The organism is Flavobacterium panici (genome assembly GCF_903819335.1).
Classification (GTDB): domain Bacteria; phylum Bacteroidota; class Bacteroidia; order Flavobacteriales; family Flavobacteriaceae; genus Flavobacterium; species Flavobacterium panici.
This window is the reverse complement of the sequence record NZ_CAIJDE010000043.1, coordinates 57,672-288,357: the sequence shown is the minus strand read 5'-3', so window position 1 is coordinate 288,357 and position 230,686 is coordinate 57,672. Positions and strand designations below refer to the sequence as shown.

The window sequence follows — 230,686 nt, the reverse complement described above, 5'->3', positions numbered from 1 at the left end:
TATCATACATATTTTTTATTTTTTTACTTCAAATTATTATCTTTGAACTATGAGCACACAAACAAGATCAAACCATATAGGGCGAAAAATAAGCCGTCTTCGTGAACTAAAAGACATGAAGCAAGAAGCGCTTGCGCAAGCTTTAGGAACCAGCCAACAAACGATTTCTGCAATTGAAAACAGCGAAACAGTTGATGAAGAAAAATTGATTGAAATTGCAAAAGTTTTGGGCTTGAGCGTGGAAGCAATTAAAAATTTCTCTGAAGAAGCGGTTTTCACATACTTTAATACTTTTTATGATAATAGCCAAGGAACTGTTGGAAATCATTATTGTACTTTTAATCCTTTAGACAAACTGGTTGAATCTTTCGAAGAAAATAAAAGTTTATATGAACGTTTATTAGAATCTGAAAGAGAAAAAATATCTTATTTAGAGAAATTATTGAATTCAAAATAAGATTTAAATCATAAAAAAACCGTTAAGTATAATTCTTAACGGTTTTTTTATTTTATATATTTCTTTGTTCCGTAGGAACATTTCGTCGGTAGAAAAATTATATTTTATTATGGTTTACGTTCCATAGGAACGTTTGATTTTCTATAATTTTTAATAATCCAGCGGTTCAAACGTTCCTACGGAACGTAAATCTTATTGAACTCTATTTTTTTTCTACCAATGAAACATTCCTAACGGAATGATAGCTGGATATCAAAAAGCAACAATTTTTGTTTTTATATATTTCTTGTTCCGTAGGAACATTTCGTCGGTAGAAAAATTATATTTTATTATGGTTTACGTTCCATAGGAACGTTTGATTTTTCTATAATTTTTAATAATCCAACGCTTCAACGTTCCTACGGAACGTAAATCTTACTGAACTCTATTTTTTTTTACCGATGAAACATTCCTAACGGAATGATAGCTGGATATCAAAAAGCAACAATTTTTGTTTTTATATATTTCTTGTTCCGTAGGAACATCTCGTTGGTAGAAAAATTAATATTGTTATCATAGTTTACGTTCTGTAGGAACGTTTGATTTTGACATTGTTTTTTTATAATCTAACATTTCAAATGTTCCTACGGAACATAAATGCTACTCATTTCATGTTTTTTCTACCAATGAGACATTCCTAACGGAATGATAACTGGACGGAATAATAAATGCTTTTCATTAAAAACAAATAAAATAATTTATACAAAAAGAGCTGTTTCGACTTTTGAAACAGCTCTTTTTTCTTTCAATCTTCCAAAAAATTACAATCTTCTTTTATCTTCTTCTGTATAATCATCGTCTTCCTGAACATCGTCTTCAATATATTCGCTGTCTTCTTCTTCCTCATCGTCGTCAATGTCCTCTAAATCCTCTTCGGTTTCATTAAAGTTGTTTTCAAAAGTATCAGCAGGATTATCAAATTCATCGTTTTCGACCTTATCAAGTTCTTGTTCATCTAAGTCTTCTTCGATATACTCATCCTCATCTTCCTCATCAAAATCATCTTCATCTTCTAAAACAACCTCATAAATATCGTCGTTGTTGTCTTCAAGATCTCTGTCTTTATGGAAATCATCATCTAAATCATCCAAATCGTCGTCGTAAACGCCCGATCTCTCATCAGGATTAGGTTTGTTAGGGTTATGGCCATTTCGAACCGTATAACCACGTTCTGCGTCTTCTGAGCGGCTGTTTTGAGTTTCTTTCGTATTTAAATCATAAAGTTCCTCATTCATAACCGTATTTCTATCTGAATCTGGACTTCCCGGATCTTTAGGAAAAGTACCATTTCTATTATCTGTAGTGTTCATGATGTTAATTTTAAATAGTTATATATACAAATCTAATTCTCAATCATAAAGATTTTCTTATAGAATTACTAAATCTAATTGCATAATTAACAGATGTTTAGAATGAAATTTAATTAAAGAATCATATAACCTTACTGGTAATCAAGAAAGTAATTTTATCAAACTATTAATCATAAAAATTATTACCATGAAAACTACGGATGATAAGAAAAGTACTGGAACAAAAGAAACAGTAAAAAGAGGAGTAACAAAACCAAAATCGAATGCTGCGGCAGGATTGTCAGAATTATTTGAAGATAGTTTAAAAGATATTTACTGGGCAGAAAAAGCATTAACTAAAGCATTGCCAACAATGGCTAAAAATGCTACTTCTGCAGAATTAATCGACGCTATTAATAACCATTTAACCGAAACAGAAGAACACGTAACGCGCTTAGAAAAAGTTTTTGAACTAATTGGTAAAAAAGCTACTGCTAAAAAATGCGATGCAATGGAAGGTTTAATCGAAGAAGGAAAAGGAATTCTTGAAGAAACAGAAATTGGTGTGGTTCGCGATGCCGGAATTATTGCTGCCAGTCAAAAAATCGAACATTATGAAATTGCGACTTACGGAACTTTAAGACAGTTTGCCGAAACGCTTGGTTATGAAGAAGCCGCAGCTTTATTAGAGCAAACACTTGATGAAGAAAAAGGAGCTGATAAACTACTTACAGAAGTTGCTGTAAATGCTGTAAATCTTGAAGCTGCAGAAGCAGAATAAGGTTTAAAATAGTATATAAAAAGTGCAGTTTCTAAAAAACTGCACTTTTTTTTCATTAAAAAATTAAAACTAAAGTTATGCCCGAAGGTCCGTCAATATTGATTCTAAAAGAAGAAGTACACCAATTTGCAGGAAAAAAAGTAATTGAAGTTTCTGGAAACGCCAGTATCGATCTGGAGCGTTTAAGGGATAAAACGCTATTATCTTTTAAAACCTGGGGAAAACATTTCCTGATTTGTTTTGAAGATTTTACTGTTAAAATCCATTTAATGATGTTTGGAACCTACAGAATCAACGAAAAAAAGGATAGTGCACCAAGGTTGCATTTAGGGTTTTCGAGCGGAGAAATCAACTTTTATACCTGTTCAGTAAAGATTTTAGAAGGGCAGATAAATCAATATTACGATTGGAGCGCAGATGTTTTAAATGAAAATTGGGATCCAAAAAAAGCAAAACGAAGTCTGGATAAAATCCCAAATGAAATGATTTGCGATGCTGTTTTAGATCAAAATATATTTTCGGGGGTGGGGAATATTATCAAAAATGAAGTTTTGTACCGATGTTTTATTCATCCTGAATCTTTGGTTGGAAAAATTCCGCCGGAAAAATTAGATGAACTTATAGCCGAATGTTCGATTTATAGTTTTGAATTTTTGTATTGGAAAAAGAAATTTGAACTCAAAAAACATTGGCTTGCTTATTCACAAAAAGAATGCAAAAGATGCAATTTGCCCATCATAAAAGAACCGACAGGGAAGAAAAACCGTCGAAGTTTTTATTGCAATAACTGCCAACAGCTTCACAAATGAAAAACGAAATTTTAATAGGATGTTCAAGTTACAATAATCGCTATTGGAAGGGAATTTTCTACCCTGACAATCTGACATACTCGAAATGGTTTGAGTTTTATTCCCAGTACTTTAGCACGTATGAGTTCAACGGAAGCTTTTATAAGTTTCCAACGCTTAGAATCCTCACGAACTGGTACAATAAAGCACCGGAAAATTTTCTTTTTTCGGTAAAAGCGCCCAAAGAAATTACTCATATCAAACAATTTTCAGATTGTGAAAACCTGATTTCAGAATTTTATAATGTCTGCGAAAATGGTTTAAAAGAAAAGCTGGCTTGTGTGCTTTTTCAGTTTCCGCCGAGTTATTATTTTACTTCAGAAAGATTAAAACAAATTATCAGTAATTTGGATTTAAAATTTAAAAACGTAATTGAATTTCGCCATAAAACCTGGTGGAATCAAGAGGTTTGGGATGCTTTTATGGAAAATAATATCACATTTTGCAGTGTAAGTCACCCGCAATTACCACAGACTATTTTTAAAGATTTTCCGCTGGTTTACATTCGGTTACACGGAGTTCCTAATATGTTTTACTCCAGTTATTCAGTTGAAGAATTACTTCAGATAAAAAACACAACTAATTTAAAATCAGGATTTATATATTTTAATAATACAGCAAGCGAAGCAGGGATTTTGAATGCTTTAGAGATGAAGAGGATTATGATTTAAAAGCTGTTTTTTATAGACTCAGATTTGTCATTTCGACTGAAAGGAGAAATCGCACTAGTATGTCGACAAAGATTGGCGACTTTCTATGCGGATTTTCGAGTGCGATTTCTCCTTTCGTCGAAATAACAAACTGAATGTTAAAATAAGTATATTCGCGTTAAAAAAAATGAATACCCAAATTGGCTTTCACAGCTATTATGTTTATATAATTACAAATCAAAACCGCTCTACATTTTACATTGGGGTAACCAACAATCTAAAAGCAAGACTTGTTAAACACAAAGAAAATATAGAATTAAAAGTGAATTCCTTTGCCGCGAAATACTATATCGAGCATTTGGTTTATTATGAAAAATTTACTTGGATTCAAGAAGCAATCGTAAGAGAGAAGGAATTAAAGAAATGGAGGAGAGAGAAAAAACTTGAATTGATTAAAGAGTTTAATCCGAATTTTGAATTCCTTAATTATCATTTTGAATAAGTTTGTCATTTCGACTGAAAGGAGAAATCGCACCCGAAAATCCGCATAGAAAGTCGCCAATCTTTGCCGATACACGAGTGCGATTTCTCCTTTCAGTCGAAATGACAAAACTATGTCTTAATCTTTGTCGATGTACTAGTGCGATTTCTCCTTCGTCGAAATGACATAAAATGAGAATATTTCTTTTACAACTTCAAATTCCCTTCAATACCGTCATCCATAACTTTCCCGGTAACAAAAGCAGCGGTCATTTTTGCAATAGCTACAATCTTACCGTTTTTGTTGTTCCAGTAATAACCATCTTCCGGCGTTACGGTAATCACGCTTAAATTGGGATCATCTTCACCGCCCGGCATCCATACTTTTATAATTGGGTCGTATAATTCTTTGATTGTTTTCCTGTCGTACGAAATAGTTGCCGTTCCATGTATCGTCAGGAATTTATCGTGCGGTTCAGAGAAGAATAACTCAACTTGCGGATTCATCGTAATCTCTGCATTATGAGTACTGTTTCGGTCAGATAAAAACCAAAGACGTCCCAAATCATCTACTTTTTGAACAGACATTGGTCGTGACTGCAGTCTGTAGCTGTCGTAAGTGCAAAACATGCACGTTTTTATGTTTTCTGCTAATTCTTTGATTTTATCAGCAGCTAAATTTTCTGTAAGGTCTTTATGATCTCCCATGGCTCTATAATTTTTATATTTAATATTTTGATTCAAAGCGTTAAAACGCTGTATAACAAAATTGAGATTTTTGCCATGAAATGGCTTACAGAATTATATTTTTAAATTATTATATTTCAATTAACTGATTTTGTGAGAATTTCTAAACAAATTGTTTTATTTCGCTAATTTTAACTATCTTTGGACAAACAGATTTACCCAAAATTACATATGAAAGAATGGACAATATTCTACACTGATGATGATGAAGACGATTTAAGCATATTTACAGACGCTGTAGAGTCATTATCACAAGATATTAACCTCCAGACTTACTCAGGTGGAGAAAAGCTCTTAAATGCCGTTTATAATCCGCCGCCAACTCCCACTGTCATTTTCTTAGATTTGAATATGCCGGGAAAGAACGGTTTTGATGTATTAAACGAGCTGAAAGGTTCTAAAGAAAAAAGTGATATTCCGGTGATTATCTTTTCAACATCAAATGAACCTGGTATTATTGAAAAATGTCTTAATCTGGGCGCAAATTATTTTATTACAAAACCGGTTTTAATGAAAGATATCATAAAATCGATAGAACATTCGCTTACCATAAACTGGAAAGAATTTGTTCCGGACAAAAAGACTTTTGTGTACAAATTGTAGTTAAACTTAAAACATAAAAAAAACGCCAAACTTATAACTAAATGAGTTTGGCGTTTTTTTATAGCTCTGGCAGGAAAATTTTAAAAGTTGCACCTTGACCTTTTTCGCTTTTTGCTTTTATAATTCCTTTATGGTTTTCGACAATTTTTTTTACAATTGCCAGACCAATTCCGGTTCCGGAGAATTCGCTTTCAGTATTTAATCGCTGGAAAACTTCAAAAATTCGTTCATTGTATTCATTATCAAAGCCAATTCCGTTATCTTTTATTCGCAGGCAGAAATATGTTTTTTCAGGATAATTAACTTTAAAATTTAGTTCACTTCCAGGAACTCTGCGCGCTTTAATTTCAATATGCGGCGGAATATCTTTTCGGGAAAATTTAAGTGCGTTTCCAATTAAATTATGCAGCAGCTGTCGAAATTGAAAAGGCATCACAGTTCCGTCTCCCAAAGGCTGTAGATCAATAACAGCATTTTTTTCTTCAATACGTTCCGAAAAATCCATTAAAACCTCTTCAACGATTTCATCTAAATTAGTTTTTACAAAAATCCTTTCGGCAGAATTGGTTCTGGAATAGGTGAGAAGGTCCTGAATTAATGTCTGCATTCTTTTAGCAGAAACTTCAATTCGCTCTAAATATGTTTTGGCTTTCGCCGAAATATTCTGATCATCCAACTCTGCTAAACGACTCGCAAAAGTCTGGATTTTCCGAAGCGGTTCCTGTAAGTCATGACTTGAAATATAAGCAAAAGACTGGAGTTCGATATTCATATTAATCAGATCCCGGTTTTTAAGTTCCAGCTCTTCAGTTCGATCGTGAACCTGCTTTTCAAGCTGATTTGTAAAATCCTTCTGGTCCTGAATATCAGAACTGGTACCAACCCACATTTGAATCTTTCCTTCAGGATCTCTCTGCGGAATGGCGCGGCTAAACTGCCAGCGGTATATACCATCATGACGGCGAAAACGATGTTCAAACAAAAATTCTTCTCCCGTTTTTATAGACTGCATCCAGATGTTGATATTTTCTTCACGATCATCAGGATGTATCACCTGCAGCCATCCGTTTTGATCGACATCGGCTTTTGTGATCCCGCAAAAATCATAAAGCGACTGATTGAAATAATCCAGATTTCCCATTGTGTCACTTGTCCAGACAAACTGCGGCATAGAATCTGCAAGAACACGGAATTTTTTTTCACTTTTCATTAAAATTTCCTGTCTGTTCTTTTCCTCCGTAATGTCCATTACGGTGCCCAGCATTTTGGTAGGATTTTTTAATTCGTCAAAAAAGATCTTTCCGTGAACACGAATCCAGGCAATACTGTCATCTGGTTTTAAAACGCGTGCTTCGTATTTATAAATATTGGTTTGCAAAGCAATTTCGTAAGCTTTTTGAATGTTGTCAAAATCTTCCGGAAGAATTCGGGATAGTACCTGCGGGCGTGATATCTTTAAGTTTTTTGGAAGACCAAACAACTCTGGCAGATTATCAGAATAAATCAATTCCTGCGTTGGAATATTTAAATCCCAGGTTACGATTTCGGCAATTTCAGATGCTAGACGTGCTCTTTCTTCGGCATCTTCGACCTTTTTTCTGGCTTCTACTTTTTCTGTAACATCGTTTACGGTAACCATAATCGATGATATCTCTCCATTTTTTTCATACAAAGGAGTATATTGATAATCCAGATAAAACTTCTCTAATTTGCCTTTAATATCAATATATGCAATAGATTCGTTTTCACGAATCGTTTTTCCATCGTATAGTACTTCGTCAAGTAATTGAGGATATTTTTGATCTAAGAGCTCAGGAAACACCTCTAATAAAGGTTTACCAATAGTTTCACTTGGGTCTTTCTGCCAAATATCATTATGCAGGGTTGTATTGGCCATCTCAATAATATGGTCTTTTCCCTTAAAAATAGTCATTGCAATAGGCGACTGCATTACAAGGTTCCTAAACGCTTTTTCACTTTCAGCCAGATAATAACGTGCTTTTATTGATTCTGTAACTTCATAACCTACAACAATAACGCCTGTTATAGCATTGTTTTCTTCTCTTAAAGGATGAAAAACCAAATTGAAATAACAATCTTCCTGTTTTCCGTATCGGTTTAAAGTAACCAGTAATTCATTTGAAAAATAGGGGATTCCGGTCTCATAAACTTGCATAAGCAAAGGCTGAACGGTTTCTTTAGCTTCCGGCAGATATTCAAATGCCGATTTATTAAGTGTTTGTTCTTCGGTTTTATCTACAATTTGCAAGTATGTTTCATTAGCCATTTCGACCAGCAAATCCTTGCCTTTCAGAATGGCGATTCCAAGCGGAACTTGTTTTACAATATTCTTAAATCGTTTTTCGCTTTCTTCAATTGTATTGCGTGCTGTAACCTGAAGCGTAACATCGTTTGCAATGGCAACAATTCCAGAGATCGATCCGTCGGGTTCTTTTAAAGCTTCGTAAACAACATTTACAAAAGTATCTACAATTTTGCCATTTCGGGTTAGTTTTACCGGAAGTTCATTAGCTGTAAATCTTTCACCGGTATTATAAACATTCAAAAGAATATCTTCTAAACCCTGTCCCGCAGCTTCAGGAATTGATTCAAAAATAGGCTTGTTGAGAACTTCATCTTCTTTACGTTCCCAAAATTCCAGCATAGGTTCATTTGCAATTTCAACAACATAATCTTTTCCTCTAAAAATACACATTGCATTTGGTGCCTGAAGAATATTGTTTCTGTAGCGTTTATTGCTTTCTTCTAAATTTTTGTGAATGTTTACCTTATCTGTAGTTTCATTGCAGATCACCAAAACACCGTCAATTTTACCATCATCATTTGTAACCGGACTGTAGCTGAAAGTCCAGTAAACATCTTCCATTTTTCCGTTTCGGTAAATAGGCAGTAATAAATCTTCATGCCATGTTGCTTCGCCTTCTGTTAAAACCTGATCAATCAGCGGACCAATAAAATCCCAGATTTCCGGCCAGTATTCAGCACCTTTTTGACCTAATATAGCGGGATGCTTTCCATCGTTTCCAAGACTTGGACGATAGGCATCATTATAAAAACAAATATGTTCTGGTCCCCAAAACAAAAACATGGGGAATTTTGAGTTCAGCAGAATTCCTAAAGTAGTACGAAGACTCTGCGGCCATGTGTCGACAGCACCAACAGGAGTTTTGCTCCAGTCTTTGGCACGGGTTAATGCACCCATTTCGCCTCCTTTTGCCATGAAATCTTGGTTTGTATTGTTCATTAAAAATTTGTTTTTGTTTTGATTCAAACAATAAATTTTGTGTAATTAATATAGTGTTTTCTAAAGTTTTTCAGATTAAAACCTAAAATTATAAAAATAAATTTTGATTTGTTTTCCGTTTTTTGAATGAGCTAACATTAAAATTAATAGAGTTAATTTTCATTGATTTTAATGATGAAATTTGAATTAACAAAGATTATCAACTAATCTTAAATTACAAAATCATGAAAAAAGAACAAAAACACGAAACCGACTATATAAAGAAATATCAGGATGAAGGCTATACAAAGAATTATTTATTCGACAATGGCTGTTTAATTGATTCAGAAACTAAATATGCTTACAAGCCAGATGAAATATATATTGTAGCGCATCATCGTTATGAAGGAATGAGCGATCCGGATGATATGTCAATTTTATATATTATTGAAACAAAAGATCAGGAAAAAGGAACTCATTTATTAGGATACGGCCCAACAGCAGATTTAGAAGAAGCCGAATTTTTTAAAGATATTCCGAAGAAAAATTATTCAAAAAATGCAGACATAAGTGAACTTACATAAAATAAAATAGATAAGTATTTTTATTTTGCTGAGGAGCAGTTGTTCCAGATTTATTCTGGAGCAGCTGTTTTTTCTTTTTATGAGCTTCGCTAAAGGTTCAAAGGGACAGAGGTTCAAAGGTTCAGAGGTTTTGTAGAGACGCACTGCAGTGCGTCTTTCTAAAGTATTGAGAGGGAAACCTTTGTTTCTCTGTCCCTTTGAACCTTTGTTGCTGTGCAGCTAAAAATTATGAAATTTCTGATTGAAATTGTATAAGGATTTGATTTGCAAGAAGTACGAAATTTGGGTTATAGAAAATGAGTAAAAAACTAAAAGTTGTTTTTGTACGTAAATAAATACAAAATACTTTTCTTAAACCAAAGCAAATGAAAAAACTTTACATAAATACCGGAGGATTTGATGCTGTTTTTAACGACTTAAAAGATAGTTTTAATGGTCAGCTTACAGCGAATAACAATGAATATAATTTAGATATTAAATCAAAATGGACAAAAGGCTCTATTAAAGGAAATAGATTTGATGATAAAGTCCTGTTTATGCATTTTGATCTTGAATTTAATGAAGAAGTTAGTTTGAGTATCGAATCTTTTAAAAGCGCACCTGTGTTTTTTGTTTACTGCGAAAACGGAAACGTAAGCCATAGTTTTGGCGCAAATGGAGAAAAGAAAGTTTTAAGCAAAAAGCAATCGGCTGTTTTAAGCAATTCTTCGGTTATCAATAGTGTATTGTATTTTGAAAGCCATAAACATATTCAGTTTACATTACTTGGAATGCCAACAATTGAAAACAAAAATGTAGAATTGACCAATCAGGTTAAACAGCATTTTACAAACGATTCTGGAAATTATATTTACATAGGAAAAGAAAATTCAAGAATCTCAAAAAGAATAAAAGAATACGAAACAGTGCCGCAAAAAGGACTTGTGGGAACGCTGCTTAAAAAAAGTATTCTAAAAAATATTGTTGAAATAGAGGTAGAGCAGCACAGTTTTAATTACCTGAGCACATTTGATCCTGTTGTTAATCTGGCAATGAAACCGATTAATGAAATCAAACGAATTTCAACCATGAATTTTTCTGAAATGCTGGCTGCAGCAAGACATCTTAGAGCAAAATATCATTTTTCATTTAAACCATACAATCAAAAATTAGCTAGCTAACAAGCATTATATATTAACTACTATTACGAAAAAAACAGCTTTTCCTAAAGAAGCTGTTTTTTTTATTTTTAGATTTTTTTGCCCACGGGTTTTACTTATTTGAGCGGGTTTGCGCAGGTTTTGTTTTTTCACGCAGGTTAAACTTGGATTTGTGTTGAGTTTGAATCTCGCAAAGTCGCAAAGTTTTTATTTTGCCACAGATTATAAAGATTAAAAAGGTTTTTCAAATTGCCTCCAGCTTTAGCTGGAGGTCTAAGAATATTTGAAAAGGGCTTTAGCCAAACTATTACGGTTTGGCTAAAGCCCTTTTATGCGTTAATTAATTTTTCCATCCAGCTAAAGCTGGACGCTATTAACTTAAAAAACTTTGCGACTCTGCGACTTTGCGAGATTCAAACTCAACACAAATCCAAATTTAAACCTGCGCAGACCGGTTTAATCCGCAAAACCCGTGGGCAAAAAAACTTAGCATCTCAAAAGCTACTCTTTCTCATAATAAATAATAAAATAAACCATGACGAGATTCAGGCATAAGGAAACACTGTTTGTGATTATTATGGGAAGATCCTTTTTTAGAATTCCGTAAATAATCCAAACTGCGATTCCGAAAGTAAGAATGCTGAAGGTTTTAAGGGAAATATCTTTTACTTTCTTGGTTTTCCAAACCTTTAAAATCTGCGGAATTGTAGAGAGTGTAATGCAGGCTCCGGCAAATAATCCTATGATGTCTATGTAGTTCATTTTTTAAGGTTCTAAGGGGGGTGAGAGGCTAAGATTCTAAGTTTTTGCCCACGGGTTTTGCGGATTAAACGGGTTTACACAGATTTGTTTTTTTGTTATACTGCGAAGTAATGATGAAGAGCCTTACTTTGCGGACTTTCACGTGCGATTTCTCGTCCCTCGAAATGACAAATAAGCAGCGTAAACCTGTTCAATCCGTAAAATCTGTGGGCAATCTTATCATCCACCAACTAATTCTCCGCCATTAATATGAATAAACTGTCCGGTGATATAACTGCTGTCTTCGCAGGCTAAAAATACATACGCAGGTCCTACTTCAGAGGGCTGTCCGGCTCTTTCCATTGGATTGTCTTTTCCGAAATCTGAAAGTTTGTCGAAACTTGCCACGATCAAAGGCGTCCATATTGGCCCTGGCGCAACGCCGTTTACCCTGATTTTTCTTTTGGCAAGCATGGTCGACAATGATCTTGTAAAACTTACAATAGCACCTTTTGTACTCGAATAGTCAACTAAATGTTCGCTGCCGCGATATGCAGTTACAGAACTTGTATTGATAATCGTATCGCCTTCTTTTAAATACGGAAGTGCCGCTTTTGTAATATAGAAATACGGATAAATATTAGTTTCAAATGTTTTATGCAATTGCGCAGCGGTAATTTTTTCCAGTTCGTTTTGCGGAAATTGAATAGCTGCATTATTCACTAAAACATTTATGGTTTTAAAAGTTGTAACGCATTTTTTAATAGCTTCTTTACAGAATTTCTCATCCTTCAAGTCACAGCTTATAAGCAGACATTGCTGACCTTCTTTTTCAACCATTGCTTTTGTTTCCTTCGCATCTTTATCTTCTTTTAAATAAACAATGGCAATATTGGCACCTTCACGTGCAAAATGTACGGCAGCGCTTCGGCCAATTCCGCTGTCACCGCCGGTTATAAAAGCAGTTTTACCAAGAAGTTTTCCGCTTCCCGTGTAGTTCTCTCTTATAATTTCCGGTTCGGGATTCATTTTATGTTCGTTTCCGGGAAGCTCTTGTTTTTGCTCCGGAAATGTTTTAGGCTTTTTCATAACATGTACTTTTAAAAACAAATTCTATTGATTAAAATTAGCAGATTGACCAATCAAAACAGGGCTCTAATAAAATTTTGATTACCTCTATAAATTAAAAAAGAAAGAAAAAAGCTATAATTGTTTTAATTTTTTTCAAATGGGTAAATTTTTAATAAGCTGACTTTCATAAATTCAATTTAATTAGGAATAAAAACATGGGAATTATGTAACGAATTAAATACCGATGTAAAACTGAATGCTTGTTTTTTTTCTAAATTTGAAAGTTTTGACTAACCATATTTAAAATAGGATCAGATATTTTAAATAAGAACCTTTTCAAACCAATGATTCAATATTTTTTAACTAGTAACGCTTTATTCCCCATAACAGCATGGTATTAATTGTTGATGATATCAAGGCAAATATTATTGCCTTAAAGAAAACATTAGAACTGCACAATATCGACGTAGATACTGCCGAATCTGGTGAAGAAGCCTTAAAGAAAATCTTAAAAACAAACTACTGTCTTATCATTATGGACGTACAGATGCCCGGACTTGACGGCTTCGAAGTAGTAAAAATTCTTTCTGGAAATAAACGAACCAAAGACATTCCCGTAATTTTTCTTTCGGCATTAAACATCGAAAAAAAATACATCTTTAAAGGATATGAAAGCGGCGCGGTAGAATACATTACAAAACCTGTTGATACGGATTTATTGATGCTGAAGGTAAAAACCTTCATCAAAATCTATGAACAGCAAAATGAACTAAAAGGTATAAAAGACCTTCTTTCTAAAGAAATCAAAATTAGAAAAGAAGCGCAGGATAATCTCGAAATCAAAATCGCGGAAAGAACCAAAGAACTGGTTTTGAAAAATGAAGAATTAGAGATGAAAAATCACGAATTACAGCAGTTTGCCTGGGTAGTATCGCACGATTTAAATGAACCTATAAGGAAAATCCAGATTTTTATTAAAATAATCAAGGAACTTTACTTAAAAGAAGATGAAAAAGGAATTGATTATGTCGACAGAACCATAAAATCTGCCGAAAGAATGCAGACCCTTATTACAGATCTTCTTGCCTATTCCAGATTATCAGCACAGGTTAAACCGGAAGTTACAGATCTTAATGTGGTTTTACAGGAAGTTCTTTCGGATTTTGATTATTTGATTGAAAGAAAAAATGCGATTGTAAAAGCTACAGAACTCCCCACAATAGACAGTATTCCGAGCCAGTTAAGGCAGGTATTTCAAAATTTAATTGGAAACGCCCTTAAATTCTCAGGCGGTGATGAACCTCCATTAATTGAAATTACGGCCGAATTAATTGCCGATAAATCGTTTGACAGTCCAACTGCGCCGGAAGGAAAGTATTGCAGAATTGTGGTAAAAGATAACGGAATTGGTTTTGATGAAATTTATCTGGACCGAATTTTCATTATTTTCCAGAGTTTAAACGACCGACAGACTTATGAAGGAACCGGAATTGGTCTGGCAATCGCAAAAAAAATTATAGAAAAACACAACGGATTAATAACGGCAAAAAGTGAAGTAGGCAAAGGCGCCAGCTTTATTATAGTTCTTCCCCTAAAATACGAATAAAATACACTTTAAAACCATGAATGGTAACTTTAAAAGAAATCTGCTAATCAGTTCATTAGTTTCATTATTAGTGTTAACAATTAGTTCTGTTGCTTCCTTTATAAGCATCAAAAGTTTGTTAAACAGTAATTTCTGGGTAAATCATACCCAGGATGTTATTTACAACTTAAACGAAGGTTCGGCCATTATTACAGAAGCCCAAACGAATATGCGTGGCTATTTATTAACTGGTGACGAACAGTTTGTAGACCGGTTTAATGAATCTGAATCCAAATCAAATACTTACTTTGAAAAGCTGGAAGAGCTTACAGCAGATAATCCTCCACAGCAAAAACTGTTAACCGACTTAGCATCTAAACGTTCCGGGTTCTTTAAATACCTGAATAATCAAATCGTAAAAAAGCGTTTAAACAAGGAAACTCTTGTCTTTGACTTAAATGAAGGCAGGATAATGATGAACGACATACGAGCGGTTATCAAAAAAATAGAAAACACAGAACAAAAGCTTCTGGAAGAACGAAATTCAAATTCTGAGCGTTATGGTAATTATAGTTTAATTTTAATTATAGTCGCCTTTTTCATCGCTTTCATTATTTCGATTGTCTTCCTGATCAGAATCCTAAAAGATTACAACGAACGTTCAGCATTACAAAAAGAACTGGAGAAAAAGGATATTGAAACAGCACAAAGAATTGAAGCAATCAGCAGCATTGCAACCAATATTTCAAAAGGAAACTACGATATTCGTGTAGACGATACAAAAGCAGATGCACTTGGAAGCGTAGGAGAATCGTTGAACACAATGGGAGTTTCCCTTAAAAACTCATTTGAACTTCTTTCTCAAAAAGAATGGCTTCAAACCGGAGTTGCAGAGTTGAATAATGCAATGCTGGGCGAAAAAACACTACAAAAGCTTTCTAAAGATATTATTGAGTTTTTATGCCAATATACCAATAGCAGCGCAGGAGTTTTGTATGTTATTGAAGAAAACGAATTAGTATCTTCTGGTGGATATAGCTATATACCGAGTAAAAGCCGCGAACGCATTCGAAAAGGCGAAGGTTTGATAGGTCAGGCTATTTCATCTGGAAAAATATTAGAATTAAAGACATTATCTGCAGATGATATTCAAATTAATTATGCTTTAGGACAAGTAAAACCTACGCATATTGTGGCGGTTCCGCTGCAGGATAACAAAATTGAAGGTGCGGTTGAATTAGCGAGTATTTACGGTTTTTCGGAGTTGCATTTAGAGTTTTTACGAACAGTTGCCAATAACATTGGAATTGCCTTAAAATCAACTCAAAACAGAAAAAGAGTATTAGAACTGCTGGAAGAAACAAAATCTCAGTCAGAAGAACTTCAGACACAGCACAGCGAACTGGAAGCGATTAATGCCGAATTAGAAGCACAGACTGAAAAACTGCAGGCTTCTGAAGAAGAATTGCGTGTACAGCAGGAAGAATTGGAACAAACCAACGAAGAACTTTCTGAAAGAAGTGTTTTATTGGAAGAAAAAAACAATGAAATTCAAAAGAAATCAGAAGCTTTAGAATTAACAACACGTTACAAATCAGAGTTTTTGGCTAATATGTCGCACGAATTAAGAACGCCTCTTAATTCAATTTTGCTTTTAAGCCGTTTATTATCAGAGAACAATAACAAAAGCATGAACAATGAAGAAATTGAGTTTGCTAAAGTTATTCAGAGTTCTGGAAACAGTTTATTAGGTTTAATTGATGAAATTCTGGATTTATCTAAAATCGAAGCGGGTAAAATGGAATTGGAATTTTTAGATATCTCAACTAAAGAAATCACAGACACACTTTGGAATCTCTTTAATCTTGTAGCTAAAGAAAAAGGAATTGAATTTGAAATTATTTCGAAAGAAGCGCCAATTGTCATTAAAACAGACAAAATGCGTTTAGAACAAATTCTAAAAAACCTGATTTCGAACGCTATTAAATTTACTGAAAAAGGAAAAGTAACACTCGAAATCAAGATAAATACAGACGATGAAAAAATTATCTGCTTTATTGTAAAAGATACCGGAATAGGAATTCCGTTAGAGAAACAGCCGCTTGTTTTTGAAGCCTTCCAACAAGCCGATGGTTCAACAAAACGTAAATACGGCGGAACTGGTTTAGGATTATCAATCAGCAGGGAATTGGCAAAATTGCTTAAAGGAGAAATTATCCTTCATAGTAGAGTTAATGAAGGAAGTACCTTTACATTATGTCTTCCGGTTTATGGTTCTGTTCCTTACAAAACAAATGTGGAGAAAATACCGCCAACAGCGTTTGTAGAACTGGAACCTGAAAACGAAGCAGGAACGCCTGCAAAAAAATATATCAGCTCAACTATTCCAGACGAAATAGACGACGACAGAAACGAAATAAGAGAAGGAGATAAAGTAATTTTAATTGTTGAAGATGATATTCATTTTGCAAAATCACTTTTAGCTTTTTCACGAAACAAAGGTTATAAAGGAATTGTGGCCGTAAGAGGCGATCATGCCTTAAACTTTACTTTATTGTATAAACCCGTAGGTGTTTTATTAGATATTGAACTTCCGGTAAAAAGCGGTTGGGAAGTTCTGGAAGAATTAAAAAATCATGCCGAAACCAAACATATTCCCGTTCATATTATGTCATCACATAAATTGAAACAGGAAAGTTTATTAAAAGGTGCAGTTGACTTTTTAGATAAACCGGTGGCATTTGATAAAATTCCGGATGTGTTTTTAAGAATTGAACACATTATTAATAAAGAAGCGCAAAAGGTTTTAATTATTGAAGATAACCCAAAACATGCCAAAGCCTTATCTTATTTCTTAGAAACGTATAATATCAATTCGGAGATAAAAAGCGAAGTTTCAGATGGAATTCAGGCTTTAAATAAAACAGAAGTTGATTGTGTAATTCTGGACATGGGAATTCCGGATAAACAAGCGTATCAAATTCTGGATGGCATTAAGAAAAATCCGGGCTTGGAGAAACTTCCGGTAATTGTGTTTACAGGAAAAAGTTTATCGCTAAAAGAAGAAGTAAAAATTAAGAAATATGCAGATTCTATTATTGTAAAAACCGCACATTCGTACCAAAGAATGTTAGATGAGGTTTCACTTTTTCTTCATTTAGTAGAAGATAAAAAGGAAGGAAAAGACAAAAAAGAAGGGCATAAAAAGCTAAATTTACTAAACAACATTCTGCACGATAAAAAAGTGCTGATTGTTGATGATGATGTTCGTAATATTTATTCGCTTACAAAAGCTTTAGAAGTATTTAAAATGACGATTATTACGGCTTTTGATGGAAATGATGCCATTAAAGTTCTAAGCGAAAATCCAGATACCGATGTCGTTTTATTAGATATGATGATGCCGCATATGGACGGTTACGAAGCAGCCGAGAAAATACGTGCCAATCCTAAGTTTTTAAATTTACCTGTAATTGCCGTAACCGCAAAAGCAATGACAGGCGACAGGGAAAAATGTATAAAAGCCGGAGCATCAGATTATATTACAAAACCAGTAGATGTTGACCAGTTATTATCGTTATTGCGAGTTTGGCTGTACGATAAAGTTTAATAGATAAAAGTTTATGCCACAGATTTCACAGATTAAAAGGATTCAAAAATTGAGATAATACTGTGATTAAAAAATCCCTTTAATCTGTGAAATCTGTGGCAAAAAAATAAAAAATATTTAGCCACAGATTATAAAATCTTTTTAATCCTTTTAATCTGTGGCAAAAAAAAATATAAAAGTTTATGAGTAAAAAACGACTTTTAATTGTAGATGACGATCCTAGAAACATTTTCGCATTAACACATACCTTACGTGTTAAATCATACGATTGTTTGTCTTGTGCAAGTGCCGAAGATGCAATAAAGTTATTGAAAACGGATGAAAATATCGACGCAGTTTTGCTGGATATGATGATGCCCGAAATGGATGGATATGAAGCCATTCCGTTAATAAAAGCCATTCCGTCAAGAAAATCTATTTTTGTTGTAGCGGTTACTGCGCAAGCTATGACAGGCGACAAAGAAAAATGTTTAGAGGCCGGAGCAGATGATTACATCTCAAAACCGGTAGATGTTGATAAGTTACTGCTTGTTTTAAGCAAAATTTGAATGGGGTAAATTATGATTGAAGATATCGAATTAGAAACACTTATCAACGAAGTTTACGAATACTACGGTTTTGATTTTGGAAGTTATTCAAGAGCATCCTTAAAAAGACGTGTATACCGGGTATATCAATTAGGCGGATTTGGTCATTTTCATGAATTTCTCTCAAAAGTTCGTTCTGATCCTGAGTATTACAAACAAATGATCGACGAGATCACGGTCAATGTTACAGAAATGTTTCGTGACCCAACATTTTATGGCATTTTAAGAAAAGAAATTTTACCATTATTAGGCACAAAACCTTTTATCAGGTTATGGCACGCCGGCTGTTCTACAGGCGAAGAAGTCTATTCTATGGCTATAATGCTTAAAGAAGCAGGTTTACTGCATAAATCTCTTATTTATGCTACAGACATCAATGCCACGGTTTTAGAAACAGCCAAAAAAGGAATTTTCCCGCTCAGAATGATGAAAGAGTATTCGCAAAACTATCGTGATGCAGGCGGGCAGGAAGACTTTTCGAGTTATTATACCGCTAATTACGGCATTGCAAAATTCAACGAAGAGCTGTCTCAAAAAATGGTATATTCACAGCACAATTTAGTATCAGACACTTCATTCAATGAATTTGATATTATATTATGCCGTAATGTTTTAATTTATTTTGATAGTGACCTTCAAAAAAGAGTCATTAATTTATTTGATGAAAGCTTAGCCGTTTTAGGTTTTCTGGCCTTAGGCACAAAAGAAACAATAAAATATTCTATTTCTCCCGGCAAATACAAACAGTTTGAAAAAGAGAAAATATGGAGGAAAATAAAATAATATCAAACTGCAGATTAGTAATAATAGGAGGATCGGCAGGAAGTTTAAATGCTTTAATGCAGATTTTACCTGAATTAACAGCACTGCGTAATTATGCGATCGTAATTGTTGTACATCGCAAAAGTACAGACGATCAGACTCTGGAAGAATTAATTACTTTAAAATCAAGCGTTCCCGTAAAACCAATCGAAGACAAAACAATTCTTATACCCGGATTTATATATATAGCTCCGTCTAATTATCATTTATTATTTGAAAAAGACGATACACTCGCATTAGATACCTCAGAAAAAATCAATTACAGCCGTCCAAGTATCGATGTTTCTTTTGAATCGGCAGCAGAAATCTTCGGAAGTTCTTTGGTTGGAATTCTATTTTCAGGATCCAATACCGATGGAACATTAGGATTACAAGCCATTCAGGAAAACGGTGGAAAAATTGTAGTGCAAAATCCATTATCGGCAGACATGCCCTTTATGCCCAATAATGCCATATTATTTACAACACCGGATTATGTTTTAAACAACGAAGAAATATTAGCATTACTCAACTCCATAAACAGTTAATTATTTTTTAGGCGCTTCATCTTCCGGAAGAATAACTTTGTTCAGTTCCGCTTCTTTTTCAGCACGTTTTTGCGCCGCTTTTCCTTTCCCAATAGGTATTCCGGCAGTAAAATACAAAGACCTGTTATATACATTATGTCCGTCACCTTTCATAACCGGAACCAAACCATAATAATATTGAATGGTGATATTTAAACCATTGCCCACATCCATGTGATATCCTGTACCAAAAGCGATTCCGGCATCAATAACCCTGATTTCATCCCGAATCTTTTTCTTGTAAACCACATCATTATCATTAATCTTATTTTTAAACTGATCAAAAGCCGAAGCCAAAAGCCCAAGCTGAGGTCCGGTTTTAAGATAAATTCTATTTTTAAACTGATATTTAATCAAAATAGGCACATTAAAATACCGAATTTCACGATCAACAGTTCCTCCCGCAAAAGTATTATCCAGATTTTCATCTTCTAAAGAATAAAGAGGAATCTGCCGTGCGCCCATAGGAGATTTTACAATCACACCCGTATTAATCATCCACGCCGGATTTTGCTTTGATTTTATATCAAAATAAAAACCAAGATTAAAACCGGGATTCAATCCAGAACTCTCCATATTAGAAATATCTGAAAGATTGATACCGCCTTCTAAACCAAACTCTAAAAAAGGAGAATTTAGTTTATCACCAAAAATCAGAGAAATCAAAACCTGAGATTCCGCCTGATTCATACAAAAAAAAGTGACGAGTAATAATAAACCTTTTTTCATAAAAATAGGTTATAATCCAAAACGATATTGTAAACCAGCTAAAGCTTGCGTACGGCTTGCGAGGAAACCTGCTTCAAGCCTAAACATAAAATGCTTATTGTATTGAAACTGCGTTCCAACAATAAAATTCCACATATCCTTTGGTCTTTTTTGCAATGAATATTGAACAGTAGACTGATTTGCAGTACTCAAAGCCCCATCTAAAGTCGTTAAAAACGTACCTGCTCTTTCTAAAGCACGATTAGCGGTATTATGTTTGGCAATATTACCAGGATTTGCCTGTTGAGCAGGAGTTAAACCATCCCACCAAGTATCGACTTTTGTTTGGTTTTCAGATACTTTTGCCAAACCATTATCAACTTTACCCTGCGCCGTACTCAAATCAAAAATATCCGACAAAGCAATATTTCCATTCGTACCGCCATTAATATGAACCCTAAAACCGCCAACCCAAACCGCAATATTGCGTTCCGGTTTACGGAGCTTAAAAGTTTTACCTAATCGCGGGCCAAAAACATAAGAAAACGCAGGTTTATCCAGCGCACTTACATCTGTCCAGGCCATATTCATATCAAGTGCGAGCCAGCCGCCTCCAATTCCTATGGTTGGTGTCATTCCAAAACCAAATGTCGTAGCGCTAAAATTGGCTTTTGTACTAAAATTGGCAATTTCAGTCCAATTATTATCAGCGTCAGGGATATAAATTCCCGCATTGATTTTTGTTGAAGGATTTGATTTTCCAAAAATACCATAGATATTTAAAAAAGGCAGCAGCCATATATCCGGACGAATAGTAAGTGCTCCCGCTTCGACAGAAGATTTATCAAAACGTACAATTTCGTCTAAATTATACATAGGGCCGTTATTAAAACCCACTTGAAGATTACTGATGATAATTTCAGAATCCTGCCAGAAATAATTTAAGGAAAGCCCGGCTGAATAAGGAAGTTTGTATCCTTTTTGAGCTACTTTTTCACCCCAGATAGGAAGGGCATAAGGATAATCGGCAACTTTAAGACTGTCTTTTAACTCCTGGTTTTTTTGTCCTACGATTTTCTCAGTATAAACCTGACCGAAAAATGAAACACTAAATAATAAAAAAACGGCTGATATTAGTTTTTTACATTTCATTGATTAGAGTATTAGTTGATTAAAATAAAACTGCTTGAAATAAATATGTACTAATGTATTCTGAGGGAATTTCGGCTTTATCTTTTGTTTTTACAGGCGTAAAATAGAGGTATTGAAAGTGATTATATGTAATAATATGAGTTAATTATTGTTAAAGTTAACTAAAATTTCTTTTAGGAAGAACTATTTTTTAATAAATATGCTTAAAAATCAATCTATTACGACTTTTTTAAGATCAGATAGAATTACAAACAGAATATTATATTATTTTTACAGTAATGAAATGGATAGCAATACTTATGTCAATTTATTTGATGGCACTTTCAAATATGCCCTGTGCAGATATGGAAGTAAACAGCGCTATGCATAAAACAGCCCGGTTTTCATCAGAAGAAAATCATTCGCATGATAAAGACAACGATTTATGTTCTCCATTTTGTGCCTGCAACTGCTGCGGAGCACAAGTTTTAAGTTACCAGATAGCTGTAAACTTCGAATTCCCTTCAGCTTACACAAAAATTTCAATTCCTTTACCAAGTTATAATTCTGTATTTACTTCTAATTTCTACGGAAGTATTTGGCAGCCCCCTCAAATAGCATGATATCCCGATAAATCGGGTTAGAGAACTGTGGGTTTTCCACAAATGTATCAGACAAACTTTTGTCTCAATTCTCATGTCATTATATATTTCAAATGCTAGATAAAATCATTCAGTTTAGTATACGAAACAAATTCGTTATACTATTATTTACCCTCGTTTTGATAGCGTGGGGAAGCTATTCGCTTAAACAATTGCCGCTCGATGCCTTGCCGGATGTTACTAATAATCAAGTTCAGATTATTACCACAGCGCCCACTTTAGCAAGTCAGGAAGTCGAGCAGTTAATAACATATCCGCTGGAACAAGCTGTAAAAACCGTTCCCGATATTATAGAACTTCGCAGTATTTCCCGTTTTGGTTTATCTGTCGTAACCGTTGTATTTGAAGACAATGTCGATATTTACTGGGCACGCGAACAAATATTTCAACGCTTAAAACAAGCCGAAGAAAATATTCCCGCTTATGCAGGTTCACCGGAATTAGCGCCAATTACAACAGGTCTTGGAGAAATTTACCAATATGATGTTTACGCCAAAAAAGGCTACGAAAACAAATACGACGCCGTAAAATTAAGAACCATTCAGGATTGGATTATTATTCCACAATTACAGGGAATTCGTGGCGTTGCCGATGTAAGTGCCTGGGGTGGAAAACTAAAACAATACGAAATTGCCGTGAACCCAAATACGCTAAACAGTCTGGGCGTAACGATTACCGAAATTTTTGATGCCTTAGAAAAAAACAATCAAAACACCGGAGGCGCATACATAGAAAAAGATCAATACGCGTATTTCATTCGCGGTGTAGGAATGGCAAAAGGCGTAAAAGACCTTGGAAACGTTGTTGTTAAAAACAGAAATGGTTCTCCTGTTTTGGTTCGTGATGTAGCGCAGGTTCGCGAAGGCGTTGCATTACGTTACGGCGCCTCAACAAAAGATGGAAAAGGAGAAATAGTTTCCGGTTTAGTTTTAATGCTGAAAGGCGAAAACTCCAGCGCCGTTGTAAACCGAATCCATGAAAGAATGGCCCAGATTAATAAAAGCCTGCCCGAAGGTGTCGTTGCAGAAGCTTTTATTGACAGAGGAAAACTGGTTGATAACGCCATTGGAACCGTTACCAAAAACTTACTCGAAGGAGCTTTAATCGTCATTTTTGTGCTGATCCTGTTTTTAGGAAATCTTCGTGCCGGATTGATCGTTGCATCGGTAATTCCGCTGGCGATGTTATTTGCTATTATTTTGATGAATGCCTTTGGTGTAAGCGGAAACCTGATGAGTTTAGGTGCCATAGATTTTGGGATTATTGTCGATGGCGCCGTGATTATTGTAGAAGCTTCAATGCATCATCTGCAGAAACTCAAACGCAAAAAAGAACTTTCGCAGGAAGAAATGGATGTTGAAATCTACAATTCGGCATCAAAAATTAGAAATAGTGCCGCTTTTGGAGAAATTATTATTTTAATTGTGTATTTACCAATACTTGCTTTAATTGGAACAGAAGGAAAAATGTTTAAACCTATGGCAATGACAGTTGGTTTTGCCGTAATTGGTGCGTTTATACTTTCGCTGACGTACGTGCCAATGATGAGTGCATTATTTCTTTCGAAGAAAACCGAACACAAAGAAAACTTCAGCGACAGAATGATGCTTTGGTTTGAGAATTTATACACACCATTTTTAAACAAAGCGTTAGCATTCAAAAAAGTAGTTTTAGGAATCTCTCTCGGATTATTCGCTTTAGGATTAATCATTTTCAATAATATGGGCGGTGAATTTATCCCAACAATTGAAGAAGGTGATTTAGCCATTAATGCTTCAATTATGACAGGAAGTTCGCTTACGCAGATGGTGGAAACGACAACCAAATATGAACAAATTCTAAAAGCCAAGTTTCCTGAAATCAAAACCATCGTAACCAAAATAGGAAGCGGTGAAATCCCAACCGACCCAATGCCAATTGAAAGCGGCGATTTGATTATTGTTTTAAAAGACAAAAAAGAATGGAAAGGCAAATACCATAATTGGGAAGAACTGGCAAATGCCATGAAAGAAGAAATGGAAGTAATCCCGGGTGCAAACATTGAAATTTCACAGCCTATTCAAATGCGATTTAACGAATTAATGACCGGAAGTCGAAGCGATATTGCCATCAAAATTTTTGGTGATGATCTTGAAATTTTAGATTCAAAGGCATCAGAATTAATTTCGAAAATAAAAAACATCGAAGGAATTGGAGATCTAAAAGCCGATAAAGTAACCGGACTACCTCAAATTACAATAAAATACGATTACAATAAAATTGCTTTATACGGATTAAATATCTCAGATATCAATCAAATTATTCGTTCGTCGTTTGCCGGAGAAAGTGCCGGAAAAATCTACGAAGAAAGCAAACGTTTTGATGTTGTCGTAAGAATGGATCAGGACAATCGCGCTGATATTACCGATGTGAGCAATTTGTTTATTCCGTTACCAAACGGACAGCAAGTGCCGCTTTCGCAAGTGGCGAGTGTTGATTATGAACAAGGTCCGGTGCAGGTTACACGCGAAGACGGAAAACGAAGAATTACCGTTGGTTTAAACGTTAGAGGTAGAGATATTAAAACTGTTGTAGAAGAAATTCAGCAGAAACTAGACAAAGATTTCAAACTTCCTACGGGCTATTATGTAACGTATGGCGGACAATTTGAAAATTTAATCGAAGCCACAAAACGACTTTCGGTTGCATTGCCAATCGCTTTAGGTTTGATTTTGATCTTGCTGTATTTTACGTTTAAAAGCTATAAACAAGCACTTTTAATCTTTACAGCCATTCCGTTATCAGCCATTGGAGGGGTATTTGCGCTTTCGCTGAGAGGAATGCCGTTTAGTATTTCCGCCGGGATTGGTTTCATCGCCTTATTCGGAATTGCGGTTTTAAACGGAATCGTTCTGATTTCCTATTTCAATCAATTAAAATCAGAAGGAATTCTGGATCCGCTGCAAAGAGTTATAATTGGAACCAAAACCAGATTACGTCCCGTTTTAATGACCGCAGCCGTAGCTTCTTTAGGATTTTTACCAATGGCATTGTCCACAAGCGGCGGGGCAGAAGTACAGAAACCTTTAGCAACCGTAGTTATTGGCGGTTTAATCTCTGCAACCTTATTAACCTTAATCGTTTTACCGATTTTATATTTAATGTTAGAGAAATTTAACCGTAAAGTAAAATGATTTCTCCCGCAGATTTAGCAGATTCGGCAGATTTAATTTTTGATTATAATAATCTGCTAAATCTCCAAAATCTGCGAGAGTTAAAAAAAAAACAAATGAAATGAAAAAATCAACATATAAAAATCAATCAAAAATACTTTGCTCCCGATGGCTATCGGGATTGCGGCTAATTGCATTCCTATTGGCAAGCACAATAACATCGGCGCAAGCCAAAATATCTTTAGAAAAAGCAATAGAACTTGCCAAATCAAACAACATCGACTTAAAAATCGCCGATAAAGAAATAGAAAAACAAACCCTTTTAAAGAAAACCGCTTTTCAGCCCGATCCACTGCAGGTTCAATATCAAGGCGGACAATTCAACAGCGTTGATTTTGATCACAATGTTTCGGTACAGCAATTTTTTCCGTTAGGAAACGTCACAAAAGCCAACCGACAATTGCAGGAAGAACTTGCCAAACTGGCCGAAAAACGAAAAGCTTTATCCTCTTACGAACTGGAAAAAGCCGTGACTTTGGCCTATTATCAATATTTATACGGAATTTCAATTCAAAAGTTAAACTCAGAATTAAATGAGATTTACACTAAATTCCTAAAGAACGCCGAACTCCGTTTTAAAACCGGAGAAAGCGGCAATATTGAAGTAATAAGTGCCAAAGCTAAAGTAAAAGAAATCGAAACTCAAAAAGAACAATTAAATTACGATTTGGCCATTTACCAAAGACAGCTTCAGTTTTTTGTGCAGACGAATGAAAGTATCATTCCGGATGAAACGACTTCATTAAAGTATTCCTTTATAGATAACAAGGATTCTAAAGCAGAAACATTATTGACAGATTTTTATCAGCAACAGATTTCGGTTTACCAAAAAGAAGCCGGAACATTTAAAGCAAACCGAACGCCTAAATTAGGTTTAGGCTATTTTGCGCAAACTATAAATACTGAATCGTTGTTTCAGGGTTTCACGGCGGGATTGCAGATTCCGATTTTTGGAGGCGTAAATACGGCTAAAGCCAAAGCCATAGAAATTAGCATGTCACAATCGCAATTGGCATTCGATAAAAATAAAATTATCCTGAACCTGCAAAAAGAAGAATTGCAGAATAACTTTCAAAAACAGCAGAAAAACCTGGATTATTATCAAAATGAAGGTTTGCAATACGCCAACCAGATTATTGATACGGCACAAAAAAGTTATGCGAACGGCGATATGAGTTATTGGTCGTACATCAGTTTTTTAAATCAGGCCATTGATATTAAAAAACAACTTGCAGAAGCAACGCACAGTTTCAATCAAAGTGCTATCGAACTCCAATTTCCAACCATCAAAAACAATTAAAATGAAGATAAGTTTAACCGCAAAGTTCACAAAGATTTTAGCGCAAAGTTCGCAAAGAAAATTAGCTTATAGCTTACTGCTTATAGCCTATAGCGGAATATTTATTTCTTGCAATGAAAAAAAAGCCGAAGAAACGCATGAAGAAGAAAAATCGCAGACAGAAGCCACATTAACAGAAACTCAATATAAAACCGTTGGCATTGAAACAGGATTTGTAGAAAACAGAAACCTGAATAAAATTATTAAAGCCAATGGTTATACAACAGTTCCACCGCAAAATTCGGCTGAGGTTTCGACTTTAATTGGCGGAACAGTAAAAGATATTTATGTTTTAGAAGGGACATTTGTCAACAAAGGAAAAGTTTTGGCAACGATTCAAAATCTGGAAGTAATTGAAATGCAGGAAGATTATCATTCGGCAACAGCCAATGTTGAATATTTGCAATTAGAATACAACCGTCAGAAAACATTGAGCGATGAAAATGTGAATCCGAGGAAAACGTTTCAGGAAGTAAAAGCCAAATTAGCCGCAGAAAGAGCCCGTGCGCAGGCAGCAAAAAACAAATTGGAAGCATTGCATGTCGGTACAAAAGGAAGTTCGTCTTTAGTACCAATTGTTGCGCCTATAAGCGGTTATGTTGGTAAAATCAGCATTGCTAAAGGCGCTTTTGCCCAAACCGGAGTTTCTTTGTTTGAGGTTGTAGATAACAGTCAGATGCATTTAGATTTAAATGTTTATGAAAAAGATCTGGGTTCCATTTCTATTGGTCAGGTAATCGATTTTGTGTTGACCAATCAATCCAATAAATCAATTAAAGGAAAGATTTTCGGAATCAATAAATCCTTTTCTAACGAAAGTAAAACCGTTGCAGTTCACGCCAAAATTGATCCCGCCGATGCTAAAGATTTGATTTCTGGAATGTATGTTTCGGCAAATATCAATATTGTAAATGCCACCGTCCCGGCTTTACCAAAAGATGCCGTTGTTCGAAATGCTGATAAGTATTTTGTTTTTGTGCAGGAAGAAGAGCATAAAAACGAGAAAACAAAAGAAAAAGAAATTCATTTTAAAGCAATTGAAGTAATTCCCGGTACTACAGATTTAGGTTTTACAGAAATTAAGTTTGTTGACAGAATTCAGCCTGATGCTAAAATTGTTACTGAAGGCGCTTTTTATTTATTATCTGCAATGAAGGGCGGGGGTGAGCATGAACACTAGGTTATTTGCCACGAAGGCACTAAGGCGCTAAGCTCTTTTTAAGCTTGGGCGAAATAATCTCGCAAAGTCGCAGAGCCGCAAAGTTTTTTCTCATTTTATGTCATTTCGACGAAGGAGAAATCTTCGCAAGAAGCTCGACAAAGATTGGATTCTCACTACGGAGTTACTCGCGAAGATTTCTCCTTCGTCGAAATGACAAATAGTACGCTTAATTCTCCAATCAAAAACTTTGCGACTCTGCGACTTTGCGAGATTAAAAACATTTTTACTTAAGAGTAATTACCACAAAATGATTAAATTTAGAGCATAATTTAAACGAAGTTTACAGAACAAAAAACCTGTCCCGATAGCTATCGGGATTAACTTGAAACTCCAAAAATGATACATCAAGATAAAGAAATAAAAAATACTAAAAATAAAACCAAACCATCCTGCTGTTGTTCACACGACGAACCTATACATTCTGATAATGACGGACATGACCACGGCCACGATCACGAACATGGAGCCGAAGGCAGTTTGTTTAAATTATTCCTGCCATCTATTATATCTCTTGCTTTATTACTTATAGGAATTGGTTTTGATTATTATTTCCCTCAAAACTGGTTTTCAGGATATGTTCGAATCGCCTGGTATGTCATTGCGTATCTTCCAGTTGGACTTCCGGTTTTGCGAGAAGCTTACGAAAGCATTGTAAAAGGCGATGTTTTCTCCGAGTTTTTCCTAATGTGTATTGCAACAATTGGAGCTTTTGCAATTGGTGAATATCCTGAAGGTGTTGCCGTTATGTTGTTTTATACCATTGGAGAAACATTTCAGGGAATGGCGGTCAGTAAAGCAAAATCTAATATTAAAAGTTTACTAGATCAGCGTCCGGATGAGGTTAGTGTTTTAGAAAATAATACTGCAGTAAAAATAAAAGCTAAAGATGCTAAAATAGGCGATATCATTCAGCTTAAAGCAGGTGAAAAACTAGGTTTAGACGGCGAATTATTATCAGATTCGGCTTCGTTTAATACCGCAGCTTTAACGGGAGAAAGTAAACCAGATACTAAAAAGAAAGGAGATACGGTTTTAGCCGGAATGATCAACGGAAATACAATTGCACAAGTAAGAGTTACAACGGCTTACAACGATAGTAAACTTTCGAAAATACTCGAATTAGTGCAAAATGCGACAACAAAAAAAGCGCCTGCCGAATTGTTTATCCGCAAGTTTGCCAAGATTTATACACCAATTGTAGTGTATTTAGCAATTGCAATTTGTTTACTGCCAATGCTTTTTGTCGATAATTATGTGTTTAGCGACTGGTTGTACAGAGCTTTGGTTTTTCTGGTTATTTCTTGTCCGTGTGCTTTGGTTATCAGTATTCCGCTTGGTTATTTTGGCGGAATTGGCGCTGCGAGTAAAAACGGAATTCTATTTAAAGGAAGTAATTATCTCGACAGTATTTCGAAGATTCAGAATGTAGTTATGGACAAAACCGGAACTATGACCGAAGGAGTTTTTAAAGTTCAGGAAGTCATTATAAAACCTGATTTTGATAAAGAAGAAATTCTGAAATTGGTTAACGTTTTAGAAGGTAAAAGTACACATCCAGTGGCAACGGCGATTCATAATCATGTTGGTGTAATTGATTCTTCAATAGAACTAAAAAACGTTGAAGAAATTTCCGGACACGGATTAAAAGCTGAAGTAAACGGAAAAGAACTGCATGTTGGGAATTTCAAATTACTGGATAAATTCAATATTTCTTATGATATTGATCCAGGTTCAGTAGTTTACACCACAATCGCCATTGCTTACAATAATAAGTTTGCGGGTTATTTAACCATTGCCGATGAAATTAAAGCTGATGCGCAAGAAACCGTTTCAAAACTAAAAGCATTAGGCGTAAAAGTTACGATGCTGAGCGGAGACAAAACAAATGTCGTTCAGTTTGTGGCTGATAAACTCGGAATAAAAAATGCTTTTGGAGATTTACTTCCGGAAGATAAAGTCAATAAAGTAAACGAAATCAAAGCTAAAAACGAAACCGTAGCTTTTGTGGGCGATGGTGTAAACGATGCACCTGTTATCGCCTTAAGTACCGTAGGAATTGCAATGGGAGGTTTAGGAAGCGACGCTGCAATCGAAACTGCCGACGTTGTAATTCAGGATGATAAACCGAGTAAAATTGCAATGGCAATTAATATTGGAAAACAAACCAAAAAAATTGTCTGGCAGAATATTGGTTTAGCTTTCGTAGTAAAAGCTTTTGTACTAATTCTGGGCGCGGGCGGACTTGCCACAATGTGGGAAGCGGTTTTTGCCGATGTTGGTGTGGCTTTACTGGCGATTTTAAATGCAGTTCGAATTCAGAAGATGAGGTTTTAGTTTGATGAAATTCTGCCTTATTTTGATATATTAATAATTGATATAGAACATTCTAATTGTTTTATATATAGAGATTTTGTAACTGAAAATATATTTAATAATTTATGAATTGGGATAATTATTTATTAGAAGAAAAAGCACCATATGGAGCAATAGCTCATTTAGGAGTTTTAGAAGGAAATGTTTCTGGAATCTATGATTTATCAAAAGTAGATAATGATACACGAGTTCTGAGCTTATCAACTCCACTTAAAAAATTTAAAAAAGCGTATACAAATTTTTCTTCTTTGATTGCAAATGAAAAAATTGAAGCTATTTATGTCAATGACATTGATAAAGAACGTATTTCAGTTTTTTCAGCATTACCAAATTTAAAATATCTACAAATAAGTTAAAACAAGCAGGACGAAATTCCGAATTTAGATTCTTTAAATTCAGTAGAGGTCTTGATACTTGCAAATGTCACAAAAATTCAAAATCTAGATTTCTTAAAAAATATGAAGAATTTAAAAACCCTTTATATTTATGGAATGAATAATTTATATGACTTAACTCCAATTTCTACTTTAATCAATTTAAAAGAACTAGATATCGAGCATGGAAAGATGAATGGTACCGGAAAAGCTGTAAAAAGCATAAGTCCATTAAAATCATTAACTCAATTAAAATATCTCAGATTGGCGGTGAAAATAGAAGATGAAGGTGTTGATCTTAAGTCTTTATATGGATTAAAAAACCTTCAAAAAATTACGATACTTCCTAGATATTTAAAAACTGAAAAATGGAAAAGTTTAATAAATGAATTGCCTTTAATAAAATAGGTTTTAAAATGATTTATACCAAGTTAAATAAAGAAATCGAAAAGTATTATAAGCAAATTGGTATGTATGCTGAATTGCAGTTCTAAAAGATTATGAAGATTATCCAAAGAAAAATGAAGCAGAAAGAATAGAATAGTTTTTTATTTGATGATAGAAGGTTTGAACGGCATAGCAAAAATTGATAAGTTGGATTTGCAAACTTAAGTGAGTTTTTAGATGAAGTCGAGAAAGAAATATAAAATAAAAGCCCATTTCATAATAGAAACGAGCTTTGTTATTTTGATTAATATTAGAAATTATCTTTTGCAAACTGTTCGCAAAACTCTTTTATAGTTTGTCTTACGGTTCTAAATTCCTGTAAAATTTCTTCTTCAGTTCCGGTTGCTTTAGCCGGATCATTAAAGTTTTGATGTATTTTGTGAGCTTTTGAAGGAAAGAACGGGCAGCGCTCTTTTGCATTATCACAAACTGTAATTACAAAATCAAAATCTATATTTTGGTATTCATCAACATGATTTGAAGTATGATTAGAAATGTCAATTCCATCTTCTTTCATCGTTATAATTGCTCTTGGATTAACTCCGTGCGTTTCTATTCCGGCACTGTGAATGCTGGCTTTATCGTCTAAAAAGTATTTTAAATAACCTTCGGCAATTTGACTTCTGCAGCTGTTTCCCGTGCAGAGTACTAAAATGTTTTTTGTCATAATTTAAACTAATAACCAAATGATATTGATGATGCAGAATTTTGGCTCAAAGCCAAAAATAAGCTGCAGCACAATTACAGATGTTGTAATGATAATAGGTTTCTTGTATTTAATTATTTTCTGTTTCATTTAGCAGCAGCCCGAATTTGGAGAACAGCTATTGGCTTCGCTTTTGTAAAGTTCAGTCAATCCTATTTTTTCTTTTGATGCAGGAACGCCGCATGCTTCTTGTGCCAGACAAGCCGTAGTTTTGTTTTTCAGAATAAAATGAGTTCCGTTAAATTCTAAATCATATCTCCCGATGGTTTCATTTTGATATTCAACTTCAATTTCAAAATCTTGAATATTTAATTTTTCTTCTGATAGTTTAATGATATTCAGAAGTTTGCTTGGTTTCAATCTGTGTTCAAAATCATTGGCATTCCACAACTGAAAATTAACGGCACTTTCGTCGCGAATTACGCCGCCGCAGTCAATAAATTTTTTATTGGTAGTTCCAACTTCAGTTACATGAAAATGTTCAGGAACAAAAGCTCCGTTTTCTAATTGAAATACAACATTTTCCAAATTTGGAAGAATGTTTTTAATGTCTGATAGTTTCATTGTTTTTTTATTTTATAGTTATAATGCAATATTGCGATATAGATTTACAAAAAAAGGTTTAACAGCATTTCTGCTCTTTTGTAACAGCAATAATATTAGAGAAATAAGCTTTTAAAATATCAAAAGTATTTTCATCAATGCAATAGCAAATAGCATTTCCTTCTATATTACCTTTTATAAGTCCGGCATTTTTTAATTCTTTTAAATGCTGCGAAACAGTAGGCTGGGCAAGTGGAAGTTCGTTTACAATATCACCGCAAATACATTCATTTACTTTCAAAAGATATTCAATAATAGCAATCCTCGCCGGATGTCCCAAAGCTTTTGCTATTGTGGCAATCTGATTTTGTTTATCTGTAAAATGTTCTGTTTTAGTAGCTCCCATTTTATTTTAAATTTTAATATAGCAATATTACGATATAGTTTTTAAAAGAACAAATCATTTTTAATAAAATTTATTCGTCATATTCAGGTTCTGGATCTAAAAATAATAAAAGCTTATTTGCTCTGATATAATCATATTGTTTTTTTGTGAGAAAGATAACTTTTGAGCCTTCTCCTCCGGTATGTAAATCGTAAAATTTCCCGTTGAGTTTATTTTCAGCTGCAACAAGTTCTATAAATTCAAAAAAGTATAAATCAATAAAATAATCGCTTATCCTAAGAACTTTAGTATACGATTTATTTCCGACTTTAAATTTTAACGTTGACTTTTTAGTTTTTTTGTCAAAAATGTTTGAAATATTGGTTGGATTAAATTGATTATGAGAAATCTTCGAGTATTCTTTTGTTAATTCAGCATACGAATCTTTAAAATTTGGAAGGCTATTAGGAATTGAATATATGATGTTTGGAAAAGCAGAAAGAATTTCGATATAATTATTGTTTTCCTGCTCTGCAACATTTTCTTTTCCCAGATTGATTTGAGCAGCACTTAGATTTGAAAATAACCCAATGTTTGAATACTCTTCTATTACTTTGTCGATTTGCGAAGTTGTAAACTTCTTTTTGTAATCCTCCTGACTTGGTATGATATAAGTTTCGTGTATCTTCAGTGCTTTTTCTTGTTCTTTTGTCAACATCATTATACCAAGAACTTCCGGGTAAGTTTCATCTATATTAAATTTAATTTCATGAAGTCTATACTGAGAATGCTGATCATTCAAAATTTTATTGAAAATTTGATAATAATCTCTAAAACCAATTTTTCTTGCTGAAAAGTGGTCTTTTGATACTACTTCTAATCGATAAGAACTTTTCTGTCTGTAAATTTTTCCACCTGATTTTAACGATACAATAAAATCATAAAATTTATCGGTATCAGGAACAATTTTAAGCTCAAAATCAGTAAAGTTTAATTCTGCGGCTAAAGAAGCTGTTTTTTTATAAATAGCCTCTAAATACTCTTTTGGTTCATTTGTATCATCCTTTGTGTCAATAGTTATAGATTTTTCACAATACAAAAGTAAGTCAGCATGTTCTTTTATCTTTTCCTCATCTATCGCAGCAATAAGACTTTCATATTTGGTATCTGCTATTTTGTATTCTTTAAGAAAACTTGCAAATTTTTTAAGTCTTTCTAAGTGATCTGCATTTAAGGTCTTATTTGTAATATCTTTTAAAAATTGTATTTTATAACTATACGAATTATTATTTATTTGCTGTTGAAAATAGCTAAATTGCTTTTCATTAATTAGATCGCATTTTTTCAGTTTGAAAAGATAATCGCTAAGTTCGATATTTTCTTTTTTTTGTTCTCCTTCAGTAAGTTGTTCATCTTCAATCGCAACCATATCAGTTATAACTTGAAAATAAAAGTGACCATGTAGTTTTTTAAATTCACACTGAAACAATCCATATAAGTAGGAAGTTTTATTTTCCATCTTAAAGTCGAGTTGTTTTAGTTCAAAATCGCTAACATCTTCTTGGTTAATAAGTTGATTGTCGATTAACTTTTGTAAAGTTAAATCTTGTGATTGCGCATTTGTAAAATTGCTTGTTAAAAGCAGTAATAAGATGATTCGCTGAAATAGTTTTTTCATTTTAAGCTCAGTGATATATACTTTTTAGCATTTTATGAAATTTAAAACACTTGGTAAATATATTGCATTTGAGTATTAAAACTTCAATTCAATTATATTTTCATTGTTCTTTAAAACAATTTCTGTTTTATTACTTTCAGAAGGCGTTTGGGTTGGATACCAATTTCGATTTGGTCTTACTAAAATCAATAAACCTTCATCATCGCCAATTGCTGCAAAAACTTCACTGTTATTGTTTTTAGAGAAAAAGCTTAAGTCATGTTCTGCGATTAACTGATTTCCTAATTCCAGCGGATTTTCATTGACAATTCCAATCTCGCTTATATTCAAAATAGATTTAGAACTAAATTCTTCCGTTTGGGCATTATTGAGATCATGACGGGCAATAAACTCTAATAAATTACCATTATTATCGTAGAAATAAACAGCATGAGCATTCCAGTTTTCAAAATGAGTAATCACATTTTGGTCTTCAATAGTAATTAAATCTACTTTGTCTTTACACCATTCAATAGCTTTGTCCAGTTTGTTTGTCGGGATGTTGAAAGCGAAATGATAAATGGATTTAAATTGCGGATTTTCAATGAATTTTAAAATAGAGTTTCCGACTTTAATGGTAATAGATTCTGAATCATTTTCTATAATTAAAAGACGAAGAATATCTTGATAAAATGCGGCAGTCTCTTTTATATTGCTGGTTTGGATCTGGATGTGTTCTAATTTCATGATGGTATTTTTTATAAAAAGAAAAAGCTTCTTTTCTGTTTCAAACAAATTTAGAAAATCAGAATTCTAGTTTTATCAGCAGACTATTTTATGCTTCAATAGAAATATAGAAAAAGAGTATTGTTGCTTTGATAAAAGTTATGTGTTTTTTAACCACAAAGGACACTAAGGTTTTTGCTAAAAGACTAAAAAGATTTAACGCAAAGTACGCAATGTTTTTTCGTAAAGTTCACGAAGATTTTGAGAGAGTTTTATAAACTCAAAGTTCACAAAGCTAAACGTAAAGCTTTGTGAACTTTGAAAAAAACTTTTTCTTTCTTTTAAGCTTAGCGAACTTTGCGAAAAAAATTACCGCGCTTTGCGTTAATAAAAACCTAGCGTTAAAAAAATAAGTATCAAAAATCAATTAAGAATCAAACTTACTTTTTGAGACAAGCTTTTCGCTAATTCCGGTTTATCGCTGTTATTGATAATCCAGGGAATCAGTTTTCTTTTTTCTATAATTTTTTCTTTAGAATAAACCAGTGTAAAATACTCAGCTGGCGAATGGATATTTTTTTCAGATTCTGAAAGCTCTTCGTAATAATAACGGGATTTTTTTAAGGAAGGATATTTGTTTAACAAATAATCGTTTACGGTATAAGTTGCACCTTCTTTATACAAATCGTTGCGAAGAATTGGCGTTATCGTAAGCTTTTTGATATTCAGTTTTAAACTGTGATAAGTGTCTCTTGTAAAGGAAAAGTCAGAAGATTTAAGTTTTCCTTTTTCAGATAACTGCCGAATAGGGGAAAGGCGAACATAATCGCCGTTTATTTCGACTACTTTAAAAATAAGATAATTGAATTGTGAACTTTGGCTTCCATTTGAACCTGTTTGCTTGCTAAAAAGGAAACTTCCCATTTGCAATCGATGCTCTGGGGTGTTCATCGCTTTTTTCCACATATAGGGTTTGTAAACGATTTCTCTAAAGGCATAAAAAACAGCAAGAACTAATATACTTATTAAAAGTAGTTTTTTCATTAATTATAATTTGGGACTTATATTTAACAGTTTTATTTCTAAATTTTCGCTAAAAGTAATAAAATACTAATATCTTTCTTTAAAAAATGAAAATATTTTTTTGTTATTTTTTGTCGCTAGGAACATAAAATTTTAACGCAAAGTCCGCAAAGGTCTGGGTAGATTTTTAACGCAAAGAGCGCAAAGGTTTTTCGCAAAGAGCACAAAGATTTTGTATAAGAGAGTTTTTTCAAACTCAAAGTTCACAAAGCTATGAGTATACATATAGCTTTGCGAACTTTGCAAAAAGACTTTTTCTTTTATTAACCTTAGCGAACTTTGCGAAAATCCTTTGCGCTCTTTGCGTTAAAAAAAACTCTGCGTTAAAAAAACTCAACGCTTAAAATTCCTCCATCCAAAACCAATCAACACTAAATTGAAAAGCAGTAATGGCAAAAACGCTTTTACATAACTTGTTTCTGATTTATCATGAAATGTTTCTACTTTAAAAGTTTCCCATTTTTGCTGATTAACTGCTGCATTATCAAATATCTTCGGATAAAAATGCAATCTTAGTTTTTCATGAAATTTGTTGGTTTCTTTTAGAAATAAAAGCTGGTTTCTCAAGTCTGATTTTGCGATTTCATTCAATTGAATCTGCGTATGAAGCGTTGGAATAAACTGCGCAATCCATTCGCTGGTATTATTTCGCTGTTCTAATTTCGACTCTAATTCTTTTGATTGTATGGCAGATTCATCATCGCCCATTTGCTGCATCGCATAATACCAAAGCCAGCTGAATTCACTTTCCGGTAAATTATAATGTTTAAACTGCGGATAATGTTTATAGAATTTATTCAGCGTTTGCTGTTTATCCATATCCCATTTTTCGTGATAGGCATTTCGCTGCGTAAGCGTTAATTCTAAAGCTTCGGGAACTTTGTATTTATTGATAATATAGGTGTTGATTCCGGCAGGAAGAATGATAATCAGAAATAACCAGATCGTTAATAAAATAACAGCATTGAAGTTCGAATTCTTTTGAAGAGAAACAATAAAAAAGCAAACCGCAAACCAAAATAAAATATATAAAACTGCGATTCCGTAAAATAGGATAAACGCTTTGTCAATCGGAATTTCCAGAAGAAAAACTGCAATTAAAAGTATAAAAGACAAAAGACCAATTAAACTTAAAATACGAATATAAAACAGTTTTAAAATATATAAAAAGGTATTCGGACTTTGTGTTGCCACAATTTTCCAGGTTCCTGATTCTTTTTCTTCGGAAATAATATTATACGAAAAAGCAATAATTAAAAGTGGAAACAAATACAAAAGCACAAAACTAAAATCGATATTTCCAGATAAAAGATTACTTGGATTATTGAGTTCAGAATCGTATTTCTGAGCTTCCAAACCCCGAATCGTCACACTTTGAATCGATGGATTTACATCACGCTGCCCGATTGCTAAACTGCTAATTGGTAAAGTGTTATTGACCAATGAAAACTTAATGTAATATAGCAGAAGTCCAATTTCGTCTTTATGAAAAGCGGCGTTTCTGGCCATATGTTCTTTTTGGTAAATGGCAGCTTCATCTATATTATTTTGCTGTTTTTTCTGAAACTGACGGCCAATTAAAAGGCTTATAAAGCCAATGATTAATAAAAAAAGTAAGCCAATTTTGGTACCTTTTGAGCGGATGAAATTTTTAAATAAGAGAACTAACATATTAAATGGCTTTTAGGTTTTTAGCAGCAATTTTGATCAAAACAAACAGCAGGATTATCCATAGCAATATGGAGATGACAGCAGTGATTTCGGACTTTAAGACTTCCCAAACTGGTTTTGGTTCATAATGAAATTCTTCAATAATAGCCCAGTGTCTTTTGTCAATTGTTAAAGGTTTATCCTTTGGACCGGGTTTTTTATTGCTGATGTATTTTATTTGTAACGCATTCATTTTCTGCGCCATATTGTAGCGGTAATTTTCCGCTTGCTGCTGAAAATCGATGTACGAATCATAATCTGTATTGGATAATCCCATCGATAAGTTTTTCATGGCGATGTATGGATTTACGAATGAAACAGCTTTAGAAAAACTATTTTGTTTTTCGTAAATTTTTAGAAGATCTTCTAAATGTTTATTATAAATATTTGAACTGATTCTTTCGCCTTCGGTCATAATAAATCCGGAATAATTAAAAGGAAGTTTTTGTACCGAATCGACTTTGTAAACACGTAACAAAGAATCTTTTATGGCTTTATAATGCACATCATTCGGATTATGACTGTCACCTTGTTTCAGGATGTCTTTTTCAATATCGCTGTTAAAACGGATTTTCGAAGGTGCTTCATATAAATACGCTCCAATTGCCTGTGTTGTTCTTGGCAGAATAATGGTCAAAATAAGCCAGATTCCAATTAAAGAAACCAACGCTTTTTTTGAAGTTTTGCTTGACGCCGAAACCAAAACGGCAACGACACAAAAGAACATCAGATAAATAAAATGAAACCCAACAAACAATAGCATTTTTATCGTTTCATCTGCCGAAATGCTAAAGCTTTGAAGCAGTAACCAAATCAAAACCAATACAATAATGGTTGGAACAAAAAGCAGCATAACAACGCTTGCAATTCCAAGGATTTTACCAAACAAAAACTGTTTCCAATTAATTCCCTGACTTAAAAGAATTTTTAAAGTTCCGTTTTCCCTTTCGTAAGCGACTGAATTAAAGCCAACAAAAAAGATCAGTAAAGGCAGTAAAACCTGCAAAACCATCGCAATACTGATTTCGCCAAAACGAAGCATACTGTTAGAGAATCCAGCTTCAGAGAAATTGGCGGTATTTTGTTTGTGCGCTTCGAGGAAAATAGCATTTCCAAAAAACGGTTCCATCCCGAATTCAAAAACGCTTAAAGACGTGCTTTTTCTAAAAGCAAAATTCCCGTAGTGTGCCATTCTATGCGGGTTTTTATCCGGATTTTTTAGCCAGTCTTCGCGTGATTCATGCTGATATTTTTCGCTGGTTTCGTTTTGGCTTTTGTAATTATCCCAACCCGAAAAAGCTGCAAATAAAAGCAGCGCACCAATAAAAAGTGTAATAATATAAATCGCCGAATTTTTAAAAACAGCATTTTTAAAATGTCTGGCTATGAGGATTTCTTTATGTAATAATTTCATATTAATTAAGATTTATCTGTTGAGTATAATTTGTTTAAACACATAGAAACATAGTTTTTAGGTGATTTAAAAAAAGGCGTTTCACTTGCATAAATTCACATAGCTATTGTGTTAGAAACTAGTTTCTTTCAATTATCTTCTTTAGTAAAAAAATCTATGTTTCTATGTGTTTAAATATTTTTCAACTCAACGAATTAAAATTTATAAGTTACGGTAAGGCTTACGTTTCGTGGACTTCCGGGAAACAAACGCAAATAATTCTGCGCGCCAAGCCAATACGTTTTGTTTAATAAATTGCCGGCATTTACAGCAATCTGCACATTACTTTTGCTTGGTTTGTAAAATAAAGCAGCGTCAAAAATCGTAAAATCAGGAAGTGTAAAATCTCTTGTAAACCAAGGCACTTTTGAGCTTTGATACTGCATTCCAATTCCAATTCCTAAGTCCTGCAAAGCAGAATCAGAAGCAAAGTTGTAGCGTGTCCATAAATTCGCGCTGTTTTTTGGTGTGTTTTGTTTTCTGGCACCAATTAAAGCCGGATTATTGTCCTTGATAATTTCGGCATCGATATAGCTGTAGGAAGCATTTATCTGCCAGTCGGGCGTAATATAACCTGCTAAATCGCATTCAAAACCACGGCTTCGTTCTGCACCTCTTGTAACCAATAAATCAGGATTTGCAGGATCATTTGCATTCATTAAAATATTGCGCTGTCTGATTTCATAAATGGCCGCGTTAAAACTCATTGAGTTATCTAAAAAAGTTGTTTTTATTCCCACTTCTTTCAAATCACTTTTAAGCGGATCGAACAAACTTCCCGCTGGTAATGAACCCGTTTGCGGCATTAAAGTAACCGTATTCGATTGCGGCTGATAGCCTTCGAGATAAGTTGTGTAGACATTTATCGCATTATTTACGGCATAAGTAATTCCAACTCTTGGCAGCAAAGCCGATTTTTTTACTTTCAGTTCGTTATTGGTTTCGTAGTTCGTAATATCTTCAAACCATTCGTTTCGCAAACCCAATAAAAAAGTAAATTTTTCCCATTGAATCTGATCCTGAATATATACCGCATTTGTAGTCGTTAATGCCGATGGAAGTGCAGTTCGAACATTCAGCGTATAATCTTCGGGGCTTGTAATTTTATAAATGGGATTGTTCAGGTTGAAATATTCGACATTTGGTTTTGGCAATACAACGCCGTCAACTGTAATAGTTTGATAATTTGAGGCATTCGCTAAAACAAAAGAACTCGTAACCGTACCATCTTTTAATAAATAACCTCTGGCTGCGTTTTGCCCGCCGCCTTTATTTTTGTTCCAACTGCTTAAATCGTAACCCGTTAGTAATTTATGTTTAAGTTTTCCGGTTTTGAAATCGAAGTTTAAAAAAGCATTCAAATTGTCGATATCCCAATTTTGCTGACGCTGCACAAACTGCATCATTGCCAGACTTGTTACAGGCTGATTGTTTATATCGACGGCAAATGCATTTGTAGTTCTGTGTTCCTGAAGATCTTCTGTCCAGGTTTGTTTCATGTATGATGCATTAAAACCAATTTTTGAACTGAATTTATGGGCAAAATTGGTCATCAAAATCATTTCTTTCGACTTAAAAAAATCACTCGGAGCTCCCAGATTTAAGCTGATTGGAGTTTTATTTAAACTTGTTTTTCCGGCAACGGCACCAAAAATAGGCTGGCCTCTGTCAAGATTCCCGTTCATATCGCTCAAAATCAACTCCGTATTAATGGCAGTTTTTTCATTTGGGATATAACTGAAGGAAGGTGAAATCAAAAACGATTTATTATTCACTAAATCACGAAATGATTTTGCCTGCTGATACGCACCGTTTACACGATACAAAAGTGTTTTTGATTCGTTTAGAGGGCCTGTAAAATCAAGCGTTTCGCGTAAAGTGCTGAAACTGCCCACGCTCATACTGATTTCTTTTCGGTCAATTGCTAAAGGTTTTTTGGTTACCATATTGATACTTCCGCCCGGATCTACAGATGAAAATGTCGCACTCGACGGGCCTTTAATCACTTCAACTCGCTCAATATTACTCGTTAAAGGCTGTAAAAAATAATATTGACGTGTTCGCATTCCGTTGATAATCTGACCTTCTTCATTTTGGCTGATACCTCGAATCGTGTATTGATTGTAATAACTTGCCGGAATCACACCACTTGCCATTTTTACGGCATCGGCTAGATAAAAAGCACCTTTATCTGTAATAAGTTCTTTGGTTATGGTTGAGATAGACTGCGGAATATCTTTGTTTAAAGCGGCTGTTTTTGTGGCGGCAAATGAATAATCGCTGGTGTATTTTTTTGTCGAACGCCCCACGATTTCAACGGTTTGTAATTCGGTTCTGGCCATTTTAACAGAATCCTGAACAATACTGTCTGTGTTTTTTTTATTAGTCTGCGATTGTATGGAATGTGTGGCAATTATTAAAAATAAAAAGAGAATTATAGGTTTCATTTTATACTTTGATTGGAAATATCTTTTCCTTTAAACGGTTTGTAAATACAAGTCTTCGAGTTCGTTTGCTGAGATTTTATCGGCTTCGATTACCGTGACTAAATTTCCTTGCTTCATAATGCCAATGTGCGAAGCAACTTCTCTGGCTCTGAAAATGTCATGCGTTGCCATTAAAATTGCCGTACCGTCGGCAGAAAGCTCTTTTAAAATCTGCGAAAATTCGTTAGAAGCTTTTGGATCTAAACCGCTCGTAGGTTCGTCTAGTAAAAGCACTTTTGCTTTTTTGGCAATCGCAATCGCAATTCCTACTTTTTGGCGCATTCCTTTAGAATATCCGCCTAAGTTTTGATCGTGCGCTGCGGCCTGCAAACCGGCTTTATTAAGGAAATAAGTTAATTCTCCAGCAGAATATTTGAATCCGGCCAGAGACGAAAAGAATTTTAGGTTTTCTAAACCCGTTAAATTGGGATATAACATTACAGTTTCGGGAATGTAAGCAACGTGTTTTTTGGTTTCCTGATTGTTTTGAGTAACCGAAATGTTATTGATTTCCAATTCTCCCGATGTTGGTTCGATAAAACCTAAAAAAAGATTTATTGTAGTGGTTTTTCCGGCGCCGTTTTGCCCTAAAAGCGCAAAGATTTCGCCTTCGTTTATGGTTAAGTTTAAAGAATTCAAAGCGGTATGATCACCATATTTTTTGGTGAGATTTTTTGCTGTAAGCATAGTTTTTATGTATTTGGTAAATTGATTTTAAACAGATATAGAAACCTCAGGCTTTTACTTGTTTCGTAAAGGCTTAATATGATTTTCTAATTTTGAGAAGTGGTAATTTACTACAAGGATAAAAAGGCTGATTTGAGTTCCAAATAAAGGAACTAAACAGCTGTAAAATAGTATTTCTTTTTACCCAATTTTGAATAGGTAAAAAGCTGTTTTATTTAAAAATTAAAATGTAGTAAATTAAATGAATGCGGGAGGTGCACGCAGTGCAAAGAGACTGCCTTTAAAAAATGCTGTATAAACCTTCGAATAAAAGAATTTATAAGAGGTTTCAGCCGTTATTTTATGAAATGATAAGGTCTGAAAAGAATTCGGAATAAAGGTACTAAAGGCAAAATGGCAAATATGACAATTGGCATCGACCGAATGGCTGTGCGTTATTTGTTTTTGCCCCGCAATAGTTTTATGCTCACAGTGTTTCTCAGAAGCCTGTCTTAAAATATGCTCGTAGGAGTGAACCGTCTGAAACAGCATGGCGAACAATACTGCAAAAGACATCAGTAAATTTACAACTACGATTTTCTTTTTCATTCGGTGGTATTTCTGCTGGATATTTAACCGTTTCATTATGAAACAAATAAACGCAACAGTGTTGCAAATATAAATATCTTAATTTAGAAATACACTAATGCAACATTATATTTTTAATGAAATACCAGTAAACCGCCTGAATTTATTGATTTTACAAATTACTGTATAGTAGTTGCAGTGTATGAAAATCAGAAGATCCGTCGAAGTATTTATGCAAAACTTCCTGAAAAACCGGTTCTGTATTTTGAATACTTGCAAAAAGCGTCATACAGGATTGCAAATTTTCAACATCTGGCGTACCAAATATATCTACAGCTTCGAGTTCGTCTTTTTTGACTAATTCTTCTGTTATTTCTATAAGGTGTTTTCCTAAAATTGGATGCTCAAGAAAAGCGATTGCTTCATCGGCATTTTTAATTTCGTAGAATTTTGATGTATCAGTAGAACCCATTCCTTTTATCTGCGGAAAAATGCACCACATCCACGGAGATTCCTTTTTACCTTTCTTAATTTCATCAAGAGCAGTTAGATACAATTTGTTTTGAGCATCTAAAAACCGAAGTAATTCGTTGTTGTTGTAAGCCATTCTTTACTTAATTGATTTGGGGGTATCAGATCATAAAACTACAGAAAATATGTTTAGTTGTACATTACAAAACCCTTTTTTTACTGCTATTTTTTTTGAATATTACGAACAAAAATTGTTGAAAAAAATACCGTAAAAATTTAGCTGCAAAAAGATTCAAATAGCAAGCTAAGTTCTTAATGTTTTGCCACGAAGACGCGAAGGCACTATTTTTTTAATCTCGCAAAGTCGCAGAGTCGCAAAGTTTTTGTTTAAAGAAAAATATTCAATAGCGTCCAGCTTTAGCTGGATGTAAAAATACAGGCAAAGAAAAGGCTTTAGCCGAACTTTACTAGTTCGGCTGAAGCCTTTTTGCTATTGAAATAAAAACCTCCAGCTAAAGCTGGAGGCAATTGATTTTTATATTCTAAAACGTATTGTTTGTCATTTCGACTGAAAGCAGAAATCGCACTCGTAAATTTACAAAGAGAATCGCCAATCTTTGTCGAGTTTCTAGTGCTATTTGCTTCGCCTATTCGCTATCGCTCGAGTCTCCTTTCAGTCGAAATGACATAAAATGAGAAAAAAACTTTGCGACTTAGAGACTTTGTGGTATATTTTTACATTTCACAAAAACTTATTCAACAATTGCAGGTTTCCTAACGTTCTTTCCGACTTTATTAGTCAAATCATCACCAAGATCTTCTCTGGCAGTTTCGGCTATTTTTTGAATCTCTGCTACAATTTCAGGATATAATTCCTGAACATCACGAACTTCACCCGGATCGTGCGCCAGATCATATAACGCAAGCGGAACTTCGACTACAGCGCCTTTTCCTCGTAAACCACCTTTACCAGTCAGGTTTTTATTGTATGATGTGCTTTTGTGCGGGAAAACCAATTTCCAGTGTTTGTAACGAATGGCTTCAAGATTATTGCTTCCTACACCAAAATAATAATAGAAAGTATCTCTGGGACCTTTATTCGTTTTTCCTGTCAGTAAAGAAAGAAAATCCAGACCATCAATTTTATTTTCGGGCAAAGCAGATTTGGTTATGTCGGCAATTGTTGGTAAAAGATCCATATTCGTCATAAGAGATCCGTTTACAGTTCCGGCTTCTATTTTTCCGGGCCAGCGAATCAAAAACGGAACTCTGGTTCCGCCTTCCCAAGTGGTTGATTTTCCTTCTCTATAACCTCCTGATGATCCTGCATTGTCACCAAAAAAGAGCCACGGACCATTATCGCTGGTTACAATTACAACCGTATTTTTGGTAAGTCCTTCCTGGTCTAAAGTTTTTAATATTTCACCAATAGACCAGTCAATTTCCATAATAACATCTCCAAAAAGTCCCAATTCGCTTTTGCCTTTAAATTTATCTGAAACAGCTAAAGGCGCGTGCGGAAGCGGATGCGTGAGATATAAAAAGAACGGCTGCTTTTTATTTTTCTTGATAAATCCCACTGCTTTTTCGGTAAAAAGTGTAGTTAATTTAGACGCCTCTTTTATGTTTCTAATAGTATCTATAACAGTCGTATTACTGATTAATGGAAGAGGAGGAAAGGTAGAACGCAGATCTTTAGGATCGGTTACCAATGAATAGCCGTCGTAATCAATTGGCCATACATCATGAGAATACGGAATCCCGAAAAACTCGTCAAATCCATAATTTGTAGGCCAGTATGGCAAATTATTTCCTAAATGCCATTTGCCGTAATTAGCGGTTTTATAGCCTGATTTTTTCAAAAGTGAAGCGATTGTTTCTTCTTTTGGATTTAGGGCATGTTTTGCTCCCGGAAGCAGTACGCCCGACATTCCAATTCGGTTTGGATAACATCCTGTCAATAAAGCCGCTCTCGATGCCGTACAAATAGCCTGAGCCGAGTTAAAATTAGTCAAACGCATTCCTTCCTTCGCCACCTGATTAAAGTGTGGAGTAGGGATTCCCGTCATTCCGTAAGGTTCAGTATCTCCATAACCCATATCATCCATATTGATAATAACGATATTGGGTTTTTGGCTTTTACTTTGGGCGGTTATTTTACTGCTAATGAAAGGAATTACTAATAAAAGCAGCATTAGACTTTTTCTCATAATTTGTGTGGTATTTATTGGGATCGCTAACTACAAATATAACCCGCAAAAATGAAAAGTATTCTTCTTGGGATAACTCTTTTGTTTCAAATAAATATAAAATTGTTATTTCCTGAGAGTTGAAACAGGATTATCATGTGAAATATTTTATTTGATATATCAAATAATTATATATATTTGATATATCAAATAAATTTAAATATAACTTATTTAAAATGAAGCAGAAAAATCCAACAGGAACGGTTCTTTATACCATAGAACAGGCTATAAAAGAATATAGGAAAGTTTGCCAAAAAAACATTGAGAAAGTAGTAAGTGATATTACTGTTGATCAATGTTTGGTGTTAATTATTTTAAATGAAAATGAAAAAATTTCTCAAATTGAAATTGCCAAATTAATTTTTAAGGATAACGCTTCCATTACAAGAATTATCGAATTAATGGTTAAAAAAGATTATTTGATAAGAGAAGCAAATGAAATTGATAAAAGAAAATCAAAGCTTGTAATTACAGAAAAAGGCAGGGAAACAATTGTTTTACTAACGCCTGTTTTTAACCTAAACCGTAAAACTGCTCTTGACGGATTATCATTCGACGAAATTGAATTACTGGACAAATTACTGCATAAAATAATTTCAAATTGTAAAAAATAATAAAGATGAAGCAACTTATAAATGTGATATTACTGCTATTATCAATTGGTGTATACGCACAAAAAGAACCTGATTTTACGGAGTTAAGTAAAAAACAAGTTATCGATTCGCTGGGTAAAGAACTCGAAGAATTTTACATTAGACCGAATGCAATTGAAAGTATTCAGAAAAAATTGAAAGAGAATTTTAATGCAGGAGTTTATAAAAACAGTGTAACGCCAAATGAATTTGCCTCAAAACTTACTATGGACCTTTTAGAGGTTAGCAAAGATTTACATTTTAGAGTAATGTATGATCCGGAATGGACTGATCCTCTGCAAAAAAATGAAGATAAAAAGGCACAGGAAAAAATTAAAGCGGCAGAATTAATTGAGGCAAAAAACAGGAATTTCGGATTTCAGCAAGTACGTATTTTAGAGGGAAATATTGGCTATTTAGCATTTGATTATTTTGAAGATCCTGCAATTGGGAGCGAAACAGCCGCTTCTGTGATGCAGTTTTTAAATAATACAGATGCACTGATTATTGATTTGCGTAAAAATAATGGCGGGGCAATGGAAATGGGGCAGTTTATTAGCAGTTATTTTTATTCGAATAAAGAATTACCGCTTTATAAATATTATTATTACGAGAAAAACAGAAAAAAAATTGAAAGAGAAATGTGGCTGCTTCCGTCTGTTCCCGGTAAACGTCTGGCCGATATAGATATCTATATTCTAACAAGTTCCGTTACATTTTCTGCTGCAGAATGGATGAGTTATTCGCTTCAAAATTTAAAACGTGTTACGATTGTGGGCGAAAAAACGGCTGGTGGAGCGCACCCAATAAACCGGGTAGGAATATCAAATGGTTTTTCTGTAAATATACCTTTTGGCGAAGTCAAAGATCCGGTTACGAATCTGGATTTTGAAGGAAAAGGCGTTATGCCGGATGTTTTATGTAAGAGCGAAGAAGCCATAAATACGTCTCATTTATTAGCTTTGAAAAATTTAGCCTTAAAAAATAAAGATTCATTAAATAATCTTAACTGGTTTATTCCGGTTATTAAAAACAGACAAAAACCATTACATGTTGATAATGCTGTTTTAAAATCATATCAAGGCAAATATGGAAAATCTGAATTGGTTTATGAAGGGGATAATTTATATTACAGATGGAATAATATCGTTACTCTTTTATTGACTCCAATTGAAAAAGATTTATTTCTGGTTGATGGAACAGATGAATATCGTATAAAAATTGTTTTCGAGAAAAAATCTTTAACAGCGATAAAAAGAATTTATCATAACGGACAAGAGAGAGTTTATAAAAAAGATAAAGTTTAACCCTTAAAAGCTACAAAGTTTTATCTCAATAAATTGAAAACCCCAATAGATCCTAAAATCTATTGGGGTTTATTATTTTAGCTTATTTTCTAAACTTAAAAAATAAAATTATTGTTAACTTACTGGGATTGCTTTACTGGAAGCATTAGTTTTTATAAAATAAATTCCAGTTGCTTGTTCAGAAATTGAAATTACATTTCCTTTTCCTTGTTTAATTTTACTTCCTGTTGCAGAAAATACAGTCCATTCCAGTTCTTTTGATAAATGGAATATTCCTTTTGATGGATTTGGATAAACTACAATTGCATTTGGTTCTGCATTTGGATTTTCAACTCCAAGGTGGCAGTCGTGAACCATATATGTAACTGTTTTCGTGTTGCTTCCTTCTGAATTGCTTACGGTAAGTGAAACTTCTTTATCTCCTTCTGTAGAATAAGTTACAGTATGAGGGCCAGCTCCGGTTGCTGTTGCAGGCTGAGCGTCAGCACCAAAATTCCATAAATAGTTATCAATTGTACCAATAGAAACGGATGTAAAAGTAACAGGCTCATTTTCGCATCCCATTTGTGGTGTAAACTCATAATCGGCAACTGGGCTGGTAATTCCAGACAATACAAAATCCATTTTGTTTACGTTAATGTCATTTTCATCAAAATATAAAGTAATGACATGATTACCCTGCGTTAAAGGAATATTAGGAACGGCAACAGTCTGCCATGCCTGGAAACCTCCCGTATTTGGGATATTTAAAATTCCGGTAACGTTTACACCGTCTACTTCAAGATGTAATTTTCGGTTAAGGTAAGGCGTTGAAATTCTTAAATTGATGGTATAATTTCCGCTGGTACTTACTCTTGCAGAATATTTCAGCCATTCGTCTTTTGCTACATACGCAAGATTATATCCGCCTTCGTTACACGCTTCAGTTCCTACGCCGTCGCCAGCTCTGTATACATTATCTCCGCCGCCGTTTTTATCCAGAAAAGCACCCGGACCAACATCATAATTTTCTGCTTCAATAATTCCCGGAATCTGAGCAACTAAGCCCTGATATGGTGCATTTTGAAGTACAGTAGCTGTATAAAATGCTGTATAAGTAATTGTTCCTGTTGCTGGCGCCGTAAAAGTTTGATTTGCAGCTCCGCCCTGACTCCAATGGTCAAAATCGTAACGCGTATTTTCAATATACTGAGGCGTTGGTGCATTTAAAGTTTGTACCGCTGCATTTGCCACAACTTGTTTTGTAGAAGGTGCCGTAACTGGTTTTTGATTGAATTCTAAATTAAGCGGAACCGGCGAACTTGTCGCAGTAACATCAACTAAATTAGGTTTAATATCAACAAAAGTAGTAGCAGTTAAACCATCGCTGTCGGTTACTTTTACCGTAAATCTGTACCACACATTTGGTGTTTTTTCTCCTTGATTTGAAGCGGTGAAATCCCCAGATTTTACACCTTGCGGACTTGCACCAGGATGCGAGTGTCCGGCTCCCGGAATATCTTCGTGAAAAAGATCAATACTCCATGAAAATGCACTTGCAGGTAAAGTTCCGTCTTCAACATCTGTTGCAGTGGCTTCAAAATGAACTACATCTTCGGCATTCCATTTTAGTGATGGAAGCGGAGAAACAATCGTTACCGTTGGTTTATTACTAAAAGGTTTTACCGTTAATGTTGCCGGATTACTGGTTACATTTCCTGCTGTATTAGTTACAATAACTTTGTAATCGCCTGCATTTGCATTTGTTACATTAGGAATTGTATAACTTGCTCCGGTTGCTCCGTTAATATCGACATTATTAAACTGCCATTGATAGGTTAAACCTGTTCCGCTTGCCGAAACTGTAAAAGTTACCGGATCTGTTTCCATTATAGTTTGAGAAACCGGATGATTTACAATTGTTGGTGCAGCGGTTGCTATATAGTCTAATTTAATTAATGAACCATTATTTCCGTATTCACAGTAATAAATGAAACCATCATTTCCTAACATCATACCCAATACCTGAAATTGTGGTGCCGAATAAAATTCTGTAGAAACGGGATTCGCAACATTAGGATCAAACCAGCGAATTGCATTTCGGACAAAATCTTTGATAATGAATTTCCCTTGCAAATTAGGATAACGGGAGATTGTTGGATTATACAAAACTCCATTTGTTAAAGCATTTCCAATACTTCCCGTTGCGTAGGTAAATATCGGATTTGTAAATAAATCAGTTTCGGTTTGCATTCCGTCGCCTCCCTGCGGATGTCCCCAGGCATAATTGCGAATTGTTGGATTGCTGATTTCATTAATTTCTTCCCATGAAGTTCCAACATCCAGTACAAATAATTTATCGGCAACAGCATTGGGAACCAGTCTCCACGGATTTCTAAATCCGTAAACCCAGATGCTTTGCCTTTGTACAGAACCGCTTCCGTAAAATGGATTTCCCGGTGCAGGAAGTCCGTCTTCTGTAATACGAAGAATTTTTCCTTTATAAGTGTCTAAATCCTGAGAATTAGTGTTTTGCTGACTGTCTCCAACGGTTACATACAAAAATCCATGGAAGAATTTTAAATCTCCGCCATTATGAAATCCGTTACCAATAGGTTCTAAAAGTAAAATTTCCTGTCTGCTTACTACTTGGTTAGCATTGTCAATTTTGATTCTTTCAATTTTATGTCTGACTTTTTCTCCTGCTGGTTGTATAGAATAAAAAACATAAATGTAACCGTTTGTTGCAAAGTTAGGATGCAGCGTTAATCCAAGTAACCCTTGTTCGTTATCTGTTACGGTAGGAACGGTAAATACATTTGTAACCGTATTGTTTTGAAACACTTTAACAATCCCGCCGCGTTCTGCTATAAAAATTCTTCCGTCAGAAGATTGTTCCAGCGAAAGTCCTTCTTTGATAACCGCAGTAGGAGCAAGGTTTTGCGTGATGTATTGCGAATAGGATTGTGAAGAAATCAATAAAGCAAAAGCTATTATTAGATGACTAAGCAATTTATTTTTAATGTTAAATTGTAGATTTTTTCTCATAATTATTCAGAATTTTTAGTGATTTGGGTAATCAAATTTAAACTTTTTCTGTATAATTATTTAGTTTACTAAAATTTCTTTACGATATCGATTTAGTGATAATGCCACAAAGGCACTAAGGCACAAAGTTTTTTTTACACAATCCTTATAATTATCGGGATCAGGTTAAGTAGATTTTAAAATCATTTTAATCCTTTTAATCTGTGGCAAAAAAACTTTTATTTTCCGATAATTTCTTTTCGGTGTAAAGTTCCCCAGTCTTTTAGGGCCATGATAACATCTCCTAAAGATTGACTGTGCTGGGTGCGTGAATATTCGACCGTTGGCGGAAAAGTATCGTAAACAGTTCTAGTAACAAGTTTATTGATTTCGAGATCTTTTAATTCTTTCGAAAGCATTTTGTCCGTAATTCCGTTGATGTCTTTTGAGATTTCTTTAAAACGTTTTGGTCTGTCAGACAAAGCAATTAAAATGGGTAGTTTCCATCTTCCGCTTAAAACTTCTAAAGCGTCTCTTACAGGCAATAATGCCGCCATGCATTCTTGTGGTTTGCAATCTTTATCTTCTTTTTTGAATGTTCTTACTGCTGTTTTTACTTCTGCTTCCATATATATCACATTACTATCCTCAAGGGTAGCGCTATCCTCGGGGATAGTACTATAAAAGAGATAGCAAATGTAGATAAGTTTGTATCGTAAAACAAATAATTTAAATCATGAGCCAAAAAATTCTACGCATAATTACCAGTACAAACGGAGACACTTCGTTTAGTAATCAATTATCAAATGCTATTATCGAAAAACTAGCAGCACAAACAGAAACGGAAGTACAAACACTAGATCTTACTCAAACACCTTTACCTTATTTAACAGGTTCGCATATTAATGCGGTTTATACACCTGCAGAAGCTCATACGCCAGAACAAACAGACGCATTGAAATATTCTGATGCAGCAATAAAAACGTTATTAGAATCGGATATAATCGTGATTGGTGTGCCTTTATACAACTTCGGAATTCCGGCAGTTTTAAAAGGATGGATCGATCAGGTTGCAAGAGCAGGAAAAACTTTTAGCTATAGTCCGGAAGGAGCAAAAGGATTAGTTACCGATAAAAAAGTATACTTGTCAATCGCTTCCGGAGCTATATTTTCTGAAGGGCCATACAAAAGTTACGATTTCTCGGAATCATATCTTAGAACTGTATTAGGCTTTTTAGGAATGACTGATGTTACAACTTTCCGTGTGGAAGGAACTGCAATTCCTGATTTTGCAGAAAATGCTTTACCAAAAGCTTTATCTTCTGTTGAAGAATTTGCTTTTTAAAAAAGAAAAGAAAATAAAATAAGAAATCTGCTAAATCTGCCAAATCTGCGTGCAAAAAAAAATACTCCCGCAGATTCAGCAGATTCAACGGATTTATAAATGAAATTAAAACCTTATCTTCTGTTGCAGAATTTGCTTTTTAAAAAAGAGAGAAATTAAAAAATCTGCCAAATCTGCCAAATCTGCGTGCAAAAAAAATACTCTCGCAGATTCAGCAGATTTATAAATTTTATTATTTTTCAATAATCATCGTAACGCCTTGTCCTCCTGCGGCGCAGATAGAAACAAACCCTCTTCCTGAACCTTTTTCATTTAATAATTTTGCCATAACGCCAATTATTCTTCCTCCGGTTGCGGCAAAAGGATGCGCGGCTGCAAGACTGCTTCCTTTTACATTTAGTTTTTCCCTGTCAATTGCACCAAGTGTTTTCTTCAAGCCTAATTCGGCACTCAATTCCGGGCTTTCCCAAATTTTCAAAGTTGCCAAAACCTGAGCGGCAAAAGCTTCGTGAATTTCATAATAATCAAAATCCTGTAAATTTAATTCCGCTTTTTCAAGCATTCTGCTGGCAGCAAATAAAGGTGCCAATAAAAGATTCTGCTGATTTTTGACATATTCAATCGCCGCAATTTCGGCAAATGTAATATAAGCCAGGATTGGTAATCCGCGTTCGTTTGCCCATTCTTCGCTGGCTAAAAGTATGCAGGATGCACCGTCAGTTAAAGGAGTTGAATTTCCTGCAGTTAAAGTTCCGTTTGCTTTATCAAAAGCAGGATTTAGTTTAGCCAGTTTTTCTATACTGCTGTCTTTTCTCAGGTTATTATCTCTGTCAAGTCCGTTAAAAGGCGTAATCATATCAGCAAAAAAACCTTCGTCATATGCTTTAGCCATATTCAAATGGCTTTTAAGCGCCAGATTGTCCTGATCTTCTCTTGAAATTTTATAATATTTTGCCGTAATCTCCGTATGTCCGCCCATCGAAAGTCCGGTTTGTGTTTCTTCATTTCTTGGAACTAACGGAGAAAAATCTTTTGGACGTAATTTTAAAAATGCTTTAATCTTTTCACCCAATGATTTTGCCTGTCTGGCTTTAAGCAGCGTTTTTCTCAAATTTTCACTTACGGCAATTGGCATATCACTAATAGAATCGACTCCTCCGGCAATTCCAGATTCTATTTGTCCAAGCGCAATTTTATTGGCAATATAAACTGCACTTTCAATTCCGGTATCGCAGGCTTGCTGCAAATCGCAGGCTGGGGTAGCGGGATCGAGAGCGGTTTTCATAACACATTCTCTAATCATATTCATGTCATAAGAATGTTTTATTACGGCACCTCCGGCAACTTCGCCTAACAGTTGTCCCTTTAAATTATATTTATCAATAAGCCCGTTTAAGGCTGCGGTCATCATTTCCTGATTTCCAACATTTGCGTAAGCGGTATTGGCTCTCGCAAACGGAATTCGATTATAACCTACAATAGCAACTTTTCTAACTGTTTTTGTGGTATTCATTGATTTATGTTTTTTGTTGTGGAAATTTATTTTGCGGATTAAAGATAAGTATACTTCCTCAATTATTTGCTTTCTCCTGAAGTTTATAAAGTTATAAGTGTAAAAATATCACTAAATGATCTTAATATTTTATATTTATTTAGAATAATTAAAAATAATTTGGAAAACCCGGCATTACCGTTTACTTTTGCCAAACAAAACTTAAAATAGTACTAAAATGAGTATAAATATCATTAAGAAAGTTTGTTTTTTGATGGTTCTTTTGACTTCACTAAATGCAATGAGTCAGGAATTAGGAAAAGTAAACGGAAAGATTTCTTTAAGCGGTAACGAACCAGTGCCGGGTGTTTCAATAGTTCTAAAAGGAACAAGATATTCTGCAGTTACAAATGACAACGGTCAATATGAAATTAAAAATGTTAAACCGGGTTCTTACACTATTAGTGTTCGTGCAGTTGGAATTCATGCCGTTGAAAACACAATCGTAGTAACGGCAAAACAAACTACTACCAAAAACTTTACACTTTCTGAAAGTCAGGAAGATCTTGATGAAGTTGTCATTACAAAAAATAAATACAAACAAGACAAACCTTCATTATCATTACGTCTTCAGACTCCGGTACTTGAAATCCCACAGAATATTCAAATCGTAAGCGGACAAACTTTAAAAGACCAGCAGATTATCAGTATGAGTGATGGAGTGATCCGTAACGTGAGTGGTGCTGTGCGCTTAGAACACTGGGGAGATATGTATACGAATATTACAATGCGTGGTTCACAAATACAGGCTTTCCGTAACGGATTTAATGTAGTTACTTCTTTTTGGGGACCATTGACAGAAGATATGAGTTTTGTGGATCATATCGAATTTGTGAAAGGACCAGCAGGATTTATGCTTTCGAGTGGTGATCCAAGCGGACTTTATAATGTTGTGACTAAAAAGCCAACTGGAATTACCAAAGGAGAAGCTACTGTTATGGCTGGAAGTTTTGATTTTTACAGAGCAAGTATTGATCTTGATGGAAAATTTGATAAAGAAGGGAAGTTTTTATACCGTTTTAATGGTGCTTTTCAAAAGAAAGGTTCTCACAGACCGTTTGAACACAATGATCGTTATGTAATTGCTCCGGTACTTTCGTATCAAATTGATGATAAAACAAAAGTTACTTTAGAGTACAACTACCAAATGGCTAATATGACTGAGGTTGGTTCTTATTATATTTTTGGAGCTGACGCTGGAGGATACGCAACTTTGCCAAGAAATTTTACTATGACACAGCCGGGTCTGCCAGATACAAAAATGAACGATCACAGCGGATATTTTACATTTGAACATAAATTTGATGACAACTGGAAACTTACTGCACAAACATCATATTTTAAATATCTGCAAAAAGGATACAGCTCATGGCCAACAGGCGTGGGGCCCGGACCAGTGGATTTAGATTATGATGAGATACCTGACGGAACTCTTGGGTATGGTGAAATTATACGAAATGTTGGTATTTGGGATGCGGAAAGCGACATGTTTTTAGGACAGATTTTTGTTAATGGTAAATTCAATACAGGACCTGTTTCTCATAAAGTATTAGGAGGAATAGATGCAGGAAATAAAGAATACTATGCAGATTTTTACCAATCACATGATTTAGATACTTTTGATAATCCGTTTAATATTTTTGCACCAAATTATGGAATGCCGGCAAACGGACTGCCTGTTTTTAATCGTGATACGCCGCTTAAGGAGAGATCTTTTGGCGGTATGATTTCAAAATATACAGCTGCTTACATTCAGGATGAATTAGGTTTCTTTGAAAATAAATTGAGATTGACTCTTGCGGCAAGATATACATGGATTAATCAGGCAAACTGGGGCGATGTTCAAGAAGATACTCACATTACACCTCGTGTTGGTATTAGTTATTCTATAACGCCAAGTACATCGGTTTACGGATTGTACGATCAGGCTTTTACGCCTCAATCAGGAATTATTCAAAATGGAGATCCAATTAAACCTCTTACTGGAAATAATATCGAGTTTGGAATTAAGAAAGATTGGTTTGACGGATCATGGAGTACTACAGTTGCTGCTTATAGAATTTTGAAAGAAAACGAATTGACTTCTGATCCTGCTAATGGACCTAATGATGTATTTAAAGTTGTATTAGGAGAAAAAAGAGCACAAGGTATAGAAGTTGATCTTAGAGGAAAAATCTTTGACGGTCTTAATTTAATTGCAAATTATGCTTTTACAGAATCTATAGTTACAGATTCTAATGTTCCAAGTATTATACAAGGTTCTACTGTACCGGGTTTCTCTAAACATGTTGCAAATGCATGGCTAAATTATACTCTTGTAAATGGTAAGTTAAAAGGATTTGGAGCGTCTATTGGAGGTACATACCTTGCAGGAAGACAAACAGATACTTGGGCTGCCGGACTCGAAAGACTTCCAGAATATTTTAAACTTGATGGTGGTTTATCTTATGAGATTGGAAAAATGAAATTTACAGCGAATGTATTTAATATTTTAGATAAATATCTGTACAGTGGTTCTTATTATGCTTCAACTAATATTAATGCTTACTATTGGCAGACAGAACAACCAAGAAACTTCAGATTTGGCGTAACATACAAATTCTAAAAATATTTGATTGTTCTAGTTGAAAAATTACAATTAAAAAAGAAAGCATCCGCTAAAACGGATGCTTTCTTTTTTATAGGTTCAAAGGTTCAGAGCGGCAAGGTTCAAAGTTTTTTTGAAAATTTGCCCACGGATTTGACGGATTAAACGGATTTACGCAGTTTTATATTTTCCATACGTTAGATAAAAAAGAACCAGCGTAAATCCGTTTAATCCGTGTAATCTGTGGCCCAAAAACTACACAAAGTATTACCCTTTCTTAATCAAAGGAATTAGTTTTGTTCCGATGAGTTCTATGGCGTTCATTAATTGAGAATGCGTTAATCCCGCGTTGTCCATTTGGAACGTAAATCTTTCAACACCGCCAAGCGCTTCGCTGTGACGTAAAATTTTCTCCAGCTCTTTCAGGACTTCCCACAATTAAAACACCCAAATCATCAATTAATCCGTCAAATTTACCTTTTGTTACCGGAGGCCAGCCTCTCTCATATCCTAATTTTGTCCACAATTCGGCATAACCCGGATAATATTCTTCAACAGCTTTTTCGGTTGTATTCGAAACGTATCCCGGCGAATGCAGTCCAACTTTTAATTCGTGCGGTTTAAAACCAGTCGCTTTTCCGGCTTCACGGTATAAATCAATCAAAGGTCTAAAACGATGTGTTTGTCCGCCAATAACGGCAACCATTAAAGGCAATCCTAAACTTCCGGCTCTTACAAAAGATTCCGGAGTTCCGCCAACACCAAGCCAAATCGGCATTTTTTCCTGTAAAGCTCTCGGGTAAACCGGAAGATTATTCAGTTCAGGACGAAATTTTCCGTACCAAGTTATAAATTCGTTATCTCTAACCTGCAAAAGCAATTCAAGTTTCTCCTTAAAAAGCGCATCATAATCCTTAAGGTCATATCCAAAAAGCGGATAAGCTTCAATAGCAGATCCGCGCCCGACAACAATTTCGGCTCTGCCTTTTGAAATTAAATCCAATGTCGCAAAACTTTGATAAACGCGTACAGGATCGGCGGCACTTAGAACCGTCACCGCACTTGCCAAACGAATATTTTTTGTTCGAGCCGCAGCCGCACTCAAAATTACTGCTGTTGCCGAATCCAGAAATTCTTTTTTATGATGTTCTCCAATTCCAAAAACATCCAATCCAGCCTGATCTGCAAACTCAATTCTCTGCAGCAGTTGTTCCATCGCGTCAACACTACTCAAAGTATTGCTGTCGCCGTACATTGCCGAAGCAAAACTATCGATTCCTATTTCCATAAATTTTTCTAAATTTCAATGACAATGTTAATATCAATATCAAATTCCAATTTTTAAACCCCAAATCCCAAATTCCAAAATCTACATTCTAAAATCTAAAATCTAAAATTTTCTAATGTGAAAACCCAAATGAAATACTAGTTATAATAATCAGAATAACAATCAGCGTGATCACTACATATAAATAATCTTTCTCGATCAAAAAAGAGAAAAGAGAAAGTAAAACCCTGAAAACGGGAGTTAAAAACAATAATATGATTCCGAAGAAGATTAAAAATTCGCCGCTTCCCGAAATTACACCATTTACAACCGACGAAATTACTTCAAATATATTTCGGTCATTTTCTTTAAAAACAGAATAATCTTCAATGTCATTTCCGTGGTGCATCAAATAAACGATTCCGCCAATAAAAGCTACTGATAATGAAATCCAAACGCCATAGCGTAATAAGTTTCCAATAATGGTTTGAAAATCTTTTTCTCCAAATTTTTCGTGCGTCATAACTTTAGATTTTTCCATTAAGTCCATTATAAATCATATTAACTGCTAACACAAAAATCAAGCATGCGAAAAATATTCTAAGTTTTTTAGGATTTGTTCTAACCAAAATTTTTGCTCCTGCCATTGCGCCAAACAAAACGCCAATAACAACCGGCATACAAATTCCCGGTTCGATATATCCTTTTTGAATGTAAATTACAGAACTCGCCATTGCTGTAACACCCATCATAAAATTGCTGGTTGTGGTAGAAACTTTAAACGGAATTCGCATAATATTATCCATCGCAATAACTTTAAAAGCACCAGAACCAATTCCTAGTAAACCAGACATCATTCCGGCAATTCCCATCATACTGAAACCGCCAATAACATTTTTAGTTCCGTAGCTCACGACTTGTCCGTCGTGCGTTGGGTAAGTTCCCTGAAGTTTTAAGCTTTTAGCCAGCGGACTTGATTCTAAAACAATATGTTCTTCTTTTTTGCGAAGCGAATTTATAGCCGAAAAAATCAACGTAAGTCCGAATAAAACAGCGATGAATGAAGTAGGAGCAATGGTAGAAAGTAAAGCACCGCAAACGGCTCCGATTGTTGTTGCGATTTCCAGAAAAATCCCGAGGCGCATATTGGTAATTCCTTCCTTAACATAAGCCGCCGCAGAACCCGAAGAAGTCGCAATTACCGAAACTAAAGCGGCTCCAATTGCATAATGAATATCAACACCAAGAATAATTGTGAGAAGCGGAATAATTATTATACCTCCGCCCAAGCCTGATAATGAACCAATAAAGCCAGCTAAAAAAGCACCAAGCAGCATTATCAGGGTAAAAGTAAGTACTGTCATTAAGATAAATTTTGTTTGATGCTAATTTACGAATACATATTTGTTCGGAATGAGTTTACGACCTTAAATATACCTTAAAAATGTTTTTTTAGTTTTCAGTCGCAGTCTCAGTTTTCAGTCTTGGTGCTCAAAAACTTTGTCAAAGTTTTAAACTTTGACAAAGTTAAAGCGACTGAAAACTGCGACTGAAAACTGCGACTGAAAACTGCGACTGAAAACTGCGACTGAAAACTCACAATTCACCATTTACAATTAACAATTAAAAAAATCATCATTTATAATGACTCCTCCGCTATAACGAACTTTTACATTTGCGGTTAAAATTGAAGAATAAAGATCATGAAAAATTACCGTTCGTATAAAAGAGTTGATCCCGTCTATTTTAGCGGAGAAATTTTCTTTCCTGTCGGATTATTGTTTGTTGCCGCGCTTATAAGTTATTTTCTATTGTATTTCCTCGGACTTGGATTTGCGGTGTTTTTTAATGCTGCCATTGCCTGGTGCGGTTATTTTTACTTTTATTATTACGGAAGATCCAGTGCCAGTATCAGTTTAGAATTTGTGTTTGGTGTGATTATGATAACCGCATTGCTGCTTTTTGTCGATTATGGTGTTTATGCTTTGGTTACGTATCAAAAAACAGGAACTTTTAATGGCTTGTATTTTTCAATATGGCTTGCCGTTTTACTTGGTACTCCGCTGGTTTATTATACACATTATTTTGGCTCAAATCATTACGCACAAGTCAATCTGGCCAGTACTTATTTTAAAGCCACTTTTAGTGTTTTTCACGATCGCGAACTTTTAATGCATATTGATTCGATTGCATTTGTTAATTCTTCAAAACATGTAATTTCAGATATAAAACTGGAGAATAATATTTGTTTTTATTCTGAAGAAGAACTTTCAGAAATGGAAACACAATCAAAATATTATCATTTAAACCAATCAGCTTTTTCCGGTTTAATTCATATTCCGTTTGATGCAGACCGTTTTCAAATGTCATGGTTTTCTATAATTGAAGATCGGTATTATAAAATCGATGTTCCGTTTCCTATGGAGAAGTTAGAGCTTGAAGAAGAGAAATATCCGTTAGATGAACCCAAAAATATTAGAGGTAAAAAATCAAAGCGAATCTATCTTCATATTTACCAAAAAGGAGGCTTTAAATTATACAACGACGATATGGTTTTACTGGACTTTGAAGCCAATAATGAAACTGAAATAACGGAAGAACAAAAACAAGAAAAAATTATATCAAACCGACGTTGTCATAGATTTTATGATAACGAAGAACGTTTTTCTCAGTTAATTAAAAGAATAAAAAACTCCAATGACATTCAGGAACGTTTTGAATTAAAAGATAAACTTGTAGTTTGGAATTTAGAATTTGAAGGTTTAGACAAACGCAATTATCTGGAAATAAACGACAATTATTTTAAATATTATAAAATAGAAAAAGAAGCTATTGCAGAAGCGGCTTTAAGACATTTACCCAGAAAAATCATTTTTGTACATCGAGGATCTTATTTACGAACGTGGATGCGAGTGCATATTGATGTTCAAAAATTAAACCAGAAAATTGAAGAAGTTCTGGCAGCAGGATCCCAAAACCAGGTTTTGTTTTCTCTTGATTTTAAAGATGCCGCAGTAAAAGATTTAATTTTTACAGTAATTGGAAACGATAAAAAAATAGTTTTCACAGGCTGGGAAATTGAAATAGACGAATATCGAAAAAAAGAAATTGACGACGAACATCTCGAGCAAAAAGAAGACGAAACCAAAAGAGCACTTTTAAAAGAAGGCTGGGATTTTGTTTTTGCCAAAAATTATGAGAAAGCACAAAAAACATGTAATGCTATATTGCTTATAGATCCTCAATATGCTTCGGCTTATTTTCTTGAAACCAGAATATTATGGTATACGAAAGGTTTTGAAGCCAGCTTTAAGAAAAGAAAATATTATTTCACAAAAACACAGCATGAACCTCCTGTAAATGCTCTTATCTACAATAATTATGGCTGTATTTTAGATAGAGAACTGCGCTATGAAGAATCACTGCCGTATTTTGAAAAAGCAATTGAAATAAACCCGAAAGAACCCATTTTTGTGTGCAATCTCGGGGAAATGTATTATAAATTAAAACAGCCCGAAAAAGCACTAAAAGAAGCCCGAAAAGCAAAAATGATGGGATATCAATCGGCAATGTTAACCGAAATTATAACCAATAAAGGCAAAATTGATTCAGATAAATCAGTCATAAATTAGAAATCAAAATCACTATAAATAGTGATGCCAGATAAAAATGCGGAAGATAAATTTGCGCCTATAATTAATCAATTAAATTAAATATGGGATTAGCAGAAAAACGTTTAGCAGAATCGATTAAAGTAGAAAAACTTCCGGCTTTTGAAGCAAAGCTAAAAGAAAGAGCAGGTTATGATATTAAAGTAGATATTGACTGGAATACTTTTACAGCTTATGATCAATATCCTTTATCAAGACTGGATATTGTTTTTGACGACTTAGAATCTTTCGTAAAAAAAATCTGTTCTGATGATATGGGAAAAGAAGCGCTGCAGGAAAAACTGAGCACCATTCACTTAACAAATTCTGAAAATAATGATGACGTTAAAATGGAATTAAAAGACGACACCTTGTTTTTAACCGTCCAATTGGTACAGTCGTCATTTAATTCCCAAACTGATTCTCAAATCGCAAACTATGTAGAAGCACTTTTGTAGGTTATTGGTGTTTTTAAATATTTTGTGGGGCAAAACGGGATAGAGTAGTCTATCTCGTTTTCGTTTTTTTATGTTTTTTAAACACATAGGAACATAGTTTTTCTTTGTGTGTAAAAGGCGTTTCACTTGTATTAATACACATAGCTGCGTGCGTAGAACTTTGTCAAAGTTTTAAACTTTGACAAAGTTACTCATCGAAAACAGGAAAAGCTATGTGTGAAAAAACGAGTTTTTTTTTAATCTTCTCTTTTCAAGAATAAAAAAATCTATGTTTCTATGTGTTTAAAAAAATAACAGAATATTATATTTTATTATCAGCAGCAAAAGCAGTTTTACCAATTGTAGAAAGCAATAAAGCTGCAGCAGCACTTGTCAAAACAGAATAATCAAAAGGCGCTTTTACCGAAACAGAAATTGCCATTGCAAATGCAAAAACCAACATTAAAAAAGCAGTTCCTAAAGCAGCAATTCTGGTTTTGAAACCAAAGATTAATAAGACAGAAAACAGAATTTCAAAACCTGTTGCAATTGCACCCAATACTTCGGCAGTCGATTTACTGGCAAAAGAATTAAGTGTCTGCGTATAAAGAACAAAATTTTCCCAGTTTCCCCATGCAACACCATTCGAACCGGGCGCGCCCCAAAATCCAAATCGGTCGGCAACTGCTGATAACATTGTTATTCCTAAAACTATTCTTAAAACTAAACCTGCTTCTAATATTGTTATGTTTTTCATTCTGTGATATTATTTATTTGTCAAATTGGGGGATTAAACGAATGTTTTTCCAACTAAAAAAAGCTGGCAAATCATTTTTATAACGATATTCTAAGCTTCAAATTGTTTAAAAAGGAGAATTCACAATCGATATTACTTTTTTTATAGGCTTTTTAATGAGAAATCATCATTTCTAATGATTTTTACTGCTGAATGAAATTCTACATTTGCCACAGGATTTTTTGTTTTTATTTTTAGAAGTTCTGTAAAATTTACTTGGAACGTAATCATCAGTAACTTCTTTTTAAAATAGACTTCTATTTTAAGTATTAGTAAAGTAAAAAAGGGATAGAAAATTAATTCTATCCCTTTTTGTTTTCAAATATCTGAATTCTTATTTCAATGTTGTTTTAATTACAACCGCAGCTTGTTGAATTGCAGTTTGAATCGCCGGAACATTTGCAATAGGATTTAAAAGTCCGTAATCGTGAATCAATCCGTTGTATCTTGTTAAAGTTACAGGAACTCCAGCCTCGTTTAATTTTCTGGCATAAGCTTCACCTTCATCTCTTAAAACATCATTTTCAGCAGTTTGAACAAGTGCAGGAGGTAAGTCTTTCAATTCTGCTAAACTTGCCTGAAGTGGAGAAGCATATTTTTCTGTTCTTTTTGAAGCGTCTGGCAAATAATTATCCCAAAACCATTTCATCATATTTTTAGTTAAGAAACGTCCGTTAGCATATAAATTATAAGATTCAGTTTCAAAATTAGCATCGGTTACAGGCCATAATAAAACTTGTAATTTAATGTGTGGACCTTTTTTATCTTTTGCCATTAAAGTAATCGCAGCAGTCATATTTCCACCCACGCTATTTCCCACAACAGCAAGGTTTTTACCGTTTACACCAATTTGTTTTCCGTTTTCGGCTACCCATTGAGTCGCTGCATAAATTTCATTAATCGCTACCGGATATTGAGCTTCCGGAGAAGGTGTGTAGTCTGGGAAAACCGCAACTGCACCGCTTTCTACAACTAAATCTCTCACTAATCTTCTATGAGTTGGATAATCTCCTAAAACCCATCCGCCGCCGTGAATGAAGATAAATACCGGAGCATTAGCTTTAGCACCTTTAGGTTTTGTAATATGGATTTTTACTTTTAAACCATTTTGAGAAATTACTCTTTCAGATTCTTCAATACCAGAATAATTAACTTCAACTGATTTTTGTGCACCAACCAATACGTTACGAGCGTCTGCAACAGATAATTGTTCCAAAGGTTTTCCGTCACCAGAATTTAATGCGTTTAAGAAACCGCGTACTTCTGTAAAAATTTCTGGGTCATTTTGCCCTTTAAATTGTCTTTCTTGTGCTGAAGCAATTGTATTTACGATTAACAATGCTGCAATAAATAAACCCTGTTGTAATACTTTAATAGTTTTCATATCATTTGTCTTTTTAATTATTTATAATTTGATAGGACAAAGATATGGCGGTAATACAGCTCTAAAAATAGACAAAAGTCTATTCTAATTGTACATTTTTCCCTTGAAGGTATTTTTTCTTGAAATTAGACGGAGTGTCGCCAACTTTATTGGTAAAAAGTCGGTTAAAATAAGCCGGATCTTCATATCCTAATTGATATGCAATCTCTTTTACACTTAAAGAAGAATAACCTAAAAGCCTTTTTGCTTCCAGAATAATTCTATCCTTAATAATATCGTTAGGCTGAGAAAGCTCTAAACGATTGAATTTATTCGAAAGTGTTTTTGACGCAAGACCCAAAATATCAGCATAATCTGCCACAGTATGTTTGGTTCTGAAATGAATTTCGACCAATCGGCTGAAATCCCTGAAGAAATCCATTTCCTTTGAAGGCTCATCGTTTAAAACACCCAATTGCTGTATTTTCCAGATTCGGGTAGCTTTAATAATAAGCTGTTTCAAATACGTGCGGATCATTTCTTCCTGCGAAGAATCGGGAGCGTCAAATTCCTGCTGAATTTGACTGTAAATACCTTCCACAAATAAAACCTCTTTTTCAGGTAAAGTTGTCATTGGCATTTCAAAAATATTATTGAACAACAAACCGTCGCAGGCAACTTCGGCATCATGAATCTGCACGCAATAAAAGTCACGGTTATAATACATAAAGTAACCTTGTTTTTTTCCTTCCTTATTAATCTGTAAATATTGATTGCTGTTTATAAAAAACAAAGAAGGACTCGAAGTTTTGTATTGTTTAAAGTCAATTGTTATTTCATAACCTTCTGGTAAATACAATACCTTAATATAAGCTTTGTAATCTTCACCATTAATTTCCTCTACAGTTTCCTGATTCAGAATTAAAAATCCCAGTTTTTTATAATTAGATTCAAATATTTGGTGGTTCATTTCGGCTTGTTTTGGTTTAAAAATACTAATTTTCTTTGGCAGAGCCGAATTTTAATTCGGACTTATTTGAAGATGATCCAGTTTTTTTCCAACCAAAGTTTTTTTGCCCACAACCTTAAACCCAAGTTTTAAATAAAGACTTTTTGCCAGCGGATTATCTTCGTCAACCAATAATCCTAAAGTCTGTTTATTTTTATGTACATATTGATCAATTAGAAACTGAAGAATTTTAGAACCAATTCCTTTTCCCTGATATTTCGGGTTTATTCCCACCGAATCAATATAATATTCACCCGCCTGTGTTTCTTCTTCAAGATAAAAATCAGGATTAAAATTGAGATGTACATAATCAATAATAGAAGCGCGCAATTCGCGTAAATCGGCACCATTATAAACGCTGACAGCACCAATAATTTCATTTTCAGACTCGGCTACAAAACAATTTTCATACGAATATTGATTGCCTTCTCTTGCAGTAAAATAAGAAACCAATTCGAGTGCGCTGTCATGATCCTTCTTGCCCATATATTTATAGATGATATCTTCCATTGCCAGTAATAAAATAGGAGCAATGTATTTAGAATCGGATATATTGGCTTTGCGGATATTCATTTTGAGAAGTTTGATTTAGCAAATTTAAAGTTTTTTAAACACATAGGAACATAGTTTTTCTTTGCGTGTAAAGGCGTTTCACTTGTTTCAATGCACATAGCTTTGCGCATAGAGCTTTGTCAAAGTTTTAAACTTTGACAAAGCTTCCCATCGAAATACGCAAAGCTATGTGTGAAAAAACGAGTTTTTTTAATATCCCTTTTTCAAGAAATAAAAAAATCTATGTTTCTATGTGTTTAAACAAAACTGCCGAATTTCGACCAATATAAATAAAAACATACCAGTTCTATTATTTTAAAGGGATTTGCTTTAAAAAATATGTTTCCCGCGGATTTTGCAGATTGAGCTGATAAATAAAAATATCTGCTAATCTGCAAAATCTGCGAGAGAACAAATAAAATGCATTGAAAAATTTGTACCGATATTTTATAAAAATATACAAGTTATAAGAGTTAAAGCCCTCGTATCTTTGTTAGTATATTTTAATTAAAAATTTAAAAAACGATGAAAGCAATAGGATTCAAATCATCATTACCCATAGAAGAAAAAGACAGTTTTATAGAATTTGAAACTGCAAAACCAATACCCGGAGCGCACGATTTATTAGTAAAAATTGATGCCATCTCCGTAAATCCGGTTGATTTTAAAATTCGCCAGAGCGCCGCAAAAGACACCGTTCTGGAAACCCCAAAAATTATTGGCTGGGATGCTGTAGGAATTGTGCAGGCAGTTGGAGAAAAAGTAACTTTATTTGAAGTTGGAGATCCCGTTTATTACGCAGGAGATTTAACCAAACAAGGAAGCAACGCTGAATTTCAAATTGTTGATGAAAGAATTGTAGGTAATAAACCAACATCATTAACGAATGCAGAAGCAGCCGTGATTCCGTTGACAGGTTTAACAGCCTGGGAAATTCTTTTTGACAGAATCAGAATAAATCCGGAGAAAGACAAAGGAAAATCAATCTTAATCATCGGAGGTGCCGGTGGCGTTGGTTCTATCGCCATTCAGCTATCAAAGAAAATTGCAGGATTAACCGTTATTGCAACCGCTTCGCGTCCGGAAACAATAAAATGGTGTAAACAGCAGGGAGCTGATTTTGTGGTTGATCATAAAGATTTAGTTGCTTCGGTTAGAGAAGCGGGTTTTCAACACGTAGATTTTATTTTAGATTTTGTTGATACGAATGCGTATTGGGATATTATGGCAGAATTAATTAAACCTCAAGGACATATTGCTTCGATTACCGGAAGTGCAGAACCTGTTGTTTTAAATAAACTGAAAGGGAAAAGTGTTTCCTTTTCATGGGAATTAATGTATACGCGTTCGATGTTTCAAACCGAAGACATGATCGAACAGCATCATATTTTAAATAAAATTGCCGATTTATTAGACGAAGGCGTTTTAAAAACAACTTTAAAGGAAACTTATAAAGGACTTTCTGCAGAGAATCTTAAAAAAGCGCATCAGCTTTTAGAATCCGGAAAAACGATTGGTAAAATTGCTATTAAATATTAATTGCATTTTTTAGATAGTAAAGAAATCCCATTTTTTAATGGGATTTTTTTGTTTACTGCAGTTTTATTTAAACACATAGAAACATAGATTTTTTAATTCTTGAAAAGAGGATATTAAAAAAAACTGGTTTTTTGCACATAGCTTTACGCATTTTGATGGCGCAGCTTTGTCAAAGTTTTAAACGCACAACTATGTGCATTAAAAACAAGTGAAACGCCTTTATACACAAAGAAAAACTATGTCTCTATGTGTTAAAAAATTAATTGCATTCCAAAACTCAGAATAGTATTTTTGCGATCCAATACCAAAACTTACTACATGCGATTTCTATTTTTCTTCTCTGTTTTTATCCTCACTTTTTCGGCAAAATCACAAGCAGTTTCAGGAACTGTAAATGGTGCAAACGGAAAACCATTATCTGATGTTTTGATTCGGAATTTAATTTTTAAAACGCACGCTCATACGGATATAAACGGAAAATTTACTTTAGAAGAAACTAAAATCGGCGACAGCCTTCAAATTTCGGAACAAGGATTTATTACGCAGAAAATAAAGCTTTTATCAAATGAAAATCTATCGATTCAATTAGAAGAAAAACCTTTTTTATTGGAAGAAGTTACGATTACCAATAATCTAAAATATCTTAATACAATCTCCAAAATAGATTTAGAAATTCAGCCTGTATCCAATTCGCAGGATTTATTGCGAAAAGTTCCGGGACTTTTTATTGGTCAGCACGCGGGCGGGGGAAAAGCAGAGCAGATTTTCCTGAGAGGTTTTGACTGCGATCACGGAACGGATATTAATGTTACGGTTGACGGAATGCCGGTGAATATGGTTTCGCACGCGCACGGACAAGGTTACGCCGATCTTCATTTTGTGATTCCGGAAACGGTAGATAATATCGATTTTGATAAAGGATCTTATTTTGCAGATAAAGGCGATTTTACAACCGCAGGATATGTTGGTTTTAACACTAAAAATGCTTTACAAAACAGTTCACTTTCTTTTGAAGGCGGACAGTTTGATACTTTTCGCACGGTGGCTTTATTCAATTTGCTGAATAAAGAAAATCAGTCGGCCTATTTTGCGGGTGAATATATGATGACCGATGGTTATTTTGATGCGTCGCAAAACTTTAACCGAATTAATTTGTTTGGAAAATATGCTGCGAAAATGAATAACGGAGATAAACTGACAATTGCAGTTTCGCATTTTAAAAGCCAATGGGATGCCAGCGGACAAATTCCTGATCGTGCAGTGAACGACGGAACAATTTCGCATTATGGAGCAATTGATCCAAATGAAGGCGGAAATACCGGAAGAACGAATTTCAACTTACAATACGACGCCAAAATCGACGAAAACACGCATATTAAAAACACAGCATATTTGAGCAAATACGATTTTGAATTGTATTCGAATTTTACTTTTTTCCTGAATGATCCTGTAAATGGCGACCAAATCAAACAAAAAGAAAACAGAGCAATTGTTGGTTTTCAGTCAGAATATAATGAGAAGTTAAGTGAAAAATGGCTTTTTAAACTAGGTGCAGGTTTAAGAAACGACAATAATAAAGATGTAGAATTATCGCATACTTTAAATCGAAAAACAGTTTTAGAATATTTGAGTTTAGGAACTGTAAACCAGACGAATTTGTTTACTTATAGCAGTTTAGATTTTACATCTGGAAAATGGTTAATAAATGGAGGTTTGCGTTTGGATTATTTCAAGTTTGGATATGAAGATCAACTGGCTTCAACTTACACGAATCAAACGCAGACAAAAGCGATTGTAAGCCCAAAACTGAATTTCCTTTATACTCAAAATGATAAACTTCAGTATTTTTTAAAATTAGGAAAAGGATTTCACAGTAACGATACACGCGTAGTTGTAGCGCAAAAAGGGGAAAAAATCCTGCCTGAAACCTACGGTGCCGATTTAGGAATTAACTGGAAACCGTTTCCAAGAATGATCATAAACTCAGCCATTTGGTATTTGTATTTAGCACAGGAATTTGTGTATGTGGGCGACGAAGCGGTTGTTGAACCAAGCGGAAAAACAGAACGTAAAGGTTTTGATTTTGGTTTTAGATATCAGTTAACCAATTGGTTATTTTGGAATACTGATTATACGTATACACACGCACGTTCTATCGACGAATCAAAAGGAAATGATTATTTACCGCTTGCTCCGGTTCATACTTTAATGAACGGATTTTCGGTAAAAGATTTAAAAGGGTTTTCGGGAAGTTTAAGAACGAGATTTCTGGGTGATCGTCCGGCGAATGAAGATAATTCGGTTGTGGCAAAAGGATATTGCATCACCGATTTCTCAGTAAATTATCAAATTAAAAAAGTTTCGATAGGGGTAAACATCGACAATATTTTTAATACAAAATGGAAGGAAACTCAATTCTTGACAGAATCACGTTTGGCAAATGAAACAGATCCTGTTGAAGAAATTCATTTTACGGCAGGAACACCATTTAATGCCAGATTGATATTGAAATACAGTTGGTAGTTATGACAAAATTGTTTGTATGATATTTTATGTTCCGTAGGAAAATCTCGTCGGTAGAAAAAAAATTATGCTATTATTTTTTACGTTCCGTAGGAACGTTTGGTTATGGCATCATTTTTAATAATCGAACGTATCAAACGTTCCTACGGAACGTAAACCCGGACAATTATTATTTTTTTCTATCAATGAAACATTCCTATGGAATGATAATCGGGATCGAAATTCAATATAAATTCTGTAAGTCTTATCTTAAATTATATAAAATTTTTGAATTTTTATTTTAGATATTTGAAGTTATAACCCAAATTAATTTAATAAATATCTACGATGAAAAATTTAAAGTACATTTTGATTCTTTCGAGTGCATTATTTGCCTTTAGCTGCAACAACAACGATGATGATCCTGAAAATGGAGGCGGAACCGTAACGAACCCTGTAGAAACAAATCCTGCAAACACTCAATATAAACCTGCTTTTGCCGGACAAACCAGAATTAGCGGAATGACTACCAATACAGAATATAAAGCCGACATCATTACATCGGCGCTTACAAGTCCGTGGGGTGTAAAAGTGCTTCCAGACGGCCGACTTTTGGTAACTCAAAAAACAACAGGAACATTGCGTATCGTGACAACTGCTGGAGTAGTGAGTGCGCCAATTACAGGTTTACCTGCCGTAAATCCTGCCAATCAGGGAGGTTTATTAGGTTTATGCCTTGATCCTGATTATGCAACAAATAAAATGATTTACTGGGTGTTTTCTGAAGCAGTTGCAGGTGGAAATATTTCTGCTGTTGCAAAGGGAAAACTGGCAAATGATGAAAAAACTATCGAAAACGCAACCGTAATTTATCGTTCAAGTCCTGCAAATCCAAGTGATTTACATTATGGCGGAAGAATTCTGTTTGATCAAACCGGAAATCTTGTGGTAAGTACGGGTGAACGTTCTGTTTTGCAAACCAGACCTTTGGCACAATCTTTAACAGCAAGTCTTGGTAAAGTAGTCAGAATTACAAAAGACGGACAGCCTGCACCCGGAAATCCAACTTTTGGCGGTGCAAATGCATTACCTGAAATTTTCACATATGGACACAGAAACCCACAAGGACTTGCTATGCACCCGGTTACAAAAGAAATCTGGGAGAGCGAACACGGACCAAGAGGTGGTGACGAAATCAACCGTTTGAAAGCCGGAACAAATTATGGATGGCCAACTATTACGTACGGAATTGAATACAGCGGACAGCCAATTGGCGATGCTATTCAGCAGAAAGACGGAATGGAACAACCGGTTTATTACTGGGATCCTGTGATTTCGCCTAGCGGTATGACTTTCTACTCTGGAAATCGTGTACCGGAATGGGAAAATAATCTTTTCATAGGTTCGTTAAGCGCTACGCATATTGCCAGACTTGTTATCAGAGATAATAAAGTAGTTGGCGAAGAAAGATTATTGGCAGGCGAAGGTCAGCGTTTTAGAGATATTACGCAAGGTGCAGATGGTGCTTTGTATGCGGTAACAGATCAGGGAAGACTTTATAAAATCGACAAAAAATAATTATTTGAATGGTTAATTATTAATTGTTAATTATAAAAAACGGTGCTTATGCACCGTTTTTTTTTGGTCGTTATTTTATAAAAGTTTTTGATGAATGTTATAAAACTATATCAGTGTTTGTGATTTAATTTTAAAGCTAATTAAATGAAAGAGTTATGAGATCGATATGGACAGGTTCAGTGAGTTTTGGATTGATTAATATTCCAATAAAAATGTTTTCGGCGGTAGAGGAGAGTAGTCTTGATATGGACATGCTGGATAAAAAAGACCACGCCAATATTAAATTCAAGCGTGTTAATGAAGATACGGGTAAAGAAGTTGATTTTGCCAATATTGTAAAAGGCTATAAAATTGAAGATAAATATGTCATTTTAGAGGATTCTGATTTTGAAGCCGCAGATGCGATCAAAACGAAAACAATTGCTATAGAAAGTTTTGTTCTCGAAAAAGAAATTCAAAGTATTTATTACGAACAGCCGTATTATCTGGAACCGGATAAAGGCGCAATGAATGCATACGGATTGCTTCGTGATGCACTTGAAGCTTCAGGAAAAGTAGGCGTAACGCGTTTTGTTTTACGAAACAAAGAAAGTCTTGCGATTTTAAAACCATACAAAAATGTCATTGTTTTAAACCGAATTCGTTTTGAACAGGAAATCAGGGCTACAGACGAATTAAAACTGCCTCCGGTTTCTAAAAAAGCCACCAAAGAAATGGATATGGCCGAAAAACTAATCGACCAACTTACTGAGAAATTTGATATTACGGGTTTTAAAGATGAATATACCGCCAAACTTTTGGATATAATTAAAAAGAAAGCCAAAGGAAAAACAGCCAAAGCGCCTAAACTTAAAGTGGTGCACAGCAAACAAAGCGACGATTTAATGTCAATGCTGAAAGCGAGTTTAGAAACAAAGAAAAAGTCATCTTAGACTCTTTCTTGTTTCTCTTCTAATTTCTTGATTATCTTTTTAATATTGGCACCTTTTGATAAAACAGGTTCCCATAAATCCCCTTTTTTCTCAAATCGCTGTAATACATTTTTAATCGTAAACTGCGACGGATGTAATTTAGTAGTAACTTCACTCCATTCTAAAGGTGTTGAAACTGTTGCACCAGGTTTAGGACGAACAGAATAAGGCGCGGCCAAAGTTTGTCCGCGGCGGTTTTGCAGATAATCGATATAAAGTTTATTATCTCGTTTTTTGATGCTTCGCTCAATTGTTGTAATATCCGGAAGCCTTGTCTGAACTTCCTTGGCGATTAATTCTCCTAAAATTTTTATCGAATCATAATCGTATTGTGCACCAAGCGGAATATAAATATGTAACCCTGTCGCGCCCGAAGTTTTGCACAAACATTCCGTTTCCAATTCATCCATAACTTGTTTTACAACTTGTGCAGTTTCAACAACAATATGAAAATCGTCTTCTTTTGCAGGATCAAGGTCCATTACAAGCCAGTCGGGATTATGAATGTTTTTTATGGTCGAATTCCACGGATTAATTTCTATACAGCCCAAATTTGCCATATAAAGCAATGTTTCCTTATCATTGCAAATAAGATAATCTATGTTTTCTTCGTTCGATTCTGAGAATATTTTTTTGGTTTTGAGCCATTTTGGAGTTTTCTCCAGATCAATATCTTTTTGATAAAAACTCGGCGCATCAATTCCGTTAGGAAAGCGGTTCATAGATTCCGGACGATCTTTTAAATAAGGCAGAATAAGGGATGAAACTTCATTGTAATATTGAATAATTTCGCCTTTTGTAATACCGTCAGCGGGAAAATATATTTTGTTTTGATTTGTTAAATGTAAAGTGGTTTTTCCAACTTTTAAATCGTAATCATTTTCGGTTTTGTGTTCTTTTAAATCTTCCATTTTATTTTGCTTGAGGTTAGTTTTGCTTTTGCCACTGAAAACAACTTCATTGGCTTTTTTATCAATTCTTAATCCCAGATAAACAGGATGTCTCAGGTTATTATCCTGTGTCCATTCTGAATATTTAACCTGACAGACAACTTTGGGTTTAACCCATTGAATTTTATCTCTTATTGGAACTTTTTCGCTTAACGGGGATTTATCCAGAAATAACGGTTTAAGCTTTGTATAAAGCTCCTTTAGAACTTCTTCTGAAAAACCCGTTCCGCATTTTCCAATATATTTTAATTCTCCGTCATTATATTGGCCCAGTAAAATGGCGCCAAAGTATTTTCGGGAATTTTTAGGTTCTGTTATTCCAATGATGATAGCTTCTTCTTCATTAGAAATTTTAATTTTAAGCCAGTTATTACTTCTGCTGGCTATAGTATAAGTACTGTCAGCTTTTTTGGCAATAATGCCTTCGCTGTTATTTTTTCGGGCTTTTGCAAATTGTTTAATTCCGTCCCCAATAGTATGTTCCGAATAAAAAACATTTGTAAAATCATATTTATTAAATAAAATTTTCAAAAGTTCTTTTCTGTCAAGCAGAGAAAGGTCTGTAACCGAATTTCCATCTAAATTGAGCAGGTCAAAAACATAATATTTTAGGTTTCCGATTCCTGTTTTAAGATAATTTTGAAGAAGTTGAAAATCAGCTTTTCCGGATTCATTTTCAACCACGATTTCACCATCCAGAATTACGGTGTGATCTATTTTTTTCAATTCGTCTGCAATGGGTTTAAAACTGACATTAAACGAAATTTGATTTCTGCTGAATAAATTTACTTCATCCGGATTAATAACGGCAACAGTACGATAACCGTCATATTTATTTTCAAAAACCCATTCTTCATCATCAAAAGGTTTTTCGACTGTAGTGGCAAGCATTGGTTTTACAAAAGAAACTTCGGCAGGTTTGGCTTTAGACTTTTTTTTTATCGTTTGCTTTTCTTCTTTTTCTTCTGGTTTTGCCTTTATTTTTTCAGATTTTTTCTCCAGTTCTTCTAAACTTCTTTTCGAAATAACCGATTTATTTTTTTCTAAAATATCAGTATCTGTAGCATATTTATCTTGTTTCTTGATCAACAGCCAGGCGTTTTCCTGTTTTCCGTGAAGTTTTACCAATGAAAATTCCCCTTTAAGTTTTTTTCCTTTTAAGATAAAACTTAAACGTCCTTTTTTCAAATCGGCTAATAATTGTTTTTCGTCTGAGGCGGTTTTTTCGTCAGAAGTATACGTTCCGTTATCCCAGACAATAACATTTCCGGCACCATAATTTCCTTCGGGAATAGTACCTTCAAAATCTTTATAACTGTAAGGATGATCTTCGACCATCATGGCGAGGCGTTTTACTTCCGGATCAAGTGACGGACCTTTTGGAACAGCCCAGCTTTTAAGAACGCCGTCCATTTCTAACCTAAAATCATAATGCAAATGTGATGCAGCATGTTTTTGAACGACAAAAATCAATTCACTTGCTGATTTTCCGATTTTACCCTTTGGTTCGCGGGTTTGTTTAAAATCTCTTTTTTCGTTGTATTTAGACAGTGACATAAGCGTTTGCTAATATTAAAAGTGTTAACGTAACAGAGTAGAGCGCCGTGGCGACAATGGCAAAAATTATATGGGCAAAGAACAGCTGAATGTAATAACCCTTAAAATCAATTGGGGGGTGATGGTGGGTCATCTTAAAAATAATTATCCAGCTGACTATGCCAACTACACCGCTTATCACTCCTAATATAAGAGCGCTTAACGGTGAAATTGGCAGTATATCCTTTACCCAAATAATATGATATCCTATAACAAACAAAAGACCAATTATATAATGTAATAACCAGCCCCAGATTTTTTTTGACTTCGGTGAGAGCTCTATTTTCATTTTGTCGATAGCATAACTCAAAAGCACCGGTTCTTTATACAATTCTCTAAAGCTTTTTGACATGGCATAACTAAACCACGTCATGGCTGATGTTGCCATAATTGAAACCACAACCAATTGTATAATAACATTAAAAATCATGTACGGTGTTTTTAAAGTGACTTACTCAAAATTACTTTTAGAAACACCTTTTTTAGTTATACGATTAGATTTCGTAATTATATAATTATAGGATTAAATAATTGATATCATGGATATTGTAATATGAATGTTATAAGCCTGAAACCAAATTGTATAATATTTAACATGAAAAGCCTTCTAACTTTGTTTAGCTATTTTGCTAAATATTCTTCTATCGAAATAGATCAATTATTAAGTCACCAATACATTTTAAATCAAGAAACAAATGAAAAATTCAAAGAAAACAAATCAGGATAATTCTGATGGAAAACAAAGAGATTTAGATTTGAATAGATCGAATGGAGAAAATCAGTTTTTGACCACTAACCAGGGAGTTAAGATTAATGATAATAACAATTCCTTAAAGGCAGGAGAAAGAGGACCGTCTCTTTTAGAAGATTTTATTCTTAGAGAAAAAATAACTCATTTTGATCACGAACGCATTCCGGAACGAATCGTTCACGCAAGAGGTTCTGGAGCTCATGGATATTTTGAACTTTATAAAACCATGGAAAAATATACTAAAGCCGGATTTTTAAACAATACAAGTATTAAAACTCCCGTTTTTGTTAGGTTTTCAACTGTTGCCGGTTCAAGAGGATCAACAGATTTGGCTCGCGATGTTCGTGGATTTGCCGTAAAATTTTATACTCAGGAAGGTATTTTTGATTTAGTTGGAAACAATGTTCCGGTATTCTTTATTCAGGATGCCATGAAATTTCCAGATTTAATTCACGCTGTTAAAGGCGAACCGCACAATGAAATTCCGCAGGCCGCGTCTGCACATGATACTTTTTGGGATTTTATTTCCTTAATGCCAGAATCCATGCATATGGTTATGTGGGTAATGAGCGACAGGGCAATACCGAGAAGTTTAAGAATGATGGAAGGTTTTGGAGTTCACACCTTTAGATTTGTGAATGCACAAAACGAATCTCATTTTGTAAAATTTCATTGGAAACCAAAATTAGGAACTCATGCTGTTGCCTGGGACGAAGCACAAAAAATATCAGGTAAAAATTCTGATTTTCATAAACTGGATTTATGGGAAGCGATCGATACCGGAAATTTCCCTGAATGGGAATTAGGCGTTCAGATTATTCCGGAAAGCGATGAACATAAATATGATTTTGACCTTTTAGACCCAACAAAATTAGTTCCTGAAGAATTGGTTCCGGTAACCATTATTGGAAGAATGGTGCTGGATAAAAACCCAGACAATTTTTTTGCAGAAACAGAACAGGTTGCGTTCCATCCGGGGCATATAGTTCCGGGAATTGATTTCACAAATGATCCGTTATTACAAGGCCGTTTATTTTCTTATACAGATACACAATTATCAAGGTTAGGAAGTCCTAATTTTCATGAAATACCAATTAACAGAACCATTGCGCCTATGCACAACAACCAGCGTGACGGGCATATGCGTCAGGAAATTGCAGTTGGTAAAGTAAGTTATCATCCTAATTCCCTAGGCGGCGGATGTCCTTTTCAGGCAAAAATTGACGAAGGAGGTTTTGCCAGTTTTAATGAGCGAATTGATGCTCATAAAATAAGAGAACGAAGCGAAAGTTTTTCAGATCATTTTAGTCAGGCCGTACTTTTTTATAACAGCCAGACTCCGGTAGAACAAGATCATATTGCAAACGCATTGTCTTTTGAACTTGGTAAAGTTGAAACTGTTGCAATTAGAGAAAGAATGCTTGGACTGCTAAATCAAGTTGATGGTAATCTGGCATCAAAAGTTGCCAAATCCTTAGGAATTCCGGTTCCAAAGAATATCGAAAAACCCATCAATCATGGAGTTGGCGCTGATGATAAAGGCAATCACGAACCAACAAAAGTGAAACAAAGCATTAAAAACTCTGATGCTTTAAGTATGCTGAAAAATCCAACTATTTCGAATACTATTGCAACACGCCAGATTGCTTTTTTATGTGCTGAAGGCGTAAATGCATCATCAGTAAAAGCAATGAAAACGGCGCTTCAAAATGCAGGTGCAAAAGCAGTAATTATTGCACCGCATTTAGGAACAATTACATCAGAAGACGGAACAGCCATTCCGGTGGATCAAACTTATAAAATTGCAGCTTCAGTACTTTTTGACGGGGTTTTTATTCCGGGAGGAAAAGGAATTAAAGAACTTTCAAGAATCAAGGAAGTGAAAGAATTTATAAATGATTCCTATAATCACTGTAAGTTTATTGCAGCTGAAGCAGAAGGAATTCAAATAATAAAAACAAACAGCGATATAAAAGAGAAGGATGCAGGAGTTTTAATTAGCAATACTATTGCTGACAAAGCTTTAAACACTTCTTTTATAAAAGCTTTAGGAAGACATCGTTTTTGGGAAAGAGAAAAGATGCTCTAACAAATTGTTTATATAAAATATACTGAAACCATTCATTAATTTGAATGGTTTTTTTTTGTGGAATCAGAGCAAATAGGTTTCAAATTATAATTTGAAACCTATTTGTAAGATTTTGGCTCTTAGTAAGTTGTAACTTAGTTGTCCCTTAAAACCACAAATCATGAAAACAAACGAGATTTTAAATGCTGCTTTAATTTTCATAAAAAATAAAGCAATACTTCTATTATTTGTAATTATTGGTACACAGGTTACTTTTAGCCAGGAAAATGAAAAACCAGGAACTCCAAAAGTTTTGCCGCAACCTGATTTTCATTTTTCAGGATATGTGGGCAGAACCTATCTGGATTCAGATCCGCCGCAATTTCCTCAGCCTGTAAAAGCTCCAAAAGGCGCACCAAACGTGGTGCTCATTTTATTAGATGATTCGGGATTTGGACAGTTTAGTACTTTTGGCGGCGGCGTACCTTCGCCAACAATGGATAAACTGGCAGCAGAAGGAATTCGTTACAATAAATTTCATACTACAGCGCTTTGCAGTCCAACGCGTGCAGCCTTAATAACAGGACGAAACCATCACTCAGTTTCTTTTTCCGGAATTACAGAAGCAGCTACGGGTTATGACGGCGCAGTTTGTATACTACCCAAAAATGCAGCAACCATTGCCGAAGTTTTACGTCAAAATGGTTACATGACGGCATGGATTGGTAAAAATCACAATACACCCGCTTGGGAAACCAGTGAAGCTGGACCATTTGACCGCTGGGCAAACGGATTAGGCTTCGAATATTTTTATGGATTTAATTCTGGAGATATGAACCATTGGAATCCGGTTTTGTTTGAAAACCGAAATCTTGTTCCGGTTTCTAAAGATCCAAATTATCACATGACAGTTGATCTTGCCGACCATGCTATTGCGTGGGTTCGGAAAGTAAAATCGATCGCGCCAGATAAACCTTATTTTTTATACGTTGCTCCGGGCGCGGCACATTCACCGCATCATGCTCCGCAGGACTGGATAGACAAGTTCAAAGGTAGATTTGATATGGGCTGGGATGCTTACAGAGAGCAGACTTTTGAAAGACAGAAAAAACTGGGTGTTATTCCGCCAGATGCAAAACTTACTCCAAGACCAGAAAGTCTGCCTGCATGGAGTTCACTCAATGCTGATCAAAAACGTTTGTATGCCAGAATGATGGAAGTATTTGCGGCATACGGTTCACATTGTGATTATGAAATGGGAAGAGTGGTCAATGCTGTAAAACAATTGCCGGATGCAGATAATACCATTATCATTTACATTGCCGGAGATAACGGCGCCAGTGCCGAAGGCGGAATTGAAGGTTCTGTAAATGAAAATTTATTTTTTAACGGAATTCCCGAAAAATGGCAGGATAACCTTAAAGTGATAGACGAATTAGGCGGACCAAAACATTTTAATCATTTTACGGCAGAATGGGCGTGGGCAATGGATACGCCTTTTCAATGGACAAAACAAGTTGCAAGTCATTTTGGAGGAACACGAAACCCTATGATTATTTCATGGCCTGCCAAAATTAAAGACAAAGGAGGTTTAAGAAGCCAGTTTACACATACCATTGATGTTGTACCAACGCTTTATGATGTCATTGGTATTACACCACCTGAAGTTGTAAATGGTATTACTCAAAAGCCTATTGAAGGAATTAGTTTTGCTTATACTTTTAATGATGCCAAAGCAAAAGAAAAACATACAACCCAATATTTTGAACTGGCTGTAAACAGAGGTATTTATCACAATGGCTGGATGGCTTCGGCATTATCATTTGCACCGTGGAATCCAAATCGTGGCGCCTTTGATCCCGATAAACAAAAATGGGAGCTTTATAAAGTCGATGAAGATTTTAGTCAGGCCAATGATTTAGCAGCAAAAAATCCGCAGAAATTAAGAGAAATGCAAGATTTATGGTGGGTTGAAGCCGCTAAATACAATGTACTTCCGCTGGACTGGCGTGCTGTTGAAAGACTGAACGGAGAATTAATGGGAAGACCAACGCTGGCCGGAGACACCAATACTTTTACTTATTATTCCGGACAAGTGGGTTTACCAAATGAAGCCGCTCCAAGAATCCTTAATAAATCATGGTCAATTACCGCCGATATTGATGTTCCAGATAATGGAGCAGAAGGAATGATTGTAACACACGGAGGTTTAGTGGGCGGATACGGACTTTATGTACAAAATGGTAAGCCAAGTTTTGTTTACAATAATCTGGCTTTGGAACGTCCTACAGTTACAGGAAATGAAGTATTGCCAAAAGGAAAAGTAAAACTGGTTGTTGATTTTAAATACGAAGGCAAAGGGGAAGAAAGAGGAAAAGGCGCAACAGTTACACTGCTTGTTAATGGCAAAAAAGTAGGAGAAGAACATCTGGAAAGAACAATACCTATTCAAATATCCCTTAATGAAGGTTTAGATGTGGGAATGGATGCCGGTTCTCCGGTTGATTTTAATTATAAACTCCCTTTTGAATTTACCGGAAAAATTGAAAAAGTAACGTATAACCTGAGTGAAAACAAAGGCTCAAAAACAGGAAAATCCGCGAAAGCGAAATAACTATAAAACCATTTTTTATGAAAAAGCTATTTCTATATTTTAGTCTGCTTCTTCTTGTTTTAAGCAGCTGTAAAAAAGAATCTGATACTTCAGTTTTAGACAATAACTCGTCAGATTCAAGTTCAGACGGTTATGAATTTGTTGGAGGATATCCAACCGAAAAAACAATACAAAAAGCATACGATGATGCTGATTTAAACAGGGCAATACAAGCGTATAAATTTTTCTATCCAACAGTTTCGGGTGAAGGTTTGGTAAAAGGAAACGACACGATTAAAATCATCCCAAACAGTTCATTTGGAACATTAGATACCAAACCGGGACAAATAGGTTTTACATTAAACTCTGATACTCCGTATGGTCCAATTCCAATTGATTTGTCAAAAGGGCCAATGATTATTGAAGTTCCTAAAGGACCGCTTATTGTGGTTGCTATGGACGTAAACCAGCGATGGGTTGCCGATATGGGGATTCCGGGGCCTGATGCAGGAAATGGAGGGAAACATTTATTACTTCCGCCTGCTTATAAAGGCTCTGTTCCGGGTTCTGGTTATTATGTATGGAAATCTTCCTCAAACAATCTTACCGTGGGAATACGTTCGCTTCCTGTAGGCGGTGATGTAAAAGCGGCTATGGAACGCATTAAAACGGTAAAAGTATATCCGTTAAACAAAGGAGCCGACTGGAAAGAACCAACTTGGCTTGAACTTACAGATAAACCTCAGAATACAACACCTGTTGCATGGGAAAATAATATTAAATACTGGGAAGCGCTAAATGATGTAATTCAGCGTGAACCTGCTTATGATGGGTATCGAAATTATTACGGAGAACTTGCCGTATTGGGTATTATAAAAGGAAAACCTTTTAAACCCGATGCGCGTTTGAAAGGAATACTCGAAAAAGCGGCGAAAATAGCGAATGCACAAATGAGGGTACAATCGTTTGCCGACCGCCGTCCTGATAAAGTAGTATGGAAAGACAGAAAATGGGAATGGGTTGGCTTAAGATTTGAAGATGGAGACTTCAATACCCCAAACTATGTTGATCTTGATGGTCGCGAAACATGGTTTTATCAGGCTATTGGAGCCTCTCCTTCAATGTTTCGAAGAAAAGAAGGTGCTGGGTCGTTATACTGGCTTGGACTTAAAGACGGCACAGGAAAATACGTCGATGGCGGAAAAACATACAAGATTACGATTCCTACGCCTGTTCCTGCGAAGCTTTTTTGGTCGGTAACTATTTATGATGCCCTTACGAGAAGTCAGGTTATAACAGATCAGAATAAAGCGGCTCTTCGCTCTTTATTTGAATTGAAAGATAAAATAGGAGGAAAGAGTATTGATTTGTATTTTGGTCCAAAAGCTCCTGAGGGAAAAGAAGGACAATGGATAAAAACACTGCCTAACAGAGGCTGGTTTGCTTATTTTAGAATTTACGGCCCGGAAACCACCGCTTTTAACGGAAGCTGGAAACCGGGGGATTTTGAGGAATTGTGAATTCTTAATGGTTAATTATCAATTATATAAAAGGGGCTGATCATACTTTTGAGACAGCCTTTTTTTTTAATATTTTATTTGTATGTGTGATGAGTTGTCCCTACGGGGACAATTTTGCCGGGGTCCATATTTTTTTTTCTACCGACCAAAAACTCCTAGCGGAGTTTACGTTATTAGAAATATATTAAAAATTAAAAAACTCCGCTAGGAGTTTCTAATCTATAGCCCCTAGGGGGTAATTTTGCAGGGATTGGTATTTTTTTCCACCGATATAAAACTCCTAGCGGAGTTTATGTTAGTCGAAAATGTATTAGACTTTAAAAAACTTCGCCAGGAGTTTACTTTAGTAGAAATATATTAAAAATTAAAAACTCCGTTAGGAATTTCTGGTCGGTAGAAAATGTTTGGAAATTTGCTGCAGAAAAAAAACTCCGTTAGGAGTTTCAGATCGGTAGAAAAAAAATGCATTACCCGATATTATTGTCCCGTAGGGACTACATTTTTTATACAAATGAGTAAATTATTTAATTATAAGTGTCATATTGGGAACGACGATATCTCCATTAGCTCCTGTATAACGTTGTGCAAAAACTTCAATATAATCATTATTTACTAATTCTACTGATGCGTTTATGGGAAGTACCACAATATCATTAAGTATTTGCCCTCTTCCATAAATTTTGTACTGGGTTATTACTGTTCCGTTTTTTGCGATATAGATAATGTAGGTTCCTGCTCCAGGCACTTGGAAAGAAATAGATCCTCCAATTTGAAAGATTCTCTTCTTTTTTCCCTGATATCGTAATCGATTTGCAGCATCAGTTGAAAATCTAAATAAATTTGAATAGGTGGTGGAAGGAGTTCCAGAGCCTACTTTTACTATATTACTTGGGTTGAGGTTATTTGTAAAACTAACTCCAAGTCCACTCCCAACAGCATAATCCATAGAAAGATCGCCTACAGCATTAGCATCTGTTTCTGTTGGAATTCCGGAAGCTCTAACATTCCAACTGTTATTAAAATTATATCCTGTATATGATCCTGTAGTATAGCCTTTTACATATCCTGTTGTATTTGAGCCTGTAAAAACAACAGATTCTAATATGGCATCTCCGGTAATACTAAGTCCAGTAGTAGAGACATCAAATCCTACGGCAGTTCCGTCAACCTGACTAAAACCACCTTGTTTTTCTACTAATGTAAAAGTTCCGGTTAGTTTTTCGTAAGTCCCGGCATTATTACCAAACCAACCCATATTGCTTAATAACAGCTGATTAATATTGTTATAGGTTATTCCGGTTGTATTTCCCGTAAAATTGACAATACTCAAAAATACAAGCCCGAAACCAGATATTGTTCCTACACTTGCTGAATTGGCAACGATACAGTCCCTAAAAACTAAATTTTGAGTTGCCGCTCCGCTAAGGTTAAAAACACTACCTGTTGCTGCTCTAAGCGTAACATTTTTTATATTTCCTCCTGTTGCGCCTTCAAAAATATTTCCTGTTGTTCTAAGTATAATATCATCATTAGAATCTAAACCGTGTACATAAGCATTATTTAATTCTATAGGAAAGTTGAAGGTAACAGTACCATTTATTTCATACAATGTATTTGAGTTTAAAAGATATTTCGCTCCTCCGCCTGCAGTAAGTTCAGCGGCTAGAACGGTTGCTAAATTATCTGTAGATCGAATACGTTTAAAATTTAATCTGGGATTTATACCGCTGCTCACCACTAACCATGAGGTAGAACCTGAAGAATAATAGTAAAAAGCTTTTAAATCAGTATCATAAACAATTAATCCGTCAGCAGGTGTTGTTATGGCAGTTCTTTGGGCAGTTGTCATTCTGGGAGTCAGCATACCCTGAGTAGTTGAGGTAATATCTAATACCGAACTCGCATTAGGAGTAGTAGTTCCAATTCCGACCTGGGCATTTGCGATAAAGGATAAAAAAATAAAAACGAGTAGTAATAATGTCTGGTGGTTTTTTGAGGCTGTATTTTTCATAATTTCAGGTTTTAGATAGTTGAAAGGCAATAAAAACATTATTAATTTCCTGCATTCGAAATAATTACTTTTTGGGATATTTTTTCATTATCAGCAGTTATGAAGGTCGCAATATATACTCCGGAACTTAAGCCGGAAGTAGAGAAACTATAGTTTTCTTCAACCCCTAAGTTCTCTTTATACCGAACCATTTTACCCACCATATCATAGAGATAAAATGACTTAAACGAAATAAAATCCGGATTTGTAGCTTTTAATAAACGGCTTGAATTGTCCTGCATAATGAAAAAATTACTTTTGGTATTTTCATCTGTACCCAGTGTTTTGTTTGTGAAAGTAATTTTAAAACGATCCGGGAATACGCCTGCCGGAATGGTAACTTCATAATTCCCCGTTTTAATATTATGATACGATGCATCTGAAGCATCATATATAAATATATTTTGCGCAGGGTCAAAGTTGATAACTTCGGGAATATAAAATTTAAGGGTAGTGCTGGCTTCGGCCTTTACGGTTAAAGGAATTTGTTTGGTAATATCAAAATTAGTACCTGTAATAATATAATTTTTTCCTTCCATCAAAAAGAAAGTATCGCTGGGAAAATTGTCCATGCTTACGGCGTCAAGCCCTCTGTCAACTCCGTCAGTAGCTTCGGGTAAAAAAGCAAGAGCCAGCTGTCTGGTAAATTCGTTGTTGATAATAGCATTTATCCTGATGTGCGGAATATCATTTGATTCTTCGGCTTTTTCAGTTTTAGCCGTTTCTACGGTTTTATCGGTGGTTTTGTCTCTTGCGGGTTTTTCAAATTGTGATAAACCTGCACCTTCTTTATAAAATATTCGATACGAATTTCTAAAGGTTACGGTTCCGTTTGCAGCGCCTTTAATTACAAAACCCTGTCCAATAGGTGCGTATTTACGCTGACGCATAAGCCCAGACGAAGTACCAACCGTATTTAATGAACCATCACCATTATAACTATTAAAAGTGGCAGGAACATAAATACCGTTTGAACCTAAACTTCCGGGTGAATAAGTGGCATATCCGCCTCTGTAAGCCTTAATTAAATGTGAATTTGTGGTTTTATCCTGTTCCCAGAAATAAGCAATTCCCGTACAGGCATTATTTAAAGGATCTAATAAAAAAGCGTTTAAATGCAATGCAGAAGGATACGGATTTCCGGTTAAAGTAGAAGCATTGTTTGCACCAACAGTAACGGTAATATTTCCGTCATTGGGTTTTCCTCTAAAATCATAACGCTGAGCGCCAGTTCCGCCGGGATTATTTGCACCTGTTCCTTCGGGATCTACAGCATCAGTTCCGCTGGTTCCTTTCATGGTGAAACCTTCACCGGGAGCTAGTGTAGTGGTAGTTCCCACCTGAACCCATTGCGAATAACTATTAGCATTGGTCAATTTATAAATCCATCGTGAAGCAATAGAAAGCGGATTTGCAATTCCGTCATAACTCGCTAACGGAAGGATTGTTGCAGCAGTTGATGCCGTTGAGGTCGTTGGCCTGTTCAGTAAAGTAATACCAAAATTTCGGTTTCCGGTTGCAGCTACGTTTACACCTACGGGAGAACACCAGTAATTGTAGTCAAAATTATCTGCGCTTCCTTCCTGATAAACAGAAATTATTCCGGTTCCTACATTAGTCGAAGTTCCTGTTGTACCCTGAACCAGCTGAGATAAATTACGCAGATATAAATTTGAGTTTGCGGCAAGGTTTATCGTCTGTCCTACGTAAAGAACCTGGTTTTTTACATAAACGGGAGTACTTGCACCAACATAAATCTGTCCAAAGCTTTGAATAGAAATGATATAAATTAATAAGGCAAATTTTTTCATAATTTTTAGTTTAGTTAAAAATTAGATACTGTCGAAAACTATATTTCAAGTAATGCTAAACCCTTAATTATATATCTGCCTGCAGCAAATAACTGCTTTTTCCTACTGCATGATTAAGAATTCACTTTTATAAAAAACGGAAAGTAAAGTATGATTGTAAATTATTTAAATTGTAAAAAAAAAGCTGAACTAACTAGTTTTATAACTAGAAAAATACTTACTTATTAGTTACGATAAATCAAATATTTAAGAAATTTACTATAATCAAATTTAAACCCTATATATTTTAAATTTTTATATAATTTCTTACATATTTTATATTATTTCCATTTTATACGCCATTTCTTATAAAAGTGAATCGATATCAAAGAACTTTTTTGACTACATTGGTTTTAAAAAGATTAGAATATCCTCTGGCAATCAGCCTTGTTTCGGTTTCATTCCAAATCTCGCATTGCGCATTTACGAATTGTTTTCCTTTTTTTATTATGGATGTTTTCGCCAGGATATTGTCTCCGGAATGCGCAGGAGAGAAGTAATCAATACTTAGGTTTATTGTGGTATAAAAATGTTCCTCGTCAAGCGAAAATAACGTTGCACCAATACAATCATCTACAATTGCCGCAGTAACTCCGCCGTGTAAAGATTTGATTGGGTTCGTCATTTCCTCTCTAATGTGGTATTTAAAAGTTACCGTTCCAGGTTCTGCGACGATAACAATAGGTTTCATCCAAAGCATAAATGGAGAAGGCGAAAGCACAAATTCGCCGCCAATGTGATCTTGCAACACTTCTAATCTTGTTTTTGTTTTCATTATTTAAATTTTAAAAATTAGTAATTATACCAATCGGTATATTTTTGTATGTAAAAAAAGCAATCGGTAGATTATTGCTTTATTCTAAGTCGTCGATAATTTTGTTAAGCGAAAGCATTATAGCAGATAAATCAGTGTCACTTCCCGTTAATTTGCTTATCATCATGCCTCCCTCAATCAATGCAATTATGGTTAAAGCTGTGTTTTCAACATTAATTGATTTTGCTTTAAATTCTCCGGCATTTATACCCTGATCGATGAGGTACATTAGTTTGTCTTTCCAATACAACAGCGTTCTTTCGGCATATTTTTTAAGAACCGGATGCGTATCGTCAGATTCTATGGCAGTATTCAAAATAGGACATCCTCCAATAGTTACATCCAGACTTGGGTATTTGGCATAAACACGTGGATAAACTAGCAATTTTTCTTTAAAAGTTCTTTGTTTTTCGATTTCCCGGCTTAAAACATCGTGAAGCTTTTTCACATTAAACTTAAAAGAAGCAATAGCAACTTCATCTTTATTCTCAAAATTACCGTAAATACTTCCTTTGGTAAGACCTGTTGCCGTTGTTATATCATTTATAGATGTACCGCTGTAACCCTTTGTATTAAAGATTGGAGCGGTTTTTTCTATTATAAATTGCTTAGTTTTTTCTGCTTTACTCATCTTGAAATGATTTAGTTATACAAATATATACCAATCGGTATAATTTTAAAGCGATTTATGTAATTATTTTTTTTATGAGATTATTGTGAGTTGGTTTTAATCTGCAAAAATTGAAATTTAGTATCTTAGTATTTCTTGCAAAATGCGAATTTACAGTTCCCTTATTTTTAATTTAAAAAATCAAAATATGCCTTGGAATCCAGATGTTTATAATAAGTTTAAAGATATTCGATACAAACCGTTTTATGATTTAATTGAATTTATACAACCCAAAAACGGAATGAATGCTATTGATTTAGGATGTGGTACGGGAGAACAAACTTCTATTTTGGCAGATAAATTTAAAGAGGCTCATTTTCTTGGCATAGATTCTTCTGCAGAAATGCTGGAGAAATCAAAATCCTTAGAAACGGATAATCTCCATTTTAAAAAAGCAACTACAGAAGAAACCATACATTCAGGAGAAAAATGGGATTTGATTTTTAGCAATGCAGCTTTACAATGGTCAAACGATCATGAAAGTTTATTTTCAAATTTATTGAAATTATTGAATAAAGACGGACAGTTTGCCGTACAAATGCCTGTTCAGCCAGAAAATAAACTCAATAAAATCCTTTCTGACCTTATTGATGAAGAACCGTTTAAATCGTATTTAAAAGGCTATAAAAGAGATTCTCCTGTTTTAAGTCTTGATGAATATGCCCAAATACTTTTTGACGGAGGTCTCAAGGACATTGAAATCCTCCAGAAAGTGTATCCCATTATTGCTGATGATCACGAAACGCTTTATAATTTTATTTCGGGTTCGGCATTAATTCCTTATATAGAAAGGCTTGAAGGCGAACAAAAAGAACTTTTCATTAAAACATATAAAGAGAGAATTGCAGTAAATTTTCCTAAACTTCCGGCTATTTATTCTTTTAAGAGGATTTTGATGTATGGAAGAAAGAATGAGTAGTGGTCAGTGATCAGTTAGCTAGTGATCAGTGAATAGTAAAAAGTAAAAAGCCTGTAGATTTCTCTACAGGCTTTTTTTTGAATTAATAGTCAAATTTAGTCTTTATATAAAATAATAACAGCTTTATATCCAGTTCCAACATTCCATTGGCTGGCTTCAATCACTTTTCCGTTGTCGTCATAAACCTGAAATTCGGCTGTGTTTGGTGATGCTGAGCCTTCGTTTAAAGCTTCAAAATCAATTTTGTTCATTCCTTTTACCAGGTTTATTTTAAATCCTTTAAATTCTCCTACCAGACTAACTTCCGGTTCTATCACTTTATCATTAAGATATACTCTAATTTTATCACCGTCAACAAAAGCAGCATCACGATAACGAATGGTTGAGGTTGTTGATTTGGTTACAAAACCACCTAAATATTCATTTCTTCTGTAAAAAATACCTTCAACATTTGCCTCTCTTTTATAAAGCGTGTTGTCCTTAAAAAGTTCCTCCGGGTTTATTTTTAAAACAATCGGATCTTTTGCAAGAGTAGGTTCATCCGGCGGCGGCGTTTCCGTTGGCGGAATAACTTCTTTAGTTTCCGGAGTTTTAGATTGAATAGGCTGATATTTCCCTTTAACTTCTCCCTGAGAATAAGCTTGAAGTGAAGTAACGATTATAATTAAAAACAATATTCTTTTCATACTTAAATTTATTTTGAAATGTATAGAAGCAATTTTGACTTCTAAATATCTATTTATAACAATTGATTAAGGCATTTATTGCCCAAAAAAGTAATTAAATAGCAAGATGTAGAAGTTTTGTAATAATCGTATCGAAATAGTGTAAAGATTTGTTTACATATCTGGGTAATTTTAAAATTGTAATTATTTAATATTCAGGAGATGCATTTATCATTTAGAAAAATAGTATTTGGAGCATTTTTATGTATGGCTGTAAGTGTGCAGGCGCAGCAAAAAAATGACAATGAAAAATGCCGTTATACCAAAACGACTTATGGTTATTTGATGGTTTTGCGTGAGGGAGATAATGTACTCAGCTTGATTGAAAACTTAGCAAAAGAACAGCAGGTTCCTTCGGCAAACTTTAGCGGAATTGGTTTTGCGCAGGAAGTTACTTTTGGATTTTACGATTTTAATCAAAAGAAATTTAATCCTAAAACATTCAATAAAGTCGAAATGGGAAGTTTAACGGGCTCGATTGCATGGAATGAAGGAAAACCATCCCTGCACATTCACGGAGTTGCCACAGATGATAAATTTGATGCTTATGGCGGACATATTCTTGCGCTGAAAGTTGGAACAGGTTCTATGGAAATTTATATAACGGTGAATAGTGAAAAACTCGAAAGAAAAATAGAACAGCCTTTGAATGCTAATGTATTACAGCTTCCGTGCATAAAATAAATTTAAAGTTTACAAACTAAAATTATAATTATGAAATCATTTTTTAAATCAAATATAGCCTTACTCTTTATTCTGATTACAGTTTTATTTTCATGTAAAAATAATCAGGATGGCTACAGTGATGAAATTGAAACCACCACTGTAACAGACAGTACAAAAAAGCCTGTAGACAGTACAGGTACAAATGAAACCGGAACGAATAAAAGTACGGGCAAGCCAATTACAGGCGCTGCAAGTTCGACGACCAATAAAGACTTAGGAAAAGAAGGTACTGCAAAAGGCGGAACCGGAACGGGAATAGGACCAGGCGAAGATGCTCAGGATGGTGCTACTTATACCAGCTCTTCAAAAAAGCAAAATATTGATAAAGATTCGGTTAGAATAAAACCAAGAAAATAATTTATTCAATACTGGCTAATGCTGTTGGTGAATAACCAAATTGTTTTTTGAACGCAAAAGAGAAATGGGAAAGATTTTCAAAACCAACTTCGTAATATATTTCGGTTGGCTTTTTTTTATTCTCTGCCAAATGATAATGTGCTAATTCAAGCCTTTTTTTAGTAAGCCATTTTTGAGGAGTTGTATTAAAGTACTTTTTAAAATCGCGATTAAAAGTAGATAAACTGCGGCCTGTTAAATAACCCAATTTTTCCATTGGCATATTAAACATAAAATTACGCTGCATAAAATCGATCAAATCAATTTTTCCCGGTTCGTCAAAGCTTGCTAAAACAGCATCAATTCTTTTGTCGATTGTTCTTAAAATAGTGATCGCTTCGGTTATTTTTAAAGAAGCAATATCTTCTGGAAAATCGCCTTCAATATCAAAATAAGGCATTAAGGAAGCCAGACAGCTTTCTAACAACGGATGATTGCTGTAAGAAATGATTTTTTGTTCAGAAGTTGTTTTGGCGCTTAAATCTACATTCTTATAAAACTCTTTTAAACGTTTTACCGAAAGATGCATAACAACCGTTTTATGCGGCTGTCCATTTTTGGGATAATTGATAATAGTTGCCAGTAAATTTCTGGGAATAAGGAAAATATCTCCGGCTTTAAAAGTAAAAACGGCATCGGTTTGTATGATTTTGGTTTCTCCGGAAATAAACCAAATCAGCATATGATCATCAAAAACCAAATCAGATTTGAAGAACTTATCTTCATAACAAGAAAGTTTGATCTCAGGAGTTAAATATTTTGATATATGTTCCATTTTACAACTGTTTTAACCGCCAGGCTTTTTCTTCGATTATCAAAGATAAAAATCCTGACGGTATATTATTTTCTAAATCCTGATTAAATAACGTCAAATGACATTCCTAATAAACGTTCGCTTAAATCCCAAAGCCTTTTTGCATTATCCTGATCTAAAGCATAAGGCTGAACGCCAAATATAGTTGAAGGATCATCAAATTTGTGTTCGACTTCTCCAAGATCTAATCGGGCAACATCAGCATCTTCACAATAAACACCGCCAATATTGTTCAATAAAGGACTTACAGCGCACCAAACCGTAGTTGCAGCGCCTTGATGTACGTTTTTTAATAAAACAGCAACTTCTGGTTTTAAATTCCCGTCCTGATCATGCGTTCCTATTTGTTTGAATAATTCAATAGGTTCATCTCTTCCTAAATCAGTTCCCAAAACACTTCCCGGATGCAGGGAATAAGCTCTTACATTAAACTCTTTTGCACGATTGTCCAGTTCTAAAGCAAATAAATTACAGGCCGTTTTTGATTGTCCGTAACCTTGCAAAGTATGATATTCACGGTGAAGAAAATTAGGATCGTCAAAATTAAACGGCGCCATTTGATGACCGTATGAAGATACATTTATGACTCTCGTGCCATTTGCTTTTTTTAACGCCGGAAATAATTTTGCTGTAAGCTGAAACTGTCCCAAATAATTGGTTACCAATTGCGATTCGTAACCACGATCGTCTCTGCGTAACGGAACCCACATAATTCCTGCGTTATTAATAAGAAGATGAAGCGGTCTTCCTGAAGAAAGGAATTTTGATGCAAACGAATCTATAGAATTCGGATTCATAAAATCTAAAGCTTCTAACTCTACATTGGCAATTCCGTCAAGATTTTTTTGCGCTTTTGCAATATCTCTCGCCGCCACAATTACAGTTGCTCCGGCATTTACAAGTGTTTTAGTAGTTTCTAAACCAATGCCCGTGTGTCCGCCCGTTACAATAGCAATTTTTCCTGTTAGGTCAATTCCTTTAATTACATCTGCAGCAGTTGATTTTGCATTAAATCCTGATTGTAAAGGGATTTGTAATGCTCCCTGATAATTATTTGTTTTCATTTTTATAAATGTTTAATTGTTATGAAGCAAAATTATAGAGAAGCAAAACTTTCGATTTTGTTTAAAACGCCAATTTACTTTGTTTAAAACGTCATTTTCAATTCATTGTTTTTAAGTATCTTTAACGCTGTACAACCAGTCAATTAAACCTGAATTTATGAAAGCATTGGTAATTGGGGCTACAGGCTCAACCGGGAAATTTTTGGTAGAAGAACTGCTCAAGGATAATGATTATTCTTCTGTCGTAACTTTTGTTAGAAAACCTTCGGGCAAAGAACATCCTAAATTAACAGAACACATTGTCAATTTTGATGATATTGAATCCTTTAAAGATCAGATAAACGGAGGTGTTTTGTTTTCCTGCCTCGGAACAACTTTAAAAGCTGCAGGATCTAAAGAAAAACAATGGAAGATAGATTTTGATATTCCGGCTGCATTTGCCGTTGCGGCGAAACAAAATGGAGTAAAATCTTTTGTACTCGTTTCTTCTTACGGAGCTTCTGCGACAAGTAGTGTTTTTTACTCTAAAATGAAAGGAAAGCTGGAAGATTATATCGCCGAACTTAATTTTGAGCAGTATATTATTTTTAGACCGGGACCTTTGGTACGTGAAGATACTGACCGACTGGGCGAAAAAATTTCGGTTAAACTTTTCAATTTCCTCAATTCAATTGGCATCCTTACCAAGTTTAAACCGCTTGAAACACAGCTTTTGGCACAGAAATTAGTGAAGGCCCCAAAAATACTTCCAGCGGGAAAGAAAATAATAGAACTTAAAGAAATTTTTAAATTTTAATATTTGAAAAAGAAATAACGCAATTAAAAAGAAATTGTAATAGATTTTTTAAAAAATTGGCAATGTTTTTTTATAAATTTGTTTTTAGTGAGAAATAAAAAGATTCTCCTAACAGCATAACATTACCTACAATGAACACAAACCCCGCTTCTTTGCTTTCTTCAGAATTTCTGACGGATATAAAAACACAAACCGCTACTTCTCATAAAAAATTAGAAAGCCTTCCGGTGTCAGCTTCTATTTTGTCTCCAGAGATGAAAATCGAAGATTATATTCAATATTTGAGTTTAATGCATGACGTTCATAAAAATACGGAAGACACAATATATCCCTTACTTTCTGGTATTGTTGAAGATTTAGAACAAAGAAAAAAAACACATCTTATTGAAGAAGATTTTCTTTTCCTTCATCACCAAAAAACAGGATCGGCAAAGGTTTTTGATCGTTCAGAAATGACAGTTCCTTTTGCGCTGGGCGTTTTGTATGTTATTGAAGGTTCAAGTTTAGGCGGAAGATTTATACTAAAAAACATTGTACTTAACCCGCAGCTCTCTAACGATCTGGGTGTATCGTATTTTAAAGGTTACGGAGACAAAACAGGCAGCTACTGGAAAAATTTTCTAAATGTACTTGCTGAATATGAACAAGATTATAATTGTGCAGACGATATCATAAAAGGAGCTATATATGCTTTTGATAGTATTTACAATCACTTTGAGAAGGCATAAAGAAAATGAAGATTAAAGATATAGTTAATCGCAATATTGTTACACTAACCAACTGTGAGCACGAACCAATCCATATTCCGGGAAGTATACAGCCACATGGTTTTTTAATTGGTCTGAATGCCGATTGGAAAATAGATTTTTGTACCGCTAATATTGCTGAATTTATTGATATACAGCATACCGAAGTATTAGGAAAGGATTTAACAGCAGTTTTTGGTTCAAAATCGCAGGAGCAGATTTTAGAATATTTAAATGAAGATAAAATTCAGAATGTATTTCCACTTGAAATAAATTTGCTCGAAAAGCAATTTCAGCTAAGCATTCACAAGAGTTTTGATATTTATGTTCTTGAGGCAGAACCAAAATTTCCCGATAGAGAAAAACTGGCTGATGTTTATACGCAGACTATTCAGTTTGTAACCCAAATGAACAATACAAGTTCTCTTAAAGACCTGTGTGCACTTGTTGCGCAGGGAACGCGCGAAATTACCGGTTATGACCGTGTTATGATTTATCGTTTTGATGAACAGTATAATGGTGAAGTAATTGCCGAAAACTGCAGGGAAGACCTTGAACCTTTTTTAGGTTTGCATTATCCGCATACCGATATTCCGCCTCAGGCGAGAGAATTATATATAAAAAACCAGCTCAGGTTAATTGTTGATATTGATTATAAACCCGTTCCTATTTTTACGATTGATGATAACAGAGAAGATAAGAATCTGGATTTAAGCCTTTCGATACTTAGAAGCACGTCTCCAATTCATGTTCAATATTTAAAAAATATGGGCGTTGGCGCGACACTAACGATTTCACTTATTCATCAGGACAAACTTTGGGGCTTAATAGCCTGCCATCATTATTCTAAAAAGAATATTTCGCCGGAAATCAGGCTCGCAGCAAAACTTCAGGGGCAGTTTATTACCTCTCAAATCGATATACGACAATCAAATGATGAAAATGTAAATGCCAGAAAAACATCTTTGGCACTCGAATTATTATCCGGTTTAGAACTTCCGCTTACAGAGGATTCATTAGAAACGATTATCAAGTCACCACAATTATTGAATATTTGTAATGCGTCTGGAGTTTCTGTTTTAGTAAAAGATAAAATTTACAAAAACGGTTTAACGCCATCAAATGAACAGATTATAAGCTTAATTGAATCGATTAATAAAAAAACAACAGACAAAACATTTAGCACAAATAAGCTAAGGGACCATTTTCCGGAAATGGAAGAATGCTCTGATTTTGCTGGTATTATTTATCATTCTCTCGACAGTGCCAACCATATAATCTGGTACAGGCCCGAAACAATTTCAGAAATTAATTGGGGAGGCGATCCCGAAAAAGCTATTGTAAAAGACAGCAACGGCCTGCATCCCAGAAATTCATTTAATATCTGGAAACAAATTATTAAAAACCAAAGCAACATCTGGAAGCAGTACGAAATTAATGCCGCAACCCAGTATGCACATACGCTTCACAACCATTTGATGATGATAATGCTTAGTGAAGAGGAAGAAAAATACCGTACGCAAAGCGAAATTTTGCGCGAAACCAATGCTGAACTTGAAAATATCAACTGGATTAGTACACACGATTTGCAGGAACCGCTGCGCAAAATTCAGTTAATTACTTCAAAAATGCTGACAGAATTAGATGTTATTCCGTTAGAATCCATTTCCAGTTCCTTAGTAAGAGTATCAAAATCTGCAGCAAGAATGCGGGTTTTACTAGAAGATATCCTAAAGTTTACGCGAATAAAATATACCAGAGATGCTTTGCAAGAAGTTGATCTGAATCAGATTTTGGAGATTACTTTAGCAGAGATGAAAGAAAATATCGCTGAGAAGAATGCAGTTATAGAAAGTGAAAACCTTCCCGAAGTTCACGCCATTGGGTTTTTAATGCGTCAGTTATTTTCTAATATTATTCAAAATTCATTAAAATACGCTTCGCAGGAAAGAACGCCGGTAATTAAAATCACGGCTTCAAAAGAGGCGGAATTGGTGGGGCATTCTAATAAAATTTACTGCCATTGGGTTAATTTTTCTGATAACGGAATTGGTTTTGAACAGCAGTATGCCGAAACAATTTTTAAAGTTTTTACAAGACTGCATAATCAGGATGAATACGGCGGCTCTGGCGTAGGTTTGGCTTTATGCAAAAAAATTATGCAGACAGTTGGCGGCAATATTTATGCAACGGGAAAATTAGGAGTAGGGACAGATATAAAAATTTATTTTCCGTGCAATCCGGAAGATTCACTTATATAAAAAATCAAATCCATTCTCCGGATGCATCATAATCATCTGGCAGATAGGTAAGATATTGTACCATTCTTGGACTTAAACCTTTATTTGGTGATGCACAATGCGGTAAAGTATTGTTCCAGATTATAAAATCGCCTGCATTGCCAGTAATCGGTTCTGGTCGTAAGGTTTCGATGGCTTTGTTTCTTGGATTTTCATTTGGTTCAAGATCATTGAGCCAGTCATTGATTTTATTATGAAATCCCGGAACGCAATGAAAAGCGCCGTCATCAATACCGCAGTCTGTAAGATAGAGCAGTCCCTGAAATCCAAAAGTAATGGGCTGTTTTAAACTAATATCCCAATGAAGCGGACTTCCTAAAAAAGTAAACTCGTTAGTTTCAGGCGGATTAAAACTGACTTTGTCAATCGTTTTGTAAATTTTGGTGGAGTTATAAAGCTGTTCGTAAGCCTTTTTTATTCTTGGAGAAAAACGGTTTTTATTTAAAGTTTCGTGATCAGAAAAATTAAGCATTAAACCTTTTTGATCTTTATGTCTTTTGTACCAGCTTTCGCTTTTATCAGGATCCATTTCTAAATAATCCCAAATGGCGTTAACGGTATCTTCGCAGTCTTTTTGCGAAACAGCATTTTTTACAATTACATAACCATTTTTATCCCAAAACTCAAGATCTTGTTCGGAAAGCACATTGTTTACAGTTGCTACGACAGTGTTTCCGTTTTTCTTTTGATTGTTAATCCAGGTTTTAAAAGTTTCAAAATCAGGTTTTTCAAAATATAAAAACTGAACTGTATCTTCCATACTGATACCTAACTGGAACAAGGTTTTAATTTCCAGATCCCATTGTTTATCCGTTATAACAGCGGATGTATTTATAGTGCGGTTCCATAAATTTTCAAGAATATTCCAAGGCATATTTTATTGTTTCAAATCGTCAGGAAGATAATCAAAATACAATTGAAGTGAAAAGTCTCCCATTATAATATCATTTGCCACAAATAAATGACCATTCGGAATGTCACCAACTGCCGCATTTGTTGAAATACTATGAATGCCGCCGCGTAATGAACCTGCTTTAACCGATTCTATATGAATGGGATTCCCTTCTTTATCGACAAGTTCTTGTCCCGGCTGCAATTGCGAAGCAGGAGCATATTTACCGTTACTCAATAAAAAAAGCTGATCTGCGCTGCAGGTAATATTTTTACATGAACCTTGAAAGTCCATTAAATCCAGATAAATCATGCGGGTTTGTTTGCTGCATTCGATACCATTGCTAAACGAAACTTTTGCCTGAGAAGCAGTCAGTTTAACGGTACCCGATTCTAATTTTGCCGAAAAGGCTAAAATTGAATCTCCAATTTGAAAGGATTGGATATCTTTTTCTCCGTTTGGAGTTGAAATTTTTGCAGAATAAGCGAAATCATTACTATTTAAGTGTTTTACAGATTGATTTGGGTTTGTTTTCATATTGTGCCGATATTTAGTTAAACCTGCTTATACGTAATTGTTCTCTCAAATTTAAGCAATTATTTTTTCTTTTTCTAGGTATAAATACCTGTTTTTGTGTTTGTTGCAGGTAAAAAAAAAGTGCTTTATCTTTTGAATAAAGCACTTTAAAATTTTATAAGGTTCAGATTAATCAATTTTATACCCATCGTCGGCAAAAGTTTCCGGCTCGCGGTCATTTTCATCATAATCTTCTACTAAATCATCGTCAAGATCATTTTCATCAAGATCATCTTCTTCATCAAAATCATCTTCTTCTAATTCACTTTCGTCAATATCTTGTTCTAAATCTTCATCGTCATCTCTTTCAAGTGCATTCGAAAATTCATTATCCAGATAATTCTGATCTTCGTTTAAAGAATAAGTGTGTTCAAAATTATTTTGATCCCCAATGTGTTCTTGCTGATATTGATCAACATAGCTCTGATTGTCGTTTGTGAAATTACTATCATCCTGATCGTAATATCTATTATTATCTGCTGTCATATAGAATGTTTTTAAAATTAAGTCAGCAGCGAAACCTTGATTTAAGTTTCACGCTATTTCAAAAGTACTCACATAGTCAGCCTATTTTATTATACGATTTTAGCAAACAATTACTTAATTATCATTGAAGGTTGTAAAGCAGTAATAACGAAAAGCAATAAATCTTTTATCTTTGATTTGCAAAACTGAATTATGGAAAAACTACGAAAGCATATTGAAGAAATTATCCCGGTTACTGATGAAGAATTTGAATCGATAAAACCATTTTTCACCATACGAAAGGTTTTAAAAAATCAATATTTGATTAGTCAGGGCGACGAAGCAAAGTACGAATACATTATTGTAAGCGGAATTTTCAGGGTTTTTTATCTTGATGATGACGGGAAAGAACATATCGTACAGTTTGCAACCGAAAACTGGTGGATGTCTGATTATATTTCCTATTTCAACCAAAAGCCCGCAAACATGTATGTTGTATGTATGGAAGCGGGAGAAGTTTTGTGTTTAACGCTCGAAGGAAGAGAAAAACTTTCGATTGCATTGCACAAAATGGAACACTTTTTCAGGGTAAAACTAACCAAGGGATATATTGCGCTTCAGCAGCGAATAATCTCCTTACTTTCTAACAAACCGGAGCAGCGATATAAAGAATTTGCCAATCTCTATCCCAATTTAATGCAGAAGATTCCCAAAAAATATATTGCAGAATATTTAGGTGTAAGCCGTGAAACCCTTAGCAGGCTTTACTCCGGCAATAAATAGCATCATTAAAACCTATCAAAGTGTGATTTTCGTCACACTTTTTTTGTGACTTGCCTCCTCGCATTCAGGAGGCATGCCTATATAAATTTGTCTTGTAAATAATTCATAACCAATTAAAAAATAATACAGATGAAAAAAATTATGATTTTGACAATGGCACTTTCCTTTTTTGCAGTTAGTGCACAAACTAAAAAAGAAAACAAAGTATCGGAAGAAAAAACAAACCACAAAAAAGAAGCTAAAATGAAAAAGAGAATTTTAATTATTGTATCAAATGCAAATACAATTGGTCCAAACAACAGAAGAACAGGAAGTTTTCTTCCTGAAGTAGCACATCCTTATGCTGAATTTGACAGAGCTAATTATCAAATTGATTTTGCAAGCTTAACCGGAGACACTCCGTATTTAGACGCTCTTAATTTGGCTGGAGATCCAGACAACCTTGCCTTTTTAACCGGGAAAGGATGGGAAACCATGCAAAAAGCAGTAAAGTTATCAAATGTTGATGTAAGTACTTACGATGCCGTTTTTGTTCCCGGCGGATTAGCTCCAATGGTTGATATGCCTGAAAATGCGCTTCTTAAAAAAGTAATTAAAGAAACTTACGAACGCAATGCAGTTGTTGGTGCTGTCTGTCACGGTCCTGTATCTTTACTAAACGTAAAATTAAGCGACGGATCATATTTGGTAAATGGAAAAAACATTACTTCATTTACAGATGAAGAAGAAAAAGGGTACGCGATTGCCGATGTGCCATTTTTATTAGAATCTGCGTTGACAAAACAAGGAGCAAAATTTCACGCAGCAGCAGTTTGGTCAGCCCACAGTATTGCCGACGGAAATTTGGTTACAGGTCAAAATCCTGCATCTGCAAAAGGAGTAGCAGAAAAAATGATTGCTATTTTAGAAGCTCCTAAAAAATAATATGCTGATTGTATTGACCTCTTCCAAAATCAGGCAGAGGTCAATATGATTTTAAAATCAATTATCTCATCAAAAGAAAACAAAAATGAAAAATCAAAATCCAATTCATGTTTTCGCAACATGGAAAGTTAAAGAAGGTCAAATTGAAAACGTTTTGCAGTTATTGAAAACGGTTCAGGAAAAAAGCATTCAGGAAAGCGGTAATCTGTTTTACAACATTCACCAAAGCATTACGGATTTAAATACAATCGTATTGTTTGAAGGATATACAAACGCAGATGCCGTAACAGAACACCGAAACACAGCACATTTTCAGGATTTAGTTTTAGGGCAGATTGTGCCGCTTTTAGACGAAAGAAATATCATTTTGACTTCGCCGATAGAATAAGAATTATTTAAATTGCCCATATTTAATTGTGTAACAAATAGTTAAAATATTGAAACATAATAAAATACCTAATAATTAAATTTGATAAGCTTTATTATAAACTTAAAAAAATTAATTATGAAAACGATATTAAACTCCAAACTACTGGTATGTATTGCTTTAATAGCACTATCAGTTTCTTGTAAAACCAGTTCTTCTTCAGGAACTGCCATGAGAACAGATTCTGATGCTATAAAAGCAGGGGACAGTACATCATTAAATACTGGAACAAAAGGCACAACACGAGCTAACGAAGGAAACGAACCAAGTGACCCGCAGCCAAGTGATGCAAATGCACCTAAAAAATAAATCAATTTTGTAAAAGCAAATACTTTTATAATCTAAAAATCAAAACCGCTTTAATGCGGTTTTTTTTATGCTTGTTAATTTAAAGCAAAGCTAAATCTAAAATCTAAAGTCAAAAATCTAAAATCTAAAATCTAAAATCTAAAATCTAATTTAGTGTTATATCGCCACTTTTACCTCTGATAGCGATATATGGTTATTAATTGCATTTAGTAATATTTGTAAAGTCTTTAGAATAAAGCTTTTCGTTTAAAGGCATCATTTTGGTTTCCCGGTTGGTATTCGATAATCGAAAATCTAAAAAAATTACCAACAATTAATTTTAAAAAAATTATGAAACCAATTTTTAACCAAAATTTCGGGTCTTTAAAAATGTTTACAGGCCTTTTAATCATCAGTTTATTTTCTCTAACCTCTTGTAATAAAAAAGAAGAACCGGCAAAAGCAGCCGAAGAAACTACAATAGCAGAAGATACCGCTGCGGTAAAACCCGCCAATCCACCGGCTAATTTTAAACACCAAACTGCTTTAGTAAATGGTGTCAACATTCACTACGTTATAGGCGGAAAAGGGGAGCCGCTTGTACTTGTTCACGGTTTTGGACAAAACTGGTATATGTGGAATCGTTTATTACCGGAGCTTTCGAAACATTTTACCGTAATCGCACCAGATTTAAGAGGAGTAGGCGAGTCTGATAAACCAGAAGGCGGTTACGACAAAAAAACAATGGCGACCGACATTCATGAATTAGTAAAAAAACTAGGTTATAATAATATCAATCTGGCAGGTCACGATATTGGACTTATGGTAGCGTATGCTTATGCGGCGCAATACGGTTCTGAAGTGAAAAAACTCGCCTTAATGGATGCTTTGCTTCCGGGAATTGAGCCAGTTTGGTCACAGGTTTCTGCTTCTGCATGGTGGTTTGGATTCTTTGCATGGCCAGCTTCTGGAGATATTGTGAAAGGAAAAGAAAAAGAGTTTTTGACTAATTTCTGGCCAATGGTTGGACACGTAAAAGATCCTTTTACTCCAGAAGAAACGGCAGAATTTGTTAGGGCTTATGCCGTAAAAGATGGTGCAAAATCAAGTTTTAAATGGTTTGGAAATTTCTCACAGGACGGAAAAGACAATTTGGTTTTTGCCAAAACAAAACTAAAAATGCCTTTATTAGCAATGGGCGGCGAATATTTTGCAGCAGCATTTTTAAAAGACCATTCTAAACTGGTGGCAGAAAACGTAACCGAATCTAAAATTGCAGGTTCAGGACACTGGCTGGTTCAGGAAAATACCGCGCAGGTTCAAAAAGATCTTTTAGCCTTTTTTACTGCAAAATAACTTCAACTCAATAATTGAAGATTCTAAGCTATTTTCTATAAACCATCGATAATGAAAACTAAAAAAATCATTTTAAGATTTGCAATCCTAGTATTGCTTATTCTAAGTAATACAGCAGCTTACGCACAATTTCCTATGCCGGATCATGTTCCTATCTGGGATGCGAATACGGTAACTTTAAAACTTCATAAAATTGCCGAAAATGTTTATTCAGTTGCGCCGGAAACGGTTGAAGCCGAAACAACAAAAGGTATTGCACAAGCAACATCGGCAGGTTTTATTGTGGGTGAAAAAGGAGTTTTGGTAATTGAAACTTTGCTGAGCAAAAGATTGTACGATCAGTTGTATAAACTAATCAGATCTGTTACTGATAAACCTATTGTTTATGCCGTAAATACCAGCGATCATGGTGATCATTGTTTTGGAAATTATTTGCTTCCAAAAGAAACCATTATCATTCAGAACGAATTCTGCAAAGAAAACCTTTCTAAAAATTACGAGAATATCAAACAATTTATGATTATGCTTTTTGGTAAAGGCAGAGGAATTGAAGAAAGTGTTTATCGTCCGGCAGATATTACAATCGCCATCAATCAAAACCTAAAGATTGATATGGGAAAAGGAAACATTGTTGAGATTATAAATGTGGGAACGGCGCAGTCTCCGGCAGATCTTTTTGTGTATTTAAAATCACCGACGGGAAATGTACTTTGGGCAGGAAATCCATTTATTGCCGAAAGTCCGACAATTCCGTGGTTGTTTGACGGTTATTTTCTGGAACCTGTAAACAACCTGAACAAGATTTATAATATGATTGGCGACAAAGATATTGTAGTTCCGGGACACGGCAGAATTACCAATAAAGCCGGAATAAAATACACGATTGATTATGTTGAAGCATTAAAAACAAATGTTGAAAATGCGGTTAAAAAAGGTCTGACTTTAGAAGAAACTAAAACCGCTGTTAAAATGAAAGAATTTGATAAAGGTTATGAACTTTTTAACTGGCTTCATTTCAATTTCAACATTCCGAATGCGTATAAGGATATCAAACAAAATAGCACAAAATAATGTTGTTTAAGATTTCTAAATGTTTAAAAATAAGGACAATGAAAAATACAATTTTAATAGTGATTTTGTTGATTTCATTGTCCTGTTTTGGACAACAGTATCCTGATTTTAAATCGCTTCGATATGATGAAAATTATAGTTTCCTAAAAAGCGATACAACAACTGATAATTGGTATAAAACAATGAAGTTTCTGCCGCTTTCAGCATCTAAGGAAAATTATATCAGTTTTGGCGGAAGCATTAGATATCAATATTTCTATGCCGAAAATGAAAATTGGGGAGACGGCCCGCAAGACAGCGACGGTTATGTTTTATCACGGTATTTGTTTCATGCAGATTTTCATGCGGGAAATTTTTTCAGGGCTTTTGTACAGACACAAAGCAGTTTAGCCGACAGCAGAATTGACCCAAGTCCGGTTGATCAAAATCCGCTTGAAGTGCATCAGGCTTTCGCCGATTTTAATTTCATAAACGAAAAAAATCACAAGCTTATTTTAAGAGCGGGAAGGCAGGAACTCACGTACGGATCACAGCGTTTGGTTGCTATGCGGGACGGGCCAAATAACCGCCAGTCTTTTGATGCTGTAAAATTGATAACTTCAAAAGATAATGTTTCGGCTGATTTTTTCTACAGTCATTTTGTTGTGGCGCACGACGGAATTTTTGATGATAATTCTACTCCCGAAAGGCAGTTTTGGGGCAGTTATTTTGTAATTAATAAAGTTCCAATTATCAAAAATATTGATGTTTATTATTTTGGATATGAAAGAACAAAAGCCACATTTAATGACGGCGCAGGAAAAGAAGAACGACATTCTGTAGGAACCCGAATTTGGGGAAAAACCGAAAACTGGCGTTATGACGGAGAAGCTTTATATCAGTTTGGTGATTTTGCTTCAAAAGATATCAGCGCATGGACAGCTTCAATCAATTTGGGATATCGTTTTAATGAAATAAAATTTCATCCTGAACTGAGTTTTAAGGCCGAAGCGATAAGCGGTGATAAACAAATGGGAGATAATCAATTACAGACATTTAATCCGCTTTTTCCGCGTGGTGGATATTTCGGTTTAGCCTCTATAATTGGGCCGTCAAATCTTCTGGATTTTCACCCCGGAATAAGTTTAGAACTGAGTAAAAATATTGACTGGGTGATCGATTATGATATGTTTTGGAGATACAGCAGCAATGACGGAATTTATGGGCCAAATACTTTTTTGATTTATCCAGGAGACACAACGACAAGCAAGAAAATTGGAAACCAGCTTGAAACTGAGGTGATTTGGCAGCCAAATCCATATCTTTATTTTCGTTTTGAATCGACGTGGTTTAATGCGGGAGATTATATAAAAGCTTCGGGAACGGGAAAAGATATTTTTTTCGCCGGAATCACAATGCAGCTGAATTTTTAGGTTAAAAAAAAATGTAATTAAAATGAATTGGATGATTTGTAATGCCGGATTGAAATTCGGCGTTACAAATCTAAAATAAACCAAATTGAAAATCGGGTTGTATAAATTATGCGTAAACCGGATTGAAATCCGTTAAAAATTTAACCGCCATCCATATGAGTTCCGAAGGAACGGATCATATTGTAGGGCTGGATTTCAATCCAGTTTACGAATATAGGTTGTAAAATTAAAAATCATGAAAAGCTATGAATTATCATAAATTATTTGAACCGTATGAATTAAGCGGAAATCAATTAGCAAACCGTTTTTTAATGGCTCCCATGACGCGTTCAAGAGCTTCACAGCCAGGCGACATTCCAAATGCTTTAATGGCCGAATATTACGCACAGCGAAGTACAGCCGGTATCATAATTACAGAAGCCACTCAGGTTTCATTACAAGGAAAAGGCTATGCGAATACGCCCGGAATTTACAGTAAACAGCAAATAGAAGGCTGGAAATTAATAACAAATGCCGTACATCAAAACGGAAGTAAAATATTTCTTCAGTTATGGCATGTTGGCAGAGTAAGCAGTTCAAAAGTCAACGGATTACAGCCTATTGCGCCTTCGGCATTAATAGCTCAAAATACCAGCGTTTATGTATTTGATGGCGCTGTAAACGGAGATGCGACTTTTGTTCCGGTAGAAGAACCCAGAGCAATGGATAAAGCCGATATCGATACTGTAATTCAAGAATTTGTGCAAGGAGCTAAAAATGCCATTGAAGCCGGTTTTGACGGAGTTGAAATTCACGGCGCAAATGGTTATTTGATCGATCAGTTTTTGCGAAGCAACAGCAATAAAAGAACGGATGAATATGGCGGAACACAGGAAAACAGAATTCGGTTACTAATTGAAATTTCAAAAGAAGTTGCGAATGCCATAGGGAAAGAAAAAACAGGAATAAGATTATCTCCGTTTATCAGTTTTAAAGATATGAATGATCCTGAAATTCTGCAAACGATAATGATTGCTGCGGCTGAATTAAACAAACTGGATGTTGCTTATATTCATCTTTGCGAGGCCGACTGGGATGATGCGCCTCAAATTCCGCTTGATTTTAGAATCGAACTCAGAGATACATTTAAAAAGACCATTATTGCGACAGGAAATAAAACTCCCGAAGAAGCAGAGAAATTACTTGAAGAAAATCTGGTCGATTTAGTTGGCTTTGGCAGAAAATTTTTAACCAATCCCGATTATCCTGCTAAAGTAAAAGAAAACTTCAGGCTAAATGAAATTTCAGATACTCATACTTTATTTGGCGGCGGCACAGCTAGAGGTTATACAGATTATCCTTTTATGAGGTAAATATTTATCACTAAATCACTAAATTATTAATTCAAAAATAAACCCGACAGGTTTTAAAAACCTGTCGGGTTTTCATATTTTAGGTGGGCGGGGCTTCGACTTCGCTCAGCCTGACAATTCTGGATTTATAATATGGATTCGTAAACCGGATTGAAATCCGGCCCTACAATATAAATCGAACCTCCGGTTCTTTTTTAAATTCCGAACAAATAAATTATATCGTAAAAATGAATTTCAATCCGTTAAAAATTTAACCGCATCTATATGAGTTCCGAAGGAACGGATCATATTGTAGGGCTGGATTTCAATCCAGTTTAAAATAATTAAAATACTAAAATACCGAATTTCATTACGGTTTAAAAATAATTGAAATACCGGATTGAAATACGGTTTGCGCTTGTTTAAGTATAATTTAACAGAAAATATCCAATTTCATAACCTCTTGTTTAAAACTATATTTTTTCTGTTAAATAATTTTAGAATAAATTTCTGTTCTTTGCAGTAATAAAATAAGGAATACAGTCTTTGCAGAAAAAATTCGTGTACAATATTATTTTGAACATGGAGTTAAGACTAAGGATCATATTTACGTTATGGACAATAAAAAGTTTATATTAAGTTTAAAAAAAGGTAATGAGGCTTCCTTCAAAGAAGCTTACCTAAATTACTACGATAAACTTATTGGTATTGCCAGACGTTTTAATTTTACGGTTCTTACTCCGCAGGATTTTGTACAGGAAACTTTTTTAAGACTTTATAATAAAAGAGAATTACTTAATGAAGATGTTTTGTTTGATAAACAGCTCTTTGTTATCTGCAAAAATATTATCATCAATCATGTTAACAGGGAAAATAAAATAATTCAGCTCGATACTTCAAATTTTGAAATCGAAAATGAAGATTATGATGATGTGATTTTTGAAGAAAGAAAAGAAAAACTGTATGCTTTTATAAATTTACTTCCGGAGCAGCAGCAAAAAATATTTACTTTACACAAACTGGAAAACCTTAGCTATAAGGAGATTGCGGCAATGACAGACCTTTCTGAAAAAACAATTGCCAATCATATTTACCTCGCCAGTAAATTTATTCGAAAAAAAATCGAAAACCATTAGGAACTTTTTTGTTCTCGTTTGTTATACTAATAAACAGAAACAAAAAATGCATATTGAATCTTATAAAACTGATGTTAAAACCAAGGAAGATGCAAGCTTTATTGTAGTGCTTCTTCGTTTTATTATTTCTGACTGTTCAATGGATTTTGTGGTAGATGATAGTAATCATATTCTAAAAATCGAAACGAACAGAGAGATTAAAGAAATGGTGTATGGTGTTTTTAATAAACAAGGATTTTATTGTCAAAAACTTTAACGCAATAAAGACATGGACGAAAAGAAAATAGAAGAGGAATTGAAAAAAATATGGGACGAAGTCCCTGTTTCACATTCTGATAATGAAAAAGAGATGTCTTGGGAACAATTCCAGGCAAAGGCATTTTCTCCAAAAAAGAAAAAGAATAATTCCTGGCGTTATTTTGCGGCAGCGGCGGCTGTTTTAATTTTTGTTCTTATAGGAACCGGACTTTATTTTAACGGAAGTAATCCTATAACGAATAATATTCAACTTACCGAAAATGTAATTGAAAATACAACTTCGATAATAAAAACGGCTGTTTTACCAGATAGTTCAAGAGTAGAGTTGAGTCCGAATTCTAAAATTTCTTATGCCAGTAATTTTGCAGCAAACAGAAAAGTAGAAGTTTCGGGAGAAGTTTATTTTAAAGTAACCAAGGATAAAAAACATCCGTTTCAGGTATTTTGCAACGAAACAACCACTACAGTTTTAGGAACTTCTTTTACAGTAAAAGGATATGTGAAAAAAGGGGTAACGGTTGAACTTTATGAAGGAAGTGTTCAGATGAATGTAAAAGACCGTAATGAAAAATGGATTTTAAAACCGGGCGAAAAATTCACATACGGAAACCAAACTCCATCGGTTACAGAATTCAACAGATTTATAGATTTTGACAATCAAAAGCTAACAGATCTAAGCACTTATATCGAAACAAATTACGGTTATAAAGTAATTATGCCGCAGGAATATCAAAACCAGCGAATCACGGTACGCATCAATAAAAAAGAAGATTTAAATACGATTATCCAATTAATATCAGAAATGTATAACCTAAACTATGAAGTAAATGAAAAATTAAAACAAGTTACTCTTCAATAGAAAAGAAAAGGATGCACTAGCCGCGAAACTAAAAACATCCTTCCTATAGTCAGGATAGTATAAAACTATTCCATTTAATAATTCAAAAATACAAAATTTCATGAAGCATATAATTTCAGCGTGCTTTTTTTTATTCAGTTGGGGAGTTTTTTCCCAAAACGTCACGGTAACTGTAGATCAAACGGTAACATTAAAGGAATTCTTTAAACAAATTGAAAATCAATCTGATTTTAAATTTGCCTTTACAGATCAAATTAATACCAGCCAAAGATATTTTACGCAAAAAAACGTGTATACTAATATCGATATCAAACAGCTTGTTAATGAATTAAATAAAAACACATCGATTCAATTTTCGATTGTAGGCAGTAATATTTTTGTAAAACAAAAAGCTGTAAAAACGGCTAAAAAAAAAAATAAACTGACAGGACAGGTTCTTGATGAAAACAAAGAGCCCGTAATAGGAGCGAATGTTTTCATCATAGAACTTTCTACGGGTGTTACAACAGATATTAATGGAACCTTTAGCATAGATGTGGACAAAGGTATTTACAATCTTGTTGTAAGTTATGTAGGCTTGAAAAACAAAGAAAGACAGATTGCAGTTGATGGTGATGAAAGAATAAAATTCAACATGGAATCTGACAGTCAGCAGTTAGAGCAGGTAATTGTAACCAATAGTAAAGCTGTTGATGTAAGGAATACTCAAATGAGTGTCAACAAACTTTCGATGGCAGAAATTAAGCGAATTCCTGTTGCAATGGGAGAACCCGATCCTTTAAAATCGCTGTTAACATTACCCGGAGTTACAAATGCTGGAGAAGCTTCTTCTGGTTTTAACGTGCGTGGTGGTGCTGCAGATCAAAATTTAATTCTGCTGGATGGTGCGCCGGTATACGGTGACTCACACATGTTTGGATTTTTCTCTATTTTTAATGCTGATGTTGTAAACGGATTAGATTTATATAAAGGTGGAATTCCGTCTAAATTTGGCGGACGTGTTTCTTCTGTTTTGGACGTAACGCAGCAAACCGGAGATTTTGAAAATTACAAAGTTAACGGAGGAATTGGTTTAATCTCAAGCCGACTTTTAGTGCAGGGACCAATACAAAAAGATGTGGGTTCGTTTCTTATTGCAGGTCGTGCCTCTTATGCACATTTATTTTTAAAACTGGCAGATAATAATAATTCGGCTATGTTTTATGATATCAATGCGAAGTTCAATTATAGATTGGGCGCTAATAATACACTTGCTTTTTCCGGATATTTTGGAAATGATGTTTTTGATATAAACGATCGTTTTTCCAGTACTTACGGAAACACAATGGGAATTTTAAGCTGGAAACATAAATTTTCTGAAAACCTGAATACTAATTTAGCTGTTTTTTACAGCGATTATAAATTTAACCTTGGTTTACAGCAGGAAGATTTTGACTGGAATAATAACATTCGAACGTACGGACTTAAATATGGTTTTAATCATGTTGTAACTGATAAGTTTAAATTAAACTACGGAATCGATGGTCAGTATTATAATTTTAATCCAGGAACAGTTCAGCCTACAAGTTTAGATTCGGACTTTAATTACAAACAGCTGGATAAGAAATATTCGTTAGAAACATCTGCTTATTTGGATTTTGAAAATCAAATTACGCCAAAATTAAACCTTCGTTACGGACTTCGTTACAGTTTGTTTTATCGTTTAGGTGATGAAACGATCAATACTTATGCAGATGGAAAAGCAGTAGTATTTAATCCGTTATATCATATTTATGAAGAAGGTACTCCAACAGGATCTATATCATACGGAAAAGGAGATAAAATAAGCAGTTTTGATAACCTTGAACCACGTGTGGCGTTATCGTATGCTTTTAGTGATGATGCTTCTGTAAAAGCAAGTTACAACAGAATGGCGCAGTATATTCATATTTTATCTAATACACAATCGCCATTGCCTACAAGTATCTGGACGCCAAGCGGTCCGTTTACAAAACCACAATTACTGGATCAATATGCGGCCGGATATTTCAGGAATTTTAAAGACGGCGATTATTCTTTTGAAGGAGAATTATTTTATAAGAAAATACAAAACCGTATTGATTATATTGATGGTGCCGATATAGTGGCCAATAACAATATCGAACAGGTTATCTTAAATGGTAAAGCCAGATCGTATGGTATGGAATTATCATTTAGAAAAAATACAGGAAATTTTACAGGATGGGTTTCCTACACTTTATCAAGAGCAGAACAAAAAACACCGGGAAGAACTCCTGATGAACCTGGAATTGCAAATGGTGACTGGTATTTATCTGGATATGATAAACTGCATAATTTGAACATTGTAGGAAGTTATGAATACAATCCAAAATGGTCATTTAATGCTAATTTCACTTTGCAGTCTGGTCAGCCGGTAACTTATGCAAATGGTTATTATGAATTTGGCGGAATCAATATACCAAACTTTTCACTTCGTAATGAAAACAGACTGCCGCTTTTTCACCATTTAGATTTGGCTGCGACTTACACGCCAAAACCGGATAAAAAGAAAGGATGGCAGAGCTATTGGGTATTCAGTCTTTATAATGTTTACAACAGAAAAAATGCAGCTTCTATGACGTTTGCAACAAATGAAGACACAGGAGCGAATGAAACCAGAAGACTTTCAATTTTTGGAGTGGTACCTGGAATTTCTTATAATTTTAAATTTTAATGAGTATGCAAAGGATTAATAAATATAATTTTAAAAGTAAAGCACTAGTTTTATTCAGCTTGTTTTGTGTGCTGTTTTTATCATCTTGTGAAGATGTAGTCAATCTTGATTTAGAAACCGGACAGACAAGAATAGTAGTCGATGCTGAGATTTTATGGTTTAAAGGAACTGCTGGTAACGAACAAACCATAAAAATCAGTAAAACAGCTCCGTATTATAATAACACAACACCAAAAGTTTCGGGAGCGCAGGTAAGAGTTGAAAACAGTACGGGAACGGTTTTTACTTTTAATGAAACAGAACCGGGTGTTTATAAGTGTACTAATTTTGTTCCTGTTTTAAATGCAGATTATACGCTTTACGTACAAGCAGAAGGTCAGAGTCTTACCGCTACTGAAAAGCTGACATCTGTAACGCCAATTGATAGAGTAGAGCAGGCAGTTGTTCCTGATTTTGGAGGAGAGGATGTTATAGAACTGACTTTTTATTATAAAGACCCTGCCGATCAGGTGAATTATTATCTTTCAGATTTTAAAAGCAGTTTCCTGATTTATCCGGAATATGACCTTACAGATGATGATTTCTTTAACGGAAATGAAATAAGTAACAGGTTCAATCATGAAGATATGAAAGCAGGAAATACGGTTGATATTACAAATCGTGGTATTTCTAAAAACTTCTATAATTATATGAACTTACTTTTAGAAATATATGGCGGAAGTCCGTTTTCAATTCCTCCCGGAAATATCCGCGGAAATATTGTAAACACTACAGATGCTAATAATTATGCCTTTGGTTATTTCAGGCTTTGCGAAGCAGATAAAGTTTCCTATTTGGTAAAATAAAGATTTTAATTAGGTTGATTTGTACGCGAACATCTGGCATTAAAGTAATTTAGTGTCAGATGTTTTTTTATCGTACTATTTCAATCAATAAGCAGTATTTGAAATACTATTAAAGCTCTTCGTTTGCGAATTCAATTTTACTTAAATTAATAAAATCAGGTCGTTCAGAATCCGTTTCGTGTGAAATTTTAATCTCATTTTCAGATATAAATTTTATTTCCTTATCACATCCTACATGACAAGATTCTACAGCAATTGGAAAATATAATTTTTTGTTTTTATCATAACCTATAATGTTGTTTCGAAAATAAGAAACAATCTTAAAATCTTCATTTTCAATTACTCGATCTTTATCATATTCTCCATTAAATTCAAATAAATTTTCACTATAATAAGTACTTTTTACAATAGTTGGATAAGAACTTTCTTTTCCTTCAGGATAATTGTCTTCATCCCATTTTTGTTCAAAGTTCTTATAATAATTGATATCTTTTTCTTGTTCAGTTGGCTTATAAATCCATTTACTTTTAGCACCAAATTGATATAATTCGTTGTAGACTGCAGTGTTTGCTTCCAGAGTTTTATCTTTTGTAAATTCACCATCAACAAACTCTCCGGATCTTAAACTATATTCACCATCATATTTTAAGGTATAAAACTTTAGATTATTTATATTTAGCATAATAAAACTTAGGTATATTCCAGGATCACCGTTGCCTAAAGGAGATTCTTTTACAGCAAATAGAAAATAATCTACACCTTGAATTTTTTTTCTTAACGTATGTTTTGGGTCGATTACGATATGATTATAGTCACTTATTACCAAAGTGTCACTTTTAAGCAATTCAAGATTTTTTTTATACTTTGAAGCTATTATTATATTTTTTGCACCGCCAAGATAAAAATCATCTTCATCGCCAGCATCGCTGCCCGATATTTTAATTACTTCAGTATTATTCTCATTGTTAAAAGAAAATAAAGTTACCGTTCTTACTGTTTCGTCGTTATCTTCTTTAATCTTTGGTAATGTGTTTTCCTCGTTTACTTTTTGATTCGGAATTTTGTCTTCTTTTTTGCAAGAATAAAGTATGATAGAAGATAAAAGAATTATGGCTAGTTTGGTTTTAATGGTGCTCAATTTAGTTATCAGGTTTTAGGTTATTGGCAAGATAAAAATTATTTCAGAATTAAAAAATATCCTATGAAATGTCTTTTAATTGATAAATAAAATTTGTTAGATTTACTGAAAAACAAAACGTGATAAAAAAAATACTCTGCCTGTTTCTTGTTTCAATTGCTGTGATTTCGTGTAAAAAAGAAAGCGAGGCAAAACACATTAAAACTTCTCTGGGAATTGTTGCAAATTTTGAAGGAACAGATTTATTTGCTAATAATGATTTATCTCAAAAAACAGATCATTTAAATTATGCTGCAAAAATTGAAGTTATTTCTTTTGACAGTAAAAAAGGAGTTTCTAAAATTCTCTATAAAAATCAAGAATTATATGTAGCATCTTCAGCATTAGAATTACTTTCTAAAAAAGAAAATGATAACAGTTATTTTACAAAAGACTGCTATTGTTTAATGGGATTAAAAGAAGCCAAAACCCTTAATTTTCCAACGAAATATGATACAGTTCATTATTTTGAAAAAGACAATAAAATACGATTTATAAAAGAGGTATCCTATTATAAACCTAGTTATGAAACGTATAAAAGTCATGACATAGAAATGACCCAAGAAGATTATAATGCTGACGGGCCAAATTTTTATTCATACGTTACAATTGACAGAAACAATTTTCTGATAGGTACTTTTTTTACAGAGCAAAATAAATCTTATCTGGAATGTTATAATAAGAAATCAACCTACGAAGTTTCTAAAAATTCCAGCAAATTATCAGAGTACTATGAAACTGAGGAGTTTAATTATGCAATGAATTTATTTAATACAGATCTTTTATTTGCAAAAATTGGCAATGATAATTTTGTAAAATCTTCTGATAATTTCGACTACAAGAAACAAGCAATTTTGATTGATCAGGGCGAACTGAATTTAGAGAAAAATGTAAATATTCAATTATATAGCTTAAATAATTTTGAGCCTGTTGTCTACAATGATCATGCAATACTTTTTAATTATTTGAGAGAGTTTAAAATTGTAAAAAAAGAGGGTAAAAAAAGATATTTTGTAAAAATCTATATAGAAGAATTTGAAGGTTCTGATATAGCAGGAGAGTATTATATAGATTTAAAAGAAATTGCAGCGTTTGCTTCAATAGGTGATTAATTCAAAAAGTTTATTTTTAAATATGAAGTATTGTATAAAGCTATTTGCTCTTTTATTTTTATTGAATAGTTGTAAAAACGAAACAAAAGAAGTTCGTAATAAAACAGCTGTAAAAACTCAAAAAAGCGATGAGGTTAAAATTTCTGCAACGGTATATAAAGATTATACAACAGCTCCTGTCGATTTTTTGGATGAAAAATATAAAATTGATGGTTTTGAATTCCAGGGCAGTTCGCCTTCATTTCCTACCTATTATTTTTTTGATGAAAATTTAGGGTCATTTACGGTTACCTATGTCGGAAAATCAAGATTAACCCGGGATTATTGGGATGCCGATAACTCAACTGGTTTTTTTGCTCTATTTAAGGGTAATAATAAAAACAACAAACTAGTAAGTGATAAGGCAAATGAAGTTTTAAAACAGGAATCAAATGATTATTACATTCTAGTTAATCTTTTACCTATAGAAGAAATTACAGAATGTTTTGATTGTGATTTAGGCGATTTTAAACTCAAAAACGATGCATATAATTATTTTTATGTATATGAAAATAACAAATGGGTTTTGATAAAAAGACTTTTGAACAGCAATATTAAAAATCAAGGGATTTCGCTTTTTACAGAGGTATTATTATCTCATAAATTAAAAGATATTAAACCAATTGCAGAAGAATTTCAAGGTAAATTTAAAGCCGAAGCCAACGGAGAATATACTAATGATGGACAAGGTCATACGACTTATTATTTTACCATTACAAAAAATAAAATTGATTTAAAATATGAAGCTTTTAGAGGAGATTTTGTTTGTGAAGGCGAGTATAAAGGAATACAAAATGATACGGTTTTAGAATTGTATTATGATAGAGAAGACGATCGCTGTTTAAAATTAGATCCTACCTATTTAATAAAAAGAGAAAACGATAATTTTTTTATAAAAGGAATTGGCGGAGAAGGAACTATTAATGAATGGATAAAAATGGATAAAGAATGATAAAAGTTAGAATAATGATTTGCTTTCTATTTCTTTCATTATGTGCCTGTAAAGAGCCAAAGAAAGAAATAAAAGAAACAAAAGAAATAACTCCAAAAGTAGTTGTCGATAAAGTTCAATCTGTCAATAATGATCAGTTAAGTGATTTTATAGGAGAATATGAATTTAAAGATCCAGATAATCCAAAAGAAAACCTTCTTTTAGTTTTGAAAACTGCAGATATTAAAAGTATTGCTGATTTTGAAGGATATGCATGGGAAGAAACAAATGAAAAAGGAGAAATTGTTGAGAAAACATTAATTGGATTATTTTACGGTAATACAGATTTATTTGATCAAGCGAGGGAAGGATATGGACCTGGTTTTTTTGTTGCAAATGCACAAGTTGAACCTGCTGGAGAGAATTCATTGCAAGTAAATGTTCGGGCAACTGCTTCGGATATTTTAGAAAATCCCGTTCTGCCGCCAATTAAATCGACTAAAGAAGCTTTGAAAAAAGGGAATAAAAAATGGGAGATAACAGAAATTGATATTTTCAGAGAGTTAATTTTTGAAATTAAAAATCCTAAGGAATTAATACTCAAGTCAGATTTAGGTTTGGAGGATAAAACATTTAAAAAGGTAAAATAATTACTTAGAGAATTAAAAAATGAAAGAACAGCTTACCGAAATTATAAGGCAGGTTTATCATAAAAAGAACAGAAATCTATTTACATTTTTAACAGGTGCAGGAATTTCTGCAGAAAGCGGTATACCAACATACAGAGGAGTAGACGGAATATGGATAAAAGGAACAAAATTTCATAAACCGGAAGAATTTGGAACGTTTAAATATTTCAAGGAAAATCCCGAAGAAGTCTGGCAATATTCGTTGTTTAGAAAAAGGATGTTTGAAAATGCCCAGACAAATCAAAGTCACCATGAAATAGTAGCAATTGAAAACCTTTTGCAAGACAGATTTCATTTAATAACTCAAAATATAGACAATTTACACCGTCGTGCCGGCACGGAAAGAATCTATGAAATACACGGAAAAGCCAGAGAAATCAAATGTTCTAACGGATGTAAAGAGATAGAAAATTTACCAGCTGAAATTGAGGGCAAAGACATAGACGAAGACCTGACAGAAAAAGATATCGAATTATTGAAATGCAAAGAATGCGGCAGCTGGATGCGACCAAACATTTTATGGTTTGATGAATATTATGATGAAAAAACAAATAAAAAATTCAGCTCTTTAAAAATCGCTAAAAACTCAGGAATTCTATTTATTGTTGGCACTTCTGGAGCAACAAATCTGCCAATGGCAATTGCAGAAACCACATTGAAATATGGCGGAACAATCGTTGATATTAATACCGAAGACAATTTATTTACTCAACTTATTAAAGAGAAAAAAAATAAAATTATCATTCGTGAAACTTCAACAGAAGCATTAAAAACAATACGAGAAATATTGCAAAATATATCAGAGGAATAACGATTTTTAATATCAAAATCTATGTGCCAAAGCGGAAAAGAAATCAAACTTTGTACCTGCGTTCCCAATGGAATGGATACTATTATTCACCACAAGAATTCCCGAAAAAACAGACAAAAAAGACGTGTCGATTTTACCTGGACGTTAGAAAAATGTTTGGGCTGGAGTAAAACTACAATGGATGGAATGGGGTATATGCCAGAGAAAGCTTTAACGGAAGATTTGACAAATGAAAGAATACTTGTTGATCTTAACAGTAAAAATTGTTTCGATTTTGATTATGAGCCTAATGAAAAAGATAATCTTCAAATTTTTACTCCTGAAAGCTCTATTAGAAGACATTTATCTTTTATTTTTCGAAATGGAGAATGGGTAGCAGGTTCTCATATGCCTTTTATGTACGAGATGGAAAAAATAAATTTTGGAAAAGTAACTTTAGAAGATAAAACTGAAAATAAAAATGATTAAAAAAGCACTATTTCTGCTAATAACTGTACTAACATTAATAAGCTGCAAACATCAATATGAGGAGAATAAATCTTTAAATGTAAAAAGCGATAATAAGGACAATTCTGAAAATCTTTTAAAAAAGAATAAAGATACTGACAGTATTATTGAGGTTGAGGAGACTGAAAAACCTACCGAAGTTCTTTTCAAATGCAAAGAAAACGACAACGGTATGTCGAGATACGATGATCCTTTAAATAAAACCTGTGTATGTAACGAAACCACATTTGACGGAGCTTATGAAATATTTTATAAAGAGTCACCAGATTACGAGCAAAAGAATTTATTGAAAAAATTACCAGAGAAAAATAAGGAATGGAAAGCTCCAGATGCAGACGTTACCTACAGCTGGATTGAGCAGGATACATTAAAAATAAACTTGTTTTATCAAGGCGGCGAAGACACTTATGTTTTTTATAAAAACAGCGATAATAAAATAGAATACAAACAATATGTATCGCTGCCGTAGCTTTAGATTTAGTCACAGCGATAACCATGCAAATCTAATCCTTCAAGATATATGGTTTTAAATTTATCGTTTTTTTGATGAATAAGGATTCTTCTTTCGGGAAATTTGGTTTTCGATTTAGCGGAAGTTTTTCCCCATAAAAAATCATCATTATAAACAAAATAGGCAGGACCAATATTAGCAAACACTTTTACTTTGGTGCTGTCTTCATCACTATATCTATAAACGATACTGTCGTCCATTTTTTGAATTTTTCTTTGAATGGGAAAATAGCCTTTTCCGTAATTTAGGTTTAATGGCTTTTTAGAACATAAAAGTGGTTTGCCGTTTTTAGCGGTATCAAAATTCTTGATGGTCAAACCAATAAAATTTTCTCTGCAATCGTCGATTCTGCAGATTATTTCATCAACTTTCATTTCTGCAAAACCTTTAGTTCCGTAAACATAATATTTTGGTTCGATGATTTTTTTAATCTCCTTTTCTAAGTTTTTACTTTTAATAAGCTTGACAATTCCTAAAGTATCATAAAATTCAAGTTTTTTATTTTTTACAGATTTAGGATCATAAAAAGCGGCTTCTAATGAATCGGTTTCATTTATTCGTCTGTAAATTTCTTCGTATTTGGATATGGTGTCAGATTCAAACATGGTAATAACAATGGCTGTAGTATTATCTGCCAGATCATAGACGGGATAGATACTATCTTCTTTAATCTCTAATTCTAATTTTGAGTTATCTTCTGCAATTTCTTTTAACGGGATATTCTTGTGTTCTTTCCTTTTTTCCTGACAAGAAAGGAACAGGGAAAATGAAATTATAAAAAGTATAAAAGTTGTTTTTTGCATTGGATATTTTTAAATAGATTTCGAAATGTTTTTATAAAAGATGATTAACAACAGCCTATAATATCAACTGCTTTTTTCAGTTTTTTAGAATATCCAATATAAGTTGTATCTTCTTCTGAAAGCGAAATGGAGAACAAAGGCCTTTTATCATTTTGGCATTCTATAAAGACATCGTAGTTCATAAACTCATCTTTTGGCTGACCAAAAATATCATCTTTTCCTATTTCATTTTTATCAGATATATCGGTAAGAGAATCTGGATCAACCATTTCTTTAGCTGTAGTTAAAATGTACTTTTCCATTTCTTCATCATTTTTAATATATATCAAATGATAACCATTTGCTATGTATCTTGTTTTAAAAGATTTTTCATATATCAATTCACCAATGCTGTTAAAAATTTGAAATACTGATGTTGTCTCATTTATATTTCCCTTTGGAACAGTAATAATAAATTTATCATCAGTTGACAAATCTGAGAATTTTGCAGACAAAGAGTCTTTAAATTCTTCTTTGATCACAGTATTAACAGGATCAAAATATACTTCTGCCGGCGGGTGTGCAACGGTTAAAGTATCTTTTTTGGATAAAGTATCGCTCACAATTGCAGTTTTTTTGATTGGCTTTTTTTCAACTTTATTGCAGGCATAAAACAGTAAAACAGATAAGAAAAAAATCAGCGTATTTTTATACATATTTGAGTATTTGATTTGAGTTTTAATATTTAAAATAACTTATTTAACCGCTTTCCCATTCCATTTCTCAGTCAAATATTTTCGAAGCGGAATATCATAAAATACCATTACCAAATAAGCAAATGCAACCAGCAAAATTGTTCCGGAAATAGTAATAATAGTTAGCTGTAAAGTATATGGTTTATGAGAAGTATAATAATTGCCAAACATCCACAAGGCGGCATAATGCGTCATGTACAACGGATAAGAAATCTTTCCGGAAAATACGCAGATTTTTTTAAGGTTTGGTGTTAGTTCTGCACCCGCGCCCAAAGCAATTAACAAAGGAAAATAAAACAAAACTACCAAAGGTTCAGACAGCCAGTTCCATTCTGAAGAAGGCATTAAAAAAGCCATAAGCAAAAATATAGTAAGACTGATAAATCCGAGTTTGTTTTTAATAACCCAGTTGCAGCGATAAATAAGCAAACCCGCTAAAAAAGAATAAGAGATTCGGGCACAGCCGTCCCAAAATGTCGGACCGCTCCAGCCTCCCAGTAAATTATCTGAATTATAAGCTACATAACAAATAGCCAAAGCAGCCAGAATTGTTAGAATTTGAAGGTAAAATCGGCTAATGCGACATAGTACAAAAGCATACACAATATTCGCAATATATTCCCAAAAGAGCGACCAGGCCGGAGCATTAAAGCTGAACAAATTAAAACCACGATCAGCAATAACAGGCAACGGAATAAGAAATAAAGAACAGATAAAAGTTAGAACAATTTTACCTGTACTGTACAATTCTGGATGACCACCAAAAGGATCAAACAAAAACGCCAGTAAACCTAACACAGAACCTATAATTACAAGTGGATGAAGCCTAATAATTCTCGAAATAAAAAACTTACGAAGCCCTATTTTTGCTATACGATCATCATAAGCATAACCAATTACAAATCCGGAAAGACAGAAGAAAAAATCGACCGCCAAAAATCCGTGTCCGATAAAATTTTGGGCAGGATCTGTAAAAACCCATTCCATAAAATGAAAAATCACAACCGCAATCGCAGCAATGCCTCTTAGTCCGTCGAGAATTTCAAAATGTTGTTTCGTTTGAAGGTTTGATGCGGTAATTGTATTCGTATTCATTTTTAATCTATATCCGGTCAAATTAAACTAAAGGCGTCGAAAAACACATGATTTGTCATGGCAAGATATATAAAATTATCTTGCCAAGTAACCAGAAAAAGACAAAAAAATGATGATAATTGTTAGAATAATTACTCAAAATTTTTCCTCAAATCAATTATAGTTTGATTTGGAACATCAAGATTTACAAAACCTCTGCGTGGTCTGTCTAAATCGAGTGTAAATAAAATTACTAGCGAAACCAAAAGACAAAAACCAATTTGAACTAACCAGTCAATTTTGCCTTTAAGCCCTTCAGAATAGCCACTGTAGAATGCAATTATCATAGACAGAAAAAATAGCATAACTAAAATGCTTTCGGGAACTTTTGTTTTTTCTCCCGATAGGCGGGAAGTAGTAACATCAATTAAGTCATTAAGTGCTGGAATCATTTGCTGTGTCGCAGCAAGATTAGCCGGATCTTTTGAAAGAGTGGTCGCACGTTTCCATAATTTCGCAGAAATAACCTGTGATAAACTATCAGCTTTTAAAATTCCTTTTGTGTCGGGACCTACTTTATAGTATGAAATTCTTGTTTCGACATAATCCTTAAAATCTTTTCGAAACAATGCACGTGTTGAATCCGGATATAAATCACTTCTCAATATAGCGGTACCAATGATATTGGATTCTTCAACCACAATTTTTCTTCGGGAATCGTAACGATCGCTGCTCATGCTAAATGTAAACGCCAGTAAGAAAAAAAGCAAGGCAATAAGTGAAGATGTTTCTGTCGTTTTTTCTTCTTCAGGGTTTTTCTTCCGAATATGATTTCCGGCTACTTTCCCAATAAAACTTGAAATAAGCATTAATACAAAAAGCAATAGCGCAATTACCCACGCTTCAGTTTGATAGAGAATACCTGTATCCATACGATTAGCTGTTTTTTAGAAATAATGAAACGACTGAATTAACAGAAAAAGACTCTCAAATATAAAGAAAAAAATGTAGGAATTAACTATGAAGCAGCAAGTTGTAATTTGCAGTTAGTTTGTCAGGCTTCTTTTTTCTTCAAACATCGACCTCTTGGTTCATCACCTTCATGAAGCACAATATCAGAATGCAAAAACTGAGCAGCATCAGCAGAATCTCTTACTTTGGCTGCGCTGCGTTCTAACATTTCGGCTTCAAACTCTGTTAATACACTTTTCCTGATTCCGGATTTTCTCCATTGCGATAAAGGTTTACATCCTTTTGCAATTGCCCTTGCGAGCGACAATGCATCCAGAAGCGCTTGATTGGCACCTTGTCCTTTAAACGGACTCATTGGGTGCGCAGCGTCTCCAATTAATGTTGACGAGCCTCCTTTATCTAATAATTCAGAATCAAGTAATTGACGATCATAAACAGGATAACCCGAAATCTGAGTGGCTAAAGTTGCCTCTAAAATCTGCGGAATTGGATCGTGCCATTGTGTTCTGCGGCAAGCTTCTTCTTTTAAAGCTGAAGGCCCTAAAGCACTTAAAGATTTTGCTTCATCTTCAGACATTGGAAAACTCAATTGCCACATCACAGAATCTGAAGTATAAGGCATGATATAAATTCGTTCATTGCCATTTGCGGTTTGAAATACAGTTGCAGAATCCAGTAAAGAACTATCAACACCTTCAAGTGCACTTAACGGACAAATGCCCAATATTACAATACAATCTAAATAACGTAAAGGCGTAATATCGTCCCCAATTAAAAGCTTTCGAACCGAACTGCGAATACCATCGGCACCCACAATAAGATCGGCTTTTGTGCTTTTTATTTCACCATTTACCAGAAAGTTTATGTCGAGACTTTCATCTTCACATTCTTTAAAATCAACTAATTGATGTCCCCATTGTACAACATCATCTCCGCCAAGCTGTTCGAGAAGTTCTAAGCGAAGTGATTGTCTTGCGATATGGACATTAGAACGTTTTGCAGCTACTTTACCATCAGTCTGCAGCCATTTTCTAATTCCCCATTCGCCAACCACTTTTCCTTCGGGAGTATGAACCAAATGTCGTGTAGAAACTACGCCGTCTTTTAAGGAAAAAATACCCAATCCTTCGATTGCTTTACTCGCTTGCTGCAAAGTAAGTCCGTAGCCCTGAGATCGGGCAGAAAAGTTGTTATCGCGCTCATAAATAGTAAAAGGAATTCCTCGGTGCAAACAGGCAACAGCAAGTGCAGTTCCGCCAATTCCGGCACCAATAATAGCAACGTGAGGGAAATTTTCTGTATCTGGTTCAGGAAAACTGGCAGATTCCATTAATCCAGATCCGTTGCAGTTAAGGCATTTGTATAAGTTAGCCTTAGGACGAACAGGAGGAGTTCCATTGCCTTGTGTTTTTTCAAATTCTTCGAATGCTATTTGGTAATTAAGCCGTACTTTTTTACTAAGCCTTCGACTTTTTTTACCACGACCTTGGCATTCCGGGCAAGTAGTCCACATATTCGTTTGTTTAAAACTAAATTTTTGTACCAAATTTAGAATGGGCAAATTTAGAGCGAAATTAGTATATACACAAATTCAATTTTTTATTGAAGCATAATCGCCGTTCTATTTTTTAAATATCAATAATTTTCAATATCAAATTAGCGAAATAAAATAAATAAGATTTTTTCTATTGCTGTAATGTGTTGTATTCTTTGGTTTTACAAAAAAGGTATATTGATTGTTTATCAATTGAAAGTGATAACAGAATTTTAACATAGTTCTGCTTAACATTCCTTAATTTGTTAGGGAAATAAGTTAAAATCAAAAACGAATTTTATTAGAGTTTTAATTACCAATTAAACATTTGTATATGGAAAATTTAAAAGCATCCTTAACGGCTATTGACGGCCTTTTTACAGAAGAAAATCTAATCCCCCAAGAATATCAGATTTCAGAAATCCATCAAAGAGAATATCTCTTAAACGGTAAATTAGTTCCTTGGAACGGAGACGTTACGGAGGTTTTTTCTCCCGTTTTTGTTAATGGAGCAGACGGACTTAAACGTAAACTTGTTGGAACAATTCCGCATACTTCTGCCAAAGAAGCATTAGAATCGCTAGACGCAGCGGTTGCAGCTTACGACGACGGACAAGGAGTTTGGCCAACAATGAGCGTTGAAGACAGAATTAAATGTATGCAGAAATTTGTGTATTTAATGATTCAGCAGCGTGAATTGGTTATTAAACTTTTGATGTGGGAAATTGGAAAAAGCCTTCCTGATTCTACCAAAGAGTTTGACAGAACCGTAGAATATATCAATGCTACAATTGATGCCTTAAAAGATTTAGACAGACAATCTTCAAGATTTGAAGAAGCAGAAGGCGTTTTGGCACAAGTCAGACGTTCTTCTCTGGGCGTTGTTTTGAGTATGGGACCATTTAATTATCCTTTAAATGAAATTTTTACCACACTGATTCCGGCCTTAATAATGGGAAATACCATTTTGTTTAAATTACCAAAACATGGTGTTTTAGCACATTATCCGTTATTAAATGCCTTTAAAGAAGCATTTCCTCCGGGAACGGTAAATACACTTTACGGACGAGGAGCGGAGATTATTTCTCCATTAATGGAAAGCGGAAAAGTGAATGTACTGGCTTTTATCGGTTCAAGTAATGTTGCAAATGGATTAAAAAAACTACATCCAAAAGCCAACAGACTGCGTTCTATTTTAAGTCTTGATGCTAAAAACGCTGCCATTGTAACGAAACACGCTGACATAAACGTTGCTGTAAATGAATGTTTATTGGGCGCTTTATCTTTTAACGGACAACGCTGTACGGCATTAAAATTAATTTTTGTGCAGAAAGATGTTGCCGATGAATTTGTTCAAAAATTAAGTGAAGCTGTCGCAGCATTAAAACCGGGACTTCCTTGGGATAAAGATGTAAAAATCACACCGCTTCCGGAAGTTGATAAACCAGCTTATCTTAAAAATTGTCTGGATGATGCGTTGGCAAATGGAGCAAAAATTATAAATGAAAACGGAGGATACACCAATAATTCATTTGTATTTCCATCTGTAGTTTATCCGGTAAACGATAAAATGAAATTGTATCATGAAGAGCAATTTGGGCCAATTATTCCGGTTGTTCCTTTTGATTCTATCGATGAACCAATTAATTACCAAATCAATGCGTCGCACGGAATGCAGGTGAGTATTTTTAGCGAAGATCCGAGAGAAGTAGCTAGTTTAATTGATCCGTTTGTGAATTTGGTTAGCCGAGTAAATATCAACTGTCAGTCGCAGCGCGGGCCGGACGTTTTCCCGTTTACCGGAAGAAAAGACAGCGCAGAAGGAACTTTATCCATATCTGATGCATTGCGTTCGTTTTCAATTCGTTCACTTGTTGCCACTAAAGCTACAGATGCCAATAAGAAATTGTTTAACTCAATTGTAAGAGATCACGATTCTAATTTCTTGAGTACAGATTATATATTTTAACAGAAAGCGAGCAATTGTATTATCTTTGTTAGGCTAGAAAAATTAGCTTTTTAAAGTTTTTATACCCAAGATATGTTTGAAGTTTTTGCCAAATATTTACTGAATCAGATACAATTAAGTGATGAAGAATTAGAAATGATTCGGGAAGTTACCGTTGTACGTAAACTTAGAAAAAATCAATACCTGCTTCAGGAAGGTGATATTTGGCGTTTTAATGCTTTTATCACAAAAGGCTGCTTGCGAACGTATAGTGTAAATGATAAATCAAACGAACACATTATTAATTTTGCCATTGAAAATTGGTGGATAGGAGACCGGGAAAGCCTTTTGAACGGAACGCCTTCACGTTTTAATATCGATGCAATCGAAGACAGCGAAGTATTATTGATAAGTAAAGATAATTTTGCAATGCTTACCAAAAGTATTCCTCAATTTCAGGATTTGGTAAACTTGATTATTGAAAGAAGTTTTGTAGCAAGTCAAAACCGAATTAACAGCAGTATCAGCCATTCTGCCGAAGAAAAGTATAAAAACTTTATGGAAAAACAGGCTCATATTGCCTTACGAGTTCCGCAGCATATGGTTGCTTCTTATTTGGGAATTACGCCTGAAACTTTAAGTCGCATACGAAAGCAGACTTTGAAAAAATGAGTTTATAATTGATGTTAATTGTTAATTGTGAATGGTTAATTATTAATTGTAAATACTGAATATTGAAAAGGGTAGAAGACTAATGTTTTCTGCCCTTTTTTATTTTAAATAAAACCTTGATTAAAGTCAATTTGTTTGATATTATATATCAATGTTTTCCAAAGGTAGAAACAAGAACTTTGTGATATTTATAATAATTAAACCATTGTATTATGTCACATTTTAAAAGCGATGAAGCGCTCTTGTTAACTACCAAACTTTATATAGAAGCGTGGCTTTTATCTAACAGAAGATTACACAATTTAATTATCAAACTTTCTGAAGAAGAGATCTATAAAGAAATTTCTCCGGAAAGAAACCGGGGAATTTATCTTTTAGGTCATCTTATTTCGACAACCGATACCATGATTGAGTTATTGGGTTTTGATAAAAAAAGATATCCTGAACTGGATCCTATTTTTGTTTCTGCTCCCGATAAATCGGGCAAAATTTTTCCTGATTTTGAAGTTTTAAAACAGAATTGGGAAAAGATAAATACTGTTATGTTAGAACATATCGAAAATATGTCACCGGAACAATGGCTTGAAAAACATGCTTCTGTAAGTGAAGATGATTTTAAGAAAGATCCAACTAGAAATAAACTTAATGTTTTGATTAGCAGAACCAATCATCAAAATTATCATTTAGGGCAATTGGTTTTGTTATTGTAATATTTATATCAATTGCGTTTTTGATATAAAATTTTTATTAACCACATAGAAACATAGATTTAAAAAAGATGGTATTGAAGATGTATTGAAGATGTTTCAAAAAATCTAGATTTTAACACATAGCCTTGTGTGTTTTTCGATGACGCAGCTTTGTCAAAGTTTTAAACTTTGACAAAGCTCTACGCGTACAAATATGTGAATTAATGCAAGTGAAACGCCTTTTAAACATACAGAAAAACTATGTTCCTATGTGTTTAAAAAATTACACACAACAGGATTATATTTTTTTGGTGTTTTGATTTCTAATTCTACTAAGTGTTTCTGCAGAAATTCCCAAATAAGAAGCAATCATGTGCTGCGGAAATCTCGTATGTACATCCTGAAATTTATGGAGAAAATTGGTATATTTTTGTTCCGATGTCAAACTGATATTCGACAAAACCCGATTTTGAGATTCTATAAAACTAATCTCAAACAGCTTTTTCATGAATTTTGCAAAATCAGGAATTTCAGTTAAAAGCTTTTCAAAATTTACTTTCGAAATCAATATTACTTCAGAATCTTCGAGAGCATCAATATTTAGATTGGAAGGTATTTCAGAAGAATAACTTTCCATATCTCCAGTCCAGGAATTCTCTAAAGAAAAATCAATAATATGTTCAATTCCGCAGTCGTCTACACTGTACGTGCGTAAAAGTCCTTTTAAAACAAAAGCATAATAACGCCAGATATCACCTTCCTGCAGTAGAAATTTTCTTCTCTTAATATTTTTATGAATAAGAGTTTCCTGTATTAATTCAAATTCAGGTTCAGAAATTTGAAGTTTCGTTTTTAAATAATCGAGAAAATCCTGAGACATAAGAATGAGTTTGGGTAAAATTATCGATTTTGATTTATATAATAAAAAAATCCCGCCATAAAGCGGGATTTTAAAGTTAAAAGGATTTTGATATTTATTTTTTTAGTCCGTCGATAAAAATGTAAAGCGATTTAATTTTGTTGTTTTCTATCACAAAAACATCCTGACCCGTAATCGTATCGGGCTTGCTTTCCGGACCAAACTGCCAAAAAAGGCGTGCAATATTATTATGTGTTTCAATTGGTTTTGCCAAAGAAAATTTAAACCCCGGATGTTTTTTCTGAAGATCATCAATAAACGGATTCAAGTCTGAAGTTCCATTTAAAATAAAAAACGGATCTACAATATTTACATCTTCAGTATAAATCAGTTTGAAGTTTTTGGTTCTTTTTTCTACATTTTTTTCGCCCCAGGTTGCCAAATGCAATTGAAGTAATTTTTCCACTTCATTTGTCGCCGTAATTTTGGTTGTACTTGTGATAGCAAAAGATTCTCCGGCCAATTTTGGCGACCATAATTTAGTCTGCGGATTTTCTTTTTCATACGCTTTCCCGTTAGGATACGAAACCAGTTCAAACTGCGCTCCCCAAGGTGCTAAAAAATAAACCCAGGATTCGCCCGCAGTTGGTCCCGCAGTACTTACATTAGGATCACTCAAAACAGTTATCCCTTTTGATTTAAGATATTTTACGCTGTTATTAATATCATCAGTATAAAAAGCAGTGTGGTTCCAGCCAAGATCATCTCCGTAAGGCACTTCTTTATTTCCCTTTGGAGATTTGTATTCAAATAATTCAATATTAGCTCCGTCACCGGCTCTTAACGATACGATTTTTTCAACCTGAGCGCCAGAGTGAATTTTGTATTTTTCTCTCCAGGCATCATCAAGTTCAAAAGGGCCAATTTCTGTTACGGGCGTAAATCCTAAAATATCTTTAAAAAAGGGCAAAGCCGTTTTCATGTCAGGAACCGTAATTCCAATGTGTTCAATGCCTTTAACTACAGGAGTTTGAGCAGATGTGTTTTGCGAAAATATAGTGGTAAGCGTTAACATATAGATTGTTTTATAAATTGTTTTCATTTGTTTTATCATTTTATTTCTGTTAGAAATTCTGAAATTGGTTTTCTAACCTTTTTTACTTTTAAATTATAATCATTGGTTTCGTCTCTGTAGCCTAAAGCTAAAAGCATGGAACTTCTTAATCCTTTTTCGGGCAATCCTAATAATTGATCTAATTGTGCGGGATTGAAACCTTCCATTGGTGTTGCATCAATTTTTTCGAGTGCGGCGGCGGCTACAGAAAGTCCAAGTGCAATATGTGCCTGTTTTGCGGCGTGATGGAAATTTTCTTCTTTAGTGAAATTTCCAAAGTAACTAATGGCGAAATTCTTCTGACGTTCGGTTACGGTTTCTTCTTGATTTCTTTGTTCGTTAAGATGTTTAAAAACACCATCAATTCTTTCAGGCGTATAATTATCCCAGGCGGCAAATACCAATAAATGCGAAGATTCAACAGCTTGCGGCTGATTCATGGCGATAGGCAGAATTTGCTGTTTAAGTTCGGGATTGCTGATCGCGATGATTTCATAAGGCTGTAAACCAATTCCCGAAGGTGCAAGATGAGCGGCTTCAATTATGCGTTGTACAATTTCATCCGGAACTTTTTGGCCTGTCATTTTCTTGGTTGCATAACGCCAGTTCAGTGCTTCTATAATAGATTTCATAGTAGTTATTTTGAAGAGTGAATAAGGCTTTACGAGTTTTGCAAAGCCTTATTTTTAGTTGAATTAGTTGCTATAAGCAGAAAGCCATTTCGCTTTAATCTCAGCTCTTGCAGTAATAAATTCCTGATCTGTTCCCTGAGCGATAGCGTCAAGTGGCAAACGTAAAGGGCGTGTACCTTTTTCCATGTTTACAAGAGACAAAATACCGTCGGCAATGGTTTGAGGATTCATATCGTATTGTGCCATTTTTCCAAATAAAGCGCCGCCAAGAGCGTTGAATTTAGCAGCAGCTTCTTCACCGTATTCGGCAATAATATCTGCTTTATCAGCTTGAAGACCTGATTTTTGACCGTTATTCATTTCTGTTGGATAAACGCCCGGCTGAATACTTACGTTTTCAATTCCGAATTCGCTTAATTCATCCTGAATTCCTTCTGTAATACTTTCTATACCAAATTTAGAAGCTAAATAAGGTCCCATAAAAGGTAAAGTGTGACCGCTTGCGCCAGATGTAAGGTTGATAATTAAACCGTTTTTAGCTTTACGCATACTTGGTAAAACGGCTTGATACGTACGAATAACTCCGTAAAAGTTAACTTCGAACATGTTTCTGATCTGGTCTAAAGTCCATGATTCCCAAACACCATATCCGGCAACTCCGGCATTGTTTATAAGTACGTCGATTGTACCATGTTTTGCTAAAGTTTGTTCGAATGCTTTTGTTACCGACTCGTCGTTTGTAACATCAATATCAACTACTTCAACATTTGACAAAGCTGCCAATTCTTTTGCAACGGCTTCGTTTTTACCGTTTGTTCCGCGCATACCCGCAATAACGGTATGACCAGCATTTGAAAGCGTGATTGCAGTTAATTTTCCAAATCCTGTACTTGTTCCTGTAATAAAGATTGTTTTTGACATTTTGTATATATTTTAATTAGTGAAATATTTATAGTACAAAGTTGCGTCAGGAACACTCTTTAAGCCATTGATGTTTATTACAAAAAATCTTGACATTTATCAAGAGAATGGAAGAACGAGAGGTATTGTTTTATTTTTTATAAGCTAATTTCCTTATTCTGCTTAAGGTTTCGGGTGTAACGCCTAAATAGGAGGCTAACATATGCCTCGGAACACGATTCGCGAGCTGTGGATAAAATTCAAGAAAATGTAGGTATTTTTCTTCGGCGGTATAACTAATATCGGCCTGAATTCTTTTTTGCATGGTATTCATACTCTTTTGAAGTATGCTGCTTATGATAGAACTGAAGGTTGGGATTTTTTCGCAGATTTTATCGAAATCATCTTTGTGTATTAAAAGTACAGTAGTGTTTTCGATGGCTTCGATATTTAGTTTGGAAGGTGTTTCGTTTAATAAACTTTCGCGATCGCCTGTCCACCAATTTTCGATAGAAAACTGAATCGTATGTTCGACGTTATCAGCATCTGTAGAATAACGTCTAACGCAGCCATCGCAAATAAAAGCGTGAAAATTCCAAACATCGCCTTCTTTTAGTACCAGCTGATGTTTACGGAACTTTTTAACGTTGCTGACAGATTCTATAAACGCCCATTCGTCATCTGACAAAGTCGCTTTACTTTCGATATATTTTTTAAATACACTAAACATATTACAAAGATATAGTATTTATAAACGGCTTAAATGAAATAAAAAGGCCGGAATTAGAGATTAATTCCGGCCTTAAATTATGATGTTATGATTGTTAGTTTCCGATAAGAGTATTGGTCTGGAAAATGTTTATTTTATTTCCGTCAACATCTGTAATCATAGTGCATAACATTTTATCTCCAGCCAGATATTGCTCTTTCCATACAAAATTAACGCCTTTTTCTTCGAGTTCTTTTGTAGCAACTGCCAGATCTTCAACCTGCAAAACAATTGATTTATTGCCAAGCGGAATTAAGTGGAGCGGAGCATCGGCAAATAAAGCTTCGATTCTTTCAGGATTAGGAATATTCAAAAGTTCGATGCGCATTCCGCCGGCTTTTATAATAGCAGCTTCTGCAGATCCGGACGGAATGGCAAACGTAGTGCGGCTGACTAATTTGAAATCAAATATATCTGAATACCATTTAATAGACTGATCGATATTTGAAACCGTAAAGGCAATATTGTAAAGTGAGAAAGAGGCAAGCCCTGTTTTATTTGCATTTTCCATGTTTAGAAGATTTTAAAAAATTTGTGTTTTCAGTAATGTATTTTATGATACAAATTTCAAACAAATCTTATTTTAAAACATTGACATTTGATATGAAATGGATTGATGTAGATCAAGAACATTTGATAAATTAATGATGGATGCGAAAAAATAGGCAATTAAAAATTAAAAGCTGCCACTCAATATTTAATCTATGAATGACAGCTTTTAATTTTTAATCTTTACTTTTTTGCAGCTATTTAATATCCTTTAAAATCGCAATGATTTCGGTAATTTCACTGCGTAGGGTATTTATTTTGCCAACCGTTTCGGTACTAAATTCTCTCATATTGGCTTCTTTCTCAATAATAGAGACATAATTACTAAGATCCTTCAGCAAAAAAATATCTAAACTGGATTTCATAGTATGCGAAATTTTTTTGGCAGTATCAACATCATTTTTAAGAATGGCTTCTTCTAATTGCGTTACTTCATTCGGGATTTTTTCTAAAAATAAATGAATCATATCTTGTCGAAAATCAGGATCTCCGCAGGAAACTTCATCTATAAAAGACAAATCGATATTTCGTTTTTGAGTAAGCGGAATATCTTTGTTCATTACAGTTTTTATCGCTTCTAAAAGAACGGCCTGTTTAAAAGGTTTTGGAACATAACCATTCATTCCTTCTTTATAACAGCGTTCTTGCTCTCCAACCAGAGAGTGCGCCGTCATAGCTATAATAGGAATGTTCAGTTTCATTTCATTTCTAATGTACTGCGTAGTTTGATACCCGTCTTTAACAGGCATCTGAAGGTCCATTAGAATTAAATCGTATTTATTTTTTGATAATAATTGGATTCCTGCTTCACCATTTTCGGCAATATCCACTTCATAACCAAAGTTGTAAATAACGCTTTTTACCAATTTTTGGTTTAAAACATTATCCTCACAAAGCAGTATTTTATATTTATCCTGATTATGTTCCGGTAAAGTTGTTTTTATTTCTTCAACATCATCAGCTTTTTTATAAGTAAGAGTGAAGAAAAATTCTGAACCGTGACCCAGTTTACTTTTTACCTGAATCTCAGAATGCTGTAATTCAATTAATTGCTTTACAATATTGAGTCCAAGTCCTGTACCGCCAAATTTTCGTGTTGTACTTTCTTCTGCTTGTGTAAAACGTTCAAAAATAGTTTTAAGCTTCTTTTCAGCTATTCCAATTCCGGTATCTTTAACAGAGAATCTAAGCGAATAATTATCAGCTGTTTCAGCAGTCTTTTTTACAGAAACGGTAACTTCGCCTTCTTCAGTGAATTTAAGGGAGTTTCCGGCAAGATTCACCAGTATTTGATTCAGTCTTCCCTGATCGCCAATAACCATTTCCGGCATATCGGCATCCAGGAAAAGATTAAATTCGACATTGGCAGGAACTTTTACCTTTAATAAATCATAGATATGCTTAAGGGTATTTTTTAAATTGAATGGATGGGCATCGATAGTCAGGTTTCCCGATTCGATTTTGGATAAATCCAAAATATCATTCACGATTAAAAGCAGGTTTTCTTCTGCAATTTGGACACTATTAATATAATCGCGCTGAATGGTATCAAGCCTTGTTTGAGCCAGAAGATCCGTAAAACCAATAATAGCATTTAAAGGCGTTCTGATCTCGTGACTCATATTGGCCAAAAAGCTGTCTTTTGCTAATACGGCACGTTGCGCAATTTTTTTCTGCGCAGCAAGTTCAATATTTTTAGTTCTTAATTCGAGTTGATTGATAATATGCTTTGCCACAATCGAAAGCGCATTTTTTTGATTTTCATTCAGTTCTTTCGAAATGTGATCGATCGCGCAAATAGTTCCAATATTATATCCATCAGGAGTTGTAAGCGGGATTCCGGCATAGAACCTAACTTTAAAACCATCGACTACATTAGGATCGTCTTTAAATCGTTCGTTTAAATGGGTATCGCCAATTTCAACCATTTCGGAATCTAAAATAGTATAACGGCAAAAACTAATTTCACGCGGCACCTCAGATACTCCAATTCCAATTTCAGATTTAAACCATTGTCTGGTTTCATCTATAAAAGATATGTGTGCAATAGGCACGGCACATATATAAGAGACCAGTTTGGTAGCATCGTCAAAGATGTGCTCAGGAAGTGAGTCCAATATATTATAACGTTTTAATGCTGCTAAACGTTCTGTTTCGTTGTGTGGTAGAGGTTGTTGGGGATTGCTCATTCTAATGAAAAGTAAAATGCAAAAATAGAATAATATTAAATAAAACTTGCCAGCTTATTCTTAAATCTGTCTGTATCAGGAAGAAAATTAGATTATCATATCTGTTGGTATTGCTAAATCAAAATGATAAAAACGTATCATTTTGAGAAGTATTTTATAAACGGGACTATTTTCTTTTTTGAATATAAAACACTTGTAAACAGATAATAACGCTTAATAATAGATTATAATTCTACAATTGGTCTCTAATTTGGAAGACGAGTTTGAATTATAGAATTACGCTTTATTACTAAATTAAAATGCGATAAATCAAATATGAAAACCCAAGAACCGCCCGTAGATTTTTCAGACAAAGATTTTCTGTCTGCCTCCATTTTAGATAAAACCAACTTATTTTCCCACAATCAAAACCCTGAAGATCCAATTGAATTTTGGGTTGAAACCGCTAATTCCGATCATATTTTTTGGGTTCAGGAAATTTGCGACATGACATTATCATCTGCTTTGGCGCGGGGAACGGGTATTTCCGGACGGTCGCCGGAACTTCTTAAAGAAAAAATAGAAAAAGGTGAAGCTGTTATTGCTTTTGCATTAGACGGAAGATGGGCCGGATTTTCTTTTATTTCTTCCTGGGATAATGGCCGGTTTGTTTCAAATTCAGGTTTAATAGTAGCTCCGGAATTCAGACATACCGGACTTGCAAAAAACATTAAAAGAAAAATTTTTGAATTAAGCCGTCAAAAATATCCCGAAGCCAGCATTTTTAGCCTTACCACAGGTTTGGCAGTAATGAAAATGAACCACGAACTCGGTTTTGAACCCGTTACTTATTCAGAATTAACTACCGATGATGTTTTTTGGGAAAACTGTAAATCCTGTGTCAATTGTCCGATATTAAGCAGTAAAGAAAGAAAAAACTGTTTATGTACGGCAATGTTGTATGATCCTAAGAAACATTAAGATTTAGCTTGTTTGTCAAAAAGTAATATCCTGTAACTTTTAAAAATGATTATATAAGTGATTGATTTTGAGTTTAAGTAATTTTAATAAAATTTAAAACTTAGAGTTATGAACACAAAAAATCCAAATCCGAATAACACTCCAAAGAGTGGTTCTGATAATCGAAGTGACATGAGAAAACATCAATATAAAGATCATGATGAAGTTTTAACAAACGACGAGAAATATGATGTTGATACTCATAAATTTAAAGGTAAAGAACCTGATTTTGACGATAAGTTGAACAACGAAGAAAAAAAATAATTTTAAAACGTCTCAAATTCCTGTTTGAGACGTTTTTATTTTGACTTCATAATAATTGTTTACTAACAATAATGACAATGCTTTGCTAAGTATTCAACCAGACAGCAGTTTATATTTGTTAATAAATTTTGCGAAGTAAAAAAAACTATGGTTTGATTTTTATAGATTTGCAAATCTATAATTTCCAAAAATTAGTTTTTTGGAAACAATTATAAAAGCCAAAGACAATGAAATCCGTTACCTCAATATTTTTATTTTTAATATTCGGTTATTCAAATTGTTACTCTCAATTGAGCTCAGATCAAATATGGGAAAGCTTTAAACAAGGAGAACGTACCAACTGCTCATCGATTGCTTTAATCAAGGCCGCTTTAAATATTTACGGGTTAGATAATCTTTTTATAACTCAGAAAATAAACGACAACGAGCAAAAAATTACACTAAAAAATAATGCTTCCTTTACTCTAAAAACTGCTGAACTCGATAAAGCCAGATTTTCTGCCGGGTTTGTTCTTATTAAAGATAATTGTGAGGCCGAAGCCATAACAGACTATGCAATACTGGCTTATGCAGTAATGGCAAAATACAAACAGATTATTGATAAAGATGCCACTTTTGATAAAGCACTGGAAGATTTAGAAGATGGTGAAGTTTATACGCCAACTATTTATAAATATCTGGGGTTTGAAAAAGGCAAGCAAATTCAAAAATTAAAGCGACAATCCGGAAATGAATTTTGCGGTGTTGTGGCCTGGTCAAATGCACATGCCGTGTTTGTTTGCGAAGAATTTATGGATTATTACGGCAACAAAAAGAGTATTTGGATAAAATATCCGGGAAGATTTAGAATTATTAAGTCGCCAGATGATATAAGAAACAGTCATCAAATCGCCGAAATTCCTAAAGATACTCTTACTTACGATGACGAAATTGAATGATATTACACTCATTGTTAAAGTTTTCTAAAAAAAAGAAATGAAATAAGTTGTGATTTAAGTTAATTTATATATTTTTGTCACAACCAACAACTAATTTACATCTACAAAATGAAGAGCAAAATTATACTATTATGTGCCCTTTTCTTCTTGACGACTGGCGCTATCATGGCACAAGCAAAAAATGCCCCAAGAAGTATCATCAGTACAACAGCCTTAATTCGTAAATACCACGATCAAAAAGAATTAAGCGGAATGCAAAAAGGTGAACTTTTAGAATTGTACATCGAGCGTATTAAAGTTTTAGTGAAAACTCTTCCTTACATCGCATTGGTTACAAAACCAGGAGTTACTATGGCAGATTTAGGTATTCCAGACGATGGAGACCACAAAAAAATCTTAGATAACCAAGCAATTGGTACTTCTACTTTCTTAGATACTACAGTAGAATTTCAAAGAAAAATGATGCCTTACTCTGATAAAGGAAACCTTATCGCAGCAATTTTATTCTACGAAAACACATTAAAATCTTTACACGAATTCAACGACTTGAACGAAATGTAATAAACATACAAGTTTGAAAAAACTTAAAAAACTCCAAAGTCATTTGATTTTGGAGTTTTTTTTATGCTTTTTCTGAATCCGATATTTTAAAATAATTCCAATTGATTATTGGGATTCGAAGGTTTATTTTTCGGAGGTTTTGCATCGCCAAAAATAGTTCTTCCGCCATATTTATAAGATTCATCACGTTCTTTTTGAATCAAGGCATCAAAATTAGCATTGGGCGTAAAGCTTTCTTCGGCTTTTCTGGAGATTTCAGATAGCTTTTTAATTGCGTCTATTTTATCGCTGTTTCCAATTTTAGCACGATTGATGGCTCTTTGCAAAGTATCAATTGTTTCATCGTATATTTTTACAGGAACAGGAAACGGATGTCCGTCTTTTCCGCCGTGAGCAAATGAAAAGCGTGCAGGATCTTCAAATCGGGTAGGAGTGCCGTAAATAATCTCGCTAACCAAAGCTAACGACTGTAAAGCTCTTGGTCCCATGCCTTTTAAAAGCAATAATTCCTGAAAATCTTCGGGCCTGTTTTCGTGAGTTGTCCACAACATTGCCCCAAGTCTTTTCATATTCACATCTTCCATTCTCACATCATGATGCGCGGGCATAGAAAGATATTGCATTTCCTTCATGATTCTTGCCGGAGATTCTTTCGATAATTCTAAAATACCTTCTCTTGATTTTTCGGCCGCCTGAGCCGTAAGATTTAAAATAGTACCTTGATTTTCGCCATAAATAAAAGTATGTGGCTCATTTATAAATGATTTTAAATCCTGCGAATGCCAATGGTATCTTCTGGCAGTTTTAGAATGGGGATTCATTCCCTGCTGAATAACCGCCCATTGTCCTTTATTATCCACAATAAAATTATGCTGGTACAATTGAAATCCGTCCTGAATAGCCGTGTTGTCTACTTTAGCCGTAAGTTTACTGCAGTTGGCGAGATTGCTGCCGTCAAGCCCTGTTTTTTCGCCCACAAATAAAAGTTCCTGCGGTGTTAAAAGTGAATGTTTTCCTTTGCCGCCGCAAATATAAATTCCGAGTTCTTTGGAATGCGGGTTTACCGATTTTTTTAAGGCTCCAAGTACAGAAGTTGTAATTCCTGACGAGTGCCAGTCCATTCCCATAACAGCGCCAAAACTCTGAAACCAAAAAGGATTGCTGAGTTTACTTATAACTTCGGAAGTAGAAAATTCCATGGCAATCGTTTCAACAATTGCAAAGCCAAGTTTAGCCATACGTTCAGAAAGCCATAAAGGAACTTGCCCATAATGTAATGGAAGATCTGCTGTACCGGAACGTTTCATGGAATATTGAGTTTTTACAAAAATACGAAAAAAGACGTTAGTAATAGTTTGTTGTTCAAACCATTAAAGGCCTACTTTTTATCGTCCCATTCTTTTTTAAGCATGGCATATTGAAATTCGCTTCCCCATTTTCCTTTAAAAAATATATTTTCAATAAAATGTCCTTCTTGTCTAAAGCTAATACTTTTTAGCAGATTAATTGAAGCAATATTTTCTGCATCAACTATTTCGACTACGCGATGTATTTTTATTTCATCAAACAAAAATGATAAAATTCCCAGAAGAACTTCTTTAGCATAACCCTTTTTTTGTTCCAGATGCGAAATAGTAATTCCTATTTCGGCAATTCTTGGATCATATTCGTCCAGTTTGATGGCGCAGTCACCAATAAGTTTTCCTGTTGTGCGATTTTCAATTCCGTATTGTACCCATTCTCCAGCTTTACCAAAATACTTACTCGAATTATCTGTAATAAAATCTTCTGCCTGTTCCATTGTCATAACATCAAAACCCTGATATTTTGTGACTTCTGGATTGGAACGATAAATATGGAAGTCTGATAAGTCAGATAATGATAAATGTCGAATAATAAGCTGCGGAGTTTCTATATATAAAGGTTTCTCGATCATTTAGTTATCTAAAGTTTTAAAGGTGAATTTTGGTTCAATGAAAGTAGGCCAATTTCATTGAATTTACAAATTGGAAAAAAAATAATTATAAAAAGCGAATGTCATTATAAATGAGACCTAATTTTTTTATATTCTCATTTTCAGAGCCTTAAATTATCAAGTTTGCATCTATATTTATTCTTGATTTTTTATTTTCTTAAAAATTATATATAACTGATTGTTAGGTTTTTATGTAAACGAAATCGATATATAAGTCTTGATTTTTTGTCAACCTTTTCTTTAATTTCTTTTTTAAGTATAGTTTCGTTATGCCCTTTTTTAAGGCACTAACTATTTAAAAACCAAAACTTATGAGAAACAAATTACATCCTATTTTTTTTAAAAGAGACTGCCATATTTTACTATGGATTTTTTTCGTTCTCTTAACTTCAAGTTCTTATGCGCAGCGCGGTTATTATGATGCGCCGTATAAAAGATACGAAGCTAATTTAGGCCAACTGTCTAATGGCGCAACAACTACTTCGAAATCATATGTACAATCTGATCTTCAATCTGAAGCTTCAGATCAGCAATGTGTAAATCTTTCTGCTACAAATGCTACGGTTCAATGGACACTTACAGAAGCCGCAGACGGACTTGTAATTCGTTACAGCGTTCCTGACGGACAATCCGGTACTGTAGGCGTGTATAACGGAAACACAAAGCTTACAACGCTTACTTTGACTTCAACATGGTCTTGGGAATATTTGTGGAGCAACGGAAATCCGAATAATAACGGAATCACGAATCAAAACCCAAGAATGCGTTTTGATGAAGTGCGTTACAAACTTCCTGCTAAAATTGCGGTTTCGGGAACTTTAAAAATTGTGAGAGAATCAGGAAACATTCATTTGGATTTTGCAGAAATGGAACCAATTCCAACTGCGGTAACGGCTCCGTCTGGCGCAGTAACGTACAGCGGAAACGGAAGTGATCTTCAAACTTTTATCGACGCAAACGGAGGTAAAAAAATCTTTGTTCCAACTGGAGTTTATAACGTAAACCGCGAATTGTATTTTGGTTCGGCAAATACTTCATTAATTGGTGCAGGAATGTGGTATACTCAAATTAATTTTACCAATACGAGCAGTTTAAACGGAGGATTGCGTGCCAATGCCAGTAATATTTCATTTACCGATCTTTATTTGACGACAAACTCGGCTTCGAGAAGTAACTCTTATAAAGGGATAAATGGCGTTTTTACAAGTGGTTCAATCGTAAAAAATATTTGGGCAGAACATTTTGAATGCGGTGTCTGGATTGCACAATACAATACCGGAGGACCTGCAATTGCTGACGGATTTACGCTATCTCATTGTCGTTTTAGAAACAATTATGCAGATGGAATTAATCTTTGTAAAGGAACTGCGAACTCTGTTGTAGAGCATTGTAATTTCAGAAATAACGGTGATGACGACCAAGCAATTTGGTCTGCTGACGGATTGGAATGTATCAATAATACGTTTCGATACAATACTTCAGAAAATTGCTGGCGAGCTTGCGGCCTTGCTATTTACGGCGGAAAAAATAACAAAGGCTACAATTTGATTATCAAAGATAACCTTGAAGCAGGTATCAGAGTGAGTAATAATTTTCCGGGAGCTCCATTTAACAATGACGGAATGCACGAAATTCACGATATTACGGTATCAACCTGCGGAACTTTTAATGATACGTACAATAATCCTGTAGCGGCTGTAGATATTTTTAGCGCTACAAATGCCGGATCTCAGGTTAAAAATGTACAGCTTTATAATATCGATATTAATGATTCAAGAAATGATGCGATTTCTATCAGTAAAAGATCGGGCGATGGAATTTACAATCTTTCGTTTAAAGACATTACGGTTAACGGAACAGGCAAAGAATATCCAAACAATAATGCATTAAACAGAAATTGGGGCAGAGGTTACTTTGTGCTTATTGCAGGTTCGCCTAACGGAAATGGTACGTATTGCAATATGAATTATTCTAACAGAGGCGGAAATGCTGCTGCAAATGAAGAAATCAGTGCCATAGGTTCCTTTTCGTGGACACAAAGCAGCAACTGTTCTACTGTAAATGTTCCGGTTACGGGCGTTACCATTTCTCCAACAACAGCTACTTTAGGCGTTAGCGCAACGCAGCAATTAACACCAACTGTTGCTCCGGCAAATGCTACGAACAAAAACGTAACGTATAGTTCTAATAATACGGGCGTTGCAACTGTAAATAGTTCAGGTTTAGTTACGGCAGTTGCTGTGGGAACAGCAACGATTACGGTAACAACTCAGGATGGAAATAAAACGGCTACAGCTGTAATTACTGTGAATTCATCAAATATTGCGGTTACAAGTGTGAGTTTGAGCCCAACATCTGCAACATTATCTGTAGGCGGAACACAGCAATTAACGCCAACAGTTTTACCATCAAATGCGACAAATAAAAACGTAACGTATAGTTCTAATAATACGGGCGTTGCAACTGTAAATGGTTCAGGTTTAGTTACAGCAGTTGCTGCAGGAACCGCTACGATTACCGTAACAACTGTAGACGGAAATAAAACAAGTACAGCAGCGATTACGGTTAATGCTGCAACAGGAAATTATTTTACGATTAAAAACAGATGGACTGGTAATTATTTATATGATGCCGGAGCAAATGTTGGATACGGAGCAACTGTTGCCAACAACAATTACAAATGGGAAAAAGTTGCAGTTGATGCTACTTTTTATATCCTGAAAAATGTGGGTACAGGCGATATAATGAATATTGAAAACTTAACCGGAGCAGTACAATGTACGGCAGGATCAAATGGCTGGTGGAGTGCACAATGGTCAAGTGAAAATGTGGACGGAACTTACGTTAGAATTAAAAACAGATGGCAGACAGGTGCTATGATTCATATTGAAAACCTAAACGGTTCTGCTCAATATAACGGAGGTCAAAACAATTGGGAAAGTGCACAATGGCAGTTTCAATCGACTTCTGCATCTAAAAAAGCGAATGTTACCGCAGCAGAAGTAACAGTTGAAAATTCTGTAGTTAGTATTTATCCAAATCCGTCGATTAACAATGAATTTAATGTTGTTTTACCAGAATTAGAATCAGGTGATTCGGCAACTGTAACGGTTACAGATATTAACGGAAGAAAAGTTTTGGTAAACAATATCAATTCTTCTGCAAAAATCAACCATCATTTAGCTTCTGGAATTTATGTGGTTACCATTAATTCTAATGCTTTTAATGTTTCTAAAAAATTGATTATTAAGTAATAAATTAGAATTTTATGTAAAGGTTTCAACTTTTACAGTTCAAATTCTTCCTCTTGAAAACGATCAGATATGTTTTATATCTGGTCGTTTTTTGTTTTCTCTAAATATTTTTCCTGTTACTTTCAAAATACAGAATTTCTTCAAAATTGGTGTTCAACTTTGCCTAATAATTTAATTGTTTTCTATGAGGAAAAACTACGTTTATTTTAATCACCAAGCGTAATTATTAATTTCTAATTTTCATTTAAAATGGGAAAATCGTTCCTCTTATTTATTTTTGGTATGACTTCTATTTGTGCCCAAAACACAGTAAGTGATACAATTGCAGCACAAGACACTGTACACAATTTAAAGTTTAACTACAAACAATTGATCATTCCAAGCGTTCTTATTGGTTATGGTTTTATTGGTTTAGAAAGTGACCAGCTTAAAACTTATAACACACAAATTAAGGAAGAAGTAAATGAAGATATCGATCACAAAATCTCTATTGATGATTTCTCGCAATGGGCGCCTGCGGCTTCTGTGTACGGATTAAATGCTTTGGGTATAAAAGGAAAAAATAATCTGAAAGATCGTTCTATTATTTTAGCGAGTTCTTATTTAATGATGAGCGCTTCGGTATTTGCTTTAAAAAATATTACCAAAGTAGAAAGACCGGACGGATCTTCTAACAATTCTTTTCCTTCAGGACATACTGCGACCGCTTTTGCCGGAGCAGAATTTATGTATCAGGAATACAAAGACCAATCGATTTGGTACGGTATTGCAGGATATGCAGTGGCGACAGGAACGGGACTTTTTAGAATGTACAATGACAGACACTGGCTTACAGATGTTGTTGCGGGCGCAGGAATTGGAATTTTAAGTACCAAAGCGGCGTATTGGATGTATCCGTATTTACAAAATAAAGTTTTTAAATCTTCCAAAGAAAACAAAACTACATCGATGATTATGCCTTTTTATAACGGAAAAGAATTGGGCTGCAGCTTTGTAAGACAATTTTAAATCAGACTTTAAAACAAAAAAATATTCCATAGAGAGAATTAAAAAAGGTTCTTTCTATGGAAATTTTATTTTATAAATCTACTAAGACGTTGAGTGCTTCGGGCAGTATTTTTATGTTTAATTTATTTGTTTTCAAATTATGCTGTTCTCCGTCAATTTGAGAATCGATAAAGATTTTGGAGGGCATTTCAATTTGAATTTCTTTTACTAAAAAGTGCTGTGCTTTTTTGAATTTTTCAATTGAATTTCGAAGAACATTAAACCCCAGCATTATTTTTTCTAAAAAAGATAATTTCGGAATTACAATCATATCCAATAGTCCATCCTGAAGACTTGCTTTTGGTGTAAGGCTCATATTGTAACCCATTTCGTTAGAATTGGATATAAACAACATCAAAGGATTTATTTCAAGAGTTTGATTGTCAAAATGTACAATCGTTTTTTTGGGTTTAAATTCTAAACTCGAAGACATTGCTGCTTTAATATAAGCCGGAAGTGTTCTTTTTCCTGCTCGCTCGTATTTTTTGATAATAAGCGCGTCAATGCCAATACCCATGTTGCTAAAAAAATATTTATCATTTACTTGTCCCACATCCATTGCTGTAGCATGCCCTTTTTTAATGATAGCAATTGCTTTATCAAAATCTCTTGGAATATTCAAATTAGAAGCTAATCCGTTTCCTGAACCTACAGGAACAATTCCTAATTTTATGGAAGTTCCTATAAGCGAAGAAGCAACTTCATTTATAGTTCCGTCACCGCCGCATGCAATTATATAATCTGGATTTTGTGCAATAGCCGCTTTTGTGAGTTCTATTGCGTGTTTTTTTTGATTTGTATAATCAACCTCAATTTTATATTTATCTTTAGGAAACTGGCTTAAGATATAAGACGCAGACAAATTGTGTTTGCCGCTTCCGGAAATTGGGTTGATTATAAAATGAATGTAAATCATTATTGTAAAAGTTTATTTGTAAAAAGGAAATCGGCGGTTTGGTACCACGAAATGGTTTCTTGTAAAAAAGACTGATCTATTGGCAGTGATTTCAAACTGTTATCTTCTTTATTCCAGGAATAAAACGCCTGTTTTTTCTGATCAGATAAAATCATTACTTTATCTTTTTTCATCAAAACTAATTTTCGATAGGTTCCCATTAAAGCGCGTTGTTCAAATTGAGAATCCAAAACATTTTTTCCAAAAAAATCAGATTGATAATTCCAATGAAACAGCGAAAAAAGCGTAGGCCATAAATCAATTTGAGAACATTGCTGCGCTATTTTTTGGTTTTGCTTTTCGGGAAAGTTAACAATGAAGGCAGGAATATGATAGTTGGCCACATCAATTTCATCTTTTCCGGCACTGCTCGCACAATGATCTGCAATTATTACAAAAACAGTATTTTTAAACCAAGGTTTTGTCTGGGCTTTTCTGAATAATTCTTTCAGTGCAAAATCAGTATATTTTACGGCGCCTTTACGACTTGTTCCAGAAGGAATATCAATTTTTCCCGAAGGATAAGTAAATGGTCTGTGATTAGATGTTGTCATTACAAAATTGAAAAACGGCTTTCCGGTTTTGTATTGTGAATCAGCGACTTTTAGCATTTTATTAAAAATGTCTTCGTCGCAAATTCCCCACGCATTTTCAAAAGTTACTTCATTGTCGTTGATATTATTACGAACCGTTTTAATCTCATCACTCAATACACTGCCGCGTCCGCGATCGTAAATGTTAAAACCGTTTCCTCCAAAATACGCATTCATATTATCAAAATAACCGTCGCCGCCGTAGAAAAAATTACAATCGTATTTTCTGGATTTGAAAACGCTGCAAACCGTATACAAATTTTGATTATCAGGTCTTTTTACAATACTTTGACCCGGCGTAGGCGGAATACACAAAGTCACGGCTTCCATTCCTCTAACAGTTCTGGTTCCTGTGGCATATAAATTTTCAAAGAAGATACTCTTTTGGGCAAGACTGTCCAGAAAAGGAGTGATGTTTTCTTTATTTCCAAATTCTTTCAAAAAGCTTCCGCTCAGACTTTCTACCAAAACAAAGACAACATTTTTATTTTCAAGAGAAGGAATACGGTCTGTAATTTTTCTATGAATAGAATAATCGTTTCTGGAATAAACAGAATTAGGACTGGTTAATTTTTTTCTAATAATACCAAAAGCTTTATCATTAGGAATCGAAGTATAGAAATCAACATATTTCATTTGGTTGTTTCTAAAGGCTGCAAAAAAGGAATAAATACCGGATTTTGATATTTCTGAATTGTATCTGTTTTGAGACCATTCTGCCTGATTATTGGTAATAAAGAAACCAAAAAATAAGGCAATGCCAATAGTAGATAACAAAACTGAAAGTCTCGTTTTTAAATTTGCTTTAGACGAAAAAGTAGTTGTAAAAGCGCCTCTTTTATAAAAAATAAACAGAAATACAAAAGTAAGCAGTAATACACCGCCAATTAAAACGGGCAGGGGATACGACTGTTGAATGTTAGCGACAACTTCATGTGTATAAATAAGATAATCAACGGCTATGAAATTAAATCTTGTTTTAAATTCATCCCAAAATGTCAATTCGGCAAAAAAGGTAAAAACAAGAATAAAAACGGTTAAAGATGTAAAAAAGTAAATTAAGATTTTATCTAAAAAAGAACCAACCCATTTATTTGGCATTACAGTATAATATAATACACTGCAAATGGAAATGAATGCAACGGTACCAAAATCAAAGAAAAGACCTGTTAGCAGGGTTCTTAAAAGATCGATAATATTCCATGAAACTTCACTATACTGCCAAAGGAAAAAGGAAATTCTTAAAAATTGAGATAGTATTAAAAACCAAAAAATAAAATGCATCAACAGTGAATATCTGCCGAACTTTGAAGATAATTTATTCATAATTATTATTTAACATTCGTCTGCAAATTTTATATTGCAATTCTGAATTAATTTTGAATTTCATTTTAGGTTTCCTTAAAACTTGTAGCTGTACCCAAAACGAACGACTTGTGTTTCATAATAATCCTTGCTCGTATATCGGAATCCTTCGCCTTGAATTTCTTTTTTGATTACCAGCGTATTGAAGATGTCTGTGGCATTTAAAAAGATTTCGCCTTTTCCTTTCTGCACTATCTTTTTTACACCCAAATCTGTAGAAAATCGCGAATCCATTTTTCCCTGCGGAATTATATCAGGTGCGAGATATACCATAGAAACCTGCCCGGAAAGTGTTTTGTTGAATAAAAAAGTATTGTTCCATTTTACATTTCCCGAAGTTATTTCCTGAAGACTGCCCGTATAAGTTGATGGAACTGGATATAAATTTGTGACCGTAAAGGCATCGATTGTATTTTTATATAGATTTCCATTGATATTAAAAGAATACCACGAATTGATTTCTTTTGCATAAACAATCTCGGCACCAAAAGAGGAACTTTCTAATGCATTTTGAAATACGTTATAAATCAACGAACTGCCGGGAACTGTAGTCGCGATCCGGGTAATAGTTCCATTGATAACGCGGTAATACAAAGAGGTTAAAAAATACCCTTTATTAAAATCGGTTTTATAACCTGCTTCAAAAGCGCTTGTATATTGCGGGCGCAGGGCAGGGTTTCCTACTTTAATAATTTCGGCATCATCGTATTTTGGGAAAATTCGAATATCGACTTCATTTGGTCTGTCTACACGGCGGTTATAAAAAGCGGTGAATTTGTTTTTATCATCAATTTTATACGCCAGTTTAACACTTGGGAAAGGTTCTGTATAATTATATCCGTTGCTTTTATAAGTAGGATGATTTGGATTTACATCGTACTTAAGATCAACATATTCATAACGAAGTCCAAGTTCAGCTTCAATTCTTTCACTTTCATAAATGTAACTTCCGTAAACAGCCGGAATGATTTCTTTGTAAGTAGCCCAGCCTCCGGCATTTGCATCTATTGGAGAATTTTCTCCCGGAAAAAACTGCATATTGGTAGGAATTTCTCTGTTTCTAAATTTAATTCCTGTTTCAAAACGTCCGTATTTTAATGGCTGTACATAATCTAAATTAAGGTCGATTACTTTTTCATCCGAAAGCAGTTTAAAAGCATCTTGTCCTCTAGATGTTGGGAGAATATTATCAAAGAAATATTTTTCATCTTCCTGATGATACGTATAATTAATTCCGGCATTTAATTTACGCCCAGCCTGTTTGAATTTATGCTGGTATGAACCGCTTACCATAACAGTTGTTTTAAGCTCGTCTTCTAAAAACTGCCACAAACGTAAACGTTCCGAATTATCCTGATTAAAGAAAGGTTCGTCTCCGTGATCGATAATTTTTTCGCGGCCATAAAGACCAGAAAAAGAAAAAGTATTTCGGTCGTTATAATTCCAGTCAATTCCGGTTTTAAGCGTAGTAAAATGCGTATCCCGATTTCGCTTTGTCTGTTGATTAATTATGCTGCCGTCATCATAAGTTCTGGTAACAAATTCATTTTTGTTAAGCGTTTCTGTGTAGAGATAATCGGCTTGTAAATAAGCATTTATTTTATCTTTTCTGTAGTTTAGCGAAAGGCTCGGATTAATTTTAGGCGTCACTTTATATTGAGGTCTTATCGTTGGCAGATTCGCCTGACGCTCCCATAAAGCTCCATATCCCGAACTAATTCCTATTTTTCCGTTTAATCCGTCTTGTTTGTTTTTTTTGTAGATAATATTGATGATTCCGGCATTTCCGTTGGCATCATATTTAGAAGATGGATTGTTGATAATTTCAATTTTTTCGATGGCAGAAGCCGGAATGTTATCGAGTCCGGACTGATTTCCAAATCCTGTCAAAGCAGTTTGTTTGCCGTCAATTAAAATGGTTACTTTATCATTTCCTCTTAATTGTACTTTTCCGTTTTGAACGGTAACGCCGGGTAAATTCTGCATGGATTGCAAAACAGAACCTCCGCTTTGCGTAATATTATCTGCAACAGCAAAAACTTTTTTATCTAATGTTACGGGATTTTGCTGTGTTTTTGAACTCACAACAACTTCTGATAAAGTATTGATATCTTCTTGAATTTCAATGTTTCCAAGATCTAAATAATCAGAAAGACTGCCCACAAACAAGGTTTGGGATTTGGTTTTAAAACCAACAACGCTTACTTCTAAAATGTAATTTCCAGAATTTACGGCTGCAATTATAAAACGTCCGTCTTCGCCGCTTACAGTGCCAAAGAAAATTTTAGAATCTTTGGAAGATTTTAAAACCACATTAGCATAAGGTATTGCAATTTTAGAATTACTGTCTTTTACAATTCCGGAAATGGTTACCGATTTTTTTTGGGCGGATAACTGCAGTACTATTATCAATAGAAAAGATAACAGTAGTATTGTTTTTGATTTCATTTGTACTATTTAAAAAAAGAATAGTACAAAGCTCATAACCGATTCTGTAGGAAGTTTGAATTTTTAAAATTTCACTTCAAAAATGTGCAGATTATCATTAAAAAAATAATGAATTTCCCAGTGATTGATTTCACATATTTTTTTAATGATAGCCAATCCGAGTCCATTTCCCTGCGAAGAAGGATTTACTTTAGAAAAACGATTGAAAATATTTTCTGCTGCTAAGGCTGTTTCCTGACCTGTGTTGATGAATCGTACCGTATTGTTTTCTATTTGAATTTCTATTCTGCCATCCTTTTTATTATGACGAATAGCGTTTAGAAATAAATTATTTAATAACACTTCTGCTAATGCTGCATTTCCCTGAACGCTTAAAGTATCTTTAAATTCAGTTTGAATGGTCAGGTTTTTAGCTTTTGCCTGCTCTGTAAAAAAGTCAAGATGTTTCTCAAAATACTCATTTAAAACAATTATATTTTTTTCTAGATAGCTTTCATTATCGATCTTAGAAAGTAATAAAAGATTTTTATTCAGCCTGTTGAGTCTGGATACATCTTTATTTAAAGAACCAACTAAAGTCGATTGTTCTTCGTTTAATTCTAATTGCTGGAGAATGTCAATTTTGGTTTGAAATAACGCTAAAGGCGTTTGAAGTTCATGCGCTGCATTTTCTACAAATTCGCGCTGGCTTTTGTAGATGGCTGTGTTTTTTTCAATTAAACTTTCGAGACTTTTATTTAATCGCGCAAATTCGTCAATATCTGTTGGAATAAAATGAGGCGGATTATTTTTATCAATTTCAAAATCTTCTATCTGGCTTAATGTATTGTAAAAAGGTTTCCAGATTATTTTTGCTGATCTTTTTGAAATCCAGATTATTCCGGTAAGTAAAATGATGATGATAAACAGAAACATAACGGCCACACTAAAAACCATTCCTTCCATTTCAACCAGATTTCGCTTTTCTATATAGGTGTATCTTTTTCCGTTGATATCAACCGGAGCATACAATATTCTAAACGGTTCTTTTTCATTGGCTAAAGCTTCAAATATCATTTTACCCACAATAGAATCTTTCGTTACACCCATATCTTTAACAATAGATATATTAGGATTGTATTTGTTCCAGGCGGCGATATCATTAGCAGTGTAATTGTTGTGGCTTTCGTTTACAAAAGCGCCTTTGTGAAAAAGCAGTACTTCATCGGTTTCATAAACATACAGCCACTGACAGATATAATAAAATACCGGCGCCGCTATCAATAGTATGATAATGGCATATAAAAGAAAGCGGTTCGTTGTTTTACGAAGTAGTTTTTTGTTATTCATTTTCCCATTTATAACCTAAACCGTATACTGTTTTGATATAATCGCCACTTCCGGCTTGTGTGAGTTTCTTTTTTAGGTTTTTAATATGTGCATATATAAAATCATGATTGTCAAGCATGTCTGCCATATCACCAGAAAGATGTTCTGCAATCGACGATTTAGATAATACCTTATTTTCATTGCCAATTAAAAAGAGCAGTAAATCAAGTTCTTTTTTGGTAATATCCAGTTTTATATCATTTACAAAAACTGTCTTTGAGAAAATTTCGATGACAATTTCATTAAATGTGATGCTGTTACTTCCTTTAAAATTCTTGCGGCGAATAAGCGCCTGCATTCTCACCAAAAGTTCAGCAAGATGAAAAGGTTTGGTAAGATAATCATCTGCACCAAGATTAAATCCTTCTAAACGTGTTTCAAGGTTTTCTTTTGCCGAAATGATAATAACACCTTCTGTTTTATTCTTCGCTTTTAGTTCTTTTAATATATCAAATCCGTCACCATCAGGCAGCATTAAATCCAGCAGAATACAATCGTAATCATAGCTGTCGATTTTGCTGAGAGCCAAATCGTAATTTTCGGCTGTTTCGCATTGAACGCCATTCGTTTTAAAGTACTCTTTGATGCTTTGTGCAATTTCTTGCTCATCTTCAATAATAAGAATTTTCATGCCGCAATTTACAAATGAATTTTGAAGAAAATCTGAATATTAGTATTCTGTAAACCTAAAATGTTTTGAAATAGCAGATTGTCAAATTTCTGCCATCATAAGATGGAGTTATAAAAGACATCGATTTTTTGTGTTCACCATGCCATAATTTTCTTGTAATGTATGGATTTACCCAATAGGCGATTTTAGTACTCAAAATTCCAATTCCTGCACCTGCGGCAACATCTGTAAGCCAGTGTCTGTTATTGTACATACGAAATATTCCGGTTCCTGTTGCAATGGCATAACCGGCAACGCCGTACCATATTGATTTATCTTTATATTCCTGATATAAAAATTCTGCTCCTGCAAAAGCTATAGCGGTATGACCTGAAGGAAATGAATTGTTTGAAGTTCCATCCGGACGCTCCACATTACTGAGTGATTTTAAAGCAAAAACAGTTCCCACATTTATAATGGTTGAAGTGATTAAAATGACAGAACGGTCGCGCATATTATTTTTTCCTTCAACCCCAAACGCATTGAGCGCATAAACTGAAACAGCAGGAACGTATCTGGAAAAATCATCTATCGAAACTTTACGGTCAATATCTTCTGTAAATTCATCACGTATTTGATCATTGAAACTTTTTATCTGCCCGCTTTCATTTCCCCAAAATCCATATCCAATTAAAATTCCGGGAATAATAAGCTGTTTGTAATTGAAACGTATGTTTTTTACAGTATCACTTATTATAGAATCTTTTGGCGCAGTATTTTGCCCAAAGACAGAACAAGTCAAAAAAGGTAATATAACTAAGAGAATAATTTTTCTTATCAAAATGATTTATTTTATGGTTAGTTTCCCTTCAATAAATTAATACTTACCGTAGCAATATCAGCTTCTGGAAATCTTTTAAAAATGGCTTTATCGGGAAATAATCTGGCTTCTGAAGCGACATCATTAAAAACATCAATTTCAATAATATATTGGTCAGAAAAACCATGAGTAGCGTCGTAAGCTGTTGCGGGAGTTTTTCCTAAATTTTTGGATGCAAGTTTTGTATTTATGGTATGCAATTCAATCAAAAGCAAACCAAATTTGCGTACATAAGGCGACCATTTTTGTAAATGTTCCAAGAGATTATCTTCTACCAAATTGTTGCTGATTCTTTTTCCTCTGTAAGCAAATGCTCCGGTAGATTTACTCACTCTGTTTTCGTCAATATGCTGCGGATCTTTCCAAATTCGGTTGTGATCTAAAAAAGTCCTTACGTTAAGTAAATCTTTCAAATCGATATTGTAATTCTCTCTCAAATCATCCGAAAGAACATCCGGACGTCCGATATCTCCCCAAATAACTTTTGCCCAAATATCTGCTTTTATAAGATTAGCTCTTGTAACTTTCAAAGCTGCCTGATTATAATCGGCACCAACGAGAAATAGGGGATATTCATCGAGCATTTCGCCTCGTAAAGTCTGTCTGTCGATTACTTCAAAAATATGTTCGAGGAAAGCACCATTTCCGCAGCCCATATCGAGAATTCCTTTTGGCTGTTGTTCAATTGGCAGATTAAAAAGTTTGATAATAATTTCGTCTACTACTTTAAAATACGTGTCGTGAGCGCCGCCGCTTCCCCAAACATTCATTTCACGATCCACATGAATTTCGTTTTCGCCATCGGCAATCATTCTTAAAACGGCTGGGTCGCCAAAAATTAATTCTTCAATTTTGGCAAATGTCGGAAGATAAGAAACCGTAACGCCGTAAGCGCTGGCTCTTTTTGCAAAAAACAAACCTGTTTCTGTAAATTGGTAATTGCCGTTTTTTTCCAAAAACCATCCAAGATGTACAAAAAAGTCTAATATTTTTTTGAAATTTTCGGGAGATTTATGAAACTCTTCGGGTCTGAAAGAAGTCTCCATAAAATATTTATGAAACATTCCGTTCATGGCCAAACGCACAATTGTTGGACCAATTAAATAGCCTTCAACATGTTTTAAAATTTGCTCCTGAATACTATTTTTCAAAGGATTATCAGAAGGTTCGATTCCGTAATTCTTTTTATATTTTTCAAAAATAAGGTTGAGTTTTTCAAACGGAACATCCTCAAAAAGACGAGGATGAAACTGAATAGAAAACTGAAGCAGATCGACAACATCTTCATAAAGATAAAACAGCGAAAAAGCGGTTTCGGTTTTTTCATTTACAGCGATTGTAATTTCCTGCGTTTTATTATCGACTTCATAATCCAGAAAACCCTGAGAAGCCAAAATTCTCAAACCCACATTCAAATATCCTTCATTTGCTTTAAAAACAGTTACCAATTCTGATAATTGGACTTGTTTTTTGTTCAAGATAAATTCCAAAACTGCATGATTTTTTAATGCTATTGCTACCGGAGCAGTCGCTAATCCGTCGAGATGTCTGAAAATGGAGCTACGAAGTTGTGCTTTGTCAATCATAGTAAGAGAGTAAATGTGTATTAAAAATAGTGATTTTTTTTAACTGTTAACTCATCGTCATAATAGTAAAAAAATAAAACAAAGATATCAGCTAGTCTTGCTGCTTGACCTGTTTCTGCAATTGTTGAGTTTACAAGCCTTATGAAAATAGATTTCCTGATTGTACATTAAAATATGCATTTGAAAAAAAAGCATTGAATTTTTATTACTATTTGATTGTTTAGTAAAACGGTTTAGCTTTTTCAGGTTTAAAAACGTAATTATGTAAACAATGGTTAAATTAATTTAGAAAAAATCTTACACGGTAAAAAAATACGGATAACTATTAACTGTCTTGTTTTTAGGTGTTTAAAAATATAGTAAAAATATAATTAACATTTTTTTTGCAAAAAGAACAGTTAAAATTTTTGATTTAAAATTTTTAATTTACTTTTGTTCTATCGAATTAGTAGAGTTTATTGTATTTGCTGATGTTACAAATATTTTAATCACAAATTAGCAGAAATTTTCTATAAGATGAAACCTAAAAGGTTGAACCAAAATACGATACAGGCCAATTAAAATAATAATAATCAAAAAAAAATAAAAATGAAAAAACGAATGCGTTGCAGATAAAAAAAAACCATCTCTGTTGCAGCAGAAATGGTGAAGCTTAAAGAAATTGTACATCTCTATAAGGAAGCGAAAGCGGAATAAATCTGTTTTCGGCTCGCCTTATTTTTTAAACCAAAACAAAGTAATGAAAAAAAAATTAAATAGATATACATGGATATGTATTTTGTTGATTTCCATAGGGATTAAGGCTCAGGAAACGAAACCTTTAATCCAGTCAAAACTTGAAGGAACAGTAATAGATGCTGTTACAAAGGAGCCTGTTATTGGGGCTTCGGTAAATATTAAAGGTACTACACACGGTGTTTTGACAGATTTTGATGGGAAGTTTTTCTTCCAAACCGGACAAAAATTTCCTTATACGTTAGTAGTAAGTTTCCTTGGATATAAAAAAGCAGAAACTGTAGTTACTCAAAACGCAGTTGTGATTGGTCTTGAACAGGAACAAAATCAATTATCAGAAGTTGTAGTTACTGCTTTAGGTATTTCTAAAGAAAAAAAATCTTTAGGATATACTACTCAATCCCTTAAAAACAAGGAAATTGTAGATACTAAAGAAACTAACTTTTTAAATAATCTTACGGGTAAACTGGCAGGTGTGCGTATCACTAATTCACAGGGAGATATGGGATCTTCACGTATTATTATTCGTGGAGAAACTTCTATTGCAGGAAATAACCAGCCATTATTTGTGGTTGATGGAGTTCCGGTAGACAACTCTCAGTTAGGAAGTGTTGGTGGAGCAACCCGTGATTTCAAAAATGCAATTGCCGATTTAAATCCGCAGGATATTGAATCACTAACTGTATTAAAAGGCCCGAATGCTGCGGCACTTTACGGATCACGTGCGGCGCATGGTGTCGTACTTATCACAACAAAATCTGGTAAAAACCAAAAAGGACTTGGTATCAGCTTTAGTACTGGTATCACAATTTCTCAGGTGACTACTTTGCCTCGTTTTCAAAATTCATTTGGACAAGGTTCAAACGGAAGATTCAGCTTTGTAGATGGTAAAGGAGGCGGAATTAATGATGGTGTTGACGAAAGCTGGGGACCAAGACTAGACGGACGTCTTATTCCTCAATTTTATTCAAATGGAGAAGCGGTGCCTTTTGTGGCTCATCCGGATAACGTTAAAGATTTCTTTAATACGGGTGTTACTTATGATAACAGTGTTTCGGTAGCAAAATCAGATGAAAAATCAGATTTCCGTTTGGGAGTAAACAACCAAAAACAATTAGGAACAGTACCTAACAGTGAAGTAAATAAAACAAACGTTAGTATTAATTCTAATTACCAAATTTCTAAAGGTATAAAAGTAGGAGTAACGGGTAACTATATCGTTACAGATGCTCCGGCTTTACCGGGTGGTCCATCTGGAAACCGTGCTGCGGGTGTAATGCTTCAGTTTATCTGGTTCGGACGTCAGGTTGATATCAATCAGCTTAAAAATAACAGAAACGTAAACTGGAATAACAGTTACTACAGCAACCCATATTGGAATGCTTATTATAATACTACAAGTCAGCAGCGTAATCGTATAATTGGAGATATCCATTTAGATGCAAAACTTGCAGAAGGACTTAATTTTAGATTCCGTACCGGAATTGATTACTATAATGATCGTAGAAAATACAAGATTAAATATGGTACAAACGGAACTCCTTTTGGATCGTATGCTGAAGATGCTTACACGGTAAGCGAACAAAATACAGAAGGTATTTTTACTTATACTAAAAAACTAAGTGATGACTTTACTGTAGATGCTCTTGGAGGATTCAACGTTCGTACACACAGTGATGCAAATAATTATCAAAAAGCACCGCGTTTAGCTGTACCGGATTTATATACTATAACAAACTCAAGAGATCCGTTGACTGCATCAAACTCTTATTCAAGATTGAAAGTATATAGTGCTTATGCATCGGCTCAGTTTGGTTATAAAAACTATGCTTATTTAAACCTTACAGCTCGTAATGACTGGTCATCTACATTACCAAGCAGTAACCGTTCTTATTTTTATCCTTCTGTTAACGGAAGTTTGATTTTATCTGAAGCTTTAAATTTGAAAAGCAATACACTTGATTTCTTAAAAGTACGCGGAGGCTGGTCTGAAGTAGGTAACGATGCAGATCCGTATCAATTGTCTACCGTTTACAATTTCCAAACTGCATTTGACGGAAATCCAATTCAAACTTCTTCACAGAAAAAATTGAATGAAAACCTGAAACCAGAAACTACTCGTTCAACAGAGATTGGTTTAGAAGCTTCTTTCTGGAAAAACAGACTTCATTTTGATGCGGCTTATTATAACACAAACAGTTTTGACCAGATTTTAGAAATCAAAACAACAGCTTCAAGCGGTTATAATTCACAATTAATCAATGCAGGGAAAATAAACAACCGTGGTATTGAACTTCAATTAGATGGAAATCCAATTCAAACTGAAAATTTCAAATGGAATGTAGCTTTAAATTATTCTAAGAATAAAAGTGAAGTAAAGATTTTGGATTATGACAGACAAATTCAAAACTACACAATTGGTACTTCTGGAGGTGTTGATGTATTGGCTTCTGTTGGACAAGCTTACGGAGCACTTTATGGAACTGCTTATTTACGTGACGCAAACGGAAATATTGTAGTCGGTGCAAACGGATTACCAAAAGCAGATCCGCAAAAGAAAGTTTTAGGACATTATACTCCAGACTGGATTGGTGGTATTACCAATACAATTACTTATAAAAACCTTGAATTATCGTTCTTAGTTGATGCAAGTGTAGGAGGAGAGCTTTTCTCAGGAACTAACAGAACTGGTAACTATACAGGGGTATTAGCTCAAACGCTTCCGGGTCGTGGTGCTGAAAATGGTGGTTTAAATTACTATTTGGCAGGTACTACAAAAACCTTATTGCCAGCAGGTGCAAGTGCACCAGGTGGAGCTACGGTATACGATGATGGTATGATTTTTAACGGTGTATATGCTGATGGAACTCCAAATACTCAGGTACTTAGTGCACAGGAATATTACAAAGCATCATACAATATCAGCGAAGCATACATTTACAGCTCAACTTTTGTAAAATTAAGAGAAGTAAAACTGACTTACAATGTAGATAAAAAACTGGCTAGAAAAATTGGATTTGATGGAGCAAGCATTACTGCTGCAGGTCGTAACTTGTTTTTTATTTACAAAGATGCACCAAATATTGATCCTGAAACGGCTTTCAATACAGGAAATGCTCAGGGATTGGAGAGTTTAGCGCTGCCAACAACCAGAAATTTCAGCCTTAATTTAAATCTTAAATTTTAAAAACACGAAATCATGCTAAAAAGAATAGCTTATATAACTCTATTTGCATTGACACTGACCTCATGCAGTGATGATTTGGATGAGATTAACAAAAATCCAAATGCAACAGAAACTCCATTAGCACCTTACTTATTAACGGGAACATTAAAACAAGGAGCTGACTTATACTGGGGATCAACAAATAATTTTGACTCGTCTTTATTATTTGTGCAGCATTGGGCTAAAATCCAATATACAGAACCGGATAGATTTGATGTGTCTAATGCTTCTTTCACTACTTTGTGGAATACTGGTTACGCCACTTTGATTACAGATTTGAACACCATTTTGAATTTCCCGGCAGATCAGGCCAATTCAAATTATAAAGGAATTGCATTAACGTTACGTTCATGGACTTTTTTATTGTTGACAGATGCTTACGGAAGTATTCCGTATAAAGAAGCAGGTCAAAAAGTAACTCCGGCATATAATACTCAAAAAGAAGTTTATACAGGATTACTTGAAGATTTGAAACAAGCTCAGACTCTACTAAATACAGCAAACGGAACTGTAACAGGTGATTTGGTTTACAAAGGTGACATTACAAAATGGAAAAAATTGGTAAATTCTCTTCGTTTACGTATTGCATTGAGAATTTCAGACAGAGAACCCGCTTTGGCAAAACAAGCTGCAATTGATGCCACAAGCGATGCTGCAGGAGTTTTAAGCAGTAACAGCGATACTTTTAAGTTTACTTATACAAGTTCGCCTCAGCAAAATCCAGCTTCGGCTTGGTTTGAAACTCGTGATGATTACCGTATTTCAAAAACATTGGTTGATAAATTAAATGAATTAGCAGATCCGCGTTTGCCAGTTTATGCTCAATTGCCATCAGATGCAACTGTAGGTAAATATGTTGGAGGTGCTAACGGATTATCAAATAGTGATGCTAATAGTCAGGGTTTTGCTAAAACATCAAAACCGGGAACTTACTTCCTGACATCTTCATCGCCGGCTGTAATTGCTTCTTATTCTGAAACATTATTCAATCTTGCCGAAGCTGTAGCTCGCGGATATATTTCCGGAAATGCAGAACAACTTTATAATGATGCTATTACAGCTTCGTTCAACCAATTTGGTATTACAAATGCAGCGACTATTTCTACTTATCTTAATCAGGCAGTTGTAAAATATGATGCTTCAAATTATGCTAAATCCATAGGTACACAAAAATGGATTGCATTCTACGGACAAGGTCTTGATGCTTTTACAGAATGGAGAAGATTAGATTTTCCAGTATTAACTGCTGGTCCTGCTACGGTTTTAGACGGAAAAATCCCTTCTCGTTTCTTCTATCCCGGAACAGAGCAATCGCTAAATGGTGCTAGTTATCAAGCTGCAATTGCTGTACAAGGAAAAGACTTATTGACTACGAAACTTTGGTTTGACGTAAAATAAGCGGAATGAATTACGGAAAATGATTCTTTAAAATAAATTTTCCAATAAAAATTTAAAAAAATTAAAACGGTTGTAAAGAAAAACTTTACAACCGTTTTTTATTTTTTAGTAATATAAAAAAGCAGTTAAAACCAGTAAAAACGGGAGGTTTGGAAAAAAATAAGCTTGCTAAAATATTACTTTTAGGAATTATTTTTCTAAAATATTTTATGATAAGTATCATTATTTCAGATATTTATAATATATTTAACATTAGAAACATGGGAATTATATAAAATTTGTACATAATTTTGCAAGGTCAAAGATCAAAAGGAAGAATAAAATTTTTGGCAACTCAAATCCCAAATTTGCTGTTAAACTAACTTTATTGCTATTTATGAGAATATTTTTTGTAGCACTTCTTCTTTCATTAAGTTCCTTTACTACCTACAACGTAACGGATAAGAAAGACATTTTAAGTGAGGTTGAATTAGTAAGGCTAAATGACCATGTAAAGGAAGTCAAATCTTTTACAGCTTCGAACTATGGCTACAGCAGGAAAATAGCTTTCCTGGTAGACATGAAAATCAAATCCGGAAAAAATCGTTTTTTTGTTTACGATCTTGAAAATGAAAGAATCATTGATCAGGGACTTGTTGCACACGGTTCTGGTTCAGAAACCGGAATTAAAGGCGATATACTGCAATTTAGTAATATGCCAAATTCTAACTGTACTTCACTTGGACGCTATTCTGTAGAGAAGTCTTATAAAGGAGTTTTTGGAAAAGCCTTTAGACTTGCAGGTTTAGATGACACTAACAGCAACGCTTTAAAAAGAGCTATTGTACTGCACTGCTATAAAGAAGTTCCAGATGAAGAAAAAGAATATTACATTATAAACAGCCACGGCTGCCCAATGGTAAGCGAAGTTTTCTTTAAAAGACTTGAAAAAATAATAGACAGTTCTGATTCTAAAATCATGCTTTCTGTTTACTATTAATCAAAGAATTCAAAATAATTTAGCTGCATAGCTGTAGTGCGTTAATAAACGATAAACAAAAAAAGAGCTTTTAAAAGCTCTTTTTTTGTTTATTAAGTTGGTACCTGACTGCGATTTTAATTGTGTCATAAAAATGTCTATTGTTTTTCTGAAAACAGATAAAACAAAATTCTATATTACGATTAGATTTATTTTTAGATCAATACGAATAGCTCTTTACAAAAAAGTACCAAACCTTTCAAAATGACAAGTGTAGCCATTAGGATTTTTCACCAAATAATCCTGATGATATTCTTCTGCAGGCCAGAATTTTGTAAAAGGTTCAAGTGTAGTAACCACTTTTCCCTGCCATCTTCCTGAGTCTTCAACTACTTTAATGATCTCTTTCGCAGTTTCTTCTTCTTCTTTGTCCTGAATAAATATAGCAGATCTGTAACTTTCTCCAATATCATTTCCCTGTCGATTCATAGTTCTGGGATCATGCACTCTGTAAAAATAATCTAAAAGTTCACTGTATGATGTTTCGGCCGGATCGTACACAATTTCCAGACCTTCTGCATGTCCGGGATGATTAGCGTATGTTGGATTTTCATTACTTCCTCCTAAATAGCCAACCTGAGTATCTTTAACGCCGGGACGTACTCGGAATAAATCTTCCATTCCCCAAAAACATCCTCCAGCGATGTAGGCTTTTTTTAAATTTTCCATATTTTATATATCAAATAAAGTGTTATTAGTCTGTGCGGTTATTTCTCTTTAAAAATGAAGCTAAAGATAAACCACTAATTCCAGATAAAGTTACTAAATATGATACTAAAATTGAAATCCAAAAGATAAATTCAATCAGGATGCTCCTCGATTAAAACCTATCGTATCTCTGTAAATTTGAGGAGAGATATCGGTTTTACCTTTAAAAACCCTGCTGAAATAATATTCATCATCGTAACCCAGTTCGTAGGCAATTTCTTTAACAGTTTTGTTTGTGAGATATAATTCCCTTTTGGCTTCAACAATAATTCGTTCCGTAATCAAATCGGAGAGCGTCATGTTAAAATGATTTTTTGCAGTTCGGGCAAGAACAGTTGGGGTTACATGCAGCATGTCTGCGTAATCGCTTGCAGAATGTTTTGTTCTAAAATTATCTTCAATCGCGTTTCTCAAATTCTGAATAATAAGCGTTTGTTTTTCATTGCCATTTACATTCTCAATAGATTGCTGTTCGAGTTTTATTCTCGTTGCCAACACTAAAAATATTTTCAAATAAGAAACCAAAACCTCGTCTTTTCTCAAAGCATCAACTTTCAATTCATTGACAATTTCTCTCACGATATTCATCAATGTTTGTTTGTTATTTTGATCCAGAAGAATAAATGGCTGCTGATAAATATTGTTGAATAAAATTCCGTTAGCCGCAATCTCTTTATGATGCCTGTAAATACAGAAAAAATCATGATGAAACTGAATAGAAATACCCGTTAATGTTCCTTCAGAAGCCAGCATAAAAGGCTGATAAGGATAAAAAGCAAACAAAGTATTTTCATGAAAAGCATATTCGCAAAGATCAACTTTTGCTACTCCTTCTCCAGAAGTAATAATAATAACAGTAAAATAATTATTTCGCTGAATATGATCAAAATAACTGCTGTTATCAAATTCAAATATCTTGAATGATAAATTTCCATTTTGCTGGTTAACAAGCGTATATACAGATTGTGAAAGCATGGTATTTTATTTTTTGCTTAATAATTCTAAAAATTGAGCATTAAGTGCATTACATTCTTCAATACAAACATCTCGTATAATTTTTGGTTTATTTCCCCATTTTGGAATATCCTCAGTAGAAAGTATACTAAATTGAGAAGTTAATCCACCAATATAAGGAACTGCTGTACCGTATACAATTTCAGCAATTTTATGATGGCGAATCATATACGAACACATAATACAAGGTTCGTGCGTCGTGTACATTGATGTTAGTTGTAGTTTATCTGAATAACCATTTTTTATAGCAGATCTGATTGCCATTATTTCTGCATGATTGGTAATATCTCCAGTCGATTTTCCAGATTCAATTCCGGTACCAATTATTTCTCCATCCAATACAATAACAGCACCAACCGGTGGATTTCCATTTGCCAAAGCAGTTTTAGCAAGATCTAAACATTGATGCATATAATATTGAAAATCCTCTTGCATAATTTTATAACTTAATTTTTTTATTGATGTATTTCCAGCAATGCTAAATTACTTAAAAACAAGCATTTTTTGATAACGGTTTGTATATGTAAAAAAATTAAAACTGCCCTCTATCAAAATAAGAAGGCAGTTTATAAGATATTTTAGAAAATCAAAAGATCGTAACCTTCGTTTCTAAGATTAAGGAAACTTGGCAGACCAGGAGTTCCAGGTACTTCATTGTCATTTAATAGGTCATAACCAGATATTTCGGTACCAAATACGGCAACACAACCTTTAGAAAGGCCATGAACATGATCTTTTACTTCTTTATAAAGTTCATAAACCGGATGATCTTCTTTTTCAAGTTGTTCAGGCCATCTTATACCAGCACCCTGAAAAATAATTTTTACATCTTCATTTGCATGTTTGAATTCATATGCTGATGCTAAAGCATTGAATACACGTCCTAGAGCTTCTTCTGAACCAGCTTTGGGATCAGATAGAATAATAATTGCTGTTTTTTTCATTTTGATTAAATTTTATTAACAAGGCAAAGATCAGACGACAGTGCCTGCTAAAGAATGGAGAAAATTTACTTTATAATGGAGAATTTTTTCTCCTGTAAATTCTTTAAAAGTCTAGGTTTAAAACGTCCATCATAAAGTAAAAATCATCCATTTTTCTCTATTGATTATCTCGGCAACTTTGCATCGGTAATAACTCACATAAGTAGAACTTTAAAAAATAACAATATGTCTGTTTCTGATTTATTTAAACCCCTTACGTTGCTGCATGGTCCGGCAATGAGAAACCGTTTCATGCTCGCACCATTAACAAGCCAGCAAAGTGAATTTGATGGCACAGCATCCGAATTCGATCAATATTGGATGGAACAATTGGCACAAAGTGGTTACGGATTGATTCAAACTAGTGCCTCTACAGTAGAAGCGGGAGGTATCGCGTTTGAAAGACAATTAGGTATTCACAGCGATCATCATTTACCTGGACTTAGTAAAATGGCGTCGGCTATTCGTGATGGCGGTGCGTTGTCTGCGGTTCAGTTGCATCACGCCGGACATCGTGCAAAACCTTCAATAGGAGGAATCCCAGCTCCAGCTTCAGGAAAAACAGTAGAAGGAATCAAAGCAATTACAACTGAAGAAGTAGAGCGAATTCGTGACAGTTTCATCGCTGCAGCAAAAAGAGCTCAATTGGCAGGATTTGACGGAATCTCCGTTCATGGTGCTTTCGGCTGGATTCTTTCAGAATTTATGTCACCAAACTTAAACGATCGAACAGATAAATACGGTGGAAGCTTGGAAAATCGATCTCGTTTTACTATTGAAGTTATTGAAGGAATTCGAAAAGCTTGCGGTCCTAATTTCCAAATTGGATGGAGATTATCGATTGAACGTTACGGCTTGCTTTTGGAAGAATTAAGAGAAGTTACCGCAGATATTTTTGATCGCGAATTAATTGATTATTTAGATTTAGCCTTGTGGGATTCTGCGCAAATTATTCGAGAGGGAACTTTTAAAGGAAAAACCATGCTAAGTGTTTTTACAGAACTTCCACGTAAAGGAGTGCGCTTAGGTGCAGCGGGAAAAATTATGAGTGCACAGCGTGCGGGAGAACTTCTCGATGAAGGCTGTGATTTTGTATTGATTGCACGTGCCGCAATTTTGCAGCGTGATTTTCCGCTTCAGGTAAAAGCAAATCCAATGTACGATAGTCCACAGCTTCCTGTAATGGCAAATTACCTGCGTCAGGGAGGATTGAGTGAACGTTTTATTGAAACGATGCGTGGATGGCAGACTTTTGTAAAGGCGGGTTCGATGTAAAACATTAATAACTAATGATATGCTATCATGAATCATCTTAACTGCAATACAATTATAAAAGAAAGCCCAGATGTATTATCATGGAATGAAGATATTTATCTTTTTCATTACAAACAGAAAGAAGAAATAAAAAGAGCGAATATGTGTGTACATATGAATCTCGTTAGTGTTGTATTGGAAGGAACAAAAGAAATTCTGGATCATGGAAGTAAAATTATTGTTCCTGCGGGTTCTGGTTATTTTATGAAAAGAGGCTCTTATTTAGTTACAGATAAAGTTGATGATCCTGATAAAGGATATGAATCTATTATCATTTTTTTCTCAGACGAATGGCTGCGTTCTCAAATTGACAATGTATTAGGAAATGTAAATGAAGCTCTTTCAGGAAAATTTTCTTCATGCAGAAGCGATATGGCACTTCTTCCCGCAGATGAATTGATGTGTGCTTTAATAACGCAGCTTAAAACCTGTTTGACATTAAACATAGATCCTAAACGTTTAGAATCTATTTTGCCTCTAAAAATTCGCGAATTGTTTCAAATTTTAATCTCTGCACCCGAAGGGCATCATTTTGAAGCACAATTGCGAAGTTTGGATACACATTTAAATCCCGATTTGGTGCAGTTAATGCAAAGCCATTACAAAGAAAATATTTCTATGGAACAATATGCGTTTCTGGCCAATTGCAGTCTGTCAACGTTTAAACGAAAGTTCAGCCAAACCTTTAAAATGAATCCCGGAAAATGGATTATGGAAAGAAGACTGGAAGAAGCCTATAATTTGCTGCGATCTGAAATGAACATTACAGAAATCGCTTATGAAGTTGGTTTTGAAACTCCTGCACATTTTATAGCTTCCTTCAAACAGAAATATAGAAATACTCCAAAACAACTTCAGCAGAAACTTTAATCTTTTTTAATTCTAAACTTTACAGGATATTTTTTGAACTTCTGATGAAATAGGCAACTGTAATATCCAGCTAATTTTGGCTTAGAAAAACAAAATATTTATTAATTGCATAATTTCAATTTAAAATGAAAAAGACATTGATTATCGTTACACACCCTGATATAAATAATTCAGTGATAAACAAAAAATGGGTTAACGAATTAGAAAAATTTCCTGAAAGATTTCATGTTCATCAATTACATCAAGTTTATCCTGATCAGCAATTTGATATAGCGGCAGAACAAAAATTGGTTGAAGAACACGATCATATCATTTTTCAGTTCCCATATTATTGGTATTATGGTCCTGCATTATTAAAAAAATGGTTAGATGAAGTTCTTACACACGGTTGGGCATATGGCAGTTCAAGCGGCTTTAAATTTAGAGGAAAGAAAGTGGCATTGGCTATTTCGTTAGGATTAAAAGAAGAACATTTACAACGCGGAACGCCCTTAAAATTTAATATTAAGGATTTAACCACTCCCTATGAAGCACTATTTGATTGGATAAAAGCCGATTACCAACCACTTTTTGCTTACTACGGAATGACTTTTGAACCTTCAGAAGAATGGATCGAAAGGAGTGTTCCCTTATATCTTGATTTTCTGGATCGCTTTAATTCTGAGAATGATGACAGAAATGTATAATTAGTTTTAATTAAACAAGGGAGTGACTAAAATATGGCACTCCCTTGTTTTTTTATTATCCTGTTACTTTTAGATGCTGAATTTTTCCATCAGCAATTTCAAAATGAAATTGTAATACAATTGGACTTCCTTCAAATGTACCTGAACATTCCGCAGATAAAACACTTGTATTGCCGTTTTCGGTATATTCAAGAGGTTTCATCACTGATTTGTATTTTTTGTTTGATTCTTCTATCCAGCTTTTTATTTCTGTTTTACCTGTATGGTTTTTGCCTTCATCAAATGCAATTGCAGTTTCTGAAAAACAATTGGCATAAGCTGTGCTGTCAAAATTGTTTTGGGCGTTTACTAAGTCTTTTATTACTTCTGGTAAGTTCATAATGTATCTGTTTTATTGTTCATAATTCTTTTGAGAAATTAAATTGTTGGGACTGTTCCTCCATCGATAACAAATTCAGTTCCTGTTAAATAATTGGCTCTTGGTGAAACAAGAAAACCAACTAATTCAGCTACTTCTTCCGGTTCGGCAGGTCTGCCGTAAGGTATTCCCCCAAGTGCATCCATAACACCTTGTTGAGCTTGTTCTACAGTAATATTTGAGTTTCTTGCAATCTCACCCAGCCAGGCTGTCGATGCAGATGTATTTATCCATCCCGGTGAAACAGTCAGCACGCGGACACCTTTTGGGGTAACTTCATTTGATAAACTTTTACTATAATTTATCAATCCGGCTTTTGCAGCAGCATACGGTAAAGTAGAATCATAAAGGGGCAGTTTACCCTGAATAGAAGCGATATGAATAATGACACCGCTTTTTTGATCTATCATCTGCGGTAAAAATCCTCTGTCTAATCTCACGGGAGCCAGCAAATTTGCCTGCAGGGTTGATTCCCAGTCTTCATCAGTTAATACGCTGTAACCTCCAGCGAGTGTTGAAGAAGATCCAAGGTTGTTCACAAGAATATCCAGTCTCCCGTAAGCCGACAACACTGCGCTAATTACTTTTTGTGTTCCTTCTGACTTACTTAAATCTGCTGCAATGAAATGTAAATCTTCATCGGGTATTTCGGCTTGATTTCTGGCGCTGATAATTACTTTGGCACCTGCATTTTTTAAACGTTCGGCAATGGCTTTTCCAGCACCTTTTGTTCCTCCTGTTACCAGTGCAATTTTGCCTGATAGTTCGTTCTGATAATCGAATTGTTGTTTCATAGTGATTTCTTTTGTACAAATTTCAGAACTATGTAACTTTCTCACAAGTACGGAATTACGATTCAGATAGGGATAAATTTTTCCCCTATTGTACAAATCAGAACATAGGTTTACTTTTGTAATATGTATGAAAGAAAAACAATTCCGAATTTAAACTGCGGGCTCGACCTGATAGGTGAAGTGTTGTATGGCAAATGGAAAATACGTTTGCTTTGGTTTATTAATGAAGGTCATAAAAGACCAAGCGAATTACAGCGTAAAATACCAGATGCTTCGCGCAGGGTTTTGAATATCCAGTTGAACGAATTGGAGGAACACGAACTTGTTGTCAGGAAAATATATCCCGTAGTACCGCCAAAAGTAGAATACAGTCTCACTGAATTTGGAAAAACGCTGATTCCTGTAGTAGGCGCTTTAGGAGGCTGGGGAGATGAACATCAGGAACGGTTAAGGAAGTTAATTATTAAAAAATTCTCTAATTTAACCGATCCCGAAGAGCAATAAGATTTTTTCTAAAAATATAAACAAATTTTATTTTTAAGGCGTTTCTGCCATACGTTTAGATAGTATTAAAGCTATTCTTTTGTTTTCATCATTAGAAGAAACTTTTTTTAACGGATGTCCGGCATACAATTCATATTTAGGAACAGCATTTCCGGTAAATTGTACTTTTTCAACACTAATAATCTGATCGGGAATATTAGCGCCATACCATAGAGAATCTGCTTTTTGTTTCCAGTTAACTTCATACAAAACAGCTCCATTAGGATAAGAACTGTCTGCTTTTGTTTTGGCGTGCTGAAAAGCAATTTTATTTCCGTATAAAGTAGACATAGCGGCTTTATTAGGATTAATGGAAAATGTAATAGGGGATAATAATAAAGGATTTTCGGGCAACGCATCTAATGCAGATACAGAAGCTTTTTCATTAAGATTATCTTTATTATTTCCGTTACATCCGGAAAGTATAACGATAAGTGCGATTATGATAGAATGAAGTGGTTTCATATTTATTTGGTTTTATTGTAAATATTAAATTTATTGATATCAAGATGCAGCGGAGTAGTAAAAACGTAATCATTGTTTTTGACAGGATTATGACAAGAAATACATTCCTGATCAAAGTTGGCGTTATCGCCGTACGGTTTTAAATCATTTCCTTTCCATCTTGCCCATCCCCATCCTTTTGTAGCTTCATATTTTTTGGCATCTTTTATCATAAATTCAACCTGAATAAATGCTCCGGCAGATATAGTTCCGTCGGCTTCTGTTTTTTGTTTCCAGGCAGTTTTGGCAAAAATGGCACCATCGGGCCAAGGATTAGTTTGATGTTCTGCAATAGCTTTTACAGCAATTTCGTTTCCATAAATGATACGCATACTGCCGTTGTCAAAACGATCGGATGTACTAACAGCTTTCCAGTTTCTAAAATTGGGGATATATGAAATATTATTTAGTGTAGGTTTAACTTTAGAGTAATCTGTTATTTTTTTATTCGGAAGTACTTTTTCAACATCTTTTGGATGAGTAACAGACGGTATTTCCTGATTTGGTTTTCGGACAGCTATGGTTGCCAAATAATTTTTTAAAACAGCAATAGAACGATCATCTAATTTGGCAGAAGGATGAAGAGCTGTATAACTTTTAAGCGGCATTTCGCCCGATAGTATTTTATTGAAAGCATAAAAAAGTGTAGCACTTTGTTTTGGCTTTTCTAATTTATCCCAATCAGAAAAATTCAGTGCTTTTCGGCCATCCGTAATATGAGAAGCGACTATAAAATTGGCAGGTGTTATTTTGTCAAACCATGCCAGATTTACAGTATTAGAGTGGCAGTCAAAACAAGAATTTCTTAAAATAGTATTTACTTCTGCCGGAACGTTAGTTAAGTCCTTTGTTGGTGTACTATATTCAATTTCTTCAGGTTTCCAAAATTGTAAAGTAATAAATGCAACCAGTAAAATTGCGAAGATTTTAAGTCCTTTTTTCATTTGTTTTATTTTTTAGATGAAATAAATAATCAATTCAAAATTAGGCCTAATCCCAGTGTTTAAAAGATTTAATTGGCTCAAAGGGGATTTTTTGACCTTGAAGCCGAAATATCAAAAGCTAAATAAATTGCTTATTTTAGCCTAAGTAAAAATTTTTAAACGAATTTCATTTTAAGGACTATAAATTTACATGAAAAAAGCACGTCTTTATACTTTGACACTTACAGGCATTAATATTGTTGTTGTAATTATTAGTTTGATTTCTTCCAGTTATCTTTATTTGTCTGCCAAAGAAAAGTTGTGCAATAGTAAATTAGAATCGGGTGAGAGGGAAGTTCGGGAAATTTCACGTCTTTTAGAACAACAGCTTCGCAGCGGATTATCTAAAGATCAGGTAATTCATAATCTTCAGATAAGTATTGAAAATACAGATATAAAAAGTGATTTTATCTGTATGTACAATCAAAAAGGAATTGAACTCTGTCATCCTAATCCGGCGTTAATTGGGCTTAAAATTCAAGAAAATAATTCTCAGGTAAATGGAATAGGAAATCAAGAGTTTAAACCATTAAGTACCGTTTTAGAACAGGGAGAAAAAATAGGAGGGATGCGAACATTTCCTAATGATCCAAAAAGAAAATCAGAAATAATAAATATAAATCCCGTTGCAGGAACAGACTGGATGGTAGCTTCGCATGCTAACTTGGCTGTTTTAGAAGAAGAATTATCAGATTTGTATCTGCAGTTTGTTGTGAGCCTGTTTTTAAGTACAGTTTTCATAAGTGTTTGCTGCTATTTAATGATACGACTTATTTATCGAAAATATGAAAGGGTTTTTGATCTTGAAAAAGAGGATTTAAATTACAGGGTAAATGAGCTGCAGATCTTGAATCTGCAGTTAAATTCAAATCAGCAGAAATTACAAAATCTGGCAGATAATACTATTCAAAATGATACATCAAAAGAGTCTGAAATTCTAAAGAAAAGGATACTTACGTATCATAAAGATGAACTGATAAAATTAGATATTCAAGAGATTGCCTATATTTTACTGGATAGCGGAATTACTTATATTTATACTTTTGACAATCGCCAATATAACAGCAATAACAGCCTTGATGAGGTGATGAAATGGCTTGATCCAACTATTTTTTACAGAGCAAACAGGCAGTTTATTATTAACATAAATTCTATTAGCAGTATATTACTTTATGGGAAAAATCAGTTGAAACTAATTATAAAACCAGATCCCAAAATCGATATTATTATCAGTAAAAATAAAGTAGCTGAATTTAAGAGCTGGCTTGACCAGTAAAAATGCATAAATAACACATAAAAAAGCGCAGCCGTATTCTATAATTGCTACGCTTTTTTTAGATGCTTAAAATTATAAAGAACCGTTATGAGCTTTAATAACAATAACATATAAATAAAAAATTGTCCATTTAAAAAAGATAAGAAAGGAAATAAAAACAAAAAAACTGTATTATTTTGATTTTAAAATATACTTTTTAGTATATTTGTGCTCAATATTTTAAGTGTGATGTTAACAAAAGCAGAAAAAACCAAGCAATTTATTTTAGAAACAGCAGTACCTCTTTATAATGAAAAAGGTATTTCTGGTGTACATATAGACGATGTGCTGGCTGCTACAAAGCTTACAAAAGGCTGCTTATATGGTCATTTTGAAAATAAAGATGATCTTTCGGAACAGGTTATTGACCTGGCGCTTAAAATGACTTCAGACAAAGTTAGAGCGGCAGTTTATAAAGGGAAAACGGCAAAAGGTAAAATATTTGCATTTATGGATTTTTATAAAAATCCGATTGATACACAAATCCCGGGAGGATGTCCAATATTTAATAATGCCGTAGAATCTGATGATAATTATCCTCTTGTAAAGAAGAAAATTGCCCAAATATTTAGAGCCGGTCAGGAAGAACTTACTGCATTGCTTCAACAAGGAATTGCTTCGGGAGAGTTTTCCAATGAACTAGACGCAGGTGTTTTTGCTTTTAAAATGGTAGCAGCAATTGAAGGAGGAGTGGTTATGTGCAGGGTTATGGATACAGCAAAGCCTCTGCAAGGTTTGATTAAAAGCCTAAAGTCTGAATTAGAACAATACTCAATTTAATTTTTTTTGCTTTAGAATAAACTAAAAAGTATATTTTAAAATAAACTAAAAAGTATATTTTTTTAAATTTTAATTACAAGAGATACAAGAATAAATAATTTAAACCAAAATTTAAAATTAACATGGATGTAAAAGGTAAAACAATATTAATTACCGGAGGAGCTTCCGGAATTGGGCTTGAATCTGCCAGACAGTTTTTAGCTGAAGGAGCAAGTGTAATTATTACGGGGAGAAATCAGGCTAAATTAGATGCTGCTAAAAAAATGTTTCCGGCATTAACAGTTATAAAAAGTGATGTTGAAAATGAAAATGATGCCGTATCGCTGTTTGAAAAAGTAACTTCTTTGGGCGGAATTGATATTTTGTATAATAATGCAGGCGTTGGAACTCCGGCTCTTAATCTTGGTATTGCAGATGATCAAATTTTAAAGAATGCCGTTTACGAAATGAATGTAAATTATTTTGGTGTTTTAAGACTCAATAATCTTTTTATCGATATGTTGAAATCGAGAAAAGAAAGCGCTATTATTAATACCACCTCTATTTTAAGTTTGGTACCAGCCTTAGAAGAGCCAACTTATTCGGCAACAAAAACGGCCTTAAGTTTTTATACAAAACTGCTTAGAAAGAATCTGGAAATAATAAACAGTACTGTAAAAGTATTTGAATTACTGCCTCCTGTTGTTGCAACAGAAATGACTGCAAAAAGAACTGATAAAAAAATGACTCCTGAAGAACTGGTAAAAACACTTATTAACGGAATAAAAAAAGATCAGTTTACTATTCGTGCCGGAGACACAAAAGCGTTGTATATCGTAAGCAGGTTTTTTCCAAAAATAGCTTTTAATTTAGTGAACCCTAAAAAGATTTATCCGAATTTAAAGTCATCCCTAAAATTATAAACTAAATAAGATGAAAGCATTTATAATTAATAAGTACAATAAAAAAGGAAGTCTGCAGTCTGCCGAAATGCCGATACCAAAACTAAAGGACAATGATATTTTGGTTGAAGTTCATGCAGCGGGAATTAATCTTTTAGATTCTAAAATAAAATCAGGAGAATTTAAACTTATTCTGCCTTATAAACTGCCATTAATTTTAGGGCATGATGCTGCTGGAGTAGTGGTACAGGCAGGTAAAAATGTAAAGAAGTTTAAAGTTGGCGATGAGGTTTATGCCAGACCTTCAGATTATCGTATAGGTACATTTGCAGAGTTTATTGCCATAGACGAAAAAGATGCGGCACTTAAACCTAAAAACATTTCGATGGAAGCAGCAGCTTCTATTCCTTTAGTAGCGCTTACGGCATGGCAGGTTTTGATTGAAAAGGCTCAAGTTAAAGCAGGACAAAAAGTGTTTATTCAGGCCGGTTCTGGAGGTGTAGGAACTATTGCAATTCAGCTGGCTAAACATTTAGGAGCTGTAACTGCTTCTACGGCAAGTGCAAAAAGTTTCGATTTGCTTAAAGATTTGGGTACTGATGTTATTATTGATTACCAGAATAGTGATTTTGAAAACATTTTGAGTGATTATGATGTGGTATTAAACAGTCAGGATCAAAAAACGCTCGAAAAATCACTTAAAATAGTAAAACCGGGAGGAAAACTTATTTCTATTTCCGGGCCGCCGACTCCTGATTTTGCAAAAGAAATTGGAGCTCCCTGGTTTATCAAAATGATTCTTTCTTTACTAAGTTCAGGGATTCGCAAAAAAGCAAAAAATAAAAATGTCGATTATTCTTTTTTATTTATGAAGGCAGACGGACAGCAGTTAAAAGAAATCGCAGCGCTGATTGAAGCAGATATAATTAAACCGGTAATAGATAAGATTTTTCCATTTGATAAAACCAACGAAGCATTATCGTATGTAGAAAGCGGACGCGCAAAAGGTAAAGTAGTGGTTAAAATAAAATAATGATCTTCTTTTAAATATACAGATTAACATTTTTCATTTTAAAACGAGCACCTAAATTACAGCATAGTTATAAATGATTTTTCATTTATTGTAGCCCTATAAAGTAGTTTTAACGAAGATTATTTATAATCTAAATTCGGGGATGGAATTTAACTGATTTAAGCCAAAACCGAATGCTTGTTTTAAATTAAAAATGCTGTATCCATTGAGTTTTAAAGCTAAACGTTATAGCTTTTTATTTTCTCTTTTCTTTTTAAAATAGCTTTTATTAGCAATGTAAATTGTTTTGCGAACCTCACAATATGTGATCGATTTATCTTTGTTTGTAAGCAATGTAGTTTTTACAATTTCTAATTCATTCTGTTGCTTAATCTTATACTTAATTTCGCCCAGTTCTTCTAGAGTAAAAATAAAATCAGCGTATAAATTCTCTTTTGCAGGTCTCTTAAAATAAATTTCGGCTGCTTTATCCCATACTACAAAATTCTCATCTAAAAGATTTATCAATTGAACCATCGGAATTGGGTCTACAGCAGCAAACATGCTTCCTCCAAAAATAGAGTTTACATAATTTTTGTTTTTATAACTTATAGGAAGCTTTATTTGAATTTGCAATAAATCCTGCGATACATTTACAATTCTGGCAGTACTTCTTCGGTACATTGGAGACAGATTAAATCCGTACTTAAAAAGTTTTGGTTTCCCGATATACTTCGAACCTACTGCTGCTATTTTTTGATATACCGACATTTAAATTTGATTTGAGTGTTATTTTTTAATGAATTGATTGGAGAAGATTTGCAAATTTTTACAAACGACTTATTCTTTCATAAATTTTAGGATCGTGTTTTCTAACTTTAATTTTTACATATTTTGAAGCTGGCATATTACTATCCTTAACCACATTATTAACGGAAACCAAAACGTTTGTTTCGGGAAAATAAGTAACCGTGTTTTTCTCAGGAATTTGATAGGAAACAATAACAAACAAAGGCGCGATTCTTTCAATATTATCATCATAATTAAATAAATCGACTTTATCGCCAGCTTTAAATCCTCCTTGTTCAATATCTTTTTCGTTCATAAATATTACCCTGCGTTCATTTTTTACACCGCGGTAACGATCATCAAGACCATAAATTGTGGTATTAAACTGGTCGTGCGTTCGGGTGCTTGCCATCATATATTCATCTGGGGCAAGTTCGTTTTTTGGAATTTCCGTTAATGTAAAAGGTGCGCGGTCTCCAAAATCTTTAGTAATAAATTTTCCATCACGTGCCGCATTCGGTAAATGGAAACCTCCTTTTTGGCGTACTTTTTCATTATAATTCTCAAAACCGGGAATACATTTTTCAATGGCATCTCTCACATCATCATAACTGTCATGATAACGCTGCCAGTCAACAACCGATTTATTTCCCAGCGTTGCCATAGCCAATTTACATACAATCTGAGTTTCATTAATAAGATTATCAGATACAGGTTTGAGCATTCCTTTTGACGACTGTACAACGCCCATTGAGTTTTCGGTAGTTATAAATTGTGCTTCACCATTAACGATATCAATATCGCTTCGGGATAATGTTGGTAATATAATAGCTTCTTGCCCATGAATCAAGTGACTGCGATTCAGTTTTGTAGAAACATTTACGGTTAAATTCAGTTTTCTTAAAGCACTTGCGGTATAAGTTGTATCTGATGTTGCCGATAGAAAATTACCACCCATACAAAATAGTAATTTTACTTTTTCTTCCTTCATGGCTTTAATGGCTCTCACAACATCATATCCATGTTTGCGAGGCGGATTAAATCCAAAATAAGCCTGAAGACGATCCAGTTGTTCGTTAGTAGGTTTTTCATCAATCATCATCGTTCTGTTTCCCTGAACGTTACTATGACCACGAACGGGGCAAACGCCTGCGTCGGGTTTACCAATACTTCCTTTTAGCAATAGAATATTAAGAATTTCTCTAATCATTTCTACGCCGTTGGGCTGCTGTGTAAGTCCCATTCCCCAGCAAACAATGATTCGTTTTTTGAAAGCGATGATTTCTGCAGCTTCATAAAGTGCTTCTTTAGAAACGCCTGAAAGTTGTACAAGTTCATCTAAATTATAATTATCAAACTGTTTTAGGAAAGCTTCATATCCGGTAGTTTTTTCTTTGATGAAATCATAATCAAAGACTTTTCCGGGATTTTTATTTTCCAATTCCAATAATATAATTTCAAGGGCTTTTAAAAGCGCCATATCTCCATTTATTTTTACCGGAAGAAAAAGATCGGCTAGTTTGACACCGTTTCCAATAATTCCGTTAATTTCCTGCGGATTATGAAATCCCATTAAACCCGCTTCCGGCAATGGATTAACGGCAATAATTTTCGCTCCGTTTTTTTTACCTTTTGCTAATGCAGTCAGCATTCTTGGCGCGTTTGTTCCGGGATTTTGACCAATAATTACAATTACATCTGTATCATAAAAATCATCTAATGTTACGGTTCCTTTTCCAATTCCGATCGTAGTTCTTAAAGCCGAACCGGATGTTTCATGGCACATATTAGAACAGTCAGGCATATTGTTGGTTCCAAATTCTTTTGCAAAAAGCTGATAAAGAAATGATGTTTCATTGCTTGTTCTTCCTGAGGTATAAAAAGCAGCTTCGTCTGGCGAATCTAAGGCGTTGAGATGTTCTGCTATTTTTGTGAACGCGTTATCCCAGCTTATAGGTTCGTAGTGCGTTCCATTTTTAGGAAGATACATAGGCTCTGTCAATCTTCCCATTTTTCCAATTTGATAATCATCTAATTGTGCAAGATCATAGACAGAATTTTGTTTGAAAAATTCAGCTGTGATTTTTTTGGTAGTGGCTTCTTCTGCTAAAGCTTTAACTCCGTTTTCGCAGTATTCTCCCAAAGGCGAACGATCATCATCTGGATCAGGCCATGCACAGCTCGGACAGTCAAAACCACCTTTTTGATTCATCTTGAATAAAGCTTTTGTCCCGCGAACAAGCGTTTTTTCTTCAATAAGATCACTAAAAGCTGAGATAACAGCGGGAACTCCGGCAGCCCATTTTCCGGTTTTTGTGAGCTTAAGATCTAAAAGTTTATACGGATTTTCGGCATTTGGTTCTTTTGTAATTTTATCGTTGATGCCTTTTGGAGATTTATCTTCTTTCATGACTTTTGCATTTAATTGGCTTATTCGCAGAAACTGGAATAATTATGATTTTAATTCAGCTATAGAAATAATTTTTATACCTCTTGGGTTTAATTGTTTTAACACATAGAAACATAGAATTATTGAACTCAAGAAAGGCGTTTCACTTGCATTAACAAATCCCGATAGCTATCGGGACTATGTGTGAGAAACGAGTTTCTTTTTAATTGACTTTTTCAAAAACATAAAATCTATGTCTCTATGTGTTTAATTATTGTTTTTTATGCATTACACCCAACGGGATAACTGTTGTTTTAATTTTTATTAGAAGTTGATTACAACCTGATCACTGGAATTATAGATATTGAATCTATCTTCTTTAAGAAAACCCAAAAGGGTAATATTAAATTCTCTAGCCAATTCTACAGCAAGACTCGACGGAGCACCAATGGCAACTACTACTGATATTCCTGCCATAGCCGCTTTTTGAATTAACTCAAAACTAGCTCTTCCGCTAAGGAGTAATATATGTTTATTTAAAGGAAGTAAATTATTTGCAAAAGCACTGCCAATTAGTTTATCCAATGCATTATGACGTCCAACATCTTCCTGTAAAAAAACTAAATCGCCTTCAATAGTAAAAAGTCCCGACGCATGAATACCGCCAGTAACGGCAAAACTGCTTTGAGCTGCTTTTAATTTGTTTGATAATTGATAAAGTACTTGCGCAGCGATATTTAGTTTTGGATTGTCTAATGGATTAAAAGTACTGACCGTTTTGATAGATTGTATAGAACTTTTTCCACAAACGCCGCAGCTGGACGTGGTATAAAAATTCCGGTCTGACGACATCAAATGCGGAATGAAATCTTCAGCTAAATCTACCTGAACAATATTTTTCTTTTGAAAGGAACAATCTGTATTGGTGTGATAAACTTTTTTAACGTCCTGATAAGAAGTTATAATGCCTTCGGTAAATAAAAAACCAATGGCAAGATCAAAATCATTGCCTGGCGTACGCATTGTTACCGAGATATTTTTGTGTGTTTTTTCGGCTTCAGGGCCGTAAGAAATTCTTATTTCAAGCGGTTCTTCTACAGAAAGAATGTCTAATATAGATGTACTTTCAAATCCGTTCACTTTTGTAATGCAAACCTCTTTAATGGAAACTAATTCCAAATCATTCATTTCCATGTAAATTCATTAAATGTTGATACGTAAAATTAATAAAAAATGATTTATAAGAAGATTTTTCTCCTTGTAATTAAACCGTTTTTAAGGAATTAAATTACTATAATTTATGCCATTTTAATGGAAATTAGGGATTTGGATAAAAACAAAAAAAGATATGCAGACAAGAAAAACAATTAAGCTTCTTGTCTGCATATTTAAATTAAAAAGTCAATTTATATTGCGCTGATTTTTATAGAGCTAGCTTTATCATTAAAGCCTCCTAAACAGCTATTGTTTCCTGTTACTACAACAGATTCTCCTCCAAAATTATCGTTTTGGTAGAATGTAATTTTGTATCCATTATCTAAACGAACAGACGATAAATCATCATTTACAATACCATATGATTTTAGCTGAGCCAATGTATAATCACCCGCAGGCAAAGCAACTGCATAACCTGTATAGCTGCAATTTTGGTAAACTGTAACAACGCCTCCGGCAGAACTATTGTATTTATTATCAGTATAGGTACGTGACAAATTGCCTACGCCATCAAAATAATTATCGGCTAATTTTGCAGGATCTGTTGCAAATTCTCCGCCTTGTACGATACCATCATTTCCGTCATTCCACGCCCACGGAGCATTAGCACCGCCAGTTTTAAAATCATTTCCTTTAAATCCTCCGCCCGGGCTAGAAAACAATTCAGTATTAAATCTTTGATCCCATAATCCTCCGGTTTCAAAAATATCAACAAGTTTGTATTCCACGTAAGTGTCATAATTATCGGATGGTATTTGTGCAGTTCCACTTGTCGAAGGATAGTAGATAATTCCGTCTCCATCAATATCGTGCTGCGGCCACGCTTTAAGGCTGTGTCCTTTAGAATCTTGCGCAGTAATAGGGTGCAATTCTCCGTTATAATCTCTCATTTGTAATGTTCCGTCAACACTTTCCAATCCGCTTACAAAAGAACTTCCAGATGGTACATAAGAGAAAAAGTCTGAATGACTAACTGTAACCGCTCCTTTTAAAGAACCATAAGTTGAACCATCTTTTTCTACAATCATTAATACACCTTCTAAATCATTTTCATGCTGATCTAAATTGTATAAAAACGGATTATCTGTCCAATCGCGTGGAGAGAAAAAAGCATAAGTATAAACCAATGTGTATTTGATTCTACCACTGAATAGTAGCAATGTGCCGCTAAAGAGTTGGCATAAGCAGGAAGATTGTTCCAGTTGTTTTCGGCATTCCAGTCGTTGTCGTAGTTAATGGCAGTAAGATAATCTGATTTTCCTCCTTCGGCATAAGTTCCTGTTGCGTCTACATCTTTGTAATGAATTGGAGCCCATCTTCTTGCCAAATTAGAACTTGCTGAGATGCTCATTTTTTTGAAATTTTGCTGCTCTTTTGCTACAGCAGAATTTTCGCTTTCTTCTAATGTCGTATCCTGACATGAGAATGTAATGGCCGACAGCATAATAATTAAGGCTCTACTTAATACCTTTTTTGGATTCTGTTTTTTCATAATTCTAGTTTTAATGGTTTATAACATATTTAAATTCAATGATTTTTATAAATTATTTGATAGCAATAACCAACTGAGAAATAAAAAGTAATCAGCTTTGTTTTCTGGAAATTTTGTCGATAGAACGGATTGTTTTTGAATTATAATTCTTACTACTTGTAAGTACCTTAAAAGAGAAATCGTACTATCGAGGCAGTATTATAATACGGTTAACAAAAAGTTAATAGGATTAAGATTATTTATTGTTTTTGAAGTCAATAAAAAAGAAGACGGTATTTAGCATATACCAACGTAATAATGAGATTTCGATATAAGCTATAACAATGATATAATGCTGATTAAGTTATGTTACCAATAAATTAAATTATGGTTAACAGCCCTTTTGTATTTACATTTTAAAATAATTAATCCTGAAATTTACAAGTATCAATAAAGTATAAACCAATTTTTTTACGTGCAAAACCATCTTATACCTTCAGAAATTTCGTGGCTCTCTTTCAATAATTGTATTTTGGATGAAGCCGAAGACTCCAATAATTTGTTATATGAAAGAATTAAATTTTTAGCCATTCATTCTTCTAATTTAGATGAATTTTTCAGGGTTAAAATCAGAAAACTGCTGACTAAAAATTCAAAAAAGAACACAGAATTACTCAATAAAATTTTAGCCGAAGTAAATCTCCAGCAAAACAAATTCGGGGCAATTTGGAAGAAATCAATACTGCCAGAATTAGCTGCGAATAATATTGTTTATTATGAAAATCAAGAGCTTGCCGAAGAGCATTTGCAGGAAATTGAATATTATTTTAAAAGTATCATTCTCTCTTATATCCAGGTTATTTATATTTCAATAAATCAGCCTAAAACGTATTTCTTAAACAATCGGAGTTTATACTTTTTGGTCAAGTTAAAAGATACTTCGGGTAATTTTAATTATGCTTATTTGAATATTCCTTCGGATAAACTGGACCGATTTAAACAATTGCAAAGTCAGGGCGATATGCATTATATTATTTCGATAGATACTATTATAAAGAATTGTTTATCGCTTATTTTTCCTTCCGGAAAAGTGGTTTCCTGTAATGCTATAAAATTAAATCGGGATGAAAATTATTTAATAGAAGATGAAAATTCAGGAGATTTAATAGCGAAAATTGAAGCGAAAATCGAAGAACGAAAACGAGGTTCGTCGACAAGATTTCTGTATGATTCTAATATGGATGCTGAAACAATTTCGGTATGCAAAAAAACATTCCGCCTTAAAAAAGATGAAATGATAAAAGGAGGAAGCCATCATAATTTTTATGATTTATTCAAGTTTCCAAATCCAGTAAAACCCAATCTTCAGGGAGCAAATTATCCGGGTATCAAACATTTGCCTTTTGAAAGCAAAAAGTCGGTTTTTGAAATTATTGATAAACAAAATCAATTATTGCATTTTCCGTATCAATCATATTATTATGTACTTCAGTTTTTTAATCAGGCGGCAATTAACAGAAACGTTCTGGAGATAAAAATTACTTTATACCGAATTTCATCGCAGTCGTTAATTGCAAATGCTTTGATAAGCGCTGCTAAAAACGGAAAAAAAGTAACTGTTTTTGTAGAAGTAAAAGCACGTTTTGATGAATACAATAATTTATTCTGGTCCCGAGAAATGAAAAATGCCGGAATAAAAATCATTCAAAGTATGCCGAATTTAAAGGTTCACGCTAAAGTGGCAATGGTAACCATGAAAGACAAATACGGAAATAAAAAATACTATAATTATTTATCGACCGGAAATTTTAATGAAAGTACAGCCAATATTTATTCTGATTTTGGATTTTTTACCTCTGAAAAAAAATATACAGATGATCTAAAAAAAGTCTTTGCATTTTTAAAAACCAAGAAAAAAGCAGGCGCACCAAAACATATTCTGGCCGCAGGCTTTAATATGAAAGAGAAGTTAATAGAATTGATAGATACCGAAATAGAAAATAAAAAAGCCGGAAGAGAAGCGGCGGTATTTTTAAAAGTAAACGGAGTCGATGAAAAAGATATTATTGACAAACTTATTGAAGCAAGCAGGGCAGGTGTTGAAGTAACATTAATTGTCCGCGGCATTTTCACCTTATTGCCGGGAATAAAATATGCAACCGAGAACATAAAAATCTATAGGATTGTAGATATGTTTTTAGAACATTCCAGAATTTACAAATTTGCAAATAATGGAGAGGAAAAAATCTATTTATCATCAGCCGATATGTTAAGCCGAAATTTAAACAGAAGAATTGAAGTTGCTTTTCCGTTGTATGATGAAAAACATATTGAAGAAATTAATACAATTATTCAGTTACAGCTTGAAGATAATACAAAAAGAAGAACCATAAATAATGAAGGAAATAATGAATTAGAGGTTCTGACTGCGGATGAACCAAGACGCGCGCAAACGGAAATTTATGATTGGCTTGCGGAGTGTAATATGGAATGATGTTTAGTTTTATTTTACAAATAAAGCTCGATTGTTAAGTTGGGCTTTTTTTTGTAATATAAAGCTTATTTTTCCGTAAATAATAACTGATTTTTATTAAAATATTAGGAATCCTATAAAGATTTAATCATAACATTTTCTAGATTTGCGCCGAAATTAAAATTGCTTATGAAAAAACTTTACTTATTAGTCTTTACACTTTTACCGCTTTTAATTTTTTCTCAGGATATTCTTTGGGAAAAATCGTATGGAGGTATACATGCAGATTATCTTTTTGATGCACAACCAACAGCAGATTACGGTTTTATATTAGCAGGAAGTTCTGTGTCTGATAAAACCGGAAATAAAACAGAGGACAATCATGGAGATCTGGATTACTGGATCTGGAAAATGAGCGAAAAAGGTGAACTTGAGTGGCAGAAAAGCATTGGAGGAAATGGTTTTGATCTTCTTCAAAGCATTAAAAACACAAACGACGGCGGATTTATACTGGCAGGAACCTCAAGTTCAGGAAATAGTTTTCAGAAAAAAGAAGAATCTAAAGGACTTAGTGATTTTTGGGTTATAAAACTCGATGCTTCAGGTACTGAACAATGGCAGAGAACCATTGGAGGAAATGGCCAGGATGAACTTTTATGCGCTTTTCAGACTAAAGATGGAGGTTATGTTTTAGGAGGTTCATCCAGTTCCAGTCCATCTTCAATTTCAAATAATACAATAGATCCAAAAATTACTGCTTCAGCTAAAACAGATTTATATAGTAAATCTGAAAAAAGCCGTGGTAATATGGATTACTGGATCGTAAAACTGGACAGACATGGCGTTATCGAATGGCAGAAAACATACGGAGGAGAGTATGCCGATTTATTACGTAGCATGGAACAAACCGCTGATAATGGATATATTTTAGCTGGATACTCAACTTCTCCAATATCTGGAGACAAAACCGAAGCAAATAATGGTTCCGGAGATTACTGGATCGTAAAGTTAAATGATTCAGGAGCAATTCAATGGCAGAAAGCATACGGAGCAGAAGGCGATGACCAGCCTTATATAATTCATCAGACTGCAGACGGCGGTTACATTGCCGGTGGAAATTCTAACAGCACCAATGCCCTAACTCCATTAGGAGGCATTGTAGGTAACGGAACAGATTTTTGGGTATTAAGAATCAATCATCAAGGAGACGTTTTGTGGAGTAAGACTTTCGATTTTGGTAAAGTAGATATTCTAACATCGCTGGTGGAGAATAACGATCATACCTATTTAATTGGCGGTCATGCAAAAACAGAAACCAGACAATCTGTAATTGGAGATTTGGCAAAAAAGGCAGGTGTAGGAAAGGAAAAAGATGGTATAAACGATTATATCGCACTAAAAATAGATAATAAAGGAGAAGAATTGTGGAGCAAAACGGTAGGCAGTAACGGCGAAGATATTCTAAGAAAACTAGTTGAAACCCGTGATGGAGGTTATTTAATGGCAGGAACTTCAAACTCAACTTCATCTAAAGATAAAAATTCGAATATTGGCAGTAATGATTTTTGGGTTGTTAAACTAAAAGACAAAACCAAGATTGAGAAAGTTAAAGCCAGCATTGAAGCAATTCCTAATCCTGCAGTTGATTATACGAATGTAATTATTGGTTATGATTTCAAGGAAGGTACTGCAACAGTTGTTGATATTCTCGGTAGAAATTTACAGCATTTTAAAATATCAAGCAGAACAGTCCCTGTGAATTTAAACGGTTATGCTGAGGGAATATACATAGTAAAAATTCAGACAGATGTGAAGACAGAGTCTGTGAAAATAATTAAAACGGTTAAATAATTTAAAATGAGTATTATAATAGATAAACCAAATCTAAAAAGTTTAATTAAATTTTTATACTTTTTGGTTATTTTTTTTGTTTCGATAAAAATTAATGCACAAGGCGAAAAACCAAGTTCATATTTTCCAAATATAGTACCACCGCCACCAAATAGTGCCAGTTTAGGGGCGTATGGACAAGTGCCTCTAAATCAATTTACTGGTAATGCAAATATCTCGATTCCTTTACTGGAGTTAAAATCAAATAGTTTATCACTTCCTGTTTCATTATCATATTCATCAGATGGAATTAAAGTAGATCAATATGAATCAAATGTTGGTATGGGATGGGCATTGAATGCAGGAGGTGTTGTAACGAGACAAGTTTTTGATTATCCCGATAATTATAATGGCAGAATGCAAAAACCTAATGCTGCAATAGATTCGAATGAGATGGAAACTTTTTTAAATCAGGCATCATTGGGTTCTCAGGTTGATACACAGCCAGATATTTTTAGTTATAATGTGAATGGTATATCTGGTAAGTTTTTTTTAGATAATAATAATCCTGTGGAGATAGAACCTTCAGGATTAAAAATTGAAATTACATCAGGCTTTATCGATTTGGGATTTGTTCCAACATCTACTCCTGAAATAACTATAACTGATACGAAAGGAATCAAATACTATTTTGGAGGAACAAACGCAATTGAAAGCAGTTCTACAAGAAGAATTTTTGTTGAAAACTCACCACCGGGAGAAACTGTTAAAACTTCATGGTATTTAACTAAAATTGAAGACCCATTTACAAGTAGTGTAATAACATTTACGTATGATTCCAGAGTGGTGACATATGTATCAAGTAATGAACAAAGTTTAGAATATGTTTATGGATTTGCAGGAGTTAGATTAACTTCAGGATTATATAATTATCAGAGTACTTCACGTTTGAATGAATCTCTTTTGAAAGAAATTACCACAGTTAACAGCAAAGTGTCTTTTGTATATTCAAAACGATTTACAGATCCTGATTTTCCATTATCAAAAATAGATGAAGTAATTTATACTACAATTCCGGGCACAGTAATAAAAAAAATAAAATTTGATTACGATCAATATTCAGGTACTACATTTTCGAATAGTTATAATCAATCCTTTGAATATTTTAAAAAAAGGTTTTTTCTTAAACAAGTTAATGAGTTTAGTACAGAAAGCGAACCAATAACACATCAGTTTGAATATTATTTTCCCGATAGACTTCCGGCAAGATTTAGTTTTGCACAAGATAACTACGGCGTTTTCAACGGAAAAAATAACACAAGTTTAATTTCTGATGAAATTTCTGTTTTTAATTCTGTGCTTCAGGCTATTCCAGGTGGAAAATTAGCAGACAGACGACCAGATGGTAATTTTGGATATTATGGTCTGTTAAAAAAAATAATATACCCCACAAAAGGATCAACAACTATAGAGTATGAACCTCATGTTTTAGGGAAGATAAATGTTCCGGTAAATGCTGTAAAAAACCAATTTAGTTTAAGCGTTTCTACCATTAATGAGCAATTTAACAATTCAGCTACAAGTACTATTCATTCCTCTATGCAGCAAAAAATCAGGATAAATGGTAGTGTAGTAAACAATGTAGATCAATGTACGGAGGCAGAAAATCCTTGGCCTCTTCGGGCTGAAGTAGTAATAACTGATTTATCTACTAATCTTCCTGTTCCGTTTTATAAAAGCGGATCAAATCAGGATACTCCTTCCTTAATAGGAAATTCCTATACTTTTTATAAAACTCAAAGTGTTACTGAAGACACTTTTACTCTGGAAGCAAATAAGGATTATTCAATTAGCATATCTTTGATTAGACCCTGCATGTTTGGAGGTGTTTTTTTTGATTACTACAGCCAGCCTATAACATATCAGGAGATTGATAAAGAAATTGGTGGTCAGAGGATAAAATCTATTTCTAAAAATAATAATGTAAATGGAATAATAGAAAAAGAAAGATATTATTACAGGCCTTATAATTGTGCTACCTGCCAGAGTGGGAGCTATATCAATCAGGCACCGATTGCATATGTGAAAAATATTGAGAGGAGTAATTTATGTGAATATCCGCCACAACGTACATTATATTCTGTGGGAAGTTCAAATCTGGCTAGATTATATTCTGCACAAAATGCTCAATTTGGTTATGGATATGTAACCAAAAGTTATGGGGATAATTTTGAAAATGGAGGGGAAGAATTTAAGTATGAGATAATTCAGGACGGTTTTCCTTTGCCTACATTAGGAGCAATGGATAAAACAACACCGTTCACAAATGGTTTTGGATCAGGAAAATTATTATCTCATAAAGTTTTTAATAAGGCATTAACAGTAGTAAAAGAAACTACAAATACTTATTATCATGATCTTTCAAAAGATATATCAGTAACAGGATATAATGCTTTTATGAGCACACAGGCTTTTGCGAGAATTGGTGATGCTACTGCTACTTTCTGTGGGCTTCAGCTAAATTGGGCTAATTATACTCTAAATGAATATTCTCTTCGCTCCCAATGGTATTATTTAAAACAAACAGTTGAAAAGCAGTATGATCTTAACGGATTAAATCCGGTAACAACTACGACTGATTTTAATTATGGAAATCCAAATCACTTACAACTTACATCGCAGAGTATTAAAAATTCAAAAGCAGAAGATATGATAACTAAATATTTTTATGCAAAAGATCCTGAAATGGCAAACAAACCGTTTGTAACCGAGTTAATCACAGCTAATATTATTGGAGTTCCTCTGGATACACAAACTTATAATGGAGCATCAACCAAGTTGTCAGAACAGTTGACCGTTTATGACAAAAGTACTGCAACAAGTAATTTATTACTGCCAAAATCTATTTATGCAGGTAAATTTCCAAATGCATTCCCAACAGTTTTAACAGATAAAAATCTGGAGAAAAAAGTCACTTTTGATCAATATGATGATAAAGGTAATATAATACAATACACTCCCGAAAGTGGTATTCCGGTTGCTGTTATTTGGGGATATAATAAAACCCAGCCTATTGCAAAAATAGAAAATGCGACATACAGCGAGGTTTCATCTTATGTGGCTAATTTGCAAAACTTGTCAAATACAGGAACAGAGGCTAATTTAATTACTGCATTGACATCATTACGCAATGCTTTGCCAAATAAAATGGTAACGACAATTACATATTTGCCGCTTATAGGAGTAAGTACCATAACAGACCCAAAAGGAAGTATAACAACTTATTTATATGATAAGTTCAACAGACTTAAAGTTGTAAAAGATAATGGTGGTAAAGTTATTTCAGAAAACCTATACCATTATCAAAACTAATCAAAGCCTTAAAATGAGAAAAAAAATACTATTTATACTATTATTCCAAATATTTGCTTTTGTAGGTTATTCACAAGTAAAATCTAATTCTTCCAATAGTGCAAAAGCTGCTGCCGTTGTCGATCCGGGTGGAGAAGATCCTACAGGTTACCAGTGGAATCGTGATTTTGATAAAGATGGTTTTGGAGACCCAAACGACTATGTATTCAGTCAGACTAAACCTAATGGTTATGTTGCAAATCCACTAGATTGTAATGACAATGATGCTACAATAAATCCTAATACAGTTTGGTATCGAGATGTTGATGCTGATGGATTCGGTACTTCGGCTACAACTATCCAAAGCTGTACTCAGCCAACAGGGTATGTAAGAAATAATACAGATTGTAATGATGCAGATGCAACACTAAATCCTAATACAACCTGGTATCGTGATGCAGACGGCGATGGTTACGGAGCTACAACTCCAACATTAAAACAATGTACTCAACCAGCAGGTTATGTTCGAAACTCGTCTGATTATAATGATACAACTGTTAATATTACCAATATTGCTCCATCAACTTTTTACAGAGATGCTGATAACGATACTTTCGGAAATGCTGCGATTTCGGTTCTTTATAGTGTAAAACCAGCTGGATATGTTACTAACAGTACTGATTGTAATGATGCAGATGCAACTTTAAATCCTAATACAAAATGGTATGCAGATAACGATTTGGATGGATTTGGTGATCCGGCAAGTTTCGTAACACAATGTACGGCTCCAGCGGGTAATTATGTACGAAATAATTCAGATAACTGTCCTACTATTAAAGGCACGAATGCAGACTGTTCACTTCTTGTAGCTCCGTCATCAGATAGAAATTACATCATTACCAAAACATATAAAAAACCATTTGCAGATGTTATTGAGTTTCCTGCCTTAGATGAGGCAGTTCAAAGTATAACTTATTTTGACGGTTTAGGAAGACCAATCCAGCAAATTGCCAATAAACAATCTTCGTTATCAAAAGATATTATCACAAATATAAGTTATGATAATTTTGGAAGACAAATAAGAGAATTTCTTCCTTATGAAGCTTCATCCGTTAATATGGCATTTGAACCTAATGCAGAAACGAATACTGCAAGTTTTTATAATACAGCTAAATATGAAAACACAGCTAATCCGTTTTCGCAAAAAAACTTAGAATCTTCACCTTTAAACAGGGTAACTAAACAAGCTGCGCCGGGAACTTCCTGGGCAATGGGCAGCAGTCACGAGATTAAACTGGATTATCAGACTAATACAGCGACAGAAGTAAAATTGTATAAAGCAACGACAACATGGACAGCAAGTTTAGGCTTATATGAGATTGCATTTTCAGATGCGGGAAATTATGCAGCAAACGAACTTTACAAAGTTGTAACCTACGATGAAAATACTACGGCAACTCCAACAGAAACTGCAGGATCAACAGTAGAGTTTAAAAACAAGGAAGGACAGGTTGTTTTAAAAAGAACCTATGATGCAGGTGCAAAACATGATACTTATTATGTATATGATATTTATGGAAACTTAACATATGTAATTCCTCCAAAAGTAGATGGAGCAACAATTACAGTCGATGTTTTAAATGGATTTTGCTATCAATACAAATACGATTACCGAAACCGTTTAGTAGAGAAAAAACTTCCTGGAAAACAGTGGGAATTTATTGTGTATGACAAGCTGGACAGACCAGTAGCAACAGGTCCTGCGTTTTCGCCTTTTAAAGACGATGCCTCTGTGGGTTGGATTATTACCAAATACGATGTTTTTGGCAGACCTATTTATACAGGTTGGAACAGTCAGACGGTAAGTTCTACGGCAAGGTTTACCCTGCAGGGAAACCAAAACACAGCAACAACTTTGTACGAAGACAAAGCAGCGACTACCATTGATGGTATTGCTACGAATTATAAAAATACGATTGCGCCAACGAGTTTTAAACTCTTAGCCGTTACATATTATGATGATTATACATTTACGGGTGCTCAAACGGCCCCAACTACTATTATTGGACAGACTGTTTTAGTAAATACAAAAGGATTGCAAACAGGCAGCTGGACTCGTGCTCTAAGTACCGTAGCATCTATTGCAGGAGAAACAACCACTACTTTTTATGATAGTAAAGCAAGGCCAATAAGTACTTATGTAAAAAATCATTTAACGGGTGTAAGTCATACCGATAATGAAATTGATTTTATAGGAAAAACGCTGACAACTCAAACAGCGCACCAACGATTGAGTGGTGGAGCGGTAATAAATACGGAAGATAAATTTACCTATTCTCCACAAGATCGTCTGCTCACACAAACCCACAAAATAGGTACGGCAGGAACAGTCCAGCTTATGGCGGCTAATACCTATGACGCTTTGGGACAGTTAATGAGTAAAAATGTTGGTAATACTACTGCCGCGCCTTTGCAGAAAGTAGATTTTAATTATAATGTAAGAGGCTGGCTTACCGAGATTAATAAAACGGCAAATTTACAGCAGGGAACTGATGCGAAAGATCTTTTTGCTTTTAAAATTAATTACAATACCACTCAGGCAGGGATTTCTGGCGTAAATGGACTTTATAATGGAAACATATCAGAGACATTATGGAAAACAGGTGCCGACAATACAGAACGCGCTTACGGCTACCAATACGATAATTTAAACCGATTAAAGAATGCGATTTACGAAAAAAGCGGCGTAACGACCAATGCGTACAATGAGAGTTTGACCTACGATAAAAACGGAAATATCATGTCCCTGATACGCAAAGGAGATACTGACCCTCAGGTACAGCCTATAGAAATCGATAATCTGGCCTATACTTATACAACCAATACAAACCAGCTGGCTAAAGTAGTTGACAACAGCAATAATACCAGTGGATTTAATGATTTTAATAAAACCGGGGATGATTATACTTATGATGCCAATGGGAATATGTTTACCGATAAAAATAAAAACATTAGCGCAATTGCTTACAACCACCTTAATCTGCCAAAGAAAATAACATTTGGAACAGGAAATACAATTGAGTACATTTACAATGCAACGGGAGAAAAACTCGAAAAAATTGTAACGGAAAATAGCATTGCCACAACAACCAATTATTTGGATGGTTTTCAATATAAAAATACGGTTCTGGAATTTTTTCCAACTGCTGAGGGTTATGTAAAAAATACAAGTGGAGTGTATTCTTATGTGTTTCAATATAAAGACCATTTAGGAAACATCCGTGTAAGCTATGGTAAAAACCCAACAACTCAGGTTCTTGAAATTATTGATGAGAATAATTATTATCCTTTTGGTTTAAAACATAAAGGGTATAATGATTATGTGGCTACAAGTAATAAGTTCAAGTATAATGCGAAAGAATTGCAAGACGAGCTGGGACTTAATATGTACGACTATGGAGCAAGAAATTATGACCCTGCACTTGGTCGCTGGATGAACATTGACCCCCTTGCTGAAGTCTCAAGAAGGTGGTCACCCTATAATTATGCATACAATAATCCTGTAATCTTTGTTGACCCAGATGGAATGCTTGCAACCTATAATTGGGAAGAGCATTACAAAGGTAATACAGGTGTTTACACTGATAATGGAAGTGTAGTATCTTTCGGAGAAGCTATGGCTGGTTATGGAATGAATACTAACGGTTCTCAGAAAGAGGGTGACCCAAAAATAATTTCAAGAGAAGAATGGGGAGCGAAAAAGCCAATAACAAAAGGTAGGGAATATGAACAAATAAAAGGTAATTTGTCAGTTTACTACAATACAATAACAGTACATCATTCAGGGAATGAAGATAATGCGCTGACGATTCAAGAATTACAATTAAAAGAACAAAATGGTGGATATGCTGATATCCCTTATCATTTTGCAATAGACGGAAAAGGAAATATTTATGAAGGAAGGCCTCTTAATATTAAAGGTTCACATGTTAAAGGTGGAAATACAGGAAATATTGGTATAGTTTTATTAGCTGATTTAGATTCTCAAGACAGGGGATTAAACATACTTTTTAAAGCAATTGAAAAAGTTACTGGTGACGGAGAAGCTTCAACTGAAATGATTCAATCTTTAGTGAATTTAACACAGTATTTAAATACTACATATGGAATACAGTACTATGGAGGTCACCAAGAAGCTATTCCATCTAGATATTGCCCAGGAAACATGGGTATGGAATGGGTGGAGAGAATCCGACAAACATTTAAAATGCAAAAACCAATAATGAAAAATTAATTTTTAATTATGAAAAAAGTTTCTTTTTGTTTAAACGTTGCAACCATTGCACTAGTAATTGCAACTTCAGATTCGTTTTATAATGATTATATAATGTTTTTTGATATTTTTTTATTCGTATCAATAATTTTAAATTTTTTACTTTTTAGATTTAGAAAATTTCATTTAATTAAGAACTATTTAATTATGTCAATTATTCAAATAGTGTATTGCTTATTAACCGTTGCATCTAATATTGAGTTGGAGTACCAAAGGTCTAGGTTGTGCGATATATTTTCTAAACCAGAGATTTTTAATTCAAATATATTATCATTTTTAGAAAATGTTTCAATTCTTATTTTTGTTTTATTTATAATTTTAGAACTTAGATTTATTTATATTTCTATAATTTCAAACCCCCGATCGCTCGGATATGCGAAACGATAGCGCGGAAATTTTTTCCGTGCCCGCAACGAGCATCGACAAAGCATAAAAAAGAAAAAACCTCGCCAGCTGGCGAGGTTTTTTGCGTTTTAAAACGTTGGTAATCGTGCTTGTTTTTTTCATTTAATACTATTTCAAATCGATAAAAAGAATCTAAATCTTACAAGTAGAAATAAATTTACATTTCCTTCATAATTAGCATATTAATAACCTGCACTGATAAGTTTTTTCCTCGTAGTTATTAATAATTCGTTGAAACAATTATAATAATATTATAATTGAAATTTTGAAGATAAACGGATTACATCAGATAACTTTAATGTTTCTAAACATTATCTACAAATGAAAACAATCCAATTCAGAACCGATGATTTAACCCAGTACACCGTTAATATTTCCCAAATTACCTGCATGTTTACCGCAGATGAATCTCTAGGAACCTGGATTTATCTGAGCTGCGGAACCAGACTAAAAGCCCTTTTAGTTATTGATAATGTTTTAGAAATGATCAGCAAAGCCGAAAATGAGTAATTAGGAATTAGACAAAAACAAAAAAACAGCTCAAAAAGCTGTTTAGAAGATTTTGTTGGGACAAAAAAGGGGATTTATAGGCTAAAAGCAGGAATTTGATTTACACTTTCGTCTAATTGTAGTGTTTTCTCTTTTTTAGCTGTAACTTTAATCTGGTGTTTTGCAACTTTTCCATTTTCTATTATCTCTAAGAAATAAATTCCAGATGGATAACCTTGTAAACTAATTGTTTTTGATATTTCAAATTTGTTTATTTCAGGTTCTCCGGAGTAAATTAAATTGTGATTTTCATCACATATAGTAAAAGATGCGTTTTCAGCACCATCTAGAATAAAGCTTTCCACTTTTCCGTTTCCGGTATCGATCATCAAAATGTAGTCTCCTTTTTCTTCATCAGCATAAGTGTAAAGTGATGATAGTAATAAGGTATCAGTTAAAACTGTTTTACTAAATTTTGTCATTTTTTAATGGCTTGATTGTCAAAGATTATTGTGGCGCAAAATTAGAAAATAAATTCAGTTTTATTCAAAAAAAACTTATTTTTTATTGCGTAAATTGCTGAATTACAGATGTTTTAGTGTTTTTGCTAAAATATGTGTTAAAAATGCAACCCTTCAATCTTCTTTTTGTACATCTTAAAAAAAAATCGAATGATTATCAGTTTATTAATATTTTTTAAAAATGCAATAAATAAGAAAATATCCTATTGTTGACTTTTCTAAGATTTAAAATCTGATCAGTTGATCCTCAGGTTCAGTAAATTATATCTCAAATTGAAACAATTCTCCAACTGCTATTTTGCAAACATCGCCTTCCACATAAATTTCACTTTCTTCAACATTAGTTCCTTTTACTATTATTTTCATTTTACTGGGTCTTCCTAAAAAGCTTCCCTGATTTAGTATAATTTCGGTATTAATATTTAATCGATTCTCAACTAAATAAGTGTCAGCAGGTTCCGCTGCACTTCCTGTGACCGGACATTACCAAAAGGCGAAAGCTATTTGAAAATTTATGACATAGGTAGCTTGGTTGGTAATATTGCTGATAGCCAATATAAAAATTCGTTGCACATTTTAATTGTTGGGAAATCAGGAGCTATAGGTTCGCCATTTAAAGGATTTCCAGAACAGCCAATAAATGAAAATAGCAACAATGTAAAAGTTTTAAAACCAATATTTAGTGCTGTTGAAGGTAATCAATGGTTTTGTGTTGATATGCAGCCTTTGCGAAATGCATTAGAGAATAAAGAAATAATAGTAATTGATGTTACGCTGTCAAGAATTATAAATGGATTTGATTTTGTAGTGGTTATCCCAAAAGTTACGGCTGCAAAATTTCCTAAAACAGAATAAAAAACAGGATGTCATTAAAATTGGAATCATAGACCAGAAAATGTTTCATTAGTAGTCCAGTTTTGTTATATTTGAATGGCTGTAATTGATTAATAAACAGACTTCAAAACTTTCCTATGCTTCCTTATAAAAACCTTATAATTATTGATAAAAAAGACAGTCTGCCGGTTTACAGACAGATTTCATTACAGCTTATTTCCTTAATTCAGGAAGGAAAACTTCCTCCAGGCGCTGTACTTCCAAGTACCAGAACGCTTGCTTTTGATTTGCAGCTTCACAGAAAAACGATTGTGGCGGCTTACGAAACCCTTGTGTCTGAAAACTGGATTGATAATTTACCCCGTAAAAGCTACACAGTATCACCAGATCTGCCAATGTTTAGGCCGAGATCTTATAACAGTAAAAGAGTAAGCCCATTTGCAGAAACAGCAACTTTTGATTTTGATCATTTTGAACTTGTAATGCCTTTATCTCGCTCTTTAAATAACAACCGTTTAGAGATTAATGACGGTTTTCCGGATATTTCGCTGCTTCCTGTTCAGGCGATATCAAGGCAGTTTAAGAAGACTTTAGAATCTTCTGCAACGAGCAAACGCTCAGGAGTAAATTTAGACGGCGGTTCTTCAAATTTCAAGACTTCGCTGCGTTCGTTTCTTAATCAGACGCGCGGAATTGATATGGGAGAAGAGAACTTATTTACAACACGCGGGGCTCAAATGGCTATTTATATCGCAGCATCGCTTATTATAAAGCCCGGTGACAAGGTTGTAGTCAGCGAACCGACTTATTTTATAGCGGAGGCGCTTTTTGAGAAACTGGGCGCCGAACTTATCCGTGTACCAATGGATAGCGACGGAATGTGTACAGAAAAACTGGAAGATATTCTGAAAAAAAATGTCATCAAAATGCTTTACATCATTCCGCATCACCATCATCCAACAACGGTTACAATGAGTGTGGAAAGAAGAAATCATTTGATGAAACTTATTACTGCTTATAATTTTGCGGTTATCGAAGATGATTACGATTATGACTTTCAGTTCAAATATGACCCTTATCTGCCTTTGGCCAGCGGTGATCATGGCGGCAGAATAATTTATATAGGCTCGCTTACCAAAGTTCTGGGTTCGCCTTTTCGTCTGGGTTATATAATTGCGACTGCTGATTTTTTACAAGCTGCTGCAAGATTGAGAACTCTTATTGATTTGAGAGGAGATTTTATAATGGAAGAAACGATTTCGGGAATGATTGCTAATGGCGATCTGGCGCGACATATTCAAAAAACAAATAAATTATATTCTCAAAGATGTGATTTTCTATCTGATTTGGTAAGTTCAGAAATGGGCGATATGATTGATTTTACAAAACCCACAGGCGGAATGGCTTTATGGCTGAGAGTAAAACCTCAATATGATTTATCAAAAATTATTAAAAAGGCCGATCTCAAAGGTCTTACCATAAAAGGCAGTACCTATTGTATTGGAAAAGATGCGCATTTTAATGCTTTCAGGTTTGGTTTTGCTTCCTTAAATGAGCAGGAACTTACTGAAGCGGTCCATATTATCAAAACAGTTACTCAAAACCTGTAATCCTAAATTTTATAATTCTGTTTTATTTTCGTCTTGGACTAGCTTATTATTATAATCTGGTCTCTGCACGGCGTTTCTATGGCATCTAATTTTGTGTTATTAATAAATAAAATGAAATTATGGATATACTAAATGTTCAGACAACAGCAGAAATAGAATTAGCTAAAGAGGCAATTTTAGAATTCAGAACCAATTTAGAATCAGAAAATGTGGTAGAGCAGGTTACTGAAATGATTACCAGCGGAGGTTTTGAATTGGCCTGCATTCCATCAGACGACGGAACTAAAGCCGCAGCCTTTGTAGGCTTTAGAGTTATAAATATGCTAAGAACCGGAAAGATGATTTATATTGATGATCTTTTTACACTTCCTGAATATCGCGGACGCGGCTATGCGGGAAAACTTTTAGATTATGTAGATCAGCTAGCAATACAGAGAGGTATAAAATCTGTACACTTAGACAGCGGTTTTGCTTTGCATCCTGCTCACAGACTTTACTTAAGCAAAGGATATTTTTTGGCTTGTCACCACTTTGCTAAAATGATGAAAGAATAATCAAATTAAACCGAAGAAATGTTTAGTCGCTTCTTCAACTAGATTAACTTTTAAAATAAGCCGAGAGGCTAGATTTGCAATAAAATTATCATATGAAAAAAATACTAGTAATTAACGCAAGCCCACGCGAGGAAAGATCCCACAGCAGAAGGCTTACGGATGTTTTTGTTGAATATTACAAAGAACATAATCCGGAATCGATCATACAATTCAGGGATTTAGGCAAAAGTAATATTCCGCATGTAAACGAAAAATGGATCGCCGGTGCATTCAAACATGAATCTGCCAGAACTCCTGAAGAAATTGAAACACTAAGATTCAGCGCAGAACTTATAAAGGAATTGAAAGATGCCGATGTTATTGTTTTAGGTTCGCCAATGTACAACTGGTCTGTTCCGAGTTCATTAAAAGCCTATATAGATCAGGTTTTGAGAGTAAATGAAACTTGGGAAGTGAATCATGAAGACCAGCGTAATCCATACATCGGACTATTAAAAAATAAATCTTTGTTTCTGCTTCTTTCAAGAGGTGCGCAGGGATATGAAAAAGGAGGTTATAATGAGCACATGAACTTCCAGTCGGATTATTTGAGAACGGTATTTAATATTATTGGTGTAACCGATATTCAGGAAGTAAGTGTTGACGGTGAAGCTTTTGGAACGGAAGCATTTGAATTGGCAAAAAATAATTCAAATGCAAGAATAAAAACGCTTATCAAAAGACATTTGTCATAATTCTTTTTTTGCCCGCAGCATACTCATAAACTGTGGTGTAAAACCTAAAAATGATGCAAGCATATATTGCGGAACAATCTGTACAAAATCAGGAAAAGAGTTTATAAACTGTAAATATCTTTCTTCTGCAGATTCACAAAGAATGAGTTCCATTTTCTTTAAGGACGCAGTATATGCTTTCTGCATCATTAATCTAAAATAAGTATTCAGTTCAGGAACTTCACTAAACAATTCCTGATAATCTGATTGATGCAAGATCAGCATTTCTGTATTCTGGACTGCTTGTATAAAATATTCTGATGGCTTTTGGGTTTCAAAACTCTGGAAATCGCTTAGCCACCATCCCGGAATAGCAAATTGTAATACTTGCTCAAATCCATTTTCTGTATTTCGATAAAACCGCAGACATCCTTTGGTTACAAAATAATAACACGAACAGACTTCATATTCTTTTAGCAAAAAATCTTTACGGTTTACTTTGCGGTATTTTAATTTCGAAACCAATAACTGTTCCTGATCTGGACTCAAGGTTGTAAATCTTTTAATATGATTGAATAGTAATTCGTGCGGATTCATAATGCTGAATGTTATTTGGTTGGCTTAAGATATTTCCTCGACAAAGGTATTTTTTGTCTAAAATTTATTTCTTAAAGTACTTTAATTTTTTAGAACGCTGCTATAACCAATTTTGCATCATTAATAATTTAAATACATAAAAAAATGAGTAAAAGAGTAGTTATTAGTGAAGTGCAGCCTCAGGCTTATGAAGTAATGTTTGGGTTTGAAAAATATCTTGAAAAATCAAATCTGGATGCTTCATTAAAAGAGCTGATTAAAATTAGAGTATCACAGATTAACGGCTGTGCATTCTGTATCAATATGCATACAAAAGATGCCAGAAAAATGGGAGAAACAGAACAGAGAATTTATGCTTTAAACGCATGGAGAGAAACTTCTTTTTTTACTGAGCTTGAAAAAGCAGTATTAGCACTTGCCGAAGAAATGACTTTTATCAACAAAGGTGTTTCTGAACAGACTTATAATACTATAGCTAAACTCATGGATGAGGTTACGCTTTCTCAAACAATTATGGCCATAATTACCATAAATGCCTGGAACAGAATCGCTATTACAACGCATCAACAGCCGGTTTTAGATAAATAGTTTTTTATTAGTTCGCAGTCGCGGTTTTCAGTTTTCAGTATTTACTGTGACTGAAAACTGCGACTGAAAACTCATTAATTAATTTGGTTTATTTATATAACTATCAAGACTCCATTTAAAATTGTCTATTGTTGAAAGCAGTAATGCGCCTCCTGTAAAAACAAATACCGGATATTGAAACGGAGCACCAATTCCTGATGCGAAAATCATGAACACAGCAAAAGTTGCTGTTATAAGAGCAGCGCCAATAGCGGCTAGTTTTATCTTAAGCCCTGCAATCAGGCAGATTCCTATAATAACTTCTGCAATAGTAGCCGTAAGTCCAAATATATTAGCGACGGATCTGCTGGCAAAAGGAATAAGAGTGTTAGTATAATCTATAAAATGATCCCAGTCACCCCAGGCTACTTTCCCTGAGCCGGGCAGTCCCATTAATCCAATTCTGTCCATGACTGGTAAAATAAAACCTAATCCTAATGCGATACGAAGAAACAATTGTGGTATTCCGTTTGAATTTTTCATTTATTGATTTTTAAAATAGTTAGGAAATTTTTATGCTTTTTTATTTTGGCACATCAAAATTAAGAAGGCACAAAGGGAGCATTTTGGACCAGTTTTGGTTTGTTAAGTAGTCCAGTGTTAAACTTTGTCTGACTTCTGAGAATGCATTTCAGTTTGCTGTCAATTTGGAGGCTCATATATAGATCAAAAGATTTTTTTTGTAATGATTGCCGCAAAAAGTAAAATAAAAGAAGAATTGTTTTGTATACTAAAACGTTTTAGTATATTTGTCCCAACTGTTAACTTATTTATTTAGAAACTAGTTATAATGTTATTTGTTTAATGATAACTAGTTTTTATAGTTAAAATATTACTGCTTTAGTGTAATGAGAGTGGAGTATGTTGTTTTTTCTGTCCGGTGACAAAATGCGTATAATCACTTTTTAATGTTTTAACCCAAAGTATATATTTCGGAATAGCTGTGAGATAAAATTCTGATGTACGAGGTAAATAGTATTGCTTTTTGATAATAAAGTATTGGATTTTGTAATTCTTTCCTTTTAGGTTTGAACCTTACATCAGTACAAAAAAACTTTAGTTAACAAGTCTAATTAGTATTAAAAATAACTACTAAAAAATAATGAATAAATGTCAATAATAATAGGAGTAGATATTGGAGGAAGTCATATAAGCAGTGCAGCAATACAAAGCAATGTTTTTACAATAATTGACGGCACGTATTTCAGCGGAGCGGTAAACAGCAAAGCTTCCAAAGAAGTTATTTTAGAAAAATGGGCAGAAATAATTAATCATACCATCAATGTAGTTCACAATACCCCGGGATTTGATGCTGATGAAAAAATAGGAATAGCTTTTTCTATGCCTGGGCCTTTTCAGTATCAAACGGGAATTGCGATGTTTGAAGGAAATGATAAGTATGAGTCATTATATAATGTTTCTGTGCCGGACGAACTTTTAAAGTATTTAAAAACGCAAAATGTAAGTTTTAGATTTCTCAATGATGCCAGCTGTTTTGGAGTTGGAGGAGTTTTGAAACAAGAACAGGAACCAGAAAATAAAAAGGTTATCGCTATAACTTTAGGAACAGGTTTTGGAGCCGCTTTTTTAGATAATAAACTGCCCATAACACAAGGCGATAATGTGCCTGATAATGGTTGTCTTTGGGATAAAAAGTATAATGGAGATCTTGCAGACAATTGTTTTTCAACCAGATGGTTTTTAAATCAATATGAACAAAGTACAGGCGAAAAGCTAACAGACGGCGTGAAGGAAATAGCAGATATTGAAAATGAACACGCAGTAAAAATCTTCAGGAATTTTGCTTTTAATTTGACCGAATTTTTAGCACCTTATATTGTTGACTTTAATGCCGGGTTACTGGTTATTGGAGGAAATATTGCAAAATCACATCGTTTGTTTTTAGCTCCTTTTGAAGAAAACCTAAAAAACAAAAACATAGAATTAGTAGTCAGCATTGTTGATAATACGGAGCAGACGAGTATTTTGGGTTCGAGTTATCTTTTTAATGAGTCGTTTTGGGAAAAAATAAAAGAAGAACTTCCGCTTTTTTAATCTGGCAGTAAGCAATTGAGAAGTCTGAAAATGTATTTTGAAAGTTCTGTTTTTTATAAGTATTTGTATCACACTAATTTAAGTTCCTGCTATTTAGGAAACAATAAACTTTACTATATTTGACGAAAAATTATAGGTTTTAAAGTAAAAATAATTCACACATGAAAAAAAAACCTGTTTCTATTAGGAATATCGCAGAAGAGCTGAAAATATCTGTTACAACTGTATCTTTTGTGCTAAATGGAAAAGCAAAAGAAAAGCACATCTCTAAGGAGCTTACAAAAAAGGTTTTAGATTATGCAAAACTTATAAATTACAGACCTAATCAAATTGCACAAAGCCTTAGAACAGGAAAGTCGAAACTGCTTGTTTTTATGGTTGAAGATATTTCGAATAACTTCTTCTCAAAACTGGCCCGAATTTTTGAAGACATCGCTTACGAAAAAGGATATAAAGTTATTTTTTGCAGTAACGAGAACGATGATGAAAAATCAAATGAATTAATCACATTATTCAATTTTCGTCAGGTTGACGGATTCATTATTGTACCGTCTCCGGGAATAAAAGACACAATCGAAAATTTAATTAAAGATAATATTCCGGTTATTTTACTGGACAGATTTTTTGAAGGATTAGATTGTAATAGTGTTGTTATTGATAATGAGCAGGCTTCTTTTGATGCAACGCAGCATTTGATTCAGAATAAATTTAAAAATATCGGATTTGTTACTACAGCTTCAGATCAAAGCCAGATGCACGGACGTTTGGTTGGATATGAAAGAGCGGCACAAGAAAACGGTTTAAAACCCAATACACTTCAAATTCCGTTTAATGAAATTATCAAAGGAAAAGGGAAGGAGTATATTAAGGAGTTTATAGACCAGCATGCTGATTTAGACGCTATGTTTTTTGCCACCAATTATCTTGCACAAAGCGGACTTGAGGTTTTGAAAGAAAACAATCCAAGATTAATTAAGGATTTAGGGATTATTGCTTTTGATGATAATGATATGTTCAAGATTTACGATCCTGCCATTACATCAGTTTCCCAGCCTTTACTAGAAATAAGTACAAAATTAATGGAAGTGATGCTGCCTCTTTTAAAGAAAAAAGATGTAACCGAAACAAGTCATAAAGTGATTTTAAAAACAGAATTAATAATTCGGGAATCATCATTACAGAAGTAGTTAATTACTAAACATCTTCCTAAAAAAAATACTTAATAAATCTGATTATCAATACTTCAATTGATAGTCAGATTTTTTTTATGTCATTTCTTACTTAAATTTTAATTTTCTGCAAATATCCATTTTTTGAAAATTTTAAGATTCTTCTTTTTACTATTCATTTATAACGTTTTCGTAGATTTTCATTGAATAATATTCAATGAATAGCCTCAAATAAACACATATCTTATAAAATTAACATTAAAATTATATTTAACAAAAAATATTTTTTTATACTAAAACGTTTTAGTATGTTTGTTAAAGAATTAATATGTTAATCTAACTAGATAAAATTTAACGATTAAAAATTACCGGACTTTTAATCGATGCGCAAAGATTTTTCTACGTTGATTTTTTTAAATAATCAGGCTGGTGAGAGAAGCCTTTTTAAACTTCGGGATTAATTCGATAAAAACTAACTAACCAAATTTTTTACATGATGAAACAATCAAATTGCAGAAAGAAAAAGATGCTCTGTATGCATTTTTTTCTCACAATTATTCTCATTTGTGGGGGCCTTAATAATCTTGCTGCCCAGACCCAAAAAACTCAAGTTACGGGAGTTGTTACTTCTCTTTCAGATCATTTATCTCTTCCGGGAGTTTCAATTAGTGATGTAAGTGATCCAAGAAATGCTGTTAATGCAGATTTTGACGGACACTATAGTATATCATTAAAAAACGGAACTGGTTCTTTGCGCTTTACAATGATTGGTTACAAACCAGTAGAAGTAAAAGTAAATAACAGAAGTGTTATAAATGTAGAGATGGACTTAGATGTATCAGCTTTAGATGAAGTTGTAGTTGTAGGTTACGGTACGCAGAAAAAGAGAAAAGTGGTCAGTGCCATCGATCAGGTAAATAAAGATGCATTTAATGGGCGACCAAATGTAAATGCAACACTGGCCTTACAGGGTAAAGCACCAAGTTTAACTATTCAGCAGACTAATTCTGAGCCGGGTGAGGGTATAAACCTAAACATTCGTGGTATTAGTACATTAGGAAACAATAGTCCGTTGATTGTTATTGACGGTATAGTAGGAGGCGATATTAATTCGCTGAATCCTGCCGATATCGAAAGTGTATCAGTACTAAAAGATGCGGGTAGCGCGGCTATCTACGGATCAAGAGCAAGTAATGGTGTTGTTTTAATTACGACCAAAAGAGGAAGTAAAAGCAAACCAATGTCAATTCAGTACAACAGTTTAACCGGATTTAATACACCAAAATTCTTTACTAAACCGGTACACGGATATGAAAATGCAATGCTTAGAAACGAAGCTGCATTTAACTCTGGTGAAACAACTGCCGTATTTACTGCTGCCCAAATTGCAGATTTAAAAGCAAAAGGCGACACAGAATGGTTTGCAGAAGAAATTGTAAAACCGGCCGCGCAGTTAAACCAAAGTCTTTCGATCTCAGGCGGAAGTGAAAACTCAACTTATTTAGTTTCCTTAGGATATTTAAATCAGGGAAGCAACTTTGTTGGGCCTACGAAAGGTATGGAACGTTATAATTTTAGAATGAACCTTACTAATGAGTATGGTAAATTTAAATTAACGTCTACTTTGGCTTATTCAAAACAATTAATTAATGACCATTCATCAAACACAAGTACCTTAATGGTTGATGCTTTCAGGGTTCCTTTATATTATACTCAAAAAGACGAAAATGGTAATTACTTAACAAACGACGTTTTACAACAGTTTAATTCATTAGGTATTTTAGAGCAGGGAGGTTTTAGAAAATACGATAATGATGATCTTTTCGGAGCTTTAAATGCTGAACTTAAGTTAACAAAATCGTTCAAAATTAAAGGAGTTTTCGGAGGACGTTTATGGAATGGAAGTATGTTCAGCCGAGTGAAAAAAGTGCAGTTTTCTCCGCAGGGAGTTTATGGTGCAGATCGCGATACCAGAGATGAAACTACAAAAGCACTTGACCTGAATACGCAGTTTATGGTAGAATACAACAAAGCGTTTGGAAATCATAATGTAGGTGCTTTAGTTGGGGTTTCTAACGAAAATCATTCAGAAAGACGAATTGGTATTTACAAGAAATTTACAGATCCTGATTTAGGAACGCCAACGAGTGAAACCGTTATTGGACAGGATTCTTATAACTCAAACGGAAGTGACCCAAACAAGAATCCGGCTTCGCCTAAAAACAGCCTTAATTCTCTTTTCGGACGTGCTTCTTACGATTATAACGATAAATATTTTGCTGAATTCAGTTTTAGATATGATGGTTCATCAAAATTTAGAAAAGAAATTCGCTGGGGATTCTTTCCATCTGCCACAATTGGTTATGCTTTAACTAAAGAAGGTTTCATGGAAAACTACAGCAATAAAGTTGGTAATATTAAATTGAGATCTTCTTATGGACTTGTAGGAAATCAAAACGTTAACAATTACCAATATCAAACAACGTATTTTTCTTTTCAAAACGGTTACGGGTTTGACAACAAACCAGTAAGCGGTGCAGGATTTAACTTTGCAAACGCTGATCTTCAATGGGAAAAAGCAGCAACTTTCAATGCGGGACTTGATGCAGATTTCTTTAAAGGAGCTTTATCGGTTTCATTCGATTTCTTTGATAAAGTAACATCAGATATTCTTGTTCCACCGCAGGTACCGGGAGTTTATGGAACATCGCTTCCAGACTTTAACGCTGCCAAAGTAGGAAACAGAGGATGGGAATTCAGCGCAACTTACAGACATAAAGGAAAACAAGTAAACCAAAGTTTGACTGTAAATATTGGTGATTCTAAAAACAAAGTTTTGGATTACAACAACGGACAAGAAAAACTAACAGGAGTTGAAGAACTTCAGGTTATTCTTCGTGAAGGACTTCCTTTCAATTCATACGTTGGTTTAAAAAGAGACGGCTATTTCCAAAACGTTGAAGAAATTCAGGGAGCAGCAGTTCCGGCCGGAATTACAGTACATCCAGGAGACAATCGTTATGTAGATTTAAACAAAGACGGAAAAATTGATGACAATGATAAATTTATCTTTGGTAATCCTTTTCCAAGATACACATACGGAGCTACATACAACATAGATTACAAGAATTTTGATTTAAGCATTTTTATACAAGGAGTTGGAAAAAGAACCATGATGATTAGAGGTGAGCTTGTAGAGCCATTTCACTACAATTATGGTATGACAATGTACACACACCAATTAGATTACTGGACTCCGCAAAATCCTGATGCAAGATATCCAAGACTGGCAAACAACGGTACGCAGTCTAATACAAACAATTTCAGAAGAGGTTCTGATATGTATTTGTATGACGGTGCCTATGCAAGGCTGAAAAATGTACAGATAGGATATTCATTATCAAATGATGTTGCAAGCAGTTTAGGAATGAGTGCATTCCGTGTTTACGTTTCAGGACAAAACCTGCTTACCCTATCAAAAGTAAAATTTGTTGATCCTGAACTTTCAGAATTCAACAACAGCATGTCGACTTCAGGAGCTAACAGCGGAAGAGCTTATCCAACGCAGGTGTATTACGGAATGGGTATTGATATCAGTTTTTAAAAAAAATCAAAATGAAAAATATATTTAAACACATAAAATTCATACCATTAGTATTCTTACTACTGGTAAGCTGCGAAGATCTTGATCTTGCACCAGAAGATCGATTTACAGATTCTAATTACTGGACAAGCGTAGAAAAAGCACAATTGATGTTGAATACAGCTTATTCACAAATGCAAAAAAGCCAGTATTTCTTTTATAACGAAGCACTTTCTGATAATGCTTACAACGGAAGAGGTGATAATGCAGGAGCAGCATCTATTGGAGCAGGACTTTACGATCCTTCTTTAGGAAGAATAAAAGAAGAATGGAACGACAGATACGGCGGAATTAAATCCTGTAATCTTTTATTAGAAAATATTGACAGAGTGCCAAATGCAGACCCTGGAGTAATTACAAGAATGAAAGCAGAAGCTCGTTTCATAAGAGCATTTCAGCATTTTCAGTTAACAACCTGGTTTGGAGATATTCCTCTTTTACAAAAAGATCCGTCTCTTACAGAAGCCACTACAATTTCGAGAACGTCGCATGCAGAAGTGATTCAGTTTGTATTAGATGAATTGAATGCTGTAATTCCGGCATTACCAAAAAATACACAGCTTGCCACTGCAGACAGAGGAAAAATCACAATGGGAGCTGCTGTAGCCTTAAAAGCAAGAGTACTTTTATACGAAGGAAAATGGCAGGAAGTAGTGCAGACATTAGAACCATTTTTAACAAATACTTACGGAACGTACAGTTTGTTCCCTTCTTATGAAGGTCTTTTTCAACAGCAAAATGAGTACAATAGCGAAGATATTTTAAGCTTACAATATGTACCAATAGACAGAACGTGGGGTGAATTTTTTGATATGGCGCCAATTTCTGCAGGTTCAAGATTAAATGCTCTTGCTCCAACTCAGGAATTAGTGGATAGTTATTTAATGCTTAACGGAAAAAAAATCAACGAAACAGGTTCAGGATACAATGAAAATAATCCTTATGTAAACAGAGATCCAAGACTTACTTATACGGTAGTTTACGATCAATACAACTGGAAAGAAGCCGATGGAAGTTCACACATTATTTACATCAAACCGGGATCTTCTCCAACTAATGAGCATCCGGATGAATTTGCGCAAGGTTCATCTTCAACACCAACGGGGTATTTTACACGTAAATATTACGATGTACAGCACGGAACTGATTTAAAATCAGGAATCAACTTAATGTTGTTTAGATATGCAGATGTTTTATTAATGTATGCAGAAGCTAAAAATGAGTTAAGCCAAATGACCAGCACAGTTTGGGATCAGACTATTAAACCAATTCGATCTCGTGCAGGCTTTACAGATGCAGCAGCTTTAAATTATAACGCCGCATTAGGACAAGCCGGACTTAAAGAAGTAATTAGAAACGAGCGTCGTACAGAATTTGGAATGGAAGGCTTAAGAATCTTTGATATCAGAAGATGGAAAATTGCTGAAAATGTTTTAAACGGATATGCACACGGAGCCAAATTTGGCGTATCGTCTGTAGACAATGGTTACTTAAGAGTGAACTTAAGAACTTTTGATCCCGGAAAACATTATTTATGGCCAATACCAAGAGACGAACGTTTGATTAACACCAATTTATCTCAAAATCCAAACTGGTAAAAAACTAACTAACAACCTAAAATAAAAAACATGAAAAATATATATTCAAAATTAGTATTAATACTGTGTACAGTATTTCTTGTAAGCTGCGATAATGACGAAATGAGTCATACTAATGTAAGCGCAGTAAACACATTATATTCTCCGGCAAATAATAAGTTCTTTGATCTTAACGCACAGAGTTCTGCGGTTTTTGAATGGGAAGCAGCTAAAGCAGAAGACAACGGAGTTGTACTTTATGATGTAGTTTTTGATAAGGAAAACGGGGATTTCTCTAAACCAGTTTACACAATGCCATCTGATGGTAACGGATTTCAAAAAACACTAACACTTTCTTTTTCAGATTTGAATAAAATTGCAGGATTAGCAGGTATTCCAACTGAAGCTGTCGGGAAATTAAAATGGACAGTTCATTCGTCTAAAGGAATTAATGTTCAAAAATCAGCAGCATCTGGTATTTTCGAAGTGCTTACAGCAAGCGGATTCCCAACTCCAGATCAGTTGTTTATTACAGGAACAGGTTCTGAAAACGGAACAACAGTTGCTAATGCTCAGGCTTTCAAAAAAGTAGGAACAACAAAATTTGAAATTTACACGAAGTTAAGTGCAGGTACTTACAAATTCATTACAACAAAAAATGGTACTCCGGTAGTTTACTATGTTGATAACGGAAAATTAAAAGAAAATGGAGAAACTACTGTTACTGGAGATGCAAAAGTGTATAAAATTGTACTTGACTTTAGTACAGGAGTAACAACTATGACAGAGATTAAAAAAATCGAATTATGGTTCCCTCCACTTAGCCAGTACCTTTTTGAATATACATATGCAGGCGGCGGAATCTGGAAAGCAGCTAACAAACACATTTCTTTCAAACAAGAATCTTGGGGTAGAGACGAGCGTTACAAATTCAAATTTACAGTGGTAAACGGTGCTGCTACAACCGAAGAATGGTACGGAAGTATAAACGGAGATAACAACAGACCTGATGCAAATACAGCAGCATCATTCTGGTACATGGTTCCGGTAACAAGTGATTTCTGGAACAACTGTTTCAAATTTGCCTCTGCAGTAGACAATGCTAACGTAAATGCAGAAATTAATTTCAGTGCAGCTTCACCAGCTTACACACACAGTTTCACAATTCTATAAATAACCCAAACGTCTCTTAAAGATGTTTTTTAAGAGACGTTTTTATTAAATGAAATATATCATGAAAAAATTATTTTCAACACGTTATACGGCCTTATTGCTTTGCGTAGTAGGATTTGGGTTATTGTCTGTCTCTTGTGATGATGAAGCAATTCCGCTGCGTGACCCAAACGGACAAACAGGCCCTGAATTTAAATATACATGGGCTCAGACAGCCGATTCTTTACAGCTTTCAACCTATAATAATTACCTGGGATCAAACGGGACATTTGTACAAAACAATGCCGGAAACAGTACATTCAATTATTGGCCAAATGCACACGTTCTGGATGTTTTGGTAGACGGTTATTTAAGAACCGGGAATGACAATTATAAAACCAAAATGAAAGCTTTGGTACAAGGAATCAAAATTAAAAACGGAAATAATACCTACAATAATGTTTTTAATGATGATATGCTTTGGCTTGCCAATGCCTGCGTTCGTGCTTACAATGCAACAAACGATCAGGAATACAAAGACGTTGCAGACTTTTTATGGGAAAGAATAAAACTAAGCTGGAGTGATGTTTTTGGAGGAGGAATCACTTGGAAACAAGACACACCAAAACAAAAAAATGCCGTATCAAATGGTCCGGCCGTAATTCTTGCCCTAAGATTATATGAAATAGATAATGATCCCGATGATTTAGTTTGGGCAAAGAAAATTTATGCATGGCAGAAAAGCAATTTAGTTGATCCGGTTTCGGGAGCAGTTTGGGATAATATCTCAGAAGTAAACGGAGCAGTCGTAACAAACAAAGACTGGGTTTTTACCTATAACATGGGAACATGGATTGGCGCAGGTTTAAGATTGTACAAAGCTACAAATGAGCAGACTTATCTTGACGATGCCGTAAAATCCGGAAGAAATGTTTTAACCAATCCAAAATTACTTTCAGAAGGACTTTTGAGAGACGAAGGACAAGGCGACGGAGGATTGTTTAAAGGTATTTTAGTACGCTATTTTACAGAACTTATAGAACAGCCAACCATCAACTCTACAGATACAGAAAAATTTGCCTCATTTCTGAAATTTAATGCAGAGACATTCTATAAAAAAGGAATCTTAAGACCTACAATGCTTTCTGGAAACAACTGGAAAGTAGCGCCATCAGCAGGAGCAAGCGTTGATTTAACGACTCAGCTGAGCGGTGTAATGTTAATAGAAGCAGCTGCCAAGCTGGATAAAGATGGCTTTTTTGATTAATTAGTAAGTTAGTATTTGTTAGTAATTTTTGTAACACCTGAAGGAAATAAACAGCCTTCAGGTTTTATACTATTTAACCATTCAACAGAAAAGCAGTTCTGCAATTTCAAAAAAATAAAATATTATAATGAAGAATAAAATCACAATTATATGTTTTCTTTTGGTAAACCTTGCATCCTTTGCACAATGGAAACCACAAGGAGATAAAATCAAAACAAAATGGGCAGAACAGGTAGACCCAAACAATCCGCTTCCTGAATATCCCCGCCCCATAATGGAAAGGAACCAATGGAAAAACCTTAATGGTTTATGGAACTACGCCATACAACCCGCAGGACAAACAGCGCCAAAAGGCTACGAAGGAAAAATACTCGTTCCTTTTGCTGTTGAATCAAGCCTTTCGGGCGTAATGAAAAAAGTAGGTTCAGAAAACGAATTATGGTATGAAACCAATTTTACGGTAGACAGCAACTGGAAAAGTAAAGACATTTTACTGCATTTTGGAGCTGTAGACTGGAAAACAGAAGTTTGGATTAACGACGTAAAAATTGGAACTCACAACGGCGGGTATGTTCCTTTTAGTTTCAACATAACACCATTCCTAAATGGAAAATCTCAAAAACTGGTTGTAAAAGTTTGGGACCCAACAAGCGACGGAACACAGCCAAGAGGAAAACAAGTTAAAAATCCGGAAAGTATATGGTACACGCCTGTAACCGGAATCTGGCAGACCGTTTGGTTGGAACCTGTAAGTAAAAAACACATTACCAATTTAAGAACAACACCAGACATTGACCGCAATACCATCAATATCAATGCAGAAGTAGAAGGAACTTCAGCAGGTGATATCATTGAAATTACAGTATTCGACGGAACAAAAACAATTGCCACAGAAAAAGCAGTTGCAGGTCAGCCTTTAGATATTGTAGTGAACAACCCAAAATTATGGTCGCCGGATTCTCCATTTTTATATGATATAAAAGTAAAACTATTCAGCGGAAGCAAAGTAACCGACGAAGTGAAAAGCTATTTTGCAATGCGTAAAATTTCTTCAAAAAGAGATGATAAAGGCATCGTGAGAATCCAGCTGAACAACAAAGACTGCTTTCAGTTTGGCCCTCTGGATCAGGGATGGTGGCCTGACGGATTATATACCGCACCAACAGACGAAGCTTTAAAATACGATCTTGTCAAAACAAAAGAATTAGGTTTTAATATGATTCGTAAACACGTAAAAGTAGAACCGGCAAGATGGTATACACATTGCGACAGAATGGGATTTTTAGTATGGCAGGATATGCCAAACGGAGACGACGGTCCAATTTGGCAAATGCACAAATACTTTGAAGGCACAGAATTAAAAAGAACTGCACAATCTGAAGAAACATATAAAAAAGAATGGAAAGAAATAATGGACCATTTGTATTCTTATCCAAGTATTGTAGTCTGGGTTCCGTTTAACGAAGCTTGGGGACAATTTAAAACGGTTGAAATTACAGAATGGACAAAAAATCATGATCCAAGCAGATTGGTAAATTCATCAAGCGGTGGAAACCATTTTCAAACCGGAGATATGTTAGACATTCACCATTATCCTGAACCAAATTTAAAATTGTATGACGCACGAAGAATCACAGTTTTAGGTGAATACGGCGGAATTGGACTTCCGGTTACCGGACATTTATGGCAGACAGATAAAAATTGGGGCTACACTCAGTTTAAAAATAATGACGAAACAACAGCCAAATACAGAGAATACGCTGAACAGTTAAAAACATTAGCAAAAGTTGGTTTTTCGGCAGCAGTTTACACGCAGACAACTGATGTTGAAGGCGAAGTAAACGGTTTTATGACCTACGATCGTAAAGTTGATAAAATGAATTTTTCGGAAGTAAGTAAAATAAACAAAGAAGTCATTAACGCTATTAATAATTAAGTTTTGATAAAAGACAGATATAAACTTTTTAGCTTATTTGCGTTATTTGTTTTTACTCAAATCAATGCGCAAAATGTAACAGTATGCGAATCTAAACCTCCTGTAGATTGGGTAAATCCATTAATAGGAACAGATTCTGATTACGGAGTTTCAAACGGAAATACCTATCCCGCAATTGCAATGCCGTGGGGAATGAATTTCTGGACACCACAAACTGCCGGAATGGGCGATGGATGGGCTTATACCTATAAATCAAGCAGAATAAAAGGTTTCAAACAAACCCATCAGCCTTCGCCATGGATGAATGATTACGGTCAGTTTTCGATAATGCCCGTTACAGGTGCATTAAAATTTAAAGAAGAAGAAAGACAAAGCTGGTTTTCGCATAAAGCAGAAATCGTAACGCCATATTATTACAGCGTTTATTTAGCAGATCATAATGTAACAACCGAAATTACGCCAACAGAAAGAGCAGCCAGATTTAGGTTTACATTTCCCGAAACAGATCAATCGTATGTTGTTGTTGATGCTTTTGATAAAGGATCGTATGTAAAAATAATTCCGTCAGAAAGAAAAATTATCGGTTTTACCACTAAAAACAGCGGCGGAGTTCCGTTAAATTTCAAGAACTATTTTGTTATCATTTTTGATAAAGATTTTGAAGTACATTCTACCTTTAACGGAGATATTTTAGGAAGCGCTTTAGAAATGCAGGCCGATCACGCCGGAGCCGTAATTGGTTTTAAAACAAAAGCCGGAGAAAAAGTAAACGCGCAGGTAGCCTCGTCATTTATAAACTATGAACAAGCAGAACGAAACCTGAAAGAAATTGGAAAAGACGATTTTGACGAGCTTAAAGAAAAAGGAAAACAAACCTGGAATAAAGAATTAAGCCGAATAAAAGTCGAAGGCGGAACACAAGACCAAATGGGAACTTTTTATTCCTGTTTGTACAGATCGCTTTTGTTTCCAAGAAAATTTTTCGAATTTGATAAAAACAAAAAACCAGTACATTACAGCCCTTACAACGGAAAAGTTTTGCCGGGTTATATGTTTGTCGACACTGGTTTTTGGGATACTTTTAGAGCTTTATATCCTTTCTTAAATTTAATGTATCCTGAATTGAATGCCCAAATGCAGGAAGGACTTTCAAACGCATACAACGAAAGCGGATGGCTGCCGGAATGGTCAAGTCCCGGATTACGAGACATTATGGTGGGAAACAACTCCGCATCAATCGTATCTGAAGCCTATTTAAAAAGCGGAAAAGGAAATAAATACGACATCGAAAATTTATACAAAGCCGTAATTCATGGCGCTAATAATGCCGGGCCGCTAAAAGCAGTTGGGCGTGCAGGAGTAGATGCGTACAATACTTTAGGTTATGTACCGCAGGATGTTGTAAACGAAAGTGCTGCCAGAACATTAGAATATGCATATGATGATTTTGCGATTTATCAATTGGCGAAAGCCCTGAACAAACCGCAGTCAGAAATTGATTTATATAAAAAGAGAAGTTTAAATTATAAAAACCTTTTTGATCCGAAATACAATTTAATGCACCCAAAAAACAGCGACGGAAAATTCATGGAACCTTTTGATCCTTTTCAATGGTTTAACGGATTTACCGAAGGAAACAGCTGGCATTATTCATGGTCTGTTTTTCACGACGTACAAGGTTTAATTAATTTAATGGGCGGAAATCAGGTATTTGTTTCCCAATTAGACAAAGTATTTTCTGCGCCTCCTGTTTTTGCAACATCAAATTTCACTGGCGGAGTAATTCATGAAATGAGAGAAATGCAGATTGTAAATATGGGACAATATGCGCACGGAAATCAGCCAATTCAACATATGATTTATCTGTACAATTATGCATCAGAACCGTGGAAAGCACAATATTGGGTAAGAGAAACCATGAACAGAATGTACCACGCCACGCCAGATGGTTATTGCGGAGACGAAGATAACGGACAGACTTCGGCCTGGTATGTATTTTCTTCTTTAGGTTTTTATCCCGTTACTCCCGCTTCAGATCAATATGTTGTAGGAGCCCCATTGTTCAAAAAAGTAACTATTGAATTGGAGAACGGAAAGAAAATAGAAATCAATGCACCGGAAAACAGCGATCAAAACAGATACATTAAAGAGATGAAATTCAATGGAAAATCATACACAAAAAATTGGTTAAGCCATTCTGAATTGATGAATGGAGCAACACTAGATTTTGATATGTCCACATCGCCAAATTTAAATAGAGGAACAAGTAAAGAAGACGTTCCATACTCATTAACAAACGAATAATAAAAGGTTTAGGCCTTTATAATTTTAAAATATAGAACAAATGCAAAGAAGAAAATTTATCCAAAACGCAGCATTATTTGGCAGTTTAGCCCTTATCGATCCAATGGAAATAATTGCAGGAACTAAAATGGTCAAAGATTTCCCTATTGTGAGGGTTGCAAAAGGTAAAAGGAATTTTGAAAGTGATTTTATAGAAAAAACAATCGCAGAATTTCAAAAGAATGTAAAAGATAAAGAACTGGGTTGGTTATTTAATAACTGTTTCCCAAATACACTTGACACGACAGTAACCTTTTCGCAAAAAAACGGAAGACCCGATACCTATGTAATTACCGGAGATATCGATGCAATGTGGCTTAGAGACAGCTCTGCGCAAGTTTGGCCGTACATGGCTTTTGCAGGAAAAGATACAAAACTAAAAAACCTGATTGCCGGCGTTATAAACAGACAAACTGAATATATACTGAAAGATCCGTATGCGAATGCATTTTATAACGATCCCAACAAAAAAGGCGAGTGGACAACAGATCACACCGATATGAAACCCGGCGTTCACGAAAGAAAATACGAAATAGATTCACTTTGCTACCCAATCAGGTTAGCTTATAATTATTGGAAAAATACCGGAGACACCTCTCCATTTGATGAAAATTGGGTAAAAGCCATTAAAACAACGCTGAAAGTATTTAAAGAACAACAGCAAAAAGACGGTAAAAATCCATACACGTTTCAAAGAACAACGCAATTTGCTACAGATACAAGACCGTTAAAAGGGTACGGATATCCGGTGAAACCAGTTGGTTTAGTATGCTCAGCTTTTAGACCAAGTGACGATGCAACCGTTTTTTCTTTCCTGATTCCTTCCAATTTTTTTATTGTAGCAAGTATGAAACAAGCCGCAGAAATGTTGGAATCTATTAAAAAAGATACAGCAACAGCACAGGAATTAAGAGCCTTAGCTCAGGAAGTAGACAAAGCAATTAAAGAATACGGAGTAGTAAAACACCCAAAATACGGCGATATTTTTGCATTTGAAGTAGACGGTTTTGGAGGTCATTTATTGATGGATGATTCCAATGTGCCAAGTTTATTAAGCCTTCCGTATTTAGATGCCATTGATGTAAACGATCCAATTTATCAAAACACCAGAAAATTTGTCCTTTCAGAAGACAATCCGTTTTTCTTTAAAGGAAAAGTAGCCGAAGGAATTGGAGGCCCACACGTAGGTATGGATATGATCTGGCCAATGTCATTGGTTATGAGAGCTTATACAACATCAGACCAAAATGAAATCAAAGAATGCATCAAAATGTTGAAAGCATCACATGGCGATACCGGATTTATGCACGAATCTTTTCATAAAGACGACGCTAAAAATTTCACCAGATCATGGTTTGCCTGGACAAATACCTTATTTGGTGAACTATTATGGGACACGTATCAAAAAAATCCAAAATTACTGGAGCTATAACTTATTTGTAAAACGTTTTAATTTTATATAAAATGATAAAATTCAACAAGAATATCGTTCTTGCGGCACTTTCCATGTCATTTTTTGGATATAATGCGGTGGCACAAAAACCGGGCGGCGGACTTGCAAAAGGAAAATATACAGCTTTGGTAAATCCGTTTATTGGTACTGCACCTTTATTAGACACCAAAATAATTGGGTATACACCGCCCGCAGACATGCGTGTATGGGCAGGATTAGTTTTCCCAGGTTCTTCTGTTCCCAATGCAATGGTTCAGTTAAGCCCAATGACAAAATACAGATCGGGTGCAGGATATGAATACGAAGACACCGAAATTTTAGGATTTACACACACCAACAAAGGACATTGGAATTTATGTCATATTCCGCTTTTGCCTGTTTCAGAAGGAGCAACATTTCCATACAAATCATCGTTTAGCCACGATCAGGAAAAAGGAAGTCCGGCCTATTACGAAGTCTATTTAAAAGACTATAATGTACAGGTAAAATTAACATCAACATTGCGCTGTGGTATTCACGAATATACTTTTAAAAACAACAAAGGAAGAAAAGTACTTTTTGATTTAGGAAGAGCCAATAATCACGTAGACGACTGGCAGATTAAGCAGGAAGGCACAAATGCCGTAAGCGGTTTTCAAAGAACCGGAGGCGAAAAAATATATTTCTACGCCACTTTAAGCAGTCCAATTGACAAAGTAGATATCAAAGATATCGCTAAAAGCAACGGTTATGCATTGGTAAATATTAAAGACGGAGATACAAAACCCGTAACGGTTAAAATCGCTTTATCATTTGTGAGCGTAGAAAATGCAAAAGAAAATTTAAAAGCCGAAGTAGGAGATAAAACCCTGAATAAAGTCTTTGAAGAAGGAAGTACACAATGGGAAAACCTGCTTTCTAAAATTCAGGTAAAAGGCGGAACCGAGCAGCAAAATGTAATGTTTTACAGCATGTTGTACAGATCGTTTTTATGGCCTGCCTTAAGAAGCGATGTAAACGGACAATTTACAGATGAAGCTGGAAAAGTAAGAAAAGAAAATTACCATTATTACACACTTCCTTCCTTATGGGACGATTACAGAAATAAACTCGTTTTATTAAGTATTTTTTCTCCGGAAGTTACCAGCGATGTGATCAGTTCCATTATCAACGAAGGAGAAATTAAAGGATTTATTCCAACATTTTTTCACGGAGATCACGCCGCATCCTTTATTGCAGGATCATATATGAGAGGAATCAGAAATTACGATGTTAAAAAAGCATACGAATTATTGCTGAATAACGCTTATAAAGAAGGCGGAACAAGACCTCATATTGCAGAATATATTGCAAAAGGATATGTGCCGGAACAAGATATTAAAGATCCAAAGATAGAAACCGTAGCAAATGCCGGCGTTACAAAAACGTTGGAATACGCTTATGACGATCACGCACTTTCCTTATTAGCTAAAGAACTAAACGATACCGAACATTACAATGATCTGGTAAAACGTTCTAAAAATTATGCAAATGTTTTTGACAAGTCGACCACTTTTATGAGAGGAAAACTAGCAGACGGTTCTTGGGTTACACCATTTAATCCGGAGTTTCCGTATTACGAATACATGTACAGAGAAGCAAATGCATGGCAGGTTTCCTTTTTTACGCCACATGATATGCCGGGATTAGTACAGCTTTACGGAGGCGCAAAACCTTTTGAAGCAAAACTCGACGAATTGTTTACAAAACCCTGGAATCCAAATTATATTGCCTGGAACATTTCGGGTTTTATCGGACAATATTGTCACGGAAATCAGCCGGATCACGAAGCTCCATTTTCCTATTATTTTGTAAACAAACCAGAGAAATCACAGCAAAGAATAGACGAAATATTAGAAACGATGTACGGAATTGGCCCCGAAAAACTGGCCATGAGCGGTATGGATGATGCGGGCGAAATGTCTTCGTGGTATGTGTTTGGAGCACTGGGACTTTACCCATTATCTCCCGCCGATCCTGAATATATTGTAACCGTTCCTATTTTTAAAGAAGTTTCGTGGACAACGCCGGCAGGCAAAAAAGTAACCATTAAAAACCCGAATGGAAAAAGAAATCTGGAAACGATTAAAGTAAACGGTTCTAAAATAGACAGTTATTTCATTTCTCACGATTTGTTTAAAAATGGCGGAGACATACAACTTACAACAAAATAACAGCATTTTATAAATAAAAATAACGTCCCATTTTCGTGGGACGTTATTCATATAAAAACGTTTTTTATGAAAAATATAAAATTATTTACATGCTTATTATTGCTTTTGGGTATTTCAAATGTGCATTCGCAGCAAACCAATTTTGAATTAACATCGCCAAACGGAGAACTAAAAGTTTCGATTAATTTGAGTGATAAAATTTATTATTCAATTACAGCAGGAAACGAAGTTTTAACCTCAAAAAATCATTTGGCTTTGATTCTTAAAGATGAAACATTAGGCTTAAATCCAAAATTAAGCGGAAGCAAAACAGGAAAAATAAAAGAAGAAATTAAACCAGTAGTTCCGTTGAAATTTTCATCTGTTTCTAATAATTATAATTATTTAGTATTGAATTTTAAAGGAAACTATTCCGTAGAATTTAGGGCTTTTGATGAAGGAATTGCATATCGATTTATAACCGCAAAAAAAGGAGAAATTGAAGTAGTAAACGAGGATTTCACAGTCAATTTCCCAGATGATTATTTGCTTCATTTACAGCAGACAGGAAATTTTAAAACTTCTTATGAAGAAGCCTATTCACAAACGACAGTCAAAGATTGGAAACCTTCGGATAAAATGTCTACACTTCCCATTTTAGTCGATTCCAAAAAACAATACAAAATCCTAATTAGCGAATCTGATCTTTCTGATTATGCAGGAATGTTTTTAAAAGGAACAGGAACTGGAGTTGTATCGACTTTTCCAAAAACACCTTTAGAATTTGGCCCAGACGGTGACCGAAGCCTTAAAATCCTTAAAGAAGCCAATTATATTGCAAAAACTTCAGGAACAAGAAATTTTCCATGGCGTTATTTTGTCATTACAAAAAATGACAAACAGCTGATTGAAAACACAATGACGCTGAAACTAGCTCCAAAAAGTGAACTCAAAGACGCATCCTGGATAAAACCCGGACAAGCAAGCTGGGAATGGTGGAATGGTGCAACACCTTATGGTCCAGACGTAAATTTTGTTTCAGGATATAACTTAGATACGTATAAATATTACATCGATTTTGCATCAAAATTTGGCATAAAATATATCATTATGGATGAAGGATGGGCAAATAGTACAGAAGATCCCTATTCGCCAAATCCGAATGTAAATGTTCAGGAACTTATTCGCTACGGAAAAGAAAAGAAAGTAGGCATCGTATTATGGCTTACGTGGCTTACGGTTGACAAAAATATGGAGCTTTTTAAAACTTTTAAAGAATGGGGAATTGCCGGAGTAAAAATTGATTTTATGGATCGCAGCGATCAGGTAATGGTCAATTATTATGAAAAAGTAGTAAAAGAAGCAGCCAAACATCAGATTTTTGTAGACTTTCACGGCGCGTTTAAACCATCTGGTTTAGAATACAAATACCCAAATTTAATCTCTTACGAGGGCGTAAGAGGAATGGAGCAAATGGACGGCTGTAAACCAGACAACAGTTTGTATTTTCCTTTTATGCGAAATGCAGTCGGCCCAATGGATTATACGCCGGGCGCCATGATCAGCATGCAGCCGGAAGTATACCGATCTGAAAGACCAAATTCGGCAAGTATTGGAACAAGAGCGTATCAGCTGGCTTTGTTTGTAGTGTTTGAAAGCGGTCTGCAAATGCTGGCAGATAATCCAACTCTTTATTATCGCGAAAAAGAATGCACCGATTTCATCACTTCTGTACCAACAACCTGGGATGAAACCAAAGCATTAGAAGCCAATGCCGGAAAGTACGCCATTGTAGCCAAAAGAAAAGGAACAAAATGGTTCATTGGCGGAATCACAAACAGCGCCGAAAAAGAGCGTTCTTTTGAAATAAAATTAGATTTTCTAACGTCAAAAAAATACAAAATAACCTCATTTGAAGATGGAATTAATGCCGGATATCAAGCGATGGATTACAGGAAAAAAAGTACCGAAGTCAGCAAAAATGATATCCTGAAAATCAAAATGGTTAGAAATGGAGGATGGGCTGCAGTTTTAGAAGAGATTTAAAACAAAGTAAATTTTTAAGGATATAACCAATTTAATTGTATTTGCGTTGTGATATTTGTTTAGTCCCTAACGGGACAATCTATCTGTTTGCCCTTATTGCTACCGATATAAAATCCCTACGGGATAAAACAACAAAATGTTGCATAATTTTTTGCAAACATTTCAATCGATTGTGTTCTATCCCGTAGGGATTTTATATCGGTAGTAACATGAATGCCCAGACTAGTTTATCCCGTAGGGATTTAATATCGGTAGCAAAATATATTAATGTACGCAATATTTTGTCCCGTTAGGGACTAAACCTTTAAAACGAATTAAAGATAAAAACGAATGATAACACAGAATCAAAAAAATACTATAACAACATATCTGTTTTTCCTTTTTTTGTTAATGAGTTTCGCAGGCCATTCACAAACGCCTGTAAATCTCAAATGCGAACATTTAGTAAATCCATTAGGAATTGATGTTCAGGAACCAAGACTTTCCTGGCAATTAAGCGGTAACAAGAATAATGTATATCAAACCGCATATCAAATAGAAATCGCAACAGATTCAATCGCTTTAAGCAAAGGAAAAACAACCATTTGGAATACCGGAAAAGTAATTTCATCAGATATTTTAATCTCTTATAAAGGAGAATTCCTAAAATCTTTTACAACCTATTTCTGGAGAGTAAAAGTTTGGGATCAGAATGACAAAACGCAAATTTCAAAAATTCAGCGTTTTGAAACCGCCATGATGCAATCCAGCGATTGGAAAGGAAGCTGGATTTCCGATTCCCATGATATAAATTACAAACCTGCGCCGTATTTCAGAAAAGAAATTTCTACAGCAAAAACCATAAAATCGGCACGTGTTTATGTTACAGCTGGAGGATTATATGAATTTTATGTAAACGGAAAAAAAGTTGGAAACCGAATGCTCGACCCAATGTTTACAAAATTTGACAGCCGAAATTTATATGCCACTTTAGACATTACATCGCAATTACAAAAAGGGAAAAATGCTTTTGGAATTTTGTTAGGAAACGGCTGGTACAACCATCAATCGACCGCCGTTTGGAAGTTTGATAAAACAATTTGGAGAAATCGTCCGCGTTGTTTGGTAAACATCAGAATTACCTATTCTGATAATACAACGGAAACTATTGTTACCGATGAAACTTGGAAAACAGCAGACAGCACAGTAATTTTCAACAGTATTTATACAGGCGAACATTATGATGCCCGTAAAGAAATTAGCAATTGGAACAAACCTGATTTTGACGACAGCAATTGGAAAAAATCTACAATTGTAAAAGCGCCATCATCCAATTTGGTTTCGCAGCAATTGCATCCTATCCAGATTACAGCTCAGTTAAAACCAACAAAAATTAATCGGGTAAATGATACTTTAACCGTATTTTCATTCCCAAGAAATATTGCAGGAACCGTTCGTTTTTCGATAAAAAATGCAGCTTCGGGAACTATTTTCAGAATAAAACATGCGGAACGTTTGTATCAAAACGGAATGGTTGATCTTTCTAATATCGATTTACATTATCGACCTACAGACAATTCTGATCCTTTTCAAACGGATATTTTTATTGCAAAAGGAAATGCCGACGAAAGTTTTTCTCCAAAATTCAATTACAAAGGATTTCAATTTGTAGAAGTAACATCAAGTAAACCTTTTAAATTAAATGAGGATTGTCTTTTAGCTCTGGAAATGCACAGTGACGTTCCTTCTGTCGGAAAAATAAAAACTTCAAATGAGGTTTTTAATAAAATTTGGGAAGCTACAAACAGCAGTTATCTGGCCAATTTATTTGGTTATCCAACCGATTGTCCGCAGCGCGAAAAAAACGGGTGGACAGGAGATGCGCAAACCAATGTAGAAACCGGATTATATAATTTTGACGGCATTACGATTTACGAAAAATGGCTTGCAGATCATCAGGATGAGCAGCAGCCAGACGGCGGAATTTCTAACATTGTCCCAAATCCCGGAGCTTTTGGATATGAATTTGCAACGGGTCCGGACTGGACGAGTTCGATTGCAATTATTCCGTGGAAAATATATGAGTTTTACGGAGATTCCAGTTTGCTGAACAAGATGTATCCCAACATCAAAAAATATGTAGATTTAATTGATAAAAAATATCCAACAGGTATTACAGATTGGGGATTAGGCGATTGGGTTCCTGTTAAAAGTCAAAGTTCTAAACCGTTAACTTCGACTATGTATTATTATGCAGATGCTTTGATTTTAGTCAAAACAGCCAAACTGTTAGGAAAGACAAGCGATGCGGAAAAGTATTTTAAATTAGCAGCAAAAATTAAAACGGCATTCAATCAGCAGTTTTTTAATCCGTCAACAAACTTATATGCGAGCGGAACACAAACCGAATTATCCGGTCCGCTTTATTGGGGATTAGTTCCTGATGAATTCAAACAAAAAGTAGCCGATAATCTGTATAAAAAAGTACAGGAAACAAACTTTCATTTAGATGTTGGTTTATTAGGAACGAAGTCTTTACTAAATGCATTAAGCGAAAACGGTTATGCCGATGCCGCGTATAAAATTGCTTCACAGGAAGATTTTCCTTCGTGGGGTTATTGGATAAAAAACGGAGCTACAACTTTGTATGAAAACTGGCCGCTGCATGTTGAAAAAAACGACGCATCTTTAAATCATATTATGTTTGGAGAAATAGGAGCGTGGATGTACAAAGGATTGGGCGGAATTTTTCCAGATGAAAATGCACCGGGTTTTAAACATATTATACTAAAACCAAATTTCGCCAACGGACTTGATTTTTTTGAATCAGAACATATATCTCCTTACGGAAAAATTGTATCAAACTGGAAACGGGAAAATAAAAATATACTTTATAAAGTAGTTGTTCCGCCAAACTCCAATGCGAGTTTTTATTTAGGCAAGAACAGCACTTTTACTTGTAATTCAAAAGATATTAATGTTACAAATGAAGGAATATATAAAGTGATTCAGCTTAAATCTGGTTCTTATTCTTTTAAAATTACCGAAGAATAAAACTTTAGATTCTATTAAAATAAAAAAAAGCATTAGTAACGATTACTAATGCTTTTTTTTATTTCGGGTTAACGGATTAAATTCTTATTTCGAATTCAAATCAATTTCATAATTAAACGAAGTTGCTTTGGCATAAACCAAATATTGTTCTAAAGGTTTTGGCCCGCATCCCCACGAACCAACGCCTAAGGTTTTATGCGAAATACACAAAACAGTTCCTTTACTTTTTGGTAAATCTATTTTGTATTCTACATTTTCCATTTCTTCATCACTGTAGGGCAGCGCGGCAACCTGCAGTAAATCATCGCCCTGTTTGATCGTTAAGCTTAAACCATTTTGAGATTTTACATTTGCCCAGCGTACATCTTCATGATTTCCGGCTTCCATAGGTTTTTCATAAGGCGTTAATTGTTCGTTTACCGAACTGGAATAATGACCAACGTCAAAACCGCTTTTTCGGTCAGGATAATTTTCCATTGGTCCGCGTCCTAAATAATCAAATTGGTTTAAATCTTTATCTAAAAACAAACGAACACCAATTCGGCCTAAAATCAAATTGGGATCATTAAAACTCACATCATTTGTGACTTTAATAGAACCGTTTCCGCTAATGGTATAAAAAACGTTGTGTATTACTTTAAAGTTTTCTTTGCCCGTTCCGGTTAATGTGGCTTTAATTTCAAAACTGCCGCTCGATATTTTTTGCGTTTTTATGTTGCTTGCTGTCCATTTGATTTTTTGTAAACCATATTTATCCCAATTTTCATAAGCCCACATATCGTCTTTTCTGTGCGGTGCGCGCCATAAATGTAAAAGCGGTCCTCCATTTTCCTGCAAAAGATTTTTACCGTTTTTTTCAATTTTAGAAAACGTTCCTTTGTTTTTATCAAACTCAATTTTAAAATCACTTCCAATAAGCTGAATAAAGTTTTTACTGTTTTTTACAGATAAATCTGCTTCTGCAATATGTTGTAAAATTGGCGGAATATTTACCGGAAGTTCAAATTGCTGCGAAGCTACTTCAAAACCTTTACTGGCCCATAATTCATCTTCGGCAAGAGCAAATGAAATCCGTAAGAAATATTCTGAACCCGATTTATACAAAATATCTAAAGGGATTTTGATCTCTTTTTCTTCACCAGGATTAATAGAACCGGTTTTTAGATCCCCTGAAGCTCTTAAATTGCCATCTTGCGTTAATTCCCATTTAGCAGTAAGACTGTTTAAGTTCTTGGTTTCATAACGGTTTTTAATAGTAAAAAGTCCATTTTTACTGTCTTTATCTACAATCGTAATCCATTGATACGCATGCTTTAATTCCGGATAATGCGGTTTTAATGATCTATCGGAAAAAACAACGCCTTTATGAATAAAATACTGATCGTTTGGGTATTCGCCAAAACCACCACCAAAAGCCGTTATAGGATGTTTAGGATCACGATTGTTGTAAATTCCCTGATCCTGCCATTCCCAAATAGCACCGCCAAGCAAAGCCGGATATTTATCAAATAAATCATTGTAGATATCTACAGATCCCATCGAATTGAACATGGCATGCGCATATTCGCATAAATAAAAAGGCTTTGTTAAAGAGGCATCATTCGCATGCTTTTCTAAATTATAAACATCCGTATACATCTGGCTGTCAATATCTGCCGGATTGTTTAATGCAATACCAAAACCTTCATAATGCGTAGGTCTTGTCGGATCAATTTCCTTAATCGTTCTTAAAGCCGTTCTAAAGTTTACTCCGCCGGTTCCGTTTTCATTACCTAAAGACCAAATCAATACCGAAGGATGATTTTTAAAATTTTCCGTATTCGCCACATTACGATCAACAATTTCCGCTTTCATTCGCGGTTCATCATTAAATTCATTCATTGCGCCGTGACATTCTACATTGGCTTCGGCAACTAAATACAGACCATATTGATCGCATAATTCATACCATCGAGGATCATTAGAATAATGGCTCGTTCTCACATGGTTACAATTGGCTTGTTTAATCAAAAGAATATCTTTTATCATTTGTTCTTCGGTAACGGCGTGTCCGTCGTCTGGCCAGTTTTCATGACGATTAACACCTTTTAATTTTATCGCTGTGCCATTTACAGTAAATAATCTGCCTTTAATTTCAATTTTTCTAAAACCTGTTTTTGATGATAAGGTTTCGATTGTATTTTTTCCTTCTTTTAAATTAATTACAGTGGTATAAAGAATAGGCGTTTCTGCAGTCCATTTTTTAGGATTGCTGACATGAAAAGCAACGTCAACCGTAATTTCCTGACCGGGTTTCAAAGCCGGAATATTTTTCTTCCCAACAGCTTTACTCACAGGATTATCTCCATCATAAAGAACAGCTTCAATTAAACGAGGTTTTGTTGCTGTATTTCCATAGTTTTTAATTTTTGTTGTAACCAAAACATCGGCATCTTTATAATTTTTATCCAGATTTGTTTTGATGAAATAATCTCTAATATGCTGCTGCGGAGTACTCCAAAGCGTTACATTTCTAAAAATACCGCTTAATCGCCACATATCCTGATCTTCTAAATAACTTCCGGTTGTAAAACGATATACTTCAACAGCAAGCGTATTTTTTCCGGCAACAAGGTATTTCGTTAAATCAAACTCTGCGGCATTTCTGCTGTTTACGCCATAACCCACTTTTTTGCCGTTTACCCAAATAAAGAAGCCGGCATCAACGCCATCAAAAGTGATTAAAATGCGTCTTCCTTTCCAATTTTCGGGAACGGTAAAATCACGGCGGTAACTTCCCACAGGATTTCTTTCGTGAAACGCCGTAAATTTTTCCGGCGGAGTACTCATAACTTTTGGAAAGTCTTTCTGGAAAATATAATTGTAATTGCTGTAATAAGGCGTTCCGTAACCTTCAATCTGCCAGTTTGAAGGCACTTTTATTTCCTTCCATTTCGATACATCATAATCTGTTTTGTAAAAGTTTACCGGACGTTTTTGCGGCCAGTCGACCCAGTTGAATTTCCACATTCCGTTTAAACTTTTACTAAAAGTTGAAGCGTGTCGGTTAGCAGTAAGTGCTTCTTTAAGTGAAGCATAAGGCATTAAGGTTGCATGAGCTGCTTCTTTATTTATGCCAATGTTTTCCGGATCTTCAATTTCTTTTGGAACTTTGGCAGTATCCTGAGCAGAAAGGTTTTGTTCTAATTTTTGAAACGCAAAAATTGAATTTTGGTTCAGGATCAGAATTAAAAATAATAAAATTTTGGAAGCTTGATTTTTTAATAATGTTGGCATCATAAATTTAAAATTTCGGTCATTAGTTATCATTATGCTGTTTATTAATTTAAAGAAATGGTTTCTTTTAATCGTATGTCTTTTGATGAAGCACCAATTAAAATTTCAAACTCTCCTGCATCATAACCAAAATCTTTTAGAGCTGTTTTATAATACGAAAAAGCACTTTCGTCCAGCGTTATTTTGAACTCTTTGGTTTGTCCTTTTTTCAGAAACATTTTGCTAAATCCTTTTAATTCTTTCACGGGTCTTTCGACCGGAGACACGATATCGCGAACATATAATTGTGCCGATTCTGCACCATCTGAATTTCCTGTGTTTTTTACCTTAAACGTAACATTAGCAGTAATTTTTCCCTCGTTTTGCTGTAAGGAAACTTTAAGATCGCTGTATTGAAAACTCGTGTAAGATAATCCAAAACCAAAAGCAAACTGCGGTTCAATATTATTTTTATCATAATGCCTGTAACCTACAAACAAGCCTTCTTTGTATTGCACTCTTTTGTCATTATCGGTATCATAATAATTGTTGTAAGTGGCATTGTCTTTCCAGTTTTTTTCGAAACTTACCGGAAGTTTTCCACTCGGATTTACTTTTCCCAATAAAATATTTGCCAATGCGGTACCGCCTTCCTGCCCGGCATAAAAAGTATGAACAAGGCCTTTAATGTTTGGAAGCCAGTTTTGCATATACACATTTCCCCCGGCATTTAAAACCACAATAGTATTAGGGTTTGCCTTTGTAACTACTTTTATCAATTCTTCCTGAGCTTCGGGAAGTTCAAAAGGTCTTTCGTCTCCTTCATGTTCAATCTGCTGATTAAAACCTACGCAAAGAATAGCAATATCGGCTTCGGAAGCTAGTTTTATAGCTTCGTTGAAATTTTCTTCTTTTGGTTCAAACCAGGCAAATGTTATAGAAGCGTCTCCGCTATTTTCATAATATTCCAGTCTTACTTTGTATTCTGTATCAGCATTTAAAGTAAGTTCAGCATTTTTTTCAATAGGGCCGTGATCGCTCCAATAATCCAGCACAATTTTGTCGTTGATAAACAGTCTGTAGCCATCATCGCCTCGAACAGCAAATTTATAAACAGCAGTTTTTGTTGGTTTGATAACGCCTGTCCATCTTACAGAAAAATTATCCTGACCCATTCCGATTACATTTGGAGTCTGAACCCACGAAAAATCAACAATTTTATCCTTTCTAACTTCCAATGGAATTCCCGATAACTCTTTATTATTGAAATATTCTGCTTTCAAGCCAACAGTTTGAGAACCCGGTTCTAAATAAAAAACAGATTGTTCAGACAAAGCATTCAAACTCGGAATTCCCATTGCATACGTTACAGTGCTATTTTTTGCAGCAGTTTTAAATCCGTCATAATACGTACTAAAATGAAAAGGTTCTGTTTGAGAGCTTCCGCCGCCTGCATTAAATGAATTGGCATTTGGTCCGATGAAAGCAATTTTTTTTGTTTTTGCGGGATTGATAGGAAGGATGTTATTTTCATTTTTTAGAAGAACAATTCCTTCCTGAGCTATCTTTAATGCTGCTTTGGCACTTTTAGGATCATCTTTCGGAATACTTTCGTCGGTTTGTTTTCGGTCAAAAAAACCGTAGCTGAAACAAACTCTTAAAATTCGTGAAACCTTATCATTTAAAGTTGTTTCCTGAATTTCGCCATTTTTTAAAGCGGGCAGAAGTAATGTTGGAAGGATATGTTCATCACCCGGCATTTCGAGATCTGTTCCGTTTTTAAATGCAGCGATTCCGTCATGAACGCCGCCCCAGTCAGACATTAAAATGCCGTCGAATTTCCAGTCTTTTTTTAGAATTTCTAAATTCAAATGCGCATTTTGCGAAGTGTGTTCTCCGTTTAACAAGTTATAACTGTTCATAACCGCGCCCACTTTTGCTTTTTGAACCGCAGCTTTAAAAGCAGGCAGATAAATTTCCTGAAGGGTTCTTTCATCAATATCCGAAGAAACAAAATTTCGATCGTATTCCTGATTGTTGGCCGCAAAATGTTTTACAGTTGCCACCACACGCTGACTTTGAACTCCTTTTATATAATTAACGGCTAGCGCTGCTGAGAGAAACGGATCTTCTCCCAAATATTCAAAGTTACGTCCCGTCATAGGCGCGCGTGCAATATTTACGCCCGGCCCTAAAAGAAAATTGATGCCTCTGGAACGTGAATCCCTTCCTAATGCAACGCCCAGATCGTAAACCAAACTGGTATTCCATGTGGCAGCATTCATTACGCTGGCAGGGTAGGCGGTGCTTTTTCCGTACGATTTGGTTCCTACAGGTCCGTCACTCATTTTAAATTGTGGAATTCCTAACCGTTTGATTTCTTTGGTATACATCCAGTTGGTACCGTTTATGTAATTTACTTTTTCCTCCAGGGTCATGCGGCCGAGTAAATCTTTGACCCGTTCTTCAACGGGTGCTTTGTAGACTTGTGCATTCAAGGCAAATGTTGTGGTTAACAAGCCTATGATAATTGTTTTTTTCATGTGGTTTATTTTGCGGTAGTAGTTTTAAGTTTTGTTGAATAGCAATTTTTTGGTTTTGAAAAATTAAACATTTAATAATTCAATAAAAATACTAAAACGTTTTAGTATTTGAAAATATTTTTTTTACATTTGATAAAAAATTATGTGATTTTTTTTAATTACTATAGTTTTTTGTGAGTTTTTATATGGATGATACTAACAAATACTTATTATGAATAAAATACTATTATGGTCTGTTACCGCCGCATTGGCCGGTTTTTTATTTGGTTTTGATACCGTTGTAATTTCTGGTGCAGATACTAAACTGCAGGAATTATGGCACACATCTGATGTTTTTCATGGATCTGTTGTTATGGCAATGGCACTTTGGGGAACGGTTGTGGGTGCAATATTTGGCGGAATTCCAACGAACAAATTAGGACGTAAAAAAACACTGGTCTGGATTGGTATTTTATTCCTCGTTTCGGCAATAGGTTCTTCATTGGCAAATGACCCTTGGACTTTTGCTTTCTTTAGATTTTTAGGCGGATTAGGAATTGGCGCATCAACTATTGCGGCTCCCGCTTATGTTTCTGAAATTGCTCCGGCAAAAGACAGAGGAAGGTTAGTTTCGCTGTATCAGTTTAATATTGTTTTGGGAATTTTAATGGCGTTTTTATCTAATTATTTATTGCGCGATGCGGGCGAAAATGCCTGGCGATGGATGATTGGAATAATGGCTTTTCCGGCATTTTTTTATACGATTGTTGTATTCACAATTCCCGAAAGTCCGAGATGGCTGCTTTCAAAATCCAGAATTTCGGATGCTAAAACAGTTTTGGAAAAAATAGATCCTACAGCTAAAATTGAAGATTTACTGCACGAAATGCATTTGGGAAACGATAATGAAAACAACAAAGGCGAAACTATATTTTTAAAGAAATACCGATTTCCGCTGTTATTAGCGTTTCTGATCGCTGTATTCAATCAATTTTCTGGAATTAATGCTTTTTTGTATTATGCTCCAAGAATTTTTGCAGAAGCAGGATTGGGCGAAAGTGCCGCTTTAATGAGCAGCGTAGGCATCGGAATAACGAATTTGGTATTTACCCTTTTCGGTGTTTTTTTAATTGATGTTTTAGGAAGAAAAATTTTGATGTACATAGGATCAATCGGCTATATAATTTCCTTAGGGTTGGTTGCAGCGGCATTTTTCTTTAAGTGGGAAGGTCTGCAGGTTCCAATTTTTCTGTTTTTATTTATAGCTTCACACGCCATAGGACAAGGTGCGGTAATTTGGGTTTTTATTTCAGAAATTTTTCCAAACCATTTAAGAGCCAGCGGTCAGGCATTTGGGTCTTCTACACATTGGGTTTTGGCTGCTATTATTCCATCTATGATTCCGTTTTTATTCTCGACGATTGGAGCCGCAGCCGTATTTTTGATTTTCGCCATTATGATGGTTTTCCAGTTGTTTTTTGTCATTTTCATGATGCCGGAAACCAAAGGAAAAACGCTGGAAGAACTTCAGGAAACGATTTTGAAGTAATTATTAATTGTTAATGGTTAATTGTTAATTATGAAAAAACAACTAACCATTAATAATTAACCATTAACAATTAATTTTCGTTTGCGTTAATAAACTCCGATGGCGACATTGAGAAGCTTTTTTGGAAATTTCTGCTGAAGCTTGACTGCGAATTATAGCCCACTATTTCGGCGATTTCATAGACTTTGTATTTGCCTGAAAGCAGTAATTCGGCGGCTTTTTTCAAACGGGCGTTATTAATCAGTTCGTTTGGACTTAGATTGGAAATATCTTTAATTTTTCGGTATAAAGTTGAACGGCTCATGTGCAGAATATCGGCAAGAGATTCAACACTTAAGTTCGTGTCGGCCATATTTTGATCGATAATATCGTCCAGCTTTTTAATAAATTCTTCGTCGATGGTATTATGGGCAATAGATTTTAAATGCGACAACGGAGAACTCGCATAATACTCCATAACGTGACGTCTGTTTGATAATAAATTATCGATTTGCGCCAATATAAAATCCATCGAAAATGGTTTGGGGATATAAGCATCAGCTCCTGATTCCAGACCTTTAATACGGGTTTGTATAGCACTTAAAGCAGTCAGTAAAATTACCGGAATATGACTGGTTTCAATATTAGATTTAATACGGCTGCACAATTCAATTCCGTCCATTACAGGCATTGTAATATCACTTATGACAATATGAATCGTTTGATTGTGAATAATCTTTAAGGCTTCTTCACCGTTTGCAGCTTTATAAATTTTATATTCTTTACTCAATTCTTTACTCATAAAATTGAGCAGTTCCAGATTATCTTCAACAATCAGGATTTGGGTTTTTACATTTTTAGCCGTGATCTCATTTTCAAATTCTTCATCATTATCTTTTACAGTATCAGCCGAATCTTTATACAAATGAAATTCACTTTGCTGACGCAGCGGCAGTCTCAAAACAAACGTATTCATCGAATCGTCTACAAACTGCAGTTTTAAAGTTCCGTTATGCAGTTCCGTTAAAGAGTGGGCGAGAGATAATCCAATTCCGGTTCCGGTTTGTGTTTCAGAACCTAATATTCTAAAGAAAGGCTCGAAAATTTTACTTTTAAGACTTTTCGGAATTAAATTTCCATCATTTTTAACGATAAATTCCAGTGAATCTTCATCTCGGAACAAAGTAATAATCACTTCTTTTTTAGCATATTTAATGGCATTGCTAATTAAATTGGTCAGGATTTTTCTTATCGCTTCTTCATCAACAAAAGCGTAGATGTTTTTTTCTCCTAATTCTAATTCCAGATGAATATTTCTTTCTTCAATTAAAGGTGTAAACTGCGAATGTAATTGTTTCACTAATAATGAAATATTTGTTTCCACAAAAGTCAGTCCCAAACCTTCCATTTCTGTTTTTCTAAAATCCAGAAGTTCGTTTACCAAATTCAATAAACGGGAAGTATTTTTCTCCATTATGGATAAATTCGGTATAATTTCCGGAGACTCGTATGTTCTTTTTAATAAACTTTCTAACGGACTTTTAATCAGCGTTAAAGGCGTTCGTATTTCATGCGCTACATTTGTAAAGAATTCGATTTTAGCGTGATAAATTTCTTTCTCTTTCTCGTTGTTCAGGTTTGCAATTTTCTGGTTGTTTTCCTTGATATTCATGTGATGATAACGACGTAAAAGCCAGTAAAGACATCCCGAAATAATTAAAAAATAAAGAAAAAAGGCATAACCGCTTGCCCAAAATGGCGGTAAAATAGTGATTTCTACAACAGCTTCTTTGCTCCAGATTCCGCCCGCGCTTAACGATTTTACCCTGAATTTATAACTGCCGGAAGGAAGTTCCGTAAAAAACACTTTATTATTTTTATTGAGATAAACCCAGTCATCGCTGATGCCGTCCAGTTTATACCAGTATTGCGTAAGTTCAGGCGCGGTATAACTCAGCGAGGCAAAATCGATATTAAAATTGGACTGGTCACTTTTTAAAGTAATTTTCTTGATATACGAAACAGATTCATCAAGCGGAGAATCTTTATCATTTACAATTACATCCTGATTATTGATTTGAAGTCCGGTAATAAAAATAGGAGGATTGTATTTGTAAGTGCTGAAATTTTTAGGATTAAAACTAATCATCCCGTTCAGATTTCCAAAATACATATCTCCGTTTGAATCCCTAAATGCAGAACTGTAATTAAACTGATCGCTCAGTAACCCGTTTGCCGTCGTAAAGATTTTAACTGCTTTTGTTTTATAATTAAATTTGACTAAACCTTTTGAAGTTGTAATGCATAAATTCTGATTTTCATCTTGTAAAATAGAATAGATCACATTGCTCGAAAAACCATCTTTAGTCGTAAATTTTTTGAATGCTTTCGTTTTAAAATCAAATAAGTTCAAACCATTTTCGGTAGCAATCCAAAGGTTGTTTTGTTTATCCTGAAAAATCGAAGTGATAAAATCATTGCTGATACTTTTATCATCTTTAAAATCATGTCTGTAAACGGCTTTTTCTTTCGTTTTTGGGTTATAATAAAACAATCCGTCGCGATAAGATCCCGCCCATAAATTCCCGTCTTTATCATTGAACATACAGGTAAAATGTGTGCTTTCTGAAAAATAATCACATATTTTAAAGCTGTCATTTTTTTCGTCATATAAATAAATTCCAACCGACGTTACTACGTATAATTTCTTATCGGGAGTTTCGTAAAATGTAACTATAAAATCACTTTTAAAACTGCTTGTTGTATGGTCATAATGTTTGATAACCCTTCCGGTTGCAGCGTCCATAACGTCCAGTCCGTGCTCAAAAGTTCCAATCCAGATTTTATTTCCTCGGGGCAAAACACCGTGTATATTATAAAACGAAAGTCCTGATTTTGTTCCGTCGGGTTTAAAATTTACAAATTTCTTGGTCTGTAAATTAAACTTGTTGATTCCGGCATCTTCCGTACCAATCCAGAGATTTCCCTGATCGTCTTTGTGAATTTCCCGAACGGCACTTCCAACAATGGCATTTTCACTTTTTCGCGGGAAATATTTCTTAAACTGATCGTATTGTTTTTGATGATAATTGACACCGCCAAAATAAGTCCCAATCCAGACACCGTTTTCTTTATCAATCGTAATACAATACGCCGCATTATCTGAAATGGCGTAAGGATCACTCGGACTTTTGCGTAGATTTCGGGTTGTTTTATTCTTTAAATTATAAATATAAACACCAGATTCGCTGGCAATCCACAATTCATTTTTGTTTCTTTTAAACTGACGGACAAAAACCGGTTTTTCGACATCATTGATAAAAGGTGCAGTTTTTCCCGTTGCGACATCATATTTGTAAATACCATGATCGCGTGTTCCTATTAAAATCGAGTTAGCATCTAAGGCATAAATTACAGAGATTGAAAAAGTACTGTTGGACATTTGCACCTTAATCTTATCAAAACTCTGAGTCGCTTCAGAATAGCGGTATAAATCATCGTAAGAAGAAACCCAGATCACGCCATTTTTATCGCAGGTTATAGAAGTGGCATAAAAGGAATTTCTGCCGTCAAACATTCTGGTTTCTTTGGTGTCAACATTATATTTGATTAATGTTCCAATAGAAATAAACCATAAATTATTCTTTAAATCATTATCAATATCATTAATACGATTGTTGATCGCTTCGTTTATAAAGGTAAATTTCTCCAGTTTTTTATCATAGGAATACAATCCTTTATCAGTTCCTACCCAAATATAATTTTTGAATTCATGCAGTGACTGAATGTAGTTTATTCCTAAGGAAGTTTTAGGATCCGCGCCGCTTCGGAAGGTTTTAAAATGATAACCGTCAAAACGGTTCAAACCGTCTTTGGTACCAAACCACAAAAATCCGTCTTTGTCCTGAATAGAAGCCAAAACGGTATTGTTAGACATTCCGTTTTCGACCTTATAGTGTTTAAAATAATATTCCTGACTAAAAATGGTAGTAGACAAAAAGAAAAAGTAAGTTAATGTCCCAAGTTTTAAAAAACGCTGCATGTATATGTCTTTATTAATTTTTTATAAAAATAGTTTCCCCTTTTGTGTCACAAGCATTCATTTTGATTTTTATCTCGCTTTTGCCTTGTTTTTAAAGGGTATTTGAACCATTTGAACACAATTGTGAAACAAAATGAGATAAAAATAAAGTGAGCTGTGTGCTACTTTGGTCAAAAATTAAATTGATATTTTTTTAATATATAAATTATGGAATTGTTGAAAAATAAGCAAAATATTTTGAAAGGACTCAAAATAAACAGCAATAGAGCGATTGCAATATTACTTATATTTTTAATAATACAAATGAAATTCTTAAAAGTTATTTTTTAAAATCATATCAAATAATCTAACCTAAAAACCAAAAACAAAAACGACCAGCAATGGATCAAAAAAACACCAAAAGTTATTTATGAAAAGAAAAAAATCCATACTAAAACAAACACTGTTGTTAATGCTGTTTGGTATTGCAGGCAATATTGCATCGGCGCAGCAAACCTTTTCCAATCCTATTCTGGATTACGGACCAGATCCCTACAGCACATATCATGATGGCTATTATTACTACACGCATACTATGCAGGATCGTTTGGTGCTTTTAAAATCTAAAAATCTGGCAGATTTAAAAAATGCCGAAAAGAAAACCATTTGGATTGCGCCTAAAAACACCGATTATTCTGCTGAAATCTGGGCACCGGAATTTCATTTCATCAACAACAAATGGTACGTGTATTTTGCTGCTGACAACGGTTCTAACAATACACACCGAATGTATGTTTTAGAAAATGATTCGAAAAATCCGATGGAAGGAGAATGGGTTTTTAAAGGAAAAATTGCTGCCGAGACAGATAAATGGGCCATTGACGGAAATGTGTTTACCTATAAAAAACAATTGTACATGATTTGGTCGGGCTGGGAAGGAGATACCAACGGACAGCAGAATATTTACATCGCTAAAATGAAATCTCCCACACAAATTGATGGAGACAGAGTGCGAATTTCAAGTCCGTCAAATCCTTGGGAATTATTTGGTGCATTGCATGACGATGTAAATCCGCCGCAGGTAAATGTAAACGAAGGGCCTCAATTTTTGTCTCATAAAAATAAAGTGTTTATTGTTTTTTCTGCAAGCGGATGCTGGACAGATAATTATAGTTTAGGACTTTTAACCTTTACAGGGAAAGATAATTTACTGGATGCTTCGGCTTGGGTAAAATCAGATCAGCCTATTTTAGGTCAATCCGA

The 230,686-nt window shown here is 34.4% G+C and carries 186 protein-coding genes and 1 pseudogene (1 of these 187 running past the window's edge); 103 read left to right on the top strand and 84 right to left on the bottom strand.

What is annotated here, in order from left to right:
• Positions 1 to 49 precede the first annotated feature (49 nt).
• Positions 50 to 457, top strand: a complete 408-nt coding sequence (locus tag FLAPXU55_RS12490) for a helix-turn-helix transcriptional regulator (RefSeq protein ID WP_180857953.1) — start codon at positions 50 to 52, stop codon at positions 455 to 457.
• A gap of 800 nt (positions 458 to 1,257) precedes the next feature.
• Here FLAPXU55_RS12490 and FLAPXU55_RS12485 read toward each other — a convergent pair.
• The gene (locus tag FLAPXU55_RS12485; RefSeq protein WP_180857951.1) at positions 1,258 to 1,806 is read right to left on the bottom strand and encodes a hypothetical protein; all 549 of its coding nucleotides are present in this window, start codon (positions 1,804 to 1,806) and stop codon (positions 1,258 to 1,260) included.
• A gap of 187 nt (positions 1,807 to 1,993) precedes the next feature.
• On the opposite strand from FLAPXU55_RS12485, the gene FLAPXU55_RS12480 reads away from it, so the two are divergent.
• From FLAPXU55_RS12480 to FLAPXU55_RS12465, 4 genes are all read left to right on the top strand, one after another.
• Positions 1,994 to 2,566, top strand: coding sequence for a YciE/YciF ferroxidase family protein (locus tag FLAPXU55_RS12480; RefSeq protein WP_180857949.1), 573 nt, complete (start codon positions 1,994 to 1,996; stop codon positions 2,564 to 2,566).
• 77 nt (positions 2,567 to 2,643) lie between these two features.
• Positions 2,644 to 3,375, top strand: coding sequence for a DNA-formamidopyrimidine glycosylase family protein (locus FLAPXU55_RS12475; RefSeq protein ID WP_180857947.1), 732 nt, complete (start codon positions 2,644 to 2,646; stop codon positions 3,373 to 3,375).
• Positions 3,372 to 4,085: a DUF72 domain-containing protein gene (locus tag FLAPXU55_RS12470; RefSeq protein WP_180857945.1), complete on the top strand. Its 714-nt coding sequence runs from the start codon at positions 3,372 to 3,374 to the stop codon at positions 4,083 to 4,085. The genes FLAPXU55_RS12475 and FLAPXU55_RS12470 overlap by 4 nt, the downstream gene beginning before the upstream one ends.
• 166 nt (positions 4,086 to 4,251) lie before the next feature.
• Positions 4,252 to 4,566 carry a GIY-YIG nuclease family protein gene (locus tag FLAPXU55_RS12465; RefSeq protein WP_180857943.1) on the top strand — a complete coding sequence of 105 codons (315 nt, stop codon included), beginning with the start codon at positions 4,252 to 4,254 and terminating at the stop codon, positions 4,564 to 4,566.
• Positions 4,567 to 4,751: 185 nt separating this feature from the next.
• On the opposite strand, the gene FLAPXU55_RS12460 is transcribed toward FLAPXU55_RS12465, so the two are convergent.
• The gene (locus FLAPXU55_RS12460; protein WP_180857941.1) at positions 4,752 to 5,252 is read right to left on the bottom strand and encodes a pyridoxamine 5'-phosphate oxidase family protein; all 501 of its coding nucleotides are present in this window, start codon (positions 5,250 to 5,252) and stop codon (positions 4,752 to 4,754) included.
• Positions 5,253 to 5,462: 210 nt separating this feature from the next.
• Between FLAPXU55_RS12460 and FLAPXU55_RS12455 the strand changes: the two genes are divergently transcribed.
• Positions 5,463 to 5,894, top strand: a complete 432-nt coding sequence (locus tag FLAPXU55_RS12455) for a response regulator (RefSeq protein ID WP_082356426.1) — start codon at positions 5,463 to 5,465, stop codon at positions 5,892 to 5,894.
• 58 nt (positions 5,895 to 5,952) lie between these two features.
• Here FLAPXU55_RS12455 and FLAPXU55_RS12450 read toward each other — a convergent pair whose 3' ends face one another.
• Positions 5,953 to 9,159, bottom strand: coding sequence for a PAS domain-containing protein (locus FLAPXU55_RS12450; RefSeq protein WP_180857939.1), 3,207 nt, complete (start codon positions 9,157 to 9,159; stop codon positions 5,953 to 5,955).
• A gap of 224 nt (positions 9,160 to 9,383) precedes the next feature.
• On the opposite strand from FLAPXU55_RS12450, the gene FLAPXU55_RS12445 reads away from it, so the two are divergent.
• Both FLAPXU55_RS12445 and FLAPXU55_RS12440 read left to right on the top strand, forming a co-directional pair.
• Positions 9,384 to 9,722: a hypothetical protein gene (locus FLAPXU55_RS12445; protein ID WP_053472243.1), complete on the top strand. Its 339-nt coding sequence runs from the start codon at positions 9,384 to 9,386 to the stop codon at positions 9,720 to 9,722.
• A 365-nt stretch (positions 9,723 to 10,087) separates the two neighbouring features.
• Positions 10,088 to 10,882 carry a hypothetical protein gene (locus FLAPXU55_RS12440; protein ID WP_180857931.1) on the top strand — a complete coding sequence of 265 codons (795 nt, stop codon included), beginning with the start codon at positions 10,088 to 10,090 and terminating at the stop codon, positions 10,880 to 10,882.
• 480 nt (positions 10,883 to 11,362) lie between these two features.
• On the opposite strand, the gene FLAPXU55_RS12435 is transcribed toward FLAPXU55_RS12440, so the two are convergent.
• Complete coding sequence (locus tag FLAPXU55_RS12435; RefSeq protein ID WP_180857929.1) at positions 11,363 to 11,623, bottom strand: SemiSWEET family sugar transporter; 261 nt, start codon at positions 11,621 to 11,623, stop codon at positions 11,363 to 11,365.
• 219 nt (positions 11,624 to 11,842) lie between these two features.
• Entirely contained in the window at positions 11,843 to 12,691 is an 849-nt protein-coding gene (locus FLAPXU55_RS12430; protein WP_180857927.1) for an SDR family oxidoreductase, read from the bottom strand.
• Between the two features lie 373 nt (positions 12,692 to 13,064).
• Between FLAPXU55_RS12430 and FLAPXU55_RS12425 the strand changes: the two genes are divergently transcribed.
• From FLAPXU55_RS12425 to FLAPXU55_RS12405, 5 genes are all read left to right on the top strand, one after another.
• Positions 13,065 to 14,279 (top strand): hybrid sensor histidine kinase/response regulator, encoded by a 1,215-nt coding sequence (locus FLAPXU55_RS12425; RefSeq protein ID WP_180857925.1) that lies wholly within the window; start codon positions 13,065 to 13,067, stop codon positions 14,277 to 14,279.
• A 16-nt stretch (positions 14,280 to 14,295) separates the two neighbouring features.
• Positions 14,296 to 17,868, top strand: a complete 3,573-nt coding sequence (locus tag FLAPXU55_RS12420) for a response regulator (protein ID WP_180857919.1) — start codon at positions 14,296 to 14,298, stop codon at positions 17,866 to 17,868.
• A gap of 182 nt (positions 17,869 to 18,050) precedes the next feature.
• Positions 18,051 to 18,416 (top strand): response regulator, encoded by a 366-nt coding sequence (locus FLAPXU55_RS12415; protein ID WP_180857918.1) that lies wholly within the window; start codon positions 18,051 to 18,053, stop codon positions 18,414 to 18,416.
• A 12-nt stretch (positions 18,417 to 18,428) separates the two neighbouring features.
• Positions 18,429 to 19,238 (top strand): CheR family methyltransferase, encoded by an 810-nt coding sequence (locus FLAPXU55_RS12410; RefSeq protein ID WP_053472250.1) that lies wholly within the window; start codon positions 18,429 to 18,431, stop codon positions 19,236 to 19,238.
• A complete protein-coding gene (locus FLAPXU55_RS12405; RefSeq protein WP_180857917.1) occupies positions 19,220 to 19,804 on the top strand; it encodes a chemotaxis protein CheB in 585 nt (194 codons plus the stop codon). Before FLAPXU55_RS12410 ends, FLAPXU55_RS12405 begins: the two co-directional genes overlap by 19 nt.
• On the opposite strand, the gene FLAPXU55_RS12400 is transcribed toward FLAPXU55_RS12405, so the two are convergent.
• Both FLAPXU55_RS12400 and FLAPXU55_RS12395 read right to left on the bottom strand, forming a co-directional pair.
• The gene (locus FLAPXU55_RS12400; protein ID WP_180857916.1) at positions 19,805 to 20,572 is read right to left on the bottom strand and encodes a porin family protein; all 768 of its coding nucleotides are present in this window, start codon (positions 20,570 to 20,572) and stop codon (positions 19,805 to 19,807) included. It lies immediately after the preceding gene.
• Between the two features lie 9 nt (positions 20,573 to 20,581).
• Entirely contained in the window at positions 20,582 to 21,703 is a 1,122-nt protein-coding gene (locus tag FLAPXU55_RS12395) for a hypothetical protein (RefSeq protein ID WP_180857915.1), read from the bottom strand.
• 278 nt (positions 21,704 to 21,981) lie between these two features.
• On the opposite strand from FLAPXU55_RS12395, the gene FLAPXU55_RS12390 reads away from it, so the two are divergent.
• From FLAPXU55_RS12390 to FLAPXU55_RS24015, 7 genes are all read left to right on the top strand, one after another.
• A complete protein-coding gene (locus tag FLAPXU55_RS12390) occupies positions 21,982 to 22,305 on the top strand; it encodes a DUF6660 family protein (protein WP_235992038.1) in 324 nt (107 codons plus the stop codon).
• A gap of 92 nt (positions 22,306 to 22,397) precedes the next feature.
• Entirely contained in the window at positions 22,398 to 25,517 is a 3,120-nt protein-coding gene (locus FLAPXU55_RS12385) for an efflux RND transporter permease subunit (protein WP_180857914.1), read from the top strand.
• A gap of 100 nt (positions 25,518 to 25,617) precedes the next feature.
• On the top strand, positions 25,618 to 26,856 hold the full coding sequence (locus FLAPXU55_RS12380; protein ID WP_180857913.1) for a TolC family protein: 1,239 nt from the start codon (positions 25,618 to 25,620) through the stop codon (positions 26,854 to 26,856).
• Position 26,857: 1 nt separating this feature from the next.
• Positions 26,858 to 28,075, top strand: a complete 1,218-nt coding sequence (locus FLAPXU55_RS12375) for an efflux RND transporter periplasmic adaptor subunit (RefSeq protein ID WP_180857912.1) — start codon at positions 26,858 to 26,860, stop codon at positions 28,073 to 28,075.
• 378 nt (positions 28,076 to 28,453) lie between these two features.
• Positions 28,454 to 30,451, top strand: a complete 1,998-nt coding sequence (locus FLAPXU55_RS12370; protein ID WP_180857911.1) for a heavy metal translocating P-type ATPase — start codon at positions 28,454 to 28,456, stop codon at positions 30,449 to 30,451.
• Positions 30,452 to 30,555: 104 nt separating this feature from the next.
• A complete protein-coding gene (locus FLAPXU55_RS24020; RefSeq protein WP_219637262.1) occupies positions 30,556 to 30,846 on the top strand; it encodes a hypothetical protein in 291 nt (96 codons plus the stop codon).
• Positions 30,847 to 30,861: 15 nt separating this feature from the next.
• On the top strand, positions 30,862 to 31,272 hold the full coding sequence (locus tag FLAPXU55_RS24015; RefSeq protein ID WP_455550750.1) for a hypothetical protein: 411 nt from the start codon (positions 30,862 to 30,864) through the stop codon (positions 31,270 to 31,272).
• A 289-nt stretch (positions 31,273 to 31,561) separates the two neighbouring features.
• Here the strand turns inward: FLAPXU55_RS24015 and FLAPXU55_RS12360 are convergent, their stop codons facing one another.
• The 14 genes from FLAPXU55_RS12360 to FLAPXU55_RS12300 form a co-directional block, all read right to left on the bottom strand.
• On the bottom strand, positions 31,562 to 31,978 hold the full coding sequence (locus FLAPXU55_RS12360) for an arsenate reductase ArsC (RefSeq protein ID WP_180857910.1): 417 nt from the start codon (positions 31,976 to 31,978) through the stop codon (positions 31,562 to 31,564).
• A 3-nt stretch (positions 31,979 to 31,981) separates the two neighbouring features.
• Positions 31,982 to 32,107, bottom strand: a complete 126-nt coding sequence (locus tag FLAPXU55_RS24180; protein WP_256379778.1) for a hypothetical protein — start codon at positions 32,105 to 32,107, stop codon at positions 31,982 to 31,984.
• On the bottom strand, positions 32,108 to 32,581 hold the full coding sequence (locus FLAPXU55_RS12355) for a DUF6428 family protein (RefSeq protein WP_053470307.1): 474 nt from the start codon (positions 32,579 to 32,581) through the stop codon (positions 32,108 to 32,110).
• 58 nt (positions 32,582 to 32,639) lie between these two features.
• Positions 32,640 to 32,966, bottom strand: coding sequence for an ArsR/SmtB family transcription factor (locus tag FLAPXU55_RS12350; RefSeq protein ID WP_053470308.1), 327 nt, complete (start codon positions 32,964 to 32,966; stop codon positions 32,640 to 32,642).
• Between the two features lie 70 nt (positions 32,967 to 33,036).
• Positions 33,037 to 34,623 carry a hypothetical protein gene (locus tag FLAPXU55_RS12345; protein ID WP_180857909.1) on the bottom strand — a complete coding sequence of 529 codons (1,587 nt, stop codon included), beginning with the start codon at positions 34,621 to 34,623 and terminating at the stop codon, positions 33,037 to 33,039.
• Between the two features lie 75 nt (positions 34,624 to 34,698).
• On the bottom strand, positions 34,699 to 35,349 hold the full coding sequence (locus FLAPXU55_RS12340; protein ID WP_180857908.1) for a VOC family protein: 651 nt from the start codon (positions 35,347 to 35,349) through the stop codon (positions 34,699 to 34,701).
• Positions 35,350 to 35,751: 402 nt separating this feature from the next.
• On the bottom strand, positions 35,752 to 36,372 hold the full coding sequence (locus FLAPXU55_RS12335; protein ID WP_180857907.1) for a hypothetical protein: 621 nt from the start codon (positions 36,370 to 36,372) through the stop codon (positions 35,752 to 35,754).
• A gap of 372 nt (positions 36,373 to 36,744) precedes the next feature.
• Positions 36,745 to 38,082 carry a DUF3526 domain-containing protein gene (locus FLAPXU55_RS12330; RefSeq protein WP_180857906.1) on the bottom strand — a complete coding sequence of 446 codons (1,338 nt, stop codon included), beginning with the start codon at positions 38,080 to 38,082 and terminating at the stop codon, positions 36,745 to 36,747.
• 1 nt (position 38,083) lies between these two features.
• Complete coding sequence (locus FLAPXU55_RS12325) at positions 38,084 to 39,535, bottom strand: ABC transporter permease (RefSeq protein ID WP_180857905.1); 1,452 nt, start codon at positions 39,533 to 39,535, stop codon at positions 38,084 to 38,086.
• A gap of 194 nt (positions 39,536 to 39,729) precedes the next feature.
• A complete protein-coding gene (locus FLAPXU55_RS12320) occupies positions 39,730 to 42,021 on the bottom strand; it encodes a TonB-dependent siderophore receptor (protein WP_180857904.1) in 2,292 nt (763 codons plus the stop codon).
• A 30-nt stretch (positions 42,022 to 42,051) separates the two neighbouring features.
• Complete coding sequence (locus FLAPXU55_RS12315) at positions 42,052 to 42,747, bottom strand: ABC transporter ATP-binding protein (protein WP_180857903.1); 696 nt, start codon at positions 42,745 to 42,747, stop codon at positions 42,052 to 42,054.
• 237 nt (positions 42,748 to 42,984) lie between these two features.
• Entirely contained in the window at positions 42,985 to 43,335 is a 351-nt protein-coding gene (locus tag FLAPXU55_RS12310; protein ID WP_180857902.1) for a hypothetical protein, read from the bottom strand.
• A 151-nt stretch (positions 43,336 to 43,486) separates the two neighbouring features.
• The gene (locus tag FLAPXU55_RS12305; protein WP_053470316.1) at positions 43,487 to 43,921 is read right to left on the bottom strand and encodes a DUF1810 domain-containing protein; all 435 of its coding nucleotides are present in this window, start codon (positions 43,919 to 43,921) and stop codon (positions 43,487 to 43,489) included.
• A 616-nt stretch (positions 43,922 to 44,537) separates the two neighbouring features.
• Positions 44,538 to 45,995, bottom strand: a complete 1,458-nt coding sequence (locus tag FLAPXU55_RS12300; protein ID WP_180857901.1) for a sulfatase family protein — start codon at positions 45,993 to 45,995, stop codon at positions 44,538 to 44,540.
• A 215-nt stretch (positions 45,996 to 46,210) separates the two neighbouring features.
• Here FLAPXU55_RS12300 and FLAPXU55_RS12295 point away from each other — a divergent pair, with 215 nt between their 5' ends.
• Both FLAPXU55_RS12295 and FLAPXU55_RS12290 read left to right on the top strand, forming a co-directional pair.
• The gene (locus FLAPXU55_RS12295; RefSeq protein ID WP_180857900.1) at positions 46,211 to 46,648 is read left to right on the top strand and encodes a MarR family winged helix-turn-helix transcriptional regulator; all 438 of its coding nucleotides are present in this window, start codon (positions 46,211 to 46,213) and stop codon (positions 46,646 to 46,648) included.
• A gap of 5 nt (positions 46,649 to 46,653) precedes the next feature.
• On the top strand, positions 46,654 to 47,973 hold the full coding sequence (locus FLAPXU55_RS12290; RefSeq protein WP_053470319.1) for a S41 family peptidase: 1,320 nt from the start codon (positions 46,654 to 46,656) through the stop codon (positions 47,971 to 47,973).
• A gap of 114 nt (positions 47,974 to 48,087) precedes the next feature.
• Here FLAPXU55_RS12290 and FLAPXU55_RS12285 read toward each other — a convergent pair whose 3' ends face one another.
• A complete protein-coding gene (locus FLAPXU55_RS12285) occupies positions 48,088 to 51,000 on the bottom strand; it encodes a PQQ-dependent sugar dehydrogenase (RefSeq protein ID WP_180857899.1) in 2,913 nt (970 codons plus the stop codon).
• Positions 51,001 to 51,218: 218 nt separating this feature from the next.
• Entirely contained in the window at positions 51,219 to 51,608 is a 390-nt protein-coding gene (locus FLAPXU55_RS12280) for a winged helix-turn-helix transcriptional regulator (protein WP_082356351.1), read from the bottom strand.
• Positions 51,609 to 51,715: 107 nt separating this feature from the next.
• On the opposite strand from FLAPXU55_RS12280, the gene FLAPXU55_RS12275 reads away from it, so the two are divergent.
• Complete coding sequence (locus tag FLAPXU55_RS12275; protein ID WP_180857898.1) at positions 51,716 to 52,324, top strand: FMN-dependent NADH-azoreductase; 609 nt, start codon at positions 51,716 to 51,718, stop codon at positions 52,322 to 52,324.
• A gap of 232 nt (positions 52,325 to 52,556) precedes the next feature.
• Here the strand turns inward: FLAPXU55_RS12275 and FLAPXU55_RS12270 are convergent, their stop codons facing one another.
• Positions 52,557 to 53,837 carry an acetyl-CoA C-acetyltransferase gene (locus FLAPXU55_RS12270; RefSeq protein WP_180857897.1) on the bottom strand — a complete coding sequence of 427 codons (1,281 nt, stop codon included), beginning with the start codon at positions 53,835 to 53,837 and terminating at the stop codon, positions 52,557 to 52,559.
• A gap of 217 nt (positions 53,838 to 54,054) precedes the next feature.
• Here FLAPXU55_RS12270 and FLAPXU55_RS12265 point away from each other — a divergent pair, with 217 nt between their 5' ends.
• The gene (locus FLAPXU55_RS12265; RefSeq protein ID WP_180857896.1) at positions 54,055 to 56,481 is read left to right on the top strand and encodes a TonB-dependent receptor; all 2,427 of its coding nucleotides are present in this window, start codon (positions 54,055 to 54,057) and stop codon (positions 56,479 to 56,481) included.
• Positions 56,482 to 56,730: 249 nt separating this feature from the next.
• Here FLAPXU55_RS12265 and FLAPXU55_RS12260 read toward each other — a convergent pair.
• The 3 genes and pseudogenes from FLAPXU55_RS12260 to FLAPXU55_RS12250 form a co-directional block, all read right to left on the bottom strand.
• Positions 56,731 to 57,751, bottom strand: a pseudogene (locus tag FLAPXU55_RS12260) (LLM class flavin-dependent oxidoreductase).
• Between the two features lie 112 nt (positions 57,752 to 57,863).
• Positions 57,864 to 58,271: a DUF1634 domain-containing protein gene (locus FLAPXU55_RS12255; protein ID WP_180857895.1), complete on the bottom strand. Its 408-nt coding sequence runs from the start codon at positions 58,269 to 58,271 to the stop codon at positions 57,864 to 57,866.
• Positions 58,258 to 59,094: a sulfite exporter TauE/SafE family protein gene (locus FLAPXU55_RS12250; RefSeq protein WP_073481851.1), complete on the bottom strand. Its 837-nt coding sequence runs from the start codon at positions 59,092 to 59,094 to the stop codon at positions 58,258 to 58,260. The genes FLAPXU55_RS12255 and FLAPXU55_RS12250 overlap by 14 nt, the downstream gene beginning before the upstream one ends.
• A gap of 339 nt (positions 59,095 to 59,433) precedes the next feature.
• Between FLAPXU55_RS12250 and FLAPXU55_RS12245 the strand changes: the two genes are divergently transcribed.
• The gene (locus tag FLAPXU55_RS12245) at positions 59,434 to 61,362 is read left to right on the top strand and encodes a tetratricopeptide repeat protein (RefSeq protein ID WP_180857894.1); all 1,929 of its coding nucleotides are present in this window, start codon (positions 59,434 to 59,436) and stop codon (positions 61,360 to 61,362) included.
• 83 nt (positions 61,363 to 61,445) lie between these two features.
• Complete coding sequence (locus tag FLAPXU55_RS12240) at positions 61,446 to 61,838, top strand: hypothetical protein (RefSeq protein ID WP_180857893.1); 393 nt, start codon at positions 61,446 to 61,448, stop codon at positions 61,836 to 61,838.
• A gap of 301 nt (positions 61,839 to 62,139) precedes the next feature.
• Here the strand turns inward: FLAPXU55_RS12240 and FLAPXU55_RS12235 are convergent, their stop codons facing one another.
• The 4 genes from FLAPXU55_RS12235 to FLAPXU55_RS12220 all read right to left on the bottom strand — a co-directional run bounded on the left by FLAPXU55_RS12235 (position 62,140) and on the right by FLAPXU55_RS12220 (position 65,558).
• Positions 62,140 to 62,574: a DoxX family protein gene (locus FLAPXU55_RS12235; protein WP_180857892.1), complete on the bottom strand. Its 435-nt coding sequence runs from the start codon at positions 62,572 to 62,574 to the stop codon at positions 62,140 to 62,142.
• Positions 62,575 to 62,947: 373 nt separating this feature from the next.
• A complete protein-coding gene (locus FLAPXU55_RS12230) occupies positions 62,948 to 63,997 on the bottom strand; it encodes an alpha/beta hydrolase (protein WP_180857891.1) in 1,050 nt (349 codons plus the stop codon).
• A 79-nt stretch (positions 63,998 to 64,076) separates the two neighbouring features.
• Positions 64,077 to 64,946: a helix-turn-helix domain-containing protein gene (locus FLAPXU55_RS12225; RefSeq protein WP_180857890.1), complete on the bottom strand. Its 870-nt coding sequence runs from the start codon at positions 64,944 to 64,946 to the stop codon at positions 64,077 to 64,079.
• 51 nt (positions 64,947 to 64,997) lie between these two features.
• The gene (locus FLAPXU55_RS12220) at positions 64,998 to 65,558 is read right to left on the bottom strand and encodes a GNAT family N-acetyltransferase (RefSeq protein ID WP_180857889.1); all 561 of its coding nucleotides are present in this window, start codon (positions 65,556 to 65,558) and stop codon (positions 64,998 to 65,000) included.
• A 504-nt stretch (positions 65,559 to 66,062) separates the two neighbouring features.
• Here FLAPXU55_RS12220 and FLAPXU55_RS12215 point away from each other — a divergent pair.
• The 4 genes from FLAPXU55_RS12215 to ku all read left to right on the top strand — a co-directional run bounded on the left by FLAPXU55_RS12215 (position 66,063) and on the right by ku (position 72,088).
• Positions 66,063 to 67,076, top strand: coding sequence for a zinc-binding alcohol dehydrogenase family protein (locus FLAPXU55_RS12215; protein WP_180857888.1), 1,014 nt, complete (start codon positions 66,063 to 66,065; stop codon positions 67,074 to 67,076).
• 318 nt (positions 67,077 to 67,394) lie between these two features.
• Positions 67,395 to 69,599: a TonB-dependent receptor gene (locus FLAPXU55_RS12210; RefSeq protein ID WP_180857887.1), complete on the top strand. Its 2,205-nt coding sequence runs from the start codon at positions 67,395 to 67,397 to the stop codon at positions 69,597 to 69,599.
• 327 nt (positions 69,600 to 69,926) lie between these two features.
• Positions 69,927 to 71,156, top strand: coding sequence for a PQQ-dependent sugar dehydrogenase (locus FLAPXU55_RS12205; protein ID WP_180857886.1), 1,230 nt, complete (start codon positions 69,927 to 69,929; stop codon positions 71,154 to 71,156).
• A 155-nt stretch (positions 71,157 to 71,311) separates the two neighbouring features.
• The gene (ku, locus tag FLAPXU55_RS12200; RefSeq protein WP_053470334.1) at positions 71,312 to 72,088 is read left to right on the top strand and encodes a non-homologous end joining protein Ku; all 777 of its coding nucleotides are present in this window, start codon (positions 71,312 to 71,314) and stop codon (positions 72,086 to 72,088) included.
• Here ku and ligD read toward each other — a convergent pair.
• Together ligD and FLAPXU55_RS12190 are read right to left on the bottom strand one after the other, a co-directional pair.
• Positions 72,085 to 74,634 carry a DNA ligase D gene (ligD, locus tag FLAPXU55_RS12195; RefSeq protein ID WP_180857885.1) on the bottom strand — a complete coding sequence of 850 codons (2,550 nt, stop codon included), beginning with the start codon at positions 74,632 to 74,634 and terminating at the stop codon, positions 72,085 to 72,087. The genes ku and ligD overlap by 4 nt on opposite strands.
• Positions 74,621 to 75,103, bottom strand: a complete 483-nt coding sequence (locus tag FLAPXU55_RS12190) for a hypothetical protein (RefSeq protein WP_180857884.1) — start codon at positions 75,101 to 75,103, stop codon at positions 74,621 to 74,623. The genes ligD and FLAPXU55_RS12190 overlap by 14 nt, the downstream gene beginning before the upstream one ends.
• A gap of 165 nt (positions 75,104 to 75,268) precedes the next feature.
• Here FLAPXU55_RS12190 and FLAPXU55_RS24175 point away from each other — a divergent pair, with 165 nt between their 5' ends.
• The 4 genes from FLAPXU55_RS24175 (at position 75,269) to FLAPXU55_RS12175 (ending at position 81,605) form a co-directional block, all read left to right on the top strand.
• Positions 75,269 to 75,400, top strand: a complete 132-nt coding sequence (locus tag FLAPXU55_RS24175) for a hypothetical protein (RefSeq protein ID WP_262890992.1) — start codon at positions 75,269 to 75,271, stop codon at positions 75,398 to 75,400.
• The gene (locus FLAPXU55_RS12185; RefSeq protein WP_053470337.1) at positions 75,369 to 77,513 is read left to right on the top strand and encodes a catalase; all 2,145 of its coding nucleotides are present in this window, start codon (positions 75,369 to 75,371) and stop codon (positions 77,511 to 77,513) included. Before FLAPXU55_RS24175 ends, FLAPXU55_RS12185 begins: the two co-directional genes overlap by 32 nt.
• A 160-nt stretch (positions 77,514 to 77,673) precedes the next feature.
• Positions 77,674 to 80,106, top strand: a complete 2,433-nt coding sequence (locus tag FLAPXU55_RS12180) for an arylsulfatase (RefSeq protein WP_180857883.1) — start codon at positions 77,674 to 77,676, stop codon at positions 80,104 to 80,106.
• Between the two features lie 17 nt (positions 80,107 to 80,123).
• Positions 80,124 to 81,605, top strand: a complete 1,482-nt coding sequence (locus FLAPXU55_RS12175; protein ID WP_180857882.1) for a DUF1254 domain-containing protein — start codon at positions 80,124 to 80,126, stop codon at positions 81,603 to 81,605.
• Positions 81,606 to 82,125: 520 nt separating this feature from the next.
• Here the strand turns inward: FLAPXU55_RS12175 and FLAPXU55_RS12170 are convergent.
• From FLAPXU55_RS12170 to FLAPXU55_RS12155, 4 genes are all read right to left on the bottom strand, one after another.
• Positions 82,126 to 83,616, bottom strand: coding sequence for a hypothetical protein (locus tag FLAPXU55_RS12170; protein WP_180857881.1), 1,491 nt, complete (start codon positions 83,614 to 83,616; stop codon positions 82,126 to 82,128).
• A gap of 41 nt (positions 83,617 to 83,657) precedes the next feature.
• A complete protein-coding gene (locus FLAPXU55_RS12165) occupies positions 83,658 to 85,466 on the bottom strand; it encodes a T9SS type A sorting domain-containing protein (protein WP_180857880.1) in 1,809 nt (602 codons plus the stop codon).
• 364 nt (positions 85,467 to 85,830) lie between these two features.
• The gene (locus FLAPXU55_RS12160; protein WP_235992037.1) at positions 85,831 to 86,280 is read right to left on the bottom strand and encodes a PaaI family thioesterase; all 450 of its coding nucleotides are present in this window, start codon (positions 86,278 to 86,280) and stop codon (positions 85,831 to 85,833) included.
• A 79-nt stretch (positions 86,281 to 86,359) separates the two neighbouring features.
• The gene (locus FLAPXU55_RS12155) at positions 86,360 to 86,950 is read right to left on the bottom strand and encodes a TetR/AcrR family transcriptional regulator (RefSeq protein WP_180857879.1); all 591 of its coding nucleotides are present in this window, start codon (positions 86,948 to 86,950) and stop codon (positions 86,360 to 86,362) included.
• A 187-nt stretch (positions 86,951 to 87,137) separates the two neighbouring features.
• Here FLAPXU55_RS12155 and FLAPXU55_RS12150 point away from each other — a divergent pair, with 187 nt between their 5' ends.
• Positions 87,138 to 87,908: a methyltransferase domain-containing protein gene (locus FLAPXU55_RS12150; RefSeq protein WP_180857878.1), complete on the top strand. Its 771-nt coding sequence runs from the start codon at positions 87,138 to 87,140 to the stop codon at positions 87,906 to 87,908.
• A gap of 95 nt (positions 87,909 to 88,003) precedes the next feature.
• Here FLAPXU55_RS12150 and FLAPXU55_RS12145 read toward each other — a convergent pair whose 3' ends face one another.
• Positions 88,004 to 88,594, bottom strand: coding sequence for a hypothetical protein (locus FLAPXU55_RS12145; RefSeq protein WP_053470345.1), 591 nt, complete (start codon positions 88,592 to 88,594; stop codon positions 88,004 to 88,006).
• A 201-nt stretch (positions 88,595 to 88,795) separates the two neighbouring features.
• On the opposite strand from FLAPXU55_RS12145, the gene FLAPXU55_RS12140 reads away from it, so the two are divergent.
• Entirely contained in the window at positions 88,796 to 89,317 is a 522-nt protein-coding gene (locus FLAPXU55_RS12140) for a PPC domain-containing DNA-binding protein (RefSeq protein WP_219637260.1), read from the top strand.
• Positions 89,318 to 89,347: 30 nt separating this feature from the next.
• Positions 89,348 to 89,716, top strand: a complete 369-nt coding sequence (locus FLAPXU55_RS12135; RefSeq protein ID WP_053470347.1) for a hypothetical protein — start codon at positions 89,348 to 89,350, stop codon at positions 89,714 to 89,716.
• A gap of 1 nt (position 89,717) precedes the next feature.
• On the opposite strand, the gene FLAPXU55_RS12130 is transcribed toward FLAPXU55_RS12135, so the two are convergent.
• Both FLAPXU55_RS12130 and FLAPXU55_RS12125 read right to left on the bottom strand, forming a co-directional pair.
• Entirely contained in the window at positions 89,718 to 90,530 is an 813-nt protein-coding gene (locus tag FLAPXU55_RS12130) for a helix-turn-helix domain-containing protein (protein ID WP_180857877.1), read from the bottom strand.
• 83 nt (positions 90,531 to 90,613) lie between these two features.
• A complete protein-coding gene (locus FLAPXU55_RS12125) occupies positions 90,614 to 91,633 on the bottom strand; it encodes an SDR family NAD(P)-dependent oxidoreductase (protein WP_180857876.1) in 1,020 nt (339 codons plus the stop codon).
• Between the two features lie 157 nt (positions 91,634 to 91,790).
• On the opposite strand from FLAPXU55_RS12125, the gene FLAPXU55_RS12120 reads away from it, so the two are divergent.
• From FLAPXU55_RS12120 to FLAPXU55_RS12110, 3 genes are all read left to right on the top strand, one after another.
• Positions 91,791 to 92,429, top strand: a complete 639-nt coding sequence (locus FLAPXU55_RS12120) for an NAD(P)H-binding protein (RefSeq protein ID WP_180857875.1) — start codon at positions 91,791 to 91,793, stop codon at positions 92,427 to 92,429.
• A 131-nt stretch (positions 92,430 to 92,560) separates the two neighbouring features.
• Positions 92,561 to 93,157 carry a biliverdin-producing heme oxygenase gene (locus FLAPXU55_RS12115; RefSeq protein WP_180857874.1) on the top strand — a complete coding sequence of 199 codons (597 nt, stop codon included), beginning with the start codon at positions 92,561 to 92,563 and terminating at the stop codon, positions 93,155 to 93,157.
• A gap of 5 nt (positions 93,158 to 93,162) precedes the next feature.
• A complete protein-coding gene (locus FLAPXU55_RS12110) occupies positions 93,163 to 95,436 on the top strand; it encodes an ATP-binding protein (protein ID WP_180857873.1) in 2,274 nt (757 codons plus the stop codon).
• Positions 95,437 to 95,440: 4 nt separating this feature from the next.
• Here FLAPXU55_RS12110 and FLAPXU55_RS12105 read toward each other — a convergent pair whose 3' ends face one another.
• The 3 genes from FLAPXU55_RS12105 to FLAPXU55_RS12095 all read right to left on the bottom strand — a co-directional run bounded on the left by FLAPXU55_RS12105 (position 95,441) and on the right by FLAPXU55_RS12095 (position 97,429).
• On the bottom strand, positions 95,441 to 96,349 hold the full coding sequence (locus FLAPXU55_RS12105) for a phytanoyl-CoA dioxygenase family protein (protein ID WP_180857872.1): 909 nt from the start codon (positions 96,347 to 96,349) through the stop codon (positions 95,441 to 95,443).
• A 3-nt stretch (positions 96,350 to 96,352) separates the two neighbouring features.
• Positions 96,353 to 96,904 (bottom strand): hypothetical protein, encoded by a 552-nt coding sequence (locus FLAPXU55_RS12100; protein WP_180857871.1) that lies wholly within the window; start codon positions 96,902 to 96,904, stop codon positions 96,353 to 96,355.
• Between the two features lie 168 nt (positions 96,905 to 97,072).
• Positions 97,073 to 97,429: a hypothetical protein gene (locus FLAPXU55_RS12095; RefSeq protein ID WP_180857870.1), complete on the bottom strand. Its 357-nt coding sequence runs from the start codon at positions 97,427 to 97,429 to the stop codon at positions 97,073 to 97,075.
• 192 nt (positions 97,430 to 97,621) lie between these two features.
• On the opposite strand from FLAPXU55_RS12095, the gene FLAPXU55_RS12090 reads away from it, so the two are divergent.
• From FLAPXU55_RS12090 to FLAPXU55_RS12030, 13 genes are all read left to right on the top strand, one after another.
• Entirely contained in the window at positions 97,622 to 98,191 is a 570-nt protein-coding gene (locus tag FLAPXU55_RS12090) for a Crp/Fnr family transcriptional regulator (protein WP_053470356.1), read from the top strand.
• A 129-nt stretch (positions 98,192 to 98,320) separates the two neighbouring features.
• Positions 98,321 to 99,115 carry a type 1 glutamine amidotransferase domain-containing protein gene (locus FLAPXU55_RS12085; protein ID WP_219637259.1) on the top strand — a complete coding sequence of 265 codons (795 nt, stop codon included), beginning with the start codon at positions 98,321 to 98,323 and terminating at the stop codon, positions 99,113 to 99,115.
• 85 nt (positions 99,116 to 99,200) lie between these two features.
• A complete protein-coding gene (locus FLAPXU55_RS12080; RefSeq protein WP_180857869.1) occupies positions 99,201 to 99,503 on the top strand; it encodes a putative quinol monooxygenase in 303 nt (100 codons plus the stop codon).
• Between the two features lie 117 nt (positions 99,504 to 99,620).
• Positions 99,621 to 99,851: a hypothetical protein gene (locus FLAPXU55_RS12075; protein WP_123924577.1), complete on the top strand. Its 231-nt coding sequence runs from the start codon at positions 99,621 to 99,623 to the stop codon at positions 99,849 to 99,851.
• Between the two features lie 369 nt (positions 99,852 to 100,220).
• Entirely contained in the window at positions 100,221 to 101,186 is a 966-nt protein-coding gene (locus tag FLAPXU55_RS12070) for an alpha/beta fold hydrolase (protein WP_180857969.1), read from the top strand.
• A 51-nt stretch (positions 101,187 to 101,237) separates the two neighbouring features.
• Complete coding sequence (locus FLAPXU55_RS12065) at positions 101,238 to 102,257, top strand: MBL fold metallo-hydrolase (protein ID WP_180857868.1); 1,020 nt, start codon at positions 101,238 to 101,240, stop codon at positions 102,255 to 102,257.
• 38 nt (positions 102,258 to 102,295) lie between these two features.
• Complete coding sequence (locus tag FLAPXU55_RS12060; protein ID WP_180857867.1) at positions 102,296 to 103,669, top strand: alginate export family protein; 1,374 nt, start codon at positions 102,296 to 102,298, stop codon at positions 103,667 to 103,669.
• 245 nt (positions 103,670 to 103,914) lie between these two features.
• Complete coding sequence (locus FLAPXU55_RS12055; protein ID WP_180857866.1) at positions 103,915 to 105,021, top strand: alkene reductase; 1,107 nt, start codon at positions 103,915 to 103,917, stop codon at positions 105,019 to 105,021.
• Between the two features lie 593 nt (positions 105,022 to 105,614).
• Positions 105,615 to 106,136, top strand: a complete 522-nt coding sequence (locus tag FLAPXU55_RS12050; protein ID WP_180857865.1) for an RNA polymerase sigma factor — start codon at positions 105,615 to 105,617, stop codon at positions 106,134 to 106,136.
• Between the two features lie 46 nt (positions 106,137 to 106,182).
• Positions 106,183 to 106,392: a hypothetical protein gene (locus FLAPXU55_RS12045; RefSeq protein ID WP_053470363.1), complete on the top strand. Its 210-nt coding sequence runs from the start codon at positions 106,183 to 106,185 to the stop codon at positions 106,390 to 106,392.
• A gap of 12 nt (positions 106,393 to 106,404) precedes the next feature.
• Positions 106,405 to 107,253 (top strand): FecR family protein, encoded by an 849-nt coding sequence (locus FLAPXU55_RS12040; RefSeq protein WP_180857864.1) that lies wholly within the window; start codon positions 106,405 to 106,407, stop codon positions 107,251 to 107,253.
• A gap of 100 nt (positions 107,254 to 107,353) precedes the next feature.
• A complete protein-coding gene (locus FLAPXU55_RS12035; RefSeq protein WP_180857863.1) occupies positions 107,354 to 109,966 on the top strand; it encodes a TonB-dependent receptor in 2,613 nt (870 codons plus the stop codon).
• Positions 109,967 to 109,971: 5 nt separating this feature from the next.
• Complete coding sequence (locus FLAPXU55_RS12030) at positions 109,972 to 110,811, top strand: DUF4249 domain-containing protein (protein WP_180857862.1); 840 nt, start codon at positions 109,972 to 109,974, stop codon at positions 110,809 to 110,811.
• A gap of 109 nt (positions 110,812 to 110,920) precedes the next feature.
• Here FLAPXU55_RS12030 and FLAPXU55_RS12025 read toward each other — a convergent pair whose 3' ends face one another.
• Entirely contained in the window at positions 110,921 to 111,949 is a 1,029-nt protein-coding gene (locus FLAPXU55_RS12025; protein ID WP_180857861.1) for a hypothetical protein, read from the bottom strand.
• 119 nt (positions 111,950 to 112,068) lie between these two features.
• On the opposite strand from FLAPXU55_RS12025, the gene FLAPXU55_RS12020 reads away from it, so the two are divergent.
• Genes FLAPXU55_RS12020 through FLAPXU55_RS11995 form a run of 6 tightly spaced genes read left to right on the top strand, consistent with a single transcriptional unit; the run spans position 112,069 to position 116,546 of the window.
• Positions 112,069 to 113,100: a hypothetical protein gene (locus FLAPXU55_RS12020; RefSeq protein ID WP_180857860.1), complete on the top strand. Its 1,032-nt coding sequence runs from the start codon at positions 112,069 to 112,071 to the stop codon at positions 113,098 to 113,100.
• A gap of 22 nt (positions 113,101 to 113,122) precedes the next feature.
• Positions 113,123 to 114,091 (top strand): hypothetical protein, encoded by a 969-nt coding sequence (locus tag FLAPXU55_RS12015; protein WP_180857859.1) that lies wholly within the window; start codon positions 113,123 to 113,125, stop codon positions 114,089 to 114,091.
• Positions 114,088 to 114,720 carry a hypothetical protein gene (locus FLAPXU55_RS12010; protein ID WP_180857858.1) on the top strand — a complete coding sequence of 211 codons (633 nt, stop codon included), beginning with the start codon at positions 114,088 to 114,090 and terminating at the stop codon, positions 114,718 to 114,720. Before FLAPXU55_RS12015 ends, FLAPXU55_RS12010 begins: the two co-directional genes overlap by 4 nt.
• A gap of 19 nt (positions 114,721 to 114,739) precedes the next feature.
• Positions 114,740 to 115,570 (top strand): SIR2 family NAD-dependent protein deacylase, encoded by an 831-nt coding sequence (locus tag FLAPXU55_RS12005; RefSeq protein WP_053470369.1) that lies wholly within the window; start codon positions 114,740 to 114,742, stop codon positions 115,568 to 115,570.
• A 21-nt stretch (positions 115,571 to 115,591) separates the two neighbouring features.
• Entirely contained in the window at positions 115,592 to 116,038 is a 447-nt protein-coding gene (locus FLAPXU55_RS12000) for a hypothetical protein (RefSeq protein ID WP_180857857.1), read from the top strand.
• Positions 116,031 to 116,546, top strand: coding sequence for a hypothetical protein (locus FLAPXU55_RS11995; protein WP_180857856.1), 516 nt, complete (start codon positions 116,031 to 116,033; stop codon positions 116,544 to 116,546). The genes FLAPXU55_RS12000 and FLAPXU55_RS11995 overlap by 8 nt, the downstream gene beginning before the upstream one ends.
• Before the next feature lie 8 nt (positions 116,547 to 116,554).
• On the opposite strand, the gene FLAPXU55_RS11990 is transcribed toward FLAPXU55_RS11995, so the two are convergent.
• The 5 genes from FLAPXU55_RS11990 to FLAPXU55_RS11970 form a co-directional block, all read right to left on the bottom strand.
• Complete coding sequence (locus FLAPXU55_RS11990; protein ID WP_180857855.1) at positions 116,555 to 117,391, bottom strand: hypothetical protein; 837 nt, start codon at positions 117,389 to 117,391, stop codon at positions 116,555 to 116,557.
• A gap of 44 nt (positions 117,392 to 117,435) precedes the next feature.
• The gene (locus FLAPXU55_RS11985; protein WP_180857854.1) at positions 117,436 to 118,086 is read right to left on the bottom strand and encodes a hypothetical protein; all 651 of its coding nucleotides are present in this window, start codon (positions 118,084 to 118,086) and stop codon (positions 117,436 to 117,438) included.
• 39 nt (positions 118,087 to 118,125) lie between these two features.
• Positions 118,126 to 119,220 carry an acyltransferase family protein gene (locus FLAPXU55_RS11980; RefSeq protein ID WP_180857853.1) on the bottom strand — a complete coding sequence of 365 codons (1,095 nt, stop codon included), beginning with the start codon at positions 119,218 to 119,220 and terminating at the stop codon, positions 118,126 to 118,128.
• A gap of 131 nt (positions 119,221 to 119,351) precedes the next feature.
• Complete coding sequence (locus FLAPXU55_RS11975; protein ID WP_180857852.1) at positions 119,352 to 120,131, bottom strand: bestrophin-like domain; 780 nt, start codon at positions 120,129 to 120,131, stop codon at positions 119,352 to 119,354.
• A gap of 122 nt (positions 120,132 to 120,253) precedes the next feature.
• Positions 120,254 to 121,684, bottom strand: a complete 1,431-nt coding sequence (locus FLAPXU55_RS11970) for an FAD-dependent oxidoreductase (protein WP_180857851.1) — start codon at positions 121,682 to 121,684, stop codon at positions 120,254 to 120,256.
• A 355-nt stretch (positions 121,685 to 122,039) separates the two neighbouring features.
• On the opposite strand from FLAPXU55_RS11970, the gene FLAPXU55_RS11965 reads away from it, so the two are divergent.
• The 3 genes from FLAPXU55_RS11965 to FLAPXU55_RS11955 all read left to right on the top strand — a co-directional run bounded on the left by FLAPXU55_RS11965 (position 122,040) and on the right by FLAPXU55_RS11955 (position 125,035).
• Complete coding sequence (locus tag FLAPXU55_RS11965) at positions 122,040 to 123,674, top strand: NADP-dependent glyceraldehyde-3-phosphate dehydrogenase (protein ID WP_180857850.1); 1,635 nt, start codon at positions 122,040 to 122,042, stop codon at positions 123,672 to 123,674.
• A gap of 72 nt (positions 123,675 to 123,746) precedes the next feature.
• Positions 123,747 to 124,325 carry a Crp/Fnr family transcriptional regulator gene (locus FLAPXU55_RS11960; RefSeq protein ID WP_053470378.1) on the top strand — a complete coding sequence of 193 codons (579 nt, stop codon included), beginning with the start codon at positions 123,747 to 123,749 and terminating at the stop codon, positions 124,323 to 124,325.
• A 212-nt stretch (positions 124,326 to 124,537) separates the two neighbouring features.
• Complete coding sequence (locus FLAPXU55_RS11955; RefSeq protein ID WP_180857849.1) at positions 124,538 to 125,035, top strand: DinB family protein; 498 nt, start codon at positions 124,538 to 124,540, stop codon at positions 125,033 to 125,035.
• A 277-nt stretch (positions 125,036 to 125,312) separates the two neighbouring features.
• On the opposite strand, the gene FLAPXU55_RS11950 is transcribed toward FLAPXU55_RS11955, so the two are convergent.
• The 7 genes from FLAPXU55_RS11950 to FLAPXU55_RS11920 all read right to left on the bottom strand — a co-directional run bounded on the left by FLAPXU55_RS11950 (position 125,313) and on the right by FLAPXU55_RS11920 (position 132,026).
• Complete coding sequence (locus FLAPXU55_RS11950) at positions 125,313 to 125,894, bottom strand: Crp/Fnr family transcriptional regulator (RefSeq protein ID WP_180857848.1); 582 nt, start codon at positions 125,892 to 125,894, stop codon at positions 125,313 to 125,315.
• Positions 125,895 to 125,988: 94 nt separating this feature from the next.
• Positions 125,989 to 126,975, bottom strand: a complete 987-nt coding sequence (locus FLAPXU55_RS11945) for a VOC family protein (RefSeq protein ID WP_180857847.1) — start codon at positions 126,973 to 126,975, stop codon at positions 125,989 to 125,991.
• Positions 126,976 to 126,983: 8 nt separating this feature from the next.
• Entirely contained in the window at positions 126,984 to 127,619 is a 636-nt protein-coding gene (locus FLAPXU55_RS11940) for a nitroreductase family protein (RefSeq protein ID WP_180857846.1), read from the bottom strand.
• 63 nt (positions 127,620 to 127,682) lie between these two features.
• Entirely contained in the window at positions 127,683 to 128,540 is an 858-nt protein-coding gene (locus tag FLAPXU55_RS11935; RefSeq protein ID WP_180857845.1) for an SDR family oxidoreductase, read from the bottom strand.
• A 130-nt stretch (positions 128,541 to 128,670) separates the two neighbouring features.
• On the bottom strand, positions 128,671 to 129,249 hold the full coding sequence (locus tag FLAPXU55_RS11930; protein ID WP_180857844.1) for a Crp/Fnr family transcriptional regulator: 579 nt from the start codon (positions 129,247 to 129,249) through the stop codon (positions 128,671 to 128,673).
• 94 nt (positions 129,250 to 129,343) lie between these two features.
• Positions 129,344 to 129,799, bottom strand: a complete 456-nt coding sequence (locus tag FLAPXU55_RS11925; protein ID WP_180857843.1) for a VOC family protein — start codon at positions 129,797 to 129,799, stop codon at positions 129,344 to 129,346.
• A gap of 235 nt (positions 129,800 to 130,034) precedes the next feature.
• On the bottom strand, positions 130,035 to 132,026 hold the full coding sequence (locus tag FLAPXU55_RS11920; protein ID WP_180857842.1) for a response regulator: 1,992 nt from the start codon (positions 132,024 to 132,026) through the stop codon (positions 130,035 to 130,037).
• A 315-nt stretch (positions 132,027 to 132,341) separates the two neighbouring features.
• Between FLAPXU55_RS11920 and FLAPXU55_RS11915 the strand changes: the two genes are divergently transcribed.
• From FLAPXU55_RS11915 to FLAPXU55_RS11900, 4 genes are all read left to right on the top strand, one after another.
• Complete coding sequence (locus tag FLAPXU55_RS11915) at positions 132,342 to 132,986, top strand: GNAT family N-acetyltransferase (protein WP_235992036.1); 645 nt, start codon at positions 132,342 to 132,344, stop codon at positions 132,984 to 132,986.
• A gap of 108 nt (positions 132,987 to 133,094) precedes the next feature.
• Positions 133,095 to 133,289, top strand: coding sequence for a hypothetical protein (locus FLAPXU55_RS11910; RefSeq protein WP_180857841.1), 195 nt, complete (start codon positions 133,095 to 133,097; stop codon positions 133,287 to 133,289).
• A gap of 227 nt (positions 133,290 to 133,516) precedes the next feature.
• On the top strand, positions 133,517 to 134,227 hold the full coding sequence (locus FLAPXU55_RS11905) for a hypothetical protein (RefSeq protein ID WP_235992035.1): 711 nt from the start codon (positions 133,517 to 133,519) through the stop codon (positions 134,225 to 134,227).
• Positions 134,228 to 134,335: 108 nt separating this feature from the next.
• Positions 134,336 to 134,788 (top strand): hypothetical protein, encoded by a 453-nt coding sequence (locus tag FLAPXU55_RS11900; RefSeq protein ID WP_053470390.1) that lies wholly within the window; start codon positions 134,336 to 134,338, stop codon positions 134,786 to 134,788.
• A gap of 86 nt (positions 134,789 to 134,874) precedes the next feature.
• Here FLAPXU55_RS11900 and FLAPXU55_RS11895 read toward each other — a convergent pair whose 3' ends face one another.
• Both FLAPXU55_RS11895 and FLAPXU55_RS11890 read right to left on the bottom strand, forming a co-directional pair.
• A complete protein-coding gene (locus tag FLAPXU55_RS11895; protein WP_180857840.1) occupies positions 134,875 to 136,095 on the bottom strand; it encodes a DUF763 domain-containing protein in 1,221 nt (406 codons plus the stop codon).
• A gap of 71 nt (positions 136,096 to 136,166) precedes the next feature.
• The gene (locus FLAPXU55_RS11890) at positions 136,167 to 136,724 is read right to left on the bottom strand and encodes a GNAT family N-acetyltransferase (protein ID WP_180857839.1); all 558 of its coding nucleotides are present in this window, start codon (positions 136,722 to 136,724) and stop codon (positions 136,167 to 136,169) included.
• A 350-nt stretch (positions 136,725 to 137,074) separates the two neighbouring features.
• On the opposite strand from FLAPXU55_RS11890, the gene FLAPXU55_RS11885 reads away from it, so the two are divergent.
• The gene (locus tag FLAPXU55_RS11885) at positions 137,075 to 140,017 is read left to right on the top strand and encodes an Ig-like domain-containing protein (protein WP_180857838.1); all 2,943 of its coding nucleotides are present in this window, start codon (positions 137,075 to 137,077) and stop codon (positions 140,015 to 140,017) included.
• A gap of 249 nt (positions 140,018 to 140,266) precedes the next feature.
• Positions 140,267 to 141,025 carry a phosphatase PAP2 family protein gene (locus FLAPXU55_RS11880; protein WP_180857837.1) on the top strand — a complete coding sequence of 253 codons (759 nt, stop codon included), beginning with the start codon at positions 140,267 to 140,269 and terminating at the stop codon, positions 141,023 to 141,025.
• Between the two features lie 70 nt (positions 141,026 to 141,095).
• Here FLAPXU55_RS11880 and FLAPXU55_RS11875 read toward each other — a convergent pair whose 3' ends face one another.
• From FLAPXU55_RS11875 to FLAPXU55_RS11845, 7 genes are all read right to left on the bottom strand, one after another.
• On the bottom strand, positions 141,096 to 141,980 hold the full coding sequence (locus tag FLAPXU55_RS11875; protein ID WP_180857836.1) for a diacylglycerol/lipid kinase family protein: 885 nt from the start codon (positions 141,978 to 141,980) through the stop codon (positions 141,096 to 141,098).
• Entirely contained in the window at positions 141,980 to 143,938 is a 1,959-nt protein-coding gene (locus FLAPXU55_RS11870; protein WP_180857835.1) for an LTA synthase family protein, read from the bottom strand. Before FLAPXU55_RS11870 ends, FLAPXU55_RS11875 begins: the two co-directional genes overlap by 1 nt.
• 75 nt (positions 143,939 to 144,013) lie before the next feature.
• Positions 144,014 to 146,425, bottom strand: coding sequence for a TonB-dependent receptor domain-containing protein (locus FLAPXU55_RS11865; RefSeq protein ID WP_180857834.1), 2,412 nt, complete (start codon positions 146,423 to 146,425; stop codon positions 144,014 to 144,016).
• A gap of 63 nt (positions 146,426 to 146,488) precedes the next feature.
• Positions 146,489 to 147,754 (bottom strand): sensor histidine kinase, encoded by a 1,266-nt coding sequence (locus FLAPXU55_RS11860; RefSeq protein ID WP_180857833.1) that lies wholly within the window; start codon positions 147,752 to 147,754, stop codon positions 146,489 to 146,491.
• Positions 147,747 to 148,424 (bottom strand): response regulator transcription factor, encoded by a 678-nt coding sequence (locus FLAPXU55_RS11855; RefSeq protein WP_057119489.1) that lies wholly within the window; start codon positions 148,422 to 148,424, stop codon positions 147,747 to 147,749. Before FLAPXU55_RS11855 ends, FLAPXU55_RS11860 begins: the two co-directional genes overlap by 8 nt.
• Before the next feature lie 55 nt (positions 148,425 to 148,479).
• Positions 148,480 to 149,244 (bottom strand): phosphatase PAP2 family protein, encoded by a 765-nt coding sequence (locus tag FLAPXU55_RS11850; protein WP_379703001.1) that lies wholly within the window; start codon positions 149,242 to 149,244, stop codon positions 148,480 to 148,482.
• 17 nt (positions 149,245 to 149,261) lie between these two features.
• Positions 149,262 to 150,869 carry a class I SAM-dependent methyltransferase gene (locus FLAPXU55_RS11845; protein WP_180857832.1) on the bottom strand — a complete coding sequence of 536 codons (1,608 nt, stop codon included), beginning with the start codon at positions 150,867 to 150,869 and terminating at the stop codon, positions 149,262 to 149,264.
• 739 nt (positions 150,870 to 151,608) lie between these two features.
• On the opposite strand from FLAPXU55_RS11845, the gene FLAPXU55_RS11840 reads away from it, so the two are divergent.
• The 3 genes from FLAPXU55_RS11840 (at position 151,609) to FLAPXU55_RS11830 (ending at position 157,207) form a co-directional block, all read left to right on the top strand.
• Positions 151,609 to 154,791, top strand: coding sequence for a SusC/RagA family TonB-linked outer membrane protein (locus FLAPXU55_RS11840; protein ID WP_180857831.1), 3,183 nt, complete (start codon positions 151,609 to 151,611; stop codon positions 154,789 to 154,791).
• Positions 154,792 to 154,803: 12 nt separating this feature from the next.
• Positions 154,804 to 156,228, top strand: a complete 1,425-nt coding sequence (locus tag FLAPXU55_RS11835; RefSeq protein WP_180857830.1) for a SusD/RagB family nutrient-binding outer membrane lipoprotein — start codon at positions 154,804 to 154,806, stop codon at positions 156,226 to 156,228.
• A 376-nt stretch (positions 156,229 to 156,604) separates the two neighbouring features.
• A complete protein-coding gene (locus FLAPXU55_RS11830; RefSeq protein ID WP_053470418.1) occupies positions 156,605 to 157,207 on the top strand; it encodes a murein L,D-transpeptidase catalytic domain-containing protein in 603 nt (200 codons plus the stop codon).
• 216 nt (positions 157,208 to 157,423) lie between these two features.
• Here the strand turns inward: FLAPXU55_RS11830 and msrA are convergent, their stop codons facing one another.
• The 4 genes from msrA to FLAPXU55_RS11810 all read right to left on the bottom strand — a co-directional run bounded on the left by msrA (position 157,424) and on the right by FLAPXU55_RS11810 (position 159,912).
• Positions 157,424 to 157,915, bottom strand: coding sequence for a peptide-methionine (S)-S-oxide reductase MsrA (msrA, locus tag FLAPXU55_RS11825; RefSeq protein WP_180857829.1), 492 nt, complete (start codon positions 157,913 to 157,915; stop codon positions 157,424 to 157,426).
• A 135-nt stretch (positions 157,916 to 158,050) separates the two neighbouring features.
• Entirely contained in the window at positions 158,051 to 158,929 is an 879-nt protein-coding gene (locus FLAPXU55_RS11820; protein ID WP_180857828.1) for a helix-turn-helix domain-containing protein, read from the bottom strand.
• Between the two features lie 6 nt (positions 158,930 to 158,935).
• On the bottom strand, positions 158,936 to 159,403 hold the full coding sequence (locus FLAPXU55_RS11815) for a nucleoside deaminase (RefSeq protein WP_180857827.1): 468 nt from the start codon (positions 159,401 to 159,403) through the stop codon (positions 158,936 to 158,938).
• Between the two features lie 143 nt (positions 159,404 to 159,546).
• The gene (locus FLAPXU55_RS11810) at positions 159,547 to 159,912 is read right to left on the bottom strand and encodes a DsrE family protein (protein WP_180857826.1); all 366 of its coding nucleotides are present in this window, start codon (positions 159,910 to 159,912) and stop codon (positions 159,547 to 159,549) included.
• A gap of 225 nt (positions 159,913 to 160,137) precedes the next feature.
• Here FLAPXU55_RS11810 and FLAPXU55_RS11805 point away from each other — a divergent pair, with 225 nt between their 5' ends.
• The 3 genes from FLAPXU55_RS11805 (at position 160,138) to FLAPXU55_RS11795 (ending at position 162,821) form a co-directional block, all read left to right on the top strand.
• Positions 160,138 to 161,226 (top strand): NADH:flavin oxidoreductase, encoded by a 1,089-nt coding sequence (locus tag FLAPXU55_RS11805; RefSeq protein ID WP_180857825.1) that lies wholly within the window; start codon positions 160,138 to 160,140, stop codon positions 161,224 to 161,226.
• A gap of 27 nt (positions 161,227 to 161,253) precedes the next feature.
• A complete protein-coding gene (locus FLAPXU55_RS11800) occupies positions 161,254 to 162,135 on the top strand; it encodes a helix-turn-helix transcriptional regulator (RefSeq protein WP_180857824.1) in 882 nt (293 codons plus the stop codon).
• 125 nt (positions 162,136 to 162,260) lie between these two features.
• Positions 162,261 to 162,821, top strand: coding sequence for an NAD(P)H-dependent oxidoreductase (locus FLAPXU55_RS11795; protein WP_180857823.1), 561 nt, complete (start codon positions 162,261 to 162,263; stop codon positions 162,819 to 162,821).
• Positions 162,822 to 162,876: 55 nt separating this feature from the next.
• Here the strand turns inward: FLAPXU55_RS11795 and FLAPXU55_RS11790 are convergent, their stop codons facing one another.
• Together FLAPXU55_RS11790 and FLAPXU55_RS11785 are read right to left on the bottom strand one after the other, a co-directional pair.
• Positions 162,877 to 163,200 carry a nuclear transport factor 2 family protein gene (locus tag FLAPXU55_RS11790; RefSeq protein ID WP_180857822.1) on the bottom strand — a complete coding sequence of 108 codons (324 nt, stop codon included), beginning with the start codon at positions 163,198 to 163,200 and terminating at the stop codon, positions 162,877 to 162,879.
• 38 nt (positions 163,201 to 163,238) lie between these two features.
• Positions 163,239 to 164,033, bottom strand: a complete 795-nt coding sequence (locus tag FLAPXU55_RS11785) for an SDR family oxidoreductase (protein ID WP_180857821.1) — start codon at positions 164,031 to 164,033, stop codon at positions 163,239 to 163,241.
• A gap of 123 nt (positions 164,034 to 164,156) precedes the next feature.
• On the opposite strand from FLAPXU55_RS11785, the gene FLAPXU55_RS11780 reads away from it, so the two are divergent.
• The gene (locus FLAPXU55_RS11780) at positions 164,157 to 164,537 is read left to right on the top strand and encodes a winged helix-turn-helix transcriptional regulator (protein ID WP_180857820.1); all 381 of its coding nucleotides are present in this window, start codon (positions 164,157 to 164,159) and stop codon (positions 164,535 to 164,537) included.
• Between the two features lie 33 nt (positions 164,538 to 164,570).
• On the opposite strand, the gene FLAPXU55_RS11775 is transcribed toward FLAPXU55_RS11780, so the two are convergent.
• Together FLAPXU55_RS11775 and FLAPXU55_RS11770 are read right to left on the bottom strand one after the other, a co-directional pair.
• Positions 164,571 to 165,041: a hypothetical protein gene (locus tag FLAPXU55_RS11775; RefSeq protein ID WP_180857819.1), complete on the bottom strand. Its 471-nt coding sequence runs from the start codon at positions 165,039 to 165,041 to the stop codon at positions 164,571 to 164,573.
• A 2-nt stretch (positions 165,042 to 165,043) separates the two neighbouring features.
• Positions 165,044 to 166,024, bottom strand: coding sequence for a cytochrome P460 family protein (locus FLAPXU55_RS11770; protein WP_180857818.1), 981 nt, complete (start codon positions 166,022 to 166,024; stop codon positions 165,044 to 165,046).
• Between the two features lie 190 nt (positions 166,025 to 166,214).
• Between FLAPXU55_RS11770 and FLAPXU55_RS11765 the strand changes: the two genes are divergently transcribed.
• From FLAPXU55_RS11765 to FLAPXU55_RS11750, 4 genes are all read left to right on the top strand, one after another.
• Positions 166,215 to 167,339 carry a LytTR family DNA-binding domain-containing protein gene (locus FLAPXU55_RS11765; protein WP_180857817.1) on the top strand — a complete coding sequence of 375 codons (1,125 nt, stop codon included), beginning with the start codon at positions 166,215 to 166,217 and terminating at the stop codon, positions 167,337 to 167,339.
• 228 nt (positions 167,340 to 167,567) lie between these two features.
• Positions 167,568 to 168,158: a TetR/AcrR family transcriptional regulator gene (locus FLAPXU55_RS11760; protein ID WP_053470433.1), complete on the top strand. Its 591-nt coding sequence runs from the start codon at positions 167,568 to 167,570 to the stop codon at positions 168,156 to 168,158.
• A 122-nt stretch (positions 168,159 to 168,280) separates the two neighbouring features.
• Positions 168,281 to 169,060, top strand: coding sequence for an SDR family oxidoreductase (locus FLAPXU55_RS11755; RefSeq protein WP_180857816.1), 780 nt, complete (start codon positions 168,281 to 168,283; stop codon positions 169,058 to 169,060).
• Between the two features lie 10 nt (positions 169,061 to 169,070).
• Positions 169,071 to 170,072, top strand: coding sequence for an NADP-dependent oxidoreductase (locus FLAPXU55_RS11750; RefSeq protein ID WP_180857815.1), 1,002 nt, complete (start codon positions 169,071 to 169,073; stop codon positions 170,070 to 170,072).
• Between the two features lie 225 nt (positions 170,073 to 170,297).
• Here FLAPXU55_RS11750 and FLAPXU55_RS11745 read toward each other — a convergent pair whose 3' ends face one another.
• The 5 genes from FLAPXU55_RS11745 to FLAPXU55_RS24010 form a co-directional block, all read right to left on the bottom strand.
• On the bottom strand, positions 170,298 to 170,822 hold the full coding sequence (locus FLAPXU55_RS11745; protein ID WP_180857814.1) for a DUF4442 domain-containing protein: 525 nt from the start codon (positions 170,820 to 170,822) through the stop codon (positions 170,298 to 170,300).
• Between the two features lie 58 nt (positions 170,823 to 170,880).
• Complete coding sequence (locus FLAPXU55_RS11740; RefSeq protein ID WP_180857813.1) at positions 170,881 to 173,250, bottom strand: FdhF/YdeP family oxidoreductase; 2,370 nt, start codon at positions 173,248 to 173,250, stop codon at positions 170,881 to 170,883.
• A 303-nt stretch (positions 173,251 to 173,553) separates the two neighbouring features.
• Positions 173,554 to 174,423, bottom strand: a complete 870-nt coding sequence (fdhD, locus tag FLAPXU55_RS11735) for a formate dehydrogenase accessory sulfurtransferase FdhD (protein WP_180857812.1) — start codon at positions 174,421 to 174,423, stop codon at positions 173,554 to 173,556.
• Positions 174,424 to 174,635: 212 nt separating this feature from the next.
• On the bottom strand, positions 174,636 to 175,571 hold the full coding sequence (locus FLAPXU55_RS11730; RefSeq protein WP_219637258.1) for a hypothetical protein: 936 nt from the start codon (positions 175,569 to 175,571) through the stop codon (positions 174,636 to 174,638).
• Positions 175,505 to 175,936 (bottom strand): hypothetical protein, encoded by a 432-nt coding sequence (locus FLAPXU55_RS24010; protein WP_219637257.1) that lies wholly within the window; start codon positions 175,934 to 175,936, stop codon positions 175,505 to 175,507. Before FLAPXU55_RS24010 ends, FLAPXU55_RS11730 begins: the two co-directional genes overlap by 67 nt.
• 454 nt (positions 175,937 to 176,390) lie before the next feature.
• On the opposite strand from FLAPXU55_RS24010, the gene ppk1 reads away from it, so the two are divergent.
• From ppk1 to FLAPXU55_RS11705, 5 genes are all read left to right on the top strand, one after another.
• On the top strand, positions 176,391 to 178,409 hold the full coding sequence (gene ppk1, locus FLAPXU55_RS11725; protein ID WP_180857811.1) for a polyphosphate kinase 1: 2,019 nt from the start codon (positions 176,391 to 176,393) through the stop codon (positions 178,407 to 178,409).
• A gap of 168 nt (positions 178,410 to 178,577) precedes the next feature.
• Positions 178,578 to 180,239, top strand: a complete 1,662-nt coding sequence (locus FLAPXU55_RS11720; protein ID WP_180857810.1) for a T9SS type A sorting domain-containing protein — start codon at positions 178,578 to 178,580, stop codon at positions 180,237 to 180,239.
• A gap of 6 nt (positions 180,240 to 180,245) precedes the next feature.
• A complete protein-coding gene (locus FLAPXU55_RS11715) occupies positions 180,246 to 183,590 on the top strand; it encodes a hypothetical protein (protein WP_180857809.1) in 3,345 nt (1,114 codons plus the stop codon).
• 13 nt (positions 183,591 to 183,603) lie between these two features.
• Positions 183,604 to 187,863, top strand: coding sequence for a DUF6443 domain-containing protein (locus tag FLAPXU55_RS11710; RefSeq protein WP_235992034.1), 4,260 nt, complete (start codon positions 183,604 to 183,606; stop codon positions 187,861 to 187,863).
• A 765-nt stretch (positions 187,864 to 188,628) separates the two neighbouring features.
• Positions 188,629 to 188,817 carry a hypothetical protein gene (locus tag FLAPXU55_RS11705; protein ID WP_180857807.1) on the top strand — a complete coding sequence of 63 codons (189 nt, stop codon included), beginning with the start codon at positions 188,629 to 188,631 and terminating at the stop codon, positions 188,815 to 188,817.
• Between the two features lie 74 nt (positions 188,818 to 188,891).
• Here FLAPXU55_RS11705 and FLAPXU55_RS11700 read toward each other — a convergent pair whose 3' ends face one another.
• Entirely contained in the window at positions 188,892 to 189,278 is a 387-nt protein-coding gene (locus FLAPXU55_RS11700; protein ID WP_180857806.1) for a secretion protein, read from the bottom strand.
• A 543-nt stretch (positions 189,279 to 189,821) separates the two neighbouring features.
• On the opposite strand from FLAPXU55_RS11700, the gene FLAPXU55_RS11690 reads away from it, so the two are divergent.
• The 4 genes from FLAPXU55_RS11690 to FLAPXU55_RS11675 all read left to right on the top strand — a co-directional run bounded on the left by FLAPXU55_RS11690 (position 189,822) and on the right by FLAPXU55_RS11675 (position 193,049).
• Complete coding sequence (locus FLAPXU55_RS11690; protein WP_180857805.1) at positions 189,822 to 190,172, top strand: hypothetical protein; 351 nt, start codon at positions 189,822 to 189,824, stop codon at positions 190,170 to 190,172.
• A gap of 116 nt (positions 190,173 to 190,288) precedes the next feature.
• Positions 190,289 to 191,761 carry an aminotransferase-like domain-containing protein gene (locus FLAPXU55_RS11685; RefSeq protein ID WP_180857804.1) on the top strand — a complete coding sequence of 491 codons (1,473 nt, stop codon included), beginning with the start codon at positions 190,289 to 190,291 and terminating at the stop codon, positions 191,759 to 191,761.
• Between the two features lie 119 nt (positions 191,762 to 191,880).
• Positions 191,881 to 192,315 (top strand): GNAT family N-acetyltransferase, encoded by a 435-nt coding sequence (locus FLAPXU55_RS11680; RefSeq protein ID WP_180857803.1) that lies wholly within the window; start codon positions 191,881 to 191,883, stop codon positions 192,313 to 192,315.
• A gap of 92 nt (positions 192,316 to 192,407) precedes the next feature.
• Entirely contained in the window at positions 192,408 to 193,049 is a 642-nt protein-coding gene (locus tag FLAPXU55_RS11675) for an FMN-dependent NADH-azoreductase (RefSeq protein WP_180857802.1), read from the top strand.
• Here FLAPXU55_RS11675 and FLAPXU55_RS11670 read toward each other — a convergent pair.
• Entirely contained in the window at positions 193,044 to 193,625 is a 582-nt protein-coding gene (locus FLAPXU55_RS11670; RefSeq protein ID WP_180857801.1) for a Crp/Fnr family transcriptional regulator, read from the bottom strand. The genes FLAPXU55_RS11675 and FLAPXU55_RS11670 overlap by 6 nt on opposite strands.
• A gap of 144 nt (positions 193,626 to 193,769) precedes the next feature.
• Between FLAPXU55_RS11670 and FLAPXU55_RS11665 the strand changes: the two genes are divergently transcribed.
• A complete protein-coding gene (locus FLAPXU55_RS11665; RefSeq protein ID WP_180857800.1) occupies positions 193,770 to 194,213 on the top strand; it encodes a carboxymuconolactone decarboxylase family protein in 444 nt (147 codons plus the stop codon).
• Positions 194,214 to 194,291: 78 nt separating this feature from the next.
• On the opposite strand, the gene FLAPXU55_RS11660 is transcribed toward FLAPXU55_RS11665, so the two are convergent.
• Entirely contained in the window at positions 194,292 to 194,735 is a 444-nt protein-coding gene (locus FLAPXU55_RS11660; RefSeq protein WP_180857799.1) for a DoxX family protein, read from the bottom strand.
• Positions 194,736 to 195,362: 627 nt separating this feature from the next.
• Between FLAPXU55_RS11660 and FLAPXU55_RS11655 the strand changes: the two genes are divergently transcribed.
• The 12 genes from FLAPXU55_RS11655 to FLAPXU55_RS11600 all read left to right on the top strand — a co-directional run bounded on the left by FLAPXU55_RS11655 (position 195,363) and on the right by FLAPXU55_RS11600 (position 218,097).
• Positions 195,363 to 196,307, top strand: a complete 945-nt coding sequence (locus FLAPXU55_RS11655) for an ROK family protein (protein WP_180857798.1) — start codon at positions 195,363 to 195,365, stop codon at positions 196,305 to 196,307.
• Positions 196,308 to 196,468: 161 nt separating this feature from the next.
• Complete coding sequence (locus FLAPXU55_RS11650) at positions 196,469 to 197,494, top strand: LacI family DNA-binding transcriptional regulator (RefSeq protein ID WP_053470462.1); 1,026 nt, start codon at positions 196,469 to 196,471, stop codon at positions 197,492 to 197,494.
• 517 nt (positions 197,495 to 198,011) lie between these two features.
• Positions 198,012 to 201,080, top strand: a complete 3,069-nt coding sequence (locus FLAPXU55_RS11645; RefSeq protein WP_219637256.1) for a SusC/RagA family TonB-linked outer membrane protein — start codon at positions 198,012 to 198,014, stop codon at positions 201,078 to 201,080.
• An 11-nt stretch (positions 201,081 to 201,091) separates the two neighbouring features.
• On the top strand, positions 201,092 to 202,717 hold the full coding sequence (locus FLAPXU55_RS11640; RefSeq protein ID WP_180857796.1) for a RagB/SusD family nutrient uptake outer membrane protein: 1,626 nt from the start codon (positions 201,092 to 201,094) through the stop codon (positions 202,715 to 202,717).
• A gap of 30 nt (positions 202,718 to 202,747) precedes the next feature.
• Positions 202,748 to 203,869 carry a SusE domain-containing protein gene (locus tag FLAPXU55_RS11635; protein WP_180857795.1) on the top strand — a complete coding sequence of 374 codons (1,122 nt, stop codon included), beginning with the start codon at positions 202,748 to 202,750 and terminating at the stop codon, positions 203,867 to 203,869.
• A gap of 61 nt (positions 203,870 to 203,930) precedes the next feature.
• Positions 203,931 to 205,115, top strand: a complete 1,185-nt coding sequence (locus tag FLAPXU55_RS11630) for a glycoside hydrolase family 76 protein (RefSeq protein ID WP_180857794.1) — start codon at positions 203,931 to 203,933, stop codon at positions 205,113 to 205,115.
• 127 nt (positions 205,116 to 205,242) lie between these two features.
• Positions 205,243 to 207,051 carry a glycoside hydrolase family 2 protein gene (locus tag FLAPXU55_RS11625; RefSeq protein ID WP_180857793.1) on the top strand — a complete coding sequence of 603 codons (1,809 nt, stop codon included), beginning with the start codon at positions 205,243 to 205,245 and terminating at the stop codon, positions 207,049 to 207,051.
• Between the two features lie 6 nt (positions 207,052 to 207,057).
• Positions 207,058 to 209,355 carry a GH92 family glycosyl hydrolase gene (locus FLAPXU55_RS11620; RefSeq protein WP_180857963.1) on the top strand — a complete coding sequence of 766 codons (2,298 nt, stop codon included), beginning with the start codon at positions 207,058 to 207,060 and terminating at the stop codon, positions 209,353 to 209,355.
• 40 nt (positions 209,356 to 209,395) lie between these two features.
• Positions 209,396 to 210,826 (top strand): glycoside hydrolase family 125 protein, encoded by a 1,431-nt coding sequence (locus tag FLAPXU55_RS11615; protein WP_180857792.1) that lies wholly within the window; start codon positions 209,396 to 209,398, stop codon positions 210,824 to 210,826.
• Between the two features lie 32 nt (positions 210,827 to 210,858).
• A complete protein-coding gene (locus FLAPXU55_RS11610; RefSeq protein ID WP_180857791.1) occupies positions 210,859 to 213,039 on the top strand; it encodes a GH92 family glycosyl hydrolase in 2,181 nt (726 codons plus the stop codon).
• Positions 213,040 to 213,105: 66 nt separating this feature from the next.
• The gene (locus FLAPXU55_RS11605; RefSeq protein ID WP_180857790.1) at positions 213,106 to 215,064 is read left to right on the top strand and encodes a glycoside hydrolase family 97 protein; all 1,959 of its coding nucleotides are present in this window, start codon (positions 213,106 to 213,108) and stop codon (positions 215,062 to 215,064) included.
• A 330-nt stretch (positions 215,065 to 215,394) separates the two neighbouring features.
• Entirely contained in the window at positions 215,395 to 218,097 is a 2,703-nt protein-coding gene (locus tag FLAPXU55_RS11600; RefSeq protein ID WP_180857789.1) for an alpha-L-rhamnosidase, read from the top strand.
• Between the two features lie 84 nt (positions 218,098 to 218,181).
• Here the strand turns inward: FLAPXU55_RS11600 and FLAPXU55_RS11595 are convergent, their stop codons facing one another.
• Positions 218,182 to 221,376 (bottom strand): glycoside hydrolase family 2 TIM barrel-domain containing protein, encoded by a 3,195-nt coding sequence (locus tag FLAPXU55_RS11595; protein WP_219637255.1) that lies wholly within the window; start codon positions 221,374 to 221,376, stop codon positions 218,182 to 218,184.
• 41 nt (positions 221,377 to 221,417) lie between these two features.
• Positions 221,418 to 223,895: a beta-glucosidase gene (locus FLAPXU55_RS11590; protein ID WP_180857788.1), complete on the bottom strand. Its 2,478-nt coding sequence runs from the start codon at positions 223,893 to 223,895 to the stop codon at positions 221,418 to 221,420.
• A gap of 211 nt (positions 223,896 to 224,106) precedes the next feature.
• Here FLAPXU55_RS11590 and FLAPXU55_RS11585 point away from each other — a divergent pair, with 211 nt between their 5' ends.
• A complete protein-coding gene (locus tag FLAPXU55_RS11585; protein ID WP_180857787.1) occupies positions 224,107 to 225,423 on the top strand; it encodes a sugar porter family MFS transporter in 1,317 nt (438 codons plus the stop codon).
• 70 nt (positions 225,424 to 225,493) lie between these two features.
• On the opposite strand, the gene FLAPXU55_RS11580 is transcribed toward FLAPXU55_RS11585, so the two are convergent.
• Positions 225,494 to 229,444: a hybrid sensor histidine kinase/response regulator transcription factor gene (locus FLAPXU55_RS11580; protein ID WP_180857786.1), complete on the bottom strand. Its 3,951-nt coding sequence runs from the start codon at positions 229,442 to 229,444 to the stop codon at positions 225,494 to 225,496.
• Positions 229,445 to 229,853: 409 nt separating this feature from the next.
• Between FLAPXU55_RS11580 and FLAPXU55_RS11575 the strand changes: the two genes are divergently transcribed.
• Positions 229,854 to 230,686, top strand: the 5' portion of a protein-coding gene (locus FLAPXU55_RS11575; protein WP_180857785.1) for a glycoside hydrolase family 43 protein. Its footprint extends 217 nt past the window's final position; only the first 833 of its 1,050 coding nucleotides appear in the window; the start codon lies at positions 229,854 to 229,856; its stop codon lies beyond the right edge, outside the window.

Bases quoted from the DNA above. Each gene is read 5' to 3' on its own strand.
- FLAPXU55_RS11770 (WP_180857818.1), bottom strand. From the start codon at position 166,024: ATGAAAAAAGGACTTAAAATCTTCGCAATTTTACTGGTTGCATTTATT.
- FLAPXU55_RS11955 (WP_180857849.1), top strand. From the start codon at position 124,538: ATGTCACATTTTAAAAGCGATGAAGCGCTCTTGTTAACTACCAAACTT.
- FLAPXU55_RS11720 (WP_180857810.1), top strand. From the start codon at position 178,578: ATGAAAAAACTTTACTTATTAGTCTTTACACTTTTACCGCTTTTAATT.
- FLAPXU55_RS12110 (WP_180857873.1), top strand. From the start codon at position 93,163: ATGAAGATTAAAGATATAGTTAATCGCAATATTGTTACACTAACCAAC.
- FLAPXU55_RS11790 (WP_180857822.1), bottom strand. From the start codon at position 163,200: ATGAACTTACCAGAAGTAATAAAAGACTTAGTAAACGCCCAAAACAAT.
- FLAPXU55_RS11760 (WP_053470433.1), top strand. From the start codon at position 167,568: ATGTTAACAAAAGCAGAAAAAACCAAGCAATTTATTTTAGAAACAGCA.
- FLAPXU55_RS11685 (WP_180857804.1), top strand. From the start codon at position 190,289: ATGCTTCCTTATAAAAACCTTATAATTATTGATAAAAAAGACAGTCTG.
- FLAPXU55_RS12425 (WP_180857925.1), top strand. From the start codon at position 13,065: ATGGTATTAATTGTTGATGATATCAAGGCAAATATTATTGCCTTAAAG.
- FLAPXU55_RS12295 (WP_180857900.1), top strand. From the start codon at position 46,211: ATGAAGCAGAAAAATCCAACAGGAACGGTTCTTTATACCATAGAACAG.
- FLAPXU55_RS12240 (WP_180857893.1), top strand. From the start codon at position 61,446: ATGGGATTAGCAGAAAAACGTTTAGCAGAATCGATTAAAGTAGAAAAA.
- FLAPXU55_RS12115 (WP_180857874.1), top strand. From the start codon at position 92,561: ATGAACACAAACCCCGCTTCTTTGCTTTCTTCAGAATTTCTGACGGAT.
- FLAPXU55_RS12125 (WP_180857876.1), bottom strand. From the start codon at position 91,633: ATGAAAACAAATAATTATCAGGGAGCATTACAAATCCCTTTACAATCA.
- FLAPXU55_RS12265 (WP_180857896.1), top strand. From the start codon at position 54,055: ATGAGTATAAATATCATTAAGAAAGTTTGTTTTTTGATGGTTCTTTTG.
- FLAPXU55_RS11860 (WP_180857833.1), bottom strand. From the start codon at position 147,754: ATGAATAACAAAAAACTACTTCGTAAAACAACGAACCGCTTTCTTTTA.
- FLAPXU55_RS12030 (WP_180857862.1), top strand. From the start codon at position 109,972: ATGCAAAGGATTAATAAATATAATTTTAAAAGTAAAGCACTAGTTTTA.
- FLAPXU55_RS12095 (WP_180857870.1), bottom strand. From the start codon at position 97,429: ATGACAGCAGATAATAATAGATATTACGATCAGGATGATAGTAATTTC.
- FLAPXU55_RS12050 (WP_180857865.1), top strand. From the start codon at position 105,615: ATGGACAATAAAAAGTTTATATTAAGTTTAAAAAAAGGTAATGAGGCT.
- FLAPXU55_RS12065 (WP_180857868.1), top strand. From the start codon at position 101,238: ATGAAAACTAAAAAAATCATTTTAAGATTTGCAATCCTAGTATTGCTT.
- FLAPXU55_RS11675 (WP_180857802.1), top strand. From the start codon at position 192,408: ATGAAAAAAATACTAGTAATTAACGCAAGCCCACGCGAGGAAAGATCC.
- FLAPXU55_RS12325 (WP_180857905.1), bottom strand. From the start codon at position 39,535: ATGAAATTATTACATAAAGAAATCCTCATAGCCAGACATTTTAAAAAT.
- FLAPXU55_RS11715 (WP_180857809.1), top strand. From the start codon at position 180,246: ATGAGTATTATAATAGATAAACCAAATCTAAAAAGTTTAATTAAATTT.
- FLAPXU55_RS12485 (WP_180857951.1), bottom strand. From the start codon at position 1,806: ATGAACACTACAGATAATAGAAATGGTACTTTTCCTAAAGATCCGGGA.
- FLAPXU55_RS24010 (WP_219637257.1), bottom strand. From the start codon at position 175,936: ATGAAAAAACAGAATCCAAAAAAGGTATTAAGTAGAGCCTTAATTATT.
- FLAPXU55_RS12270 (WP_180857897.1), bottom strand. From the start codon at position 53,837: ATGAATACCACAAAAACAGTTAGAAAAGTTGCTATTGTAGGTTATAAT.
- FLAPXU55_RS11885 (WP_180857838.1), top strand. From the start codon at position 137,075: ATGAGAAACAAATTACATCCTATTTTTTTTAAAAGAGACTGCCATATT.
- FLAPXU55_RS12420 (WP_180857919.1), top strand. From the start codon at position 14,296: ATGAATGGTAACTTTAAAAGAAATCTGCTAATCAGTTCATTAGTTTCA.
- FLAPXU55_RS12190 (WP_180857884.1), bottom strand. From the start codon at position 75,103: ATGATTTTTAATGTTATTATACAATTGGTTGTGGTTTCAATTATGGCA.
- FLAPXU55_RS11805 (WP_180857825.1), top strand. From the start codon at position 160,138: ATGTCTGTTTCTGATTTATTTAAACCCCTTACGTTGCTGCATGGTCCG.
- FLAPXU55_RS11865 (WP_180857834.1), bottom strand. From the start codon at position 146,425: ATGAAATCAAAAACAATACTACTGTTATCTTTTCTATTGATAATAGTA.
- FLAPXU55_RS12430 (WP_180857927.1), bottom strand. From the start codon at position 12,691: ATGAAAAAGCCTAAAACATTTCCGGAGCAAAAACAAGAGCTTCCCGGA.
- FLAPXU55_RS11660 (WP_180857799.1), bottom strand. From the start codon at position 194,735: ATGAAAAATTCAAACGGAATACCACAATTGTTTCTTCGTATCGCATTA.
- FLAPXU55_RS11700 (WP_180857806.1), bottom strand. From the start codon at position 189,278: ATGACAAAATTTAGTAAAACAGTTTTAACTGATACCTTATTACTATCA.
- FLAPXU55_RS11925 (WP_180857843.1), bottom strand. From the start codon at position 129,799: ATGGAAAATGCAAATAAAACAGGGCTTGCCTCTTTCTCACTTTACAAT.
- FLAPXU55_RS24175 (WP_262890992.1), top strand. From the start codon at position 75,269: ATGAAAAGCCTTCTAACTTTGTTTAGCTATTTTGCTAAATATTCTTCT.
- FLAPXU55_RS11935 (WP_180857845.1), bottom strand. From the start codon at position 128,540: ATGTCAAAAACAATCTTTATTACAGGAACAAGTACAGGATTTGGAAAA.
- ku (WP_053470334.1), top strand. From the start codon at position 71,312: ATGAGATCGATATGGACAGGTTCAGTGAGTTTTGGATTGATTAATATT.
- FLAPXU55_RS12315 (WP_180857903.1), bottom strand. From the start codon at position 42,747: ATGCTTACAGCAAAAAATCTCACCAAAAAATATGGTGATCATACCGCT.
- FLAPXU55_RS11780 (WP_180857820.1), top strand. From the start codon at position 164,157: ATGTATGAAAGAAAAACAATTCCGAATTTAAACTGCGGGCTCGACCTG.
- FLAPXU55_RS11845 (WP_180857832.1), bottom strand. From the start codon at position 150,869: ATGATTGACAAAGCACAACTTCGTAGCTCCATTTTCAGACATCTCGAC.
- FLAPXU55_RS12150 (WP_180857878.1), top strand. From the start codon at position 87,138: ATGCCTTGGAATCCAGATGTTTATAATAAGTTTAAAGATATTCGATAC.
- FLAPXU55_RS12205 (WP_180857886.1), top strand. From the start codon at position 69,927: ATGAAAAATTTAAAGTACATTTTGATTCTTTCGAGTGCATTATTTGCC.
- FLAPXU55_RS12275 (WP_180857898.1), top strand. From the start codon at position 51,716: ATGAGCCAAAAAATTCTACGCATAATTACCAGTACAAACGGAGACACT.
- FLAPXU55_RS12045 (WP_053470363.1), top strand. From the start codon at position 106,183: ATGCATATTGAATCTTATAAAACTGATGTTAAAACCAAGGAAGATGCA.
- FLAPXU55_RS11855 (WP_057119489.1), bottom strand. From the start codon at position 148,424: ATGAAAATTCTTATTATTGAAGATGAGCAAGAAATTGCACAAAGCATC.
- FLAPXU55_RS12345 (WP_180857909.1), bottom strand. From the start codon at position 34,623: ATGAAAAAACTATTTCAGCGAATCATCTTATTACTGCTTTTAACAAGC.
- FLAPXU55_RS12175 (WP_180857882.1), top strand. From the start codon at position 80,124: ATGAAAAAGCTATTTCTATATTTTAGTCTGCTTCTTCTTGTTTTAAGC.
- FLAPXU55_RS11640 (WP_180857796.1), top strand. From the start codon at position 201,092: ATGAAAAATATATTTAAACACATAAAATTCATACCATTAGTATTCTTA.
- FLAPXU55_RS12245 (WP_180857894.1), top strand. From the start codon at position 59,434: ATGAAAAATTACCGTTCGTATAAAAGAGTTGATCCCGTCTATTTTAGC.
- FLAPXU55_RS12055 (WP_180857866.1), top strand. From the start codon at position 103,915: ATGAATTATCATAAATTATTTGAACCGTATGAATTAAGCGGAAATCAA.
- FLAPXU55_RS12220 (WP_180857889.1), bottom strand. From the start codon at position 65,558: ATGAATATCCGCAAAGCCAATATATCCGATTCTAAATACATTGCTCCT.
- FLAPXU55_RS11665 (WP_180857800.1), top strand. From the start codon at position 193,770: ATGAGTAAAAGAGTAGTTATTAGTGAAGTGCAGCCTCAGGCTTATGAA.
- FLAPXU55_RS12235 (WP_180857892.1), bottom strand. From the start codon at position 62,574: ATGAAAAACATAACAATATTAGAAGCAGGTTTAGTTTTAAGAATAGTT.
- FLAPXU55_RS12140 (WP_219637260.1), top strand. From the start codon at position 88,796: ATGCATTTATCATTTAGAAAAATAGTATTTGGAGCATTTTTATGTATG.
- FLAPXU55_RS12005 (WP_053470369.1), top strand. From the start codon at position 114,740: ATGAAAGAACAGCTTACCGAAATTATAAGGCAGGTTTATCATAAAAAG.
- FLAPXU55_RS12390 (WP_235992038.1), top strand. From the start codon at position 21,982: ATGAAATGGATAGCAATACTTATGTCAATTTATTTGATGGCACTTTCA.
- FLAPXU55_RS12210 (WP_180857887.1), top strand. From the start codon at position 67,395: ATGCGATTTCTATTTTTCTTCTCTGTTTTTATCCTCACTTTTTCGGCA.
- FLAPXU55_RS24180 (WP_256379778.1), bottom strand. From the start codon at position 32,107: ATGAAACAGAAAATAATTAAATACAAGAAACCTATTATCATTACAACA.
- FLAPXU55_RS12035 (WP_180857863.1), top strand. From the start codon at position 107,354: ATGAAGCATATAATTTCAGCGTGCTTTTTTTTATTCAGTTGGGGAGTT.
- FLAPXU55_RS12280 (WP_082356351.1), bottom strand. From the start codon at position 51,608: ATGGAAGCAGAAGTAAAAACAGCAGTAAGAACATTCAAAAAAGAAGAT.
- FLAPXU55_RS12435 (WP_180857929.1), bottom strand. From the start codon at position 11,623: ATGAACTACATAGACATCATAGGATTATTTGCCGGAGCCTGCATTACA.
- FLAPXU55_RS12450 (WP_180857939.1), bottom strand. From the start codon at position 9,159: ATGAACAATACAAACCAAGATTTCATGGCAAAAGGAGGCGAAATGGGT.
- FLAPXU55_RS11915 (WP_235992036.1), top strand. From the start codon at position 132,342: ATGAAAACCCAAGAACCGCCCGTAGATTTTTCAGACAAAGATTTTCTG.
- FLAPXU55_RS11815 (WP_180857827.1), bottom strand. From the start codon at position 159,403: ATGCAAGAGGATTTTCAATATTATATGCATCAATGTTTAGATCTTGCT.
- FLAPXU55_RS11890 (WP_180857839.1), bottom strand. From the start codon at position 136,724: ATGATCGAGAAACCTTTATATATAGAAACTCCGCAGCTTATTATTCGA.
- FLAPXU55_RS12440 (WP_180857931.1), top strand. From the start codon at position 10,088: ATGAAAAAACTTTACATAAATACCGGAGGATTTGATGCTGTTTTTAAC.
- FLAPXU55_RS12080 (WP_180857869.1), top strand. From the start codon at position 99,201: ATGAAAAATCAAAATCCAATTCATGTTTTCGCAACATGGAAAGTTAAA.
- FLAPXU55_RS11875 (WP_180857836.1), bottom strand. From the start codon at position 141,980: ATGATTTACATTCATTTTATAATCAACCCAATTTCCGGAAGCGGCAAA.
- FLAPXU55_RS12380 (WP_180857913.1), top strand. From the start codon at position 25,618: ATGAAAAAATCAACATATAAAAATCAATCAAAAATACTTTGCTCCCGA.
- FLAPXU55_RS12010 (WP_180857858.1), top strand. From the start codon at position 114,088: ATGATAAAAGTTAGAATAATGATTTGCTTTCTATTTCTTTCATTATGT.
- FLAPXU55_RS11820 (WP_180857828.1), bottom strand. From the start codon at position 158,929: ATGCTTTCACAATCTGTATATACGCTTGTTAACCAGCAAAATGGAAAT.
- FLAPXU55_RS11625 (WP_180857793.1), top strand. From the start codon at position 205,243: ATGAAGAATAAAATCACAATTATATGTTTTCTTTTGGTAAACCTTGCA.
- FLAPXU55_RS12470 (WP_180857945.1), top strand. From the start codon at position 3,372: ATGAAAAACGAAATTTTAATAGGATGTTCAAGTTACAATAATCGCTAT.
- FLAPXU55_RS11990 (WP_180857855.1), bottom strand. From the start codon at position 117,391: ATGCAAAAAACAACTTTTATACTTTTTATAATTTCATTTTCCCTGTTC.
- FLAPXU55_RS12400 (WP_180857916.1), bottom strand. From the start codon at position 20,572: ATGAAAAAAGGTTTATTATTACTCGTCACTTTTTTTTGTATGAATCAG.
- FLAPXU55_RS12250 (WP_073481851.1), bottom strand. From the start codon at position 59,094: ATGACAGTACTTACTTTTACCCTGATAATGCTGCTTGGTGCTTTTTTA.
- FLAPXU55_RS12160 (WP_235992037.1), bottom strand. From the start codon at position 86,280: ATGAAAACAAAAACAAGATTAGAAGTGTTGCAAGATCACATTGGCGGC.
- FLAPXU55_RS12040 (WP_180857864.1), top strand. From the start codon at position 106,405: ATGGACGAAAAGAAAATAGAAGAGGAATTGAAAAAAATATGGGACGAA.
- FLAPXU55_RS12185 (WP_053470337.1), top strand. From the start codon at position 75,369: ATGAAAAATTCAAAGAAAACAAATCAGGATAATTCTGATGGAAAACAA.
- FLAPXU55_RS12090 (WP_053470356.1), top strand. From the start codon at position 97,622: ATGGAAAAACTACGAAAGCATATTGAAGAAATTATCCCGGTTACTGAT.
- FLAPXU55_RS12355 (WP_053470307.1), bottom strand. From the start codon at position 32,581: ATGAAACTATCAGACATTAAAAACATTCTTCCAAATTTGGAAAATGTT.
- FLAPXU55_RS12000 (WP_180857857.1), top strand. From the start codon at position 115,592: ATGTGCCAAAGCGGAAAAGAAATCAAACTTTGTACCTGCGTTCCCAAT.
- FLAPXU55_RS24020 (WP_219637262.1), top strand. From the start codon at position 30,556: ATGAATTGGGATAATTATTTATTAGAAGAAAAAGCACCATATGGAGCA.
- FLAPXU55_RS12375 (WP_180857912.1), top strand. From the start codon at position 26,858: ATGAAGATAAGTTTAACCGCAAAGTTCACAAAGATTTTAGCGCAAAGT.
- FLAPXU55_RS12215 (WP_180857888.1), top strand. From the start codon at position 66,063: ATGAAAGCAATAGGATTCAAATCATCATTACCCATAGAAGAAAAAGAC.
- FLAPXU55_RS12060 (WP_180857867.1), top strand. From the start codon at position 102,296: ATGAAAAATACAATTTTAATAGTGATTTTGTTGATTTCATTGTCCTGT.
- FLAPXU55_RS12305 (WP_053470316.1), bottom strand. From the start codon at position 43,921: ATGGCTTACAACAACAACGAATTACTTCGGTTTTTAGATGCTCAAAAC.
- FLAPXU55_RS11895 (WP_180857840.1), bottom strand. From the start codon at position 136,095: ATGAAACGTTCCGGTACAGCAGATCTTCCATTACATTATGGGCAAGTT.
- FLAPXU55_RS11870 (WP_180857835.1), bottom strand. From the start codon at position 143,938: ATGAATAAATTATCTTCAAAGTTCGGCAGATATTCACTGTTGATGCAT.
- FLAPXU55_RS12290 (WP_053470319.1), top strand. From the start codon at position 46,654: ATGAAGCAACTTATAAATGTGATATTACTGCTATTATCAATTGGTGTA.
- FLAPXU55_RS11830 (WP_053470418.1), top strand. From the start codon at position 156,605: ATGAGAATATTTTTTGTAGCACTTCTTCTTTCATTAAGTTCCTTTACT.
- FLAPXU55_RS12385 (WP_180857914.1), top strand. From the start codon at position 22,398: ATGCTAGATAAAATCATTCAGTTTAGTATACGAAACAAATTCGTTATA.
- FLAPXU55_RS12300 (WP_180857901.1), bottom strand. From the start codon at position 45,995: ATGAGAAAAAGTCTAATGCTGCTTTTATTAGTAATTCCTTTCATTAGC.
- FLAPXU55_RS12105 (WP_180857872.1), bottom strand. From the start codon at position 96,349: ATGCCTTGGAATATTCTTGAAAATTTATGGAACCGCACTATAAATACA.
- FLAPXU55_RS11610 (WP_180857791.1), top strand. From the start codon at position 210,859: ATGATAAAATTCAACAAGAATATCGTTCTTGCGGCACTTTCCATGTCA.
- FLAPXU55_RS11965 (WP_180857850.1), top strand. From the start codon at position 122,040: ATGGAAAATTTAAAAGCATCCTTAACGGCTATTGACGGCCTTTTTACA.
- FLAPXU55_RS12340 (WP_180857908.1), bottom strand. From the start codon at position 35,349: ATGAAATTAGAACACATCCAGATCCAAACCAGCAATATAAAAGAGACT.
- FLAPXU55_RS11880 (WP_180857837.1), top strand. From the start codon at position 140,267: ATGGGAAAATCGTTCCTCTTATTTATTTTTGGTATGACTTCTATTTGT.
- FLAPXU55_RS11785 (WP_180857821.1), bottom strand. From the start codon at position 164,033: ATGAAACAACAATTCGATTATCAGAACGAACTATCAGGCAAAATTGCA.
- FLAPXU55_RS12335 (WP_180857907.1), bottom strand. From the start codon at position 36,372: ATGAAAAAACTACTTTTAATAAGTATATTAGTTCTTGCTGTTTTTTAT.
- FLAPXU55_RS12170 (WP_180857881.1), bottom strand. From the start codon at position 83,616: ATGAAAAATACAGCCTCAAAAAACCACCAGACATTATTACTACTCGTT.
- FLAPXU55_RS12285 (WP_180857899.1), bottom strand. From the start codon at position 51,000: ATGAGAAAAAATCTACAATTTAACATTAAAAATAAATTGCTTAGTCAT.
- FLAPXU55_RS12130 (WP_180857877.1), bottom strand. From the start codon at position 90,530: ATGGAACATATATCAAAATATTTAACTCCTGAGATCAAACTTTCTTGT.
- FLAPXU55_RS11595 (WP_219637255.1), bottom strand. From the start codon at position 221,376: ATGATGCCAACATTATTAAAAAATCAAGCTTCCAAAATTTTATTATTT.
- FLAPXU55_RS12155 (WP_180857879.1), bottom strand. From the start codon at position 86,950: ATGAGTAAAGCAGAAAAAACTAAGCAATTTATAATAGAAAAAACCGCT.
- FLAPXU55_RS11950 (WP_180857848.1), bottom strand. From the start codon at position 125,894: ATGTCTCAGGATTTTCTCGATTATTTAAAAACGAAACTTCAAATTTCT.
- FLAPXU55_RS11580 (WP_180857786.1), bottom strand. From the start codon at position 229,444: ATGCAGCGTTTTTTAAAACTTGGGACATTAACTTACTTTTTCTTTTTG.
- FLAPXU55_RS11615 (WP_180857792.1), top strand. From the start codon at position 209,396: ATGCAAAGAAGAAAATTTATCCAAAACGCAGCATTATTTGGCAGTTTA.
- FLAPXU55_RS11745 (WP_180857814.1), bottom strand. From the start codon at position 170,822: ATGTCGGTATATCAAAAAATAGCAGCAGTAGGTTCGAAGTATATCGGG.
- msrA (WP_180857829.1), bottom strand. From the start codon at position 157,915: ATGGAAAATTTAAAAAAAGCCTACATCGCTGGAGGATGTTTTTGGGGA.
- FLAPXU55_RS11975 (WP_180857852.1), bottom strand. From the start codon at position 120,131: ATGGATACAGGTATTCTCTATCAAACTGAAGCGTGGGTAATTGCGCTA.
- FLAPXU55_RS12145 (WP_053470345.1), bottom strand. From the start codon at position 88,594: ATGAAAAGAATATTGTTTTTAATTATAATCGTTACTTCACTTCAAGCT.
- FLAPXU55_RS12075 (WP_123924577.1), top strand. From the start codon at position 99,621: ATGAAAACGATATTAAACTCCAAACTACTGGTATGTATTGCTTTAATA.
- FLAPXU55_RS11775 (WP_180857819.1), bottom strand. From the start codon at position 165,041: ATGAAACCACTTCATTCTATCATAATCGCACTTATCGTTATACTTTCC.
- FLAPXU55_RS12100 (WP_180857871.1), bottom strand. From the start codon at position 96,904: ATGAAAACAAACCCAAATCAATCTGTAAAACACTTAAATAGTAATGAT.
- FLAPXU55_RS12330 (WP_180857906.1), bottom strand. From the start codon at position 38,082: ATGTTAGTTCTCTTATTTAAAAATTTCATCCGCTCAAAAGGTACCAAA.
- FLAPXU55_RS11940 (WP_180857846.1), bottom strand. From the start codon at position 127,619: ATGAAATCTATTATAGAAGCACTGAACTGGCGTTATGCAACCAAGAAA.
- FLAPXU55_RS12320 (WP_180857904.1), bottom strand. From the start codon at position 42,021: ATGAAACCTATAATTCTCTTTTTATTTTTAATAATTGCCACACATTCC.
- FLAPXU55_RS11910 (WP_180857841.1), top strand. From the start codon at position 133,095: ATGAACACAAAAAATCCAAATCCGAATAACACTCCAAAGAGTGGTTCT.
- FLAPXU55_RS11765 (WP_180857817.1), top strand. From the start codon at position 166,215: ATGAAAAAAGCACGTCTTTATACTTTGACACTTACAGGCATTAATATT.
- FLAPXU55_RS12015 (WP_180857859.1), top strand. From the start codon at position 113,123: ATGAAGTATTGTATAAAGCTATTTGCTCTTTTATTTTTATTGAATAGT.
- FLAPXU55_RS11750 (WP_180857815.1), top strand. From the start codon at position 169,071: ATGAAAGCATTTATAATTAATAAGTACAATAAAAAAGGAAGTCTGCAG.
- FLAPXU55_RS11995 (WP_180857856.1), top strand. From the start codon at position 116,031: ATGATTAAAAAAGCACTATTTCTGCTAATAACTGTACTAACATTAATA.
- FLAPXU55_RS12455 (WP_082356426.1), top strand. From the start codon at position 5,463: ATGAAAGAATGGACAATATTCTACACTGATGATGATGAAGACGATTTA.
- FLAPXU55_RS11900 (WP_053470390.1), top strand. From the start codon at position 134,336: ATGAAGAGCAAAATTATACTATTATGTGCCCTTTTCTTCTTGACGACT.
- FLAPXU55_RS11705 (WP_180857807.1), top strand. From the start codon at position 188,629: ATGAAAACAATCCAATTCAGAACCGATGATTTAACCCAGTACACCGTT.
- FLAPXU55_RS11680 (WP_180857803.1), top strand. From the start codon at position 191,881: ATGGATATACTAAATGTTCAGACAACAGCAGAAATAGAATTAGCTAAA.
- FLAPXU55_RS12490 (WP_180857953.1), top strand. From the start codon at position 50: ATGAGCACACAAACAAGATCAAACCATATAGGGCGAAAAATAAGCCGT.
- FLAPXU55_RS11905 (WP_235992035.1), top strand. From the start codon at position 133,517: ATGAAATCCGTTACCTCAATATTTTTATTTTTAATATTCGGTTATTCA.
- FLAPXU55_RS11585 (WP_180857787.1), top strand. From the start codon at position 224,107: ATGAATAAAATACTATTATGGTCTGTTACCGCCGCATTGGCCGGTTTT.
- FLAPXU55_RS12350 (WP_053470308.1), bottom strand. From the start codon at position 32,966: ATGGGAGCTACTAAAACAGAACATTTTACAGATAAACAAAATCAGATT.
- FLAPXU55_RS11930 (WP_180857844.1), bottom strand. From the start codon at position 129,249: ATGTTTAGTGTATTTAAAAAATATATCGAAAGTAAAGCGACTTTGTCA.
- FLAPXU55_RS11970 (WP_180857851.1), bottom strand. From the start codon at position 121,684: ATGTGGACTACTTGCCCGGAATGCCAAGGTCGTGGTAAAAAAAGTCGA.
- FLAPXU55_RS11645 (WP_219637256.1), top strand. From the start codon at position 198,012: ATGCATTTTTTTCTCACAATTATTCTCATTTGTGGGGGCCTTAATAAT.
- FLAPXU55_RS12230 (WP_180857891.1), bottom strand. From the start codon at position 63,997: ATGAAAACTATTAAAGTATTACAACAGGGTTTATTTATTGCAGCATTG.
- FLAPXU55_RS11960 (WP_053470378.1), top strand. From the start codon at position 123,747: ATGTTTGAAGTTTTTGCCAAATATTTACTGAATCAGATACAATTAAGT.
- FLAPXU55_RS12395 (WP_180857915.1), bottom strand. From the start codon at position 21,703: ATGAAATGTAAAAAACTAATATCAGCCGTTTTTTTATTATTTAGTGTT.
- FLAPXU55_RS11795 (WP_180857823.1), top strand. From the start codon at position 162,261: ATGAAAAAGACATTGATTATCGTTACACACCCTGATATAAATAATTCA.
- FLAPXU55_RS11605 (WP_180857790.1), top strand. From the start codon at position 213,106: ATGAAAAATATAAAATTATTTACATGCTTATTATTGCTTTTGGGTATT.
- FLAPXU55_RS12135 (WP_053470347.1), top strand. From the start codon at position 89,348: ATGAAATCATTTTTTAAATCAAATATAGCCTTACTCTTTATTCTGATT.
- FLAPXU55_RS11650 (WP_053470462.1), top strand. From the start codon at position 196,469: ATGAAAAAAAAACCTGTTTCTATTAGGAATATCGCAGAAGAGCTGAAA.
- FLAPXU55_RS11590 (WP_180857788.1), bottom strand. From the start codon at position 223,895: ATGAAAAAAACAATTATCATAGGCTTGTTAACCACAACATTTGCCTTG.
- FLAPXU55_RS12465 (WP_180857943.1), top strand. From the start codon at position 4,252: ATGAATACCCAAATTGGCTTTCACAGCTATTATGTTTATATAATTACA.
- FLAPXU55_RS11840 (WP_180857831.1), top strand. From the start codon at position 151,609: ATGAAAAAAAAATTAAATAGATATACATGGATATGTATTTTGTTGATT.
- FLAPXU55_RS12180 (WP_180857883.1), top strand. From the start codon at position 77,674: ATGAAAACAAACGAGATTTTAAATGCTGCTTTAATTTTCATAAAAAAT.
- FLAPXU55_RS11635 (WP_180857795.1), top strand. From the start codon at position 202,748: ATGAAAAATATATATTCAAAATTAGTATTAATACTGTGTACAGTATTT.
- FLAPXU55_RS11655 (WP_180857798.1), top strand. From the start codon at position 195,363: ATGTCAATAATAATAGGAGTAGATATTGGAGGAAGTCATATAAGCAGT.
- ligD (WP_180857885.1), bottom strand. From the start codon at position 74,634: ATGTCACTGTCTAAATACAACGAAAAAAGAGATTTTAAACAAACCCGC.
- FLAPXU55_RS12410 (WP_053472250.1), top strand. From the start codon at position 18,429: ATGATTGAAGATATCGAATTAGAAACACTTATCAACGAAGTTTACGAA.
- FLAPXU55_RS12460 (WP_180857941.1), bottom strand. From the start codon at position 5,252: ATGGGAGATCATAAAGACCTTACAGAAAATTTAGCTGCTGATAAAATC.
- FLAPXU55_RS12070 (WP_180857969.1), top strand. From the start codon at position 100,221: ATGTTTACAGGCCTTTTAATCATCAGTTTATTTTCTCTAACCTCTTGT.
- fdhD (WP_180857812.1), bottom strand. From the start codon at position 174,423: ATGGAAATGAATGATTTGGAATTAGTTTCCATTAAAGAGGTTTGCATT.
- FLAPXU55_RS11980 (WP_180857853.1), bottom strand. From the start codon at position 119,220: ATGAATACGAATACAATTACCGCATCAAACCTTCAAACGAAACAACAT.
- FLAPXU55_RS12310 (WP_180857902.1), bottom strand. From the start codon at position 43,335: ATGAAAAAGAAAATCGTAGTTGTAAATTTACTGATGTCTTTTGCAGTA.
- FLAPXU55_RS12225 (WP_180857890.1), bottom strand. From the start codon at position 64,946: ATGAACCACCAAATATTTGAATCTAATTATAAAAAACTGGGATTTTTA.
- FLAPXU55_RS12445 (WP_053472243.1), top strand. From the start codon at position 9,384: ATGAAAAAAGAACAAAAACACGAAACCGACTATATAAAGAAATATCAG.
- FLAPXU55_RS12480 (WP_180857949.1), top strand. From the start codon at position 1,994: ATGAAAACTACGGATGATAAGAAAAGTACTGGAACAAAAGAAACAGTA.
- FLAPXU55_RS11600 (WP_180857789.1), top strand. From the start codon at position 215,395: ATGATAACACAGAATCAAAAAAATACTATAACAACATATCTGTTTTTC.
- FLAPXU55_RS12165 (WP_180857880.1), bottom strand. From the start codon at position 85,466: ATGAAAAAATTTGCCTTATTAATTTATATCATTTCTATTCAAAGCTTT.
- FLAPXU55_RS11920 (WP_180857842.1), bottom strand. From the start codon at position 132,026: ATGAGCAATCCCCAACAACCTCTACCACACAACGAAACAGAACGTTTA.
- FLAPXU55_RS11835 (WP_180857830.1), top strand. From the start codon at position 154,804: ATGCTAAAAAGAATAGCTTATATAACTCTATTTGCATTGACACTGACC.
- FLAPXU55_RS12370 (WP_180857911.1), top strand. From the start codon at position 28,454: ATGATACATCAAGATAAAGAAATAAAAAATACTAAAAATAAAACCAAA.
- FLAPXU55_RS11710 (WP_235992034.1), top strand. From the start codon at position 183,604: ATGAGAAAAAAAATACTATTTATACTATTATTCCAAATATTTGCTTTT.
- FLAPXU55_RS11740 (WP_180857813.1), bottom strand. From the start codon at position 173,250: ATGAAAGAAGATAAATCTCCAAAAGGCATCAACGATAAAATTACAAAA.
- FLAPXU55_RS11810 (WP_180857826.1), bottom strand. From the start codon at position 159,912: ATGAAAAAAACAGCAATTATTATTCTATCTGATCCCAAAGCTGGTTCA.
- FLAPXU55_RS12120 (WP_180857875.1), top strand. From the start codon at position 91,791: ATGAAAGCATTGGTAATTGGGGCTACAGGCTCAACCGGGAAATTTTTG.
- FLAPXU55_RS12360 (WP_180857910.1), bottom strand. From the start codon at position 31,978: ATGACAAAAAACATTTTAGTACTCTGCACGGGAAACAGCTGCAGAAGT.
- FLAPXU55_RS11945 (WP_180857847.1), bottom strand. From the start codon at position 126,975: ATGAAAACAATTTATAAAACAATCTATATGTTAACGCTTACCACTATA.
- FLAPXU55_RS12415 (WP_180857918.1), top strand. From the start codon at position 18,051: ATGAGTAAAAAACGACTTTTAATTGTAGATGACGATCCTAGAAACATT.
- FLAPXU55_RS12405 (WP_180857917.1), top strand. From the start codon at position 19,220: ATGGAGGAAAATAAAATAATATCAAACTGCAGATTAGTAATAATAGGA.
- FLAPXU55_RS12475 (WP_180857947.1), top strand. From the start codon at position 2,644: ATGCCCGAAGGTCCGTCAATATTGATTCTAAAAGAAGAAGTACACCAA.
- FLAPXU55_RS11755 (WP_180857816.1), top strand. From the start codon at position 168,281: ATGGATGTAAAAGGTAAAACAATATTAATTACCGGAGGAGCTTCCGGA.
- FLAPXU55_RS11985 (WP_180857854.1), bottom strand. From the start codon at position 118,086: ATGTATAAAAATACGCTGATTTTTTTCTTATCTGTTTTACTGTTTTAT.
- FLAPXU55_RS12085 (WP_219637259.1), top strand. From the start codon at position 98,321: ATGAAAAAAATTATGATTTTGACAATGGCACTTTCCTTTTTTGCAGTT.
- FLAPXU55_RS11630 (WP_180857794.1), top strand. From the start codon at position 203,931: ATGAAAAAATTATTTTCAACACGTTATACGGCCTTATTGCTTTGCGTA.
- FLAPXU55_RS11800 (WP_180857824.1), top strand. From the start codon at position 161,254: ATGAATCATCTTAACTGCAATACAATTATAAAAGAAAGCCCAGATGTA.
- FLAPXU55_RS11670 (WP_180857801.1), bottom strand. From the start codon at position 193,625: ATGAATCCGCACGAATTACTATTCAATCATATTAAAAGATTTACAACC.
- FLAPXU55_RS12255 (WP_180857895.1), bottom strand. From the start codon at position 58,271: ATGGAAAAATCTAAAGTTATGACGCACGAAAAATTTGGAGAAAAAGAT.